General features: G+C 34.0%; 181 protein-coding genes, 3 tRNA genes, 1 rRNA gene, 1 other RNA gene and 1 pseudogene. 89 read left to right on the top strand and 98 right to left on the bottom strand.

Features of this window, described 5'->3' with window-relative positions:
- The first annotated feature begins 75 nt into the window (after nucleotides 1–75).
- The 3 genes from gshB to N4A35_08065 all read left to right on the top strand — a co-directional run bounded on the left by gshB (nucleotide 76) and on the right by N4A35_08065 (nucleotide 3,902).
- Nucleotides 76–1,110 carry a glutathione synthase gene (gene gshB, locus N4A35_08075; GenBank protein MCT4581358.1) on the top strand — a complete coding sequence of 345 codons (1,035 nt, stop codon included), beginning with the start codon at nucleotides 76–78 and terminating at the stop codon, nucleotides 1,108–1,110.
- Entirely contained in the window at nucleotides 1,103–3,103 is a 2,001-nt protein-coding gene (locus N4A35_08070; GenBank protein MCT4581357.1) for a flavohemoglobin expression-modulating QEGLA motif protein, read from the top strand. Before gshB ends, N4A35_08070 begins: the two co-directional genes overlap by 8 nt.
- Before the next feature lie 103 nt (nucleotides 3,104–3,206).
- Nucleotides 3,207–3,902: a response regulator transcription factor gene (locus N4A35_08065; GenBank protein ID MCT4581356.1), complete on the top strand. Its 696-nt coding sequence runs from the start codon at nucleotides 3,207–3,209 to the stop codon at nucleotides 3,900–3,902.
- A 71-nt stretch (nucleotides 3,903–3,973) separates the two neighbouring features.
- Here the strand turns inward: N4A35_08065 and N4A35_08060 are convergent, their stop codons facing one another.
- The 7 genes from N4A35_08060 to N4A35_08030 all read right to left on the bottom strand — a co-directional run bounded on the left by N4A35_08060 (nucleotide 3,974) and on the right by N4A35_08030 (nucleotide 12,333).
- Nucleotides 3,974–4,402, bottom strand: a complete 429-nt coding sequence (locus N4A35_08060; GenBank protein MCT4581355.1) for a hypothetical protein — start codon at nucleotides 4,400–4,402, stop codon at nucleotides 3,974–3,976.
- Between the two features lie 132 nt (nucleotides 4,403–4,534).
- The gene (locus tag N4A35_08055; protein MCT4581354.1) at nucleotides 4,535–5,323 is read right to left on the bottom strand and encodes a DUF2797 domain-containing protein; all 789 of its coding nucleotides are present in this window, start codon (nucleotides 5,321–5,323) and stop codon (nucleotides 4,535–4,537) included.
- A 142-nt stretch (nucleotides 5,324–5,465) separates the two neighbouring features.
- Nucleotides 5,466–5,840, bottom strand: coding sequence for a hypothetical protein (locus N4A35_08050; GenBank protein ID MCT4581353.1), 375 nt, complete (start codon nucleotides 5,838–5,840; stop codon nucleotides 5,466–5,468).
- Between the two features lie 7 nt (nucleotides 5,841–5,847).
- Nucleotides 5,848–8,073, bottom strand: coding sequence for a phosphoribosylformylglycinamidine synthase subunit PurL (gene purL / locus N4A35_08045; GenBank protein ID MCT4581352.1), 2,226 nt, complete (start codon nucleotides 8,071–8,073; stop codon nucleotides 5,848–5,850).
- A 124-nt stretch (nucleotides 8,074–8,197) separates the two neighbouring features.
- A complete protein-coding gene (locus N4A35_08040; protein ID MCT4581351.1) occupies nucleotides 8,198–8,884 on the bottom strand; it encodes a hypothetical protein in 687 nt (228 codons plus the stop codon).
- 79 nt (nucleotides 8,885–8,963) lie between these two features.
- Complete coding sequence (locus tag N4A35_08035; protein MCT4581350.1) at nucleotides 8,964–9,938, bottom strand: DUF1295 domain-containing protein; 975 nt, start codon at nucleotides 9,936–9,938, stop codon at nucleotides 8,964–8,966.
- Nucleotides 9,939–9,948: 10 nt separating this feature from the next.
- Nucleotides 9,949–12,333, bottom strand: coding sequence for a BamA/TamA family outer membrane protein (locus N4A35_08030; GenBank protein MCT4581349.1), 2,385 nt, complete (start codon nucleotides 12,331–12,333; stop codon nucleotides 9,949–9,951).
- A gap of 106 nt (nucleotides 12,334–12,439) precedes the next feature.
- Between N4A35_08030 and N4A35_08025 the strand changes: the two genes are divergently transcribed.
- Complete coding sequence (locus tag N4A35_08025; protein MCT4581348.1) at nucleotides 12,440–14,809, top strand: SpoIIE family protein phosphatase; 2,370 nt, start codon at nucleotides 12,440–12,442, stop codon at nucleotides 14,807–14,809.
- On the opposite strand, the gene N4A35_08020 is transcribed toward N4A35_08025, so the two are convergent.
- On the bottom strand, nucleotides 14,806–15,402 hold the full coding sequence (locus tag N4A35_08020) for a TIGR04282 family arsenosugar biosynthesis glycosyltransferase (GenBank protein ID MCT4581347.1): 597 nt from the start codon (nucleotides 15,400–15,402) through the stop codon (nucleotides 14,806–14,808). The genes N4A35_08025 and N4A35_08020 overlap by 4 nt on opposite strands.
- Nucleotides 15,403–15,619: 217 nt before the next feature.
- Between N4A35_08020 and miaA the strand changes: the two genes are divergently transcribed.
- The gene (miaA, locus tag N4A35_08015) at nucleotides 15,620–16,528 is read left to right on the top strand and encodes a tRNA (adenosine(37)-N6)-dimethylallyltransferase MiaA (protein ID MCT4581346.1); all 909 of its coding nucleotides are present in this window, start codon (nucleotides 15,620–15,622) and stop codon (nucleotides 16,526–16,528) included.
- Between the two features lie 18 nt (nucleotides 16,529–16,546).
- Here the strand turns inward: miaA and N4A35_08010 are convergent, their stop codons facing one another.
- A complete protein-coding gene (locus N4A35_08010) occupies nucleotides 16,547–17,647 on the bottom strand; it encodes an LptF/LptG family permease (GenBank protein ID MCT4581345.1) in 1,101 nt (366 codons plus the stop codon).
- 8 nt (nucleotides 17,648–17,655) lie between these two features.
- Entirely contained in the window at nucleotides 17,656–18,786 is a 1,131-nt protein-coding gene (gene tgt / locus N4A35_08005; protein MCT4581344.1) for a tRNA guanosine(34) transglycosylase Tgt, read from the bottom strand.
- Nucleotides 18,787–18,873: 87 nt separating this feature from the next.
- Here tgt and N4A35_08000 point away from each other — a divergent pair, with 87 nt between their 5' ends.
- From N4A35_08000 to N4A35_07970, 7 genes are all read left to right on the top strand, one after another.
- Entirely contained in the window at nucleotides 18,874–19,983 is a 1,110-nt protein-coding gene (locus tag N4A35_08000; protein MCT4581343.1) for a glycosyltransferase, read from the top strand.
- Nucleotides 19,984–19,996: 13 nt separating this feature from the next.
- On the top strand, nucleotides 19,997–20,617 hold the full coding sequence (locus N4A35_07995) for a sigma-70 family RNA polymerase sigma factor (protein MCT4581342.1): 621 nt from the start codon (nucleotides 19,997–19,999) through the stop codon (nucleotides 20,615–20,617).
- A 16-nt stretch (nucleotides 20,618–20,633) separates the two neighbouring features.
- Nucleotides 20,634–21,263: a 16S rRNA (guanine(527)-N(7))-methyltransferase RsmG gene (gene rsmG, locus N4A35_07990; protein MCT4581341.1), complete on the top strand. Its 630-nt coding sequence runs from the start codon at nucleotides 20,634–20,636 to the stop codon at nucleotides 21,261–21,263.
- 107 nt (nucleotides 21,264–21,370) lie between these two features.
- Nucleotides 21,371–21,631, top strand: coding sequence for a DUF2061 domain-containing protein (locus N4A35_07985; protein MCT4581340.1), 261 nt, complete (start codon nucleotides 21,371–21,373; stop codon nucleotides 21,629–21,631).
- The gene (locus N4A35_07980; protein MCT4581339.1) at nucleotides 21,624–22,325 is read left to right on the top strand and encodes a phosphoadenylyl-sulfate reductase; all 702 of its coding nucleotides are present in this window, start codon (nucleotides 21,624–21,626) and stop codon (nucleotides 22,323–22,325) included. The genes N4A35_07985 and N4A35_07980 overlap by 8 nt, the downstream gene beginning before the upstream one ends.
- A 25-nt stretch (nucleotides 22,326–22,350) precedes the next feature.
- Entirely contained in the window at nucleotides 22,351–23,235 is an 885-nt protein-coding gene (locus N4A35_07975) for a sulfate adenylyltransferase subunit 2 (protein ID MCT4581338.1), read from the top strand.
- Nucleotides 23,236–23,297: 62 nt separating this feature from the next.
- The gene (locus tag N4A35_07970; GenBank protein ID MCT4581337.1) at nucleotides 23,298–24,545 is read left to right on the top strand and encodes a GTP-binding protein; all 1,248 of its coding nucleotides are present in this window, start codon (nucleotides 23,298–23,300) and stop codon (nucleotides 24,543–24,545) included.
- Nucleotides 24,546–24,568: 23 nt separating this feature from the next.
- Here the strand turns inward: N4A35_07970 and N4A35_07965 are convergent, their stop codons facing one another.
- From N4A35_07965 to N4A35_07930, 8 genes are all read right to left on the bottom strand, one after another.
- Nucleotides 24,569–26,233, bottom strand: coding sequence for a neutral/alkaline non-lysosomal ceramidase N-terminal domain-containing protein (locus tag N4A35_07965; GenBank protein ID MCT4581336.1), 1,665 nt, complete (start codon nucleotides 26,231–26,233; stop codon nucleotides 24,569–24,571).
- A 68-nt stretch (nucleotides 26,234–26,301) separates the two neighbouring features.
- On the bottom strand, nucleotides 26,302–26,739 hold the full coding sequence (locus N4A35_07960; protein MCT4581335.1) for an SRPBCC domain-containing protein: 438 nt from the start codon (nucleotides 26,737–26,739) through the stop codon (nucleotides 26,302–26,304).
- Between the two features lie 114 nt (nucleotides 26,740–26,853).
- Complete coding sequence (locus tag N4A35_07955) at nucleotides 26,854–27,429, bottom strand: Crp/Fnr family transcriptional regulator (GenBank protein MCT4581334.1); 576 nt, start codon at nucleotides 27,427–27,429, stop codon at nucleotides 26,854–26,856.
- A gap of 81 nt (nucleotides 27,430–27,510) precedes the next feature.
- Nucleotides 27,511–29,292: an acyl-CoA dehydrogenase family protein gene (locus tag N4A35_07950; protein ID MCT4581333.1), complete on the bottom strand. Its 1,782-nt coding sequence runs from the start codon at nucleotides 29,290–29,292 to the stop codon at nucleotides 27,511–27,513.
- Nucleotides 29,293–29,388: 96 nt separating this feature from the next.
- A complete protein-coding gene (locus tag N4A35_07945; GenBank protein ID MCT4581332.1) occupies nucleotides 29,389–30,570 on the bottom strand; it encodes a thiolase family protein in 1,182 nt (393 codons plus the stop codon).
- A gap of 55 nt (nucleotides 30,571–30,625) precedes the next feature.
- Nucleotides 30,626–30,976 (bottom strand): four helix bundle protein, encoded by a 351-nt coding sequence (locus N4A35_07940; protein MCT4581331.1) that lies wholly within the window; start codon nucleotides 30,974–30,976, stop codon nucleotides 30,626–30,628.
- 56 nt (nucleotides 30,977–31,032) lie between these two features.
- A complete protein-coding gene (locus N4A35_07935) occupies nucleotides 31,033–33,420 on the bottom strand; it encodes a 3-hydroxyacyl-CoA dehydrogenase/enoyl-CoA hydratase family protein (GenBank protein MCT4581330.1) in 2,388 nt (795 codons plus the stop codon).
- A gap of 30 nt (nucleotides 33,421–33,450) precedes the next feature.
- Nucleotides 33,451–33,906 carry a MarR family winged helix-turn-helix transcriptional regulator gene (locus N4A35_07930; protein MCT4581329.1) on the bottom strand — a complete coding sequence of 152 codons (456 nt, stop codon included), beginning with the start codon at nucleotides 33,904–33,906 and terminating at the stop codon, nucleotides 33,451–33,453.
- A 176-nt stretch (nucleotides 33,907–34,082) separates the two neighbouring features.
- On the opposite strand from N4A35_07930, the gene N4A35_07925 reads away from it, so the two are divergent.
- Nucleotides 34,083–34,697: a class I SAM-dependent methyltransferase gene (locus tag N4A35_07925; protein ID MCT4581328.1), complete on the top strand. Its 615-nt coding sequence runs from the start codon at nucleotides 34,083–34,085 to the stop codon at nucleotides 34,695–34,697.
- A 117-nt stretch (nucleotides 34,698–34,814) separates the two neighbouring features.
- Here the strand turns inward: N4A35_07925 and N4A35_07920 are convergent, their stop codons facing one another.
- Entirely contained in the window at nucleotides 34,815–35,945 is a 1,131-nt protein-coding gene (locus N4A35_07920) for a glycosyltransferase family 4 protein (GenBank protein MCT4581327.1), read from the bottom strand.
- A gap of 139 nt (nucleotides 35,946–36,084) precedes the next feature.
- Here N4A35_07920 and N4A35_07915 point away from each other — a divergent pair, with 139 nt between their 5' ends.
- The 3 genes from N4A35_07915 to N4A35_07905 all read left to right on the top strand — a co-directional run bounded on the left by N4A35_07915 (nucleotide 36,085) and on the right by N4A35_07905 (nucleotide 42,973).
- Complete coding sequence (locus tag N4A35_07915; GenBank protein MCT4581326.1) at nucleotides 36,085–38,667, top strand: DNA translocase FtsK; 2,583 nt, start codon at nucleotides 36,085–36,087, stop codon at nucleotides 38,665–38,667.
- Between the two features lie 453 nt (nucleotides 38,668–39,120).
- Nucleotides 39,121–39,759: an outer membrane lipoprotein carrier protein LolA gene (locus tag N4A35_07910; protein MCT4581325.1), complete on the top strand. Its 639-nt coding sequence runs from the start codon at nucleotides 39,121–39,123 to the stop codon at nucleotides 39,757–39,759.
- Nucleotides 39,760–39,829: 70 nt separating this feature from the next.
- Nucleotides 39,830–42,973 carry a UvrD-helicase domain-containing protein gene (locus N4A35_07905; GenBank protein ID MCT4581324.1) on the top strand — a complete coding sequence of 1,048 codons (3,144 nt, stop codon included), beginning with the start codon at nucleotides 39,830–39,832 and terminating at the stop codon, nucleotides 42,971–42,973.
- Nucleotides 42,974–43,024: 51 nt separating this feature from the next.
- Here N4A35_07905 and N4A35_07900 read toward each other — a convergent pair whose 3' ends face one another.
- Nucleotides 43,025–43,612 (bottom strand): transferase hexapeptide repeat family protein, encoded by a 588-nt coding sequence (locus N4A35_07900; protein ID MCT4581323.1) that lies wholly within the window; start codon nucleotides 43,610–43,612, stop codon nucleotides 43,025–43,027.
- A 97-nt stretch (nucleotides 43,613–43,709) separates the two neighbouring features.
- Between N4A35_07900 and N4A35_07895 the strand changes: the two genes are divergently transcribed.
- The 4 genes from N4A35_07895 (at nucleotide 43,710) to N4A35_07880 (ending at nucleotide 46,668) form a co-directional block, all read left to right on the top strand.
- On the top strand, nucleotides 43,710–44,699 hold the full coding sequence (locus N4A35_07895; protein MCT4581322.1) for a glycosyltransferase: 990 nt from the start codon (nucleotides 43,710–43,712) through the stop codon (nucleotides 44,697–44,699).
- Nucleotides 44,700–44,713: 14 nt separating this feature from the next.
- The gene (locus N4A35_07890) at nucleotides 44,714–45,139 is read left to right on the top strand and encodes a PaaI family thioesterase (GenBank protein ID MCT4581321.1); all 426 of its coding nucleotides are present in this window, start codon (nucleotides 44,714–44,716) and stop codon (nucleotides 45,137–45,139) included.
- A gap of 280 nt (nucleotides 45,140–45,419) precedes the next feature.
- Nucleotides 45,420–45,968, top strand: a complete 549-nt coding sequence (locus N4A35_07885; protein MCT4581320.1) for a hypothetical protein — start codon at nucleotides 45,420–45,422, stop codon at nucleotides 45,966–45,968.
- Nucleotides 45,969–46,020: 52 nt separating this feature from the next.
- Nucleotides 46,021–46,668, top strand: coding sequence for a DUF4412 domain-containing protein (locus N4A35_07880; protein MCT4581319.1), 648 nt, complete (start codon nucleotides 46,021–46,023; stop codon nucleotides 46,666–46,668).
- 65 nt (nucleotides 46,669–46,733) lie between these two features.
- Here the strand turns inward: N4A35_07880 and holA are convergent, their stop codons facing one another.
- From holA to N4A35_07865, 3 genes are read right to left on the bottom strand one after another with little or no spacing between them, the layout of a single operon-like run.
- Nucleotides 46,734–47,738 (bottom strand): DNA polymerase III subunit delta, encoded by a 1,005-nt coding sequence (gene holA / locus N4A35_07875; GenBank protein ID MCT4581318.1) that lies wholly within the window; start codon nucleotides 47,736–47,738, stop codon nucleotides 46,734–46,736.
- Nucleotides 47,739–47,764: 26 nt separating this feature from the next.
- Nucleotides 47,765–48,220, bottom strand: coding sequence for a hypothetical protein (locus tag N4A35_07870; protein MCT4581317.1), 456 nt, complete (start codon nucleotides 48,218–48,220; stop codon nucleotides 47,765–47,767).
- Nucleotides 48,221–48,240: 20 nt separating this feature from the next.
- Nucleotides 48,241–49,014, bottom strand: a complete 774-nt coding sequence (locus N4A35_07865; protein MCT4581316.1) for an AMP nucleosidase — start codon at nucleotides 49,012–49,014, stop codon at nucleotides 48,241–48,243.
- A 165-nt stretch (nucleotides 49,015–49,179) separates the two neighbouring features.
- On the opposite strand from N4A35_07865, the gene N4A35_07860 reads away from it, so the two are divergent.
- Genes N4A35_07860 through N4A35_07850 form a run of 3 tightly spaced genes read left to right on the top strand, consistent with a single transcriptional unit; the run spans nucleotide 49,180 to nucleotide 51,320 of the window.
- On the top strand, nucleotides 49,180–50,376 hold the full coding sequence (locus N4A35_07860; GenBank protein ID MCT4581315.1) for a VWA domain-containing protein: 1,197 nt from the start codon (nucleotides 49,180–49,182) through the stop codon (nucleotides 50,374–50,376).
- A 51-nt stretch (nucleotides 50,377–50,427) separates the two neighbouring features.
- Nucleotides 50,428–50,862 carry an SRPBCC domain-containing protein gene (locus N4A35_07855; protein ID MCT4581314.1) on the top strand — a complete coding sequence of 145 codons (435 nt, stop codon included), beginning with the start codon at nucleotides 50,428–50,430 and terminating at the stop codon, nucleotides 50,860–50,862.
- Nucleotides 50,863–50,870: 8 nt separating this feature from the next.
- Nucleotides 50,871–51,320, top strand: coding sequence for a type I restriction enzyme HsdR N-terminal domain-containing protein (locus tag N4A35_07850; protein MCT4581313.1), 450 nt, complete (start codon nucleotides 50,871–50,873; stop codon nucleotides 51,318–51,320).
- Between the two features lie 91 nt (nucleotides 51,321–51,411).
- Here the strand turns inward: N4A35_07850 and mutS are convergent, their stop codons facing one another.
- Nucleotides 51,412–54,048 carry a DNA mismatch repair protein MutS gene (gene mutS, locus N4A35_07845; GenBank protein MCT4581312.1) on the bottom strand — a complete coding sequence of 879 codons (2,637 nt, stop codon included), beginning with the start codon at nucleotides 54,046–54,048 and terminating at the stop codon, nucleotides 51,412–51,414.
- A gap of 84 nt (nucleotides 54,049–54,132) precedes the next feature.
- Here mutS and N4A35_07840 point away from each other — a divergent pair, with 84 nt between their 5' ends.
- Nucleotides 54,133–54,666 (top strand): RNA methyltransferase, encoded by a 534-nt coding sequence (locus tag N4A35_07840; protein ID MCT4581311.1) that lies wholly within the window; start codon nucleotides 54,133–54,135, stop codon nucleotides 54,664–54,666.
- Nucleotides 54,667–54,744: 78 nt separating this feature from the next.
- On the opposite strand, the gene N4A35_07835 is transcribed toward N4A35_07840, so the two are convergent.
- Nucleotides 54,745–57,279 (bottom strand): thiol protease/hemagglutinin PrtT, encoded by a 2,535-nt coding sequence (locus N4A35_07835; GenBank protein MCT4581310.1) that lies wholly within the window; start codon nucleotides 57,277–57,279, stop codon nucleotides 54,745–54,747.
- Between the two features lie 142 nt (nucleotides 57,280–57,421).
- Between N4A35_07835 and N4A35_07830 the strand changes: the two genes are divergently transcribed.
- Together N4A35_07830 and N4A35_07825 are read left to right on the top strand one after the other, a co-directional pair.
- Nucleotides 57,422–60,697, top strand: coding sequence for a T9SS type A sorting domain-containing protein (locus N4A35_07830; protein MCT4581309.1), 3,276 nt, complete (start codon nucleotides 57,422–57,424; stop codon nucleotides 60,695–60,697).
- Nucleotides 60,698–60,737: 40 nt separating this feature from the next.
- Nucleotides 60,738–60,986 (top strand): hypothetical protein, encoded by a 249-nt coding sequence (locus tag N4A35_07825; protein ID MCT4581308.1) that lies wholly within the window; start codon nucleotides 60,738–60,740, stop codon nucleotides 60,984–60,986.
- On the opposite strand, the gene N4A35_07820 is transcribed toward N4A35_07825, so the two are convergent.
- Genes N4A35_07820 through N4A35_07810 form a run of 3 tightly spaced genes read right to left on the bottom strand, consistent with a single transcriptional unit; the run spans nucleotide 60,987 to nucleotide 65,882 of the window.
- The gene (locus N4A35_07820) at nucleotides 60,987–63,107 is read right to left on the bottom strand and encodes a S9 family peptidase (protein MCT4581307.1); all 2,121 of its coding nucleotides are present in this window, start codon (nucleotides 63,105–63,107) and stop codon (nucleotides 60,987–60,989) included. It lies immediately after the preceding gene.
- Between the two features lie 42 nt (nucleotides 63,108–63,149).
- A complete protein-coding gene (locus tag N4A35_07815) occupies nucleotides 63,150–64,640 on the bottom strand; it encodes a hypothetical protein (GenBank protein ID MCT4581306.1) in 1,491 nt (496 codons plus the stop codon).
- A gap of 24 nt (nucleotides 64,641–64,664) precedes the next feature.
- Complete coding sequence (locus N4A35_07810; protein ID MCT4581305.1) at nucleotides 64,665–65,882, bottom strand: hypothetical protein; 1,218 nt, start codon at nucleotides 65,880–65,882, stop codon at nucleotides 64,665–64,667.
- A 127-nt stretch (nucleotides 65,883–66,009) separates the two neighbouring features.
- Here N4A35_07810 and proS point away from each other — a divergent pair, with 127 nt between their 5' ends.
- From proS to N4A35_07760, 10 genes and pseudogenes are all read left to right on the top strand, one after another.
- Nucleotides 66,010–67,485 carry a proline--tRNA ligase gene (proS, locus tag N4A35_07805; GenBank protein ID MCT4581304.1) on the top strand — a complete coding sequence of 492 codons (1,476 nt, stop codon included), beginning with the start codon at nucleotides 66,010–66,012 and terminating at the stop codon, nucleotides 67,483–67,485.
- Nucleotides 67,486–67,682: 197 nt separating this feature from the next.
- Nucleotides 67,683–68,378, top strand: a complete 696-nt coding sequence (locus N4A35_07800) for a hypothetical protein (GenBank protein ID MCT4581303.1) — start codon at nucleotides 67,683–67,685, stop codon at nucleotides 68,376–68,378.
- An 85-nt stretch (nucleotides 68,379–68,463) separates the two neighbouring features.
- Nucleotides 68,464–68,535, top strand: a tRNA-Glu gene (locus tag N4A35_07795).
- Nucleotides 68,536–68,566: 31 nt separating this feature from the next.
- Entirely contained in the window at nucleotides 68,567–68,824 is a 258-nt protein-coding gene (rpsT, locus tag N4A35_07790; GenBank protein MCT4581302.1) for a 30S ribosomal protein S20, read from the top strand.
- A gap of 241 nt (nucleotides 68,825–69,065) precedes the next feature.
- Nucleotides 69,066–69,137, top strand: a tRNA-Glu gene (locus N4A35_07785).
- Between the two features lie 32 nt (nucleotides 69,138–69,169).
- The gene (gene rpsT / locus N4A35_07780; protein MCT4581301.1) at nucleotides 69,170–69,427 is read left to right on the top strand and encodes a 30S ribosomal protein S20; all 258 of its coding nucleotides are present in this window, start codon (nucleotides 69,170–69,172) and stop codon (nucleotides 69,425–69,427) included.
- A gap of 65 nt (nucleotides 69,428–69,492) precedes the next feature.
- Nucleotides 69,493–69,936 carry a nuclear transport factor 2 family protein gene (locus tag N4A35_07775; GenBank protein MCT4581300.1) on the top strand — a complete coding sequence of 148 codons (444 nt, stop codon included), beginning with the start codon at nucleotides 69,493–69,495 and terminating at the stop codon, nucleotides 69,934–69,936.
- A gap of 421 nt (nucleotides 69,937–70,357) precedes the next feature.
- A pseudogene (locus N4A35_07770) lies at nucleotides 70,358–71,128 on the top strand (PKD domain-containing protein).
- Between the two features lie 480 nt (nucleotides 71,129–71,608).
- Nucleotides 71,609–73,120 (top strand): gliding motility-associated C-terminal domain-containing protein, encoded by a 1,512-nt coding sequence (locus N4A35_07765; GenBank protein ID MCT4581299.1) that lies wholly within the window; start codon nucleotides 71,609–71,611, stop codon nucleotides 73,118–73,120.
- A gap of 514 nt (nucleotides 73,121–73,634) precedes the next feature.
- Nucleotides 73,635–75,602 carry a gliding motility-associated C-terminal domain-containing protein gene (locus N4A35_07760; protein MCT4581298.1) on the top strand — a complete coding sequence of 656 codons (1,968 nt, stop codon included), beginning with the start codon at nucleotides 73,635–73,637 and terminating at the stop codon, nucleotides 75,600–75,602.
- Nucleotides 75,603–75,621: 19 nt separating this feature from the next.
- On the opposite strand, the gene thiL is transcribed toward N4A35_07760, so the two are convergent.
- The 3 genes from thiL to N4A35_07745 all read right to left on the bottom strand — a co-directional run bounded on the left by thiL (nucleotide 75,622) and on the right by N4A35_07745 (nucleotide 78,270).
- Entirely contained in the window at nucleotides 75,622–76,665 is a 1,044-nt protein-coding gene (thiL, locus tag N4A35_07755) for a thiamine-phosphate kinase (GenBank protein MCT4581297.1), read from the bottom strand.
- An 81-nt stretch (nucleotides 76,666–76,746) separates the two neighbouring features.
- Entirely contained in the window at nucleotides 76,747–78,102 is a 1,356-nt protein-coding gene (tig, locus tag N4A35_07750) for a trigger factor (GenBank protein ID MCT4581296.1), read from the bottom strand.
- 86 nt (nucleotides 78,103–78,188) lie between these two features.
- Nucleotides 78,189–78,270, bottom strand: a tRNA-Leu gene (locus N4A35_07745).
- A 237-nt stretch (nucleotides 78,271–78,507) separates the two neighbouring features.
- Between N4A35_07745 and N4A35_07740 the strand changes: the two genes are divergently transcribed.
- From N4A35_07740 to gap, 7 genes are all read left to right on the top strand, one after another.
- The gene (locus tag N4A35_07740; GenBank protein MCT4581295.1) at nucleotides 78,508–79,164 is read left to right on the top strand and encodes a succinate dehydrogenase cytochrome b subunit; all 657 of its coding nucleotides are present in this window, start codon (nucleotides 78,508–78,510) and stop codon (nucleotides 79,162–79,164) included.
- A gap of 12 nt (nucleotides 79,165–79,176) precedes the next feature.
- Nucleotides 79,177–81,192, top strand: coding sequence for a fumarate reductase/succinate dehydrogenase flavoprotein subunit (locus N4A35_07735; protein ID MCT4581294.1), 2,016 nt, complete (start codon nucleotides 79,177–79,179; stop codon nucleotides 81,190–81,192).
- 48 nt (nucleotides 81,193–81,240) lie between these two features.
- Nucleotides 81,241–81,993: a succinate dehydrogenase/fumarate reductase iron-sulfur subunit gene (locus tag N4A35_07730; GenBank protein MCT4581293.1), complete on the top strand. Its 753-nt coding sequence runs from the start codon at nucleotides 81,241–81,243 to the stop codon at nucleotides 81,991–81,993.
- A gap of 133 nt (nucleotides 81,994–82,126) precedes the next feature.
- Complete coding sequence (locus N4A35_07725) at nucleotides 82,127–82,870, top strand: hypothetical protein (GenBank protein ID MCT4581292.1); 744 nt, start codon at nucleotides 82,127–82,129, stop codon at nucleotides 82,868–82,870.
- A gap of 1 nt (nucleotide 82,871) precedes the next feature.
- Nucleotides 82,872–83,741: a lipoyl synthase gene (lipA, locus tag N4A35_07720; protein ID MCT4581291.1), complete on the top strand. Its 870-nt coding sequence runs from the start codon at nucleotides 82,872–82,874 to the stop codon at nucleotides 83,739–83,741.
- A 137-nt stretch (nucleotides 83,742–83,878) separates the two neighbouring features.
- On the top strand, nucleotides 83,879–86,851 hold the full coding sequence (locus N4A35_07715; protein ID MCT4581290.1) for a T9SS type A sorting domain-containing protein: 2,973 nt from the start codon (nucleotides 83,879–83,881) through the stop codon (nucleotides 86,849–86,851).
- Nucleotides 86,852–86,958: 107 nt separating this feature from the next.
- Entirely contained in the window at nucleotides 86,959–87,954 is a 996-nt protein-coding gene (gene gap, locus N4A35_07710; protein ID MCT4581289.1) for a type I glyceraldehyde-3-phosphate dehydrogenase, read from the top strand.
- 77 nt (nucleotides 87,955–88,031) lie between these two features.
- Here the strand turns inward: gap and N4A35_07705 are convergent, their stop codons facing one another.
- On the bottom strand, nucleotides 88,032–88,661 hold the full coding sequence (locus N4A35_07705) for a peroxiredoxin (GenBank protein MCT4581288.1): 630 nt from the start codon (nucleotides 88,659–88,661) through the stop codon (nucleotides 88,032–88,034).
- Between the two features lie 251 nt (nucleotides 88,662–88,912).
- Here N4A35_07705 and N4A35_07700 point away from each other — a divergent pair, with 251 nt between their 5' ends.
- A complete protein-coding gene (locus tag N4A35_07700) occupies nucleotides 88,913–91,132 on the top strand; it encodes an NADP-dependent isocitrate dehydrogenase (GenBank protein ID MCT4581287.1) in 2,220 nt (739 codons plus the stop codon).
- A gap of 76 nt (nucleotides 91,133–91,208) precedes the next feature.
- Here the strand turns inward: N4A35_07700 and N4A35_07695 are convergent, their stop codons facing one another.
- From N4A35_07695 to N4A35_07650, 10 genes are all read right to left on the bottom strand, one after another.
- Complete coding sequence (locus N4A35_07695; protein MCT4581286.1) at nucleotides 91,209–93,263, bottom strand: VCBS repeat-containing protein; 2,055 nt, start codon at nucleotides 93,261–93,263, stop codon at nucleotides 91,209–91,211.
- Between the two features lie 139 nt (nucleotides 93,264–93,402).
- Nucleotides 93,403–95,193, bottom strand: coding sequence for a tetratricopeptide repeat protein (locus tag N4A35_07690; protein MCT4581285.1), 1,791 nt, complete (start codon nucleotides 95,191–95,193; stop codon nucleotides 93,403–93,405).
- 586 nt (nucleotides 95,194–95,779) lie between these two features.
- Nucleotides 95,780–96,439: a hypothetical protein gene (locus N4A35_07685; protein ID MCT4581284.1), complete on the bottom strand. Its 660-nt coding sequence runs from the start codon at nucleotides 96,437–96,439 to the stop codon at nucleotides 95,780–95,782.
- A gap of 68 nt (nucleotides 96,440–96,507) precedes the next feature.
- Nucleotides 96,508–99,900, bottom strand: a complete 3,393-nt coding sequence (gene secA / locus N4A35_07680) for a preprotein translocase subunit SecA (GenBank protein MCT4581283.1) — start codon at nucleotides 99,898–99,900, stop codon at nucleotides 96,508–96,510.
- Between the two features lie 137 nt (nucleotides 99,901–100,037).
- Nucleotides 100,038–101,099: an imelysin family protein gene (locus N4A35_07675; protein MCT4581282.1), complete on the bottom strand. Its 1,062-nt coding sequence runs from the start codon at nucleotides 101,097–101,099 to the stop codon at nucleotides 100,038–100,040.
- A 2-nt stretch (nucleotides 101,100–101,101) separates the two neighbouring features.
- A complete protein-coding gene (locus N4A35_07670) occupies nucleotides 101,102–102,496 on the bottom strand; it encodes a c-type cytochrome (GenBank protein ID MCT4581281.1) in 1,395 nt (464 codons plus the stop codon).
- Nucleotides 102,493–103,194 carry a class I SAM-dependent methyltransferase gene (locus N4A35_07665; GenBank protein ID MCT4581280.1) on the bottom strand — a complete coding sequence of 234 codons (702 nt, stop codon included), beginning with the start codon at nucleotides 103,192–103,194 and terminating at the stop codon, nucleotides 102,493–102,495. Before N4A35_07665 ends, N4A35_07670 begins: the two co-directional genes overlap by 4 nt.
- Before the next feature lie 89 nt (nucleotides 103,195–103,283).
- On the bottom strand, nucleotides 103,284–104,552 hold the full coding sequence (locus N4A35_07660; GenBank protein MCT4581279.1) for a hypothetical protein: 1,269 nt from the start codon (nucleotides 104,550–104,552) through the stop codon (nucleotides 103,284–103,286).
- Between the two features lie 105 nt (nucleotides 104,553–104,657).
- On the bottom strand, nucleotides 104,658–107,381 hold the full coding sequence (locus tag N4A35_07655; protein ID MCT4581278.1) for an AAA domain-containing protein: 2,724 nt from the start codon (nucleotides 107,379–107,381) through the stop codon (nucleotides 104,658–104,660).
- 63 nt (nucleotides 107,382–107,444) lie between these two features.
- The gene (locus N4A35_07650; protein ID MCT4581277.1) at nucleotides 107,445–107,825 is read right to left on the bottom strand and encodes a hypothetical protein; all 381 of its coding nucleotides are present in this window, start codon (nucleotides 107,823–107,825) and stop codon (nucleotides 107,445–107,447) included.
- A 187-nt stretch (nucleotides 107,826–108,012) separates the two neighbouring features.
- On the opposite strand from N4A35_07650, the gene N4A35_07645 reads away from it, so the two are divergent.
- Both N4A35_07645 and N4A35_07640 read left to right on the top strand, forming a co-directional pair.
- Nucleotides 108,013–111,003 (top strand): M1 family metallopeptidase, encoded by a 2,991-nt coding sequence (locus tag N4A35_07645; GenBank protein ID MCT4581276.1) that lies wholly within the window; start codon nucleotides 108,013–108,015, stop codon nucleotides 111,001–111,003.
- A 1-nt stretch (nucleotide 111,004) separates the two neighbouring features.
- A complete protein-coding gene (locus N4A35_07640) occupies nucleotides 111,005–111,904 on the top strand; it encodes a sterol desaturase family protein (GenBank protein MCT4581275.1) in 900 nt (299 codons plus the stop codon).
- Here the strand turns inward: N4A35_07640 and N4A35_07635 are convergent.
- The 4 genes from N4A35_07635 to N4A35_07620 all read right to left on the bottom strand — a co-directional run bounded on the left by N4A35_07635 (nucleotide 111,901) and on the right by N4A35_07620 (nucleotide 119,279).
- The gene (locus N4A35_07635) at nucleotides 111,901–114,522 is read right to left on the bottom strand and encodes a gliding motility-associated C-terminal domain-containing protein (GenBank protein ID MCT4581274.1); all 2,622 of its coding nucleotides are present in this window, start codon (nucleotides 114,520–114,522) and stop codon (nucleotides 111,901–111,903) included. The two genes, N4A35_07640 and N4A35_07635, sit on opposite strands and share 4 nt — an antisense overlap.
- A 212-nt stretch (nucleotides 114,523–114,734) precedes the next feature.
- A complete protein-coding gene (locus N4A35_07630) occupies nucleotides 114,735–116,762 on the bottom strand; it encodes a M48 family metallopeptidase (GenBank protein MCT4581273.1) in 2,028 nt (675 codons plus the stop codon).
- A 57-nt stretch (nucleotides 116,763–116,819) separates the two neighbouring features.
- The gene (locus tag N4A35_07625) at nucleotides 116,820–118,400 is read right to left on the bottom strand and encodes a hypothetical protein (protein ID MCT4581272.1); all 1,581 of its coding nucleotides are present in this window, start codon (nucleotides 118,398–118,400) and stop codon (nucleotides 116,820–116,822) included.
- A 168-nt stretch (nucleotides 118,401–118,568) separates the two neighbouring features.
- Nucleotides 118,569–119,279 carry a polyprenol monophosphomannose synthase gene (locus N4A35_07620; protein MCT4581271.1) on the bottom strand — a complete coding sequence of 237 codons (711 nt, stop codon included), beginning with the start codon at nucleotides 119,277–119,279 and terminating at the stop codon, nucleotides 118,569–118,571.
- Nucleotides 119,280–119,419: 140 nt separating this feature from the next.
- On the opposite strand from N4A35_07620, the gene N4A35_07615 reads away from it, so the two are divergent.
- Both N4A35_07615 and N4A35_07610 read left to right on the top strand, forming a co-directional pair.
- A complete protein-coding gene (locus N4A35_07615) occupies nucleotides 119,420–120,778 on the top strand; it encodes a choice-of-anchor B family protein (protein MCT4581270.1) in 1,359 nt (452 codons plus the stop codon).
- Nucleotides 120,775–121,110, top strand: a complete 336-nt coding sequence (locus N4A35_07610; protein MCT4581269.1) for an MGMT family protein — start codon at nucleotides 120,775–120,777, stop codon at nucleotides 121,108–121,110. The genes N4A35_07615 and N4A35_07610 overlap by 4 nt, the downstream gene beginning before the upstream one ends.
- 3 nt (nucleotides 121,111–121,113) lie before the next feature.
- Here the strand turns inward: N4A35_07610 and N4A35_07605 are convergent, their stop codons facing one another.
- From N4A35_07605 to N4A35_07595, 3 genes are read right to left on the bottom strand one after another with little or no spacing between them, the layout of a single operon-like run.
- Complete coding sequence (locus N4A35_07605) at nucleotides 121,114–121,458, bottom strand: translation initiation factor (protein ID MCT4581268.1); 345 nt, start codon at nucleotides 121,456–121,458, stop codon at nucleotides 121,114–121,116.
- A 6-nt stretch (nucleotides 121,459–121,464) separates the two neighbouring features.
- Complete coding sequence (locus N4A35_07600) at nucleotides 121,465–122,619, bottom strand: T9SS type A sorting domain-containing protein (protein ID MCT4581267.1); 1,155 nt, start codon at nucleotides 122,617–122,619, stop codon at nucleotides 121,465–121,467.
- A gap of 6 nt (nucleotides 122,620–122,625) precedes the next feature.
- Nucleotides 122,626–124,107: a DUF389 domain-containing protein gene (locus tag N4A35_07595; GenBank protein ID MCT4581266.1), complete on the bottom strand. Its 1,482-nt coding sequence runs from the start codon at nucleotides 124,105–124,107 to the stop codon at nucleotides 122,626–122,628.
- Between the two features lie 91 nt (nucleotides 124,108–124,198).
- On the opposite strand from N4A35_07595, the gene N4A35_07590 reads away from it, so the two are divergent.
- Complete coding sequence (locus tag N4A35_07590; GenBank protein ID MCT4581265.1) at nucleotides 124,199–124,870, top strand: lysoplasmalogenase; 672 nt, start codon at nucleotides 124,199–124,201, stop codon at nucleotides 124,868–124,870.
- Nucleotides 124,871–125,068: 198 nt separating this feature from the next.
- On the opposite strand, the gene N4A35_07585 is transcribed toward N4A35_07590, so the two are convergent.
- From N4A35_07585 to rlmH, 4 genes are all read right to left on the bottom strand, one after another.
- Nucleotides 125,069–126,403 (bottom strand): DUF58 domain-containing protein, encoded by a 1,335-nt coding sequence (locus tag N4A35_07585; GenBank protein ID MCT4581264.1) that lies wholly within the window; start codon nucleotides 126,401–126,403, stop codon nucleotides 125,069–125,071.
- A gap of 240 nt (nucleotides 126,404–126,643) precedes the next feature.
- Complete coding sequence (locus N4A35_07580) at nucleotides 126,644–128,848, bottom strand: tetratricopeptide repeat protein (GenBank protein ID MCT4581263.1); 2,205 nt, start codon at nucleotides 128,846–128,848, stop codon at nucleotides 126,644–126,646.
- 7 nt (nucleotides 128,849–128,855) lie between these two features.
- On the bottom strand, nucleotides 128,856–131,243 hold the full coding sequence (locus tag N4A35_07575) for a TonB-dependent receptor (GenBank protein ID MCT4581262.1): 2,388 nt from the start codon (nucleotides 131,241–131,243) through the stop codon (nucleotides 128,856–128,858).
- Between the two features lie 153 nt (nucleotides 131,244–131,396).
- Entirely contained in the window at nucleotides 131,397–131,870 is a 474-nt protein-coding gene (gene rlmH / locus N4A35_07570; GenBank protein MCT4581261.1) for a 23S rRNA (pseudouridine(1915)-N(3))-methyltransferase RlmH, read from the bottom strand.
- Nucleotides 131,871–131,945: 75 nt separating this feature from the next.
- On the opposite strand from rlmH, the gene nadC reads away from it, so the two are divergent.
- Both nadC and N4A35_07560 read left to right on the top strand, forming a co-directional pair.
- On the top strand, nucleotides 131,946–132,779 hold the full coding sequence (nadC, locus tag N4A35_07565; protein ID MCT4581260.1) for a carboxylating nicotinate-nucleotide diphosphorylase: 834 nt from the start codon (nucleotides 131,946–131,948) through the stop codon (nucleotides 132,777–132,779).
- Nucleotides 132,780–132,814: 35 nt separating this feature from the next.
- A complete protein-coding gene (locus tag N4A35_07560) occupies nucleotides 132,815–134,140 on the top strand; it encodes a zinc-dependent metalloprotease (GenBank protein ID MCT4581259.1) in 1,326 nt (441 codons plus the stop codon).
- 61 nt (nucleotides 134,141–134,201) lie between these two features.
- Here the strand turns inward: N4A35_07560 and hemN are convergent, their stop codons facing one another.
- Genes hemN through hemA form a run of 7 tightly spaced genes read right to left on the bottom strand, consistent with a single transcriptional unit; the run spans nucleotide 134,202 to nucleotide 141,738 of the window.
- Nucleotides 134,202–135,563: an oxygen-independent coproporphyrinogen III oxidase gene (gene hemN, locus N4A35_07555; GenBank protein MCT4581258.1), complete on the bottom strand. Its 1,362-nt coding sequence runs from the start codon at nucleotides 135,561–135,563 to the stop codon at nucleotides 134,202–134,204.
- A gap of 38 nt (nucleotides 135,564–135,601) precedes the next feature.
- Nucleotides 135,602–136,627 (bottom strand): uroporphyrinogen decarboxylase, encoded by a 1,026-nt coding sequence (gene hemE / locus N4A35_07550; protein MCT4581257.1) that lies wholly within the window; start codon nucleotides 136,625–136,627, stop codon nucleotides 135,602–135,604.
- Nucleotides 136,620–137,927, bottom strand: coding sequence for a glutamate-1-semialdehyde 2,1-aminomutase (gene hemL / locus N4A35_07545; GenBank protein ID MCT4581256.1), 1,308 nt, complete (start codon nucleotides 137,925–137,927; stop codon nucleotides 136,620–136,622). Before hemL ends, hemE begins: the two co-directional genes overlap by 8 nt.
- A gap of 25 nt (nucleotides 137,928–137,952) precedes the next feature.
- The gene (gene hemB, locus N4A35_07540; protein MCT4581255.1) at nucleotides 137,953–138,918 is read right to left on the bottom strand and encodes a porphobilinogen synthase; all 966 of its coding nucleotides are present in this window, start codon (nucleotides 138,916–138,918) and stop codon (nucleotides 137,953–137,955) included.
- Entirely contained in the window at nucleotides 138,919–139,572 is a 654-nt protein-coding gene (locus tag N4A35_07535; GenBank protein ID MCT4581254.1) for a uroporphyrinogen-III synthase, read from the bottom strand. It lies immediately after the preceding gene.
- A gap of 2 nt (nucleotides 139,573–139,574) precedes the next feature.
- On the bottom strand, nucleotides 139,575–140,492 hold the full coding sequence (gene hemC / locus N4A35_07530) for a hydroxymethylbilane synthase (GenBank protein ID MCT4581253.1): 918 nt from the start codon (nucleotides 140,490–140,492) through the stop codon (nucleotides 139,575–139,577).
- Nucleotides 140,461–141,738: a glutamyl-tRNA reductase gene (hemA, locus tag N4A35_07525; GenBank protein MCT4581252.1), complete on the bottom strand. Its 1,278-nt coding sequence runs from the start codon at nucleotides 141,736–141,738 to the stop codon at nucleotides 140,461–140,463. Before hemA ends, hemC begins: the two co-directional genes overlap by 32 nt.
- Nucleotides 141,739–142,124: 386 nt before the next feature.
- Here hemA and N4A35_07520 point away from each other — a divergent pair, with 386 nt between their 5' ends.
- Genes N4A35_07520 through N4A35_07505 form a run of 4 tightly spaced genes read left to right on the top strand, consistent with a single transcriptional unit; the run spans nucleotide 142,125 to nucleotide 145,372 of the window.
- The gene (locus tag N4A35_07520) at nucleotides 142,125–142,868 is read left to right on the top strand and encodes an AraC family transcriptional regulator (protein ID MCT4581251.1); all 744 of its coding nucleotides are present in this window, start codon (nucleotides 142,125–142,127) and stop codon (nucleotides 142,866–142,868) included.
- A gap of 3 nt (nucleotides 142,869–142,871) precedes the next feature.
- Nucleotides 142,872–143,915: a ferrochelatase gene (gene hemH / locus N4A35_07515; GenBank protein MCT4581250.1), complete on the top strand. Its 1,044-nt coding sequence runs from the start codon at nucleotides 142,872–142,874 to the stop codon at nucleotides 143,913–143,915.
- Nucleotides 143,916–143,919: 4 nt separating this feature from the next.
- Nucleotides 143,920–144,459 carry a protoporphyrinogen oxidase HemJ gene (gene hemJ, locus N4A35_07510; protein MCT4581249.1) on the top strand — a complete coding sequence of 180 codons (540 nt, stop codon included), beginning with the start codon at nucleotides 143,920–143,922 and terminating at the stop codon, nucleotides 144,457–144,459.
- Entirely contained in the window at nucleotides 144,443–145,372 is a 930-nt protein-coding gene (locus tag N4A35_07505; GenBank protein MCT4581248.1) for a YihY/virulence factor BrkB family protein, read from the top strand. Before hemJ ends, N4A35_07505 begins: the two co-directional genes overlap by 17 nt.
- Nucleotides 145,373–145,435: 63 nt before the next feature.
- Here the strand turns inward: N4A35_07505 and N4A35_07500 are convergent, their stop codons facing one another.
- From N4A35_07500 to mraZ, 18 genes are all read right to left on the bottom strand, one after another.
- A complete protein-coding gene (locus N4A35_07500) occupies nucleotides 145,436–150,001 on the bottom strand; it encodes a gliding motility-associated C-terminal domain-containing protein (GenBank protein ID MCT4581247.1) in 4,566 nt (1,521 codons plus the stop codon).
- 1 nt (nucleotide 150,002) lies between these two features.
- Nucleotides 150,003–150,344: a hypothetical protein gene (locus N4A35_07495; GenBank protein MCT4581246.1), complete on the bottom strand. Its 342-nt coding sequence runs from the start codon at nucleotides 150,342–150,344 to the stop codon at nucleotides 150,003–150,005.
- A gap of 215 nt (nucleotides 150,345–150,559) precedes the next feature.
- The gene (ftsZ, locus tag N4A35_07490) at nucleotides 150,560–152,311 is read right to left on the bottom strand and encodes a cell division protein FtsZ (GenBank protein MCT4581245.1); all 1,752 of its coding nucleotides are present in this window, start codon (nucleotides 152,309–152,311) and stop codon (nucleotides 150,560–150,562) included.
- A gap of 96 nt (nucleotides 152,312–152,407) precedes the next feature.
- Nucleotides 152,408–153,667 carry a cell division protein FtsA gene (gene ftsA, locus N4A35_07485; GenBank protein MCT4581244.1) on the bottom strand — a complete coding sequence of 420 codons (1,260 nt, stop codon included), beginning with the start codon at nucleotides 153,665–153,667 and terminating at the stop codon, nucleotides 152,408–152,410.
- An 11-nt stretch (nucleotides 153,668–153,678) separates the two neighbouring features.
- Nucleotides 153,679–154,470, bottom strand: a complete 792-nt coding sequence (locus N4A35_07480) for a hypothetical protein (GenBank protein MCT4581243.1) — start codon at nucleotides 154,468–154,470, stop codon at nucleotides 153,679–153,681.
- A 1-nt stretch (nucleotide 154,471) separates the two neighbouring features.
- Nucleotides 154,472–155,857 (bottom strand): UDP-N-acetylmuramate--L-alanine ligase, encoded by a 1,386-nt coding sequence (gene murC / locus N4A35_07475; GenBank protein MCT4581242.1) that lies wholly within the window; start codon nucleotides 155,855–155,857, stop codon nucleotides 154,472–154,474.
- 19 nt (nucleotides 155,858–155,876) lie between these two features.
- Nucleotides 155,877–156,992 (bottom strand): undecaprenyldiphospho-muramoylpentapeptide beta-N-acetylglucosaminyltransferase, encoded by a 1,116-nt coding sequence (gene murG / locus N4A35_07470; protein MCT4581241.1) that lies wholly within the window; start codon nucleotides 156,990–156,992, stop codon nucleotides 155,877–155,879.
- Between the two features lie 12 nt (nucleotides 156,993–157,004).
- Nucleotides 157,005–158,177 (bottom strand): FtsW/RodA/SpoVE family cell cycle protein, encoded by a 1,173-nt coding sequence (locus N4A35_07465; GenBank protein ID MCT4581240.1) that lies wholly within the window; start codon nucleotides 158,175–158,177, stop codon nucleotides 157,005–157,007.
- A 5-nt stretch (nucleotides 158,178–158,182) separates the two neighbouring features.
- Nucleotides 158,183–158,683: a hypothetical protein gene (locus tag N4A35_07460; GenBank protein MCT4581239.1), complete on the bottom strand. Its 501-nt coding sequence runs from the start codon at nucleotides 158,681–158,683 to the stop codon at nucleotides 158,183–158,185.
- Nucleotides 158,673–159,488: a hypothetical protein gene (locus N4A35_07455; protein ID MCT4581238.1), complete on the bottom strand. Its 816-nt coding sequence runs from the start codon at nucleotides 159,486–159,488 to the stop codon at nucleotides 158,673–158,675. The genes N4A35_07460 and N4A35_07455 overlap by 11 nt, the downstream gene beginning before the upstream one ends.
- A 2-nt stretch (nucleotides 159,489–159,490) precedes the next feature.
- On the bottom strand, nucleotides 159,491–160,273 hold the full coding sequence (locus tag N4A35_07450; protein ID MCT4581237.1) for a hypothetical protein: 783 nt from the start codon (nucleotides 160,271–160,273) through the stop codon (nucleotides 159,491–159,493).
- Between the two features lie 127 nt (nucleotides 160,274–160,400).
- Nucleotides 160,401–161,756 carry a UDP-N-acetylmuramoyl-L-alanine--D-glutamate ligase gene (gene murD, locus N4A35_07445; GenBank protein MCT4581236.1) on the bottom strand — a complete coding sequence of 452 codons (1,356 nt, stop codon included), beginning with the start codon at nucleotides 161,754–161,756 and terminating at the stop codon, nucleotides 160,401–160,403.
- Nucleotides 161,757–161,759: 3 nt separating this feature from the next.
- On the bottom strand, nucleotides 161,760–162,998 hold the full coding sequence (gene mraY / locus N4A35_07440; protein ID MCT4581235.1) for a phospho-N-acetylmuramoyl-pentapeptide-transferase: 1,239 nt from the start codon (nucleotides 162,996–162,998) through the stop codon (nucleotides 161,760–161,762).
- Nucleotides 162,998–164,461, bottom strand: a complete 1,464-nt coding sequence (locus N4A35_07435; GenBank protein MCT4581234.1) for a UDP-N-acetylmuramoyl-L-alanyl-D-glutamate--2,6-diaminopimelate ligase — start codon at nucleotides 164,459–164,461, stop codon at nucleotides 162,998–163,000. Before N4A35_07435 ends, mraY begins: the two co-directional genes overlap by 1 nt.
- Complete coding sequence (locus tag N4A35_07430) at nucleotides 164,458–166,581, bottom strand: transpeptidase family protein (GenBank protein ID MCT4581233.1); 2,124 nt, start codon at nucleotides 166,579–166,581, stop codon at nucleotides 164,458–164,460. Before N4A35_07430 ends, N4A35_07435 begins: the two co-directional genes overlap by 4 nt.
- A complete protein-coding gene (locus N4A35_07425) occupies nucleotides 166,582–166,917 on the bottom strand; it encodes an FtsL-like putative cell division protein (protein ID MCT4581232.1) in 336 nt (111 codons plus the stop codon).
- Nucleotides 166,914–167,822: a 16S rRNA (cytosine(1402)-N(4))-methyltransferase RsmH gene (gene rsmH / locus N4A35_07420; GenBank protein ID MCT4581231.1), complete on the bottom strand. Its 909-nt coding sequence runs from the start codon at nucleotides 167,820–167,822 to the stop codon at nucleotides 166,914–166,916. The genes N4A35_07425 and rsmH overlap by 4 nt, the downstream gene beginning before the upstream one ends.
- Complete coding sequence (gene mraZ, locus N4A35_07415) at nucleotides 167,815–168,273, bottom strand: division/cell wall cluster transcriptional repressor MraZ (protein MCT4581230.1); 459 nt, start codon at nucleotides 168,271–168,273, stop codon at nucleotides 167,815–167,817. Before mraZ ends, rsmH begins: the two co-directional genes overlap by 8 nt.
- Nucleotides 168,274–168,550: 277 nt before the next feature.
- Between mraZ and yihA the strand changes: the two genes are divergently transcribed.
- The 13 genes from yihA to N4A35_07350 all read left to right on the top strand — a co-directional run bounded on the left by yihA (nucleotide 168,551) and on the right by N4A35_07350 (nucleotide 180,555).
- Nucleotides 168,551–169,153, top strand: coding sequence for a ribosome biogenesis GTP-binding protein YihA/YsxC (gene yihA, locus N4A35_07410; GenBank protein ID MCT4581229.1), 603 nt, complete (start codon nucleotides 168,551–168,553; stop codon nucleotides 169,151–169,153).
- 96 nt (nucleotides 169,154–169,249) lie between these two features.
- Nucleotides 169,250–170,599 carry an NADP-specific glutamate dehydrogenase gene (gene gdhA / locus N4A35_07405; protein ID MCT4581228.1) on the top strand — a complete coding sequence of 450 codons (1,350 nt, stop codon included), beginning with the start codon at nucleotides 169,250–169,252 and terminating at the stop codon, nucleotides 170,597–170,599.
- An 80-nt stretch (nucleotides 170,600–170,679) separates the two neighbouring features.
- Nucleotides 170,680–172,455 (top strand): ABC transporter ATP-binding protein/permease, encoded by a 1,776-nt coding sequence (locus tag N4A35_07400; protein MCT4581227.1) that lies wholly within the window; start codon nucleotides 170,680–170,682, stop codon nucleotides 172,453–172,455.
- A 2-nt stretch (nucleotides 172,456–172,457) separates the two neighbouring features.
- The gene (locus N4A35_07395) at nucleotides 172,458–173,264 is read left to right on the top strand and encodes a hypothetical protein (GenBank protein MCT4581226.1); all 807 of its coding nucleotides are present in this window, start codon (nucleotides 172,458–172,460) and stop codon (nucleotides 173,262–173,264) included.
- A 67-nt stretch (nucleotides 173,265–173,331) separates the two neighbouring features.
- On the top strand, nucleotides 173,332–174,222 hold the full coding sequence (locus N4A35_07390) for a PfkB family carbohydrate kinase (GenBank protein ID MCT4581225.1): 891 nt from the start codon (nucleotides 173,332–173,334) through the stop codon (nucleotides 174,220–174,222).
- Nucleotides 174,200–174,718 carry an SIS domain-containing protein gene (locus N4A35_07385; protein ID MCT4581224.1) on the top strand — a complete coding sequence of 173 codons (519 nt, stop codon included), beginning with the start codon at nucleotides 174,200–174,202 and terminating at the stop codon, nucleotides 174,716–174,718. The genes N4A35_07390 and N4A35_07385 overlap by 23 nt, the downstream gene beginning before the upstream one ends.
- Nucleotides 174,719–174,728: 10 nt before the next feature.
- Complete coding sequence (locus N4A35_07380) at nucleotides 174,729–175,664, top strand: NAD-dependent epimerase/dehydratase family protein (GenBank protein ID MCT4581223.1); 936 nt, start codon at nucleotides 174,729–174,731, stop codon at nucleotides 175,662–175,664.
- Complete coding sequence (locus N4A35_07375; GenBank protein ID MCT4581222.1) at nucleotides 175,661–176,077, top strand: adenylyltransferase/cytidyltransferase family protein; 417 nt, start codon at nucleotides 175,661–175,663, stop codon at nucleotides 176,075–176,077. Before N4A35_07380 ends, N4A35_07375 begins: the two co-directional genes overlap by 4 nt.
- Nucleotides 176,074–176,619: an HAD-IIIA family hydrolase gene (locus tag N4A35_07370; GenBank protein MCT4581221.1), complete on the top strand. Its 546-nt coding sequence runs from the start codon at nucleotides 176,074–176,076 to the stop codon at nucleotides 176,617–176,619. The genes N4A35_07375 and N4A35_07370 overlap by 4 nt, the downstream gene beginning before the upstream one ends.
- Nucleotides 176,620–176,624: 5 nt before the next feature.
- Nucleotides 176,625–178,532 carry a hypothetical protein gene (locus N4A35_07365; protein ID MCT4581220.1) on the top strand — a complete coding sequence of 636 codons (1,908 nt, stop codon included), beginning with the start codon at nucleotides 176,625–176,627 and terminating at the stop codon, nucleotides 178,530–178,532.
- Entirely contained in the window at nucleotides 178,533–179,543 is a 1,011-nt protein-coding gene (locus tag N4A35_07360; protein ID MCT4581219.1) for a hypothetical protein, read from the top strand.
- 370 nt (nucleotides 179,544–179,913) lie between these two features.
- Complete coding sequence (locus N4A35_07355; GenBank protein MCT4581218.1) at nucleotides 179,914–180,198, top strand: hypothetical protein; 285 nt, start codon at nucleotides 179,914–179,916, stop codon at nucleotides 180,196–180,198.
- Between the two features lie 27 nt (nucleotides 180,199–180,225).
- Complete coding sequence (locus tag N4A35_07350; protein MCT4581217.1) at nucleotides 180,226–180,555, top strand: glycosyltransferase; 330 nt, start codon at nucleotides 180,226–180,228, stop codon at nucleotides 180,553–180,555.
- A 378-nt stretch (nucleotides 180,556–180,933) separates the two neighbouring features.
- Here N4A35_07350 and N4A35_07345 read toward each other — a convergent pair whose 3' ends face one another.
- The 4 genes from N4A35_07345 to N4A35_07330 are packed head-to-tail and all read right to left on the bottom strand — an operon-like array spanning nucleotide 180,934 to nucleotide 184,185.
- Nucleotides 180,934–182,139 carry a hypothetical protein gene (locus N4A35_07345; protein MCT4581216.1) on the bottom strand — a complete coding sequence of 402 codons (1,206 nt, stop codon included), beginning with the start codon at nucleotides 182,137–182,139 and terminating at the stop codon, nucleotides 180,934–180,936.
- Entirely contained in the window at nucleotides 182,136–182,999 is an 864-nt protein-coding gene (locus tag N4A35_07340; protein MCT4581215.1) for a hypothetical protein, read from the bottom strand. Before N4A35_07340 ends, N4A35_07345 begins: the two co-directional genes overlap by 4 nt.
- 4 nt (nucleotides 183,000–183,003) lie before the next feature.
- Nucleotides 183,004–183,534 carry a hypothetical protein gene (locus tag N4A35_07335; protein ID MCT4581214.1) on the bottom strand — a complete coding sequence of 177 codons (531 nt, stop codon included), beginning with the start codon at nucleotides 183,532–183,534 and terminating at the stop codon, nucleotides 183,004–183,006.
- A gap of 12 nt (nucleotides 183,535–183,546) precedes the next feature.
- Complete coding sequence (locus tag N4A35_07330) at nucleotides 183,547–184,185, bottom strand: PIG-L family deacetylase (protein MCT4581213.1); 639 nt, start codon at nucleotides 184,183–184,185, stop codon at nucleotides 183,547–183,549.
- 699 nt (nucleotides 184,186–184,884) lie between these two features.
- On the opposite strand from N4A35_07330, the gene N4A35_07325 reads away from it, so the two are divergent.
- Together N4A35_07325 and N4A35_07320 are read left to right on the top strand one after the other, a co-directional pair.
- Complete coding sequence (locus tag N4A35_07325) at nucleotides 184,885–185,178, top strand: formyltransferase family protein (GenBank protein MCT4581212.1); 294 nt, start codon at nucleotides 184,885–184,887, stop codon at nucleotides 185,176–185,178.
- Nucleotides 185,179–185,395: 217 nt separating this feature from the next.
- Complete coding sequence (locus tag N4A35_07320) at nucleotides 185,396–185,638, top strand: hypothetical protein (GenBank protein ID MCT4581211.1); 243 nt, start codon at nucleotides 185,396–185,398, stop codon at nucleotides 185,636–185,638.
- Between the two features lie 196 nt (nucleotides 185,639–185,834).
- Here N4A35_07320 and N4A35_07315 read toward each other — a convergent pair whose 3' ends face one another.
- Genes N4A35_07315 through N4A35_07305 form a run of 3 tightly spaced genes read right to left on the bottom strand, consistent with a single transcriptional unit; the run spans nucleotide 185,835 to nucleotide 188,650 of the window.
- Nucleotides 185,835–186,926, bottom strand: a complete 1,092-nt coding sequence (locus N4A35_07315) for a hypothetical protein (GenBank protein ID MCT4581210.1) — start codon at nucleotides 186,924–186,926, stop codon at nucleotides 185,835–185,837.
- Nucleotides 186,923–188,005: a UDP-N-acetylglucosamine 2-epimerase (non-hydrolyzing) gene (gene wecB / locus N4A35_07310; protein MCT4581209.1), complete on the bottom strand. Its 1,083-nt coding sequence runs from the start codon at nucleotides 188,003–188,005 to the stop codon at nucleotides 186,923–186,925. The genes N4A35_07315 and wecB overlap by 4 nt, the downstream gene beginning before the upstream one ends.
- A gap of 3 nt (nucleotides 188,006–188,008) precedes the next feature.
- On the bottom strand, nucleotides 188,009–188,650 hold the full coding sequence (locus tag N4A35_07305) for a DUF4920 domain-containing protein (protein MCT4581208.1): 642 nt from the start codon (nucleotides 188,648–188,650) through the stop codon (nucleotides 188,009–188,011).
- A 147-nt stretch (nucleotides 188,651–188,797) separates the two neighbouring features.
- Between N4A35_07305 and def the strand changes: the two genes are divergently transcribed.
- From def to N4A35_07280, 5 genes are all read left to right on the top strand, one after another.
- Entirely contained in the window at nucleotides 188,798–189,382 is a 585-nt protein-coding gene (def, locus tag N4A35_07300; GenBank protein MCT4581207.1) for a peptide deformylase, read from the top strand.
- A gap of 73 nt (nucleotides 189,383–189,455) precedes the next feature.
- Nucleotides 189,456–190,046 (top strand): tetratricopeptide repeat protein, encoded by a 591-nt coding sequence (locus N4A35_07295; protein ID MCT4581206.1) that lies wholly within the window; start codon nucleotides 189,456–189,458, stop codon nucleotides 190,044–190,046.
- A gap of 19 nt (nucleotides 190,047–190,065) precedes the next feature.
- A complete protein-coding gene (locus N4A35_07290) occupies nucleotides 190,066–190,563 on the top strand; it encodes a hypothetical protein (GenBank protein MCT4581205.1) in 498 nt (165 codons plus the stop codon).
- A 72-nt stretch (nucleotides 190,564–190,635) separates the two neighbouring features.
- Nucleotides 190,636–192,705: a S9 family peptidase gene (locus N4A35_07285; protein ID MCT4581204.1), complete on the top strand. Its 2,070-nt coding sequence runs from the start codon at nucleotides 190,636–190,638 to the stop codon at nucleotides 192,703–192,705.
- 1 nt (nucleotide 192,706) lies between these two features.
- Entirely contained in the window at nucleotides 192,707–193,798 is a 1,092-nt protein-coding gene (locus N4A35_07280) for a methyltransferase (GenBank protein ID MCT4581203.1), read from the top strand.
- Between the two features lie 3 nt (nucleotides 193,799–193,801).
- Here N4A35_07280 and N4A35_07275 read toward each other — a convergent pair whose 3' ends face one another.
- On the bottom strand, nucleotides 193,802–195,358 hold the full coding sequence (locus N4A35_07275) for a hypothetical protein (protein MCT4581202.1): 1,557 nt from the start codon (nucleotides 195,356–195,358) through the stop codon (nucleotides 193,802–193,804).
- A 113-nt stretch (nucleotides 195,359–195,471) separates the two neighbouring features.
- On the opposite strand from N4A35_07275, the gene N4A35_07270 reads away from it, so the two are divergent.
- The 4 genes from N4A35_07270 (at nucleotide 195,472) to N4A35_07255 (ending at nucleotide 199,572) form a co-directional block, all read left to right on the top strand.
- A complete protein-coding gene (locus N4A35_07270; GenBank protein MCT4581201.1) occupies nucleotides 195,472–196,353 on the top strand; it encodes a sterol desaturase family protein in 882 nt (293 codons plus the stop codon).
- 72 nt (nucleotides 196,354–196,425) lie between these two features.
- Nucleotides 196,426–197,838, top strand: coding sequence for a SpoIIE family protein phosphatase (locus tag N4A35_07265; protein ID MCT4581200.1), 1,413 nt, complete (start codon nucleotides 196,426–196,428; stop codon nucleotides 197,836–197,838).
- A 2-nt stretch (nucleotides 197,839–197,840) separates the two neighbouring features.
- A complete protein-coding gene (locus N4A35_07260; GenBank protein ID MCT4581199.1) occupies nucleotides 197,841–198,605 on the top strand; it encodes an EI24 domain-containing protein in 765 nt (254 codons plus the stop codon).
- A gap of 34 nt (nucleotides 198,606–198,639) precedes the next feature.
- Nucleotides 198,640–199,572, top strand: a complete 933-nt coding sequence (locus N4A35_07255) for a hypothetical protein (GenBank protein ID MCT4581198.1) — start codon at nucleotides 198,640–198,642, stop codon at nucleotides 199,570–199,572.
- Between the two features lie 7 nt (nucleotides 199,573–199,579).
- Here N4A35_07255 and N4A35_07250 read toward each other — a convergent pair whose 3' ends face one another.
- The 8 genes from N4A35_07250 to N4A35_07215 all read right to left on the bottom strand — a co-directional run bounded on the left by N4A35_07250 (nucleotide 199,580) and on the right by N4A35_07215 (nucleotide 212,889).
- Entirely contained in the window at nucleotides 199,580–200,284 is a 705-nt protein-coding gene (locus tag N4A35_07250) for a DUF2807 domain-containing protein (GenBank protein MCT4581197.1), read from the bottom strand.
- Nucleotides 200,285–200,286: 2 nt separating this feature from the next.
- Nucleotides 200,287–201,831: a PspC domain-containing protein gene (locus tag N4A35_07245; GenBank protein ID MCT4581196.1), complete on the bottom strand. Its 1,545-nt coding sequence runs from the start codon at nucleotides 201,829–201,831 to the stop codon at nucleotides 200,287–200,289.
- Between the two features lie 48 nt (nucleotides 201,832–201,879).
- Entirely contained in the window at nucleotides 201,880–202,215 is a 336-nt protein-coding gene (locus tag N4A35_07240) for a PadR family transcriptional regulator (GenBank protein MCT4581195.1), read from the bottom strand.
- Nucleotides 202,216–202,334: 119 nt separating this feature from the next.
- Entirely contained in the window at nucleotides 202,335–205,490 is a 3,156-nt protein-coding gene (locus tag N4A35_07235; protein MCT4581194.1) for a SpoIIE family protein phosphatase, read from the bottom strand.
- A 14-nt stretch (nucleotides 205,491–205,504) separates the two neighbouring features.
- On the bottom strand, nucleotides 205,505–207,469 hold the full coding sequence (locus N4A35_07230; protein MCT4581193.1) for a T9SS type A sorting domain-containing protein: 1,965 nt from the start codon (nucleotides 207,467–207,469) through the stop codon (nucleotides 205,505–205,507).
- A gap of 132 nt (nucleotides 207,470–207,601) precedes the next feature.
- Complete coding sequence (locus N4A35_07225; GenBank protein MCT4581192.1) at nucleotides 207,602–208,999, bottom strand: choice-of-anchor J domain-containing protein; 1,398 nt, start codon at nucleotides 208,997–208,999, stop codon at nucleotides 207,602–207,604.
- Nucleotides 209,000–209,041: 42 nt separating this feature from the next.
- Nucleotides 209,042–210,301: a DUF5689 domain-containing protein gene (locus N4A35_07220; GenBank protein ID MCT4581191.1), complete on the bottom strand. Its 1,260-nt coding sequence runs from the start codon at nucleotides 210,299–210,301 to the stop codon at nucleotides 209,042–209,044.
- Nucleotides 210,302–210,345: 44 nt separating this feature from the next.
- Nucleotides 210,346–212,889 carry a TonB-dependent receptor gene (locus tag N4A35_07215; GenBank protein MCT4581190.1) on the bottom strand — a complete coding sequence of 848 codons (2,544 nt, stop codon included), beginning with the start codon at nucleotides 212,887–212,889 and terminating at the stop codon, nucleotides 210,346–210,348.
- 99 nt (nucleotides 212,890–212,988) lie between these two features.
- Between N4A35_07215 and N4A35_07210 the strand changes: the two genes are divergently transcribed.
- Together N4A35_07210 and N4A35_07205 are read left to right on the top strand one after the other, a co-directional pair.
- Complete coding sequence (locus N4A35_07210; protein ID MCT4581189.1) at nucleotides 212,989–214,062, top strand: endonuclease/exonuclease/phosphatase family protein; 1,074 nt, start codon at nucleotides 212,989–212,991, stop codon at nucleotides 214,060–214,062.
- Nucleotides 214,063–214,182: 120 nt separating this feature from the next.
- On the top strand, nucleotides 214,183–216,249 hold the full coding sequence (locus N4A35_07205) for a T9SS type A sorting domain-containing protein (protein MCT4581188.1): 2,067 nt from the start codon (nucleotides 214,183–214,185) through the stop codon (nucleotides 216,247–216,249).
- Nucleotides 216,250–216,356: 107 nt separating this feature from the next.
- On the opposite strand, the gene N4A35_07200 is transcribed toward N4A35_07205, so the two are convergent.
- The gene (locus N4A35_07200; GenBank protein ID MCT4581187.1) at nucleotides 216,357–217,358 is read right to left on the bottom strand and encodes a ketoacyl-ACP synthase III; all 1,002 of its coding nucleotides are present in this window, start codon (nucleotides 217,356–217,358) and stop codon (nucleotides 216,357–216,359) included.
- Between the two features lie 86 nt (nucleotides 217,359–217,444).
- Here N4A35_07200 and rnpB point away from each other — a divergent pair.
- The 4 genes from rnpB to N4A35_07180 all read left to right on the top strand — a co-directional run bounded on the left by rnpB (nucleotide 217,445) and on the right by N4A35_07180 (nucleotide 223,846).
- Nucleotides 217,445–217,827, top strand: an RNA gene (gene rnpB, locus N4A35_07195) — RNase P RNA component class A.
- Nucleotides 217,828–218,416: 589 nt separating this feature from the next.
- A complete protein-coding gene (locus N4A35_07190) occupies nucleotides 218,417–220,762 on the top strand; it encodes a PKD domain-containing protein (protein ID MCT4581186.1) in 2,346 nt (781 codons plus the stop codon).
- A gap of 31 nt (nucleotides 220,763–220,793) precedes the next feature.
- Nucleotides 220,794–221,435, top strand: a complete 642-nt coding sequence (locus N4A35_07185; protein ID MCT4581185.1) for an O-methyltransferase — start codon at nucleotides 220,794–220,796, stop codon at nucleotides 221,433–221,435.
- 5 nt (nucleotides 221,436–221,440) lie between these two features.
- A complete protein-coding gene (locus N4A35_07180; GenBank protein MCT4581184.1) occupies nucleotides 221,441–223,846 on the top strand; it encodes a M1 family aminopeptidase in 2,406 nt (801 codons plus the stop codon).
- 3 nt (nucleotides 223,847–223,849) lie between these two features.
- Here N4A35_07180 and N4A35_07175 read toward each other — a convergent pair whose 3' ends face one another.
- On the bottom strand, nucleotides 223,850–225,358 hold the full coding sequence (locus N4A35_07175; protein MCT4581183.1) for a hypothetical protein: 1,509 nt from the start codon (nucleotides 225,356–225,358) through the stop codon (nucleotides 223,850–223,852).
- A gap of 194 nt (nucleotides 225,359–225,552) precedes the next feature.
- Between N4A35_07175 and N4A35_07170 the strand changes: the two genes are divergently transcribed.
- From N4A35_07170 to N4A35_07155, 4 genes are all read left to right on the top strand, one after another.
- Nucleotides 225,553–225,816: a hypothetical protein gene (locus tag N4A35_07170; GenBank protein ID MCT4581182.1), complete on the top strand. Its 264-nt coding sequence runs from the start codon at nucleotides 225,553–225,555 to the stop codon at nucleotides 225,814–225,816.
- Nucleotides 225,817–226,247: 431 nt separating this feature from the next.
- Nucleotides 226,248–226,889, top strand: coding sequence for an ATP-binding cassette domain-containing protein (locus tag N4A35_07165; protein ID MCT4581181.1), 642 nt, complete (start codon nucleotides 226,248–226,250; stop codon nucleotides 226,887–226,889).
- Complete coding sequence (locus N4A35_07160; protein MCT4581180.1) at nucleotides 226,886–228,076, top strand: hypothetical protein; 1,191 nt, start codon at nucleotides 226,886–226,888, stop codon at nucleotides 228,074–228,076. Before N4A35_07165 ends, N4A35_07160 begins: the two co-directional genes overlap by 4 nt.
- A gap of 84 nt (nucleotides 228,077–228,160) precedes the next feature.
- The gene (locus N4A35_07155) at nucleotides 228,161–229,711 is read left to right on the top strand and encodes a DUF5106 domain-containing protein (GenBank protein MCT4581179.1); all 1,551 of its coding nucleotides are present in this window, start codon (nucleotides 228,161–228,163) and stop codon (nucleotides 229,709–229,711) included.
- Between the two features lie 49 nt (nucleotides 229,712–229,760).
- Here N4A35_07155 and N4A35_07150 read toward each other — a convergent pair whose 3' ends face one another.
- On the bottom strand, nucleotides 229,761–230,495 hold the full coding sequence (locus tag N4A35_07150; protein MCT4581178.1) for a hypothetical protein: 735 nt from the start codon (nucleotides 230,493–230,495) through the stop codon (nucleotides 229,761–229,763).
- A 98-nt stretch (nucleotides 230,496–230,593) separates the two neighbouring features.
- A 5S ribosomal RNA gene (rrf, locus tag N4A35_07145) occupies nucleotides 230,594–230,686 on the bottom strand; the annotation flags it as partial.

Below are 230,686 nucleotides of genomic sequence, written 5' to 3'. Positions count from 1 at the left end.
AATTTTGTTTTTTTTAAAAATAGTTTAGTTTTACAAGTCTTATAAGACGTATAACACAAAAACTATCTTTGCGATATGAAAATATGTTTCATCATGTACCCTTGGGAAGAGGTAGACCCCAAAAAAGATTCTACATTAATTCTAATACATGAATGTGTAAAAAGAGGACATACTGTAGCTATGGCTACACCTGCTAATCTTACTATTAGGGATAGCCTCACGATGGCTCAAACAAAGGTTTTTAAAAAAGACCAAGAAGTAAAGACCAACCTATCTAGCTTTTATAAAAACGCACAACTTTCTGAGAAAATGTTACCCTTAGAAGGTTTTGATGTTATTTTTATGAGAGCCAATCCCCCAATTGACCCATTAGTTTTAAACTTTTTGGATTCAGTTAAGAACAATGTCTTCCTTGTTAACAGCATTAGAGGACTGAGAGAGGCGAACAATAAAATATATACTGCTTCGTATTACGATCCCAAAAGAGAGATTATTCCAGCTACTTATGTTTCAAAAAACATTAATTACCTTAAAAGCATCATCAAAGAGAATGAAGGCAGTAAAATGATCTTAAAGCCTCTTAATGGATATGGTGGAAAAGGAGTAATCGTATTAGAAAAAAGTGCAATGCAAAACATTAGCTCTTTACTTGACTTTTATATTAGTGGACAAGAAGGAAAACAGTCTAACTATGTGATTTTACAAGATTATGTAGAAGGTGCTGACAAAGGAGACGTTAGAGTATTGATGTTACATGACCAACCAATTGGTGCTATTAGAAGAGTGCCAGCAGAAGGTGATGCACGTTCAAACTTATCAGCGGGTGGACATGTAGCGAAACATTACCTTACAAAAGAAGAAAAAGAATTGTGTAGAAGAATAGGGAAAAAACTTGTTGCTGACGGGATATACTTTTCTGGATTGGACTTAATTGGAGGAAAACTCATTGAAGTAAATGTAATGAGTCCAGGAGGAATTGGAGACATTAATAAATTATATAAAGTCAAAATACAAAAAGACATCATTAACTACCTAGAAGAACAAGTGAAGAGCGAATACACGCTCTCAATACGAAAACAAGAACACCGTAAAATAGTTGATAATGCTTAGTCTTTCTGTTGAAGAAATTATAAAAAAAATAAACCGAAAAGAAGTTTTTGAGGCCAGAACTAATGACAATTCTTTTCAAATAAAAATAAACCGCTACGTCCCTTATGTTTGTACAGCTATCCATGCTGGAGGAAATTTAAGGCCAGAATTAAAAGAGAAAGCTGCTTTAAATGATTACGAAAGATGGTATGAGGAAGATCCTTATACTGATGAATTTATTGCAGCTCTTCCTATTACTTTAGTTGGTAATGACTCGCGTTATGAATACGACTTAAACAGAGCTCCTGAAAGTTGTATTTTTGAAGAAGCTTGGGGTAAAAAAGTTTGGACTAAGCCATTAACCAAAGGAGAGCGCCAGGTTTCTTTAAAAAAACACACCAACTATTATCGGGTAACTTACGCTTTGATTAAAAAATTAGAGGAATTATTTGATGGCTGTGTGGTTTACGACATGCACTCTTATAATTTCAGAAGATGGGAAAGAAAGGTTCCTGTTTTTAATATTGGAGCCGAAAAGGTTGATCCAAAATTTAAAGAACATATAATCTCTTGGAATAAAGAACTTGAGTCTATTACAATTCCTGAAATCGAAACGACATCTGCTATAGATGATGTTTTTAAAGGAAGAGGCTATAATTTAGCTTTTATTACTAAACATTTTGACAAAACTTTAGTCCTAGCAACTGAAGTCAAAAAAATATACTGTGATGAACTAGAGGGTATTGGCTATCCTAATGTGATTAAATCACTTAAAAGTTCTCTCAAACAAGCTATCCTAAACCATGCTAATGCTTTTGCCTTGTCTACCACCAATTGGCAATCTAAACGTAAAAGCACGTTACTAGACAACCAAATTGATCCTGAGGTTCTTAAAATTGACCAACAATTATACGAGATTGTTAAAAATTTTGAGCTTTTACAATTTGTTAACCCTATTAACATCGAAAAAGAGAAAAAAGCTTTCTTTAAGAGTAAGTATACTATTAATCCTACTTTTAAATATCGTCCAATAAAAATTGACCCCTATTTATTAAAAAGAAAGTTATATGCCATCAAAGCTGATAGGATTGAAGACATCGAAATTCAAAAGATGTACGAAACTACAATTAGTGCATACGCAGATAAAATTGATTTATTAGCAACCATTGGCACTAAACGCTTCTTATACAATTCTCTAGGATATTTTGGTAGCCCTAGTGACAAAGATTTAAGAAATGCGCGTTACTTAATGAGCCTGCCTCAAATTCCTGATGAACGAAAAACAGGAAAAAAACTAACAGCTATTGATGCTAAAAAAGCTTTTGAAGAAAGCTTTGATTTTTATGGTTTTAAAGCAAATGTAGGAATCAGTAAAGATTTAGCCGCTGAAGCCATGGTTTTAAATCAGCAAAAAAAAGTACTTGTTAAAGAAAATGCGCTGTTTAGCCAGAAAGAGTTAGACTTTTTAGTGCATCATGAAATTGGAGTACACATGGTAACTACCATGAACTCTAACCTACAACCGATAAAACTTTTCAATGTTGGAACCCCAGTGAATACCTATACCCAAGAAGGTCTGGCTGTTCTTTCTGAGTACTTATCTGGAAATTTAACATTGAAACGACTAAGAGTTTTGGCTCTACGAGTGATTTGTATTGACATGATGGTTAAAAAGAGTGATTTTAAGACTATTTTCAATTACATCACTAGTGAGTACAATATTGATAGAGATGATGCCTTTATGATCATTACTCGAGTTTTTAGAGGTGGTGGTTTTACAAAAGATTATTTGTATCTAAAAGGTTTTGCTCATTTTTACAAATTATGGAATAGTGGCTACGATTTAACTCCTTTATTAATTGGAAAGACCTCTATCAAAAACTACAACACCATTGTAGAAATGATGGAAAGAAAACTCATTAGGCGTCCTGAGTTTATTTCTGAAGCACTACTTAATCCTAACACTCAAAAAAATGGTACCATCCTTGAATATATTGTGAATGGGTTAATATAATAATGCTTCCTATACCTCTATAGAAATTGCCTTCAATTAAGTTTAGAGCACTTCATTTTTTTTAATTATATTTAGGGGTATTTATAGTTATAAAACATACACGATGAGTGAAAAAATAAAAATATTATTGGTTGAAGACGACATGAATCTTGGTTTTGTCATTCAAGACAGCCTTAGTTTATCCAACTATCATGTTCACTTGAGCAAAGATGGAAAAGAAGGGCTTTTAGCTTTTAACAAAGAGCAATATGACATTTGTCTCTTAGATGTTATGCTTCCTAAAAAAGATGGCTTTAGTCTTGCTGAAGATATTCGAAAAATCAATCAAAATGTTCCAATCATCTTTTTAACGGCAAAGTCACTTGCTGAAGATAAAGTTAAAGGTTTTAAAGTTGGAGCAGATGATTATATCACCAAACCATTTAATATGGACGAACTTCAACTAAGAATTGAAGCCATTTTAAAAAGAAGTGGTGTTACTGAAAAAGTCGAAAGTTCTGATATTCTTATCGGATCATATACATTTGATACTTCCAACTACAAATTACGTAAAGAGGGGGAGGAAGAGCGTAAGCTTACTAAAAAAGAAGCTGAAATCCTCAAACTATTAAGTAAACAAAAAGGTAAGGTTATTGAACGTGAACTGATTTTAAATATGGTTTGGGGTGATGATAATTACTTTAATGGTAGAAGCTTAGATGTTTTTATTACTAAGCTAAGAAAATACCTAAAAGCCGATGAAAACATCAACATCAAAAACATTCACGGAATTGGTTTTGTACTCAATATTGAAGCATAAAACCACCAACTCGAACAAAAAAAAACTCAACTAGCAATAGTTGAGTTTTTTTGTTTTATAAACTACTTTTCTTAAGCAGTTAAATGTTTTCTATTCATGTTGTAAAGAACAATAAATAAGATTGGGAAAACTAACCCCATTGCCATACTTCCTACCCCTGCTCCCACAGAAACAGAAGTAATAATCCCTGTAGCCATACCTACAACAGCTCCTGCTACATAAATCATAAACCCTTGAGCTTTTAACTTCCACATTTGTAATGCTCCATAAAAGCTCAAAACAGCAGCAATAAGTCCAAAAATAGACCATAAGATACCTCCACCAGCAGCTGCACCACCACCTAGAGAACCTAAGATAGCTCCTAAACCAATTATTGCAAATAAATAGGTTAAAATTCCTAATCCAGATCCAATAAACGTTAAAATACAAAGAACGGTTAAAAATGTAGGTCTCTCTCCATTTGGTTCACCAGTTGCTGAATCTAATAATTCTTCACTCATAATTTTGTTGTTTTAAATAGTTAATATGTGTTAATTTTTGTTAAGACAATTATACCACTATTTTTCTTATTAACAAGCAAATAACTAAATAATTTAGTCATTTATCTGTAATTGTTATCAACAAAACGACAATTAAATTGACAAAGAAATAGCATACCCTTCATGACTTCTTACGTTCATTACCGTGTTATCATCAAAAATCAAATACTGTCCTTTTATTCCTACCAGCTTCTTTTCAAACACAGGCACTTTATCTAACTTTAAACTTTTTACTGTTGTTGGATGCTCTTCAATAGGGTACTCAATTGTATGAATAGCATCATCTTCCAACACAAACTTTTTTAGTTCCTCTGGCAACTTAGTCAACAGCTCATTTTTTCTATCTACCAAGTTATCTTCGCTTAGCTCACCTTTCAGCATTCTTTGCCAAGCAGTTTTATCTGAAATATATTGTTTTAACTCTACTTCTATTAAACCAGCTGCTTGACGATATGGAGTTTCGGCTAGCACAATAACTTCAGAAGCTCCTTGATCAATCCAACGGGTTGGCATTTGTGTTGTTCGCGTTACTCCAACTTTTACTCCAGCTGTTTTAGAAAGGTAAACAACATGAGGCTTCAAATGATGCGCAATCTCCCAAGCTTCATCCCGTAACGCGATTCCTTCATGAATCCTGCTCAATTCTGGATTAATAATACTTGGAACAGCTAAAGGAGAGTTTTTATAAGCATCATAACTCAACCCATTACCAAAAGTCTTCTTTATTTTCTTCCCTGTTGCCACGCAATGTATCGCATGGTCAAATTGAATAGCAATCGTCTGACCAATCATTTCATTCATTGGAATAAAATGATTCGGCTCTAAAATATGATAAAGTGGCAATTGATACTCCACTTTCCCATTCACTAACTTTGACCTCATCTTTCTGATATTTCCGCTATACATACTCTTTCTTTTTTTTACGAATTTAATGAAACGCTATGATTTCTCATCACAAAAAAAGCCCTTTCCAAAAAAAGGGCTTTAAATGATTCTATCTATCTAAATAATATTTCACCAACAGTTAATTCATTTGAATCTTCGACACGAGGTGGGATTTTTGAATTAAATGATAAGCTTTAAGCACTACTTCTTTGATATTGTTAGGCATTTGATTCTCTGGTACTTTCACCAAAGCCTCTAGTCCTAAATCATTGCCAACAAAATATTGGAACTTTTTATCAGCCGACACTTCAATGGTAACAATAGAAACTTCTTTTAGACTTTTAATTTTAGTTGCTACTTTTCCTAATTGCTCATTTAATAGCACTCCAAAATTTTGACTATTGGCTATAACTTTTTCCAAATCATAAGTCAAATACAGCCCCTTAACAATTTCAGAGTCTACTTGATACTCTTTCAAGTCTCCATTTTCGTTTTTAACACTTAGCGCTATCATCTCCACATTAATTTTGCTTCATTTTATCTCCTAAAGCATTATCAAAACGTTGTTTAACGTCTTTAGAGAATCCATAATGCACTTCATCGACATTCATCTTACCTTGTGTTACATGTCCTAATAATGTAAAAGGCACTCCAGACGCAATCATATAATCTAAGAAATCTTCTTCTGAAGCATTATCAACTGTTACCACAACTCTTCCTTGCGCCTCACCAAATAAGAACGCATCTTCTCTTACTTCTGAATCAGTAACGATATCAAAACCTAATGCTCTTGGCATCGACATCTCAGCTAAAGCAATGAATAACCCTCCGTCAGCACAATCATGCGCTGCATTGACCAGTTTATTTTCAATTAAACCTTTGACAGTCTGTTGCATTGCAAACTCTTCTTCTAAATTAAAATAAGGAGCAGGAGAGGCTTTTACATTATGATAACTGTATAAATACTCAGAACTAGCAATATCTTCTACGGTTTTACCAATCTGGAAAATCAAATCTCCTTTTTGTTTAAAATCTAGAGACATTACATTTTCTTTATTTTCTACAACTCCTAACATTCCTATTGTTGGTGTAGGAAAAACTGGAACCTCAACCCCATCAATTACAGATTGGTTATAAAAACTTACATTTCCTCCAGTAACTGGTGTTTCGAACTTTTCACAAGCTTTTGTCATTCCTTTTATTGCCCCTACAAACTGCCAATAAGATTCAGGATTGTATGGGTTTCCAAAGTTTAAGCAATTAGTGATTGCAGAAGGTTGACCTCCAGAGCAAGCAATATTTCTAGCTGCTTCTGAAACCGCTATTGCACATCCTGTTTCAGGATCAGCATTTACATAACGAGAGTTACAATCAACCGTCATTGCTAATGCTTTATCTGTTCCTTTAATATTTACAATCCCTGCATCAGTAGGAGTATTGGTACTCATACTACCTGCTCCTACCATACTATCGTATTGCTCATAAATCCATCGTTTTGAGGCAATATTTGGGTGTGTTAATAAGAAATTAGCCACTTCTACTAAATTCTCTGGTTCCTGAACGGAATCAATTGAGAACTTTTTATACTCTTCATAATAAGCAGGTTCTTTATACTCTCTGTTGTATATTGGAGCTCCACCTCCTAAAACTAAAGAATCTGCATTGACATTAGCCACGACTTTTCCTTCATAAGAGAATTCAACCATTCCATCACCGGTTACTTCACCGATCTCTGCACAGTTCAAGTCCCACTTATCGAAAATATCCTGTACAATTTGTTCTTTTCCCTTTTCTACAACCACCAACATTCTTTCTTGTGATTCTGATAAAAGGATTTCCCAATCTTTCATCCCTTTCTGGCGAGTTGGAACTTTATCTAAATCGATCTTCATCCCTACTTCTCCAGCAGCACTCATTTCACAAGTAGAACATGTTATACCAGCGGCTCCCATATCTTGCATACCAACCACAGCATCAGTTTTTGCTAATTCCAAAGTAGCTTCAAGTAATAACTTTTCTTGAAAAGGGTCTCCAACTTGTACAGCTGGTAAATCGTCCATTGAATCTTCTGTAATATCTTTAGAAGCAAATGCAGCTCCATGAATTCCATCTTTTCCTGTAGCAGATCCAACAATAAAAACGGGATTACCAACCCCAGAAGCTGTTGCTGAAATCATATCACCAACGTTCATTATCCCTGCAGAGAATGCATTGACTAAAGGGTTTTGATTATAACTATCGTCAAAAAACACTTCTCCTCCTACAATAGGAACACCAAAAGCATTACCATAATCGCCAATACCTTTTGTTACTCCTTCTACCAACCACTTTGTACGATCATTTTCTATATTTCCAAAACGCAAAGAATTTAACTGAGCAATTGGTCTAGCCCCCATAGTAAAGATATCTCTATTGATACCTCCAACACCAGTAGCTGCACCTTGATAAGGTTCTAAAGCACTTGGATGATTATGTGACTCTATTTTAAAACAACATGCCAATCCATCTCCTATATCTACTAATCCGGCATTTTCCTCCCCTGCTTCAACCAACATGTGCGGACCTGTTTTGGGTAATGTTTTTAGCCAAACTATTGAGTTTTTATAAGAACAGTGCTCACTCCACATTACAGAATATACACTCATTTCTGTGAAGTTAGGAGTTCTCCCCATAATTTCTTTTATTTTCTCAAATTCAGATTCTAAAAGACCTAATTCTTTTGCTTGTTCTAAAGTTGCTTCTTGCATTTTGTTTATCGGTTTTAATCTTGCCCACAAAAATACAATTTATTCAGGTTAAAATAACAGGTTACTTTTCAACATTGGGGAATTGTTTTGAGTATATACAAACAATATTGAATTCAAATTCTTGCTAGTTTTTTAATGTTATTATTTCTTCCAAACTTCCTGTTTTTAAAACGGGAACCCCATTGGCTTGCCCCACAGTTGATGAGTTTCCTGTGTACGTTAACTTTAAGGTTTTATTACTGACGTCCTTTACCAAATAAATGGTTGAGGCCTCCCCATCTATATAGGCGTCTTCATAGCTATATTCTTCTTCATGATCGGGATGGTTAGCTGTTACAAAGCGATAAGCATAACTACGGTTACCAGAAGTCACATTAAAAACAATTCTTTCATTCTTCTTAAACGTATCTACTCCGCCTAAAAAATTCCAACTTCCCTTATAATGTTCGTGAACAGTTTCTTCAGAAACAACCTCTTCTCCTCCTGTATTCACATATTTTCCTGTAACCCTATAGTGCATTTTTTTCTCCCAAGTCCCATCTTTTTTTATTGAAAAACTCACATCCAATGGAACTCCTGTATAATTCATTACTCCACTATAGTCGTCAGCTTCTTTCAAATGAACTTCATCCCCCTCAATTTTTAACACTCTTTCTAGCTCACCATCAGAATCTAACGTCTTAAATTCACTGTACAGACTTGAAATTTGCCAATCTTTTGCTACTTTTCTTTTAGTCACCTTTTTACAAGACATCGCAAATGATGTTATCATCAAAAACGTCAAAACTTTCTTTACTCCCTTTTTTTTCATATCGTATTATTTATTTTACCTACACGATACCAGTTGTATAAAAAGGTTGCAGTTTAGCTAAAGAAAAAACTTTCCGTTTTTATACAACATAAGGAATAAACATCCATTTCACTTTTTTCTTGTAATCAATATACTCCTGATCCTTTGAAAGGTGCCTTTCTTCGGTAACAGCTCTTAAAAAATATATAACTGTCCAAAATAACATAGGACCTATAGCCCATAAATGACCTACTAAATAAGGCAAAAAAGTAACCCACCAGACGATTAGTTTTGCTAAATAATGTGGATGACGAATATAACGATATGCTCCACTTGTTACGATACCTCTATTCGTTAAATTCGAACATTTAGCTCCTAATCTCATTACCACCGACAATTTAAAAAGCATAACTATACTTAAAACAATCCGCACCACAAAGGTCACCTCTTGATTCACAAAAAAAGCATAATCTTGTGTAGGAAACGGGACGTATTTTGTCATAAAAACAAAAAACGGTGTGTAGCAAATTAACAAAACTCCCCAACCTAAAACAGTATCATCGACGGACTTCACCTCACTATTTAACTTCTTAGACTCGAATAAGTAACCAAATGCATAATAACCTAACGTCACAAAAGAAACACTATAAATAATAAAAGTAAAAATCGTTTGATTAAAAAACGGCACAATTCCCGTGTAACTCCATTTTGAACGACTCAATTCAATCAATAAATCCAAATAAATAATTGCAGACGGTAGCATCAATGGAATAAAAAAGAATTTAACGAGGGTGTAGCGAATATTTTTCCAGTCTCCTTTCTCCAACTTCCCATTTCTTACTCCTTTTAAAAAGCGTTCTAATTTTGTTTCTTTCGTCGCTCTCTCAATTAAAAACGCCTGATAAAAAATATAGAACAATGCTGCTACCTTTAATACCGATTGATGTATCCCTTTGGCAATATAAAACCCTTGTTTTTCATCAAAAGTTACTAGATAAAATGGAAGTAATAGATAGATTGCTAATACCACTAAAATAAGACTTGCTGATACTGTATGTAAATATAACTTCCTCAAATGCTCTCTTTTAAAAGTCTCCAACATCTAAACCTATCGTTAACTGAACTGTAGGCTTTTTCCAATCAAAGTTTTGTTTGCTCATACCCCACCCACAATCAACACCTACAACTCCTAACATTGGAATATACAATCTTCCTCCTATTCCTGTAGAATGGTTCAATGAAAACTGATCTCCCCATGCAAAGGTGTTTCCATTTTCATAAAAGGCATGCCCCGTTAACATCCATTTTTCAAAAGTAATTAGTTTTCTCCTTAATTCCACACTCATTTTTAGTGCTAGTGGATCTCCTCCATCACTTGACAAACTTCCTACATCATATCCTCTTAACCCTATAATGTCATTGGCATTAATACTATAATTCGTTATCCCTGTCCCTCCCATTTCAAATCTTCCAAATGGTACTACATCTAAATCCTGGGTAAATCTTCCTAAGGCTCCTACTCCAAACTTTGAAGCTAAAATAGTGTTACGCTTTTTGTCTAAAGGCTTAAATAATTTAAACGAAGCTTTTAACTTATAATACTCTAACCATTTATAATTTTCCTGAGTACTAGCTGTCTGATCTATGGTCTTCAACAATGAATAAGGGATTGTTGAACGTCCCTCAAGCTTAAACAATCTTCCTGTAGTAGGGAAAAAGGCATTATCTGTTGTTTGGTTTACCAAAGAAACATTGTAAGACATTGCGTTATAAAAACCATTCATAAAACCGAACAATGAATAGTTTTCTGGTTGATAATACTGGTAATTTAATTGATGACTCAACCTTAAAAACGGCTTATTTTTCATAGGAAAGTGAGACACTCCTATTTGAGAAGAAACTAAACTCAACGTTCCTCCAGCTCCATCGTTATAAAACGCATAATCAGAAGATAGCCCAATACCAACAGGTTTATTTTTCAACCTGGGTTCTTCAAACAAAAAAGAAAACCCGTAATAATTTTGCGCATCACTCTGAGCCTTAATAGATAAATGCTGTCCTCCACCGGCTGGCAAAGGATTCCAACGTGCCCCTTTTCTAAAAACATCAGATAATTCAAAATTTTTAAAATCAAAACCTAAAGTTCCTATTAAATATGTTCCATCAAATCCACCACTTACTAAAAAACGATCTGAGATTCGTTCTTTTAAGATATAGGTTACATCCACTTTTTTATTTAGTGTATCAATATTTAAATCCACATCAAATGCTTCTGGGATAAAATAATCTAACTGCATCAATTTATTTTGAGATAAAATAATTTTACTCCTTGAAAATTGATCTCCCGAAGCGGTAATCACTGTTTGATGTAGGATTTTATCCTTTGTTCGGACATTACCTTTAAACGCTATCTTTCCATAACTGTATTGCTCTCCCTCTTTCACCTCTACAATTATCTTAACAATACTATCTCCCTCAAACTGTTCTACAAAGTTTAATTTTAAATTTGCATAGCCATTATCGACATACCTAGAAGTAACATCATTTCTTTTTTCCTCAAAAAACAAACGCTCTTCCAACCTAGGTTTAGCATAAACTTTACCTACTAAAGAAGCCACAACTCTTTTCAGCTCTTCTTCAGTAAAGAGCTCACAACCATTAAAAGCAATATCTTTTAACCAGTATTGATTTCCTTCTTTAAGATAAATAGAAAAATCAACATTGTTTTTTTCGTAAAACTCCGCTACGCTATCCACTTCTACATCTAAAAACCCTTTTTCTTGATAAACTTTAATGATACCTTGAACTAGCTCTTCCTGACTTTGCACATAATACTTCCCTTGTTTAAAGGGATGAGCCTGATCAAGCTTCCCCAACTTATTTAACACCTCCTTACTCCTCTCTAAACCTCCTAATAATTTAATTGTTCTGATTCTTGAACGTTCTCCTTTCTCAATCCGATAATTTAGATTGACGCGTTTCAAAGTATCTGTTTGTGCGGTTAATAGCACTTCTGACGATCGATACCCTTTACTTTGCAAAACGCTTTTAATGGTATGATTTATTGTCTTTAAAGCATGTGGACTGTAACGTTTTAATACTTGAACTCGCTTATTATTCAATACTTTCTTTTTCTCACTATCATTTACCCCCTCAAAAAACAGCTCCCCCAATAGTTGATATTCCTTTAAGCGTATCGTCAGAAAAACTTTTTCTTTACGTACTTGTTTTGATATCACTATATCATCAAAAACTCCCTCATCCCATAAAGCTTGAACAGCATACTGAACTTTTGGACTAGGAATTCGAATATACTCTCCTATTTTCAAGCCACTCAACGTAATAATCGCATCTTCAGATGTAGTCGTATTTCCCTCTACTTTAATCCCTTCAACAAGATAAACCTCTTCTTGTTGCCCCCAAAAAGCTAAAGCATAAAAAATAACGTATGCACAGATGTAAAATTTCATAAAATATAAACGATATTTAAACGTTTTGATTGTATTATCTGTTGTTCTTTATTACTTTTATCAATTTGAGTGTATATTTACGTGAAACACACTTCTGTTTATTCTAATGACTTCAATAAAACTTAACATTTCTGCTCTATTTATGCTTGTTGGAATTCTTATTTCCAACCAGTCGAATGCACAAATATACGATTTAGACTTAGATAGTCTTTGGAATGTTGTACGTTCTGAAAAATCGGAGGACACTTTAAAAGTGGACGCGCTTAGCAAAATAGCATCACAGTACTTTAACACTTTTCCAGACTCAACGATTTTCTTTCTTAACCAAAGCATTACCCTAAGTCAGTCAATTGGCTATCAAAAAGGGGTTGCTAAAGGCTATATGAACTTAGGTGCAATAGCCAGTATTCAAGGAGACCTTAGTTTAGCAGCTGAACATACGATAAAAGCTCTCGAAACCATTGAACTTACCGACGATATAGAGTATCGTATTCAAATTTTAACCAACTTAGCTGCATTAATGCAAGATAGTGGAGATCTCGACAGTGCGGAGGAATATGCTAACGAAGCCCATCAAATTTCTTTAAAAACATCGAATTTAGCTTCACAAATTAGCACCTCTACAGCTTTAGCTACCTTTAAAGCCAGCAGACAGAACTATGTTGAAGCAGCTGAAGATTACCTAAAGGCCTTAAAAATTGCTGACCAGCATAAAATTATGGGAACAGAATACTTTTATACTGTTGCTGGGCTAGCAAACTGTTACGACAACATTTATCAAACACATGATTCTTCCCTAGTTTGGTTTAACAAAATGGATTCTGCAAGAAACATCTTAAATGCCTCAAACATTGACATTTATTACTTTAACACCAAAGCTAAACACGCTATAAAGTATGATAAATATGAAGAGGCCGAAAACCTGGCCGATTCTGCTTTTCAGCATGCTCAAATTTTAAAGTCAAAATCAAAAATCGCCAATTATTATTTCCTAAAATCAGACATTTATAAAGCCAAGGGGTTATACAAATCGGCTTATGACAATTACAAAACAGCAATTAAATACCAAGACTCATTAAGAGCAGAAAGCAAAGAGGAAAAACTACTTGCTATTGAACGTAAATATAGCTCAGAAAAGAAAGGAAAAGAGTTACTATTAAAACGTGCAGAACTAGAAAAAAATCAAATAGAAATCGAAAGTCAAAAAAATCAAAAATTAATCATGATGATTATTTTTGGTTTGGGTACCATTTTTACTTGGTTTGTAATTTTCTCCTTTTTAAAAAACAGAAAGAAAAATAAATTATTAAAATCCCAAAATGAAGAGCTAGAAAAACTATCTATTGTAGCGAAAGAAATAGACAGTACCGTAATCATCACCAACAGTAAGGGAATTATCGAATGGATGAACGAAGGTATTTTGGAAATGTACCAACTCACTCAAAAAGAAGCTGACCAACGTTTAGGAACAAACATTATTGACACCAGTAATTTTCAGGGATTACAAACTGTTATTAACGAGTGTATTTCTACTAAAAAATCTTCATTTTACACCAGTAAACATTTCAAAAAAAATGGTTCAATATTATGGGTTCAAACAACTTTAACTCCAATATTAGATCAAAAAGGGGAAGTCAATAAAATTGTATTTATTGATACTAACGTAAGTACTGTAAAAAAATCTGAAGTTAAACTTTCTCAACAAAAGACCTTACTGGAAGCTAAAAACAATCAAATAACAGATAGCTTTAATTACGCCAAAAGGATTCAACAGGCTGTTTTACCATCTGATACAACGTTAAGCGCTGTATGGCAAGATTATTTTGCACTGCTAAACCCTAAAGATATTGTTAGCGGTGATTTTTATTGGTTTTATGAAAAAAACAATAAAAAATATTTAGCTGTCGTTGATTGTACTGGCCATGGAGTTCCAGGAGCCTTTATGACGATTATCGGTAACAATTTACTGAATGAGATTCTTCAAGACAACTTTAACACCCCTGTTGAAATTCTTCAAGAATTACACATTCGTATTAAGATTAGACTTGGAGGGTCAATTAAAGCCAAAGTTATGGATAGTATGGACCTTGGTTTGATTTGCCTTGATACCAAAACCTACCAAATTACATTTACCGGGACTCATACCAGCGTATACTTAATTAGAGGTAGAGCTCTAACTGAATTCAAAGGTTCAAAAGAAACCATTGGTTTTAAAGATCAGATAAAATTAAAAATGCATCAATTTCAGGCTAAACCTGGAGACATGTTATACATGCATACAGATGGTTACCCCGACCAAAAAGGAGGAAAAAGAAATAAAAAATTCTATTATCAACCTATTAGAAATATGCTCATCAACATTAGTTCAAAAGATGTTGGCACTCAAAAAGAAATTGTGGACGAAACGTTCCAAAAATGGAAAGGAGCTACGGAGCAAACTGATGATGTTTGTATGGTTGGTATTCGTATTACTTAGATAAAATTCTTAAGTTCCCCCAAATCTTTTTCTTCATCAACATCTGTTAATGTTGGCAGTAAAAAATGGCTTTTATTTCGTTTTTTTATTTGAATTAAAGTATCAAGCAAAACATCTTCTGTGCTCCAAATTATATTTTCAAAAACAGACTTTTCTAAACTCCTCATACCAATCAAATAATAACCTCCATCATTTGCAGGCCCTAATACAAAATCATGATGATCTAGCGCTAAAAAAGCCTCTTCTATAATGCGTTCAGAAAGGTCATAACAATCACTACCGATCAAAACTACTTTATCGGCAAATTCCCCAAAAGAATCTTTAAAAGCACCATACATTTTTTCTCCTAAATCCCCTTCTGTTTGAATTCTTTTCTCAAACAAATCCCCTTCAAACTCATCATTAGAATCAATGTAATTGGTATAATATACCTTTCTTAAAGCATCAACCTTACCAGCCACAAAGCACGTATACTGCAAGAGTGCTTTATAGATAAACAATGCTTTTTCATCCCCTATCGTTTTAGCTAATCGAGTTTTGACCTTACCTAATTCTTTATTTTTTACAAATACTATCAGTTGTTTATGTTCCATTGTAGCAAAATTATAAAAGTATTTTACAGTGTTTTATTAAAGTTGATAAGTTCTATTAAATTCTATTCAACTTCATTGCTATAATAGACGAATTAAAGTACCTTTGCTGACAACAAAAGTCCTAATATAAAAAACTTAGCGAGTACTTTTTAAGTTAATTTCTCTTTCTACATTAACTTCTACCTAAATAAGTTTAATCACACATCAGCTATTAAACATGGAAAAGAAAAAAACACTAATTGTAATTGTTGGACCTACGGCAATTGGAAAAACGGCTTTAGCAATAGAGCTGGCTCGCTACTTTTCATGTGAAATCATTTCTGCCGATAGCCGTCAGTTTTTTAAAGAAATGGCCATAGGCACTGCCAAGCCGACACCAGAAGAGCTAGCTTCAGCCCCACATCATTTTGTTGATTTTTTGTCGATTACTGAAAAATATACTGCTGGACAATTTGAAAAAGATGCCATTCAGAAACTAGACGAACTTTACCAAAAAAACGACATTGCTGTACTAGTTGGAGGCTCTGGGCTATATGTTGATGCTGTATGTTATGGTATTGATGAAATTCCCTCAAATGAAGAGATTAGAACTCAACTGAACAAAGAACTCGAATTACATGGTTTAACTCCTCTGCAGGAAGAACTAAAAGAAGTTGACCCCAAAATATGGGAAACCATCAATCAAAAAAACCCTCAACGCATTATTAGGGCTCTAGAAGTCTTCAGACACACTGGAAAACCTTATTCCTTCTTTCGAAAAGGCACCAAAAAAAACAGAGCTTTTGAAACCATTAAAATTGGGCTTGATACCGATAGAAGTATTGTATACGACAGAATTAACCAACGAGTGGACCTTATGTTAGAAAACGGACTACTCTCTGAAGTTAAAGCTCTTGTTCCATACCAAGATCTCAACGCTCTAAACACTGTTGGTTATAAAGAATATTTTAAATACTTTAAGCGCGAGATTACTCTTGACGAAGCTACAGCATTGCTCAAGAAAAACACACGTAATTTTGCGAAACGTCAACTTACTTGGTTTAGGAAAGATCAAACAACAAAATGGTTTCTTCCGAAAGACTTTGACGCCATTAAGTCTTATATTCTAGACCAAACTACCAACTAGCTTCCAAACGTAAACAGTTTATTCTTTTACCCTTTTCATAAAAAGATAAAGCGCTACAAAAGCGAAGATGATATTGGGGACCCAAACAGCAATCCAAGGAGCCAACCCCACATTTGTGGAAGCTACAGTTGTCATTTTCATAAAGAAAATATAGGTAACGCTAGCAATCAATCCCACAATTAAGTTTTTACCTACCCCTTCTCTTGATTTCCGAGAAGAAACAGCAACTCCAATCAAAGTTAAAATATAAGTTGCAAAGGGATAAGCTGTCCTTTCGTACAAGACAATTTCAATATTAGTCAATAGTGTTGACCCTTTTTCTTTCTCTCTATTTCTAAATTTGATCAGCTCTTGCGTATTCATTGCTTCCATAATATTACTTCGTTGAGCCAAATCTTTGGTATTAAAATTCAACAAAGTATCAACTTGATCATAACGCACAATCTCCTCTCCCCCCTCTTCTTTTATGTTTCGAATAAAAACATTATGCAATTCCCAGTTATGCAATACACTATCTCCATTTGCTGAATTCACCTGCATATCTGATGTTAATTCATAAACACCGTCTTTATTCGTTGCCCATTTTTCTACCCACAAACGATCGACTCTATTGTGCTTAGCGTTGATACGATTAAACCTTACAATAGTATTAGAATCGATAACTACCGTTACTTTTTTAAAGTTTCCTTCAAGTACTGTAATATACTTACTCTCAAAATCTAACCGTTTTTTATTAGAGTGCGGAACTACCAAGTGATTCATCAACAAAGCGATTGCCAACAATAACGTAGAAACCATCATATAAGGCCTTGTAAATCGAGCAAAACTCACTCCATTACTTAAAATCGCAATGACTTCACTCCTTTGAGCCATAAAACTCGTAAAGAAAAGCACCGATAAAAAGATAATTAAGGAGCTAAACAAATTAACGTAGTGTAAAAAGAAATAAGGATAATACCCTAATGCAATATCACTAAAAGTGATGTTATTATTTTCATCTGTAAAGTCTCTTAACTTCTCGCTTATATCTATTACGATAGCTATACTCATTACAGCTAAAATCATAAAGATATAAGTCCCTAAGAACTTTCTAATGATATATAAATCTAATTTTTTCAAGTGTTCTCTTATAACCTTGTTTTCAATTTTGGAACCATCTTATTTTTCCATTCTCCAAAAGTTCCAGCTTTTATTTGTTCTCTAGCTTCACCTACTAACCAAAGGTAAAACGCCAAGTTATGTATACTTGCTATCTGCATTCCTAAAGATTCTTTTGCAGCAAACAAGTGTCTAACATACGCCTTAGAATAAAAACTATCGACATAAGAAGTTCCGTTTTCATCTAATGGAGAGAAATCATCTTTCCACTTTGCATTCTTCATGTTCATAATCCCCTCTCTGGTAAATATTGTTCCATGTCTGGCATTTCTTGTAGGCATTACACAATCAAACATATCCACTCCTAACGCAATTCCTTCTAAGATATTATCAGGTGTTCCAACCCCCATTAAATAGCGCGGTTTATCTTTAGGCAAAATATCACATACCAACTCTGTCATTTCATACATTTCCTCAGCAGGTTCTCCAACAGAAAGCCCCCCTATTGCATTTCCTTCTCTTTCAAACGAAGCAATTGTCTCTGCTGATTGTTTCCTTAAATCCTTATAGGTACTCCCTTGTACAATTGGGAAAAAAGTTTGCGAATATCCGTATTTACCTTCACCAGCATCAAAATGATCTGTACAACGTTTTAACCAACGATGTGTCATCTCCATCGATCGTTTTGCATAAGAGTAATCACATGGATACGGAGTACATTCATCAAACGCCATAATGATATCAGCACCAATTGTACGTTGAATATCTACAGCAATTTCTGGACTAAAAAAATGTCTTGCTCCATTAATATGAGATTTAAAGGTTACTCCTTCCTCTTTTATTTTTCTGGTATTTGATAAAGAATACACTTGATAACCTCCAGAATCTGTTAAAATTGGTTTATTCCAATTATTAAACTTATGTAAACCTCCTGCTTTTTCTATAATATCTAACCCTGGTCTTAAAAACAGATGATAGGTATTCCCTAATATTATCTGTGCTTTAATATCCTCTTCCAACTCTCTCTGATGTACACTTTTCACAGTACCAGCAGTACCTACAGGCATAAAAATTGGTGTTTCTATCTCTCCATGGTCGGTAGTTACGACCCCAGCTCTTGCTTTCGTCTTCTCGTCTTTCGCTTCTATTCTAAAGTTCATAAAGTTGTGGATAAAGTTCCAAACTGCAAATATATAATATCTTTAAGAACAGTACTTTTGTTTCTTTAGAATAAACTTATTTTAACATTGGACATCAACTTTAGCATATCAGAATATATCTTAATTTCATTATTTGGAGCAACTTTTATCATCCAAATGTTTTATTATCTCGTCTTTTTTATACGATTGGGTTTTTCATCCAAAAAAAAGGACGCTCCTAGTTTCACCCCTCCTATCTCAGTTATTATAGCAGCCAGAAACGAAGAACAAAATTTAGTCAATAACCTTCCTCTTATTCTCAACCAGAACTACCCTAACTTTGAAGTAATTGTTGTTAATGATCGTTCATGGGATGAAAGTTTAGATGTATTATTGGCATTGGAGCAACAATACGAACACCTCAGAACAGTTGATATTCCAGATGTTGGTAAAGATGGCTACGCAAAAAAGATGGCCTTAACCTTAGGAATAAAAGCTGCACAACACGATCGATTACTCTTTACAGATGCAGATTGTTTTCCTACTTCACAAAATTGGATTTTATCCATGGCCCAAGGATTTTCAAATAATAAAATGCTTGTATTAGGTGCTGGACCATATCAATATCAAAAAGGGTTTTTAAACAAACTCATCAGGTATGATGCCATTATGATAGCAATTCAATACCTTTCGTTTGCAAAAGCGAAAATTCCCTATATGGGAGTTGGAAGAAATCTTGGATACACCAAAGAACTCTACGATTCGGTAAGAGGGTTTAAAAGCCATTATCATATTCCTTCAGGAGACGATGATTTATTTGTTAATGAAGCTTCAAACCGAAAAAACACGACGGTTATTTTTAATGAGGAAGCGATTACATTATCCACTCCAAAAGATACCTATAAAGCTTGGAAAGAACAAAAATCTAGACATTTCACAACGGGGAACAGGTACAAGTCTTTCCAATTATTTTTATTAACCTTATTTCCGCTATCTATAGGCTTATTCTATGTTTCAGCAGGAATTTTAGCATTATTAAACTTTTTCCCTTTGTATATTTTGGGACTGGTCGGTTTTAAAATACTAATTCAAATGCTTACCTTTAGTCAACCTTTTAAAATTATGGGGAGTAAAAATTTAATTTTCATGGCACCTTTTTTGGAGTTAATCTTCTTATTTTTGACCCCCTCACTAATTTCAAAAAGTAAACATTTATAACAACTCATAAACGATGGAAAAGCAAAACCAATCTTTAGATCACCTTTCTGACAAAGCTAGAATCGACTATGAGTTAGTCTTAAAAGCTGTCAATCAAAAAGATCAAAAAGCATTTACAGATTTAATGGATCGCTATAGAGATTCTATTTTTTTCATGCTTTTAAAAATGGTCAATAATAGAGATGATGCTGAAGACCTAACAATTGAAGCTTTTGGTAAAGCCTTTAATCGATTACACCAATACACCCCTAATTATGCTTTTAGCACCTGGCTGTTCAAAATTGCCACCAACAATTGTATTGACTTTTTAAGAAAGAAGAAAAAAAATGTTCTCTCCATTGACAATAGACTTGAAAATGAAGATGGGGATGCTTTTATGATTGAATTAAAAAGTGAGAACCGAAATCCTGAAGAGGAAGCAATCAGAGCCCAAAAAATTCAATTAATGCGCTCAGTTGTTGGTCGTTTAAAACCCAGATACCAAATCCTTATTGAATTGCGATACTTTAAAGAAATGAGCTATGATGAAATAGCTTCAGAACTGAATCTACCACTTGGTACAGTTAAAGCTCAACTTTTTAGAGCAAGAGACTTTCTATTCAACATTCTTAAAGACAATAAAGACCGTATTTAACTCTAACACAACGACTGTGGAACAACTATTAAAACATTTTCCTAACCTTACACCTCTCCAACTTGAACAATTTAAGCAACTAGAAGAATTGTATTCTTTCTGGAATGCCCAAATCAATGTAATCAGTAGAAAAGATGTTGACAATTTCTACGAGCGACATGTTCTTCATTCTTTAGCTATAGCTAAAATTATTGAGTTTAAACCCAACACTAAATTACTGGATGTTGGTACTGGTGGAGGATTTCCTGGTATCCCTCTTGCCATACTTTTTCCTGAAGCCGACTTTTTATTGGTAGATTCTATTGGAAAAAAAATTAAGGTGGTGAATGAAGTTGCACAAGCTCTAAAACTAACAAATGTTGAAGGAGTTCACCAACGTGCCGAAAAAGTAAAAGGAAACTTTGATTTTGTAATCAGTCGAGCAGTAACACGAATGAACCGCTTTGTTCCTTGGGTTAAAAATAAGTTTAAATCGCATAGTTTTAACGATCTACCCAATGGAATCATCTACCTCAAAGGAGGTGACCTACATGAAGAATTGAATGAAGTAAACTTTAAACACAACCCCTCACTTCACAAAATCTCAAACTATTTTGATGGTGAATTCTTCGAAACCAAACAAATTGTACATGTAAGAATGAATTAGCCTAACTATTCTTTAGTTTTTTCTAAAAAAACATTTAATTAACATAATTTTTTAGGCTAAAATTTCTTATGTAACTTTTGTTACATACTTTTGCTTTTTATTTTTGTATGGAAAACTCAACAAAACCAAAGTGGAAAACAGAAAAAGCATGGAGATCAGTAGCTAAAGCAATTTCATGGCGTGTCATCGCTTCTGGAACCACATTTATACTTGCCATTATCTTCTTTGGGGACGACCCCCAAGCTGTAGAAAAAGCAACAGGAATAGCCATTCTTGAAAGTATTATTAAAATGACCTTATACTTTTTCCATGAAAGACTTTGGATAAACATTAAATGGGGAATACTAAAACCCAAAGAACATGAATAAAGATACGATAGAAAAAATAAGTAATCAAATAGAAAGCCTTTCTGCTGTTGACACACTAAAATATATTGCTGAAAAGCACAATGGTTTAGCTGTATTTTCAACATCATTTGGACAAGAGGATCAAGTCATTACCGACATGATTCTGTCCAACAACATTCCAATCAAAATCTTTACACTAGACACGGGAAGAATGTTTGAAGACACTTATAGGGTTATGCAAAGAACCAATGAGAAATACCAAACAAAAATTGCGGTATATTTCCCAGAAAGTTCAGCAGTAGAAAAACTATACCAAGAAAAAGGTGCCTATTCTTTTTACGAATCTGTTGAAAATAGGAAAGAGTGCTGTTTCATTAGAAAAGTTACCCCTTTAAGAAGAGCTTTAAGTGGTAACCAAGCATGGATTACTGGTTTAAGAGCCCAACAAAGTCAAAACAGAAACTCACTAGCTAAAGCTCAATACGATGAAAACTTTGACCTGCTTAAAGTCAACCCACTAATCAATTGGTCCCTAGAGGAAGTTAACCAGTATTTAAAAGCGCATAATGTTCCACAAAACGCATTACACAGCAAAGGATTTATAAGCATAGGATGCTCTCCTTGTACAAGAGCTATAAAAGAAGGGGAAGATATCAGAGCCGGAAGATGGTGGTGGGAAGACACCTCCAAAAAAGAATGTGGACTACACCGCTAAAAATTAACCATTAAAAACTAAAAAAATGTTTCCAAAAGAACTAGAAAGCGAAGCGATATTTATACTTAGAGAAGTTGCTGCCCAATTCAACAACCCTGCATTGTTGTTTTCGGGAGGAAAAGATTCCATCACATTAATGCGTTTAGCTCAAAAAGCTTTTTATCCCAACAAAATCCCTTTCACGATAATGCATGTTGATACTGGACACAACTTTCCAGAGACAATAGAATTTAGAGATCGCTTAATGAAAGAACTGGACGCTAATCTTATTGTTAAATACGTGCAAGACAGTATCGACCAAAACAAAGTTGTAGAAGAAACTGGAAAATATGCCAGCAGAAACGCTCTACAAACTGTTACACTACTAGACGGTATTGAAGAAATGAAGTTTGATGCCTGCATTGGTGGTGCTAGAAGAGATGAAGAGAAAGCCAGAGCTAAAGAACGTATTTTTTCGGTAAGAGATGATTTTGGACAATGGGATTCAAAAAACCAACGTCCAGAATTATGGCATTTCTTAAATGGAAAAATCAACCACGGTGAAAATGTTAGAGTTTTCCCTATTAGCAACTGGACAGAATTAGACGTATGGAACTATATCAAACAAGAAGAAATAGAGATTCCATCCATATACTATTCACATAAAAGAGCTTGTTTTATTAGAGACGGTATTCTTTTCCCATACTCTGACTTCATCAACATGGATGGTGAAGAAGTATTTGAAGAGACGGTACGTTTCAGAACTATTGGAGACATGACCTGTACTGCTGCTGTACAATCAGAAGCTGCAACAATCGACAAAGTTATTGAAGAAATTGAAGCTGCAGAAATATCTGAGAGAGGAGCTAGAATAGATGACAAAAGATCAGAAGCTGCAATGGAAGACAGAAAAAAGGCGGGATATTTTTAACCCTCAACACCTAACAACCCCCACAAAAAACAAGATTTAACAGAACTTATCATACCTAAAAAATGGATGTATTAAAATTAACAACAGCTGGAAGTGTTGACGACGGAAAAAGTACCTTAATTGGACGGCTACTTTATGACAGTAATTCTATTTCTAAAGATCAAGTAGAAGCTATTCAGCGCGTTAGCGATAAAAAAGGAAACGATTACTTAGACCTTTCACTATTAACAGACGGATTAACTGCCGAAAGAGAGCAAGGAATCACGATTGATGTAAGCTATAAATACTTTTCTTCAGACAAACGAAGATTCATCATTGCCGACTGTCCGGGACATGTAGAATATACAAGAAACATGATCACAGGGACTTCTGACTCTGACTTAATCATTATTCTTATTGATGCAAGAAATGGCATCATCGAACAAACAAAAAGACATTTCTATATCGCTTCTATGATGGAGATCAATGAGGTAGTGGTCTGTATTAATAAGATGGATCTCGTTGACTATAAAGAAGAAACATTCAACAACATTCAAGCTGATTTCTTAAAGATGGCTGAGCGTATTAATGGAAATGATGAAAAACAAAACATCTCTTTCATTCCAATTTGTGCTTTAAAAGGAGAAAACATCGTCAAAGAATCTGATAAGTTCAACTGGTACAATGGACCTACTGTATTTAACTTTTTAGAAAATGTAAACCTCAACAAACGCATTGAAAACAAATTTAGATTCCCTGTACAATATGTTATTAGACCACATTCTGATACGATAACTGACTACAGAGGTTTTGCTGGTAGAGTCATGAGTGGCAACATCTCAGTAGGCGATGAAATCACTGTACTTCCATCATTAAAAAAATCAAAAGTTCGACAAATTGATGTCTTTGATCAAAAGCAACAAGCTCTTTCCTACAAAGAATATGGAACAATTCTCTTAGAGGACGAAATCGACTTAAGTAGAGGTGACTTAATGGTAAAATCAGGAGAAGAGCCAAAGCTTTCTAAGGAAATTAACGCTACAATTTGTTGGGTAAATGAAACTCCTTTTCAAAACAAAAAGTATATCATCAAATACGGAACAATGCAAACGTATTGTAAAATTTCTAGTATTAATCAAAAACTTGAAATTCATGAATTACAATTTGAACAAGGTGACGGAACAATTGAACTGAATGACATTTGTAACATTACCATCAAAACAGCTGTTCCTATGCCATTAGATCGCTACGATGAAATCAAGTATAACGGATGCTTTATATTAGTAGATGAACAAACAAACATGACGATAGCTTCAGGTATTATTGAATAACCCACTTGAACTTCCTGCTTGTATTACAAGTGGGAAGTTCTGCTATAAGCCCTACGACTTAATTCCTCCTCAGAAAATATAGGCGGTTTGATCTCTCGATTAATTTTATGCTCCTCTTTGGGTTTTATCAATTCAGCACACAAGTGTTTAAATTTTGTTTGAAACGCTGCCAAAGTCCACTGCCCAAAAACCGTGTGACCTCCTTCATATAACTGGACTTCATACTCTTCTTGTGTTGTGATATAACCCATATACGAATTAGCATACGAACTCAATATTACTTTCTGAACTCCTACCTCTTCCAACATCCTTTCCATTTGCTTTTCCAAACGCCTCCCAGCAACTGTTGTGATTTCGCCTGGCACACCTAGAATAACTACTGTTCCTATCATCCAAATTTGAACAGGTAATACCACAGGGACTAATGTATGTTCAATAAGTGCCTTATTTCTCGACTGTCTATTCATCTCCTTAATAGCCCCATCTATAAAACTCGGTAAAATGTCCATCTTCCCTTGTCCCAACAACTCTTTAGTTGATGCATTAATAACAATATCTTTACTCCCTTGGCTCTCTTTCAAGCTTTCTCTCTTTTTATTCCAAAGTTTATTTAAGCCTTTTAACACTATCATTGCAATAAACGGAGCACCTTTTCCATCTATAGGAGTTCCTTTAAAAAAAGGCATACCAAAACAAGCTTCAGATGTCCTTTTTCCATCAACTCCATTAGTAAATTCACTATCCACTTTTATTTTGGTGTAATCGGCATAAGAAAGCTCACTATCTAATCGCCCCTCAATCCTGAAACCAGCATCTTTGTCTATGATTTTATGAGCCTGAATAAATTGCTTTTCACCATTCTGTCTAGCATACAAATGATCACCAGTTTTTTTGACCTCCTCTCTTTTTTTTGCAGCACCCACTCCATGAAAGTGAGGAGAAACATCTCCAGCTTTTCCTTGGGCAAAAATATGCACTGTCCCAGGATATTTTTGCTCTAACAAATCAGCGGCATAACCTTTATTATCAGATGATACTTTTACATTGTCATTCCCTATAGCTGTAGCATGTACCCCAAACCAATTCACTGACCCTAATATTTTTCCTTGCATTGAATTAACTTGCATTAAATACATCTTTCGATCTAACGCCTGAGAATGGTCAACCTCTTCTTCTACATTCTCTGAATTACAATTATAAGCTTTTAAAGACCTATTCCAAGCTACAGCTACATCACTACCAAAAGAAGCTTCTTTATAACTCAATGTCGCCAATTCTTTTTTATTATACGCCTCTACAACCGCCTTGACGATAGCCTCAACAAAAGCATCCCTTATTTCTTTACTAAACCCTGGTGTTGTAAAAGAATAATAGGCATACTCTGAAAATCCTCCTGGCCCTGAATGTGTATGTTGAGCTGTTAGCATTAAACTACTTTCTTTTAACCTCAACTTTGTTTGAGCTTTATCCAAACATTTCATAACCTCCCTTCTAATCCCAGGAGTAATAAAAGCCATCTCTACATTAACAAAGACTAAGGACTCTTCTTCAGATTCAATAGCCATAGCACGAGCATACAACTTTGTTTCTTCACCCTTCACTCTATTCTCCCACATTCCATATCCCATCATCCCTACTTCCAGCCTAGGATAAAGCACAGCTACTTTTGAAAAACCTATACGATACATCACCTTTAACTTCTAATCCACATGAAAGTTATGCTAATTCTTCCCATAAAAAAAGTCTTCGATGAAATTTACATTATCTCTACCAACTCTTTTAACTGCTGATTCATTTGAAGAAAACCTTTTCTGGTTTGTGAATCCAATTGTTTTTTCAATAAAGGCACTAACAAACCTTTAAATTTCTCACTTTGAATAAAAGTTGTTGCCCCATCTTTATTATCTATTAATTCAAAATGATGCTCTCCATCAAAAAGACCTCTAAAAAACAAGTATCCCAACCAAGTCATTTTTTTATTCTTTTGGAATGCCAATACCTTTGGTCGAAAGGTCATAGGATTTGAACCAGGTGCTTGAAGCAGCACTTCAATTCTTTGCCCCACAGCTACATCGCCAGTTAATCTTTGAATAAATGGGTTCCAATTAGGATATTCTTTAAAATTTGAAAAGACACTCCACACTTTTTGAGGAGTAGCATTAATAATAATCTCTGTTTTAATTTCAAATGCCATAGTTGATCATTTTAGGATAACATAAATGCAATAATTAGCAGGTATCCCCTTGCTATTATTGTTCTACAAATATCTAATCCTAAAAGTTATTCCCACTTGACATTTATCAAGGAATTAAGAACGCTGTTTTTTCCTTATTCGACTGAAAGTTTCGGGCGTCATCCCCAACATTGAAGCTATATACTTTAAAGGCACCTGATTAAACAGCATTTTATTTTTCTCAAAGAAAAAATGATAACGTTCTTCAGCAGTCATTGAAAGATGAGTATAAATACGATCTTCCATCATCCCAAAACACCTTACTATAAACAGTTTTTCTAATAAATGCCATTTTGGAATCACCGTCCCCAACTTTTGATAGTCTTCAGCAGTTATTGAATAGATTTCTGAATCTACCAAAGCTTGAATATTCCATCTTGAGCCACTTCTAAAAATAAAACTAGACAAGTCTGTGATGAAATACCCTTTAGATGAAATCCACTGTGTCACCTCTCGATCTTCTTCATCTACATATACACGCATTAAACCATCTTGAACAAAACTCAACGCATTTGACAACTGCCCTTCTTTTAAATAAAACTCACCTTTATTTACTTTCTTGAGCTTAAAGAACGAACTAATCACGCATACTTCTTCTTCTTCAACCACCCCAAAGTAAGACTTTATATATTCTTCTAATTCGTTTTTCATACTTCCCTTTAAAACTACAAAAAAATAAAAGCCTGTTGCAATATATACAACAGGCTTTTACTATTTATTTTAAGTAGCTACTTAGAAGCAGTACTCATTCTTTTCGATTAATGATAAAGCAACTCTTTGACGTGCTTCTTTAACGTTAAACGGCTCATGCTTAGTAAAACGTTTTAATCCCATCATCATCATTTTTAGCTCATCTCCTTCAGCGAATGAGAATAACGCATCTTTTCCTGCTTTATTGATTAAATCAGCTGCATCATATAAATAAATACGCATCATATCCAACTCATTTTGAGCAGCAGCTTCACCTTTTAAAGCAACAACTTTTTCAGCTCTTAACAATGAAGATTCTGCAACATAGATATAATTAATTATATCCGCACAATTCATTACAATCTCTTGCTCTTTAGCTAATTTCTCTCCTACTTTCTGAGCTGCACTTCCAGCAACCATCAATAATGCTTTCTTAAAGTTAGCAATATACTTTCTCTCAGCAGCAAACAATGCTGTATCTGGAGCACCGAAATCAGGAATTCCCATCAATTCTTTTCCAATAGCCATAGCAGGTCCCATCAAATCAATTTGACCTTTCATTGCTTTCTTCAGAATCATCGTAACAGTTAACAAACGGTTAATTTCGTTTGTTCCTTCGAAAATACGGTTAATTCTAGAGTCTCTGTATGCTCTTTCAATTCCTGTTTCAGCAGAGTATCCCATACCACCGTGGATTTGAACACCTTCGTCAACAACATAATCTAAAGCTTCAGAACCGATGACTTTAAGGATTGCACATTCAGGAGCAAACTCTTCAATTCCTTTTAAAGTCGCTTTTTCTTTATCCATCCCTCCATCAATTAACGCTTGGATAGCATCATCAATATTCTGAGAAGCTCTATAAGTTGCAGCTTCAGCAGTCCAGATTAATGTAGCTTGCTGTGCTAATTTGTGACGAATTGCTCCATATTTAGAGATAGGACGTGTAAACTGCTCTCTTTCATTCGCATATTTTACAGAATCAGAAATAGCAACTTTAGACCCTCCAATACAAGCTCCTGCTAATTTAATTCTACCGATATTTAAAATATTTACAGCTATTTTAAATCCATTCTCTCTTTCAGAAAGCATGTTCTCTACAGGAACCTTTACATTATTAAAGAACACCTGACGTGTAGAAGATCCTTTAATCCCCATTTTCTTTTCTTCTGGATTTAAAGAAATCCCTTCTGAATCAGCCTCAATTAAGAATGCTGTTAACTTTTCATCATCTCCAATTTTAGCAAAAACAGTAAATAAATTAGCAAATCCACCGTTTGTAATCCACATTTTTTGCCCATTTACGATATAATGCTTACCATCTTCTGTTAATTCAGCTTTCGTTTTACCTGAATTAGCATCAGATCCTGCGCTTGGCTCTGTTAAGCAATAAGCTGCTTTCCACTCCCCAGAAGCTAACTTAGGAATATATTTCGCTTTTTGCTCTGCATTTCCATAATACAACAATGGTAAAGTACCAATTCCTGTATGTGCAGCATAAGCTACAGAGAAAGAGTGTCCGCTACCTAATGCTTCTGTAGCTAACATAGATGTTTTAAAATCTACTCCCATTCCTCCTAAATCTTCAGGAACTGACAATCCTAACAACCCTAATTCTCCTGCTTTTTCCATTAAAGAAGGAACTAATGTTGGGTTGGACTGACTATCGATTTCATCGAAGTGTTGTTTCACTTCATTATTGATAAAATCTTTACACATTTGAGCAATCATTTGTTGCTCTTCTGACCATTCTTCTGGTGTAAAAATATCTTTAGCTTCAACATCTTTCACTAAAAACTCTCCACCTTTTATAGCTTCACTCATTTTTTATTTATGTATTGTGTACTTAGATAAGTACGATGTTATTGAATATATACTTTAATTAATAGAACTGCAGCTTCCACTACAGTTCATTGCTTTTTATTTTAAGAACTCAAAGATTCCACAAGCTCCTTGACCTGTTCCCACACACATGGTTACAGCTCCATATTTTTGCTCTCTTCTTCTCATTTCATTGAATAACTGAACCGATAATTTCGCTCCTGTACATCCAAGTGGATGACCTAAAGCAATCGCTCCTCCATTCACGTTTACAACGTCAGGATTAATGTCTAATTCTTTCAATACAGCAACAGATTGTGATGCAAATGCTTCGTTTAACTCTATTTGCTCTAAATCATTTAATGACAACCCTGCCTTTTTCAATGATTTTGGAATAGCTAATGCAGGCCCCATCCCCATAATACGAGGCTCCAAACCAACAACACTATAATCTACTAATCTTGCAATTGGCTCTACTCCTAGCTCTTTTACCATCTCTTCACTCATTACCATCACAAAAGCAGCTCCATCAGAAGTTTGAGAAGCATTACCAGCTGTAACTGTTCCTCCTTGAGCAAACACAGGTCTCAACTTCGCTAAAGCTTCAACTGTCGTTCCTTTACGTGGTCCTTCGTCTGTATCTACTACATAACTTCTTTCTGCGCGCTTACCATTTTCATCTAGATAAGTTTCATTCACTGTAATCGGAACAATATCATCTTTAAATGTTCCATTTTCTATTGCAGCCAAAGCTTTCATTTGAGAATTATATGCAAATTCATCTTGCATTTCTCTTGTAATGTTATAATCTTTCGCTACAGCTTCAGCAGTCAATCCCATTCCCCAATACCATTCTGGATCTTTCTTTCCTACTTCTGCATTAGGCACTAATCTCCATCCTCCAAAAGGTATTGGCGACATCGTTTCTACTCCTCCTGCAATAATACAATCAGCTTGTCCTGCTTCAATTTGAGCAGCAGCTAATGCAATTGTTTGTAATCCAGAAGAACAATAACGGTTAACAGTCATTCCTGGAACCTTCTCATTATCCAATCCCATTAAAGAAATCATTCTTCCTATATTCAGACCTTGCTCGGCCTCAGGTGTTGCATTCCCTACAATTACATCATCAATTCTACTATGATCTAATTGAGGAAAATCTTTCATCAAATGTTTGATTACATCAGCTGCTAAATCATCAGCTCTTGTAAATCTAAACGCTCCCCTTGGAGCTTTTCCTACAGCGGTTCTGTATCCGCCTACTATATATGCTGTTTTCATTTTTTTTATTTTTTTATATAAAACGTTTTGCGTAAATGCGTTTTGCGTTTCCTGGTTATTTCATCGAGTGAATTAATTTGTAAATCATCTTTTGAATTTTATCTATTCGATCTAATTCTTTAGAAACTTTATTCAGGTCAACAAAACCTAATTTTGAACTTACAATTAACTGTGACTCTACCTCACACATTGAAGCTGCTGCGATTCCCAAAAAGTGAACAAATTCACCTTTATTATTTCTACCTGCACCTTCAGCTATATTGCTAGAAACTGAAATTGAAGCTCTCCTCATCTGTTGAACCAAACCAAATACTTCTGCTTTAGGAAAATTATTTGTAATCTGATATACTTCTACAGAAGACTCTACCGCTTCTTTCCATACATTTAGATCTTTATAATTATTCATGCAGAACTCTTTTTAACTTATTGCGCAATACGACTTTCGCACTACGAATTAAACATTTAATTCCTCAATACTTTTCCAGTCTGTAAAATGCTTTGGATTCTTTCTAAGGTCTTTTTCTCAGCACAAAGCTCTAAGAAAGCTCTTCTTTCTAAATCTAATAGATATTGCTCTGACACCTCAGTTGGTTGTGATAAATCACCTCCACAAAGAACATACCCTAACTTTTCAGAAATAACCTGATCATGCTTAGACATATAGTTTCCACTCATCATTGAATGTGCTCCTACATAAACAATACCTAACCCTTCTTTACCTAAAACTTTAATATCCGTTCTTTGAGCTTGTTGTTGATACCCTTTATTAGCCATCATTAAACATGATTGCTTAGCATAAGCTAATTGATGAGCTCTAGAAACAACAACCTCATCTTGACCTTTTCTTAGGTAACCTAACTCAAACGCTTCATAAGCAGAAGTAGCTACTTTTGCTTGACCAACTGTTAAGAATTTATTTCTTAACGTGTTTGTTCTAATATCTCCTTCTCCAAATTCATCTGATGTTCTCAAGGCAAACTCTTTAGTTCCTCCTCCACCAGGGATTAATCCTACTCCAAACTCTACTAATCCAATGTAGGTTTCAGCGTTAGCTACAACTTTATCAGCATGTAAACATAGCTCACATCCTCCTCCTAAAGTCATACCGTGTGGTGCAACAACAACTGGAATATTAGAATAACGCGCTCTCATCATTGTATTTTGGAAAGCTCTAATTGCATAGTCTAACTCATCGTATTCCTGCTCTACAGCCATCATAAAGATTAGACCGACATTTGCTCCTACTGAGAAGTTTTCACCTTCATTTGAGATAACCACCCCTTTGTATTTAGCATCTGTCTCAGCCATATCAATTGCTTTATTGATTCCCGCTAAAACTTCACCTCCAATGGTGTTCATCTTACTGTGGAATTCTACATTTAAGATTCCATCTCCTAAATCAATAATTGACGTATCAGCATTACTCCAAACAGTATTCGTTTCTTTTAAGTTAGCAATACTTAAAATCTCTTCTGTTCCAGGGATTACGATATACTCTTTAGCATTAACATCATAATACTTACGCATACCATCTTCTACTTTGTAGAATGAAGTTACTCCTGCCTCTTTCATATCGTATACAAACTGAGCTGGCTTCATTCCCATTTCTTCCATAGTTTGGATTACTTTTTCAAACCCAATAGCATCCCAAGTCTCAAATGGTCCCATTTCCCATCCAAATCCAGCTTTTAAAGCATCATCGATTCTGTAGGTCTCATCAGATATTTCTGGAATTCTGTTGGTAACATACTGGAATACTCCTGTAAATACCTTTCTGTAGAACTCACCTGCTTTATCTTTTCCTGAGAATAAGATTTTTGTTCTTGCTTTTAAACCTTCTGCTTGTTTAGCTGCATCTAAAGTTGCAAACTTCACTTTAGATTTTGGTCCGTATTCTAAAGTCTCTAAATTTAACTCAAGAATTGTTTTCTTCCCATTTTCATCTTTAGCTTTCTTATAGAAACCTTGCCCAGATTTACTTCCTAACCAGTTATTTTCTAACATTGTAGCGACAAAAGATGGCGTATTAAACACCGCTTTTCTTTCATCATCAGGACAATTATCTTTAACACCATTAGCAACGTGTACTAAAGTATCTAATCCTACAACATCACAAGTACGGAATGTTGCTGATTTAGGTCTTCCCATTACAGGACCTGTCAATTTATCTACTTCTCCAACAGTCAATCCCATCTCTGTTACCGTATGGAATAAGTCTTGAATTGCAAAGACTCCAACTCTATTTGCAATAAATGCAGGAGTATCTTTACATAATACTGTAGACTTTCCTAAAATTTTAGAACCATAATCCATCAAGAAATCAACTACAGCTGGATCGGTTTTAGGTGTAGGGATAATCTCTAACAACTTTAAGTAACGAGGAGGGTTAAAGAAGTGCGTTCCTAAAAAGTGCTTTTGGAAATCTTCACTTCTTCCTTCCAACATCATATGGATAGGAATTCCTGAAGTATTAGAAGTAATTAACGTTCCTGGCGTTCTATATTTCTCTACATTCTCGAAAACAATTTTCTTAATGTCTAAACGCTCAACAACAACTTCGATTACCCAATCACAATCACTAATTTTGCTCATATCGTCAGTCATATTACCTGTAGTAATACGCTTTGCAAAACTTTTACTATAAATTGGAGAAGGCTTAGACTTTAACGCTGCTTTCAAAGCTCCATTAACAATGCTATTTCTAGCTGCTTTGTTTGTAGAATCTTCGGCTTCTTTTGGTACAATATCCAACAACAACACTTCGCAACCAACGTTTGCGAAATGACATGCTATTGCAGACCCCATTACACCTGAGCCTAATACTGCAACTTTCCTGATGTTTCGTTTCATTTGTTTTTCTTTTAGTTTACAATCGACAACTTATTTATCGATTTCATTATTATTAAAAATATTATTTCTATCAATTATTTGATTTAGCTTTCCTAACACCTCAAATGTCTTTTCTAAATCTTCTTTCGGGATTTCTCCTTGAATCTTCTCATTGAACTTTAACACTGAAGAAATAGCTTGATTTCTCATATCCTGACCTAAATCTGTTAAAAAAAGACGAACCATTCTTCGATCATTCTCATCAACTTTCTTATAAATCACTCCTTTCTCTTCTAACGATTTAATCATTCGAGTTAAACTTCTAGACTCCATTCCCATCTTAGGCGCCAACTTCGTTGATGGTGTTCCCTCTTTAGTATCTATATTCAACAAAGTATAACCAATTGCCATTGAACCTCCGTATTTAGCTGCCTCTATATTGTACATCCTTGATATGTTAAACCAAGCCCATCTGATATGAAAATCTATCGTTTCTTCAGGTTTCATTCCCCACTTATCTTTTTTGATTGTTACGAATATAACAAAATATGTTATGCATGCATAATATTTTAAAAAAAAGTTATGCACGCATACTATAATTAACATTTCTTAATACTTTTTTTGGGTTAACCTACTCGTTTTCAACCAAAAGAAAACTAACTTTACCTCCAAAAGTGATTGTTATGTTGGAAATGTGGAATACTAGATATAAAGCGCAAGAATTTGCTTATGGAAAAGAACCTAATCAATTCTTTAAACAACAGTTAGATTTAATTCCAACTAATGAGACCATCCTTTTTCCAGCTGAGGGCGAGGGCAGAAACGCTGTATATGCAGCAATTCAAGGCCATCAAGTTTATGCCTTTGACATTAGTATTGAGGGTAGAAATAAAGCACAAGCATTGGCGAAAGAAAACAATACCAACATTGATTATCAAGTGGGACAACTTCAAGACCTTAACTATACAGAAAGCTCTTTTGATAGTATAGTTTTAATATATGCTCATCTTCCTACTACACTAAAAAAAAGTTTTTACACTGAACTTATAAAATTACTAAAACCCAATGGCCGCATTATATTAGAAGGTTTCAGTAAAAAGCATTTAGCTTACAGCACTCAAAATCCTGAAGTTGGTGGACCAAAAAATATTGACATGCTGTTTTCTAAAGAAACAATTACAGAAGATTTCTCAACTTTAGAAACGATTTTTCTTGAAGAAACTGACACGATTTTAAAAGAGGGAAAATTCCACAATGGGAAAAGTGCTGTCATTCGTTATATTGGACAAAAGAAATAAGTCCCCCTTAACTTTATTAACATTCCTTGAATTAAGGACTTAACCTTCGTCTTTTTTGAATTAACCTTACTATTTATAAGGATTCTGTGAAGGTAACTTATATCGAACTCACGTTAATTAGCAAAATAAACGAACAGATTTTTGTATTTCTTCTTCGCTTTTTAGGTACTCTAGAGCATAAGCCTTAGCTTTCTTTTGCATAGTCTCAAACTCCCCTTCCTCCATCTCTACGAAACGTTGTATCTCTTTCGCAAAGCCCCCCTGTTCTAGAGGCAAATTAGCTCCTATACCTAACTCTTTTAATTTTTTCCAAGGAGTGTTATTACTCACCAAAATTGGTCTTCCATGAGTTAATGCTTCTGCAATGGAATGTCCGTAATTTTCATTTAAACTTGTGCTCACTAAAAGGTGATAGTTCTTATACAGTTCAACTACTTTTATAGGTGGTAAACCTCCTTTAAACTCTACTTTTACATTGGAAGAAAGTCCTTTTATTAGTTGTCTACATTCATCGTAATACAACTCATCTTCTAGAGGTCCTACAATTACAACTTCAACTTTAGCTTCTTGAGCTAACTGTCTTAATTCTTTTAGAAAAAAATGAACATTTTTAATTGGCACAACTCTGCCAACCATAAGCATTTTTAACACCCCTTTCTTTTTAGGGATAGAAGTAAACTCATCTGTAACTAATGTTAAATTACGAGCTATTTTAATCTTTGTTTTTTTACCAAAAACGGCCTCAACCTCACCTCGCTCTATTTCTGAACTGACATGCCAAGTAACTTTAGTATATAAATTTAGTGCCTTTGCAAGTGCTAAAAAAACCTTTTTTTTGGAAGCTTTAATCGCTAGAGATTCTTTACCTAACATCCCTCTAGGAGCAACCACTATTGAATACTTATCCCTAAACAGTTGTAATGGCAACAGTGTAAATTTAGTTGAAAAAAGACTATTTAAATAAATTTTAAAAGGTTGAATCTTTTTTACCTCTTTCTTTATTCTTTTTCTTGTTATTGCTTCTGGAGACAAATACAAAATATGCACTCCTTTTTTATACTCCCATTCATTTTCTTTTATCGGGCTTAACTTTTCACCGTCAATATCGATAGTAGAAGTAATCACATAAAAATCAAACACTTCTTTTAAAGTCTCCACCAAGTTGTAGACAGAACGAATGGGTCCCCCTGCTTTATAAGCTGGAACATACCAATCAATAAAAACAACGATCTTAGGCTTATTCTTCACTCTGCTAAGGTAAGAATTTAAATGGCTTACATCAACTAACACTGTCCCGTGTATAAACTACCTGCAACAACTCATCAGCCATGAATAAAAAAAACTACTTTTATTCTTTACAAAAAAGTTTAGTGTAAACGCAATAAGAATGGCCAAAACAAATCAATATAAAGACAAAACAGCTACCAATAAAAAAAAGACGACTAAAAAGTCTTCTAGTAAAAAGACGGAAAAAAAGGAATCTAAAATTGTTGGAAAAGTGAAGTCATTTATAAATGATGATAGAACTCAAAAATCTGTAGGGTTAGTTTTAATTCTTTCTTCCCTTTATTTATTTATCTGTTTTACCTCTTATTTATTCACTTGGAAAAGTGATTATAGCATTATTGATGGAAAAACATTTGGTTTTGTTTTTAGTGGAGATGAAGTTGTTGTAAAAAACTGGCTAGGAAAATTAGGAGCATTTACTGCACATAAGTTTTTAAAAGTATGGTTTGGGGTTAGTTCTTATGTTTTTCCTTTCCTTTCTTTTTTATTAGGGATTAAAATTCTTTTCAAAATCACATTGCTACCATTAAAAAAGACATTAAAAATCAGTTTTGTTGCCATGGTTTGGGTATCTATTCTAATGGCATTTCTATTTGGTTCCCCTCTAGATTTTATGGGAGGATTATTTGGGCACCAAATAGTATCAACTGTAGCCAATATAGCAGGAACTATAGGCGCAGGACTATTTGTTGCTTTTACCGGATATTTAGCTGTGATTGTTTTATTCAATCCTAGTTATGAATGGTTAGGTAAATTTGTAAATTCCATAAACGCAAAAGATGCTGAATTTATTCCTGAAGAAGAAAAAGAAGCCATAAATACTATTAAAGAAGAAGAAATCACAACAGATACCGTTTCTGAGACTATTGATTTTAATGTAAAGGAACCGAAGACCAAAAACAAAGTTAAAGAAGTCATAACTACACCACTGGAAATAGAGGTAGAAGAAACGCCACTTGAGCCAACAATTAAGGAAGAACCTACTATTATCAAACCAACTGAAACAACACCCCCTACAAATGACGAGTTTGAAGTTGTTGTTCCAAAAGAAGAGAAAGTAGAAGACAACAGTAAGGATGAAATGGAAATAGTGATTGCTGAGGACGATACAACAGAGCTTTCCAAAAAAGAACTGAATAATATGGTTGAAGAATTTGGATTATTTGATCCTAAATTGGAACTTTCTCAGTACCAACTGCCCAACATTGACCTATTAGTTGACTATGGTGATGGTAGTCCTAGTTTAAACAAAGAAGAATTAGAGGAAAATAAGAACAAGATTATTACAACTCTAATGCACTATAAGATTGAGATCTCTAAAATTAAGGCCACAATTGGTCCTACAGTTACACTATATGAGATTGTCCCTGCTCCAGGTGTTCGTATTTCTAAAATTAAAAACTTAGAAGATGATGTAGCCTTAAGTTTAGCGGCATTAGGTATTCGTATCATTGCTCCAATGCCAGGAAAAGGTACTGTTGGTATCGAGGTTCCAAACTCAAAACCTAAAACAGTGGCAATGCGAGCTCTAATCGCTTCTGATAAATTCCAAAATTCAGAAATGCAGTTACCTGTAGCACTGGGAAAAACCATTTCTAATGAAACATTTGTTGCCGATTTAGCTAAAATGCCTCACTTATTGATGGCTGGAGCTACAGGACAAGGAAAGTCGGTTGGTTTGAATGCAATATTGGTTTCTATCCTTTACAAAAAACATCCATCTCAAGTTAAATTTGTATTGGTTGATCCTAAAAAAGTAGAGTTAACATTATTCAATAAAATTGAACGTCATTTCTTAGCAAAACTTCCAGATGAAGAGGATGCTATTATTACTGACACTCAAAAAGTAGTAACGACATTAAACAGTTTATGTGTTGAAATGGATCAACGTTACGAACTACTTAAAGATGCTTATGTACGTAATATTGTTGAATACAATGAGAAATTTGTCAACCGTAAACTAAACCCAGAAAAAGGACACCGCTATTTACCATATATTGTTTTGGTTATTGATGAGTTTGCTGATTTAATTATGACCGCAGGTAAAGAAGTTGAAACTCCTATTGCGCGTTTAGCACAGCTAGCCCGTGCAATTGGAATTCATTTAATTGTGGCAACACAAAGACCTTCGGTTAACGTTATTACAGGTATTATAAAAGCCAACTTCCCTGCTCGTGCTGCATTTAGAGTTACGTCTAAAATTGACTCTAGAACAATTCTAGATGCTGGAGGTGCCGATCAATTAATTGGACGAGGGGACATGTTATTCTCTACAGGGAACGATTTAATTCGTTTACAATGTGGATTTGTTGACACACCTGAAGTAGAAAAAATTACCGATATGATTGGTTCTCAACGCGCCTATCCAGAAGCCTATAAACTACCTGAATATATTGATGAAAGTGCAGAGGGAAGCGCAAAAGAAATAGACGATCAATTAGACGGTTTATTTGAAGACGCAGCATACATTATTGTCAATCAACAACAGGGATCTGCTTCATTGATACAACGTAAGTTAAAAATTGGATACAACCGTGCGGGTAGAATTATTGATCAAATGGAAGCAACTGGCTTAATAGGACCACACAGAGGGAGTAAAGCAAGAGAGGTTAATATTCCTGATGTGATGGCTTTAGATGATTTCTTAAAGAATCTGAGAGAAAAAGGAGTTTTGGGAGTTTAATACCATTTACAACATGAATTTACCGTAATAAAACTAAATTATTCTTTTACAGTAAACTCAACTTACAAACGGTATATATTTGGGCAGTCCTTTTTGAACAAAAAGTCGGGCTATACGCTATATCTTTTTAGTCCATTCTCGATACATTTTTATTTTATCAAATAAAAATACTCAAACTGACTAAAAAGGATGCCACTCCTATCCCTACTGCAATAACAATATCAATTATTCTTCATCAGAACATTCCGCAGCGAAAGCTATGCAAGAATTTCATTCATCAATTAGCAAAAAAATAGTTCTATTTCTATTTACACATTACAAAATTCAATTGGTATAACAACCACTATCTGCTAAATCAAATTTTAACAAGTTTTTGATTCTGCACTAGATTTTAATAATTAACTTTGGCACAGTTCTTTCTATAGAGAACTCCAAAATACTAAAAAAGAAGTTATGAAACAGTTCGGTATATTAATATTAAGTTTACTTATAGGCTTTAGTTCAGTTGCACAAGACAACCCGGAAAAAGATAAAGAAGCCAAAGTTATTTTAGAAAAATTAGGCAAAAAACTAAAAGGTTATAGTACAATGACTATAGACTTTAAACTTTCTATCAAAAGTGCTGACCTTAACGAATCTCAATCGGGAAAAGCTTTTACAAAAGGCACTAAGTTCTTTTATACGACAGAAGACAGAGATGTATATAGTGATGGGGAATCAGTTTGGACCCATGCTAAAGAAGATAATGAATGCTACATAGATGCTATTGAAGATTTAGATGGAGGAATTAACCCTTCTGAAATCATGACGATTTGGGAAAAGAACTTTAAATACAAACATTTTGGAACTAAAGATGGGATTACAGAAATTAGATTATACCCAACTAACCCAAAAGAAAGTAAATACCATACTGTTATCTTAAAAATTAATGAAGCAAAAAATAGTATCAAAAAGATTACTATAAAAACTAAAGATGCTATGACTGTACAATTTTCAATTCACAAACTTACTCCTAACACGAGCTTAAGTGATGCTAAATTCACATGGAATAAAGCTAAACACCCTGGAGTTGATGAAATTGACAATAGATAATAAACAACCATATTAATAAAGAAAAAAGCACTTCAATTGAAGTGCTTTTTTTGTATCTTGTTGCTCAGTTATGAGTCAAAATAAACCCTTAAAAATATTCCGTTCATCAGCAGGTTCTGGAAAAACCTATACTCTTGTAAAAGAATACATTTCTATTCTTTTAAATAGCAAAGACCCTTTGTTGTTCAAAAGAATTTTAGCAATTACTTTTACCAACAAGGCTGCTAATGAAATGAAAGAAAGGGTATTAGAAACCTTAAAAAAACTTTCTACTGGAGAATCAACAGATTTACTAGATGATTATTTAAAAATAGTTCCGCTATCTCCAGAAAAACTTGCTCAAAGAAGTCATACAATTTTTCAGCATATAATACACCATTATGGAGAATTTAATGTATTAACAATTGATAAATTCATCCACCGAATCATCCGTTCATTCACAAGAGAATTAGGGCTAGCTATGAATTTTGAACTGGAATCTGATGTAAACTTATTCATCAGCCGAAGTATTGAACTATTACTAGAAGAAGTAGGAAATGATAAAGACCTAACTCAATACTTGATTCAATTCTCAGAACAACTGATAGAGAACAGTGAAAAAGGAAATGTAGAAAAAGAATTAAAAGATCTTTCACAAATCTTAATGAAAGATGATGGAAAGACGGCTTTGGAAGAGCTTAGTGAATTTCAACTATCACATTTTATTTCTATTCAAGATGAAATCAAAAACAAAATTAAATCTCTTAGTAAGGAAATAAAAAGTTTGTGTTTAGCGACTATAAACCTTATAGAACAACAAGGAATAAGCATCTTTGATTTAGCAGGAGGTAAAAGAAGTGGGTTTGGAAAATATTATACATCATTTGCAAATAACTTAAATATTGACTTAGTTATTACTCCAGCTGCATTAAAAAATCTATCTGACGATGTTTGGTATTCTAAATCAGCAAAACCACATATTAAAAATGCAATAGATTCGATTCATAGCGAATTAGTTCAAAACACTACTCAAATCGTAAAACTCTTTAATGAGTACAAGACCCAAAGTTTATTCAATAAAAACTTCATTGGCTTTTCGTTACTCAATTCACTACACAAAGTTTTAAAAACAATCAAAGAAGAAAGCAACATTGTTTTCCTTAATGATTTTAATGAAATTATTAGCACGGTTATTTTAAACGAACCTGCTCCTTTTATCTATGAAAAAATCGGAAATAGGTACCGTTATTTTTTAATCGATGAATTTCAAGACACCTCAAAGCTTCAATGGAACAACCTGATTCCATTGGTTTACGACTCTCTTGCTAACGGGAATAAAAACTTAATTGTAGGAGATGCTAAACAAGCAATATACCGCTGGAGAGGAGGGGATGTTAATCAGTTTATTCATTTACCTAGAATAGCGGGAGCTTTTAGGGATTTAGCCCATATCAACCGAACATTTGAATCTTCTGGAGCGATTGATCAACTAAAAAACAATTACCGTTCTTATCAAACAATTGTACATTTTAATAACTGGTTATTTAAAAACATGGCTGACTTATCCGAGTCTGAAGCCATAAAATCAATTTATGAGGGTATAGCTCAAGATGTTATCAAAAAAGAAACCGGTCTGGTCTCTTATCAAATTTTACACGGAGGAAAAGAAGAAATACAACCTGAAAAGATTGCATTAACTCTACAATACATCCAAGAGTGTTTGGAAGATGGTTTTACTTATAATGACATTGCTATATTGGTTAAAACCAATAAAGATGGGAAACTCATTGCTGATCACCTCACAGAATTAAACATCCCTGTTGTCTCTTCTGACAGTGTGGTATTAGCTAGCTCGGAAGAAGTTCAATTTATCCTTTCATTTTTGACCACAACAGTTAATACTGCTAATGAACAAGCTATTTTAAAATGCTTACAATTCCTAAAACAAGAGCAGCATCTTTCCGTCATACACGAACAATGGAGGGTTCCTTCAGAAAAAAACGAAAGTTACTCTCAAGCAATTGACTTTGATGGTTTTATAAAAAATGGTTACCCACACTATAACCGTTCCTATTTTAACCAGCTCAATTTGTATGATAAAGTGATTTATCTACTCGAAACGTTTCAACTCAATCGCTTTGACCCTTATATTGATCAACTCTTAAATACAATTCAAGGGTACCTAAAACGTAACACTTCTATTTTACAAGACTTCATCAATTATTACGAGGAGCATAAAAATAAAATAGCAGTCAATAGTGGTGGTAATAATAATGCAATTCAAATCTCTACTATTCATAAGTCTAAAGGGCTACAATACCCCGTAGTTATCATCCCTTTTGCAGATTGGGTTGATAAGAATAATCAATTTAAAAATTACACCTGGATTAATCCTGATCATATTGTTGATTATCAAATACCTAAATACATTGCTCCCATAAACAAAAACACCCTCAACCATTACCAACTGGATAGTGTTTATGAAAAAGAACAAGCTGAAATCGTCTTAGACAACCTTAACCTTTTTTATGTTGCATTTACACGACCTGAAAAAAGAATGTACATCATTTCTAGCATTGGTAATAGAGCAAGCAATCACGTTTTTGATAAAATCAACAAGTTAGTCACCAACCACAGCGCTTATAATCCAGAAGAAAATCACCTTATTTTAGGAGAACGAAACAAAATTGAGGATCAAAAGATAGAAAAACCTAATTCCCCCTCCCAAGGCGCTCATGTAAAAACATGGAGACAGCATTTAGGTCTAAGCTTAGATCGAAATGCCTTGGAGTTGGAGTTATCTGAACTTAATGAAAGGGAGTATGGAAATGCTGTACATTATATTTGGGCCAATATCCTCTCTCCTGATGATTGTTCCCCAGCAATAGAAAAAGCGATTATTAATGGTGTATTACCAGCGGAATTAAGAGCAGAAGTATTGGAAGATTTTAAAGCTTGTTTTGCATTACCCCAAGTACAACAATGGTATAATATTCCTAACGCAGAAGTACTCAACGAAACCGCTATTGTAGCTGAAACAGGGCAATCTTATCGACCTGACAAAATTATTCTAACCTCCCAAAAAAAGGCCATAGTTATCGATTATAAAACAGGACAACAACGTAAAAGTCATCAAAAGCAGCTTCGAGAATATGGACAACTATTGAAAGAGCTTGGTTATTCTCCTACCCTTAACTTATTATACATGAAAGAAAAGGAAGTGGTTGTTTGTTAACCTACGCTAACAAAGCGTCTTTCACACTTAATTCAAACCATAAACAATGGATCAAGTCTCCTTCCAAATCTTAAATAAAACTTCTTGATCAGGGCGATTAGGTTCTGGCTCTCTTAAGGGTTCACACTCTTTTAATGTGTTTCGACAGTCTTCGGGTAATTGTTGATACAATGCTGTACCCTTAGTCTTCCATTCCAACATTTTATCAGTGACATCCTTAACAACTTTTGCTGGATTTCCTACTACAATTTTACGATTAGGAATGATGGTTTTTGCAGGCACAAAACAAAGTGCACCTACTATTGATTCATCACCAACGACCACATTATCCATGACTACAGCATTCATTCCAATCAATGAATTTTTCCCAATAGTTCCCCCATGAATAATCGCTCCATGTCCAATGTGCGCACCAGCCTTTAATCTTGTAGTGGTACCTGGAAACATGTGGACCGTGCAATTTTCCTGAACATTACAACCGTCTTCTATTACAATTTTTCCCCAATCTCCTCTTAACACGCAATTAGGTCCAATATATACATCCTTTCCTATAAATACATTCCCTGTTACATTGGCTTGTGGATGAATGAATGCACTTTCATGAATTACGGGTTTAAACCCATTAAATTCGTATATCATAATTTACAATTAACTTCGTTTTTAAAGATAGTAGAAATTACCTAAGCCATCAATTCAATTTTATAATTAATTTCGTATTCGCAATTAACAATATACAATGACCGATTTAGTTTCTATCATAATGCCCTATAAGAATTGTGAAGAATTCTTGCAAGAAACGCTTGATTCTTTAATCAATCAAACTTATTTAAATTGGGAATTAATTGCCGTCAATGATCATTCTGAAGACGAAAGTTTTAACCTAGTACAAGCCTCTCTTCAAAACGACCATAGAATCAAAAACATCAACAATACAGGACAGGGCATAATTGAAGCATTAAAAACTGGCTATGCATTAGCTCAAGGCCAATACATTACTAGAATGGATGCCGATGACATCTGTACTAATGAAAAAATACAGCAGCTAAAAGACACCATAGATACTCATGGTCCCAACACTGTAGCCATTGGAAAAGTTTATTATTTTAAAGCTGATGGAACAGCTATTGGGAATGGCTATTTGAATTATCAAAACTGGATTAACCAATTGGCAGAACAGCAAAATAGTTTTTCAGAGATTTACAAAGAATGCCCCATTCCTTCTCCCAGTTGGATGTTATTAAGAACAACATTTGACCAAATTGGAGCTTTCAACGCGAACATTTATCCTGAAGACTATGAACTAGCTTTTAGGATGTATAAAGCAAAACTTAAACCTGTAGGCACCCCTAATCAAGTCCATCATTGGCGTGATTATACAACGCGAACCTCAAGAACGCATCACCATTATAAAGACAACCGTTTTTTATCATTAAAAGTTCAAGCTTTTATCGACCTGGACCTCAAACATAATTCCCCACTGTATTTGTTAGGAGCAGGAAAAAAAGGAAAAACAATTGCGAAACTATTAATTGCTTCTAATATTGATTTCCATTGGCTTTGTGGAATCGAATCTAAAATTGGTCATAATATTTATGGTAAAATTTTACAAAACAGTGCACAAACCATAGAAAACAGCCAACTTATTGTAACAATAGCTTCATCGAAAGATTTAAGCCAAATAAAGTTAAATGAGGTCAATTCCAACGATTATTATTATTTTTGTTAAAAAATATAGTAGATATGACCGCACAAGAGCTATACGAAAAGTACAATAATTTTGACAAAGAGTTTGGGTTAAAACTAACAGTAAAAGCTCCAGGTGTTATTACTTACGAACTTCATGTTGAAGAACAACATTTAAGCTCGCCAAGAGTTGGTCACGGTGCTATTGTAGCAGCTATGATGGATGCTATTTTAGGTACTACAGCACTATCAAAGGTTTATGACAATGGCAATTTAGTTTCCACAGTAGAATTTAAGATTAACTATTTCAAGCCTATTTTTAAAAACGATTACTTATTAGCCTCAGGAGAAATTGAATTTGAGGGAAAGAGTTTAATTGTAACTACGGCCAAAATTATCAAACAAGAAACTGGAGAATTAGTCTCTAAGGGAATGGGTACATTTAACATTTATCCAATGTCAAAAAGGGGATTATTTCTATAAAAACATGTTCAACACCCTTATTTTTCCTTATTTCGCAATGGATTGAATGAATATTATCATCAGATACTAAAAAAGTATTTTATATCTTAAAAAATAATTTATATTTGTGGGTTAGTATTCATATTTTGAATCAATGAACATTAAACATTACATATCATATACACTATTGTTAGTTATTCTATCAACTCTTGTTTTTACAGGCTGTAAAGAAAAAGATAATAGAATAACTAAGGGTATTATTTATTATGATGTTACCTATCCGTATTTTAAGGATCCTTTTATGAAGACGATGTTACCTTCAAAAATGACCTTTGAGTTTAAAGATGGGATGTATAAAAACACCATTGAAAAATCTATTTTTGCCACTTCATTGATAGCTAATTGTAAAGACAGTATCTTAATTATGACAATGCGTTTAGGTCAGAAGCAATATTACGCAGAACTAGATGCAGCTTTAACAGATACAATGATTCAAAAGAATGGTATTCCAGATATTATTCCGTTAAATACTACTGATTCTATTGCAGGGATGTTATGCACCAAACACATGGGGGTTTTTGACAACCTAAACGATGGATATGATGGAGAGGTATATGAGACTCAAGAAATTGGGCTTGAAGCTCCTAACTGGTGTAACCCATACAGAGAATTAGATGGGGTACTTTTAGGTTATGAGGTCGATCAGTTTGGTCTTCTAATGCGATTTAGAGCTACTGAAATAATGGATACAATAGTTAGTGACAGTACTTTTAATATTCCGGCTAATTATAAAAAAGTACCTTTGGAACGAATGTTGTATGAAGTAGAAGAGTTATTCAACAATTTATAACAAAATCTTAATTTACTTAAAGATTCTAATGAATCACACTAAATTTATCACAATGAAAAAGAAAATGTTTTCGCTATTATCAGTTATAGCAATTTTTGTAGGAAGTACTTTTGCTCAATTTGAAGGAAAAGTAGTTTATGGATTAGATTACGAATTACCTGAAGCTATGGAAGCTCAACGTTCGATGTTACCTTCGGAAATGAGTATGTTAATTGGAAAAAGTAAAACTAAAGTCATCCAAAACACGATGATGGGGTCTCAAATTGTTATTACAGATACCAAAGCAAAATCTAGTATCTTATTAATGGATATGATGGGACAAAAAATGGCCATTGATCTTCCTGCTCCAACAGAAGAGGAATTAAAAGAGGAAGTACAGCCAAACTTCAAATACGACGATAAAACGAAGAAGATTGCAGGGCATAAATGTAAGCATGCTATCATGACTTTAGAAGATGAAAATGGTGAAGAAATGGAAATGGATGTTTATTATACTGAAGAAATTCCTTCTGCTGCCAATGATAAACTTAAAGGGTTAAAAGGTTTTCCTTTAGAGTACACTATTTTAAGTCAAGGATTAACGATGATTGTTACAGCGAAATCTGTTTCTAAAGAAAAAGTAGCAGCTTCAGAATTTGAAGTTCCTGAAGGTTTTTCTAAAATGACTATGGAAGAATTCAAGAAGAGCATGGGAATGTAATTCTAAAAGAATTAGACTTTAAATAAAAAAGGAAGTAATTTAAAATTACTTCCTTTTTTTATATCCTAATGTAAAATTTTATAAACTAACTCCTTGAGTAATTCCCCATCAGATGTAGAGGCATTATCGACCCCTTTTGATGCTAAATCATACTGTCTTAAATAACCAAATATTCGTGCAATCTTATTCATACTATAATTACGAGCAGCTTTTTGATATTCTTTTAAAATAAATGGATGCACTCCCATTTTCTGCGCTAATCCACGATCATCAATTTGCCCAGCATATTGGTGATATTTAATCAGTTTAGTAAAATACCCATATATTACACCTAAGGTTACCACAAGTGGGTAATTCTTAGGATTCTGACCAAAATGATTGGCAATTAAATTCGCTTTATAAACATCTTTTTCACCTAAGGCATTATTCAATTCAAAAGTGTTGTATTCTTTAGATATTCCTACATTTTTTTGGATCAGTTCTTCGGTAACTTCTGTATCTCCATCCATTACTACTTTTAACTTCTCCAGAGTATTAGCAATCTTATTGAGATCATTCCCTAAATACTCACTTAAAATATGAGCTGTTCTAGGGTTAATTGCTAAATGTTCTGAATTGCAATAGCTAATAATCCAGTCTGGTAATTTATAGTCTTTTACTTTATCTGAAGTAAATAAGTAACCTTTCTTTTTTAACTCCTTCCCTAATGCTTTTCGTCCATCTAACTTCTTATACTTATAATTGAACACTAAAATTGTAGATGGCATAATTTGCCCTAAATAAGCGCTTAAATTTTCAACCGAACGAGAAAGGTCTTGTGCTTCCTTAACAATTACCACTTGATATTCACTCATCATCGGATAACGCTTAGCCATGTTTACAATATCTTGGATAGTTGTATCTCGGCCATAGACAACCGTTTGATTAAAATCTCGTTCAGATTCATCTAAAACATGGTGAGCAATATAATCTGATATCTTATCAATAAAATAAGACTCTTCCCCTTGTAAAAAGTAAATCGGTTTATAAACCTTTTGCTTTAACTCTTTAAATACCTCTTCGTATGTCATAAGTTATTTCCCCAATTTTATTGTAACTAATCATCAATAAGCTCAGAGATGATTTCCTCTTTTTGATTGCCGAATAGTCGATGAACAAGTATCCATCCTAATAATGCCATGGGAATATATGCTAACAAAACATCTAGTGCTGCAAACCATATTGGACCAGGAAGCATGATATTTACAGCAATACCTCCTATCAAAAATAATCCACCAATAACTAACGCAAACGTTTTCTTTCTGCTCCCAGCTATCAGCGCAGCAACTATAGCCCCCACAAAAGTTCCTAAGGCATGAGCTAAAAATGGAAAAATAAAATGTTCAGCTCCTAAACTAGGCATAATTTCAGCTAAGGCAGTCATATTATTCATATCAACACCTTCCATTGGAAAAACTTGATGCCCTAGGTTTACAAGTCCCATATTTACGACACTGCCAATAAACCACCCTAGCACAACTGCTAGAACATTCCTAATAACGATCACAACCATCTGAATTTATTTTGGGTTAATTACATAAAGCGTAAATGCTTTACTGTCTCTCCTTTATTCATAATTTCTTTAAGCGCATCTATTCCAATTTGGATGTGTTTTTCAACAAAATTAGCCGTTACACTGTTATCGCTTTTATCGGTTTTTACGCCTTCAGGAACCATTGGTTGATCTGAAACTAGCAACAAAGCTCCTGCAGGTATTTTATTGGCAAAACCTCCTGTAAAAATTGCTGAAGTTTCCATATCGATAGCCATTGCTCTAATTTTACGCAAGTACTTCTTAAATTTATTATCGTGCTCCCAAACTCTTCTACTTGTTGTATAAACAGTTCCTGTCCAATAATCTAAATCGTGCTCTCTAGTAGCGTGTGAAACAGCCCTTTGCAAATTAAAAGCTGGTAAGGCTGGTACTTCAACAGGAAAGTAATTATTGGAAGCCCCTTCTCCTTTGATAGCGGCAATAGGTAAGATCATATCCCCTATTTTATTCTTCTTTTTTAAGCCTCCACATTTCCCTAAAAATAAAACACCTTTAGGTCTTATTGCTCCCAACAAGTCCATAATTGTTGCAGCATTTGCAGCACCCATTCCAAAGTTAATAATGGTAATATCATCTGCTGTTGCACTTGGCATCGCCTTGTTTTTACCATCAATCTCAACGCCATACTTTTGAGCAAATAATTCTACATAATTATTAAAATTGGTCAATAGAATTGTTTTTCCAAAGTCCTCTAACTCTACCCCTGTATATCTTGGCAACCAATTATTTACAATTTCTTCTTTTGTTTTCATATTCTTAAGTTTTTGTGTAGCTAGTCAATTTCACGCTAAAATACTACATAATCGAGTATGATACTTTAATTATTTATGATTTTTTATATATATCCCTATTGCTGATACCAAAAGTGAATTGTAATTTTCATTCATTAATTCTAATATGACTAAAAAAGTATCTTTATGATAAAAAGCTATCAAACATTGAAAATAATCAACCTGTTTTTTCTATCTGGCATTCTTCTTCTATCCGCATGTAAAAATACAACCGATAAAAACATTAGCACAGTACCAAAAGACACCAGCGAAACTGCTGAAACGGTGACTTCGGGAAGCTCTAAGACTATTAACATCGCATTATTGCTAGACACCAGCAACAGTATGGATGGCTTAATTGAACAAGCAAAATCTCAGCTTTGGAAAATAATCAATCAACTAACAAAAGCTAATAAAGAAGGAGAGGAAGCTGCTATTAAAATTGCTTTATATGAATATGGTAATGATCATTTAGTCGTGACTGATGGATTCGTTAGGCAAATCGCACCATTAACCAATGATTTAGATGAAATTTCTGAAAGATTATTTGAACTAAAAACAAATGGAGGAAGTGAATATTGTGGATACGTCATCCAGTCAGCAATCAATCAATTAGAATGGGGACAAAAACAAGATGGATTAAATGCCATTTTTATAGCGGGAAATGAAACCTTTACTCAAGGTCCGATCAACTTCGAAAAGGCTTGCGCGAATGCTAAAGAAAAAAATATAATCATCAATACAATCTACTGTGGTGATTACCTTGATGGAAAAACAACTGGATGGGAAGACGGAGCTCGCATCACAGGAGGAGAATACCTTAATATTGATATGGACCAAACAACCACGTATATTGCTTCTCCATTTGATGTACAGATTAGTTCGCTTAATGACTCATTAAACAGCACCTATATTGGATATGGGAAACATTGGGTTACCTTTTCTGACAAACAAAAAAGACAAGACTTAAACGCGACATCCTATAGCATGGAAAATAATGTAGCGCGTACCATTTCAAAAACTTCCAAAATGTATAAAAACACCAACTGGGACCTTATTGACAAAATGGAAGAAGACTCCACCATTCTTAACACTTTAAGTAAAGATGAACTTCCAGAAATCATGCAGAAGATGAGTTTAGAAGAACAACAAGCTTTCTTATTGGGTAATTTGAGAAAAAGAAACATTTTCAAAAAACAAATTCAAGAGCTCGGAAAAAAGAGAGAGGCATTTATAACTAAACAACAAAAAACAACGAATAAAGAAAACTCCTTAGAAAACTCTATGCTGGAAGCAATTAAGAAATCTGCAAATGAAAAAGGCTTTAAGTTTAAAGACCAATAAATCCTCCTATTCAAATATTTGTTTAATTTTAAATGCTAAAAAATTCTTACCATGGACCAGTCATTAAAAGTCAATAAAAGTATTGAAATAGAAGCAGCTCCCGAAGCTGTTTGGGATGCTTTAATAAACCCTCAAAAAATTGAACAATATCTATTTGGTACACAAACAACATCCGATTGGAACGTTGGAAGTACAATTCGTTTTGAAGGAGAATTTAATGGTCAAAAGTATCAAGATAAAGGAAATGTTTTAGAGGTCATTGAAAATGAATATATCCGATACAATTATTGGTCTGGCTTTTCTGGTTTACCAGACACCCCAGAAAACTATTGCGCAGTAATCTATAAGCTTGAAAAACAAACCAATAATCGCGTTCTATTTACATGGAAGCAAATTGGATTCTCCAATGAAGAGAATAAATGTCATACAGAAAATAGCCTTGGGCAAATACTTCAACAAATTAAAGAACTTGTTGAGAAAGAATAGAGATAAACATGCAAGAACTAAACTTTCCTCAATACGATTTTTCCATAAAAAGGCAACAAGATAAAGTCTTAATTTTTGATGAATTTCGAAAAAAATGGATGGTTTTAACCCCTGAAGAATGGGTAAGACAACATGTATTAATGTATGTCTTGAAAGAAAAAGGCTACCCAAAATCATTAATAGCTGTTGAAAAACTTGTCAACGTAAATGGCTTGAAGCAACGTTTTGATGCTGTACTATTCAATAATAACGCTAGACCCATTGCTATTATTGAATGTAAAGCTCCATCTGTAAAAATTACCCAAGAGGCTTTCCACCAAGCTTTAAGATACAATGCTCAAATTGGAGCTCCATACATTGTCCTTACCAATGGGCTACAAACATATTGTGGGAAGATAGACCTTATAAAAAATAGTTTTGCTTATTTAAAAGGGATTCCTAATTATGAAGACGTTTAACCTTAATGTTCAATTAAGTAATTATTTAGTATATCGCAAAATAAAGATCAAGCAACCATCAAATCAGCTAATTATCTAATTCTCAAATCACTTATACTTTCCCTCCAACCAATTTCTTAATCTCATTCAGTTTCATTAGCGCCTCAACAGGTGTTAATGTATTGATATCTATGTTAATGATTTCTTCTTTTACCTGTTCTAAAATTGGGTCATCGAGTTTAAAAAAGCTCAACTGCATTCCAGCTTCATCTGCTAATTCTTTAGTCTTGTTACTCATTTCCTCAGCACCATGAGATTTTTCTAACTTCTTTAAAATTTGATTTGCCCTGTCTAAAACCTGTTTAGGCATTCCAGCAACCTTTGCCACATGTATACCAAAACTATGCTCACTTCCTCCTCTGACTAGCTTTCTCAAGAAAATTATTTTTTTATTAATTTCCTTTACCGAAACATTATAGTTTTTAATCCTATCAAATGCATTTTCCATATCATTTAGCTCATGATAATGGGTTGCAAATAAGGTTTTTGCTCTTGCTTTAGGGTTTTGATGAATAAACTCTGCTATTGCCCAGGCGATCGAAATACCATCATAAGTACTTGTCCCACGACCAATTTCATCGAGTAGGACTAAACTTCTATCTGAAAAGTTATTTAAAATACTAGCTGTTTCATTCATCTCCACCATAAATGTAGATTCTCCACTCGAAATATTATCACTTGCTCCTACCCGAGTAAATACTTTATCTACAATACCTATATCAGCACTTTTTGCAGGAACAAAACTTCCCATTTGCGCCATCAATGTAATCAAAGCAGTTTGCCTCAACAATGCTGATTTACCACTCATATTTGGACCAGTAATCATAATGATTTGTTGGGACTGATCATCTAGAAAGACATCATTGCTTACATAAGACTCTCCTAATGGTAAATTTTGTTCTATAACAGGGTGACGACCTTCTCTAATATCCAAAGCTTTCGAATCATTGATTGTTGGTCGAGTATAATTATTTTTTAAAGCAATTTTCCCAAAGGACAACAAACAATCTAATCGTGCGATTAACGATGCATTGTATTGAATGGGCTGAATATAATCAGCTATGGCAAAAACTAAGTCTTCAAACAACTTAGATTCTATTGCTAAAATTTTTTCTTCAGCTCCTAATATTTTTGTTTCATACTCTTTTAACTCTTCCGTAATATAACGTTCCGCTTGAGTTAACGTTTGTTTTCTCACCCAATTTTCAGGAACTTTATCTTTATGTGTATGACGTACTTCAATATAATACCCAAAGACATTGTTAAAAGCAATTTTAAGCTTACCTATTCCTGTTTCCTCCATCAAACGCTCTTGCATTTGCAATAAATAATCCTTGCCTTTGTAGGCTATTGCTCTTAAACTATCGAGCTCTTGATTGACCCCATCTTTAATGACATTTCCTTTTGAAACAATCACAGGAGCATCATCTTGTAATTCCTTTTCAATCTTTTCACTAATGAGTTGACAGACATTTATCTGTTCTGCTATTTTTTGAAGTGCTTTATTATTTGATTGCTCACATAACGTTTTAATTGGCTCTAATGCTAACAATGAATACTTAAGGTGCACTGTTTCTCTAGGTGAAATTCTTGCTGCTGCTACTTTCGATATTAAACGCTCCAAATCACCTATTCGTTTGAGGTGTGTCGTAATATCTTCTACAAAATCGTGATGCTCTGTAAAATATTGCACTACGTCCAGACGGCTATCTATAGCTTTTTTATCTTTTAAAGGGAGCACTACCCATCGTTTTAGCATTCTTCCTCCCATAGGAGAAATTGTAGCATCCAAAACATCGATTAGTGTTGTAGCCCCTTCGTTATGAGAATAAACCAACTCTAAATTACGAATAGTAAAACGGTCTAACCATACATAATTGTCCTCATCCAGACGAGAAATATTCGTAATATGACTTACCTTACTGTGCTGTGTATCTGCTAAATAATGTAAAGCAGCTCCAGCAGCGACAATTGCGGTCGTTAGGTTTTCTACCCCAAACCCTTTCAATGAATTTGTTCCAAAATGTTTTAGCAAGGTTTCTTGGCTATAATCATCTGTAAAAACCCAATCCTCCAATTTATAAGTGTAAAATTTATCACCGAAATTTTCAATAATTCTTTTATCGTTATTCCTTTGAAATAAAACTTCACTTGGATTAAACCCCTGTAATAACTTATCAATATAGCTCGCTTCACCCTCTGCTACCAGAAACTCACCAGTTGAAACATCTAAAAACGCTACCCCTACTTGCTTCTTATCGAAGTGTACAGCCGCTAAAAAGTTGTTTTTCTTATTTTCGAGCACTTGTTCATTAAACGCAACTCCTGGAGTTACCAATTCAGTAACCCCACGTTTTACTATTTTTTTGGTTTGTTTTGGATCTTCTAATTGATCACAAATCGCTACACGTTGACCAGCTCTAACTAGCTTAGGTAAATACGTTTCAAGCGAATGGTGAGGGAAGCCGGCTAACTCTAAATTTGATCCTCCGTTATTTCGAGCTGTTAAAACAATTCCCAAAATTTTAGAAGCCACAACAGCATCCTGACCAAAAGTCTCATAAAAATCCCCTACACGAAACAACAATAAAGCATCTGGATACTTCGACTTAATTTGATTGTATTGTTGCATCAAAGGAGTTACCTTTTTTGATTTACTTGTTGATTTCTTAGCTGTTTTAGTTGCCATACAATTTATATAACGTTTAGTTAGCAAATATAACGATAGACTGCTAACTTTGCTTTTCTAAAAAAACAACACTTTGTATTAGTTATGAACAGGAAATTAAAACTTACGGAATTAAATCGTGTTTCTGTAGACGAATATAAACAACAAGACAAAACACCTATTGTGGTCATTCTTGACAATATTAGAAGTTTAAACAATGTTGGTTCATTCTTTAGAACTTCTGATGCCTTTAATATTGAGGCAATATATCTATGTGGTATTACCGCTACTCCACCACATCGTGAAATTCAAAAAACAGCCTTGGGCGCTACTGATTCTGTTGATTGGTTTTACAATGAAAACACTATAGAAGTTGTTGATGTATTACAAACAAAAGGCTATAAAGTTTACGCTATTGAACAAGCTGAAAACACTATTTCTCTCGAAAACTTTAACTACAATAACGAACCTATTGCTCTTGTCTTTGGAAATGAGGTCAAAGGTGTTGAACAACAAGTCATTAATGCTGCAGATGGCTGTATTGAAATCCCCCAATTTGGAACTAAGCATTCTTTAAATGTATCGATTAGTTATGGTGTCGTTGCCTGGCATTTAGTCAATCAAGCGATAAAAAAATAAAACAAATACCTAAAAAGCAAAAGGCTCGTACATTAATTATTTGTACGAGCCTTTTTTTATTTCTCTTTTATTTTCTGTTTACTTTACAACATTCACTTGCTTTGTTAGCACTGTATTTCCATCAAATATATTAACGTAATAAATACCTTCTGATACATCAGATAAATTCATCTGTATAGACTCTCCTTGAAGTGTATTTTCTTTACGAATAACCTTTCCTTCTGCTGATGTTAAAGTAACTTCACTCACAACGTTACCATTTAGAGCTATGTTTAAAACTTCTGAAACAGGGTTGGGATAGACCGTTACCTCAACTGAATTTTCTTCAACAATGGAAACAAAACCTGCTCTTTGTACACTTACTTCTAAGTCGTATGTCCCTAAGTCATTGTAGAAAAATGGTACAACATCAACTAATAGATACTTACTTGTGGCTGTATTGTTCGTAATGGTAATGGTATCCATCTCACCATCATCATAAAAATTAGACCAATTAGTTCCATTATAAACTTTAAACACCACATCATTCGTATACATTCCAGTTAATGAACTGTAATTATCATGCACTCTTGTATAAACAGTATACTCATATCCTGGTTCTAATTCAAACTTATAATAATCGTTACTATCCTCAGTTACCGAATGTATATTTGAAGTAGAAGATAAAAATGTAAATTCATCTTGTGTCCACGACACTGGGACTTCATAGGCCATAGCTTCTGAATTGTTGTTTTCGTACATATCTGGCACATTAACTGAAAAGTTCAACCCTACAATATCAACGGTAATCGAATTGGGGTAATTTCCATCGGCTATGATTTCCCAACTCCCTCCATTTGGTTTATGCCAAATAACGAATTTATAACTTCCTGGATCATTGTCTAAACCTGTATGATTGTATACAATGTGCTCTGAAGCATTTGCCAAGATTGAATATGTTCCACCTTGAACTTCTGTAACCCAATCTCCATTTAGTTCATGTAAGTCGATTGAAATTTCTCCATTAAAATCTAAAGCACTGTTGTTTAAAATATCAAACTCTATCTGAAAAGGCTGATCTTTTTCGATTGGATCTGGGTTTACCAAAATATTACCATTAGATAATAATCCTTGCGGATTCGTTCCATTAATCGAAACACCTAAAGGATTGGTAAAGCCGTCTGGTGAAGCCAACATCCAAGTACTGTTAGCTGTATTTTGAACATAAATTCCTAATTTGTAATTCCCTGGAGGGACATTCATCCCTGTTGAAGAGAAAGTCAAAGAAGCATAGTCATTCGACGCGATTGTGACATTAGTTAGCAATTCAACATTTCCTACAAAGGCATCATTTAAATCGAATAAAGAAGCTTTGACAGAACCGCTATAAGTGACATTTCCATAATTTGCAATATCTGCTGTAACTGTAAATGGAGCATTAAATGGAATAGTTGTAGGAGCGACAATAATATCACCAAACATTCTCACATCAACATTATTTGCCAATGGTTTAATTTTAATAATTGCACTTTGCGTATCGTTAAAAGTATAAGTTGACCCTGGGTTTAAGTTGTTAATCTCAAAATAACCATCAGCATATCCACCCCATCCCCAATTCACATGGAATTTATCGTCGGTATCGTAACCATCAATTACAAAAGCATGGCCTGCCTGTGGATTAGCACAAAAACCACTGTGATAAACTGGTCTAGCGACATCTAATTCTGTTTTTAATTTATTCTTCCATGACGTTAATGAATAATAGCTTCTTTTAATAAATTGTGCACTATTATCGTAAGAGAAGTGATCTTTTAAAGCATCTGGAACTAAACGACTAAATGCCCCACTACTTCCTGGACTATAATTCATATCTAAAGAAACCCCGACATGGTACATCAATGTTGCTATAGCTTCTTTTTCAGTTTGCGTTGGTGAACCAGACAATGAATTAGGCATATTTGCCCAATCATAAGTTGTTGCTCCAAAATTAGCTGAAAGCGTTCCAAAATCTGTATGGTTATATGAATGAGAACCATTTCCTTGAGCAGGGTGGTTATGATACTTCATAATTTGAGCTGTAGCCGTTGCAACACAACCTGTTGGTGTTCCTGTAGGGCAAAATAAATTATATCCTCCAGAAGATTGACTCCATTCGGTCGTTAACAATGGACTAACACTACTTGCTCTATTTTGAGCGATAACTCCATTAGCTAAATCTTGCCATTGGCTACGAATAGATGCTGTTGTGGTAATATGATAATCTTGGGCTATATTTTTAACTTCCCTTGCATAAGCAAACATTAATTTTCTCAATCCATTAGGTAGTTTTTGCGCATCATAACTTCCTTGATCCACATATCCTAAAACCGGAATTGTTTTATCATCTCCTGAGACGATTACAAACCCTTGATTTTGGTTTACATTTAAGACATAATAAGCTACATGCTGAACTCCAGCAACATCTATATAGTTTTTTTGAGTTGCTAAATGAACATTCACAGTACTTAAATTCATCCTTTTCTCTTGGGCAAAATGTGTTTTTGCTACTGCTAAAGCTTGATTAAGTGTTACATCTCCTGCAAATGTAAACCATGATATAAGAAATGAAATAAGCGTTAAAATTATAGATTTCATAGGCGTTGTTTACTTAAAAAAATGGTTGAAGAATCAAATATAAAGAAACTTCTTGTAATAAAAAATGAACCTAATAAATTTTGAGATGTATTCTACTTTAAAATTCATCATTTGTTTACTCGTATTTATTTAACTTTGTGACATGAAAATCCTACTATTTGTCTTATTATTTTTTACTTCTTCCTATTATCTAAATGCCCAATGTTGGCTTGAAGTCGCTTCGAAATACGACCAAACACTTGCCATAAAATCAGACAGTTCTTTATGGCGCTGGGGAGGCAGTAGGTATACCTACGAACGAACCTTAAATCATCCTAACCTCGTTGACTCTTCTCAAAAATGGAAAGCAGTATCAACAGGAACTGCTTATTATGCTGCGATTACAGACTCTGGAGCTTTATGGACATGGGGAGACAATTCTTATGGACAAATAGGTAATGGGACAACAACCAACCTTTGGACGCCTACCCAATTAGATATGAATAGAGATTGGGCAGCAATTTCTTGTGGTCCTGATTTTATGATTGCACTAAAAAGTAATGGTTCATTGTGGTCATGGGGACGTAATAGAACGACTTCACCTACTCAAATTGAAACAGACACAACTTGGATAGCGATTAGTTCTGGTAAAGAAAGAAGCCTTGGAATCAAAGCTGATCGATCACTTTGGCTTATCAATTCAGGAGGAACACAGGCTATTGATAATGGACAATGGAAAGCAGTATCGAAAGGAAATTATACCGATTATGGTATTAAGAGCGATGGGAGCTTATGGACATGGAATAACTCCAACAGAACACCAATAAGAGTTGGAAATGATTCTGATTGGAAAAGTCTAGATTGCAGTCATCTAAATCACGCTCTTTTTGTCAAAAACAATGGCACGCTTTGGGCTGTCGGGGTCAATAACTTTGGGCAACTTGGCGACAATTCAATCACCAATAAAACAGCACCTGTTCAAATTGGAACTGCAAACAATTGGGAAAAAGTTATTGCTGGAAATCTGTACAGTTTAGCTCTACAAACTAACCGTTCACTATGGGGATGGGGTAGAAACAATCATGCTCAATTTGGTAACGGTAAAAACAAAAACACTCCCCAACCTGTTGACACATCTATGCATTGGAGGAAAGCTACATCTAGTATGGCCTACCAAAGTGGTCATACTCTAGCCATTAAAGAAGATGGAACGCTTTGGGCATGGGGACAAAACAATGATGGACAATTGGGTAATGGTAGCACTTATACGCATGCTGTATTACCGATACAAATCTCCAACGATACAACTTGGCACTCTATTGCTAATGGTTTTTTCTTTTCTGTTGCAACAAAAACAGACGGCACTTTATGGACTTGGGGAAGAAATGGAAGAGGACAATTGGGATTAGGTTCATTTGTTTTCAAAAAGACAACCCCAACACAAGTTGGGACAGACTCAACTTGGAATATGGTTTCTGCAGGCTCTGAGTTTGCCCTAGCTCTAAAAAACGATGGTACACTTTGGGCTTGGGGATATAATTATAATGGTCAGCTAGGCGATGGGACAACAACTACTCGTCACACTCCTATTCAAATCGGAAGTGATTCCAACTGGGTTTACATCAATGCTGGAGCTAAACACTCATTTGGAATAAAAGCTGACAGTACGTTATGGTCTTGGGGGAGTGATCAACATGGACAAGCTGGAAGAGGAGGAAATTTAAGAGTTCCTATGCAAGTTGGAACCGATAAATGGGTAACAATTCATGGAGGAGGAATGCACTCTGTAGGAATCAAGAATGATAGTACACTTTGGACTTGGGGAAGAAATCTCTACGCCCAACTTGGTGATGGAACAACTACTAGTAAAGGCATACCTTATCAAATAGACACCTTACATCGATGGATTAAGGCTGCTGCTGGTTATGAACATTCTCTTGCAATACAAACTGATGGATCCTTATGGGCTTGGGGGAGAAACAATGGAGGACAAGTGGGAGATAGCACTTCATACTCTGCTTTCCTTTCAAAAGCTTATATTCCAACTAAAATATCCGACAGTAACTGGAGTGATATCAACGGCGGACCGATTAATAGTATTGCAATTAATTCCAACAATCATATCTTTACTTTTGGAAGTGGTTATTCCACCACCTATCAATCTAACTTTCCTCAATTAGGCTATGTCTTCTCTAGTCCTAATCAAATCAGCAATTGTAATTTTTGCCCTCCTAGCTACAGCACTACAATTGAAGACATTTGCACAGGTGACACCATCTTATTTAATGGTAGTCCACTAACCACAGCAGGCGTATATACGGATACACTGACCAGTAATACTGGATGTGATAGCATTGTAATGTTAACCATTATTAATCACGAATCATACAGTACCGTTGACACTGTAGTTTGCTCCAACTATGTTACTCCTAGTGGAATCCCCCTTTCTCAATCAGGAACTTATTTTGACACTATCCCTAATCTCTACGGATGCGACAGCATTATTACAATTAATTTGATCATTAACAACTCATTCTCTTCTATTGATATTGATGAATGCAACAACTACACCAGTCCAAGTGGAGTTAATTGGACTGCTTCTGGAGTCTATACAGACACTATTATCAATCACCTCGGTTGCGACAGCATCATTACCATCAACTTAACTATTTTACAATCGTTTGACACGCTATATATTGATGAATGTAACAGTTATACTAGTCCTAGTGGACAACTATTCACGTCTTCAGGAACCTACAATGACACCATTACCAACACTGCAGGCTGCGACAGTATTATCACTATAAACCTAAATATACAACAGTCTTACAGTACCTTAACTACTGAAGAGTGCCACAGTTATATCAGTCCTAGTGGAAGAACAATAATGAACTCTGGAACCTATACCGACACCATTACGAATTATGTTGGGTGTGATAGTATTATCACTATCAATCTTACCATACAAACAATTGACACCTCTGTTACGCAATCTGGTATTCATTTAACAGCTAACGAAACAAACGCCAGTTATCAATGGTTAAATTGTGACGATAATTTCGCTATTATCAACGGTGCTAATGCTGCGACTTATACCCCTTATAGCAATGGTAACTACGCTGTTGAAATCTCTTTAAATAATTGTGTTGATACTTCTAACTGCAAACTTATCAACAGTGTTAGCATTGATGAGTCCTCTACGGTGTTATTTTCGATTTTTCCGAATCCTACATCTGAAAGCTTTACTATTCAGTGTTTTCAGAATATTAAACATGGATATTTGAACATCACCAACCTTTCAGGCCAACGAATCTACTCAAGTGAACTGAATAACACGTCAAAGATTTATATTCCTGAAGCAACATTAAAACCTGGTATTTACACCATTTCAATTACAACGCAAAAGAATACACACTCGCAAAAACTAATAAAAAGATAAAAAGCTTGAAACTATATCATCATAAGTCCGTTGAATACTTATGATGACTAAGGCTAAATTATTTGTAGGCTATTTTTTTATACTCATAGGAGTTGCTAGTACAGCGACCTCTATTTACCTCTTGCAAGATGCCAGACTCGCTAAATTATTCGATGTACAGCAGAACATCAAAATAGAAGTAACACTACTGCTTATTTTTTCTTTATTGTTAACTTATTCTGGAGTAAGAACTATCCAAAAAGAATATAAAAAAGACCAGTTAAAACAATCAGATCTATTAGATGATTAGTTATTGATTCTTTTCTAAAATATAGTTTAAGACTTTAGTCATTAAATGAACTCTATCCTTACCTCTTACATTATGTGGATGCATTGGGTAAGGGAAAAAATCTATTTGAACACCTTCTTTTACACATTGCTGAACAAAGGCTAAATTATGCTGCATAACAACAACATCATCGACTGTTCCATGTATCATTAATAAATCACCATCTAGGTTTTTAACATAGTTCAATAAACTAGCCTTTTCATACCCCTCTTTATTTTGTTGTGGTTGGTCCATATACCTTTCACCATACATAATTTCGTACCATTTCCAGTCAATAACAGGGCCACCTGCTACACCTGTTGTGAATGTACCTGGAGTTCTTAACATTAAGGAAGTTGTCATAAAACCTCCAAAGCTCCAACCGTGCACAGCCATTCTTTTGGAGTCTATATAAGATAAGCTTTTTAAATATTCTACTCCTGTTAATTGATCTTCAATCTCTAATGTTCCTAGTTGCCTGTGAATTCCACTTTCAAACTGGAAGCCTCTATGTTTTGAACCTCTTCCATCTACAGTAAAGACTACATAACCTTGTTCAGCCATCCAATACATCCACATACTTGCTCCACCAAGCCAATCATTTGTAACAAGCTGTGCATGAGGCCCTCCATAAACATACACTAAAACCGGATATTTTTTACTAGCATCAAAATCGTGAGGTTTAATTAACCTTCCATATAAATCTTCTCCACTTTTAGAGGTTAAAGTTACCAATTCAGTTGTTCCATATTTATAATCTTTCAGAGGATTATCGGCAGTTAACAACGCTAGCTCTTTCCCTTTATTCACAGGAATAACATTTATTTTTTTAGGCGTTGAAAGACTACTATAACTATCAATCATTAAATCAAACTTAGCATTATACTGAACATGGTGCACTCCAGGTTCTTTTGTTAGCTGATCAATTGCTTTTGTTTTCAAATTAACTTTAAATGCATGTAATTCTCTTGGATCTTCACCAGTTCCTTCAAATAGGACATGCTCTCCTTTATTATCAAAACCTAAAATTTCATCAATTACCCATTTAACACGAGTAATTTGACCTAATAATTCACCTTCTGTTGAATAGTGGTAAATATTCATAAAACCATCTCTTTCACTTAACCACAAAAACTCCTTAGGATTATTAGGTAAGAAATACAATCCATGTTCAGGCTCTACCCATTTATCATTTTGTTCTTCAAATAACGTTTTCACTTTTTCTCCTGTAGTCACATCATACTTGTTCAACCACATGTGATTTTGATCTCTATTAACTTCAGCTAGATAGACGTATTTTTGTTCTGGACCCCAAGTCGTATTGGTTAAGAAATGATCTAAAGGCGCTCCTGTTTTCAAGTAAGTAACTTTTCCATTTTCTGTATTATAAATCCCAATCTTACCATGCTCACTTTTTTGCCCTGCCATAGGATACTTAATCGATTTTAGTTGTCCTGGAGTCGTATTGATATCTAACAAAGGATAATCCGCAACATTGGTTTCGTCCTTTTGAGAAAAAGCCAATTGATTCCCCATAGGCGACCAAAATGTTCCTTTGCTAATCCCAAACTCAAAACGATGAATTGCTTGACCTGAAACTATATTTCCATTTGTATTCTCAGTAACTACCTTATTTTTCCCCTCAGTAACAACAGAAAGATTATTGGATAATGTATAAGCAATATTTCGAGTAGCATAATCAACATCTAAGTTTTCTCCTTCTGCATGATAAGCAACCTCTTCAGCATTTTTTCGCTTATAATCATAATACACAATAGCTTTAGGGGTTCTAAAAACCAATAGCTCACCATTAATGTATTCGATGTATGGAAAATATTCTAAGCTTGCTACTTTAACTTTTAGCTCATCCAAAGTGATGGTTTGTATCGTTTTCTGATTTTTTGCCGACTTTATAATCAGCCCATCAACTGTCACATAAGCATAATTACTTGTATTTTTAACCCACTGCAAATTTCTTAAAGACTCTGGATACAAGCCTTTATAATAACCTAAAACAGCATCTTCTAAAGTTAATTCTTTTAATTGCCCAATAACTGCAAAAGAATAAATAGAGATAAATAGTGTAATAAAAATTGATTTCATACTAAAGAATATATGGATTTGAACCACAAAGCTAACATTTTTTTAAATTTTAAAACCAAGTGTCACTAATGCATTCGTCCATTTTTTGGTTGGAGCTGCATTTTCAATTAATATAGGATCATATAAGAAATAGTTTTCCTTTTGTTGTGAATGCACTACAGCTGCATCTATAAAAAACTGTTCCGTTCTAAACCCTAGCCCCAATGAATACTTTATTTTGGGAGTTGCTTGATCTTTGTACTCATTTTTAAATGGCTGGCCGTTAACTGCATATCCAGCTCTTGCCATTAAATAATTTGTAATCTTATACTCTCCTCCTACTCTTATATTTAAGGCTGATTGATAAATCTGCTCAGAAACAGTATTCTCATAATTAAAATCGTAAGAATCTCCTGCCCCTTGATGATTTTTAAGCAATACATTTCCATAATTAATATACTCACAATCTACACTCAACAGCCCCAGTTTTTTTGAGACCAATGCTAAACTCCCCATGAGTTTACCAGGAGTCCTCATTTTATAGACATAACTAGAGGAAAGAGATTCTTCCGAAAAACGATCTCCATTTTTAAAATTTGTTATTATTTCAGAGTTCCATGTATCTCGCATATAGTAATAATTGGTTGGAGTATGCATTGCTATCCCTAGCCTCAACCATGATTGCGGAAGTATGATTGCTCCAACTTTAAGGTTCACTCCATTACCACGAGTAGTTAAATTTTCAACAAATGTAAAATTATCTATTGCTAGTGAATCTGAATTAGAAGCTTCAAAATGTGTCTTAGTACGACTATATTGAATTTTATCTACACCAACAGTAGCCCCTAAATACAACTTATCTGAATAATTCCCTGCAATAGAAAATGCGCTTTCCCCTATCCTACCAACTGTTTCAACATAGTGCTCATGAGTTATCCCCCCTCCATAATCATTATGCATTTGAGTGACATACCATTGTTGACTAGAATCAACAACATGATCAATTAAATAATTCTCATAAGCTAACCCAGCGTAATGTTGATCAAATCCATAGATTTCATTTGGTGTTCGACCATACCCTCTATCAGCCAAGACATAGGAAAAAGAAGCGTCATTGACACCATTAACAGCATATTTATCGTTGAACTCTGCTAACCGGTTATAGGCAAATCCAAATTGGACTTTACGCCATGGACTTGGGTTATCTACTCTAGTATTGGATACTCCTATAATTCCTAAGTTATTCAAATCAAAGTTTTCTGAATTAGTCAATGTTTCTTCTCCGTTTAGTGTGGCTCCTGTGTACCCTACCCCCAAGTTGACTGTACCTGTTAGTACATCGGCTTTATACCTCCCCATTCCTGCTGGATTGACGCTCAACACTGAAATATCAGCTCCTAGCGCCCCAAAAGCACCTCCCATACTTGCATATCGAGCTGTACCTTGTACATCAGTTGTTGAAAAACGGAGTGCATCCTCTTCGTTTTGTGCTAGAAAAGAAGTATAAACAAAGCATAACAGCCCTATCAATGTAAAATTAAATTGCATTGTCATAATAAAATAGATTAGATTTAGCTCCTATCTTCTTCCTCCTGCTCTAGACGAGCTTCCTGAACTTCTTGAAACACTACTTGAAGATCTACTACTTCCACTTGATCTGGAATAACTAGAAGAACTTCTACTACTACCAGAATAACTAGAATTACTTCTTGACGGAGTGGTATACGTTCTCGACGAATTCCCTTTATAGGATGAATTCATTCTGTACGAAGAAGAAGCTCTCGAGCTTTCTTTTGCTCCACTTGGAGAAGCAGATAGCGCTCTCCTCGAATCAGATTGATACCTTGAAGAGCCTGAACTAGCCCTCGCAGGTTGTCTAGCATTGTTCCAAGCTGAGTTCGAACTTGAGCTAACCGTTGGTCTTTCATTACTGATTCGCTTAGAGGTATTACTACTATAACTTTGTTGAGCATTGTTAATGGAAGAAATTGAATGATTGTAGGTAGGTTTATACTCCGTTTTAACAGGTTCTTTTGCACTGATGACATCATTATCTACAACTTTCATCCCTGTTGGTACTACATGAGTATACCCTTCATTTCCACTATTTGTAGTATTACTAGTATTCCCATGGTTAGACAAACCATTAGAGAATCGATAAGAAGAACCATGCCTAGAACCAGTACTCACACCTCTACCTCGATGCCCCCCAGTCGGTTTTACCATATCATTGTTTGCAAAACTATTATTATTCCCTCCATAATAACCACCATAGTAGGGATTATAAGTTCCATAATAAGGATTATAACCAAAGTTGTTAGTGTAATAACCATAGCCAAAATTATTATATGGAGTTCCCCAAGCATTGTAGGAATTTCCAAAGTAAGGATTATAACCAAATCCACCACAACTTATACAATAAGGGTTATAGCCAAAGGAGTTGTAATTATAAGGATTACCCCAAGCATTGTTCGAATAAAAAGAATTATTAAATCCATATCCAAAATAAGGGTTAAAACTATTATTGTAAAATCCAGCATTGGGAGACCCAAAATAACGATCATCATCACTAAACCTCTCGTTTTCTTCTTCTGAAAAATAATCAGATTTATAAACATCTGAATAATTCGGGTCATAATAATCATCTGCACCTTCGGTACTTTCTTCATTCATTTGGGCAATATATATATTTTCTTCATCAGCATACAAATCATCCTCGTAAGCTAAATTTAAGGATGAAGCACAAGATGTAAATAACAAAACGAATACTGGAATGGAACTATAAATTGCTTTCATGATGGTACAAATTACGATAAGTATATAAATATAATAAAACTTTAACGACTATTTTAACCTAAAAACTTTTTAATTTTTAACTTTGTTAGCGTTAACAGATAATTAACAATAATCATACCAAAATATTATGGCAAAAGGCTTACCAAAAAGAGCCGAAGATTTTTCGGGTTGGTACAATGAATTAGTAACAAAAGCAGACCTTGCAGAGCATTCTGATGTAAGAGGAAGCATGGTCATTAAACCTTATGGTTACGCAATATGGGAAAACATGAAATCCATTTTAGATGCTCAATTTAAAGCAACTGGTCATCAAAATGCGTATTTCCCTTTATTTATACCTAAATCATATTTAAGCAAAGAGGCGGCACATGTTGAAGGCTTTGCAAAAGAATGTGCTGTAGTTACACATTACAGACTTAAAACAGGAGAAGATGGGAAAAGTGTTGTAGTCGATCCTGATGCTAAATTAGAAGAAGAACTTATCGTACGCCCTACTTCTGAAACGATCATTTGGAATTCTTTTAAGAATTGGATTCAGTCCTATAGAGATTTACCACTATTAATTAACCAGTGGGCCAATGTTGTACGTTGGGAAATGAGGACACGTTTATTTTTAAGAACAGCAGAGTTCTTATGGCAAGAAGGGCATACTGCTCACGCGACAAAAGAAGAAGCAATTGCTGAATCTGAAAAAATGCTTGAAGTATATGCTGATTTTGCTGAACAGTATATGGCAATGCCGGTTGTAAAGGGTTGGAAAACTGAAAGCGAACGTTTTGCTGGTGCGAATGAAACTTATTGTATTGAAGCGCTGATGCAGGATGGAAAAGCTTTGCAAGCAGGAACCTCACATTTTTTAGGTCAAAATTTTGCTAAAGCTTTTGATGTTAAATTTTCTGATGCCAATGGAAAACAAGAGCATGTTTGGGCTACTTCATGGGGTGTTTCTACTCGATTGATGGGGGCTTTAATTTTAACACATAGTGATGATTTTGGTTTAGTATTACCACCTAAACTAGCTCCTATTCATGTAGCAATAGTACCTATATATAAAGGCGAAGAACAACTTGCTCAAATTTCTGAAGTTGCCAATAAAATTAAAACTGAGCTTCAAGCACAAGGCATCATTGTTAAATTTGATGATGATACAAAGCGTAAACCAGGATGGAAGTTTGCAGAATATGAAATGAAAGGTGTTCCAGTAAGAATTGCTATTGGACCAAAAGATCTAGAGAATGGCACTGTTGAAGTTGCAAGGAGAGACACCTTAAGTAAAACAGGATACGATCAAGAGGGGCTAGCTCCTAAAATTAAAGCGCTATTGGATGAAATTCAAGTTAACCTTTTAGAACGCGCAAAAAAATTCAGAATGGACAACACTACAACTGTAGAGAGTTTTGATGAATTCAAAGAGGTTCTTAACAACAAAGGAGGCTTTATTCTAGCACACTGGGATGGGACAGCTGAAACAGAGGAAAAAATTAAACAAGAAACAAAAGCAACAATAAGATGTATCCCTTATGATTCTAAAGAAGAAGAGGGGACTTGTATTTATACAGGAAAGAAATCTGCTAAAAAAGTATTATTTGCAAAAGCTTATTAAGTACTTTTTTCTCTTTAAATGACATGATCCTAACTATGACTATTCATGGTTAGGATTTTTTGTCTATAATTATATCATTCATTTTTTGACGTATATTAATAAATGGTATACTTTTGGTATTTAAATTTTTAAGAACAAAACCTATTATCCATTTTTTTGATTCTAATTTTGGATAAACGCAATAAACAACAATAAGTATGATGGATGCTAATGACAGTCAAGATTTAATCTTTAAAATTGTAAAAGAAAAAAGTATACTAAAACAAGACTTGTTTAATAATACGCTACTCAATTTTAGAGTATTGAAGCAAGTATTAAAAGAAGTTGGAGATGATTTAAGCCACCGAATTAAAGCTATTGACGATAGAGTTATTGTTGAATATAGAGATGTTGATGAACATGAGGTTCACCTAAGAATAGCTGGAGATATTCTAATCTTTAATATGCATACTAATGTTTTTAAATTTGATCAGGGGAATAGTTTATGGAATACCAGTTACTTAAAAGCTGATGAAAATAGAGGTTACACTGGTGTGATTAATATTTACAATTTCTTAAACGATTCTTTCAAATATAATAGGGTAAATGATGCCGGATACCTTGTAGCACGTTTATTTATTAACCGAGAAAATCATTATATGGTTGAAGGGAAAAGACAGTTAGGGTTCCTTTATAATGACTTAATTAATTCTAAAATAGATAAAGATCAAATTAAAGCCATTGTACAGTCTGTTATCTTATACACTTTAGACTTCGACTTGTTAGTACCTCCTTATGATTTAGTAAAAGAAGTCTCTGTTCATCAAATGAAACAAATTAGTGACGGTCTTAAACTAAAGACAGCCAAACGATTAGGATTCAAATTTTCAGCAGACAATACAGAAATTGAATAATTTTTAAAAAATAATTGCAGAATTAAAATAACTTTGTTTATATTTGCACTCGCAATAACGAAATAAGCAGTATTGCATTCTTAATGGCCCGTTCGTCTAGGGGTTAGGACGCCAGGTTTTCATCCTGGAAACAGGGGTTCGATTCCCCTACGGGCTACTTAAATTTCCACAAAACTTTTTTTCACAAAATGGCAAATCACAAGTCCGCATTAAAAAGAATTAGATCAAACGAGAAGAAAAGACTTAGAAATAAGTATTATCATAAAACAACTCGTAATGCTATCAAAGCTCTAAGAGCTTCAACTGATTCAAAAGAAGCTTCTGATTTACTACCGAAAGTGAGTAGTATGTTGGATAAATTAGCTAAAAGAAATATTATTCATAAGAAAAAAGCTGCTAATTTAAAGTCTAAATTAACGAAGAAAGTTAATGCTTTAGCCGCTTAATAGCACTTAATAAGAATTTGAGAAGCCTTTAGTTAAACTAAAGGCTTTTTTGTTTCTAGAAAAAACATTTTTTTATTAAAAGCGACTCCTATTATATAGTGTAATCTTAGCCCCTCTATTGGATAACTACTTTAATTCTATATTATTTAATACATTTTTTTGAAAAAAAGTTTGTAAAAACAAAAACTCTTCATATATTTGCGCTCGCATTAACAAAAAGTGTTAATTGCTTAAACTTATTGGCCCGTTCGTCTAGGGGTTAGGACGCCAGGTTTTCATCCTGGAAACAGGGGTTCGATTCCCCTACGGGCTACACAATAAACTTAATAATTAGAATACTATAAAATGGCAAATCATAAGTCAGCATTAAAAAGAATTAGATCAAACGAGAAGAAAAGACTTAGAAATAAGTATTATCACAAAACAACTCGTAATGCTATTAAAGCGTTAAGAGCATCTACTGATGCGAAAGAAGCTTCTGATTTACTACCAAAAGTAAGTAGTATGTTGGATAAATTAGCTAAAAGAAATATTATTCATAAGAAAAAAGCTGCTAATTTAAAGTCTAAATTAACAAAGAAAGTTAATGCTTTAGCTGCTTAATAGCATTTGATAAGAATTTGAGAAGCCTTTAGTTGAACTAAAGGCTTTTTTTATATCCAAAAATCATGAAACACCTATTCATTCTATTTATAATACTAACTTTCTTGGTGAGTTGTTCTAACCTAAAAAACAGCAGCAACAAAAACATTGTACTTATTCGAACATACATGCAAGAACAAGAAAATTGTTGGAACAAAGGTGACCTAGAAGGATTTATGCAACACTACTGGGAATCAGATTCATTAATGTTTATTGGAAAATCAGGAGTTAATTATAGTTGGGACGCAACACTAAACAACTATAAAAAAACATACACCAACCAAGAGGAAATGGGAATATTAACTTTTAAAAACCTAACCATTCAACAGCTCTCCAACAAGTACATTTATGTTGTTGGAAAGTGGCACCTAAAGCGTTCTGAGGAGCTAAAAAATTTAGAGGGGTACTACTCATTAATTTGGAAAAAAATAAACCATAAGTGGGTGATAATCAGTGATCACTCTAGTTAACGGCTATTTTATGTATCACGTAATACATTATATTTGTCTATATAATGTATTATTTCATCTTTTTTGTTGTTATTTTTTTGTTAAACTTGATTCTTTTCAATAAATTGAGGGTTCCTTACAAATTTTTATCCCAATGAAAAGACTCTACTTTACAATCATACTTCCTCTGTTATTAGGAATAAACAACTATTGGTCACAATGTAATCAGCAAGTTCCATTGCAGGTAGTCAATCCTTCTTTTGAAGGTACCCCAAGTAAGCACGTTACACCATCACCATGGAATACCTGTGGTGTAACGCCTGACACTCAACCTGGTCATTGGGGAGTTACGCTACCTCCATCAAATGGGAACTCTTATGTTGGATTTGTAAATGGTGGATCAAGCTGGTTAGAAGGTGCTTCTCAACAATTGAGTGGCAATATGATAGCCAATGTGACCTATACTTTTACGATTGATTTAGCAGCAACTAATGCCAATCAGGGAGGAATCAATAATAGCAGTCGATGTGGGATTCATTTATATGGAGGAAATTCGCTATGTGCGACAACAAGTCTCTTATGGAGCTCTCCAATTATTACTCATTTAAACTGGCAAACATACACTGTAACTTTTACACCTACGCAAAACTTTAGTCATGTTTATTTTAGAGTTCATGGAGGTCATTTAGGCTATGTATTAGTAGATAACATCACTCCATTTGTTGCTCAAGGAGTTAACATTACCTCACATGTATCTGGAGCATCTGAAAATTGTTCATTTAACTTAAATGGTACAGTATCAGGCTCATCAACTGATTCCGTTGTTATTTCTGGGAATTTCGTTGAAACTCCACTAACAGCGAATTTAACAGGAAACAACTGGACTGCTCACTTAACCTTTAACAACCCAGGAACTGAAACTGTTACAGCTACATCTTACTATACTGTCGGAGGTGTTCAATACTGCGTCTTCACTACTGTTGACTTAACCTTAGCCCCTCCTACTTCAACTTTTACAGCGGCTAGCGTATGTGAAAATCAGTCCACCTCATTTGTTGATGCCTCCTCCTCCGCAGGGCAAGAATTTGTGACAGCTTGGCAATGGAACTTTGGAGATGGAAATACATCCACGCAACAAAACCCTACGCATACTTATAGTACAGCTGGAACATATAATGTTCAATTATCTGTAACGACCAACAATAACTGTGTTGGATCTACGACAATTCCTTATACTGTTCATGCACTACCTAACACGAATGCTGGAGCTGATTTTACAACAAATTGTATCAACCCTACTCACACGCTTAGTGGAAGTGGAGGTGGTAACTATTCTTGGAGCCCAAGTTCTGGTCTATCCAATGCAAGTATAGCTAATCCTGTAGCCAACCCAACAAGCAACACCACCTATACCCTAACAGTAACAGATGGAAACGGATGTGTTAACACAGATGATGTTGTTATTAATGTAGATAAAGGAATACCTACTGTTGGCGCAGGAACTGATTTTACCACGAACTGTATTACTCCAACACACACACTTAATGGAACTGGTTCTGGTTCTTATTCTTGGAGTCCAAGTAGTGGACTATCTAACGCGAATATTGCTAACCCAGTAGCCAATCCAAGTTCGACTACAAATTACACATTAACAGTTACAGGAGCAAATGGTTGTACAAACACAGAAGATATTTTGATTACTGTAGATAAAGGGTTGCCTTCTGTTGATGCAGGCACAGACTTCACAACAACCTGCACCACACCTACTTATACAATAAATGGATCGGGGACCGGTTCTTTTCAATGGTCACCAATTAGTGGACTTTCAGATGCTACAATTGCCACTCCAGTTGCTAGTCCAAGTACGACGACAACTTATACCTTAACGACAACAGGGGCAAATGGGTGCACCAATAGTGATGCTGTAACGATTACAGTTGATCAAAACTACCCTATTGTTCCTCCAATCAACGATATTACATTAGACTGTAATACCAGCAGTGGGACATTTAGTGCTTCTGGTGGTAACACCTATTCATGGAGTACACCTACTGGAGGAGGAAGCGCACAAAGTCTAAGTGTTGATTACACTAATTTAGCTGGAGCATATGTTGTAACTGTAACCGCAGCAAACGGATGTGAAGTAGTCGACTCTTCTAATCTTTATGTAGACACTATAGTTCCAACAGCTCATGCAGGATTAGACAGTGTACTTACCTGTACCGCTTTAGTAATTGACCTCAATGGAAATAATTCTTCAACTGGTAATGACTATACTTATAATTGGAATACAACTAACGGAAATATTACCCAAGGAACCACTACAACTACTCCTACGATTAACCAGGAGGGAACCTATTTATTAACTGTTCTTGACACGATAAATCATTGCTGGAAAACAGATTCGGTTGTAATTGGAATAGACACTATACATCCCGTTGCAAATGCTGGAGTTGATTCAATCATCACTTGTAATATTCCCGAGATCAACCTTTCAGGAATAGGGTCTTCTAGTGGGAACTTTTCGTACCAGTGGGTAACAACTGACGGCTCAATTGTTAACTCAGCTACTACTACCACTCCTTTAATTAATGCTGGTGGCACCTATTTACTTACAGTTACCAACAATTACAATGGTTGTTCTTCTAGTGATCAAGTCTTTATTGATGAAGACATTACTGCAAATGTAGAGATTTTAGCTTCTTCAATTCAAATTGATAGTATTTTTGGTATCGCTCCTCATGTTGTTGATTTCTCATGGGTTGGAGATGAAGGTTCGGTATCTTGGGATTTTGGAGATAACAATTACAGTACTGATTCAAGCATCACACACAGTTATGATTTAAGAGGAAATTATACTGCTATCATTGTGTTAACTGATACTGAAGGCTGTGTTGCTTACGATACTGTTTATGTAGATATTGATGGTAGAGAGATTATCTTCCCTAATGTTTTCACTCCGAATGGCGATGGCCAAAACGATATTTTTACTTTCCGTGGAGAAAGAATAAAAACATTTGAATGCTCAATTTATAATAGATGGGGACAAGTTGTTTACAGTTGGGATGCTCCAGTTGGAGGATGGGATGGAAGAAGTTTTGCAGGGAAAGAATTACCAGCAGGTCAATACTTCTACATTTTAAAAGCCATAGATCGAGATGATCAGTCCATAGAACAAACAGGAACAATAATGCTAATGAAATAAATAAAAAGAGGCCTAGGCCTCTTTTTTGTTTTATGATCCCCCAATAAGTTAGTTAGCAATTATATCTAACAGCCTAATCGTTTATCTTTTGATAGTAATACAGAAAGAATGTGGCTTATATATTTTAATTTTAACTTCTATTAACTCTCATTAATAGAAATAACTACAAAAATCTTATTCTATTTAACAGAATTATCAGGCTTTTTGAAACCTTATTTTACCCGTTTTTTGTTCTTTTTCAATTTTGTTATCAGATCCGTTTTGAATAATTTGTCGGCGATAACAAAAACGGTACCCCATGAAAAACGACTACATTTATATTTCTCTTAACTTATTTTACTTAACCTCTTGTTTTCTATAAAACGGTATAGACAACACCTATATTTTAAATGGATTCATCTCCAAACATTAAGTAAAATATACACTCCTTACCCTCCCTATTTTTTTATACCAATTCACTATAAAAAAGCAATACATACAACTATTTTATTAATCTACTCCACTATTACACACTATGAAATTCCTATTTTCAATTCTCTTTTTCTTAATGTATTTTTACATTAAACCTCAGGGCGATAACTGCAACAACTCTCTCCCTTTCTGTACCGGAACAACTTATACTTTTCCTAGTATAACAGGTGTACCTAATTTAGGGCAAGTCGGCTGTTTAAACACAAGTCCAAACCCTACATGGTATCACATGCAAATTGCTAATGGAGGTAATTTAACGATTCAAATACAACAAGGAAGTAATGATGTTGATTTTATATGCTGGGGTCCCTTTGCGGATGCGACTTCAGCTTGTGGAGGCAACGGAGCTTTCCCATCTGGAACCGTACAAGATTGCAGCTATTCTACTGCTCCCATTGAACATTGTGATATTAATGGTGCACAACCTGGGGAATGGTACATCTTATTAATCACCAACTATTCAAACAATCCAGGAAACATTACTTTTACAAATATAGGGGGAAATGCCACTACTAATTGTTGTATTATCCAACCAGCAAACGCAGGGGCACCATTTACTAAAAACTGTATTTCAAACCCCAATGGAGCAACTATTGGAGCTCCACCTAGCCCTAATAGCAACTACAGTTGGGCTCCAACCTTAGGATTATCCAATCCAAGCATTTCCAACCCACACGCCAATCCAGATACGAGCACAACCTACACGCTAACTGAAACCAACAATTTCGGATGTGTATTCACCGACCAAGTTACCATCACAGTTGATGATTCTCTTCCTAATGTATATGCAGGAAATGATTTAACAACATCCTGTACAACTCCAACACAAATATTAAACGGCATTGGAAACGGTTCCTATTCATGGAGTCCCCACACAGGTTTATCTACACCCAATAGTTCAAACCCAATAGCCAACCCCGATTCAACAACTAACTATACCCTAACCATAACAGGCTCTAATGGTTGTACGAATACAGATACTCTGACAATATTTGTTGATAAAACACCTCCTTTTGTTCCTCCTATCAACGATATTATACTCAACTGTATCATTGACACAGGATCTTTTAATGCTACAGGTGGAAACACCTATTCATGGGACACCCCATCAGGGATTATTAATTCTTCAAGTATTATGGTTAATCACACTAGCCCCGCTGGCGACTATATCGTTACAGTAACAGGCACCAATGGATGCGAAACAATTGACTCTTCAAAACTTGTAATGGATACTATTTCCCCAAATGTGTTTGCAGGTCCAGACTCCATAGTAACTTGTAATACTCCAGAAATAAACTTATTAAGTACAGGAGCTTCTGGTTCTCCTTTCGTATATCAATGGACGACCATTGATGGGAATATATTAGGCGATGCTACTACCCTTTCACCCCTTATTAACTCAGGAGGAACCTACACACTAACTATTACAAACACTAACAATGGTTGCTCTTCGAGCGATGTTGTTTTTATTGATGAAAACTTTACGACAGCTGTTGACATCTTAAGCTCTTCTACTTCAATCGACAGTATTTATGGTATAGCTCCTTATCAAATTGATTTTTCATGGCAAGGCGAACCAGGAACCGTTGTATGGGATTTAGGCGACAATACCATTAGCACAGACTCTAATTTTACTCATTCATTTTCTACTGGAGGTGCATTCACTTCTATCGTTACTCTTACTGATGAAAATGGTTGTATAGCTCACGATAGCATTTTTATTTATATTGACTATAGTGAACTCATGTTCCCCAATATCTTTACTCCAAATGGAGACGGACAAAACGACATCTTTAAATTTAATGCAAAAGGAATTAAATCGTTTGAGTGTTCAATACTTAATCGTTGGGGGAAATTTATTTACACATGGACAGATTCCCTAGAGGGATGGGATGGAAAGAGCCAATCTGGGATTGAACTAGCAGAAGGAGAATACTATTACATTATAAAAGCTATTGATTATAGTGATTCACCCATCAATAAATCAGGTGTATTTTTACTAAAAAGGTGAGCTAATGCTCACCTTTAATTTATTTTTTTAACCCATCCCATCCTTGAGCTTTCAATGGAGTCACTGAGCCTCCACTCGTTATTAAGTTTAAGCCACTTTCTTTAGTAGTAATATGTCCAATCACTGTTAAATTTGGATTTCCTTTTATTTTATCAAAATCATCTTGAGAAATTGTAAACAACAATTCATAATCTTCTCCTCCATTTAGCGCACACATAGTAGGATCTAAATTAAAGTCTCTAGCACTTTGGTAGGTTGTAGGATCTATTGGTAATTTTTCTTCATAAATATTACAACCCACAGCTGAATGTTTACATAAATGCATTACTTCTGAAGACACCCCATCTGAGACATCTATCATACTAGTGGGAACAACACCTAATTGTTTTAATAAGGCTACTATATCTTTTCTAGCTTCTGGCTTCAACTGTCTTTCTAGTACATAATCCTTTCCTGTAAAGTCAGGTTGAGAATTTGGGTTCACTTTCCAAACTTCTTTTTCTTGTTGCAATAAGGTAAGCCCTATATAAGCACCTCCTACATCTCCAGATAAGACTACTAAGTCATTTTCTTTGGCCCCTGCTCTTGTTACCGCTTGTCCTTTTGCTACTTCTCCAACAGCAGTTATACTTATAACCAAACCAGACAAACTAGAAGTCGTATCACCTCCAATTACATCAACACCATATCTTTCAGCAGCTAACCTTATCCCGTCATATATTTCTTCAACGGCACCAACACTATACTTACTTGAAATAGCTAATGAAACTGTAATTTGCCTAGGTTGAGCATTCATCGCATAGATATCACTAACGTTTACAACAACTGCTTTATAGCCTAGGTGCTTCAGTGGTGTATAAACCATATCAAAATGCACGCCTTCTACCAACATATCAGTTGTAATAACTAGATCACTATCAGCCATATTAACTATCGCAGCATCATCTCCTATCCCCAATTTTGTTGATGCATTACGAATCTTTACGTTTTTTGTAATGTGATCAATTAGACCAAACTCACCTAATTCATCTATTTTCTGTATTTCTTTGTCTTCGTTAAACATATTTGTCTAGTTTTTATAAATAAAAAAAGATCAATATTAAATAAATAATATTGATCTTTTAAAACTTTATTCAATCATGAATTATGCTTCAGCACTTGCGACCTTAACAAAATCATCATAACTTAATTCTTTTTCTTCTACTTTCACAGCTCCTTTTAAATAAGTCAATACTTTTTTATCATAAAGTGCGTCGTAGATTTTCTTTCCTTCTTCTTCGTTACCTAAAACAGTCATTACCATTTTATTAAACTCTTTCTCTTCTGGAATCATCATTCCATATTGAGCATATTGATTTCCTAACAACTCTTTTGTATACGCTACAGCCTCATCGTTAGAAACTTGTAAATCATTCTCTTTTATGATTTTGTTTTCAATTAACTGCCATTTTAATGACTCAGCATATTGATCGTATTCAGCATCAATTTGTTCTGGAGTAACTTCTTTATTCGAAGCTCCAATCCATTTTTTAAGAAAACCATTAGGCAATGATAAATCTAATTTTTTGATTGTTTTATTCGCAAAATCTCTTTTGAATAAACGATCACTATCGTTGTTAAACATAGAAGACATTTCTTCTTGGATTTTAGCTTTAAAAGCTTCAACACCATCTACAGTACCTTCTCCATATATTTTATTAATCAGCTCTTGATCAACATTAGCAGGCTCCAATCTTTTTACCTCAGTTACCGTTAATTCAACATTTTTATCAAATTTCTCAGCAGCCTCTTTAGAGATATTCAACATTGCTGCTAAATCAGCATCACCTCTTGAAATTGTTTTAGGATCGATGGTTAATACATCCCCTACTTTTAAGCCAATTAATTTTTTCTTCGCTTTTTTATCTTCAGTAAACTCAATAGACACTGTTGAAGAATGTGTAAATCCGTCTTCAAGAACTTTATCATTCTCATCTAGTTCTTTGAAAGAAGCCATTAACATATCCTTATCTTCACTTTTATCAACAGAAACCAATTTTCCATATCTCTTCGCAAAGTCGTTAATTTGCTTATCGATTAATTCATCATCAACCTTTACTTTATTATAGGTATGCTTTTCTTTTTTCGTTAATTTCACTTCAAAACTTGGCGCTAGACCAATTTCATAAGAAAATTCAAAATCACCTGGGTTTTTCCAATCGATTTCTTGAGAATCATTTGCTTGTGGCAAAGGCTGTCCTAATACATCAAGTTCATTATCTTTAATATAATCAAATAAAGCTTTATTTAATACTTTATCTAATTCTTCTCCCAAAATAGAAACTCCATATTTTTTCTTAACGACAGAAGCTGGAACCTGACCTGGTCTAAAACCTGGCATTTGTACTTGCTTTCTTACATTCTTTAAAGCCTTTTCGTAAGACTCGTTGTAATCTTCTTTTGCTATTTTAACTGTCAAAACAGCATTTAATTCATCAATATTTTCTCTTACAATTTCCATTTCTGGTTTCAATTAAAAATTTAATTTATGGATTTACCTACTAAAAAAAAATGGTATAAGTTTGCCGCTTATACCATCTTACCTTGTGCGGATAGAGAGAGTCGAACTCACACGCCTTGCGGCACTAGATCCTAAGTCTAGCGCGTCTACCAATTCCGCCATATCCGCTACAAAACATAAGCACTCTTGCCTAAATTTGGAGTGCAAATATAACACTAAATTTTATCTTCACAATATTTTTCTTAAAAAAAACAACTTTTCTTATTTGTAATGGATTTAAATAATAATTTCATCTATAGATTCCTGATAGAAATCACCATCAAATTTAGCAACAAATATTACATTTGTCTGACTTTTTAAAAAAGGAAATATAAAATTATCTAAACAATAAAGAATAAATAAAAAATGAAAAGTTCAGTATCAAGAAAAATTTTAATGGCACTATCAGGTTTTTTCCTGATGTTCTTTTTACTACAGCATTTAATGATTAACATGCTGTCGGTATTTAGCCCCGACCTATTCAATGAGGTTTCTCACTTCATGGGATACAACCCTATTGTACAATTTTTGCTACAACCAGTTTTAATTTTTGGTGTTATTTTCCACTTACTAATGGGAATGATTTTGGAAGCTAAAAACAACAAGGCTAGAAACATCAAATATGCGCAAAACAATGCGGCAGCAAACTCATCATGGGTTTCTAGAAACATGATTATTACGGGGGTAATGATTATGCTTTTCTTAATCGGACACATGTCTGATTTTTGGGCACATGAGATGAATTACAAGTATATAGCTGGTTCACCTGAAGATCCAACAAGATATTGGGAAGAGTTACACCATTCATTGGGAGATACGATGCATTTAATTGTATACATTTTATCTTTTATATTCTTATCGTTGCACTTAATGCATGGATTTCAATCTTCGTTTCAATCGGTAGGTTTTAATCACAACAAGTACACACCTATTCTTAAAAAGCTAGGGAATTTATATGCAATTATTGTTCCTGCATCATATATTTTCATTGCTGTTTACCACTATTTAACTCAATCACATTAATAACAACAAGATATGTCGATATTAGATTCAAAAGTTCCAGAAGGTCCTATTAAAGACAAATGGACAAATCATAAAAATAATATAAACTTGGTTAACCCAGCCAACAAACGATTAATTGATGTTATTGTTGTTGGTACAGGTTTGGCAGGTGGTTCTGCTGCAGCTTCATTAGCTGAAATGGGCTATAATGTAAAAGCCTTTGCTTATCAAGATTCTCCGAGAAGAGCACACTCTATCGCTGCTCAAGGAGGTATTAACGCCGCAAAAAACTATCAAAATGATGGTGATTCTAATTACCGTTTATTTTACGATACGGTAAAAGGAGGAGATTATCGTTCGAGAGAAGCTAACGTATACCGTTTAGCAGAGGTTTCAGGAAACATTATTGATCAATGTGTTGCTCAAGGAGTTCCTTTTGCAAGAGAATACGGAGGTCTTTTAGATAACCGTTCATTTGGAGGGGTATTAGTTTCTAGAACTTTTTACGCTAAAGGACAAACGGGGCAACAATTATTATTAGGAGCTTACTCTGCTATGAACCGCCAAATTGGTAAAGGTAAAATCAAGATGTATAATCGTCATGAGATGCTTGATTTGGTTGTAGTTGATGGTAAAGCTAGAGGAATTATTGCAAGGGATTTAGTAACAGGAAAAATTGAAAGACATTCTGCTCATGCAGTTGTTATTGCAAGTGGAGGATATGGAAATGTATTTTTCTTATCAACTAATGCCATGGGGTCGAATGCAAGTGCTGCTTGGAAAATTCATAAAAAAGGAGCTTTCTTTGCTAATCCATGTTATACACAAATACACCCAACATGTATTCCTAGAAGTGGAGACCACCAATCTAAATTGACTTTGATGTCTGAGTCGTTAAGAAATGATGGACGAATTTGGGTTCCAAAACACATGAAAGATGTTGAGGCAATCAGGGCTGGAAAGTTAAAGCCAACACAAATTAAGGAAGAAGATAGGGATTATTACTTAGAAAGAAGATATCCTGCTTTTGGTAACTTAGTTCCAAGGGATGTTGCATCTAGAGCTGCAAAAGAAAGATGTGATGCTGGTTATGGAGTGAATGCAACAGGCGAAGCAGTTTACTTAGACTTTAAATCAGCAATTATCAGATATGGGACAGAAAAAGCACACGTACTAGGAATTCACAATCCATCTGACGCTAAGATTATTGAACTAGGTGAAGAGGTAGTTGAAGCTAAATACGGAAACCTTTTCCAAATGTATGAGAAGATTGTTGATGAAAATCCATACAAAACACCAATGATGATTTATCCTGCTGTACACTATACAATGGGAGGAATTTGGGTAGATTACAACTTAATGACAACTGTTCCTGGATGTTACGCTATTGGAGAAGCGAATTTCTCTGATCATGGAGCTAACCGTTTAGGGGCCTCTGCATTGATGCAAGGTTTAGCTGATGGATATTTTGTTCTTCCATACACTATTGGAGACTACTTAGCTGATGAAATTAGAACAGGGGCAATCCCAACAGATTCTAAAGAATTTGATGAAGCTGAAAAAGCTGTAACAGACCGTATTGAGAAACTAATGAATATCAAGGGAACTAAGTCTGTTGATCACTTCCACAAAAAATTAGGGGAAGTCATGTGGAACAATGCTGGTATGGCAAGAAATGAAGCTGGTCTAAAAGAAGCTATCGAAAAAATTAAAGCAATTCGAGAAGAATTCTGGAAAGACTTAAGAGTTCCTGGTTCTGCTGATTCTCTAAACCCAGAATTAGAAAAAGCTGGAAGAGTTGCTGATTTCTTAGAATTAGGAGAGTTATTTGCTATGGATGCTTTACAAAGAAGCGAATCTTGTGGAGGACACTTTAGAGAAGAATCTGTTGAGCTGGATGGAGAGCAAAAAGGAGAAGCAAAGAGAGACGATGTTAACTTTAAATATGTAGCAGCTTGGGAATACACTGGGGTACCAAGTGAAGCTAAACTTCATAAAGAGGAATTAGAATTTAAAGATATCGAGTTAAAACAAAGAAGTTATAAATAAACCTTAACAGGTTAAAAAAACATTTATATTATGTCAGAAAAAAAAGACATGGACTTAACACTTAAGATTTGGCGTCAAAAGAATGCCAAAGATAAAGGTCAAATGGTAAATTATCCTGTAAAGAATATTTCACCAGATTCATCATTCCTTGAAATGCTAGATGTTTTAAATGAAGATTTAGTCAACAAAGGAGAGGAACCTGTAGCTTTTGACCACGACTGTAGAGAAGGTATTTGCGGGATGTGTTCATTATATATTAATGGTGAAGCTCATGGACCAGATAGAGCGATCACTACCTGTCAATTGCACATGCGTAAATTTAAAGATGGTGAAACAATTACAATTGAACCATGGAGAGCAAAAGCTTTTCCTGTTGTTAAGGATTTAATTGTAGATAGAAGTTCTTTTGAAAGAATTCAACAATCGGGAGGTTTTATCTCTGTAAATACTTCTGGTAATACGCAAGATGCCAATGCTATTCCAATTAAGAAACAAGATGCAGATAAGGCAATGGATGCAGCGACCTGTATTGGTTGTGGTGCTTGTGTTGCTACGTGTAAAAATGCTTCTGCGATGTTGTTTGTATCAGCTAAGGTAGCTCAGTTCTCTTTATTACCTCAAGGACAGGTTGAAAGAAAAGAGCGTGTCTTAAATATGGTAAATCAAATGGATTTAGAAGGGTTTGGTAACTGTACAAACACTGGAGCTTGTGAAGTAGAGTGTCCAAAAGGAATATCTCTAGAAAACATTGCGATTATGAATAGAGAATATTTAAAAGCTTCTCTAACAAAAAACGACTAATCAACAACAGATTATAAACGTTAAAAGAGCGATTCTTAATTTAAGGATCGCTCTTTTTTTGTATATTTCATACGACTAAATCACAATAAGTTAGATTTATTATCGTATTTTTACTAGACCATTTTTGATTTAATTGAAGTACACTCTATACATATTAGCTCTTCTATTCTTGATTGTTCATCATTCTTATGGACAATTACCAGCTGGTCAAATCAACAAGGCTAGTCTGAGAAAGGCCTATTATGGAGGTGTTCAACTACATACAAGTGGTTGGGGAGGAACTTTTACCTATTCTAAATTCAATACATTTAAAACGAAGAAGACTTTCACCATTGAATTTACTTCAATGAAGCATGGAAAAGAATTCAAAAGAACATCTACCAATGATGACCGTGCTAAGGGGTATTATTATGGAAAACTCAACACCCTAAATGTACTTCGTTTAAACAGAGGTCGAAAAAAAGTTATTTATCAAAAGTTAAGAAAACAAGGAATAGAAGTTGCGCACAATATTAGTTATGGAGTAACCTTAGGGTTATTGAAGCCGGTTTACCTAGAAATTTTAAAAGTTAACGGCAATCAAAGTGTAGGAGTATCAACAGAAAGGTATGATCCTGAATTACATCATATCAATAATATCTCTGGACGCTCATCCAATTTAACTGGTCTATCTGAGCTAACTGTTACGCCAGGTGCTAACCTTAAAACTAGTTTTATATTTGAATATGCTAATGACCGAGAAAAGGTTAAGAGCTTAGAACTAGGAATAGGGTTAGATGCCTTTTATAAACGACTGCCTTTAATGAGTCAAGTCAAAAATAATTTCCTTTATCCCACTGTTTTCTTAAATTTGCAATTCGGAAAGAAAACATTGTGATATGACAGTAGAAAACTCACCTATAAGAACAAAAAAACCAAAGTGGCTTAGAGTAAAACTTCCAACTGGGGAGAAATACAAAAAAGTTAGAGGTTTAGTTTCTGAACACAAATTACATACAATATGTGAAAGTGGTAGTTGTCCTAACATGGGAGAATGTTGGGGGGAAGGAACTGCGACCTTTATGATCTTAGGTAATATCTGTACACGTTCTTGTGGTTTCTGTGCTGTTAAAACGGGAAAACCTTTACCTGCTGATTTATTGGAACCTGCTAAAGTTGCAAACTCTGTAAAAGTTATGGGGGTTAAACATGCTGTAATTACTTCTGTTGACCGAGATGATTTAGAAGATGGAGGTTCGCTTATATGGGTAGACACAGTAAAAGAAATTAGGAAACAATCACCAGGAACTACTCTTGAAACTTTAATTCCTGATTTTGGGGGGAAATGGGAGAACTTACAAAGAATAATTGATGTTGCTCCAGAAATTGTATCTCACAATTTAGAAACAGTAAGACGCCTTACCAAAGAAGTTCGAATTCAAGCGAAGTACAATAGAAGCCTTGAAGTCTTAAGACGTTTAAAACAAGGAGGAATGCGTACCAAATCAGGGGTAATGCTTGGATTAGGGGAATCTGAAGAAGAAGTTATCGAAACAATGGAAGATTTAAGAAGTGTTAGAGTAGATATTTTAACATTAGGTCAATACTTACAACCCACCCCTAAACACTTGCCTGTTGCAGATTTTGTAACTCCAGAAAAATTTCAGGAATACAAAGAATTAGGTTTAAAGATGGGGTATCGTTTTGTGGAAAGCGCTCCACTAGTTCGATCATCATACCATGCTGAAAAGCATATTTTTGATCTTTAAGATTATTTCCTTTTCTACATTCAAAACGACCGTTTAAGTAATTTAGGTTAAAAAAAGTTAAACTATTCGTTAAATTTGATTAAGATATTTCGTAAGTTTGGAAATTGAATATATTAGATTCTAATCATCTGAAGAATATGAGAAACACTAACATTATACTAGGAACATTAGCGATTTCTGCAATAGCAGTTGGCTCGTTTATCTTCCCATCACAAGAGAAAATAGAGAGTAATTATACTCCTAAATCATTGTCTTTACATAAAAAAGATAGTCAAAAATGGGCTCTAGCGGCAGAGTACTACAATAACTTAAGAAAAAATGTTCACACCGGGCAAATAGAAAAAGCGGATTATGAAGCTGCTTTGTTGCATGTGAAGAACATGTACAATGCTAAAACTACTGCTTTTACATTCATAGACGAGGGTCCTGATAATGTAGGAGGACGTACAAGAGCAATTTCTGTTTATCCTAATGATGACACTCATATCATTGCTGGTGCTGTAACAGGAGGGCTTTATGAAAGTACTAATGGAGGAAACAGTTGGAGCAGAATGCAAGGATGGGATGATGCAACTGAGTTATTATCCATTTCTTCAACAGCTATTACGAATAATGGAACTATTTATGTCGCTACTGGAGGTGCTGCATTTGAAGGAGATTTAACCTATGAAAACTCAGGGAGTCAAAGAGGTGATGGACTTTGGTATTCAACTGATAATGGAGCTTCGTTTACTCAAGTCGATGGAACTTCAAATAAAGATTTAACAAAAGTAACAGCTGATTATTCTCAAAACGATGTTGTTTATATCACTGGAACATCATTTGGAGCAAAGAAAATGGTCGATAAAGGATCTTTAATTGCTATAACAGCGACATCACTAGGAAATTCAACATCAACTCAAGATGTTAAAATATCTCCTGATGGATCTGTAGTTACTATTGCTTCAGCAAGTACAGTTTGGTCTTCACAAGATGGAGGAAACTCATTCAACAAAGTGACAGGAAATGGTGCTGGTCAAATATCAGGAAGTTCATCTAGAAATGAAACAGCCGTTTCTTATGAGAAAAACGCCAATGGAAATTGGAATTGTTATGTCGCTCGATCTTTATCAAATGGTCGTATAGGTGGTGTTTGGTTATCTGAAGATAATGGTGTTAATTGGACTAGAATCGCTCAACAATATACGACTGGAAGTGGTGGTGTAAGTTGGGACCCAACTGCAACACAAGGAGGATATAACTTAGTTATTGACGCCGTAAAAGGTTTTCCTGATCAATGTGTATTAGGAGGATTAAATTTATACAGATGGGTTAAAAACCCTAACTCTTCTCCAGCTTCTGGAACATGGGAGACATTAAGTAACTGGGCATACCCTAAAGGTAACCCTAACTATGTACATGCAGACAACCATCGATTAACTTGGAACTCTAAGGGTCAATTAATCATTGGTAATGATGGAGGAGTTCAAATCTCAAGAGATAGTACTTTAAGTGCATTTTACGATGCTAACAGAGGTTATAATGTAACTCAATTCTATGCTATGGGATACGGTCCTGATGGAGCTGTAATTGGTGGAGCACAAGATAATGGAACTCAATACAACAATCACACTGCTTTTTTCAGCTGGTTAGAGCATACTGAAGTTAATGGAGGAGATGGATTTGAGTGTGAGATTTCATATTTGAATAAAGATGCATTTTTTGCTTCTATTTACAATAGTGGAATTAGAAGATTTGAGGGTGTAGGAACTGGTTCAAGTATTGATATGACTGGTATTACAGCAGGAACACCAGGAGACCCAAGTGGTGGAGTTGGTACTTTCTACACACCATTAAGATTATTTGAAGATCCAAATGACTTAGATACGCAAGATTCTATTATGTATATTGCTAGAGAAACTGTTTTATCAGGATCTACAGTTTCTTATGCTAGTGAATCATTCCAACTACCTTTAGAGTATACTGTTAATCAAGATATCTTTGTAGATTATGACACTACTTTTATTACTAGTGATACTGTAACAGCTACTTTTGATACCTTATATGCTGGAGATACTTTATTGGAGAATGGTATAGCTAGAGACACGATCATGGTACCAGACTATGTACAATCATTATTTGTAACACATACAGAGCAAGGTATTTACTTAACAAGAGACATGACTCGTTATGGTGTATCAACTGAATGGTGGCAAGTAAATCCAGTAGGTAATCAAGCACATTCTTTCGAGTTCTCTAAAGACGGTAACTGTTTATGGATTGGAACATTTGGAGGGACTGTATACAGAGTTATGGGATTAGATAGTGCTTACTCTTTTGAACAAGCTGATTATTCATATAAAGATAGTGCAAGTTATAAGCTTACTGTTGAAACGATTAATGCTGGTGGAGCTGGTATTGTTACTGATATTTCTGTAGATAAAGACAATCCAGACAAAGTAATTATTGTTAGAGGAGGTACAGGATCAAATCATGTTTATTACTCTACTAACGCTACATCTGCTTCTCCAACTTGGACAGCTATTGACGGTAATGGATCAAATGGTTTACCAAATGCACCAGTTTTCGGAGTTGAAATTATAGCCAATGCTTCTACAAATGAAACGGTAATTGTTGGTACTGAATATGGAGCTTTTGCCACAGAAAACATTAGTGGTAGCTCGACAAACTGGACTCCTATTAACAACGAAATTGGTTTAGTTCCTGTATTTGATGTTCGTCAACAATGGAGATCATTAGCAGATGGTGTTTCTAACCCATACGCTGTATATTTAGGAACACATGGTAGAGGTATTTGGAAATCTGAGACTGTTTTAAGCACTGAAGAGTCTATTGTTGAAGAAGATGTTAAAGAGTTAAATAACATTACTGTTTATCCAAACCCAATGAGTACTGAAGGTAAAATTGGTTTTGAAATCAACAATGCTTCAGAAGTAAACATTAACATCTACGACTTGCAAGGAAAAATTATTAAAAACATTAATAGAAAGAACTTATCTGCTGGCATGCATGTAATTCCTTTTAATGTTCAGGATTATCCTTCTGGTACCTATATTGTTACTTTCGAAACAGCACATGCTTCTGAAGTAACTAAGTTTATTAAGTATTAAATTCTTAAATTAAGATAAACCTAAAAAAAAGCCTTAGTAAATTTACTAAGGCTTTTTTTATGTATTTTTGTTTAGAACAAATCGAACTATAAAACTGAATAAATATAATGAATAAAGTAAAAATAGCCATCAATGGTTTTGGAAGAATCGGTCGTGTTCTTACCAGAGCGATCACAAAGCATAACAATATAGAACTTGTTGCTGTTAACGATTTAGCAGATTCTAAAATGCTATCACATTTGCTTCAATATGATTCTATCCATAGACAATTTCCAGGAGAGATTAGTTACACTGAGCACTCCTTATCTATCGACAATAAAGAAATTCAAGTTTTTAATGAAAAGAATCCTGAGCACTTACCATGGAAAGAACTAGGAATTGATATTGTTGTTGAATGTACAGGTATTTTTAGGACTAAAGAATCAGCAAGTAAGCATATTACTGCAGGTGCAAAAAAAGTAATCATCTCTGCTCCTGCAAAAAGTGGGGATGTACCATCTGTTGTTATTGGAATTAACGAAGCCATTTTAAATGGCAATGAAGAAGTTATTAGTAATGCATCATGTACTACCAATTGTGCTGCGCCAATGGTTAAGATTATTGATGATTTATGTGGTATTGAAAGTAGCTATTTAACCACCATTCACTCCTATACTGGCGATCAAAGAATTTTGGATGCACCACATAGAGACTATAGAAGAGCTAGAGCTGCTGCCGAATCAATTATCCCGACTACTACTGGTGCTGCAATAGCTGTTACTAAAATTTTACCACATTTAGAGGGTAAAATCAACGGTTCAGCTGTCCGTGTTCCTACTCCTGATGGTTCATTGACTGACATTACTTTTTTAGTGAAACAACCTACGACTAAAGAAGCTATCAACGCAGTGTTTAAAAAAGCTTCTGAAACCAATTTAAAAGGTATTTTAGAGTACACTGAAGATCCAATAGTATCTTCTGATATTATTGGTAATCCTCATTCTTGTATCATTGATGGACTGTTGACTGAAGTTAATGGTAGACTTGTGAAAGTTGTTGGATGGTATGATAATGAAACAGGGTATTCCAACCGTTTAGCAGATTTAATTAACCTAGTAGGATAAACTTTAAATATAACACCAAAGAAAAAGGCTTATTTCAAATGAAATAAGCCTTTTTTAATACCTAGATTTATCTAATCTTAGTGAGAAGCTAAATAGTCAGCAACACCTTCGTGAGTTGTTGTTAATCCATCTTTCCCTTCATTCCAGTTTGCAGGGCATGCTTCACCATTTTCTTCAACAAATTGTAATGCATCTACCATTCTTAATGCTTCATCAACATTTCTTCCCAATGGTAAATCATTAACTAACTGATGTCTAACGATTCCTTCTTTATCAATTAAGAATAAACCTCTATAAGCAATCAACTCTCCTTCTGCGATCATCTCTCCTTCTTCATTCCAAGCAAAGTCTCCAGCTAAAACATCATAGTTCATAGAGATTGTTTTGTTTGTATCAGCAACTAAAGGATAAGTTACACCTTCGATACCTCCTTTGTTTTTAGCTAACTGTAACCATCCCCAGTGAGACTGTTCTGTATCTGTAGAAACAGCTACTACTTCAACATTTTTCTTTTTAAAGTCTTCTAATTTTTCTTGAAAAGCAAACAACTCTGTTGGGCAAACAAATGTAAAATCTTTTGGGTAAAAGAATAATACGACATATTTCCCTTTAAACTGTTCTAAAGTAAAATTCTCAACGATATCGTTACCATTGATTACTGCTTGTGCTGAAAAATCTGGTGCTTTTTTTCCTACTAAAACTCCCATTTTATTTTTTGTTTTTATGATTATTAATAATTTATTTTAGTAAACAAAAGTACTGCTAAAAAATTGATTTGCTAGAAAAATCATATTCACAATTTTCATAAACATTGTTAAAAAAGTATTGAATAATTCTGTTCCAATATTTTCTCTGGTTTTATCTTATTTTCCTCTCTTTTCTCCTTGATAAAACTCACTAAATTCCGTACATTAGCACCACAATATTAATCGTTAAAATATAATTTAAATAAATAAAAATGGCATCAAAAATCATTTACACTAAAACAGATGAGGCTCCAGCTTTAGCAACTCAATCTTTATTACCAATTGTAAAAGCATTTACCAAACATGCTGATATTGAGGTAGAAACTAAAGATATTTCTTTAGCGGGAAGAGTTATTTCTACTTTTCCTGAATATTTAAAGCCTGAGCAACAAATTTCAGATGATTTAGCCGAATTAGGTCAATTAGTTAAGCTTCCTGAAGCTAACATCATTAAATTGCCTAACATTAGTGCATCAATTCCTCAATTAAAGGCTGCAATTAAAGAATTACAAGCTATTGGGTATAACTTACCTAACTATCCAGATTCTCCTGAAACTGAAGAGGAAAAAGCGATTAAAGCTAAATATGACAAGATTAAAGGTAGTGCTGTTAACCCTGTCTTAAGAGAAGGAAATTCTGACAGAAGGGCACCAAAACCTGTTAAGCAATATGCTAAACAACATCCTCACTCAATGGGAGCTTGGAGTAAAGATTCAAAAACTCATGTGGCTACTATGGGGGAAAACGATTTTGCTTCTAATGAAAAATCTGTAACTGTATCGAACGCTACTAGCGTAAATATTGACCTTGTAGGTAAAGATGGTAAGACAACCAATCTAAAAAGTGGTATTGCTTTGTTAGAAGGTGAAATTATTGATGCAACAGTAATGCGCAAAAAAGCATTAATCGATTTCTTAACTAGAGAAATTGAAGATGCTAAAGCCCAAGGAATTTTATTTTCATTGCACATGAAAGCAACGATGATGAAAGTTTCTGATCCAATTATATTTGGTCATGCTGTATCAGTCTTCTTTAAAGATGTTTTTGATAAACATGGAGATACCTTGAATGAACTTGGTGTGAATGTAAGAAACGGTTTTGGTAACTTAGTTTCAAAATTAGACGAATTACCTGCTGATAAAAAAGCTGAAATTGAAGCGGATATCGAAAAATGTTTTGCTGCTAGACCAGATGTAGCAATGGTTGATTCTGACAAAGGAATTACCAATTTACACGTCCCAAGTGATGTAATTATTGATGCTTCTATGCCTGCAATGATTCGTACTTCAGGTCAGATGTGGAACAAAGAAGGAAAGCAACAAGATACCAAAGCTGTAATTCCAGATAGTAGTTATGCTGGTGTTTATACTGAAACCATCAATTTCTGTAAAGAAAATGGTGCTTTTGACCCAACAACTATGGGAACTGTTCCTAATGTTGGATTAATGGCTCAAAAAGCGGAGGAATATGGATCACACGATAAAACATTTGAAATTCCATTTGAAGGAACTGTAAAAGTAACTGACGCTGATGGAACTGTATTAATGGAACACGATGTTGAAGAGGGTGATATTTGGAGAATGTGCCAGGTAAAAGATGCTCCTGTTCAAGACTGGGTTAAACTAGCTGTAAGTAGAGCTAGAGCAACAAATGTTCCTGCTATCTTCTGGCTGAACTCTGAAAGAGCACATGATGCTGAGTTAATCAAAAAAGTAAACGCTTATTTACCTAATCACAATACAGAAGGGTTAGATATTCAAATCCTTTCTCCTATTGAAGCGACTCGTTTTTCTTTAGAAAGAATAGCTAAAGGAGAAGATACGATATCTGTTACTGGTAATGTATTAAGAGATTACTTAACAGACTTATTCCCTATTTTAGAATTAGGAACAAGTGCTAAAATGCTTTCTATCGTACCATTAATGAATGGAGGTGGATTATTCGAAACTGGAGCTGGTGGTTCTGCACCAAAGCACGTTCAACAATTTACTTCTGAAGGACACTTAAGATGGGATTCTTTAGGTGAGTTTTTAGCTTTAGCGGTTTCATTAGACTTTGTTGGAGAAAAAGAAAACAATCCTAAGGCTTCTATTTTAGGAGAGGCATTGGATAATGCTACAGTTAGTTTATTAAGTAATGGAAAATCACCTTCTCGTAAGGTAAAAGAATTAGACAATAGAGGTAGCCATTATTACTTAGCAAAATATTGGGCTGAGGAATTAGCGAAACAAGATAAAGATGCTGATTTAAAAGCTACTTTTGCTCCTATCGCTGAACAACTTTCTACTAACGAAACGAAAATCGTTAATGAGTTGAATGACGCACAAGGAGATGCTGTAAATATTGGTGGATATTATTTCTGTGAGGGAGAATTGGAAGCTAAAGCTATGCGTCCAAGTTCTACTTTAAATGAAGTGATTTCTTCTCTATAATTAGATACCAAGTTTAAACTAAAAAGCCGATGTGATTGAATTACATCGGCTTTTTTATTTTCGATTATCATACTAACTAATCTAAAACAATCAACTTTTGTTTATAATAGACTTTATCACCTGAGTTAAAAACCAAAATAAATACACCAGAACTTAAACTCGGTAAAGTGAGCTTCGTTTTATCTTGATTAATTCCTATTTCTTTCACAACTTTTCCATCTATACCAGTTATCAATAAAGTCCCTTCTATATTTTCTTTACGCTCTATTGTTAACACATCCCCAGGACTCAATAATGTAGGATAAACTCTTAATTTTCCTTTTATTAGTTGGCTATTTTCTACCTCCATAGAAATTAAACTATAAGCATCTACTCCTTCACAATTCTCATTGATTACATGCACTTCATATTCTCCATTTTGAGTTGGAGTATATAGATTAGACACAGCACCTGTAATAGCAACGTTATCTATGTACCATTGATAACTATCATATCCGGCTCCTGTAGAAAGAACAGTCCCATCAAAGGTGATATTAACAACAGGGGCATCGCTAACATTGAGCGTTATCGCTGTGCTTTCTAATGAATTTACTGAAACGCACTGATCAGGTGTCGTTAACAAACAGGAAATTTGAACATCATCAAAAGCTGCATTAACATTACCGGAGTAGACTAAAGCATTCTCCCCTACTATATTTGTTCCATCTTTTTTCCATTGCAATGTATAATTTACTGGGGCACTCCCAATATTGGCTGAAAATGAGAAAGCATTCCCATCACAAAACTCTGTTCCAGACGAAGATGAAATCGTCATAGTTGGCGTAAGCATTGGTTCTACAGTTAAATCTAAAATTCGCACACTATCACACCCCTCAAGATTTATTAAAGTATCGTAATATACACCTGAAATACTTAAGGCCTGACCTTCAAAAATATATGAGTCTCCTTGACAAATGACACTTGATATCGAATCATAAGTTGTTGCGCACAGCCTTAAGTTTTTATACCATGCTACTTTATCATCATTAGGAGAAGCAGAAAGTACATCTACAGCTCCATCATTATTTAAATCTGCTGCAAAAACAGAAAAAACATAACTTGCATTAGAATTTAAAATATTTTTTGAAGAAAAAGAACCACTCCCTATGTTTTCAAACCAGCTTACTTCCCATCCATTTGCTCCACTAGCTATTACATCATTATCACCATCGCCATCAAGGTCTACGGCATACACATCTGTAGCACCATTGACAGTTGTAGCGATAACATTTTCACTAGAGAAGTTTCCAGCCCCCTGATTTTCATACCATGCAATTTTATCGTCTAAAATTGAAGCTGACACAATATCTTTATCTCCATCTCCATCTATATCTTGAATAAAAACTCTCCTAGCACCATCAGCATTAGAACTAATAATACTTAAAGCAGCAAAACTTCCGTTTCCTGTATTTTCATGCCAAGCAATTTGATTGTCACCATAAGAAGCTGACACAATATCTTTATCACCATCATTGTCTACATCCAGTAGCTCTATTGAATAAGTCTCTGTAATAACAGAACCCTGTGCTACAATTTGTGATGCAGTATAGGTGAAGTTATTACTTCCTGCGTTTTTATACCATATTATTCTATCATTCAAGCGTGCTGAAGCAACAACTACATCTTTCAATCCATCTCCATCTATATCTGCTACTCTAATTGAGGCTGGCCCATAAGCATATTGCCCATTAGGAATTACATTTTTTGTAGAAAAATTGCCTCCTCCCAAATTCTCAAACCACATGATTTGATCAGAATCATAAGCTACAGCAAATACATCTAAATCACTATCTCCGTCTATATCAGAAGCATAAAGATCTACAACATCTCCAACATTATTATCTATTAATGTTTCATTAGAGAAAATTCCATTTCCTAAATTTTCATACCAAAATAACTTTTCATCTGTTTTTCCAGCAGAAACAACATCTACATCACCATCACTATCTGCATCAAAAGCAAAAACGGTCTCTGGGTGATTCATTATAGTTGTTGATATAATTTTTTCTGGGGTAAATGGCTGTGCTTTTATTTTAGTCTGACTAAAAAAAGTAAATCCTATAAGGAATAAACTGAAGTAACTATTTTTCATAATTGTCATTTTTATATACTCTACAAAAATGCCTGAATATTAGCTAATCCTAACGATGAATATACTTATCCAATTCTAAACAAATCTTAATAAAATCTATACAACACACTGGAACAAATTGATTATCAACTATTTTTACTTAATACTTATTTAATATATCTTTTAGATTTTCTGTTCTTTGCAAATCCATTTTCTTTCTCAACCTAGATCTAGAAACATCTACACTTGAGCTCGATATATATAAAATATCTGCAATCTCTTTTGAAGTTAAATCAATTTTCAATAATGTGGCCAGCTTTAAATCTTTCATTGTTAAATTAGGGTAATCCTTTAATAGATTTTTATGAAAAGATTTGTTCAACAAGGTTAGTTCCTCATTTATTATCGCAAGTTCTTCTTTTGTAAATTTAGCTTTGGTTAATTTCTTTGTCAGTACCGTATTTTTATCTGCATCAAGTTTGAGTATGACATCATCTAACAAAACATTCTTTTCTTTTAACTTGAAAAATAACTCCTGAAGTTTACTAGACTTTAAGTTTAATTCGCTTGATAATTCACTGTTGTCTTTTTCTTTCTTTAAGTAATCATCATAAATTTTTCTCTTATCATCATTGGCTTTAGTTAACTCATTTTTTTTCTGCTCAATATTAATTTTATTACTCTTATAATATTTGATAAAACCAACAATTGCTATCAGGAGAACACTTATAACTAAAATGCCACCTCCCCAAAGAATTAAAACATAGTTTTTATTTTCTAGCTCTTCTATTCTTTTTTCATTACTTAAAGTTTCTATTGCTACATTGGATTCATACAATTTGATTTTCATTGCAATTAAATCGGTAGAAAGTTCACTTTCTAGCTTCTTGTGGATTTTCATAAACTCTAAGCTTTGTTCAAAGGCTCCAAGTTGCTCATAACAAAGGCTTATTGATTTAGATAATTCTTTTTGACTTTCTTTATTTCCTATTTGCAAATATTGGTCGTACGCAATATGGTATAACTCTAGAGCAATACGATAATTCTTATTTTTCGATGCTTTATTCCCACTAAGCTGATTAAAATACGCCAACAAATATCCTGCTTGAGTTTTTGAAATAATTGTCTCTGCTTCACCCAAGTAATAGTCAGCATTTTTAAAATCGTTTAATTTATTATAACACTCCGACATCACCAAATAACAATAGATGGTATGGTTGATATTATTAACTTCCAAATTATAATCTAATGCTACTCTATAATATTCCAGTGCCTTCTGGTAATCCGCTTTGTTTTGATATACTGAAGCCAGAGCTTCCTGAAAAAAGACTTGCACCGCTTCATTTTGAAGCTCTAATGCAATTTGAAAGCCGTCCTTATAATGTATTATTGCTTTATCATATTCCTCAATATTTGCATATAAATTACCAAGATTAAACGCTATCGTATACTCTAACTTAGAATAATTGTGCTCTACTACTACTTCCTTTGATTTATCGAAAAGCTTAAATGCTTCAATAAATTTACTCCTTTCGCTATAATATGCTGCTAAAGTGATATCAATAGCTGTAGCTTCTCTAACCTGATTACTTTCTATTGCTAACAGTTTAGCTTCGTTCAAGTATTTGGTTACAACACCTTCTTCTTTTGATAATTTTATATTATTCCCTGCTATTCCTCTAAGTACTCGAATAATATTTATGGTGTCCTGTGAGGCTCTGTAATATTGAATTGAAGGTTCATAATACTTATTTGAATTGATGTAATCGCCTTCAATAAAATACTTTTTAGCTATAATTCGATTAATCTCGTTCTCCTTTTCTAAGCTCTTTTTCTTCTTATAATGATTCTTTAATTGGATTAAGGTATCCATTGGAGAAAGTTCGTTTACTCCATTTTCAAAGGCTATACGATTAGCTCCAAAACCATAAATTGAAACTATCGAAAACATAATAAAAAACAAGCACACCTGTCTACTCATACCCCTTTTACAATTTAAAAATCATCCAATATATCACTGCTCTTTGTTTCTAAACTATTCCATGCTACCTTGTTTTTATAGAGAGACAGCATTGCTTTAATATTTCCAAACATGAAAATCAACATAAAAATACCAATACTATATAAAACAATGCCTAATACAACATTTTCGTACGATTTTGCCTCAGGAAAATCCAAAAACTTTGAAAAACAAATATAAAATGCCTGAGCTTATTATTAAAATATCTATCATAAATAAAAGTAAATAACCTTTTTTTATAAAACGAACTGATATCATTAGCATCAATATTCACCCCTTTTTTAGATGCTCAAATCCATCTATTTCTTGAATTAAATTGTGATTATAAAAAAACGTTGAAATTCTTAAATCCATTTTCCCATTTTAATACGATATAATTCTGTTTCGATTTGGAAAAGAAAAACTCCTGTCTATATGTTTTAATCTTGTTCATTTTCTTTTCTAAAAATCATATTCACCAGAAAACTTATTCCATTTTATATCAATTTGTTTTTTATTGCGCTTTAGCTAGAGCATATTAATTGTCTAAAATATCAGCTGAAGAAAGGGGATTCATTTCCTTAACAGCTATTCTGTGTTTATATAGTGTAATAATATATTTTACATGACTTAATATTAATCCCGAAAACAGAATTCGTAAAACATGTGATGGAATTCCAGGCCAACCTAAAGCTAATATCATTAATACAGTAAAGGCAATAAACAATACACCTCCTACTATATAAGGCCAAATAAATCCTTTTCTGATCTTCCAACCAGCAAATAAATAAAATATGGCGACAAACGTAGGGAGAGAGTTGACAATAGACAATAGTATATTTTCAGAAAAATGAATCCTAAAACTTGTCAATAAGGTAAGCCCTCCAACAACATAAAAGATGGATGATATCGCTCTTAATTTTTCTTCTGCTATAATTCTAGAACCTTCCAAATACCTATCTCCTAACTTAACTTCAAACCCCAAAGGTTTTTGTAATACTTTGATATACAAGTTACCTAACTCAGGGGAAAACAATTCCACACCTTTTGCCAATTCTTTAAAACTAGCGACACTTGAAACTAATGTCTCATTATGATAAATCTTAAAATCATACAATCCAGCCATCCAAGTAATCGCTACATAATTTGAGTTATCACCAGTTTCTACAAGGTATTTTTGAGTATATTTTTTAGCCATTGATGGTTTATTTATAAAAAAAGCTCTTGCTTTAAAACAAGAGCTTTTTTATCTAATTATCGACGTCTTTAATCAACCAATTGCCAAGATCCTGAAGTGATTAGCGCTTCTGCTTGTTTAAACTTCATCTCTTGTGTTTCTCCACTTCTTAAATTTAAGACTTTAACACGGTCATTTCGACCATATTTCTTTGTTGAAACAACTGGTTGTGGTTTTGGTCTTTGCCCTCCACTATTTTGAGCAGCTTGTCTATTTTGCTCAGTAGCTTCACCAACATCTTCTTTGTTAGTTCTAACTTGACTTAAATCAGGGGTCGGAGCTGGTTGTAAATTTGCTTTAGGCGTTTGTACAGGAGCATTTCCTTGTACTGGAATTTCTGCTTTGATTAAGAAAGAAACGATCTCTTTATTCAATCCATTCATCATGTTTATAAACAAATCATATCCCTCTAATTTATAGATCAACAATGGATCTTTTTGCTCGTATTGAGCATGATAAACAGATTGTTTTAAGTCATCCATTTCTCTTAAATGCTCTTTCCACTCATCATCTATCAATGCTAAAGTGATACGTTTTTCTAATGTTTTAACAACACTTACTCCATCTGTATCATTTGCTTCTTTCAATGCCGTTGTTAAGTTAATCATCTTCTTACCATCAGTAAACGGCACTTGAATTGTTTCAAAGTTCTCCCCTTGCTCTTCAAACACTTTTTTAACTACTGGCTCAATCTTCGCAAGGTTAGTTTTTACTTTTCTTTGATATGTTTCAACAGCTTTGTGGTAAACAGCATCTGTTAATGCGTTAAAATCCATTGACATTGCTTCGTTTTCTTCTACAGGCACTTCCATTCCAAAAGTAGTAATCACGCCCAAGTTAAACGCTTCAAAATCATTCGACTTTTTGTATTCTTTAACTAATTGCTCTGCTAATTCATCAAAGATGTTATCTAAATCTAAGTCTAATTTATCTCCAAATAAAGCATTTTTTCTTCTAGAATAAATGGCAGTTCTTTGCGCGTTCATAACATCATCAAACTCCAATAAACGCTTACGAATTCCAAAGTTATTCTCTTCTACTTTCTTTTGCGCTCTTTCGATAGATTTAGTAATCATTCCAGCTTGAATAACTTCCCCTTCTTTATGCCCCATTCTATCCATCATTTTGGCTATTCTTTCAGAACCAAACATACGCATTAGGTTATCCTCCAAAGAAACAAAGAACTGAGAAGAACCTGGATCTCCCTGACGACCAGCACGACCTCTTAACTGTCTATCAACACGACGTGAATCGTGACGTTCTGTACCAATAATTGCTAAACCACCTGCTTCTTTTACTCCCTCTCCTAGCTTAATATCTGTACCACGACCTGCCATATTGGTGGCAATAGTTACAGTACCTGGTTGCCCTGCTTTAGCAACTACTTCAGCTTCACTTTGGTGTAATTTTGCATTCAATACTTGATGTGGAATCTTACGCATGTTCAACATCTTACTTAATAATTCAGAAATTTCTACTGTAGTAGTACCAACTAAAACTGGTCTCCCTGAATTTCTTAGACGTTCAACTTCTGCTATAATTCCATTGTATTTTTCACGAGCGGTTTTATAAACTAAATCTTCTTTATCTTTTCTTGCAATTGGCTTATTGGTAGGTACAACTACAACATCTAATTTATAAATATCCCATAACTCAGATGCTTCAGTTTCGGCTGTACCAGTCATCCCCGCTAATTTGTGGTACATTCTGAAGAAATTCTGTAATGTAATAGTAGCATAGGTTTGTGATGCTGCTTCAACTTTTACATTTTCTTTAGCTTCAATCGCTTGGTGTAATCCATCAGAATAACGACGACCGTCCATTACACGACCTGTTTGCTCATCGACTAATTTCACCTTGTTTTCTTGAACAATATATTCTACCTCTTTTTCGAAAAGTGTATAAGCCTTTAACAACTGATTCATCGAGTGAATACGCTCTGCTTTTACAGTGTAGTCTCTCATCATAGCATCTTTAGCGGCTAATTTTTCTTCATCAGATTTTTCAGAGTTTTCGATTTCAACCGTTTGCTCTCCGATATCAGGTAGTACATAAAAATTAGGGTTATCTTTTCCTGAAATTAAATCGATCCCTTTTTCAGTCAGATCAATTGTATTACTTTTTTCATCAATTACAAAGTATAATACCTCATCTGCTTTTGGCATTTCTTTGTTATTATCTTGCATGTAGAAGTTTTCTACTTTTTGCAACTGAACTTTGATACCAGGCTCACTTAAATACTTAATTAAAGGTTTATTTTTAGGCAATCCTCTATACGAACGTAATAATGCTAATCCACCTTCTTCCTGCAATGCTTTAATCTCTTTTTTATCTTGAGATTTTTCAGCTTTCGTCAACTTCGTTTTTGCTTCACTTAATAATGATGTTATTAATTTACGTTGTGCAGTAACTAAACGTTCAATTTGTGGTTTTAACTCAACAAACTCTTGTTGTCCACCTCTTGCTGTTGGTCCAGAAATAATTAAAGGTGTTCTGGCATCATCAACTAATACAGAATCGACCTCATCGATAATTGCAAAATGATGCTTTTGTTGAACGATTTCTTCTGGTGAGCTCACCATGTTATCTCTTAAATAGTCGAATCCAAACTCATTGTTGGTTCCAAACGTAATATCTGCTTTATAGGCATTTATTCTTCCTTCAGAGTGTGGTTGATGATTATCAATACAATCAACGCGCATTCCATGAAACTCATATAAAGGCCCCATCCATTGTGCATCACGACGTGCTAAGTAATCATTTACCGTAACAACGTGGACACCTTTACCTGCTAATGCATTTAAATAAACGGGTAAAGTAGAAACCAATGTTTTCCCTTCTCCAGTTTGCATCTCTGCAATTTTACCTTGGTGTAACGCACTACCTCCCATTAACTGGACATCATAGTGTACCATATTCCAAACAACCTGGGTTCCAGCAGCATCCCATTCATTATGCCAAATCGCTTTATCTCCCTCAATTTCTACATAGTCGTTGTTGGCAGCTATCTTCTTATCGTTTTCGTTAGCCGTAACAACTAACTTTTTATTCTCTGCTAAACGTCTAGATGTTTCTTTTACAACTGCAAATGCTTCAGGTAAAATTTCCAACAGCACTTCTTCTAACAATTCATCATCTTCTTTCTCTAACTCTTCTATCTTATTGAAAAGTCCCTCTTTATCGTGAATCGAAATTGTATGGCTTTTTGCTTGTTCTTTTAACTCCTTTATCTGAGTTTGGGTCTGTGCTGTATATTCTGAAATTTTGGTTTTAAACGCGATGGTTTTTGCTCTTAGTTCATCATCAGAAATCCCTTTTAATTGTTGAAATACTTCATTAATTTGATCAACATAAGGTTGTAAAGCTTTTATATCTTTTTGGGATTTGTCCCCAAATATCTTTTTTAATAATCCGCTTATCATTGCTTATTTTTATTTTGAACTGACAAAAGTAAAGGATTTGTCGGTTATTTATGTACTTTTTATGGATTTTTAGCTATTCATAATTCATACCAAAACAAAAAACATGACAAAAAGGCTTTTCTTAAGAATTGAAAGGCTTAATCTCCATCATTATCATTAATCATAAAGATAATATTCAAGCCACTAATCACATCTACTTTTAATAAAACTAACAACGTTTTGAATTCATCATATAGCACCTCTGATTTACCTGTTTGATTGCTGATATCTTCTTCAATACTGTCTATTTTCCCTATCGTTGTTTGAATTTTTTGAATTTGTAATTGAATCACCTTAGATAGTTTCTCGTTATTTTTGGTCAACTTCATTGCATCTAAATAATCGTATAGCCCATTTTTAAAGGTATGTTCAATAGCTGTTAATTCGTGTTGAATAAAGTGGACAGATTGTCTGCTTAAAGGGGCTTCAGTTCTATTAGCATCAACAATTCCATCTTTTTTACCCAGAGGTTTTCCTAATTTTTCTTGATAAATCTTTTCAGTAACCTCAACCAGTTTATTGACGATAAGATTAACTGAAGATTCTAAACCTGGAGTAACCGCTGTACAAAACTGTTGATAATAGCTATCTCTCCAGGTATTGGAGATCATGGACATGTTTTTGGTGACATCATCTACCGCCCCTTTTAAATACGCTTTTCTTCGTTCCTCCTGAAACTCATTCATTACATTTTGGGGGGTATCATGGAAAAGTAAATATTCAATTCCTCCCAATCCTTTTGAAGAGAAACCAATTGTTTCAAAATAAGTATCATCAATTACAGCCAAGGAATCGGCAATATTATTTTCTATAAAACTTGAATTTGCGGGGCGAGTCTCTATACGTAGGTGCGCATACGTTTCCTTAATGGCTCCAATATTGTAAATTCTACATTCTTTATAAATTCTATTGGTTACTTTCCATTGATGTTTTACAACCTCTAAATGATTGAGTGTAACAGAATCTACAAAAAGGGCAACAGCCTCTTCCAATTCAACAGCAACCTGATCAAAGGCTTTTATACGTTGAAGAATATAATTATCGGCTATTCCTCTCAACATCATCTCTTTATCAAATGTATTTTCTTTGATTGTTTCTTTTCTTTTACATGTCGCAAAGACAAGTAAGATTGTTATCAACAATATATTGTATTTAGTCATTGTTATAATGAATTTAAAAATTCTAATAAATATGTTCGTTCCTCTTTATTGAGTGCTTTAAACTTGTTTTTGGCTTGTTCTCCTTCTCCTCCATGCCATAAGATTGCTTCGGAAAGATTTCTTGCTCGTCCGTCATGCAAATAATACGTGTGTTTATTGACTGTTTGAAATAATCCAATTCCCCATAATGGAGGTGTACGCCATTCGTTTCCGTCAGCTAAAAAATCTGGACGATTATCGGCTAAACCTTCTCCCATATCATGTAAAAGCAAATCTGTATATGGCCATATTTTTTGATGTGATAAAGCCGTAAATGTTGGATGATTACCTGTCCGATAACTTGCTACATGGCATTTAACACAACCTATTTCATTAAAGATCTTTTTACCTCTTAACACTTTTTCTTCTTTAGCTCTTAATCGACTTGGAACAGCCAATGTACTGACATACAAAGTCGTAAAATCTAAATCTTCATCTTCCAATTCAGGCGTTCCTCCATTCGGTTGTTGTCCACAATCGACCTGAGTACTCGGACAATTGTTAAAAGGAAAAAGAGAAGTGGTTATTCCTATATCACCTAAAAATGCTCCTGCAGTTTGTTGTTTTAGCGTTGGTTCATTAGCTTTCCACCCAAAACGGCCTAATGTTGTTGTATTAGTTTCTACATTCCACACATAATTTACTTTACCTGAAATTCCATCTTGATCTGAGTCTTCTTCATCAACATGACTTAAAAGATCGTGATCTGTAATAGCTTCCAATAACCCTAGCCCGATCATTTGTTGCCCCACTCTTGGTGAGATCATTAAGTCAGCTGGAAGTGGGCCATAATTTGTATTAACAATCGAATAGGTAGGAGCTCTCAAAGAATAAGCCTCTCCATCGTCATAGTTTCCTTGTATTTCATTATAAATTATCTGGATTTCTCCCTCCTCACTAATTCCGTATATACCAATATCATTTAACTGTGTCCCGTAGTTATCCGTACCTAAAGGCTCACCATGATTTCCAATACCAGATTTACTCAACCTCAATAGTAAACCTACAGATTTTTCTCCTTGGTATTCTGGTGGCCGACCTCTACCATCTTTTGGGTGACATCCAGAACAAGACCTTGAATTAAAAGTTGGTCCTAGACCATCTCTAGCAGTTGTTGAAGCAGGAGCAGAAACCCAATTTTGATTAAAAAATGAATCTCCAACAAAAAAATTTAATTCATCTCCTCCGAATAAACCTGGTATTGCAAAACTAAAAGCGTTTTCTGAATGGTTTCCTCCGGTTTGATCACCTCCCGGGAGCTCTTCTCCAGGTTCGTAATCAGCAATATTTGGATCTTTAGCCTGATCTTTCTTACAAGAAAAAAGAAAAATTACTACAACTAAATACACATATTTCATGACTCCAACTCCTTTTTTTGATTGCTTAATTTTGCCACAATAAAATGTCTATCGACCCACTCTCCTGTTTTACTTTTCACCCTCTCATATTGATCAACAAACGTTATCAACTTCCATTCAGTTTTACTAATAAGCAATCTTAATTTACTTTTACTAAATAGATTAAAGCGTTCCCTAACAAATGGCAAGCTCTTCATTGATTGTTCTTCTACAAAAGTCAAAGCAAAAATTCCATTAGGTCGCACTACTCTTCCTATTTCTAATAAAAAATCAATTGGTTTTTTCCAAAAGTATATTGTATTTACGGTCATCACTTTATCAAATGAGTCTTCAGAAAAAGGTATTCTATTCCCATCATAAAGATAAAAAGATGCCCTTTGATTTGCTCTACTTATTCGATTAAGCTTTTCAGCTTCTAATTTCATTGTTTCAGAAATTTCTATCCCAAAATAAGAGATGTTATTCCCTCCCAACTCAAACACTTTAGGCAAATGTCCACAATTTCCATGACCTATTTCTAGAATAAAGTCATCGTGACCTAATTCTAATTGTTTTATAGAATCAAGTGACATATTAAAATTGGTCTCGTTCATAACCTTAGAGACTGCAACACCGCTTTCTCCCGATGGACAGCTTAGTTGCTTTTCCAACTCTAAGATATTGATTGATGTTAGTTCTATCTTTTTTTGATGATCCATGATGTCGTTTTTTTATTCAAACAACAAAAGAGGTTTTTTATTAAACCTCTTTTGTTTACTTTATAAAAACCAGCGTTATATAGCGTCTTCTATTCAGGTAATGCAGTACTAATTGAAATACCAATTGCAGCTCCTGCTTCAACAAGTTTATCTCCTTGTGCTTGTAATTTTGTGACACTTGTCATAATTGGCCCAGTTCCACCTACACTTTCCTGAGTTAAACCATGATCAAAAGGAACGGGAATAGCATTCACTGCACTATTGACATCTGAAAATAAAGTATTTAATTCTCCTGCAATTGAAGTATTAACTGCTGTAATTAAATCTTTTATTCCTTTTCCAGAAACAACAGAACCATCAACTTTAGTATAGCTACCTGTATAAACGTTTCTAATTCCATCAGCATTGGTAATAATATCTCGGTGAGTATTATCGGCAAAACAAGAATGCTCATCTTCTTGATTTTGATTTTGTAAAGCAACAAAAACTCTTTCTCCTGCTAATTCTGACTTACTTAAAGTTGCCATACCTGTAATAATGTTGGTCACAACTTTAGCATCTGATAATCCCATAAAAGTTGAGTAATAATTACTTCCTCCATTTGGGTTCCAATCATTTACCATTAATTCTAAATGATCGACTAATAAAGTTGCACAAATTTTTAAATATTGTCCTCTTCTATCTTGATTAGAAGCTGTACCTGCACCTCCAGTAACATAATCAGTATAAGGTCTTTGACCTGCAGTTTGCAATGCTGTATTGGCATCATCCTGTCCCCACAATAAAAATTCAATAGCATGGTATCCTATTGATACATTTTCTGCAGCTCCAGCCTCATTTGCAGCTTCTAAAACACTTGCGCTTAATGTTGGATATCCTGCTACATCATTAATAATTCCAGACGTTGCGTTTCCTGCAATATAATCAACATATCCCTCATCTAATGGCCAAGCATTTAATAATCCCTCTGGACCATCTTCAGCATCAATAGGTCCATTAGCAAAACGATAAACTTCTGTTTGTCCATAAGGTTCTCGTGCATCTAACCATGCTTGCTTCGCATTATCTAAACCATTTTGAGATGGGTTATCTACAAATGCAATAATTGCTGTTTTTAAATCTCCCGCTTTATTGTAAGCATCCAAATAGGATTGATAAACAATATTTGCATAATTCGCTTTAACTTGACTAATTAATTCTTTATTCTGAACTAAAATTGAGTATTCACATGAACCATCATCTTTCTTTGCTTCTTCACTATAGTTAGTTGCGGTTTCATCCGTACATCCTTTTTTCTTACAACTTCCAAACGCTACAGCCGAACTTATTGCTAGTAATGTTAATGTTTTTGTATTCATAATTGTTATTTAGATTGATTTTAAATTGACGGCAAAAGTAGTTCTCGAAAAGAAACTCTACAATACCACAAAAACGGTATTTTTAATCATTCTAAATAACAAGCTTTATCTGTTCAACTTGAATTTGTCTATCAAAAATGTTTTACATGCTTCATTTTTACGATACCAAAAACTAAAAGGTACAACAACTACTTCTACCCCCATTCGGTATAAGGTTTTGTATTTTTCAATAGGAAATGTTGCTTGATAGACTCCTGGATAACCTACTAAATCTATGGCGTATAACTGATCCCCCCTTTCTACCAGAAGATCGATCGTTACCCCAGCAAGCTCTCTAGCGACAAATACAGTTACTTCCAATTCCTTTAACCAATCTTTGACTTCATTCAAGAAATAATCCAATGTATTGGTGGTCTTGAAATTAGCTAATTCTTCGTTTTTAATTGAACGAATATACCGATGCAATAAATGATAAGAATCATGGGGTATGGTATCGATTGAAAGGTAAATATATTGCCGTTTTCTTGCACGAGTTATCGCTACATTAAAAACATCTTCCTTATTTAAATAAGTATAAACATTGCCTGCTGTATACTCATCTACAGTAAATGATAGATGTACTTCATCTCTTTCTTCTCCTTGGAAATGATAGGGCGTTCCAACTAACAAATCTATTTTGTTCAATTCTTCTACCTTAAAGGCTGTACTAACTTGCTTTTGTATTGCTTTGACTTGATTGGCAAATGGAGAGATAATTCCCACACTATAACGTTCTTCTTTTAGAGAAAGGTTATGTTTTATTTTGTTAAAAATAGCATCTATTTCTCCCTGATTAACTCCGTTATTTTTTCGCTCTCCACTACAATACTGAATTTCGATATTTTCTTCTAAATCATTTTTTGATTTGAAAGTCATAATGTTTAACGAGTTATTATAAAACTCCTCATTACTAAACTCGACTATATCTGGCATACTTCGATAATGTTCATCGAGGTAATGAACCTGATTTTGAGCTGTAATTGTTTCCATTACTACATCTAAAATACTAGCGTTTCGGTAATCTAATAATTTCGAATTAAACTTTTCTACACCGTATTTTATTGCTAACTCTTGTTGAGTGTCGTATGCAAGAAAAGAAACGTGTCGCAACTGTTTAGGATCTCCTACAATAACTGCTCTTTTTCCTCGAAACAACAATGGAATGGAACTGGCAATATCACATTGCGTCGCTTCATCCATAACCACTAAATCAAAAATTCCATCCTGAAGTGGCAAGTATTGATTAAGCTCTTTTAAGTTGACCAACCAAATAGGAAAAGCTTTTAAGACCTTTTTAAAATCTAAAGAATAAAATAATGACTCCTTTTCTAAACCTGAATCCGACTCAATTACTTTAACCATTTTTTTGAAAACTTCTCTGGTCTGAGTATCTCTTATCGCTTCCGCAACTCTTAAGTTAGCAATACAAAGCAACAAATGTTTCATCCATTCTTTTCTTAACTCTATTTGATGAGCTAAGGTACTGATATCTCTTTCTAACTCTTCAAGGTTTTTGATTGTTCTACTTTTAAAAAACAATTTGATCTTTTTTGACCAGTTATCTTCCGATAATAGTAGCTCTGTTACTTCCAATTCATCATTAGACTTTTCCTTTATCTTCTCTTCTAACCTATGTATTGCAGCATTGATTTTTCTTAATGACTTGTGTTGTGCTTTAACCTCCTTTCTTAAAGAATCATAATAACTATCATCAGCTACGCCATTCAAGATATCTTTAAACTTATTCAACAGTTTTCTTACAAAATATTTCTCCCCACCAGAAATGATATTCTCTTTAGCAAAGAAGTCCTTTTCCAGTTTTTCGGCAATGACTTTAAGAGCTTGATCGTTTTTTGAGGCTATTAACACCGATTTTCCATTCGCTATTGCATCAACAGCTATGCTTGCTATCGTAAATGACTTCCCTGTTCCTGGAGGCCCAACTGCAAGTGTGATATTATTCTGATAGGCAGACTTAATAATATTTTGCTGAGGAATACTCAAGTTAACTGGCACATGAATCGTTTCTTTCGACTCTGCTGTTATGTTGTAGTTCGTTCCTAAAAATAAGCTTTCAATCAATTGTGGATAAAACTTATTCTCTAAGGCGATGTCTTTTAATTCTGCCAATACTCCCCTACTAGCTGTTGGCTTTTTTAGTAGTGCTAAACCTATTGCTGGTAATAATAAATTAAGCCCCTCTGTTTTTATTGCTCCTTTTAATTTTTTCTCTGAGAAGAAACGGCTTGAATCTTGAAAAAAAGAATAGTCTATACCTTTGAACTTCTCTTGTAACACCCTTAATCTCTTTTTAGCATCTGCAATTTTCCAAATGGATTGGAGTTGACGATCTATAGTTTCCTCGACTAATTCAGGATGTAATTCTTGAATTACTTTTAGCGCAGTAGGATTAACAATTGTTTGCTTGATTGTTTGTGAAACACTATAATTTGGTGCTTCAAACTTTAATGATAATGGAGTCAAAAAAACAGGTATACTGGCTACTTTATTTCTTCCTAAGACCTTAACTTTTGCTTTTAGAAAGTAAGAACAGGCGTACAAGTCCAACTCTTTTTCATAAACCCTGAGTTTTTTCGAAACCGCATTCCCCCAATCGAAATTAACTTTCTGAACAACTTCTTTATCCAATAAAATTTTAGAAGAAGATAGAATTAATCGGTTAGTAATTTGTTTAGAATAAAAATCAAAAACTTCAAGCTGTTTATTATCTAACTCATAACACTCCCGATAATATGCGATTAACTGCTGTAAGGTAAAATCAAACTTCATTTACCTCAAAAATAAAAAATAAATTCAGAAAAATAAGCTACAAGCTTCCCTCTTTTTAACTACTTAAACTTGTGAAAGCCAAGTTAAAGCTTCTTCTACCGATTTAAAAAACTCTGTGGGAACACCAACTTCAACCTTGGTATGATAAAACTTTGAATTTAAACGTTGCGCTATTGCTTTTGTTACTAAAGCAACTGCTATCGTATTTTCATTTTTGTATTTATTCTCATTTAAATAAGTCATTGCCTCTAAATTGGTCATTGTTGTTGGAGGTATTTCCAAAACCAATTTTATCTTCCCATTCTCAGCTACATAATCCACTAGAATTTGGATAATTTCCTGCATTTCATTTACCCCTACTTCTATTCCTTTATTGTAACAGAAATGAATGAGGTTCTTCGAAATTATTTTAATAGTTCCAAAACGCAATGTTCTAGTTTCCATACTTTAAACTCTTTAGGGTATTCTTGCCAGACAAATCTAACAATAAATCAACAATAAACCACCATAAAACGAACTTTAACACCTATTTAACTTAACTTTCGTTAAAAAAACACGATATACTATACTATTATAACATTTATAATTTAAAAACTTTTCAATTATATTTGTTTTAAGAAAATTAGCTCCTATGAAACATTTAGCTCTAACCTTATTGGTATTTACTCAAATTATTTCATTTTCACAGTATTTTCAGCAAGAGGTGAACACAACCATAGACGTTACCTTAAATGATTCCTTACATGAATTAAACGCTTTTGAAAAAATTGAATACATCAATAACTCTAGAGACACGCTTTCTTTTATTTATTTTCACTTATGGCCTAACGCCTATAAAAATAACGCTACAGCTCTTGCTGAACAATTAAACCAAGCAGGAGATTTAACGTTCCACTTTTCTCCTGATCAAAATAGAGGTCATATCGATTCATTGGATTTTAAAATTAACAACCAGCGTTTAAAGTTAGTGTATGATGACAACATTGATTATGTAAAAGTTTATTTAAATAAACCTCTACCTCCTAATAAGAGTGTGACCATTACTACTCCTTTCAGGGTTAAAATTCCTTATGGTAATATTTCTAGACTTGGACATTTGGGACAAGCATATCAATTAACTCAATGGTTTCCTAAACCAGCTGTTTATGATGAGAATGGTTGGAATGTAATGCCCTACCTTAGCCAAGGTGAATTTTACTCAGAGTACGGGAGTTATGATGTAAAGATTACGCTTCCAGAAAATTATGTTGTGGGAGCCACTGGTGATTTAGTCAATGGAGAAAAAGAGCTAGAATGGTTAGATAAAAAAGTCAAAAAAACTCAATTATTAATTGAAAGTGGTGGCTATAAAGCCTATACAGATATGAGCACTCCCAAAAGCTCTAAAAAATTAAAAACACTTCATTATCATCAAGATAATGTTCATGATTTTGCTTTTTTTGTTGATAAAAGATGGCATGTTTTAAAAGGAGAAGTGACCTTACCTCATTCCAAAAGAAAAGTCACTACTTGGGCTATGTTTACCAATAGCGAATCACATTTATGGAAAGATGCTATTGCTTATTTAGATAGCTCCATTTATTACTATTCATTATGGACTGGAGATTATCCCTATAATCAGGTTACTGCTATTGATGGGGCGCTGACAGCTGGGGCTGGTATGGAATATCCTAATGTAACTGTTATTGGAACATCTTATACTCCTAGTGCTCTTGAACAAGTGATTATCCATGAAGTTGGACACAATTGGTTTTATGGAATACTGGGGTCTAATGAGCGTAAACATGCATGGATGGATGAAGGAATGAACTCCTATACTGAGAACAGAACTACTGAAACCCTACACCCTAATTCTGGGATTGGATTAGTCAATAAGAATGTTGCTAAAAAAATCGGGCTAGATCAGTACCAAGCAAGGGGATTACACGATTTATCCTATTTATATGCAGCAAGAAGGAACTATGACCAACCTATTGAATCACCAGCTTCGTTATTTACTCCTACCAATTATGGTACTATTATCTATTCCAAAACGGCGATTGGATTTGATTACTTATTAGCTTATTTAGGCGATTCCTTATTTAATCAGTGCATGCACACCTACTTTGATGAATGGAAATTTAAACATCCGCAACCTAAAGATGTTAAAGCAGTTTTTGAAAGTGTTTCCAAAAAAGACTTGAGTTGGTTCTTTCAAGATTATATTCAAACCACTAAAAAGATTGACTATAAAATGAGCGCTTATCAAAAGAGTTCAAACACTTTAACTGTCAAAAACAACAGCGATATTGCTGCTCCAATATCTATTTATGGACTAGATAAAAATGATAGTATTCTTTTCAAACAATGGTCGGATGGTTTTTATGGAAAACAAAACTTCTCTTTACCCCAAACAGCATACAAACTTGTGCTAGACTATGATAAAGACATTCCTGAGATTGACCGTACAAATGATGTTATTAAAACCAGTGGAATACTAAAAAAATCTAGACCAATTAAACTTAAACTGTTAGGAGAAATAGAAAATAGAGATTATTATACCATCAACTTTTTACCATTAGTTGGATGGAATGAAACTGACCGAGGAATGCTAGGTTTAGCATTTTATAACACTACTTTTCCTGAGAAAAAGCTTGAGTGGCTAGCAATACCTATGTACTCTTTTCAAAACAAAGCAATAACTGGACTTGGATCTATCTACTACAACTGGTACCCTACGCCTATATTTAGAAAAGTAAGTTTAGGATACGAGGCTAAATCATTCTCTTATGCTGAACAGATTTCAGAAAACAATATTGCTTGGTATAAGCATTCTGTCAACTTAAATGCTGAACTCTATAATAAAAAATTGAGGACAGCACCTAAACAATCTTTTGCCCTTTCATTCCACAATATTAGAGAAAAGTGCTATAGTGATAGCACAGGAGTTTCTTCCAACTATTTTGATTTCAGCTACCAGATTCAAAATAAACAAACACTAAAACCTGCTTCATTAAAAGTTGATTATACTTATGGAGACAATAGTAATAATGAGGTTGTAAATACCATAAGTTTAACTGGAAAAATGAGAATTAATTACAACTTAAAAAGAGATGGGATTTCATTTCGTCTTTTTGCAGGAAAGTCATTATATGCAAACACTAATTCTAGATATAATTGGCGTATGAGTGGTCAAACAGGTTTATATGACTACATGTTTAACAATACTTTTCTGGGGAGAACAAGTAATTATCCTAATTTCTTAGCTCAGCAATTAGGCAATTCACATGGAGGTTTTAAAACTTTTACAAACACAGGAAGTAGTAACAACTGGATACTTGCACTAAATACGAAACTAGACTTACCTAAACTCCCTATTGGAATTTTTGCTGATATTGGTTATTACCCTTATAAAGAAAATAATCAAGGAATTATTACAAACAAGATTGGTAGTAATTTTGATGTAGGCCTATACATTCCTATTAAGAAAAATTTTATTGAGCTTTATATGCCGTTATTGTTTTCAGAAAACATTCAAAAAGAATTCGATTATAACGGTATCACTTTTTGGCAACGTATGACTTTTGTCATTCACTTTAACTCCATGAATCCTTTTAAAATTATCCAATCAATCAAACCATAGTATGACCTTTATAGAAGCTTACAACGCAGCAGCCAAAGGTGACCCCAGTATTTACGCTGTACCTTTTTACCTTTTATTTATTGGTTTAGAACTCTTTTTAAATGCTCGACAACATTTAAATCTTTATACAACAAAAGATTCATTTGCTAGTCTGTCAATGGGGGTTGGATCTGTTTTTATTGGTATTCTGACTAAAACGTTATTTTTTATTCTTTTCACTTTTATCTACCAATTCAGATTATTTGATTTTGAGATGCATTGGTACATGTGGATTTTACTATTTTTTGCTGATGACTTTTCTTTTTATTGGCATCATAGGTTGAGTCATCAAGTTCGTATTCTATGGGCTGCCCATATACACCATCACTCTTCTCAACATTTTAACTTTACTACTGCTTTAAGGCAAAGTTGGGGTGAACCTTTTTATAAGTTTTTCTTTTGGGCTTGGCTACCATTAATTGGATTCTCTCCGCTATCGATATTAGTCATGCATTCTATCAGCTTAGTTTATCAATTTTTTCAACATACCGAGACTGTTAAAAAACTAGGTTTCTTAGAACTGGTATTCAACACACCTTCTCATCACCGAGTACATCATGCCACTCAAGTTAAATATTTAGATAAAAATCATGCTGGAATATTAATTATTTGGGACCGGTTATTTGGGACTTTTGAAAAAGAAGATCGTCAAGATCATCCTATTTATGGTATTACCTCTAATATTGATACCTACAACCCTTTTGAAATAGCTACACATGAGCTCAAAAACATCTGGACTGACGTCCAATCCACTCCTAGTATAAAAAACAAATTGAAGTATATCTTTTACCCTCCTGGTTGGCGACATGATGGAGAACTCATGACATCAAAGTATTTACAAGAGCAACTTGAAAAGGATTAGCGCATTAAATTGATTGTTCCTTTATATAGTTTATCTTGTATGGATAAACTATAGTAATAAGTTCCTTCAGATGCAGGAGCTCCATTTAATACTTTTCCATCCCAAACTACATCACTTCCATAGGCTTCATATAAAAGTTGTCCCCAACGATTATATATATTAAACGATACACATTCTACAATCCCCTCATTTAACTCAATATAAAACACATCATTTATTCCATCATTATTGGGGGTAAAGACATTAGGGACGTTATACAACAACTCATCAAAAAGTACTATTTCTTGACTTGAAGTATAACTTGAAGAACACCCTATACTATCCCAAATTGTTATCGTTGCATTAAACGCTCTATCATAGTTAAAAACATTGAATGGGTGTGGTTCGAAAGATTCTTTACCATCACTAAAAGTCCATTTATATTGGTAATCATCCGAAGTATATTGGGTAAAATCCACTCTAACTCCATTACAACTATAAGCTAATTCATATACAAAATAAGGTTCAGGTATTTCATTGACAGTTACAAAAATATTTTCTTCTATTTCACAACCATTATTTCCTTGAATTGAAACAGTGAACTGTGTAGAGGAATCAGGGCTTACTTGAATCATACTCCCATAATCACCTGTAATAGATGATGTCGGAGACCAAGAATAAATAGCAGAACTATCCCCTCCTGTTATCGTTAAACTAAGAACATCTCCTTTACACATAACAGTATCTTCTGGAATTTGAAAAATATAATTATAAACATTTACCAATACAGAGTCTCTACCTACACATCCTTCAACTGAAGTTCCACTAACCGTAAAATAAACTGAAGTATCAGGAAAAACCCAAGGTGAATGTGTCGTCGTAACATCCATAAAAGGCGACGCATCCCAGATATAATCAATTGCTCCCATAGCATTTAACTGAACGGAATCCCCCAGACAAATATTGACAATGCTTGATGGGTTAGCAACAACATTTGGAAGCGGGATAACGTCAACTATTACAGAATCTATCCCTTGACACCCAATTAGATCTTCACCAACAACAGTATAAACAGAAGATTCAGAAGGAGTTACCCAAATATTTGATCCAGATAATGCTAATGTTCCCCCAATAACTCCCCAACTATACTGCTCTCCTCCAGTAGCTGAAATTTGTATAGAGTCTCCATAACATATTGTTGTATCAAGGCTTGCTTCAACTAATGGCAAAGCTTGTGTATTTATAACCACTGTATCAAAATTGACACATCCATATGCATCACTACCTTCCACAATATAAGTTTCATTTACTATTGGAGTTGCTACTGGATTTGAAATAGAAGGATCAGATAATGTTGGATTAGCACTCCATGCATACGCTGTTCCTCCTAAAGCTTGAAGTTCTATTGATTCTCCTACACACAACGTTGTGTCTTCACCTACAGATATACCAGGCAAATCTCTTACAGTTATTAATACAGAACTAGTATTGGGACATCCTAAACTATCGTCAGCTTGAAGTGTAAAGATTGTATTGGCCTCTGGCATTACCCAAGGAGTTAAAGAATTACCTGCATTTACATTGGCTCCCCAACTGTATAAAAGCGATGTTGTACTTCCATTCAATTGAACAGAATCTCCCTTACAAATTATCGTATCAGGACCTGCAGAAACAGCTATTGACTCAGGGAAATCAACCTTTATAGAATCTCTTACAATATCACATCCCTTTGTTACCTCAACCCAATACGTACCTGAATCGACAACACTAATACTACTCCCAAGTGACCCGTTATTCCAAGCATAAGTAGCACCAGTAACCCCTGAATTTAGTTCTATATTTGTTCCCTGACAAATGATCGTATCATTTCCTAAATCAACAACAGGAGTGCTATTTCCATATATTGGGGTTGCTACAGTACCAACTGTTGTCCCATTTAAAACTGCTCCATGAACTTGACCACTATTTAATGCTGTTGTTGGGCTTCCATTTTGAGTTCCATCCATAGCATAATATGCTACTAAATTATTTTCATTCCCGTTCAAAGGAGTATTATATCGATTCATTATTTGTGTTGAATTTAAATTTGTATTCCAAATTCTAACTTCATCTATTCCTCCGTGAAAAAAACCACCATAATTACCACTTATATTTTTATAAACTCCAATTCTAAGAGGTTCAGAAGTATTTCTAATATTACCATAACTCCCATTTATCAGATTCCCAACAACCAATGCCCCATTATAATATAAATCAATACCAGTAGAGGTATGGACAACTGCAACATGCTGCCATACATTAACTTGTGCTAGTGGCAAATCAGATCGATAACTATTATAGTAATTGCAATTTCCGTTATTTGACCAGACAAACTCGATATGGCCATTTCTTATTGAGAAATGATATGATGGTCTACTCGCTGCACACCATTGTCGATTTACAATAGCTCGATACCCATTAATTTCGCAAGGCTTTATCCACGCTTCGATTGTCATATTGCTACTCTGATAAAAAGCACTATTATTGGGAACTACAATATAATCATTAACTCCATTTAATGTTATTGCCCTATTAAATGGCTGTGCATAAACTGCTAGAAGACAGAAAAAATTAAATACTAATAAAATGTTTCTTCTCATATTCAAAAGTAAATCAAAATAAACAAGAAAAAGTAACTTCCCCACTTTATATTTAGCCAACGGTTAAATTCTATATCGATTTGTGCATATCTAAACTTCATTATCAACACATCTCGGATGACTCCTAGTATAGAAGTATCTCTTTTACCCTCCTGGTTGGCGACATGATGGAGACATGACATCAAAGTATTTGCAAGAGCAACTAAAATAGTTTACGTCTTTATCTTTCTAAAATCATCGTCTATAAACCTCCTAATAAGATTAAGATGTGGGTAACCTTTGAAAAACGCTATATTCGAATAAACTGTTTTACCTAATTCAATATCTATAAGACTTGAAATAAAATGATTGCTTTTCGTCTTTTTATTATAGTATATATAAGTTTGATAAACATACCTTGTATCGTAAACATCTTGTAAATAGTTCCGATTTCCATCCATTATTGTAACAAGCTTATAATCCATATTCTGGTTATAGCTCCTCAACAAATCATTTAAAATTAATAAATAATTATAACGTTTAGTATCTCTGACATTTAACCGATCTAAATGTTCGACCTTAATGTGATGGACCTCAGACATCTTTTTAATCTCTTCAACATACTCTAACTGTAGCTTTTCTATAGCACTTAACATGATCCCCTCCTTGTCAAACAAATAAACTTTAGGTTCCATCACCACCATTGTTTCGGCTTTAATTTGGTACCCATTCTTTTGTTGGTCTATTTGTTTTAATCTTTTTTCTTTCTCTTTTTCCTTGTAACTTTTATTTTCTTTTTCTTGTAACTCCTCAAGTTCTTTATGGTAATCATTAAACTTAGCTTCATATCCATTTTTTTCATATAAATCTCTTAACGCATAAAGGTGAAAATTATCAGCAGTAGTACTTTCCTTTTTTAAATCTTTAGTAGTTATTTTATTGACAACAACTAACTCTCTAATTAGATCTTCAATGTACTGTTCTAAGATTGTTTCTTCTGGATATTTTAAGGCCATTTTTTCTAAAAAGCTTACAACAACAACATTGAACTGCTTTTTAGTTAAATGCTTAATCAGGTAATGGATCTTTTGACTCTCACCTTGTATTCTAGTATAAGCTTCAGCTACATAATGTAATTCATTGGCATTTTTATACTTACATAAACCATACAATGCTTTTGATATCGACAACTCTAAAAAGCGGTTATTTGGATCATCTTCTAACAAAGTTAAAGAACTATACAGCGCTTTTGAATACCTGGCTTCAATCAAATATTGTCTAACCAATTCATACCTGGCTTTTTTTCTCACAGCATAAAACGTTTCTTCTGAAAAGAAAAAATCAACTGTGTTTGATTGCTCATACTCCAACTGAATGGCTTCTACTCTATTTAATCGTTTTAAGATGTTGGGATGCGTATAATAGCTGTCATTTCTTTCTATCATTGCTGGTATGCTATCGGCATTTTTCAACAAATATTCTGCAGGAATTTGAATATCTCCAATATTTAAAAACTCCTCATCAATATATTTTTCATCAAAAGGGAGGTAGGCATAATACAGCATTTCCAATACATTTGGAACATGCTCTCCTCTATACCCTAACTTTAAAAACTCAGCAGTTCCCACAGAATCTGCCTCATACTCATCTTCTTTAGCAAACTTATACAGTAAAGCTATTTTTTGTTCAATTTTCTGTTTTTTATACTCTCCTTTTCCTTTTAATAACTTGTCATTTTCAAAATAGGAAGATAAACTGTGTTTTAATTCATAATGTGCTACTTCATGAGATAATACAAAAGCTAACTCGGCCTCAGTTTCAATATTGGCAAGCAAACCTGTACTCACAAAGATATTTCCCAATCCTGTACAAAAGGCATTGATTTGACTTGATCTATAAACATAAAACTCTATTTTTTTAGTTAAGTCTTTTCTACCTTGAACGACTTTATCTCCTACTTTCTGAATATAGTTCGTCAAAGCATCTCCATACAAAACATTACCAGACCAAAACAAATCAGAATCTAGATAGTTAGAGGTTAATAAAAATTTTATTTTTTCATCATAATCTTGTGTTGAATCTACCAGATTAAATTCTTCTATAGATGTTTCTAACTTTTCAGCTATAGTTGCAGAAAACACATTTGGCAAGGTTCCTTTTGCATATAAATTTCTTTCTTCAAAATTTACCTCCTTATGCTGAGCAGTTAACTGCTGACTATAGAATGTTATAACAGTAAGTAATAATAAAAATAGCTTCATGTATCCATCAATAAAAGAAAGACTACTATACAATTATAGTAGCCTTTCTAGAAAAAGTTAATCTAAATTAAAAGTTCCGTATTTATATTTTTTGCCTTTCATTCCAAAGACAGTTATTGGTTCGTTTTGCCCTTTTTGATAATAAACCTGTGGTTTAATATACACATCAAAATCCTTAGCGTTTGCAAATAGTTCTTCTTTTTTCTCTCCTGTTTTTAAGTCTATTGTATATTTAGTAACGGTTGCCTTTTTAACTTTTTTCAATGCTTTAAGTTTTGTTTGGTCATCTGTACTTAAATTATTTTTCGGATTATCATTAAAAATAATAGAAATCTTCTCATCATTTATCGCTGCTAAATAAGAGAAATACTCAACAGTTCTCCAATTAGGAACAATAAATAAAGAAAAACCAGTAGTAGCAAAAATAAATGGTCCTTGAGCTCTATAAGCAAACACTTGCTTTTTAGGAATTCTATTTCCCCAGTTTAAATCTCCTTCAGATGACATATCCAGTACGATTATATCACCAAAATATTCTTTATAACTTGTACCTTGATCACTAGAGACATAGTAATAATAATAAAGCTCTCCTAATAAAACAATTCCCCCATCTTTTTTGGTTAAAATTTCAACATTATGAAACCTGTTCATAATTTCTGCTTCTTTCCCTTTTTTCTCTTGTTTTTTAGTTTTAAACTGATCAACAAATTTATCATCAAATTCATTGATTTTTTTTACTTCAATTTCTTTAGATTTATTATCTATTCGTAAATAAAAGCACCCTTTTAATTGCTTTTTTAAAGCGTAATAACCCGATACTATTAACTCATTATTTTCATTAATTGTAAAATGAATATCATTAATAAAAGCTCCTATTTCTAACCCTAAATCTTTTACTGATAAATTCTCTTCCCATTTTTCAAAATCTCTTCGTGCTTCATACGAGATAATCGAATAAGCATCATCTTTTTTACCTACTTTTTCCTTTTTTAAGAAATAGATTGAACCGTCATTATCTAACACTCCATTAGAAAGTGTAAAACTCGCTCCTTTCTTTAAAGAAATCTCTTCTGTAGCGTTTAGCTCTTCTAAATTATCATCTAAAACTTTAATTTTTTCTTTAAATGCTTTTTGTTTTTTGTAGTAAGCATAATGTCTGATCAAAACTTTTGATTTATCAGGTGACACCATTATAGAAAAAGAACCATCTCTACTTTTCTTTTCTACAGGAATTGAAAATATTTTTTGTTTATGCTTATCCGCTTTTCCCGTTTTACCATTTATATAATAGGCATAGATCACCGACTGTTTAGCTTTTTTATCAAAATAACTAACAAAAACAACAAACCTATTATTAAAAAAAATTACATCTTCTAACTGGGTTTTATTTTTCTTGATCTTTTCAGGGTTAATAGATGTGGAATAGTTTTTTAAGTAAGACCCTTTTCGATGTGATTCTACAACATAGCCTTTATTGACTAGGGAAAATGTATAAATATTTTTTTCATTTTCTCCAATAATATCTGGATAATAAGTCTTGCTCTTTGCTACATTTGTTTTCCCCCATTCTATACTTTCTTGTGCTATTAATCCGCCTATAAAAAGTATACCTAAAATTAATAAATTGAATTTTTTCATCTTTTTTTTCGCGAAAAAACGAAGTCTGAAAAAAGCATCAATTTATTTACTCTCTTTTCTTTTTAACGGTAAGCTTTTTTGTATAAACGGCTATTCTCGCTCTAAAGGCTGTAAAATTCTCTACTTACAAAGTTCAAAAAAATCTACCTAACAATAAAAAAGCTAGATCTATTTAAACTTCTTTCTCAACTTAAGTACCCCCCAAAAAGCTTCTTTAAAAATCCCCATATTCATTTTAGATTCTCCAAAAACTCGATCTACAAATGTAACTGGGACCTCTTTAATTTTAAACCCGTTTTTTAGTGTTGAATATTTCATTTCAATTTGAAATGCATATCCTACAAACCAAACATTGTCTAAGTTTAATGTTTCTAAAACTTTTCGTGAATAACACTTAAATCCTGCTGTTGTGTCTTTGATATTAATCAACAATACCATTCTTACATAGAAAGAAGCATAATATGACATTAACCATCGGCTAAACGGCCAATTCTCGACTTTACCTCCTTTTACATACCTCGATCCGATACTCATATCGTATCCCTGGTTTTTACAGGCTTCTAATAAACGAGGTAAATCTTTTGGGTTGTGCGAAAAATCGGCATCCATCTCAAAGATAAAATCATAATCACGATTCAGTGCCCATTTAAACCCATGAATATATGCTGTTCCTAAACCTTGTTTACCCGTTCTTTCTTCAATATGCAGCTTTCCTTGATATTGCTGTTGCAGGTCTTTAACGATTTGGGCTGTTCCATCTGGAGACCCATCATCTACCACCAATATATGAAACAACTCCTCCAAAGAAAAAACAGCATCAATAATATTATTGATGTTTTCTTTTTCATTATAGGTAGGAATAATAACTAGGTTACTCATATTTTGGATATAACGATACAACATATCGTTTATTATATTTGGCTACGAATATAATCCAAAAAATGATTTAAGAGACCTTTCCTACAACACATTTTTTTTAGTAGTTAACTTTATTTAACTTTAAAGCTCATTTGAAACCTATGAAGTCTTCATTAATCATAACATTGCTCTTATTATCCGTTCAGCTGTTGGCACAAATTAAAAATGTAATGTTATTAGACAATTGGGATGATAATGATTTAATTACGACTTATGATGATGAATCTGTCTTTAATGAATGCTGGGGATTTGTTCATAATAATGAAGAGTATGCTGTAATAGGCTCTACAGTTGGAACTCACTTTTTTAGAATTACTCCTACTCATCAACTCCAATTAATCGACTTTAAAGAGGGAAAACATTCAAGTCATGAGATTATCCATCGAGATTACCATGATTACCAAGGGTATTTATACGAGGTTGCTGATGAGGGACTTAGCTCTTTGCGTATTTATGACTTACAATATTTACCTGATTCTGTACACATTATTTCTGATAGTGATAGTCTGATTGTTAGAAGCCATAATATTTTTATTGATTCCAGTGCTGCCCTCTTATACTCTTGCGGTAACACTAGTCACGCCGACATTGATGCATTAAAAGTTATTTCTCTAGCTGATCCTACTCAACCTACTCAGGTGTATGATTACAACTTTATTAATTATGTGCATGATATTTACGTAAGAAATGACACCGCTTATTTAAATGTTCCTGGAGACGGCCTAATTGTCTTAGATTTTAGTAATCCTACAATGCCTATTCCGTTAGGAAATTTACCTTATTATGTAGACCAAGGGTATACTCACTCAGGCTGGTTAAATGAACAAGGGAACCTTTATGTTTTGTGTGATGAAAACCAATCCAATCGCTTTAAAGTCTGTGATGTTTCAGATTTATCTAATATAGAAGTTTTGGCGGCGACTAAGCCTGAAACCTATGAGAATACCATCCCTCATAATGTCATGATTCGAGATAATTTGGCCTATTTTTCTTATTATAATGATGGCTTACAAATCTACGACATCTCAATACCTGATCAACCTGAGAGAATTGCTTATTATGACACTTACGACGGTCCTGACAATGGAGATTATAGAGGTGCATGGGGAATTTATTGCTTATTCCCAAGTGAACGAATTTTAATTTCTGACCGTAAAAATGGATTATTTTTACTTCGGCACACACCTCCTCCCGAAATTCATCCGGAAGATCAAGATGCTCACGGTATCTATCCTAATCCTGCTAACGGAGAGTTGGTTTACTTCTATTACGACCAACCTGTTAACTATAATTTTGAACTTAAGATTTATAATGATCTTGGGCAACACATTGAAACCTACAATGGCAATCAAGATTTCTTAAAACTTTCAATAGAACATTATGCACAGGGAGGCTATATCTATGAGTTTTATAGTGCTGAAAATGACAAAAGGTTATCAGGCAAATTTATTAAACGATGAGTGAAAACAAACGTTCTTTTTTTGAAGACGCTAAAGCTGTTGCGCGATTAATTCCTAAAGGACGAGTTTGTTCCTATGGAAGTATCGCAAAATATTTAGGTGCTGAGAGATCTGCTAGGATGGTTGGCTGGGCAATGAACAGCATCAAGCCAGAAGAAAATATTCCTGCACATCGTGTTGTAAATCGTAAAGGCTTATTGACAGGCAAAAAGCACTTCAATGGTAAACACACCATGCAAGAATTATTAGAGGCAGAGGGAATCACTATAATCGATCATCAAATTCAGAATTTAGCAACTGTTTTTTGGGACCCCTCAATAGAATTACTCTAAAAATTATCCTCCTTTTTTCTTTACTTTATATCCGCTTGCCAATAATAAATCAGCAACTTTATCCCTTAGCTCTCCTTGAATTATTATTTCTCCATCTTTTGCAGTACCTCCGACTCCACACTTGGACTTTAATAGTTTACCTAAGTCTTTTAAATCTTCTTCGGCACCAACAAAGCCCTCAACTAGTGTTACAGCTTTTCCTTTTCGTTTTTTACGATCGATTGAAACATACAACAACTGTTCTCCAGGAACTAACGTTTCCTGTTCTTCATCTTCTTCGTAATCGTAGGAAAAATCTTGATTAGTAGAATAAACGATCGCTATTCTTTTCTTCTTATTTTTTCCCATTCCCCCTTATTGTTTTACAATTTTTAGCGTTGCTTTCTGACTGGCGTTATTCACATGAACAACATAGATTCCATCAACTAAATCGCTAACACTAATAGTCGTTTCTCCAATATTATTTACACGACTATATACTTGTTTCCCCTCTAAATTAAAGATTGTAACTTCGTAAGGTTGTTCATTATTGGATGCTAATTTTATAATATCACGACTTGGATTTTCACTTTGTAAAGTCATCCAACCATCAACTGCTTCAAACTCACTGACACTAACCAATGAGGCTTTTGAATATTTACTAAAGAACTTCCAAATTTCTGTACTTGCATGGAAATCTTGATTGGTCACTTTTCCTGGTATTGAAAATGCTCCAGGCCATGTATGCCCTCCATTTGTAATTTTATAATGTACCACTTCTGCTCCGCTATCTCCATTTAAATAATCGTATCTTGTAGCTGTACAACCATCTGTTGTGTTAACATCTGGTACTGGCGTTACTACAGGTGTTGAGGAACAGTTATTATGCCCTACCCAATAGTTGATTAGGTTATTGATTCCCAAATAAGCAAATGTTTCTCCATTATATTTCACAGTACTATCTGAAGTTCCATGAATTTGCATTACGGGTACAGGTCTAGTTACGGTATTTAAGCCCGTCTGCGTTAGCACCATAGATCCTGTAACTGAGGCTACAGCAGCAATTTTATCACTTAATTGCCCTGCAAGTGTTAAACTCATAAACCCACCATTACTCATTCCTGTACTGTAAACTCTATCTTCGTCAACATTATATTCTGTTGCTATAGAGTCTATTAAATTACTGATAAAGTCGATATCATTAACTGATGTTCCAAAGTTTGCATTCCAATGTGTTGCAGAACCACTTCCTGGCAAAGAACCTACTGTTCCTTGAGGTAAAAGAATTAAAAAGTTTGCGGTATCAGCGATGGGTCTAAACTCCCCATACATAATTTGCTCATTGTTATTACTTCCTAAACCGTGTAAATTTAATACAACAGGAACTGGTGTTGAACCATCATAAGATGCTGGAGCATACAATTTATAAGTACGATACCCTCCTCCATGCATGATACTATCGTTAGTTGTTGTTTGAGCAGTTAAACTTAAGCTTGCTAAAATTCCTAGAGCGCTAATTATTTTTTTCATAGTTAATTAATATTCGATCACTTTAAATTGTGACAAGTTAGTAGAATCTAGTAATTGCTTTAATTCTAGTTCTAATTGTAACATCTTTTTTAGGGCGATTGATTCTTGTTCTCTTTTTAACGTATCAGTAATTCTACCCCAATTTACATTAAATAAATAAATTGTATCAATATTTCCCTTAAAATTTGTTTCATAAGCTTCTCCATAAGAGAAACGCTGCAATTCAGGATAAGCTAATTTTAATCGTCTTTCCAACTCTAATACATTAAGTTTAGAGGTTTGTAACTTGATTAGTTCTCTTTTTAAGAAATCTCTTTCTTCAGCTACAGAGCTCAGATCAGACAATTTAGACTCATACATGGTTTGCAAACGAATAGAATTGGTATCTACAAATTGTTGCATGCTTTGGTTTTGTTTGATCTCTAATTCTACTTTCCCAATATTATAATCTTGTAAGTAAGACTTCCAACGGCTAACTTCTCTTTCTTCTAGATAAGGTCCTTGAACCCATAATGTAATCTCTGGCTCTCCATCGTTAAAATCGACTTTAGGTGTAATGTGCACATCAGGATTATGTCTCGATAAATACGAAATATATCGCTGAGTCTCTCGATTAAAAATAGACTCATTGATAATATTCACAAACCCTATTATACTTGGGATTACCACTAATAATAATGAACCAAAAATAATCCACTTGACTCTTTTCTCTCTTTTTTTATCTACAAAATCGACCAATGGAAAACGTAACATCCAAATGGTAACAATAGTCGATAATCCAATAAATACAGAATTTAAGATAAATAAGTACAACGCACCAAAAAAGAATTCCCAATTATGATTAGCCAACCCATAACCTGCTGTACATAACGGCGGCATTAATGCTGTGGCAATTGCTACCCCTGGAATAATAGTCATAGCAGAACCTTTGTTACCTGATGCCGCAGCAATAATACCAGCTAACCCACCAAAAAATGCAACCATTACATCTAAAACTTGTGGCTGAGTTCTTGCTACTAATTCTGAGGTTACCTCTTTTAATGGCGTTAGCCAAAAATAAGCCCATGAAGCAATTAAACTTACACCAACCATAATTCCGAAATTAATCAAGGAAGTGATCAATGTTTTAATATCGTTGGTTGCTAAGGCTAATCCAAAACCTCTAATTGGCCCCATCAAAGGAGAAATCAACATGGCTCCAATAATTACTGCTACAGAATTGGCATTTAACCCAATAGAGGCTACTATAATTGAGCATACTAAAATCCAAACACTTGAGCCAGAAAACTCAATTCCTCGTTTTATATTTCTCGCAGTGATTTCTACATTAACTTCCTCTTTAATTGAAATCAAGCTTTCGAAAAACTCTTTCACTTCTCTTAGAAAACGCTTGAAGAAATTCTCTTCTAACTGAACTGCTGACGCTTCAGAACTTTCTGGTTGTTCTTGGTTTTGTGGTGCTTCGTTGTCTCCTGATTTTATTTCCATATTGTATTGATAACTTGCGCTAAAATAATAAAATAGCTGGTTTTTTGAAGAAAGTATTTTATTTTAGAGAAATCTTATCAAAAAATTAACAATGTTTAAACAAGTTTTTCTTTTATTATTTTTCTTGACCTCCATTTTACAAGTTGCAGGAGAAATCTTCCATAACGACTTTTTAATTTTCGTTTTTAAACCATTACTGATGCCCCTTTTATTGTTGTGGTATTTCTATAACACCAGTAAAAACAACCGAAAATCAGCGATTGTTACCGCGCTCATTTTTTCCTTTCTTGGCGATACATTTTTATTGTTCGTTTACCAAAATGAACTGTTCTTTTTATTGGGGTTAGGTTCTTTTCTAGTCGCACAACTTGCTTACGTAGTTACATTTAATAAAGACCGTATAAAACATCGTCTACCCTCTGGTTTTATCGCATTGATTCTGCTCTTTTTTGTCTTTTATATTGGAATCCTATTCTATAGCATATCTGAAAACTTAAATGATTTCTTAATTCCTGTTATCGTATACGCTTCTGCTGTAGGTCTTATGGGAATTACGGCAGCTTTTAGATACCTATCTGTAAACAACAGCAGTTTTATTCAAGTTTTTATAGGAGCTTTCCTCTTTGTGGTTTCTGATACTTTTATCGCTTTAGACAAGTTTTTATATTATGGAGAATTGGCCTACGCTTCTGTAATCATAATGTCGCTCTATATTATCGGACAGTTTTTTATTGTACGAGGGACACTCGCATTGGAGGATTGAATAGGGAGGTAATGATGGAATGATACAATAATGGAATGGGGGACTTTATGGGACTAAACAAACAATAAAGGGCATCCAAACAATAACAACGTAAAAACCTCATCAAGACTTACCGAATTATAGTGATATATTACGATAAAAAAGGTACAGAAAGCGAGTTATAGTAAAACGAGGTGAACAAAAGCTCTCATAATGTTATTACAACATTCCTCTAGATTTAATTTCTAGGTATTTATTAATTGTATTGACTGTTAAATCTTCCGGCTTCGTTAAAATACTCTGAATTCCATGACGATTAAGTTCTTGAATCATTTTTTTCTTTTCTAACGCAAACTTTCCAGCCATTGTCTTCACATATATATCTTTTACATTTTTACTTTGTTGATTGGCTACATCAACAATTTCAGTATTTTCGAAAAATATAACGACCAATAAATGTTGTTGACTCATTTTCCTTAACAACGTTAGATTACGTTCCAAAGCATAATGACTTTCAAAGTTGGTAAACAAAAGAATCAGGCTTCTTCCTTTAATAATGTTTCTGGTTCCATAGTACAAACTTTCATAATTAGATTCTAAATAACGTGTTTTCTGTTTATACAACACCTCCATAATTCTTCGCAGTTGTATGCCTGTTCCCTCTGCTGTAACTCTGGAACCTAATTTATCTGAAAAAGTAATAACGCCAGCCTTATCTCCTTTTTTTAGAATAATATTTGACAACACTAAACTAGCATTGATAGCATGATCTAATAATGATAGTCCCTCAAAAGGCATTCGCATAGAACGACTTTTATCTACCACACAATATACTTGTTGTGCCCGTTCATCTTGGTATTGATTAACCATCAACTCTCCTCTTCGACTAGTAGCTTTCCAGTTAATTGTACGTAAATCATCTCCTTGAACATAGTTTTTAATTTGTTCAAACTCATTGTTATTACCTAAGCGCCTTACCTTTTTTATTCCTTGAAAAACAGCTGTTTGTGAAAATAATTGCAGCTCATATTTTTTCATTTGTAAGATCGAGGGATACACTGCTACTTCCTGACTAGCTTCAACCTGCACTCTTCTTTGTACTAAACCAAATACTGTCGCTACAAAAAGATTGATACTTTGAAACAGATACATTCCCCGCTTAGTTGGTCTCAAAGTATAGCTTAATAACTTAGATTCCCCACCTCCTAAACTAATGCTTTTCTCGAAATCTCTAATTTGAAACTGATAAGGTATTTCGTCGATGACCTTAAGTCGAATAGGAATAGTATAATTGCTTTCAATAAGAAGCTCCACATTATTAACATCTCCTAATGACAAGGGGGTATTTACTGTTCGCTCAGCTTTTATTTTTGCTTTATTAAAAAATAAAATAAAAACATCTAAAAAGGTCACTGCTAATAACCCCACCAGAGCTAATTGTGCAACTGGAAATAAATAAGCAAAAGGAAAACTTAAACAAAACAAGACTATTACTCCTAACCATAAAAGGAAGAAGCGATTTGATAAGTAAAACTGCCGAAAGAATTTTAACATTAAATAGTTTGTTTTCGAGCAGAAAATTAATCATTAATCACGAGAATGTCTTCATTTAGTTTTTTTTTTTTAGATACTGGCTTAAATAATGAGATAATTAGCGAATGAGATGATTCTACATTGACAACTAAGTATTCTCTTTATTCTTTGTTCTCTATTCTTTGTTCTCTATTCTTCGATCTCTATTCTCTACTCTAATTTACTTATACTCTCATCCACTAATTAGTTAACTCTTTTTGACTAAACCCTAACTCCCATAACGGTGACATCGTCGATCTGCTCTTGTTGACCTCTCCAGCTTTCAAAACGAGCATGAAGACTTTGTTCTTGTTCTCTCATGGGTTGTTGATGAATCGACATCAAGAATGACCTAAAAGGTTTTGCTTTAAACTTCTTTCCACGTTCTCCCCCGAATTGATCGACAAAACCATCTGAGAATAAATAAAATACATCTCCATCCTCTAAATGTGCACTGTTTAACGTAAAAGGTTGAGAACGATCACCATACTCTCCTATTGGCTGTCTATCTCCTTTAATTTCATACAAGTAGAGCCCTCCCTCGTCTGACAAAGGTATTGCTGTTGCTTTATTAATTCGTTTGGACGGGTTTTTACTGACAATCCATACGGGATTATTAGCTCCTGAGAAATACAACATTTTAGTATTATTATCCAACACTGCAAAAGAGATATCCATCCCGTCTTTCATGACATGTCCCTCCTTATTTGTTAAAGTCAATTGAACCAGACGGCTTAGTTCATCCAAAATCTCATTAGGTACATATATTTGTTTTGAATTATAAATTTCATTTAATAAAATAGTACCAACCATAGATATAAAGGCTCCTGGAATTCCATGTCCTGTACAATCGGCTACTGCATATCCATGATACTCATCTTTTTGCTCTATCCAATAAAAATCACCTGATACTTTTTCTTTGGGATTAAAATATATAAATGACTCTTTTGTCAAATCCTCTATTTTTAAAGACGGTAATACTGCCTGTTGAATTAATTCGGCATAATCAATAGAATCATGGAGTTCTTTGGTGGTTTCCGCTAACTTTTCATGGGCAACTGCTAACTCTTTCTTTTGAGCTTCAACAGCTGCTCGCTGCTTTTCTATTAGAGCGTTTTGTCTTTTAGTAATTTGCAATCTTCGATAGATATAAAATAAAAACATCGCCACTAAAGCTAATACAATAACAATGGCCACAATGAGGATTAATTGTTTTGCTTTCTCTTCTTTTTCTAATGCTAATTGCTGCTCAAAAACGGCCTTATCTACCTCTTTCTTTTTCTCATATTCATATTGGGTCTGATTCTTTATCGTCAAGTATTGGGTTTCTTCACTAAAAGAACTGTCTTGCATTTTTATGGCGAGCTTTAGCATTGGCAGGGCATTATTTACATCCCCCTCTTTTTCGTAGATTTTAAAAAGCAATAACGAGGCGTCTTCCAATAAAGAGGGATACCCTAAATATTTTGCCTTTTCAAAACATTGCTCCCCAAATGTTTTAGCCGTTGTTAAATCTCCTTGTTCTAAAAAAATAGAAGCTATACTATTCAAACAATGCACTTCATCTTCTACATATTGTATTGTTCTGGCTATTTCCAAGCCTTTCTGATAATAGACAACTGCAGAATCTAGCCGTTCTTGCCCTTTATAATAGTTCCCAATATTGATCAATGATATAACTATTCCATCTTTATTCTCAATGGCTTCATCAATTGCCAAAGCTTTTAAGTAATAGGTTAACGCTTCTTCTTCTTTCCCTTCTTCTTTTTTTAAGATCCCAAGGTTATTGTATACACTGGACACTCCTTTCTGATCGCCTAAAGAATCTCGTATTTTTAAACTTCGACGATAAAATTCATAGGCACTTTTATATTCTTTTTGAGAAGAATAGAGCGCCCCTATATTATTTAGACTAATCGCAATGTCTTTTGGAACACCTAAACGTTCTCGAATTTTAAGGCTCTTATGATTATACTCTAGCGAACGTTCTATATCTCCCAAACTATTATACAAAGCAGCAAGATTACTCATTAAACTTGCTTGTGCCTGGAAATTGGAAAGCTTTTTATTTAACTCTAGTCCATTGTGATAATTTTCCAAGGCTTTGAGCACGTCGCCTGACATATAACAAACGTTTCCCATTGCATTATAAACATTTGCTTGGCTTTGTAAACACACCTTAAGAACGGTAGAGTCTTTATCTCCTATTTGCTGAACAAACACTATTGTTTGCTCTCCATAAAATAGTACACTATCAAAAATGGTTGGGTAAAAAGCAATAGCTAATTGCTCATGAGCTTTGGCTACCACAGAATCATTCCTCGAATTTTGTATGACAGTTTTTAAGCTATCAATTTTACCAACATCTTGTCCTAATATAGCCTGAATGCTAATCAAACAAAGTGTGATATAAAAAAGTACTTTCATCTAATTACTAGAAATCAATTCTATAGTAGAAGATTGGTAAAAATCCTAATTGGTAATTTTCACGAATAGCGTCATTTCCTATTTCGTTTGCTGATGGCGCATAAGTTAAGTTCAAAATATTTTGTTGATTAGTTACATTTACCAAATCAAATGCTACCTCATGGGTCACTTTCTTTGCATTCTTCTTAAAACTAATTTTAAAGTCTAAACGTAAATAATCTTGGAACTGAAACTCATTAAACTTATCATCTTCAAAAATAATATCTCCTGTTAACGTTGTTTTAGCAATATCTACATTTCCATATCTTTTTCCTCCTCCCCAAGTAAATTTAGTTCCTAAACCGATAGTTCTATTTTTAGACAGTTCAAACTCTTTTCCAGCAAGGATATTAATCGCAAAATTATTATTAAAACTAGTATTATACTCTACTCCATTGCTTCCTTTAAATTTTGAGTCATATATTGCTCCTGTGGACATCGCATACCAATTATTACTAAAATATTTCTGAAGAGTAAATTCTATACCGTAATTTCTTCCTGTACCGCTATTAGTCAATGTATCTGGGAATAACCTCGAAAACCCACTACCGCCATTAATTAAAGAAAAAGCTGAAGGTCTAACCTCAACAGGAATATTACTCAATTCCTGATAGTAAGTTTCTAACTTTAGGCCTATTTTTTTTGATAATTGACGGGTGTATCCTAACACTGAATGAAAACTTTTGTTCATTCCCATCTCTGTATTGTGTGGGGTTTGATTCCCAGGAAGAATGTAGTAATAAGTATATACAGGTTGGATTTGACTATGTATCCCTACTCCAGCACTTATTGCATTTTTATCATTTATTGTCCATTTCATACCTCCTCGAGGCTCTATTCCTGAGACCGTATTATTTAAGGTAAAATATGAATAATGCAATCCAGCAGTAAAGACCAAATTATCTGTAGCTTTATATTTATAAGATGCATAAGGCTGAATTAACGCAAAAGATTCGTCAGCATCCCACCTTTTATTCCATACATAATTAGCAGTATCTAAGATACTATCTCGTAGGTTTGCAATAAAAAAATCGGCATTATACCCTGCTTTTAAAACCCCTTTCTTCCCCACCTTAGTATTTACAAATGAAGAACTGGTAAACTTTGTCGTATTAAACGTAAACTTCATATAATTAGTCACTGAATCTAATCTAAAATCTCCTGCTTCATTAGCTACAACTCGATGCACTAATTCGTGATGGGATTTTTGTTGTTCTCTCGACATTGCAAGTGTAGACTTAACATAAGTATTCTCATTTAATGGTTTAGAAAATGTAATTCCTCCAACAGCCATTCCTGTACCAAAATGTTGGTCTTTATCATTTTCTCCATAAGTATCTAATTCTTCTCTATTTTTTTGTTCACTAATTAAAATATCAATATTACTTAAACCACTCATTGACCAAAGTGATACATTCCCTCCTTTTTTTAGTGGGAAATTTAATTTAAAGTTTAAATCTTGATAATAAGGGATCGCAGACGTCCCTAAATCTAAGCCTAACTTCCCAAAAAAGACTAAAGTAGAATAACGATACATCATTAGAAATGACGAGCCTTTTTCTTTTGAAATAGGCCCCTCTGCTAAAAGCTCAGTCCCAAACAGCCCTAACTGTCCCGTAAACTCATAATTTTCATTATTTCCAGCACGTAAACTCAGATCAAATACTCCTGAAGTACTGTTTCCAAATTCAGCTGGGAAAGCCCCTGTAAAAAAGTCACTATTGCCCAATATTTTATTATTAATAATACTTGTTGGACCTCCTGTTGAACCGGATACTGAGAAGTGGTTAGGGTTAGGAATATCCACTCCTTCCACTCTATATAAAACTCCAAGAGGAGAGTTCCCCCTAATCACAATATCATTTCTACTATCATCAGACCCTGAAACACCAGCAAAATTACTAGCCATACGCGCTGGATCTCCTCTACTACCAGCATATCTCTCGGTTTCTTCAACTGAAAAAACCTGAGCACTCACCACTGCCATTTCATTTTTTACATCCCTCCCATTACTTGACTCTATCACGACCTCATCCATCATTAAAGCTGACTCTTCTATGGAAACATTGAGTACCACTTCTTTTGCAGAGTTTACAATAACTGTTTTTACTTGTGGAGTATAGCCCATGTAAGTAATCTGTACCTGGTGTCTTCCATAAGAAACATTTTCTATTTTAAATTTTCCATTCATATCTGTTGCCGCCCCCAACAATTGAGTAGTATCTGAAATGACGACAACATTAACTCCTGGAAGTGGAAACTTAGACTCTAAATCGACTACTGTCCCTTTAATCGTTTGTTGAGCAAACAATGTATACGACAATAAAACAAGCCCTAATATTAAATAATTTTTCATTTAGCGTTTCATTTTTATGAAATACAAATCTATTAAAATAATTTAGACCTCAAAATAGTTTCATTTTTTCCCCTCTATTATTCAATAAAAAGTTTCAACTACATCAAACCAAAGAAAATAAACCACACATTATGAGCCTATTAACACATCCAACTACCTATGATGGTAAGGTTCATTCTTTAAAATGGTAAACCCTCTATACAACTGTTCTTTAAAAAAAAGTCGTACCATTTGATGAGAAAATGTCATTGGAGACAATGCTATTTTTGAATTAGCTCTCCTATATACTTCTTCGCTAAAACCATAGGCACCACCAACAACAAAAACGACTTTTCTCACACCTGAATTGAGTTGTTTTTGAATAAACTGACTAAATCCTATGGAGTGATATGCTTTCCCATTTTCATCTAATAGTACCAGATAATCAGCATTATTCAATTTGTTTAAAATAAGTTTTCCCTCTTTTTCTTTTATTTCTGACTCGGATAAATGCTTGGCTTTTTTTAGCTCAGGAATCACCTCTTCTTCAAATCGAATATAGTGCTTTAGTCTTTTTTCATACTCTAGCTCTCCCTCAATAAGGTATTTCTTATTCGTTTTTCCAACAACAATTAGTTTTATTTGCATACATCTTATTTTTTTCAAAAAATTAGAATCAAAGACTTTTATTAACTTTGGCAAATATAACGATAACCTATTAACATGGAAATTAAAGACTTTGTGGCCTTAGCCATAGAAGAAGACATCAAAGATGGAGACCATTCTGCATTAGCTTGTATTCCTAATGATGCACGTGGAAAAGCTAAGCTTTTGGTAAAAGAGGGTGGTATAATCGCAGGAATTGAAGTCGCTAAAGCGCTGTTTAAAGCTTTTGATGAATCTGTTGTTTTTGAGCAAATACTTAATGATGGTGATCAAGTAAAATATGGTGACATTGCTTTTTACATAGAGGGGTATTCTCAAAAACTACTAGGATCAGAACGATTAGTACTGAACATTATGCAACGTATGAGTGCAATAGCTACGTTAACCAATAAATTTGTAATAGAGATTGGCGAACTACCAACTAAAATTCTAGACACCAGAAAAACAACTCCTTTAATTCGTTTTTTGGAGAAACAGGCCGTAAAAATAGGTGGAGGAGAAAATCATAGAATGGGATTGTATGATATGATTATGCTCAAAGACAATCACATTGATTTTGCTGGAGGAATTAAAAATGCAATTCTTAAAACAAAAAAATACCTAGCTGACAAAAAACTAGAACTAAAGATTGAAATAGAAACAAGAAACCTTAATGAAGTAAAAGAAGTTCTTGCTATAGGAGGTATCGATCGTATTATGTTGGACAACTTTTCACATGAAGACTTGAGAACTGCTGTACAATTAATTGATGGAAAATACGAAACGGAAGCATCTGGCGGCATCAAACTATCAACAGTTAGAAGCTATGCTGAATGTGGCGTTGACTATGTCTCTTCAGGAGCTTTAACACATTCTGTTCACAATTTGGACTTAAGTTTAAAAGCTGTATAATTACCGTAAACATTTAAACAAATAATATAAAAACCATGATGAAAAAAACAAGTATCTTTTTCGCCTTTTTGACTACCTCTCTTTTAGGCTTTGGACAACAATTCAATCCATTTCACTACAACCACAATGGAATTGTAAACGATTCCAAGTTAGTACTCGACTTAATGGAGAAAAAGTACCCGGGGTACAAAAACCAAGTACAACAAGTATTCGACAATAACAAAAACGGGGCTTTAAAAAATGGACAAACCTACACTATCAATACGGTGGTACATGTAGTTTGGAAGAATAATGAAGAAAACATTCACGATAGTATTATTGAACGTCAAATAGAAATACTTAATGAAGATTACGGGAGAACCAATGCTGACACCGTCAATTTACGTCCAATATTTGACCCTATTGCAGGGAACCCAAACATTCAATTTAACTTAGTTGCTATTGAACGCGTGCAAACCAATGAAACTTTTTCCGTTTCATTTACAGGACTTCCTGACAATGTAAAAGAGTCTGCTAATGGAGGAAGTGACGCATGGAACACTGAATATTTTTTAAATATTTGGGTTTGTAATATTGACGGAGGGTTATTAGGAGCTTTATTTGGCTATGCATACCCACCAGCAGGGCTTTCTCATTGGCCAGGAGGCTCAGAAGCTCCCAACCCTAATTTAGAAGGTGTTGTTTTAGATTTTAGAACTGTAGGAGACAACAACCCAAATCCTATGCCTGATCCAAACGGAGGAGGAGGAAATGTAGATTTCAGAGGAAGAACAGCAACGCATGAAGTTGGACATTATCTTGGTTTAAGACACATCTGGGGCGATGGCGGTGGATTTTTTGGAGGAAATAGCTGTGGCGCTGATGATGGTTGCGACGACACTCCAAATCAAGGTGCCCAAAGTAACTTTGACTGTAACACCAGCTTAAACACTTGCATAGACTCTTTAGGAGGGCAACCTTCTCCTAATGACCTACCAGATTTAATTGAAAATCATATGGATTATTCTTCTGAAGCTTGTAAGAACATGTTTACGAACGACCAAATTGGAATCATGAGAAGTGTCTTGGAGAATGAAAGAATTGGTTTATTATCTGACGCTACTGCAATTAATGAGTATTCTGATGTTGCTATAAAATTATACCCCAACCCTAGTAATGCTATTGTGAACATCGAATTGGATCAAAAACTTGACAATGCTTTAATTAGAGTTTCTGATTTACTCGGTAAACAACTATTATTAACAAAAACTGACCAACAACCATTACAACTGGACTTTAGCCACTTCAATAAAGGGATTTATATTGTTGAGTTACTTGACAATGGAAACTCAAAACATATTGAAAAGCTAATAATAAAATAATCTTACCTATAATATAAATAGGTAAAAATCCTGCTTTGTAATATTCAAAGCAGGATTTTTTTTATATTGTCATTGAAAATAGTCGAGTATTAGGCTTGTTCTCCATCAGTCTTAAATCGAAAGCCATACAGACATTTCGTACAAACATTCTTCCTTCTTCTTTAACTGTTAATGTTTGATCTTCTATTAAAATTAAACCATCATCAACCATTTCTGCTAGCTGTTCTAAAACTTGTTCCAGTTCTTGAAACTTCATAGCATCATCTTTCCAAGAGGTTTTCATTTGGCACATCAAGTTTAAGATATGTTGACGAATAATCAAGTCTTTTTCTGTTAACGCATGACCTCTATAGATAGGAATTATCCCCTGAAGTACTTTCTGTTGATAATCCTCTACTTTCTTTTCATTTTGAGCAAATCCGTACCACGAGTCGCTAATTGAAGATGCTCCTAACCCAATCATTAATTTTGTTTTACCCGCAGTATATCCCATGAAGTTCCTATGCAATTTCTTATTAATCATTGCTTGATATAAAGAATCGGTGGGTAAAGCAAAGTGATCCATACCTATTTCAACGTAACCGTTTTTAAAGAACAACTCTTTCCCTAATTCGTATAGTTTTCTTTTCTCAGCGTCTTGTGGCAAATCATTTTCATCAAACCCTCTTTGACCATTACCTTTTATCCAAGGCACATGGGCATAACTATAATACGCTATTCTATCTGGTCTTAACTGATTGGTTTTTTCTATTGTTGCCCTAATGCTTTCTTCAGTTTGGTGAGGTAATCCAAATATTAAATCATGGCTTATCGATTCGTAACCGATATCTCTAGAATTTAGCGTTACTTCTTTTACGTTATCAAAACTTTGCACTCTGTTAATGGCGACTTGAACTTTATCATCATAATCTTGAATCCCAAAACTATTTCGTCTAAAACCTAGATCATATAATGTTTTGAGTTGTTCTTTAGAAGTTTGGTTAGGATGTCCTTCAAAACTATATTCAAAATCGGGACTTTTTATCGCTCTAGAAAAAACACCATCTATTAATTTTCTAAGGTTTTCTGCAGAAAAAAAAGTAGGAGTTCCTCCCCCTAAATGTAACTCTCGAATGATAGGCTTTTCCTCTAATAAATCACAATACAATTTCCACTCCTCAATAACAGATTCTATATAAGGTGTTTCTACTTCATGTCGTTTGGTTATTCGTTTATGGCAAGCACAAAACGTACATAAGTTTTCACAGAAAGGCAGATGTATATAAAGGCTTATTCCTTCTTCTTGGTTACTTTCTTTAAAAGCTTTTTTAACTGTTTCTTTCCACACCTCATACGCTATCCCATCAGCATCCCAATAAGGCACAGTCGGGTAACTTGTATAACGGGGTCCAGGAACATTATATTTTTGAATAAGGTTATTCATATTTCATTTTTACATCTAGCAACAAAAGCAGAACTTTTTTATCCTTCATATTCTTTTACCGAACTGATAAAAGCTTCTACATTTTCAAGAGGAATATCAGGCAATATACCATGTCCTAAATTTACCACATATTGATTTTTACCAAAACGATCAATCATTTGTTTAACCATTTTTTTTATCTCAGCAGGTGGAGAATACAGTCTTGTTGGATCAAAATTCCCTTGTAAAGTTACATTGTTTTTTGTCAAAGCTCTTGCTTTTTCTGGCGTTATAGTCCAATCCACACCTATAGCTGAAGCGCCAGATTTTGACATTTCTTCTAATGCAAACCAACATCCTTTTCCAAATGCTATCACAGGAGCATCATCTTTTAGTGCATCAATAATTTGCTGAATATACCTCCATGAGAACTCTTGGTAATCAACAGGAGAAAGCATACCTCCCCAAGAATCAAATACTTGCACAGCATTCACTCCAGCTTTTACTTTTTCCTTAAGATATAAAATAGTTGTATCCGTAATCTTTTGAAGCAAAGCATGAGCAGCTGTTGGATTGGTAAAACAAAACTTTTTAGCTTTATCAAAATTCTTTGACCCCTGACCTTGAACGCAATAACATAAGATAGTCCATGGCGATCCAGCAAAGCCAATCAACGGAATTTCGTTATTCAGTTGTTCTTTGGTCATTTTGATCGCATCCATAACATACCCTAATTCTTCTTTTACATCAGGTACTACAACACGATCTAAATCTTGAGTTGTTCTGATAGGATTTGGCAACCAAGGTCCTACATTTGGTTTCATTTCTACTTCAATATTCATAGCTTGTGGAACAACTAGAATATCTGAAAATAAAATTGCTGCATCCATACCATACCTTCTAATTGGCTGTACTGTAATTTCAGAAGCTAACTCTGGAGTTCGACACCTTGTAAAAAAGTCGTACTTCGCCTTTATCTCCATGAATTCAGGTAAATACCTACCTGCTTGTCTCATCATCCAAACTGGCGGTCTTTTTACCTCTTCACCTTTTAATGCTCTTAAAAATAAATCGTTTTTAATCATTGCTATTTGTATTTGATACTGCTATTTGTTTCATTGCTTCTTGAATTGCCAGTTTCGTCTTTTCGATATCTTTTCTAGTTAAAGAACTTGATAAAAACCAAGCTTCAAACTGAGAAGGAGGAATAAACACACCATTCTCTATTAACGCCCAGAAAAATTTAGCAAAACGTTCGGTATCACATTGCTGAGCATCAGAAAAGTTCTTTACTTCTTTTGAAGTAAAGAATGGGTTAATCATTGTTCCAAATCGGTTGACAACCAATTCTATATCATTTTCTTGAGCTGCTTGTAATAACGTCTCTTCTATTTCTTGAGCTACAGCTTCCAATTGTTCGTACGGATTTTGTTTTTTTAACTCTTTTAATGTTGCAATTCCTGCTGCCATAGCTATTGGATTGCCACTAAGTGTTCCAGCTTGATACATATTTCCAAGAGGAGCAACCATTTCCATGATCTCATTTCTAGCCCCATAAGCTCCTACTGGGAAACCTCCTCCAACAACTTTCCCTAAACATGTAATATCTGCTTCTATACCTAATAGCTCTTGAGCCCCTCCAAATTTTGAACGGAAACCAGTCATTACTTCATCAACGATTAACAAAGCTCCATACTCGTTCGCTAATTCTTTTAGTTCTTTTAAAAATTCATTCTGAGGGATGACAACCCCCATATTTCCTGCTACAGGTTCTATAATAACCCCCGCAATATCATTGTGTTTTTCAAAATGCTGCTTTACGCTTTCTATATCATTATAATTGGCTATCAATGTATTTTCAACAGCAGCCTTAGGCACTCCACTACTCCCTGGCATGCTTAACGTTGCAATTCCTGACCCCGCAGCAACTAACAAAGCATCTGAATGACCGTGATAACATCCAGAAAACTTAATTATTTTATCTTTTTGTGTATAAGCTCTAGCTAACCGAATAGCACTTAAAACTGCCTCTGTCCCTGAATTTACAAATCGAACTTTATCCATTGAAGGAAACGCTTCACATACAATTTTAGCAAGCTTTATTTCATTTTTAGTAGATGCTCCAAATGTATATCCTTTTTTTAAGGCTTTATAAATCGCTTTATCTACTTTTTTATTCTTATGTCCTAATAACATAGGCCCATATGAAAGCACATAGTCAATATATCTATTATTATCAACATCAACAATATGGCTTCTCTTCGCTTTCTTAATAAACAAAGGAGATCCTCCTACTGACTTAAAAGCTCTTACTGGAGAATTTACTGCACCTACTAAATGCTCTAATCCTTGGTTATATAATTCTTCTGATTTTGTGTGCTTCATTTCTTTACTAATTAAAATGTCTAATCTAATATTGATTTAAAATTTTAGCTGCGTCTTTCGCAAAGTAAGTAATAATAATATCAGCTCCTGCTCTCTTCATTGACAACAACGATTCCATCATTACACGATCTCCATCTATCCAATCTTTTTCTGCTGCTGCTTTTATCATGGAGTATTCTCCACTCACATTGTAACATGCTATAGGTTTTGAAAAGCTATTTCTTAAATCTCTAATAATATCCAAGTATGATAATGCTGGTTTTACCATTAAAATATCTGCCCCTTCACTATCATCGTATTGTGCCTCTATCATCGCCTCTCGTCGATTAGCTGGATTCATTTGATAAGTTTTTCGATCTCCAAATGCTGGTGCTGAATCTGCTGCATCTCTAAAAGGGCCATAGTAAGCTGAGGCATATTTTACAGAATACCCCATTATTGGAATATCAACAAAGCCTGCTCCATCTAACGCTACACGAAGTGCTTCAACTGTGCCATCCATCATTCCAGAAGGCGCAACCATATCTGCCCCAGCTTTTACATGAGACACAACCTGTTTTTGTAAATTGCAAACAGTAGGATCATTTTTCACATCTCCATCTTCTAACACCCCACAATGACCATGATCTGTATATTCACAAAAGCATACATCTGTTACAACATATAAACTTGGGTAGTTCTGTTTAATATATCTTATTGCTTGTTGAATTATCCCTTCGTCATTCCAAGACTCTTTTCCTGTTTCTTCCTTTTCTGAAGGAATTCCAAAAAGTAAAACAGACTTTATTCCTAATGCAACAACCTCTTCTAATTCTTTTGCTATACAATCCAATGAATATCTGTAAATACCAGGCATAGATGCTATTTCTTTCTCTATTCCAGTCCCCTCTTCAATAAACAAAGGATAGATAAAATCATTTACAGACAATTCATGTTCCTGTACAACGCTTCGAATACTTGCCTGCTTTCTCAACCTCCTAGTACGATTCATTTATTTAAAATATTTTATTACACTTTCTATTACACTTTCTATTGTAGGTTTTTCAGCTATTACTGTCTTATTAAAACTACTTTTCACTTCTCTTTCAGTTGAACTACCTATGCAAAAAGCAACGCTATCTCCTGCTAAATTACTCATCAAATAGGCACGAACAGCTGAGGGGCTAAAAAACAAGACCCCATCTATTTTTGGGTTAACCTGATGCGCTTTTAACTTTGTATGATAAACTACTCTTTCTTTAACAACAACCCCATTATCTCCCAAGATATTTGGCAACTCATCCCTCCTAATATTCCCACAATAAAAATCGATTATCATATCGCCTTGCTTAACAATTTCTAATGCTAATTTTTTGGACGAATCTGCTACAACTATAACATTCTTACCTAATTCTGTTAATAGTAAAGCTGTTTTTTCTCCAACACAATAAACCTCTTGTATTTTCTCTTTAAAAAAAGCAGTTTCAATAATTGATTTTACAGCATTTTGACTTGTAAAGATCGCTCTTTCCGCGACATTTCCGACTGCTGTAGGGGTATACTCTATTTCAATAAAATCGTTTTCATATATATCAAATGCTTTTAACGCATCTTTTTGGTGAGGCGTTAATATTTTTGTGGATTGTATCGTCAACTGGTTTTCCAAACTTATTTTTTTAACGCAGCTTTGATATCCGCCATCAAAGCTTTTCCTCCTTTATTTAATATAATTTCAGCACATGTTTCACCGAACCCTTCTATATTATTGATCTTTATTTTCTGCTCAACTGTTATTTTCTCCTTACCATCTATTGATAATACACATCCTTTAAAAACGACTTCTTCGTTAGCATTTACACATGCATAAGCTCCAATTGGAGCTGTACAACCGCCTTCTAGTTTTCTTAAGAACTCTCGTTCTATCTTAACACACTTCATCGTGTCCTCATGATTAATTAAGGCACAGATACGCTTCAATTCTTCATGCTGATCTAAACATGCTACCATAACGGCTCCCTGAGCAGGTGCTGGAACCATCCAATCTATCTCTTTGTATTTTTCAGGCAATATATTAATTCGCTCCAATCCAGCTTTAGCAAAGATAGCTCCATTCCAATTACTTTCTGCTAATTTTTGCATTCTCAAGTTTACATTTCCTCTTAAATCTGTAATCTCAGCGTTGGGGTATTTATTAAGCCATTGAGCTCTTCTTCTTAAACTACTAGTTGCAACCTTACCTCTTTCATCAATTTGATCTACACTAGGGTGAAGTGCTACAATATCTTGAACACTTCCTCTTTCTAAAACTGCCGCTTGGATAATACCTTTAGGTAATTGAGTCGGAACATCCTTTAAAGAATGGACAACAATATCAACCTCTCCATTTAACAATGCTATATCCAAGGTTTTTGTAAAAAGCCCAACAACTCCGATTTCGTATAGAGGTTTATCCAATACTATATCACCTTTAGATGATATTTTAACCAATTCGGTTGAGTACCCTAGATTTAGTAATTTCTCGCTTACTTTTTGAGCTTGCCAACAGGCTAATTCACTAGACCGCGTTCCAATTCTTATTTTTTTCATGTGCGCTCTCCAATTCTAAATTAAACATTTCTTTTACAAGGTGTATGCAAGTATCTGCATTTTCCATATTGGTATGAAGGTACGTTGCAAAATGTCGGATTATTTTTTGGTTAATTCTATCACTCACGGTCTGTATTTCGTTTTCATCAAAAGCTGAACTTTTCCTCTTATGATAATTAATTTCCTCAGTTTGAAAATCATTGAGTTTTTGTTTCAACATTTTGATCACAGGTGCAAATTTTCTTGCTTCTACCCATTTAATAAAATCCTGCTTTTCTTCTTCTATAATACTTTCAACTTTTGGAACTTCTTTTAACCTATTTTCTTTTGTTTCTTCTGTTAAGACCGATAAATAATCTACATCTACGACATATTTATTTGGCATTTTATCGATACTCACATCCACATTTCTTGGCACAGACAAATCGACAATATACATTTCTTTATCTTGTGGCAAATCTTCTTTTCTAATAGTTGGGGTTTGTGACCCCGTAGCAACGATTAGTACATCAGTATTTGCTACTTCTTCTTTAAGGTTTTCATATTTTCTTACCTCTACATCAAATTGATCAGCTAGAAACTGTGCATTTTCATATGTACGGTTAATCAAAATTACATTTTTATTATCTGTATAACTTAATACATTTTTAAGACTGTTTTTTCCTATTTCTCCTACTCCAAAAATGACGATTTTTTTACTTTTTAAATCTTGAACATTATCTTTTAAATATTGAGTGGCAGCATAAGCAACTGAAGTAACACCAGAACTAATTAACGTCTCATTTTTGACACGTTTACTCGTTTTTATTACACTATTAAAAAGTCTTTCTGTAAAAGCATTTAAACCACCTATTTTTTTCGAATTAGTTACCGACCTTTTTAACTGCCCTATGATCTCATAGTCTCCTAAAATCTGACTATCAAGTCCTGTTACGATTCTATAGAGATGGTTAATAGCTTGTTCTGTCTTTAAAATGTATGCTACATCTAAAAATTTATCTACACTACCCTCTACTACATTACACAACTTATTAATTAAGATATAAGGGTGCTCGACAAAACCTGAAATTTCTGTTCGATTACACGTTGACAAAATCAATACTGACTCATACCCCTCCTCTTTAAAGCTATTGAGTAATGCTAACTGCTGCTCTTCTGATAAACTAAACTCACCACGAGTCTTCACATCAGCTTTTTTGTAACTAAGTCCTACTAAATAATATTGTTTTTCCTTTTGATTTAACACAGGCTTCAATTTTCTCAAAAAATAAATCAAAACAAAGATACATTATCAGCCCCCCTAAAAACATCGACAAAAGAACTTTAAATATCGGAAATTGAACTAGAGTTTAATTTATAAAGAGTATAAATAACAAGCCCTAAAAAACATTAAAAAACCTCAAAAACATAGCAAAAGTCATGTTTTTATCATATTTTCGTCACATTACCAACTATTTACTCACAAAATAAGCTCTGATTATCAAAACAAAAAACATCGACATTAATCCCAAGGCTAATCCCACCCCTTTTGCGTTACAAATTTGTGACACAACTCCTGACTATTCCATTTTCATATATGAAAACGATTCTAAATTTGTTATTGAACAAGCTATTAATGCGAATCAAAAAAGCATGCTTCAAGTTTTCACTTTAAAAAAAGGGGCCTCGTACTCTCCCAAACACAAAGATTTAAAATATGAGCTTCTTCCATACACATTAATGGTTAACTCTGAACAAAGAAAGAACGATATTGCGTTTTTTACAATCCCTTCTAAATCTGTTATAATCATTGTATTGATTCCACATCAAACCATAAAGGCACTTCCTAACACCTATAATAAAAACGAAATAACAGACGCTATTAATAAAAATAAAGTCACCATTAAAAAGTATTCTCTTTATGGAAAATACAGAGAATCAATTGAGCAATATCTTGAATGGACTAAAAAACATCATTCACAAACGCTAAGCTTTAGATCATACACCTATAAGTTATTAGATATTTCTTTTTCTTTTTTAAACACTATCAAAAATTTAGATAATACAAAAAATGGAATTCATGATAAACTTGGATTAATTCATCAAATTATCACTTCTAAATTCGCAAACCCACCCTCTCTAAATGAATTATCAATTTTGGTGGGATTAAACATAAAAACAATCAAAACTGAATTTAAGAAAGAGTATGGAGCACCTGTTTTCACATACATCTTAAATTATAAAATGAACTTAGCAAAAGACTTATTACTTGAAAAAGAAATGAATATTAATGAAATTTCCTCTTTTTTAGGATATAGTACCTCAAGTCATTTTATATTTGCATTTAAAAAGAAGTTTGGTAGCCCCCCCAAACAATTTCTAAAACAAATGAATTAATTAATGCCGACAGAAACAAACTCAAATAACAAAGGAGTATTATTAATCAACTTAGGTTCCCCTAAAAGCACCTCAACACAAGATGTTAGAGCATATCTTGATGAATTTTTAATGGACAAAAGAGTAATTGATGTCCCTTACCTACTTAGAGCTATTATTGTAAAGGGATTCATTCTCCCTAATCGTCCTAAAAAGTCTGGAGAAGCATACAAGAAGATATGGACAACGGAAGGTTCTCCTTTGGTTGTCATTTCACAAGCTCTAACTGACAAAGTTCAGAAACAAAATGACATTCCTATTGAACTAGCGATGCGATATAGTGTTCCATCTATTGAAGAAGGCATTCTTAAACTCAAGCAAAAAGGTGTTGATGATATTTTAATTATACCTTTATATCCTCAGCATGCTATGTCTACTACTGATACAGTAAACGAAAAGGTAAAAGAAGTACAGAAGATTTTTTTTCCAACCAGCAAACTAACTTTTTTCCCTGCTTTTTACAAAGACAAAACTTACATAAAAGCATTATCAGACAAAATAAAAAAGGAACTTGAAACGAAAAAATGGGATTACCTTTTGTTTTCATATCACAGTATTCCTGAGCGTCACATTCGTAAATCTGACATCACAAAATCGCACTGTACGATTGACAACAGTTGTTGCACCACCCCCTCTAATGCCCATGAATTTTGCTATAGACACCAATGCTTTGCAACAACTGAGGCTGTCGTTGAGCAACTCAATTTACCTAAAGATAAATATAGCGTTGCCTTCCAATCTAAATTAGGGAAAGATAAATGGCTTACTCCTTCAACAAATCAATTGATTGGAGAACTCCCAGCTAAAGGCATCAACAACTTAGCTGTAGTCATCCCTTCTTTTGTAGCTGACTGTCTCGAAACACTTGAAGAAATAGCACTAGAGGGGAAAAAAGATTTTATGGAAAACGGTGGAGATAATTATTTTGCCATACCATGCCTCAACGAAGATGAACAATGGGTCGCCACCATTACTACATGGATTAACAACTGGTTAAAAAACAAGTAAATAAATGTTATACATAAAAGCTCTACATATTATTTTTGTTGTAACCTGGTTTGCTGGGCTCTTTTATATTGTACGTCTCTTCATTTATCACGTAGAAGCTAACGAGAAAGAAGAGCAAGAAAGGAACATTCTTCAAAAGCAATACAAAATAATGAGCAAACGTCTATGGTACATGATTACATGGCCTTCTGCCATATTAACTGTAATATTTGGCACTTCTCTTATTTTACTAATCCCAAGTTATTTAAAAATGCCTTGGATGCACCTCAAACTTACATTTGTCCTTCTTCTTTTAATCTACCACTTCTATTGCCATAAAATATTTAGACAACTACAAAAAGAAACCTATAAATGGAGCTCTACTCAACTAAGGATCTGGAATGAGGTAGCGACTATTTTATTGTTTGCTATCGTATTCCTAGTTGTTTTAAAGAGTACCCTAAATTGGATTTGGGGAGTTCTCGGAATAATTAGTTTTGGTGTTCTACTAATGGTACTTATTAAACTTTACAAAAACTATAGAGAGAATGCTAAACAAAATTAAACATTGGTTTTTGAATCTTTCTGTAGTTCGATTCTTAAAAAAGGTTAGCCAACGCATTTACCTCCCAGGATTTGAAGGCATGACTTTATATGATACTATTTCATTTTTATGGGAATCTTTTCAAAAGGCTCAATACGGCACTCGTAGTGCTGCCATATCTTTTAAATTTTTTACGGCCATATTTCCTTCTTTAGTTTTTTTACTTTCGCTGATTCCATACATCCCAATCGACCACTTTCAGGAAGATTTACTCTTTTACTTATCGGAAGCCCTACCTAGCAATGCTTTTTCGTTGGTTGAGGAAACAATGAACGATTTGATTACACGAAAACACAATGTATTACTTTCTATTGGTTTCTTGTTTTCTTTATACTATGCATCAAATGGCTTAAATGCTTTATTAAACAGTTTTAATAATTCTTACCAAATCGAAGTAAAACGCAACCCAATAAAACAACGTTTAATATCGTTTGGTGGCTTTGCCGTTATTACCATTTTTATTATTGCCGTAATTAGCTCTTTGATTATTGGAGAAATTGCTATTAAGACTTTATTTCAAGGAGGGCTCAGCCAAATAGGAAGCTTCTTGTTTCACCTTATCCGATGGTTTGTTATTATTGGAGGTACTATTTTTAGTGTTAGCACTCTATACAACATTGGCAACCCTGGTAGGCAACAATGGAAATTCTTTTCTGCTGGAGCAACGTTAGCTACCGTTATCATTATTCTTGCCTCTAAAGGGTTGATCTATTATTTCGACAACTTCGGCAAATACAATGAACTGTATGGCTCTATAGGCTCCCTTTTGATTGTCTTAATCTGGATTCAAACAATTAGTTACATTCTTTTAATTGGATTTGAATTATCGACCAGAACAGACTCTCAATCGAATTCAAACAAGCTAAAGACATAGGATACTAAAAAAGGGTAACCCAAATGGCTACCCTTTAAATTTAGTTCATCTATAGTTTTGGAACTATCGCTCTAGGATTAAAGAACCTTTATACTCAAAATCTTCTCCTGTATTATCTTTACCTATAATAATATAATAATAGGTTCCCTCAGAAGCTTCTTGACTAGCTTTAGTATATCCATCCCATACTCCATTTACTCCTTTCCATTCAAATACTGTTTGCCCCCATCTATTAACAATCACAGCAGTCAAAGATTCTATATTTGAAGTGTTAATTGTAAAAACATCATTAATCCCGTCTCCATTAGGAGTAAAGATATTAGGAACCTCTACATACGTTTCAACTTCTCTCCAATCTAACTCCTCTGATACTGCATCATCTAAATTTGGAAAATCTGTTGGTAAGCTCCCTCCATTTGTAGGCCCTCCATTATTAACTGGAGAAGTTCCATCCACATCAAAAGCGTCATCTATTCCATCATTATCTGAATCATTTCCTGTTGGTTCTGTATCTGGAATATTATCATTATCCTCATCCCATCCCTCAATTAGATCATCTTCATTATCATTATCAGCGTTTAAATCAACATAATCAGGTGCATCATCTAAATCAGTATCCAATGGATCAATTGGTGTTCCTCCATTATGAATATCATAAGCATCGTCTATCCCATCTCCATCAGTATCATTGCCACTTGGAGCAACATAGTCCAACGTAGATTGACTTTCAATATTATCTACAATTCCATCATCATCAGCATCTAAATCAAGGAAATCATGCACTCCATCATTATCTGTATCAGGATTAGGCAATGGTGTTCCTCCCTCAGAGGGATCAACGTCATCAGATAACCCATCATTATCAACATCTGTAATAGGCCCTGTTCCAATTACACCGTCTCCATCTGGATCTTCTCCTCCTCCTTCTATTACATCAACAATTCCATCATTATCTGAATCTAAGTCAAAATGATCAGGTATTCCATCTCCATCGGTATCAGAAGGATTTGTTGCAGGGTTATTATCTCCATCTAAATTTGCATCTTCATCCACATCTAAAATCCCATCATTATCATCATCTGGATCTTCGGCATCAACCACCCCATCATTATCATGATCTAATGGTTCTCTCCAGTCTAGTTGAGGCGTTGAAGGTTCTGCATCATTGGTAAAATCAGAAGGCACAGTTCCACCATTGGTAGGCCCTCCATTATCTACAGAAGAACTTCCATCTACATCAAAAGCATCATCCAGCCCATCTCCATCAGTATCATTACCTGTTGGCGCGACATAAGGATTATTACTTTCATCCACATCATTGACTAAATCATTATCAGCATCTGTATCTGTATAGTCATCTTCATCATCTCCATCTGTATTTTCTGGAACAATGGCTACACCACCACTATGAACATCATACGCATCATCAATTCCATCATTATCAGAATCATTTCCTGAAGGGGCTATATAATTATCTGAAGCTTGCCCCTCAACATTATCAACAATCCCATCATCATCAGCATCAATATCTATCACATTATCCATTCCATCTCCGTCCGTATCTGGATTAGGCAATGGTGTTCCTCCTTGAGAAGGATCTACTTCATCAGCTAATCCATCATTATCGACATCAGTAATAGGACCTGTTCCGATCACACCATCTCCATCTGGATCTTCTCCCCCTCCCTCTATTACATCAACAATTCCATCATTATCTGAATCTAAATCAAAAACATTAGGGATCCCATCTCCGTCTGTATCGTCGTTGGTATAATCACCGTCTCCATTAACATCCTCATCCACATCTAATATTCCATCGTTATCATCATCTGGATCATCTACATCCAGTACTCCATCATTGTCATTATCACAAGCAGTAGTTGTCACTTCAATATCCTGAGTATCTGTACCTCCACAAGTCCCAGATATGGTATAGGTAATCGTATAAGTTCCATTTCCTATTGTAGGATCAAACAATCCTGCATTTGCATCTACAATTCCCGTTCCAGACCAAACCCCTCCGGCAGTTGCTGCAGACAATGTTACTGTATCTCCAAATGGACAATATGGCCCTTGACTTAAAATTGTTGGATCTTGTGATTCCGTTACTGTAATAGTATACGAATCAGAAGCTGAACAACTACCAACATTTACTGTATGATTAACAGTATAAGTTCCTGCCCCTACTCCAGATGGGTCAAATACATTTCCTGTAACTCCTGGACCTGTCCACACTCCACCACTGGTTGTTCCTGTCAATGTCAATGGACTATCGGCTGAACAGATCGCATTACCTGATGTAATAGAAGCATCAGGAGTATTATTTACCACAATAGTTTGCTGAGTAGTTTCGGTACAATTATTCGAATTTGTAATCGCATATTGAATTGTATGACTACCAACTCCAGCAATTGTAGGATCAAAAGTATTTCCTGAAACACCTGGACCAGAGAATGTTCCTCCAGTCACAGAAGGAGTTAGAGTGACCGCATTATCAGCAGTACAATAAGGACCTCCAGAAACAAAATTAGAATTTGGCGCAGCATACACTGTAACCGTTTCTGTATCTGAATCCCCACAAGCTCCGGAAATCACATAAGAAATCGTATGTGTTCCTACTCCTGCTGAACCAGGATTAAATGTATTTCCTGAGACCCCTGGACCTGTCCAAGTTCCTCCTCCATTGGCTGCAGTTAAAGTCATTGAAGCCTCATTCTCACACATATCTGCTATTGCTACAATTGTTGCATCTGCTGTATTTGTAACTATAATTGTATGCGTATCCGTATCTGTACACCCGTTATTGGATGTAGTATAGGTAATCGTATGCGTTCCTACTCCCGCTGAACTTGGGTTAAACGAACTTCCTGAAACCCCTGGACCTGTCCAAGTTCCACCTCCATTGGTTGCCGTTAAATTAATTGATGTCCCTGCTAAACAAGTAGATGAAGTCGTTGTTGTGATGTTTGCTTCAGGTGCAGCATTTACAGTCACTATAGTATTGTCTGTACCAGAACACCCATTTGAATTAGTATAGGTATATGTTAAGGTATGTGTCCCTACTCCTGCTATATTTGGATAGAAAACATTTCCTATTTCTCCAGGACCACTCCAGCTTCCTCCCGAAGGAGAACCGCTTAATGCAACAGAATTCCCTGAAAGGCAATAATTCCCTGAGGTATTGGCATTGACAGTAGGATTAGTATAAACGGTAATATTCCCACCTAAAACCACGTAATAACATCCAAAATAATAAGTTGCCTGAACATAATAAGTTCCTCCTGAATTGTATGTATGACTGACAACTCCACTACCTGAAGAATTATTAATCGTAGTACCATCTCCAAAATCCCAATCAACCGAAGTTACCATAGGTACATCTGTACCTTGTAAACCAAAAGAAATTGAATTCCCTTCGCAATCATTCCCTGAATAGGCGATATAAATATCTGGCAAATCCAAAAAGAAAGACTGAATAAAAGTTGGTAATCCTAAACCACTCGTACTTCCGCCTAAATGAACGCCATTATTGGTCAAGAACGCTCCAGCAGTATTAGGGTTGGTAATATGTGCTAACCATCCTTGGCCATCTCTTGCTACATAAATCTTACCATCAGTTCCCAACTGTAACGCTCCTATTTTATTATCGTTTGTACTTGTGGCTGTTCCTACCAAGCTAGCTGAATTTCTTATTGCTGTAGCATTACCCGCTAATAAATCATATTGATAAACTTCCCCTGTACTATTTAATCCTCCATAAAAATAGGTCCCATCTGGTGAGAACTCTACTCCGTATGATCGGTACCATGGAACACCAGGGGGTAAGGTTGTTGAACTTGGACTTGGTAATGATATTGGATTAGAAACCACTCCTGTAGTATTATTAAAATCAAACAACTCAAAATGTGTTGCTGAATGACTAGCCTGTGTAAATAGTGCTAACCCCAACATATCCCCTTGAGGAGAAGCTTTCATATACCCTATTGACCCAGTATTATATCCACCAGTAACGTGATTATGGACTGTTCCTGTATTCGAAATAACGGGAGTTGTATTTAACCCGTTACAAGCGTCTACTAAAAAAGCCTGAAACTGGTTACTACCCCATTTATGACAAATCACCCATATATCTGAATTATTGGAATGCCTAACTGCTGTGATTTTTTCTGTTGCATTTGTCATCAACGGCATATTTTTAGTCGATGTTACAGCTCCTAACCCTCCACTCATACTCATATCCACTATTGAATAACGTACACCATTGCTTCCCGCTAGTTGGTCTACTGTAAAAACATAGTATCGATCTGGATAATATGGATAAGGAACGATTACAGCAGACTGACTTGAACTTTGATGCCCTAATAATCCAGAGCCATTCGTCATAACTACATGGTTTCTATTCCAAACATTTTGACCGTTGGTATAAAACAATAGATTCCCATTGGCATCAGAGATGGAGGCTACTCCCTCCCATTGACTAATTGCACCATTGGTTACTGCAACAGGGTTTCCTCCTGTAAAGTCTAACCCAGCATTATATCCAAAAAACCAATTTTGCCCTTCTCCTTGAGCAAACATAAAAACCGGTAAGAAGATCAATCCTATTAAATAAAAGTATAATTTTCTCATATTATTTTCCTGTTATATAGTTTTCAATAGCTATGATACCATCTTTCGTTAAAGCTGCTTTATTCTCTCCAACAGCAATCCATTTTTTTAATTCCAATGCGTTAGACGCTTTTGATAATGAATGATTGTATCCAGGAAAACCATTTTTAATTTCCCCTGAAGTGAAATACGTTTTTAACACCGCGACCTCTTCAAAGTATAAGCTATTCAATTTCACTAATTGATCTGCTTTCTTAATATTTCTAGAAGGCTCATTAGTATGAACTCTTTCTGCTTTCTGTCCCCAACTTATAGATACAGCAAATAATGCTATTACTACAATTCCTGTTTTTATTAAAACCATAATATTGTTGTTTAGTCTAATTTATTGACGTAAAAATCAAAAAACATGTTGCTTTTTCATTCTATACAAATCAAAATTAACAGCATATCCCGATATAACAACTACCTAATCATAAGTATTTCTTAAAAATAACATTTACATAACATCTTTATCTTCATAAAAAAAGCCACTAACACAAAATGCTAGTGGCTTTTAAAAAAGAGCTTTTATTGTTTCTAATCTACATTATCATGTAAAAAAGAATTGTTATCACTTAAACCTGTTCGGTTGTTTCCGTCTTCATCTTGAACATCTCCTAATGTAAATCTTGACACATTAGATTCAGATGAATGCGGAACATCATCTAAACGGATTTGTCTTCTTCTGTATGCTGGCTCATTTTCCATTTCTGTTAAACCACTTACAGTTTTTAGCTTTTGGCTATTTTGTCTAATTCTTTCTATACGTTGTTTCGCCAGCTCTATGTTATCTTCAACAGATGGTGTTTCTTCGATTCTACCATTAGACAATTCTGGGGTAACATTTTGCTCACCAATATTTTCTGTATACTCATTTGAGCTATTATCATCCAAATCATCTTCTAAAAAATACCTTACTTTACCATCATTTGATAAAGTTTCTGTTGTTTTTGGTTCTTCAGGAGTATCATTTGAAGTTGTTCCAAAATCCCAAACAATATTATCATTGTGTTGTTCGGAGACTAATGGACTTGCTTCTTCTTCTTTCACCTCATTAATTGGTTCTACAACTTCAGGAGCTTGTTGTGCTACTTCTATCTCAACTGCCTCATTTTTTATAAATGGTTCTGGAGTTTCTACAGGAGCTTTTAACTCAGACTCTTCCCTTTTTATAACATAAGGTTCATTTACTTCTGCTACTGGTTCGTTTGTTTGAGTTGGCACATTTCCTTGTACTGGAGATTGAATAGGAGCTGTAATCATTGTTGGCTGCTCATCCTCCAAGTTCATTCGAACTTTTTCTGGTTGTTTTTGTGGCAATCCAGTATCAGGAGAGACATTAAATCCTGTCGCAATAATCGTCACACTTAACTGTTCTCCAAGCTCTTCATCTTTAGCATGTCCCCAAATAACATCTGCGGTACTACCTGCTTCGTCTTGGATAAAATCTGTTATTTCCATGATTTCATCCATTAACACTTCTTTTTCTCCATAAGTAATATTTAAAAGAACATATTTTGCTCCTTTAATATCATTATCGTTCAATAGTGGAGAAGATAATGCTTTAGAGACTGCTGTATGTGCTCTATTTTCACCCTCAGCTTGAGCTGATCCCATAATAGCAACACCACTATCTCTCATTACTGTACTTACATCATTAAAATCGACGTTGATTTGTCCTGTAACAGAAATAACATCTGCAATACCTTTCGCTGCAGTAGAAAGCACGTCATCTGCATTAGAGAACGCATTGGCCAATGTAAGGTTCCCGTACATTTCGCGCAACTTGTCATTATTAATAATTAACAAGGTATCTACGGCATTTCTCATTCTTTCAATACCATCTTCAGCTTGTGTTCTTCTCTTTCGACCTTCGAACATAAATGGAACTGTAACGATTCCCACGGTCAAGATTCCCATCTCCTTTGCCAACTTAGCGATTACTGGAGCAGCACCAGTTCCAGTACCACCTCCCATACCAGCAGTAACAAAAACCATCTTCGTACTGTTTGCTAATATTTCTTTTATTTCATCTAAGTTTTCAATCGCTGCGTTCATTCCTACATCAGGAATTGACCCCGCACCTCTTCCTTCTGTTAGACTTGCCCCTAACTGTACTTTTACAGGTACTGGACTAATATCTAACGCTTGGTGATCGGTATTACACACTATAAAATCTACACCTTTAATTCCTTGCTGGAACATGTGGTTTACGGCGTTACTTCCTCCGCCTCCAACACCTATCACTTTTATGATAGACGATTGGTCTTTTGGTAAATCGAATTTCATCATTTTTTGCTCTTTTTTAGTTTAATAAGCTACTATTCGACTTAGCAGCTTATTAAACTGGTTGTTTTATCTATTGTTTTGTTTGTTGTTGGATTGTTATTCTATATTATCATCAAAGAAACTTAACACCTTTTTAAAGAAACTTCCCTGTGTTTTTTCAGAGTGCGTTCTTGTATGAATTTCTTGAGTAGCTTTATACTTTTCAAACTGTTCAAAACCTTTAGCGACCAATCCTACACCAGTTGCAAATAACGGACTAGTTACATTTACATTAGTATTTGAACTCAAATGTTCATTTGGATAACCAATTCTAGTATCCATTCCTGTAATATATTCAGACAATTGTGTAATGTGTTTTAACTGTGAACCACCACCAGTTATCACAATTCCTCCAATTAACTTCTTTTCATACCCTGAGTTTTTGATCTCGTAGTAAACATGTTCAATCATTTCTGTGATTCGAGCATTGATGATACTTGACAGGTTTTTGATTGAAATTTCTTTAGGATCTCTTCCTCTCAAACCAGGAATACATACGATCTCATTTTCTTGACTACTGTGTGGGAATGCCGTTCCAAACTTTGTTTTCATTAATTCAGCTTGACGATGCATAATAGTGCATCCCTCTTTGATGTCTTCAGTGATCACATTTCCTCCAAAAGGAATTACAGCTGTGTGTCTAATAATCCCATCATGGAATATTGCAACATCTGTTGTTCCACCACCAATATCTACCAAAACAACTCCTGCCTCTTTTTCTTCCTCGCTCAACACAGCTGCAGAAGAAGCTAATGGCTCTAATATAAGCTCGGCAACTTCTAACCCTGCTTTTGCCACACATTTATAAATGTTTTTGGCAGCTGCTATCTGTCCAGTAATGATATGGAAATTTGCTTCTAATTGAACACCAGCCATTCCAATTGGATCTTTAATTCCGCTTTGTCTATCGATAATGTATTCCTGAGGTAAAACATGAATTATTTCTTCACCAGGCATCATCACCAATTTATACATATCTTCAATTAATGAATCGATATCTTGTTGGCTAATTTCAGTATCACTGTCATTACGCGTAATCATTCCTCGATGCTGTAAACTTTTGATATGCTGTCCAGCAATACCTACATTTACGACATTAATTTCAATTCCTGATTTTGCTTCTGCTTCATCAACAGCGGCTCTAATTGACTGTACTGTTTTTTCGATATTAGAAACCACTCCACGTGTAACCCCTACACTTGGTGATTTTCCCATACCTAAAATTTCTATTTTACCATTATCAGTTTTACGACCGACAATACAAGCTATTTTGGTGGTTCCAATATCTAGCCCTACTACAATTTCTGGTGCATCCATAGTCATTTACTTTATCTTTTTGAACAAACTATTTGGTTATTATACTTGACACTTATGGTATCAAAATTATTTAATTCTTGTGGTTTAATTACTGCGGTATAAAACTGCTCTAAACGCGATAATTTATTTTCTATATTATCTGAGTTCCCCAGCATTAATCTATTTCTTCCTACTCTTGGTGTAATTTCAAATTCTGTCTTTCTATTCACAAACACCTGTAATGTTTGCAATTTTATTAAATCATTTTCATCAATAGCTTTAGCAACAAGGTAAATATCATCTATTGTATGTATTCTTTTTAAGCTATCGTTCATCATAATATCTTGTGCATTGATTACAGCACTATTATCATAATAAATCTCTCCTGAAAAAACAGGAACCCTTGCTATATAGGTTTCACTTAGAGGCATTGTATTCCCATCTTCATCTAAATAAAAACTCACCAAACCAGCATGCGTAATAATCCTTGCTATTGGTCTACTTTGATTTATTTCTAGTGATAACTCTCCATTATTCAGCTTATAAACATCTACCTTTTTTACACCTGGTGTTTCACGAATCACCTCTTCTATTCTTCCTACTTCAATATCTTGATAAGTTTGATTATTGAACGAATACCCTATGGCTAACAACTGCTCTTTTATCGATTCATCTGTAATAAAATGATGCCCTCCCTCTTGTGAGATCTGAATAGAAGGTGCAGCACATGGAATTGCCGAATAAGAATTATCGACAAACACTAAGAGAATCAACACCACTAATGTGAATGCACTCCAACTTAATATTTTTATTCCTTTTTTCATTTTATTTAGACTCAAGACTTCTAGTTTCAAGACTCGAGATCATTTTTTCTCTTATCGGTTTAATAAGTGTATCGATATCACCTGCTCCAAGTGTTAACAGTACCTCTATATCTTTTATTTCTAATTTTTCTACTAACTCTTCTTTTGTTACTAATTCTTTCTGCTCTAGCTTAACCTTATCGAACAACATCTTTGAATCAACCCCTTCGATTGGCAATTCTCTAGCAGGATAAATATCTAGTAAAAATAGCTCATCCAGTAATGCTAAACTTTCTCCAAATCCCTCTGCAAAATCACGTGTTCTTGAATACAAATGTGGCTGAAAAACGCCCGTAATTTTTTTATCAGGATACATCATTCTTACTGAATTAATACAAGCCTTTAGTTCTTCTGGATGATGTGCATAGTCATCGATATAAACAAAATCATCTGTTTTCACTTGATATTCAAATCTTCTTCTAACTCCTTTAAAACTTGCCAACCCCTCTTTTATATCCTTTTCTGACAAATCGAGTTTTATTCCTATTGCAATAGCAGCCAAGGAATTCTCTACATTGTGTAAACCTGGCAATCCTACTGTTACATCTTTTATTAATCCTTTTGGTGTTTGCACATCAAAATGAAAACACCCGTTAATTACTTTTATATTTTTAGCGTAAACATCTGCTTCTTCATTCACAGCATAAGTAATCGTATTCGAATAATTAAGCTTTAATCCTTTCCTTAAGATTAACAGCCCATCTTCTGGAAGTTTATTGACATACTCCTGAAAAGACGCCAACAAATAATCGTGTGCTGAATAGATATCTAAATGATCTGCATCTGTAGAAGTGACCACAGCAATATTAGGCGACAGCGTTAAAAACGAACGGTCATATTCATCAGCTTCTATAACAGTAGCTTGTGATGGATTGGAGAAAATAAAGTTTGAATTAAAATTGGTACTAATCCCCCCTAAAAAAGCATCACAACTATACTTAGCATTATCTAATAAATGTGCTACAATTGTTGAAGTTGTTGTTTTCCCATGTGTTCCAGCTACCCCAATTGTAAATGCTCCTTGAGTAATCATCCCCAGAACTTCTGAACGTTTAACAACCTCAAATTCATTTGCCCTAAAGTAATTTAACTCTTCATGTGTATCTGGTATGGCAGGAGTATAAACCACTAAGGTATCTCTATATTTATGAGACTTTGGAATTTCATTAATCGCATCGTTATAATGAATCATACACCCTTCTTTTTCAAGCTCTTGTGTTAAAGGCGTTGAAACACGATCGTAACCTGCAACATTCACATCTTTTGATAAAAAATAACGTGCAATTGCGCTCATACCGATTCCACCGATACCAACAAAATAAACATTATATATTTTATCTAATTGCATTTATTTTTTTTACAGTTTTTTACTTTTTTTTATTTTCAGCTATGATATTCAAGACTTCAGTTGCAATATCCTTTGCTGCATTCGGCCTACCCAAAACAGCTATATTCTTCTCTAAATCAGCCTGTTGAGACTCATTTTCAAGAAGAGATAATACAGTTGGTACTAATTTCGTAATTGATTCAACGTCTCTAACAAGCAGTGCTGCATTTTTATTAACAAGGGATTGGGCATTTTTCGTTTGATGATCTTCTGATACATTAGGAGACGGCACTAAAACACATGGTTTTTTTACTAAACACAATTCACTTACCGATAATGCTCCAGCTCTACTAATCACAACATCAGCTGCAGCATAAGCTAAATCCATTTTAGCAATAAAAGGCATTGCTTTTATCGCTGGGTTATTATTCTTCTTAGCTGCTGCCTGCATCTCTTCATCATAAAACTTTCCTGTTTGCCAAATCAATTGAACCCCTGCTTTATTCAACAATTCAAAATTTTCTTTTACACTATCATTCAACGTTCTAGCCCCTAAACTCCCCCCTATAATCAATACTGTTTTTTTATCAGCATCTAACTTGAAATGCGCTATTGCTTCAGCTCTTTTATCTTCAATAGATAAAATATCCTTTCGGACAGGGTTTCCAGTTAACTTAATTTTAGAGGCATCAAAAAAGCGCCCCATATTATCATAAGCCACACAAATTACCTTTGCTTTTTTTGCTAATAACTTATTGGTAATACCTGCATAGGAGTTCTGCTCTTGAAGTACAGTAGGCTTCTTTAATCGCTCTGACATCTTTAATGTTGGCCCACTAGCATAACCCCCAACTCCAACTGCCACATCTGGATTGAAATCTTTAACAATTTTTTTGGCTACTCGTAAACTTTTCAGCAATTTAAAGGGAAAAGCTAAATTCTTTAAGGTTAACTTTCTTTGTAACCCTACAACATCTAAGCCTTTAATTTCATATCCAGCTGCAGGAACTTTTTCCATTTCCATTTTCCCATTGGCCCCTACAAACAGGATTTCTGCTGATGGCTCCAACTCTTTTATTGCATTAGCAATAGCAATTGCTGGATAAATATGCCCCCCTGTTCCTCCTCCACTTATAATAACTCTTGGCGAACTCATAGTACTGTTATTTTATGTTAATGATTTATTTTGTTTAGACTCCTGTTCTTCATCTTGATAAACTGTCCGGCTTATATTTAAGATGATCCCTATCGACATACAGGTAAACAAAATTGATGTTCCTCCCATACTAATCAAAGGCAAAGCCTGCCCCGTTACTGGCAATAAATTGACTCCTACCCCCATATTTATAAATGCCTGAAAGACCAGTAAAAAACTCAAACCAAAAGCCATATATCCTCCGAACTTACTTTCTGTTTTAGTCATAATTTTTATGGATCGAAACAGAAAAATAAGATAGAGCAACAACATTCCCAATCCTCCGATCAAGGAACCAAAATCTTCTATTACTGACGCATATACAAAATCCGACTGTGCTGAATAAAGGTTATTTTTAATATCTCCTCTCCCGGGCCTTTTCCCAAAAAAACCTCCAGTTGAAACAGCCATTTTAGCCATATTTGCTTGATAATTCTCTTTAGAATTTCTAGGCGAGTTACTTCCATGAAAAAACTCCGTCAATCTTGTTTGCCAAGTACCAACACGCGGCAACAACCCTGGTGAGACAGCATTTAATGCTAACAATAATCCAAAAAACACAACAGCACTACCTATTATCCCTAACAAGTGTTTTACTGCAACCCCTCCTACAAAAAGCAACACAAAACAAACTGTAAATAACATTGCTGCCGTTGAAAAATCAGCGGGTAAAATCAACACACAAATCGCTCCTATTGGTATAAGCATAGGCAACAATCCTTGCTTTAGGTCTTTAATCGTCCCCTTCATTTGTTTTAAAGCCAACAGTCTTGACACATAAATTATTAACACAATCTTAGCCAAATCTGAAGGCTGAAACCCCATTATCCAACGTTGCGCAGAGTTCACTTCCTTTCCAAAAGCCAAAGTCACGAGTAGCAATAGCCCCGCTACCCATATCCCCAACTGAGAAAGTCTAGAAAAGTATTTAAAATTAAAATGTTGCAAATACAACATCAACACAATTCCCATGATTAAAATCGCAACATGCTTAAACCAAAACGGCGTTGCATCTCCTCCTGTTAATCGATACGCTAAATTAGAACTTGCACTCAAGGCCATAACACTCGAAAACAATGATAATAGAATAACCACCGCCCAAACCACGCGATCTCCTTTTAAGTATTTTTCAATTTTAACCTGCATAATAACTATAATTGACAATGCGCTTTCAAAACACGATTAAACATCTTCCCTCTTTCTATATACGACCTTCCATCAGATGAAAAAGAAGCTGGCGAGAACAACACCACCTCATAAGCCTTTGCTCTATCAGCTATAGCTTTCACTGCTTCTTCTAAATTGGCATGAAACACATAACTATCGACAATACTTCCAAACAAATTTTCAAATTCGCTATTATAAACCCCATAACAAGCAATTGACCGTACTTGATGACGAACTAAATCTTCTAGAATAGAATAATCTTGTTCTCCTCCATCTATTTCAACAATCCAATGTAGCGGTTGGTTAAACACAGACAACGCATAATGCGTTGATGCCACGTCTGTTGATTTCGAATCATTAATCCACTCAACACCATCCAATATGGCTGTCGATTCTAATCGATAATCCATATCAGAAAAGGACGCCAAACTTTTTCGTCTGATTGCCAACAACTGCTCTTTATATTTTATCTTTTTATTCTCCACTACGTTCTACACTTCTCACCATATCTTTTTGTCTCACCATCTTAAACAACTTAAAATACTGAATAGTTAACATCAATAAGTTAGCTAGGAACAACGCCAAAGCAATCAACCCCAAAACACCAAACACAACAAACGCATCATAAAGTAATACTACCAAGAAAAAGCATCCTAAGCCTATTGCCATAAGTATATACATTACTTTCATCTTTGTCACACAGGATTCATAAAGCATTTTTACTTCTCTTTCATACAAACTATCTTTATCTTCTACTTTCCGATCTCTTGTATACATAAGCAAACTATGTAAAGACACCAAAAAAAGCACATAAGTAACTGGCAGTGTAATGAGTGGAATGATTAATACAAGTCCTACAATTTTAGAAACTTGTGCAACAGTCATCCTCCTACTTTGCTTAATTGCTAACAAAGGATCTTCTTCTACATCCTCAACACCAACCTCTTCAACAAATAATTCATCTGCCCTTTCAATTGATGTTTTCACCTCATACTCTACCTCTAAATCAGCAAGAAATACTTCTTCTTCTTTTGCCTTTTTGTATTGAGGTTGAGGCTCTTTATTAGGCTTAGTTTTTTCTACAAATTTTAACTCCTCTGCATCATACTCATCATGAAACACTAATGATTCCTGGCTATTAGTCTTTTCATTATTCTTCTTTCTCAAAGACAAATTATAACCTTTCTTATATTTTCTTTTTTGTAAAAAGCCTTTATGAACCACATCAGTACTAGACGCACACGACATCATTAGTACGAAACTTAATATTACTCCTATGTACTTCATCATAACTATTCGTTTGTTTCTTTAGACAACTTAGTTAATGTACTAAAAAGTGGTATCAAACTTGACAGCCCAACAATAAGCACCAAGATACCTGAAGCTCCCAAAATCAGCAAAAACGCCAAGCTATCTATCCATGCATTAGAACCATCTATATTTATAGCATTTAACACCATAACAATTCCCAACAACAATAACAATCCCAACAAATACAATACCCCGGTCACTATCGACCTCCTATTCAACTCCTTAGAACTGTTGATCTTTTCTTTACCTATCTTTCTTATTTTAATCAGAATAAAAATCCCAAATATCATGACACAGGATAAAATTCCTAGCACCATTAAGAATGTATAGTTAGACTTATATACTTTCTCTACCTTTTTATCGGCAACTCCTGAGTGCTCTAGTTTTGACTCTAACTTTTCTGTAAACATTAAAAGTTTAGTCTTTTTTACTCCCTCTTGTCCTACATCAACTTTTCCATCATCATCCGCTAAAGCCAATAACGATTCTTCAACTACACTCTCTTGAGGAATCACTTCACTAACACTCCTCCTTTCTTCTACAGAAACTTTCTCTTTTTCTGCAAACACTCCAACTTCTTCCAAGGGTGGTTCCGCTGTTAAACGGTCAACTTTTTTATGCTTGCTCTCTGTTTTACTCCTTACTGATAAGCTATAACCTTTTTTATACTTTCTTTTTTGTAAAAAACCTTTGTGGACAACATCCGAACTAGCCGCACATGACGTTAAGATCAATAAGCTTAAAATTTTAATTAAATTTTTCATTTTTTCACCTAAACTACAGCATCAGCCCCTTGTTCCAAAAGCTCTTTGACATTAAGGCTTATATCTTTCTCACCATCAGAAAAGCATAACACACTTAATGACAAACACTTACATAAACACAAAATTATTACAGCATTCTTACAGCTTTCTTAAATTGATTCCCTCTATCTTCATAATTTTCAAACAAGTCAAAACTAGCACATGCTGGAGACAATAAGACATTGTATCCCTTTTTAGCCAATCTATACGATAAGCCTACTGCCTCCTGAGCAGAAGTTGCATCATAAATATCTTCTATAATATCACCAAAAGCCTCTCTCAATTTCGTATTATCTTTACCTAGACAGACAATCCCTCTAACTTTTTGTTTCACCAATGCATGCAACATGGTATAATCATTCCCTTTATCTACTCCTCCTGCGATCCAAATAGTAGGCTTATCCATACTTTCTAAAGCATACCATGTTGAATTTACATTTGTCGCTTTAGAATCATTAATAAATTCGATTCCATGAACAGCTACCACTGGCTCTAATCGATGTTCTATGTTTTGAAAATCAGATAAACTTTCTCTTACAATTTCTTTTCTGATTTTCAGGATACTTCCTGTAATCCCAGATGCCATTGAATTATAGGCATTGTGCTTTCCTTGTTGTGCTAACTCGTGAATTGACATTGTTGTTTGTTGTTGTTTGTTGTTTGTTAATATATTTATTTGTTGTTCGTTGTCGAGCCACCCTCCTTTCTCTAGCTGTTGTTCTAAAGAGAAAGGATATTGCTGAGCTCTTATTTGTTTGTTGTTGATTTTATTTACGATTAACTCATCATCATTATTGAAGATGAAAAAATCTCTTTCTGTTTGATTTTGAATAATCCTGAATTTACTTTCAGCATACTTATCCATACTGTAATCATAGCGATCTAAATGATCGGGAGTTATGTTTAAGAGAATTGCTATTTCCGCCTTAAACTCATACATTCCATCCAATTGAAAACTACTTAATTCTATGACATAATAGTCATGCTCCTCTTCTGCCACTAACCTTGCAAAACTCTCCCCTACATTCCCACAAACCGCGACATTCAACCCCGCTTTCTTCAGCAAATGATATGTCATTAATGTTGTTGTAGTCTTTCCATTACTACCCGTAATACAAACCTTAGTTGCTTTTGTATAACGTGCTGCAAATTCTATTTCAGACACAACAGGAATCTGCTTTTCCCTCAAATCTTTAATTAAAGCAATTGTATCTGGAATACCAGGACTTTTGATAACCTCAGTAGCCTGAAACACCCTATCTAAAGAATGCCCATTCTCCTCCCACTCAATCGCATAAGCATCTAAGTCTTTTTTGTACTTTTCCTTTAACGTTCCATTATCCGAAACAAGCACATCAAAGCCTTTTTTCTGAGCTAAAATAGCAGCTCCAACACCGCTTTCACCACCTCCAAGGATTACTATATTTCCTGAACGACTTGCCACTTTTTATCTAATTTTTAAGGTTACAATTGACAATACTGCCGCCATGATTCCCACAATCCAAAAACGAGAAACAATCTTTGCTTCGTGAATTCCTTTTTTCTGGTAATGATGATGCAATGGAGCCATTAAGAAAATACGTTTCCCCTCACCATATTTTTTCTTTGTGTATTTGAAGTACCCCACTTGCAACATTACTGAAACATTCTCCGCCAAAAACACCACTGCAAAAATTGGAATCAACAATTCTTTACGAATTGCTATTGCAAACACAGCAATAATACCTCCAAGCGCTAGACTTCCCGTATCCCCCATAAACACTTTTGCTGGATATGAATTATACCAAAGGAAACCAATTGCAGCCCCAATAAAAGCACTAATAAAAATTACCAGTTCTCCTGCATTAGGGATATACATGATATTTAAATAATCAGCAAAAATGGCATTACCTGATAAATAAGCAAACACTGCCAAGGTAACTCCCATAATCGCAGAAGTCCCTGTTGCCAACCCATCCAAACCATCCGTCATGTTTGCTCCATTTGATACTGCTGTAACAATAATGATTACCATTGGTATAAAAATCAACCAAGCATATTCTTTCAAACTATCTGGTAACAACCAAGCGTAATCAAACTCATTATTTTTTACAAACGGGATTGTTGTTTTAGTTGATTTACTCTCTACCCACTTGAAACTCTGCCCCTCTCCATCACTCAAATCAGCCATCTCTTGTGTATATACAGAATCTTCGAAATACACTTTCTCTTTTACTGTAATATCATCATTAAAATAAAGCAATGATCCTACAATAACTCCTACACCTACCTGTCCTACAATTTTAAACTTTCCTGCTAGACCTTCTTTATTCTTTTTAAAGACCTTTATATAATCATCTATAAAACCAATCAATCCCAACCAAACTGTAGCCACCAACATCGTAATGGTATAGATATTATCAAGCTTGGCAAACAACAATGTTGGAATCAAAATAGCAGCAAGAATAATCAGACCACCCATTGTTGGCGTACCTGCTTTTTCAAGTTGTCCATCCAACCCTAAATCTCTTACAGACTCGCCTACCTGTAGACGTTGAAGCAACTTGATTAATCTCCCTCCAAAAACCATTGAGATCAACAAGGATACAATCATTGCTAAACTTGCCCTAAAAGAGATATATTCAAACAAACCAGCTCCTGGGAAATCAAAATTCTCTGCTAAATACTCAAACAAATGATACAACATTACTTATTTAATTTTTTTAAAATTTCTATTACTATTTCTTTATCGTCAAAGTCTAAAACTTCATCTTTTATAATTTGATACTTTTCATGTCCTTTACCAGCTATCAAAATGATATCATCTTTTCTGGCAATACTACAAGCCGTTTTTATAGCCTCTCTTCTATGCGTTATAGACAATGTTTTTCGATAATCTTTTGCTGGAACTCCAGCCTCCATTTCTTGAATAATAGTCTCAGGATTTTCACTTCGGGGATTATCAGAAGTAAAGACAACCTGATCGCTTAATCGACAAGCCACTTCCGCCATCAAAGGTCGCTTCCCTTTATCTCTATCTCCTCCACACCCAACAACTGTAATAACCAATTCATTACCTGTCCTAATATTTTTAATTGTATTCAGCACATTTTCCAATGCATCTGGAGTATGTGCATAATCAACGATTGCAATAACCCCTGTTTCTGAAATTACATGTTGAAATCGTCCTTCAGGAGGTGTTAAACTCGATAGCATTGTCAATACTTCCAGCTCCTCTTTCCCCAACAAAACTCCCACAGCATACGCCACCAAAGCATTGTAAGCATTAAACTTTCCTATTAGTTTTGTATAAACCTCTTTCCCATCAATCACCAACAACGAACCATCCAATCTATTCTCCAAGATTTTAGCTTTAAAATCAGCAACCGCATTCAAACCATAGCTATGGACCTTAGCTTTTGTCTCGCTCATCATTACCTCTCCATACTCATGATCCTCATTTGTTAATGCAAATGCATCAGAAGGTAAAGCATCAAAAAAAGCTTTTTTAGCAGCTATATAATTATCAAATGTTTTATGGTAATCTAAATGATCTCTTGAGATGTTTGTAAACACCCCACCAGAAAAACAAACCCCTGCCACACGCTTTTGATCTACAGCATGAGAACTCACCTCCATAAAACAGTAAGTACATTTTTTTTCAACCATTTTAGCCAAAAGCGCATTCAACTCTATTGCATTTGGAGTAGTATGTGTCGCTTTATAAACTTCATTATGAATCTTATTTTGCACTGTAGAAATCAGCCCTACTCGCTCCCCAAACAACTGAAACAACTCATACATTAATGTAACCGATGTTGTTTTGCCATTGGTACCTGTCACCCCAACTAACTTGATTTTTTCTGAAGGATTGTCATAAAAATTAGCAGCAACAATTCCTAATGCATTTGAAGAATCTAATACTTGGATATAAGTCACCCCCTCTATCAGCTCTTCAGGAACAACCTCACAAACAATAGCTACTGCTCCTTTTTGAATTGCCATCGCTATATACTCATGCCCATCAACTTGAGTTCCATTCACAGCGACAAACAAAGAATACTGCGCAACTTCTCTTGAATCGAAAGCCACATGCTCTACAGCCACATTAGTAGACCCTATCACATTCTCGATTCTAACACTATATATAATATCTTTCAATAATTTCATTCTACTAATTCTAATGTTACTAATTGACCACTAACTACTTCTCTACCTACTTCTATTGACTGTGCTTTAACTACACCACTTCCTTTTACCTCTACACTCAACCCTTTTGACTCTAACAAATACAAAGCATCCCCCAAGCCCATACCTTTGACTTCTGGCATTACATTTTTCGCGACACTTTTAGTATAAAAATTCACTGAACGTTCACCCGTTATTGTCTTTACCCAATCATAATCTCCCGACTGGTCATCTACTTCAACCCCTATCCTTTCCATGACTTCTTTCAAATCACTTCTCAGTCCATTTTTAGAGTAAGGCATTTTAGTAGACTCTTCTGCGACCTCGTTAAAATTATCTAAGCCACTTGCATACACTTTATCCGCAATCTCTTTAAAAACAGTCCCTGAAACCACTGCTCCATATATGTTTTTAGTTGGCCCCTGAATAACTACCACACATGAATACTTCGGGTTTTCCGCTGGAAAGTACCCACAAAAAGAAGCTTGATATTTATTCCCGTAACGACCATTTTCATCTAACTTTTTAGCTGTACCTGTTTTCCCTGCTATTTTAAACCCTAAAGCCCTTATGTTTTTGGCTGTCCCTCTTTCTACTACACCTTCCAACGCTTTTCTAACAAGAGCAATATTTTGCTCTGAAGCTATTTTCGCTTTCAATTCCACTGGCTCAAATTCCTTTAACACCTTACCTCCTCTTCTAATTTCTTTAACAAACTGCGGCTTCATTAATCTCCCGCCATTTGCAACAGCGTTATACAACGCCAATGTTTGCATTGGAGTAATTTCTACCTCATACCCAATCGCCATAGACGATAATGTCACCCCAGAAAACCCTTCTTTTGCCGTTGCATTCTTTAACTTTGGCACCCCTTCTCCTTTTATTTCTAACCCCAAAGGCTTTCTCAACCCTAACCGAACCAAACCATCTATATATGCCTGAGGGTTAGTTCTATAATTATCATCTACCAATTTTGCGAAGACATTAGACGACTTTTCAAAAGCATACTGAATAGTATTTCTCCCATACCCTCCTGGCCTACTATCATGTAAAACACGATCATAAATTCGATACACCCCTGGCATATCCACTGAGTCAGTTAACCGAATTTTATTATCCTCTAACATTGTCAGTAATGTCGCCAACTTTAAAGTTGAACCTGGTTCAGAGACTCTACCCACTGCCATATTATGCAACTCATAAAACTCTCCTTCATTTTGCCCCTTAGACAAATTAGCTATTGCTTTAATATACCCCGTTTCAACCTCCATCAACACCACACAACCTTTTTCTGCATTTTGCTCCTGCAACTGTTTCATCAAAGCACTTTCTGCTACATCCTGTATATTGACATCGATACTTGTATACACATCAGCTCCAGGAATTGGTTCCAACGACAAATCACTACTCACTGGCTTCCATTCATTTCCTCGAATTTTCTTCATCAACATCTCTCCATCTTGCCCCTCCAGAAAATCATTATATGCACCTTCTAAACCTATAGCTATCGTATCAGCTCTTATCCCTCTAGCCGAATCTTCCTCTATTGCCTTATAACGACCTATCGTTCTATAAGCCAACAAATCATAAGGCTTTACCCTTTTCATATCCCTAACCACAATAAAGCCCCCTCTATTTTTACCTTTTTTAAAAATCGGAAACGTCTTTAACCTCCTTAATTCAGCGTTTTTTATTTTTGACTTTATTCTAAAATACTGATTGGAATCCACCTCTCGTTCATGCCGCAATGTAGCTAACCACTCTGACTTTGTTTTATGTGTAAAAACAACCGACAAACTATCAGACAAAGCTTCAATCCCCTCATCAAACAACTCTTGCTTAACTGTCATCAAATCCATATAAATATCATACCTTGGAACAGACAACGCCAGTGTCGTTCTCGGTTCATTATCGGCAAATATATTTCCACGAGGCGCCTTAATACTTTTCATCACTAATGTCCTACCTTCCGCTTCTTTTTTCAATTCCCCTCCATCCACAAACTGAACTTTAACAATTTGAAAAAGTATCAAAAAAGCAAAAAGCAACATAGCCACATAGACTACATAAACCCTAATAATATTTTCTTTTTTAGCACTCATTTATTTCTTTTCTCTCCAAACGACCTTAGGCGGATATTTAGACTCATACAACCCCAACGGTTCAACATCTACTGCTATTTTACTCTGTAAACTTTCTTGGTCATACACCTCCATTAAAGACTGCAACTCCGAATACAACTCTTCTGCTCGCTTCTCTTCTTTACTATATTGATGAACAGTAGCATCTACATAATACCCATAAGCGATATACAAAATCATCAACAAAGTGACATAAAGCAAAAAAGGTAGATTCTGAAAAACCCCTGTCTTAAACAGCAACTCCCCAGACACCACTCCTTTAATAGGATTTGATATTTTCACTTTCTTATCACTCATATTCTTTCTGCAACCCTCAACTTCGCACTCCTAGCTCTATTATTTACAATTACCTCTTCATCAGAAGGCACAATTGGCTTACGATTCACTTCTTTAAATGGCCGAATCAAATTCCCGTAAAAATCTTTCTCTTGTTTCCCCTCAACATTACCCGACTTAAAAAAACGCTTCACCATCCTATCTTCTAGAGAATGATAAGTAATTACTGAGAACCTCCCCCCTTTCTTTATCACCTCTACACTCTGCTCCAACAGACGCTCCAAAACCTTCATTTCATCATTAACCTCTATTCTCAACGCTTGAAACAACTTTGCAAAAAAAGTATGTTCCTTATGCGGTAAATAAAGCCCAGCCATCAACTCTTTCAACTCTCCAATCGTTCCTATCTCACGCTCCTCTCTAGCCCCAACAACTCTCTTTGCTATTTTATAAGCATTAGACAACTCACCATAAACCTTAAAAACATACCTCAACTCACTCTCTTCATACCCCATCAACACATCTTTAGCAGTTTTCATCACATCACGATTCATTCGCATATCTAACTCTACATCAAACCGAAAAGAAAACCCTCTTTCAGCAGTATCAAACTGATGAGAAGACACCCCCAAATCAGCCAACACTCCATCCACTGGCAACACCCCTGGAAGCATTCTTAAATAATTTTTTAAATACCCAAAATTCTGACGTACAAACGTAAACCGCTCATCCTCTATCAAATTCTGTTCTGCATCCTCATCTTGATCAAAACCTATCAGACGCCCGCTCCCCAGACAAGAAAGCACATAACGAGAATGCCCTCCTCCTCCAAACGTCACATCAACGTACACACCATCTGGATCAACAATCATGTTATCCACAGACTCCTTTAATAATACTGGTATATGATATTTATTTTCAGTCATCCAAATCAGAATTGCCCATTACTTCAGCTGCTAATTGATCAAAGTCTTCCCAATCTTCTCCCATAAGATCTTCATACTTCGTTTTATCCCAAATCTCCCAGAGATCCACATTAGCAACAAGGACAATTTCCTTTTGAACACCTGCCCATCCTAACAACCCTTTTGGCAAGAGTATTCTTTCGTTAGAATCAGCGACTACTTTCGTAGCACCTTTTTGAAACATTCGGGCAAACTTTCTATCCTTTGCTTTAAAACGATTTAATGTACGAAGCTTAGCCATCACTACTTCCCATTCACTCATAGGATACAGAGACAAACAATCATCAACACCTCTAGAAATAACAAAAGTTCCCTGGTCTTCAGCAGACAATTGCTTGCGCATCTCCGCAGGTAAGAGCAACCTACCCTTAGCGTCGATTTTACAATGATATTCTCCTATGAAACCAGTCATTATTTTTACTTCACTCAGTTTTAATCAGATACAAAAATATACGTTTATACCCACATTTCCCCACAATAATACAATTTGTGAATAACTTTTACAAACTTTAACAAACAAAAACAAAACAAACCCCTTTAAAAACAAGAAAAATAAACATTTTTATAAAGTGGTAAAAAGTGGGGAGATGTTGATAAACTTCTTTTTTTAGCACCTCAATAGAAAGCTTAAAATTCCCTCCAGCTAAATCCTAAGTTTTACTTACATTTGCACACTAAAACACAACACCATGGAAATTACATCTGCTGAATTTGCGATGAGCAATTCCGACTACAAAAAATGTCCAAAACCAAACAAACCTGAATATGCTTTTATTGGACGTTCAAACGTTGGAAAGTCTTCATTAATCAACATGCTCACCAACAGAAACTCACTTGCTAAAACATCTGGAAAACCTGGAAAAACTCAACTAATCAATCATTTTTTAATTAACAAAGAATGGTATTTAGCAGACCTCCCTGGTTATGGGTATGCGAAAGTCTCAAAAAAGAGCAGAGCTACATTTCACAACTTCACGGTAGAATATTTACAAAACAGAAAAAACCTCCTTTGCGTTTTTGTTTTATTAGATTCTCGAATCCCTCCTCAAAAAATCGACTTAGAGTTCATGGAATACTGTGGGGTAAGAGGCATTCCTTTTGTGATGTGTTTCACAAAAATTGATAAATTAAAACCTAGCGCACTGAAAACCTCAATCGAAAACTATAAAGCAAAAATGTTTGAGCAATGGGAAGAAATTCCTCAAATTTTTGTGAGTTCGGCCACAAGTAAAGATGGACAAGAGGAATTATTAGATTTTATTGAAACAATTAATAAAAAGTTTGAAATTTAAAACCCCTATTACTTTTTACAGTTTTATAACCCTAGATAAGAAATAAAATTTCTACATTTGTTTACAGAAATTAAAACTAAAATTAAATTACATACAATGTCTAAATTTAAAGCAGAGATCGATTCTTTCATGGACAAAGTGAAAGAAAAAAATGGTCATGAAAAAGAATTCTTGCAAGCAGTAGAAGAAGTTGCAGAAGTTGTAATTCCATTTATTGCTGACAAGCCTAAGTATCAAGAAGGAAAAATTCTTGAGCGTATGATTGAGCCTGAGCGTACGATTATGTTTAGAGTTCCGTGGACTGATGACCAAGGAAACACTCAAGTAAACAGAGGATATAGAGTTGAGTTTAACTCTGCAATTGGACCTTACAAAGGAGGATTAAGATTTCACCCGTCTGTAAACCTATCTATTTTAAAATTCTTAGGGTTTGAACAAATATTCAAAAACTCACTAACAACACTACCTATGGGTGGTGGTAAAGGAGGATCTGACTTTAACCCAAAAGGAAAATCTGACAACGAAGTCATGCGTTTTTGCCAGTCATTCATGACTGAATTAGCTAGACACATTGGACCAAACACTGATGTACCAGCTGGAGACATTGGTGTTGGAGGAAGAGAGATTGGCTATATGTTTGGTCAATACAAAAGGCTAAGAAACGAGTTTACAGGAGTATTAACTGGAAAAGGCATTAACTGGGGAGGATCTTTAATTCGACCTGAAGCTACTGGTTATGGAACTGTTTACTTCGCGAAAGAAATGCTAGCAACTAAAGGAGATGATTTCCACGGAAAAACTGTTGCTATTTCTGGATCTGGAAATGTTGCTCAATACGCACTAGAAAAGGTCTTACATTTTGGAGGTAAAGTGATTACTGTATCAGATTCTTCTGGATATGTTTCTGCTGAGAACGGATTCCATTCTGAGCACTTGGACTTCTTAAAAGAATTAAAAAACGTAAGAAGAGGCCGCGTAAAAGAGATCGCTGACAAATTTGATGGTTTTGTTTTCCACGAGGGGGAAAGACCTTGGGGAGAAAAAGTTGATGTTGCTCTTCCATGTGCCACACAAAATGAATTAAATGGCGAAGAAGCAAAAACATTATTAGCCAACGGATGTATCTGTGTTGCTGAGGGTGCGAACATGCCTTCAACACCAGAAGCAATCGAAGCTTTCCACAATGCTAAAATACTTTTCTCTCCAGGAAAGGCATCTAACGCTGGTGGAGTAGCAACTTCAGGCTTAGAAATGTCTCAAAACTCATTGAGAATGAACTGGACTTCTGCTGAAGTAGATGAAAAACTTCACAACATCATGATATCTATCCATCAACAATGTGTTGAATACGGAAAAGATGGAGACTATGTTGATTATGTAAAAGGAGCAAACATTGCTGGTTTCGTTAAAGTAGCTGACGCTATGCTAGACCAAGGAATTGTTTAAACAATAACAAATAATTCAATCCAAAACCCCAATAATTTAGTATTATTGGGGTTTTGTTATAAAACGACAATAGAATACAGATGAACAGAAAAAACATAGCGCGCTTTCTCTTTTGGATTAGGCTAAAAAAAATTTTTGATTTATTACCAAAAAAACTTAGACGTTCAGTTATTTCTTTGGGCTTTACCACATTTCTAACTTCAATATTTGACTTAATTGGTATTGCTTTATTCATACCTTTACTGTTATTACTACTAGAAGACAACTACATACAGAAGTATGACAAAATTAGAAACTTATATAATTTTCTTGGTTTCACTAGTGAAACTAACTTTACCATACTTATATTATTTTTAGTATTCTTTCTAGTTATCTCAAAGAATATTGCTTCGATATTTTTAACAAGGAAACAGTCTTTTATTGCTATGAACCTTCAAACAGGCATTTCTTCGACACTTCTAAAGAGTTACTTAAACCATGATTTTTTAAAGCTAAAGCAGCACAATTCTAACCAAGTTGTATGGAGAATAAATTCGCTACCTTCCTTTTTCGTTAAATCAGTAATACTTCCTTTATCTACCTTTGTCAATGAATTAATAGTTGCTACAATAATTGGACTTGGACTTTTTTTATACAACCCTAATATCATTCTACTTTTATCTATTACAATAGCACCTATAACTTTCCTTTTTTATCGACATATAAAAAGAAAAATTCAGGTAACACAAAAAAAACAAAGCTTATTAATTCCCAAGCTAAATGCTTTAGCGCAACAATCTATTTTTGGATACATTGACGTAATACTAACTAACACTAAAGATTTCTTCTCAAGCCATTTTGATAATGTCTTAGAAGAAAACAAAAACTTAAGTGCAAAAATCATTACTTTCATGTCTATTCCTGCAAAAGTTATAGAGATCTCAATTATTTCATCTATTACTCTATTAATTTTTATTGGTATAATCTATGATATTGACAAAAACAACACTGTTAAATTCTTAGGTATATTTGCTTTATCTGCCTATAGATTAATCCCATCATTTAACAAAATGACTGTATCAATTCTTAGTTTCAAAAGCTATCAATATACACTAAACTTCCTTACTCACTCCTTATCCAACATACAAAAAGAAAAAAAGACTACACCCTCTGAGGAAATGTCATTTAAAAGCTCTATAGAAATTAAGAACCTTTTTTTCGAATACACCAAAGGTTCTCCAGTTCTAAACAACATTTCATTTACTATACAGAAAGGAGATACTATCGGTATCATTGGGAAATCAGGCTCTGGAAAAACCACTTTAATGAACATACTTTTAGGTCTAATACAACAAACCAGCGGGAAAATTCTTATAGATAATAAAAAAACACTTCAAAAAAGTGACTTACAACAAAAAGTTGGATATGTTCAACAATCAATATTTCTAACTGATGGCTCAATAAAAGAAAACATAGCCTTTGGAATTCCTGAAAATTTAATTGACATTGATAAAATATACCGTTGTATTAAGGATGCTAACCTCGAAGAACTTATTAATTCTCTTCCAAATGGAATAGAAACAAAAGTTGGGGAACTTGGTTCTCAGATTTCTGGGGGACAAAAACAACGTATAGGAATTGCTAGAGTACTATATTCTGATGCTGAAATTTTATTTTTTGACGAAGCCACATCTGCTTTGGATCAGGATACTGAAAAACAGATCACTAACACCCTGCAACTTCTTTCAAAATCAGACAAAAAACTTACTATGATTATAATTGCCCACCGTCTTTCGACTTTAAAGCATTGTAATAAAATCTTTAAAATAGACAAAGGCGACCTATCTTTATCTCAGCATCTATCTACAGTTCAATAACAATGGCGAATTCTTTTCTATTCATAATACCTTTAACCCCTTCATCACATCTAACTAAAACACGTCAAGAGCTTCAACAGCTATGTTTTAAATCATTATTAAATCAAAAATATAAAAACTGGAAAGCCATTATTATAGGGGAATCAATGCCAGAAAACGCAAATGACCCTAGATTTATACATATTAAGTTTGAAGACATTAAAGAAGTTAAACTCCAAAAAGCAACAACTTTTATAATTGAAAACAATATCAAAAGTGAGTACATTATTAGGCTTGATGATGACGATATTATAAGTGACATTATATTAGAGCATTATAAAGATTGCAAAAGTGATATAATTACAGACCTTAATCATTGGTATATTGATTGGACTTCTAAACTGACTGCCAATGAATTTAAACCTTGGTTTCCTAATAGTTGCATTCATAAAAGTGAAAATGCTCTGGCTCAATATGGTAGGTTAGCTCAAGACTACATTCAACAAATCAACAATAATGTTTTACTAATTGAAAATAACCATGCTGAAGCGCACCATTACTACAGGGGTAAAACTATAGAATTCACAAAAAAAAACTCCCCCATTTATTTAAGGGTTTTGCATCCAGAGTCAATCACTAGCTTGGCTGACAAAGAGTACTCAACATACTTAAAAAAAATGGGAGACTGGACCAATAAAACCCCAGATGGATTTTCATTAATATTCACGAATTCTCTTTCAAAAAGAACAAGTCATACAAAATTTTCTTTAAGAAAATCAATAATAAACATCATCAGAAAGGCTCAATTCATTCGATACCTAAAAAAATAGTTTTATCTTTAGAAAATTAAACTTATGTTTAAGAAACATCTAACAAAAGACTTTTTATAACAAATCAATGAGAACTGATATAACAAAATTAGTTAACAACTTCATAATACAAGCAAAACAATTAGAGGTCTTAGTAGTAGGCGAGACAATTATTGATGAGTTTATCGAAGTGATATACCAAGGTCAATCAATGAAATCCTTTTGCCCTGTTTTTAAATATACAGGAAAAGAAAAAATTGAACAAAATGGAGGCGCAGGAGCAATAGCAGGACATCTTAAAGATTTTGTAAAAAGTGTAGATTTAATAACCAACACAAACAACGAGATTGTTAAAACTCGATTTATTGATAGAGACGGTAAAAAAAAGCATTTAGAACTAAACAAAATAGACAATAAAAACTTTGGAGAAATTGACATAAATATTAACGATTATGATGTTGTAATTGTTTCTGATTTTGGTCATGGCTTCTGTGACAATATTAATATTGAAGATGGATTTCATTTAATGTGCCAAACAAATTCATACAACTTTGGTTTTAACAGATTAAGCAAATGGAAAAACCACAAAAAAAAGAGTGTTAGCCTTGACTTAAGAGAAGCTAGTTTACAAATAAACAAACAAATGACTTCTTGTTCAGACCAGCAAGCTTTTGAAATTTTCAATTATGAACTTAACTGTAAAGATTTATTTACAACCTTAGGCTCTAAAGGCTCTTTATACACTAATGGTCAACAAATCATAAGACACGACGCAATTAAGTCTAAAATTATAGATACAATAGGAGCTGGAGATACTTTTTTTGCTTTTGCTTGTATTGCCTCTCATTTAGACATCAAACAACAAAACATATTAAAAATACCTTCTCTTGCTGCTAGCTTAAGCACTACATGGCTTTGTAATGAAGAATCCGTAACAAGAGAAAAACTAATTAATTATGCTAATAGAATTATACAATAAAGTATATAACGATTACTTTAATAGTGATGACTTTATTATCCCCTTTCAGAAATCATTATCCTTAATAGAAAATAAGCGGAAAATTTTTTTTATTGGAAATGGAGGTTCAAATTCGATATGCTCTCATATGATGGAAGATTATGCTAAGATTGGACGTTTTCAAACATTCTCTTTTTCAGACGCTTCACTAATCACCTGTTTTGCAAATGACTACGGATATGAAAACGCCATGAAAGAATGGCTATCAATATACATGGACAAAGAGGATTTACTTATTGCCATATCCTCTTCTGGGAATTCCAAAAACATAATCAATGCTGTTGATTATGCAAATAAACTTGGCGCTAACACAATCACACTTAGTGGATTTGAAAGAACAAATAAACTAAAAACGAAAGGAGATCTTAATTTCTACATTAACTCTAATAGCTACGGGATAGTTGAATGCTTTCACCAAGTAATACTTCACGCTATGCTTGACGAATATTCTAAATAATTAGTTATAAATGAAACAAAAAAAAAACATACTTATAACTGGAGTAGCTGGATTTATAGGCTCAAACTTACTTAACTTTTTAATTCAAGAAACAGACTGGGATATAACTGGACTAGACAATTTATCTACAGGAAATAAAAAAAACATTGAGCACCACACTAATAACGAACGGTTTAAATTCATCCTGTCTTCTTGCAATGAATTAACCTCCCTTAAACCTTACGACCTTATATTTCATTTGGCTGCGCTTCCAAGGATTCAACCAAGCTTTGATTTAATAAAAGAACATATTGATGCCAACTTAACACAAGCGATTCATCTTATTGAATTAATGATTAAAGAACAACATTTCCCTAGAATTATTTACAGTGGTTCTAGCGCTGTCTATGGCACACCAAATCAAATTCCCACTTCAGAAGAAGAACGCATTGATTGTCTAAGTCCTTATGCCTTTCAGAAATATGAATTCGAAAAATACTTAGAATTAATTTCAACTAGATATCCTATTGATTATGTTACTTTGAGGTATTTTAATCCATATGGGGACAGAAGTTTTAACCCTGACAATAAATTTAATGCATACAGCAGTGTCGTAGGAATATTCTTAAATAAATATAATAATCAACAACCTCTTCTAGTCACTGGAGATGGCAAACAGCAGAGGGACTTCATTCATGTTATGGATTTGGCAAGAGCTAACTATCTTGCTTCAATTCATCCCAACAAACTTAACACCATGTTTAATGTAGGTTTTGGAAGTACTTTAAGCATTCTAGAGTTAGCAAAATTGATATCACCTGAAAACATCTTACATATAGACAAGAGAGAGGGCGAAGCTGAAATTACATTTGCTGATACAACAAAAATTAAACAGATATTAGGCTGGGCCCCGCAAATGACTATACAACAATATATAAAAGAAAATATAAAAAAAATGAATGCATGAAAATAGGATTTGTTTGTGGAGTTTTTGACATGTTTCACTTAGGACATGTTCTTATGTTAAAAGAATGCAAAGAACAATGTGACTGGCTCATAGTTGCACTTAATAGCACAAAAAATATTGATAAAAAAATTAACCCTAATAAACTTCCTCCTCTATTCAACATTGATGAACGTATAGCCATTATTGAATCCTGTAAATACGTTGACGAAACGACAACATATAACTCTGAAGATGAATTATATGCCATCATGAAAGGCAAAGAAATATCTATACGATTTCTTGGAGATGACTACAAAAACAAACCCATTACAGGTTCGGATTTAAACATCCCTATTTATTACTGTGATAGATCCCACGGACTAAGTACATCTAAATATAAAAAACAACTTTTTAAGTTAATGTCTGATTTATGATTATCGAACAATTAATATCGGACTGGAAGATTAACAAATCTTGGACTTTATTTTTAGACCGAGATGGAGTAATTAATTATGAGACTATAGGTAACTATATAACTAAAGTTGATGATTTTATATTTATTGATGGAGTAAAAGAAACGATTGCAAAACTATCTAATATCTTTAATCGAATAATCATTGTGACTAACCAGCAAGGAATAGGCAAAAAACTAATGACTGAATCTGACTTAAATCGCATTCATCAGTACATGATTAATGAAATAAAGAAAAATAATGGAAGAATTGATGGCATTTATCATTCCCCTTATCTTTCTTCTGAGAATAATATTATGCAAAAACCTAGAGTTGGAATGGGGTTAAAAGCACAAGAAGATTTTCCTGAAATTAATTTTTCTAAATCGGTAATGATTGGAAACTCGGAAAGGGATATCATTTTTGGAAACAAATTAAAGATGAGAACCATTTATATTGGTGATGAAAATTCGAATATAAGACCCGACTTTTGTATCGAAAACTTAAAAAAACTTGTTAAATAATTCACATGCTACTAACTTACTTTATTTTCATTATCATAGCTATTTGCATCTACTTTACTTCAGTTTTAACGGGTATATTATTTATTAAATTAACAAAAATAAGTACTTCTAAAAATATTTATGAGAACTATTTCTTAGAGTCTTTTTGGGGAATCTCAATCATTATTTTTTTATATAGCATTTTTTCAACTAAAGGGCTTACAATCTTTTCTTTATCCGTAATCCCTATAGTTGGATTACTAATCTACAAAAAAACAAATCAGGTAATAAATTTTGAAATAAAAGATATAGCATTAAAATCATTTAGATTTGGTTCAATTTTTTTTATAATATTTCTACTATCATTTTTTTGGAATTATCACCACAATTTTAATAATGATATTATTTTTTATTCAAACATTGGACATCACTTATCTAATGGCAATGAAAACACATATCATTTTTTTAAGCCTCTTATAAGAGCTAACACTGAAGGAGTATTTCCTTATCATTATTTTGAAATGTGGTTTCAATCACTTATTGAAATCTTTGTAAAAGGTATACCGTCTTCTATACTTCTAAAATATTTGGTCTATAATTATTTAAAAACCTCTATAATCATAGGAATAGAGTCAATCATTAGTCACTTTAAAAAAACCAGCATTACTACTTTTATATTAGTTATATTAATAAGTTTAATTCCCTTTGATATTTATCTCAATCTTTTTAATATTGGTCATAAATATCAGCTAAATATGTGGCAGAGACAAAACTTCTTAACTTATTTATTTGTATTAATCCCTTTTTCTATTTATACTTTAAAACAAAAATATTTTTTGAGCATTTATACAATAATGCTACTACCATTAATTTCTATAGTAGCTACACCATCAATTCTTTGCTTTGTTGTTACTTACACTATACTACTAAAACTAATAAAATATATAAAAACAAAAGAGATGTTATACTTGCTTATAACTGAATTTAGTTTAGCTTTTTCTATTATAATATTTTATAATAAATTCGGTCTAAAATTAGAAGGTTTGAACTATACAATTGAGGATTTAATCAACACCTATTCGAATAATTGGAAAACAATGATTCTGTATATTATTGCTCTTCCATTGGGAACTTTAACATTAATGATACCTCTTTACTATTACACCAGAAAATTAATTCAAGACAGAAAACAGATAATCTTAATTATTCTTTCAAGTTTTTTAATCACAAGCTATGGAGTAATTATATTTCAACTAGGCTTCTTTATTGGAGACTTTTACCAGTTCCCATTTGTTGGTTATTCTTTTGTCTATTTAATTTCAATAATACTTCTATTCCTCTCGTTTTTATCAGAAAAGCGTTTTTTTAAATTTTTTAGTTATATAATACTAATAATTGGTCTATCCTTTTCTACTATAAATATTACACTACCTAAAAGTGTTAATCTTATAAAAAATAATATGCTGCTATCTAAAAACTCACATACAAAAGCAAGGCTAGATAAAAAAAGTGTTGATTTAATATACAAGAATAAAGAAAAAATTAAAAATCGAGGCTTCTTTATTTTGAATGAAGAAGCAATAGAACGATTAACTTTTTCAGAGCGCACGTTTTCTTATAACCAATATGCTAACTTTCTATATTACCTAAACCCTTCAATAGAACTTATTCCTCTATTATACTCAAAAGAATTATATTCATCCAAACACGAATCCAAACAATTCGCTAAAGCCTTACAATTTAACAGCTTATTACCAAAAGAGTTATTTGAAAACAGCTTAACAAATTTAAAAACTAAAGTAATAAAATATAATGTTAAATTCCTTTTCATAGAGGGTGATAACAAATTAAAAACTTGCTCTAAAATTTTTCCAAATGCTGAAATACTTAAACTAAATAATGCAAGATATATTTTAATCCTTAATAAAAGATAGATGATTAAAGACTTAAATAAATACCAAGAAAAAAATCAAGCAACTTTGGCCTCGAAAGGGTATAGAGGACTTAATCTATTGGGCAAAATAAAGTTTTTTACCATTCTACAAAAGAACAATTCTACACTCAAAAAATTCGAGAAAGCTGTTTTCAAACACAAAGAGTGCTACATTGGTCCCTTTATAGGTGAGTTTGGAAACTTCTTGCTACATATACTACCTTATTTAAGCTACTTAAATCGTCAAGGAATAAAAATTAACTACTGTGGTCTTGAGTTACACCGTCCATTCTTAATTGATGATAAAGGCACTCCATTCATTAATAATTTTATTGCATTAAGGGACTTTTTCAAAGAGGTAAAACCATCTGGTAATAACATAGAACGTTTGCCAGATGACGTACAAAAAATAGTAACCCAATTTTTAAACAATGCCAACACTAGTCCATTTCCTTTATTAGATATTTTCAACAATAGAGATTTATATTGGTATAGCTACAGAAACTGGCAACTAAATAAAAGACAATACATCTATAATCTTTCTAATAGTTATTCAACAAAAAAAGAAAATAAAGTTGTTCTGTTCCCTCGGAAAATGACAAAAAAATTCACCGCAAACAATGGAGGTAATTGGGATTACAACCAATTAGGTGAAAAACTGACAAACTACTTTGATGAAGTTGTCTTTGTTGGCCACCCAGAACTATCTGATAATAATAAAGTTAAAAACAATAAAATTAGATATGCTATAACTGGAGATAATAAAGATGTATTAGAAGAATGCGCTTCAGCCCAATTAATCATCACTCAGCACTCTGGAGCTATGCATGTTGGAAGCTACATACATACACCTGTTCTACTTATTTTTAAAGGAAATCCTCCTATAAAAGGGCTAGATGACAGTATAAGGTTTAGAAAAAACTTTAAATTTAATGATGTTAATATAGCTTTCAACAAAGATGAGATTATTGATTTTTGTGTTAAGCAAAAAAAAAAAACAATATATGATTAAAAATTTCAAAAACAATCTTGTAGACTTTATCAGGCTAAACTTTACTTATAAGCTTTTATACAAAAAATAAGTACATTCAAATCAATAGTACCTAATACAATTATCAAATCTAAAGGTAGAATTATTGAAAAAAATGTTTCTTTTCAAAGCTGAAATACTCTCAAGAGTTTTGGAAGTTATAATTTCATTGGGAAAAACACATATATTGAGAACTGTTCATCAATCGGTTCTTTTTTTAGTATATCTTTTGATGTTAAAATAGGTATAAAAAATCATAACTTAAAAACAATTAGTTCAAGTCCATATTTTCACAAAAAAAAATAAAGGATGGGTAAATATTGACAATTTTCCTCTTTCAGTTCCTATAAAGATTAGTCATGATGTATTGATATCGTCAAACGCAATAATTTTAGAAAATATCACAATTGGTACTGACGCTGTAGTTGCAGCAAGTACAGTTGTAAATAAAGATGTTCCTCCTCATGCTATAGTGGGGGGCGTACCAGCTAAAATTATCAAATATAGATTTAATAAAAAAACTATTAATAGATTATTAAATAGCCAATGGAGTGAAGCTTCACCTAAACACTTAATTCAATTGACTCTATATTATTCTGATGCAAATCAATTTTTAACACTACTAAAAAACTTATGATAGTTTCTGTGATATGTTGAACAGTATATTAGCCCTTGTTTAACCTCAGTTACAAATCAAACATACAAAAACATAGAAATGATTTGTATTGATGACGGTAGTACTGACAAGACTGCTCAAGAAATTCAACAGTTTACAGAAAGCTCTCCCAAAAGTAACATCCAGTTATTACGCCGAGAAAACAAAGGGGCTCCAGCAGCTAGAAACAAAGATACAAGACATACAAAAGAAGCCTATTTTCAATTCTTAGACACAGATGATCAGTTGCTTCCACAAAAAATTGAAAACCAAATAAAAAAAGCCATTAAAAACAATCCATTTTTTTTGTTCATCAACCATAGGCTAATCCCCAGCTAAAGATGTATCAAAAATACTCAAACGCCTATGCCCCTGTAACAAATCATATTCACAATCTACAGCATCAACAAGGTTTATCATTTCCTCACTCAACACCTTAGGATTATCTTTTGTCCCCAACTCTACAAAAGTTCCTGTTTTTGTATTTAGCCCCCCTCTCTATCTGAACCTCTGTGCTTAATTGTTTGTAAAGGCTCCAAACATTGTAATATTTTTGTTTTTGTAATACCTCTATTATTATAATAGGTAAGAATTCCACACATACTGATCCGTTTTCCAACGTTTTTTGAATGTACTTTTTTTATTTACAGAAATGAATTCTACGTTTAAACCTTGATAAAAACAGCTTAAAAACAAACAGGACAAACCTTTTGCTCTCTATTTTATTTTTCGCTCTAACTCTAATATCAAATTTTCGATAGAAAATTTATGCTTATCATATTGCTGATTAAAAGGTTTATTTTTATACAACTCTAAAAAGTCAATAAACTCCGATTGATTGATATACTCATCAAAAACACTCCCCAAATCATTTTGCACAATTTCAGTGGCTACCGCCCCTTCCTTCGTAAAAGCTATGATAGGCTTTTCATATTTTATATAATCAAAATACTTACTTGGAAATGTATTTTCAAAACCATCTTTTTTAAACATTAAAACAAAATGAGTTTCTTCAAAAAAACATTTCAAATCTTGCTCTTGAACAAATTTGATAAACTCAACATTTTCTATTTTATTGGAAGAAACATAATTAACAATATTAAGATTAGTTCTTCCAATAAATTTCACAACTACCTCCTTTCCCATTTGCTTGATTAAATTCAAAAACGGGATCCAATACTTTTCAACCCCAGAATTTACCGAACCTATATGCGTTATCACAATTTTATCCGAATTAAACGGTACTGCGACATAAGATTCGTCAAATTCTATCCCATTTAATAAAGTTGTTGTTTTCTCTTGTGCTGCGCTATATTTTTTAAGCAATTCTATTTTTAAATCCTCGGAAGCTACTGTAATATAATCTGACTTTTTTACTACGCTTTGCTCAAGAAATTTTTCATGCTTCTTTTTTGAAACAGATAGCTGCTGCATACCATACCCCACTCCCCAAGTCCAAGCATCTCTGATATCACTGATTAAATTGAGGGAAGGAAACCTTTCTTTTATGATAGTACCATAATATAACAGACTAAAAGGAGCTCCAGAAACGATTAAATTCTTTATCTCATTTTCCTCCACAAGTTTTGATAACAAATTGACGATCTCTTTTTTATCCAAAGTTGCCCTATCATATGTAGCCCCTAGCGCTTGTTTCTCCTGTTTCTTAACAGCTAAATGGTAACTGATTTTTTGAACAAAATTAGTAGGTATACGATCCAAAACCTTAGGATACTTTGAGTCAAATATTTTATACTCAATATTTTTATGACTTAAATATTCATTATTAACATCATTAGCTCCAACTATATAAACGTTATAATTTAAATTAGCTAACTCTAGAGCAAACTTTTGCCATCTTCTAGCTCCTACGCCATTTCTAGGAGCTAAGGAATAAACCAATATTACTACAGACTTTTTCACTTTTTAGGAGTAATTTTAGCAGGCACCCCTATTGCTAACGAATTATCTGGCACATCTTTAACTACTACAGCCCCCATACCTACCGTTACATCATTACCAATAACGACCTTATTTTTTGTGGAAGAGTTTATTCCCATAAAAACCTTATCCCCTATAATTGTAGATCCTCCTAACGCTATTTGACTAGTTAGAACGCAATTTTCTCCAAGCCTACAATTATGACCGATATTTGACAGCGAACCAACTAAAGTTCCACTTCCTACTATTGTATTATCCAATGCTCCCCTTCTTATTGTTGTATTGGGACCCAATTCAACGCGATCACCAATTACCACTCCCCCAAACTGAGGGAACTTAACAATCCTATCCCCATCAAACTCACACCCCAAACCTGGTGTACTAATAGAACAATTCGTATTAATCAAACAATCCTTACCAATAACAGAATTACTAAAAATAGAAGTGTTATGTAAAATTTGGGTTCCATCTCCTATAGTTACATTCTCCCCTATAAATACATTCTCTCCAATTGTAATTTTAGTATTACTTCTATGTATATCAATACAATTCTTAAAGTCATCTAAATGATTTTCCTTAAAAAAATCATTCAGCACTTTAGCAAAAATTAGCCGTGGAGATTTTTCACAAAACAAATAGGTTACCTCATCTTCTAACTTAAGATTTGAGAAACTTTGAGGCGCTAAAAGAACCCCTTTCTTAACCTTTAAAAACAGCTGTTTAGATTTGGTCCAAAGCAAAACTCTTTGCTCTTCATTTTCAAGGCTCCCGAAACGATCAACCTCTTGTATACTTCCTACATGATTTAGAGAGTATGTATTTGAAATTAACTCAGAATTCAATGGTTTACTTTTTTACTTTTGATGGGACTCCTATTAACACACAATCTGAATCAGCATCTTTATTAACGAAACTCATTGCACCAACAACCACATTATTTCCTAGTGTAATTCCATAATGTAACACTGCATTAGTTCCAATAAAACAATTTTTCCCTATTTTCGCTCCACCAATTTGACTTTGATCAGCACTTAAGTTATTAGTCATAACACGAGGACAAACATAAGTATTATCCCCTATTTCAACTCCTCTAGCTAGAATTGTATCATATCTTAAGGATACATTTTTACCAACCTTTACATTTCCAGAAGATTTTACACCACTATCTACATAGCAATCTTCTCCTATTATGGTATTAGACCTTAACTCAACAGAATTCATCATTTTGGTCCCAGAGCCTATAGTTACACCACTTTTAAGATGGCAATAATTGCCTATAATAACATTATCGCCTATTGTAACTCCCTCTTCAATTATATTAAAATGTCCAATCTCTACATTTTCGCCTATTATAGCTTTTTCCGAAATCACATTCATTTTTATCTCTATTTAATTTATAATCCACCTCATAACATTAAAGGTCTCAGCATAAGTTGTATTAATTTGCACCCCTCTTGTTCTTGCTAATGAACGAATAAACTCCTCATTAGAATATGGTCGATGTGATTGAGACTCATATTCTTTTAATGCCTCTATTTTTCTTCTAATATATTTTTCTTCTAAAAACACAAAAGCACTTGTTTCAAAAACCAAGTTATTCCATGGCATCTCATAAGCTAACAATGTACAAAATTTAAATGCTCTTAATCCCTCTTGTGCAATCGTAGCATGATCTTGGTGTATATCATCCAAAGAAGGCATAAAAACCACATCAGGATTTATTCTTTCTCTTAAATCAATTATTGTTTGAAGAATATCCTGCCTTCTCTCGTTAAAAATTCTAACTTCAAAATCAAACAGGAATAAATTTTCTTCAGGAATCCCCAATTTTTCTGTTGCTCTTTTCAATTCAGCAACAAGAATATCAGAAGGATATTTTTTTAACACAGACTTTTCGCAAGCTGAGAAAGCTGCCAAATACACCTCAGCACCTTCATCTATCATCCTAGCTATTGTTCCCCCACAACCAAATTCTCCATCGTCTGTATGTGGAGCCAACACAAGTGCTTTTTTAAATCCTAACTTCATTTTTTTTAACTTAAAACAAAGGTAATGTATTTATCTCAAAAAACTCTTTAAAAACTTTATTTTCCCCTTTAATTAACAACTTTGTATACAAAACAAAATTAAGTTACATCTAATATTCCATTAGCATTTTCACTATAACAATTGGTATTTTCCAATGCATAATTAAGTTATCTTTTTTTACTTAAAATCCATTATTTCAAACCAACCCCCATTAATCAATGGGGGTTGGTTTGAAATAATAGTAAGCTATCAATTGCATTTAAAGCAAGAATCATTATCGTTTATTTGAGCGAATAAACAACATCTTAATTCAAATAAAAAATGAGAGTATTTTTAATAGGTAGTAAAGAGTTATCTTGCTTAGTTTTAGACCATCTTTCTACACAAGGCCATCAAGTTCTGGGCGTTTATACACGAGACAATGACCCTTCAATGAAAACATGGCTCAATTTAGGTCATAGAAACCTAAAGAGAAAGCGAAAAAGAAAGGTATTCCTGTTTATAAAAACATGAAAGTAAACAGCCCCGAATCACTTGATTTTCTTACTAATTTGAACCTCGATATTATTATTTCATGCTTTTGGAGTGAGATCTTTAAAGAAACGCTTCTGAACATACCTAAACTTGGAGTATATAATATACATACTGCATACCTTCCTAAAAATAGAGGTTCACGCCCAATTCCTTGGTCTCTAATAAATGGAGATAACCATACACAGGATGATGACAGGAGTAGACAATGGACCTATCGTTGCTCGTTCAAAGGTTGATATTACAGAAAATGATACTGCTGAAACTTTATACAATAAAGTTACCTCTGCTGGAGGCGAACTTTTTAAAGAAACACTCCCCTCCTTTGCAGACAACACATTCACACTTACTCCTCAAAACGAATCTGAAGCGACTTATCACCCGAGAGGTGAGCCTTATGGAGGCCAAATTAATCCACATTGGTCTGATAACACCAAGATTACTAAAAGAAGCCTTGGATAAGGTTAATGGTCAATTTATTACTTATGGTGACGTAAGTAAGCATTACAAAAATACCGATAGTTAAATAGATATAGTTATATTGAGGGCAATAAGATCTCTTCCTTATTGCCCTACACTACAGTGAACCAATGGTTTTATTTTAACATAACTTTAATTCATAAAACCACTTTTAGCACAAAGACAAGTTATATTTGACAATCTTTTTAGGTTAATAGAAATGAAAATTTTATACTATTCAGCGCATCCACATTTAAATCTTTCTGACAACACAGGTTACGGGACCCACATGAGAGAAGTTATTGCTGGGTTTAAATATCATGGTCATGAAGTAAAAACACTAATTATTGGAGGCACCTCTTCTTCAAAACCAACCAATCAACATCCCCAAAAAACATCATCTTTAAAAAGCAAGTTAAAAAAACTGATTCCAAACATTATTTGGGAAACAATATCAACGTAAACCTTAACAAAGGCTATCAAGTCCTTTTCGACTCTATCAGAAGTTCATACCCGTTTGATGAAAAATTAGCACTAGAATATTTTAACACATACATTCCTAAAGGCTTTATCCCATGACCAAGTATAGCTACTACTAAAAATTATATTTTAACCTATAGGTTATTGAGGTAAAAAAACTGAACAACTAAAAACAATAATTAGTTAACTCGAGACAGCATTTTAGCGTATTCTTTAGCAATATTTTTAGAGCATTTATAAAAATAAACTTCACACAGTTCAGCTAACTCTTTATGATGTATATTTTTTTCTAGAAATGGTATCTTATCTTCAATTACAATACCACAATCATTCTTTTTTACAAACTCCGAAAAATCTCCAATATTTGGCGATATCAACACTTTTAATCCAGCATTGAGGTACTCAGCAAATTTAACAGGAGATGCTACGCTATTGGTCACTCTATCTTCTCTCAATAAAATCCCATAATCACAACTAGACAATTCATTAAACACCTCATCATGAGCCACCCATTTACGTTCACTTCTATCAGGATACTTCTTTAATAGCTTTAACAAATGTGGATTTTCTTTTGTTAAAAACAAAACTTCAAGATTTGCTTGTTTTGCCATCAATTCATCCAATAAGCCAACTACTTTCTCAAAAGATTGCCAAGCTCCTGTCCCTCCTGCATAAACAACCCTTACATTTTCAGAATCAACTCTCCTCGTTGAAGAATGACTTAGACTTGTTAATGTACATGGTATAATTGAGTATTTTTGATGAGAAATTTTATGTCCTAACTTCTCTTCCCAATATTCTACCAACTTCTTTGATACACTGATAAAATAATCAGCATTATTAATCGCAAAATTTTCTGCACGAATAAAGAGTTCATCTAAGTGTTGATGACCTGTAACGTTGTACTCTGTCACCTCTGCTTCAACAGCAGCCCTCCCGTCATACACTACTTTTCTGTAATAACCTTTTGTCAATAAAAAAGCCAACGGGCCTCTACAAATTGCAAACTGCTTATTGGAAATAATCTTTAAAAATCTACTCGTTCTTTTCACTTTATCTAAAGCTCCTAAAACAGGATAAACGCTTGCTTCAGGCAACTTAGATGTTATAATTTTACGCTGTTGATTCCACAACCTAATTGGGACAAATGCTATTAAACGAACTTCAACATCAAATTTCAAATTCAAATGCTTTACAACATCTATTACCTGGCTTTGATAGATCCCACTATAAGTATCATTATAGGTGATATAATGGATGGTATTCCTCATAAAATAGATAGAATTCGCTCAGAAGCTTTTCCGTCCCAATATTTTGGAACGCTACCTCTTTTATAGCTTCCAGATAAAACCTCTTGAAGATAGTGGGCTATATCTTTTGATGTGAATTTAACTAAGGTATTTGTTCCCTCTGTAATCGTGATTGGGCGCTCCGTATTCTCCCTTAACGTCAAACATGGAACCTGTCTATATGTGGTTTCTTCTTGTATCCCCCCACTATCTGTAATCACCAATTTACTATACTTAATCAGTTTTTGAAACTCGAAATACCCTAATGGGGTTGTTAACACTAAATTTTCAAGTTTACCAAGCTGCTCATACAAATCAAAAGTTTTAAACATTTTTAGTGTTCTTGGGTGTAATGGTAAGATTAACTTTTGATAACTAGTAATTGTTTTTAGAATCTCTAATAGTTTTTCTAGTTTTTCCTTTGTATCCACATTAGATGGTCTATGAAAGGTCGCTAACACATAATTTTGATTCACCATTTGAAGCTCCTCTAAGATTGTTGAAGCCTCAATTTTTGGTTCGAAATGTACTAGAGTATCAATCATGGTATTCCCGACATAGTGCACCTTAGAAAGGCTTTCTTCTGCTTCTAAATTATCTAACCCTGATTGTTCAGTGACAAAACAAACATCTGCTAAATAATCTGTCAAAATTCGATTATGTTCTTCAGGCATTAACTGATCCTTAGATCTTAACCCACTTTCTAGATGCACCAATTTAATTCCCATTTTATTGGCGGCAATTGCTCCAGCTAATGTTGAATTGACATCTCCTGGAACCATAAAATAATCTGGACGACCAATTGTTTCAAATAGTTTTTCCAGCCTTAAGATGATTTCTCCTATTTGAGAATTTGGAGAGAGCCCACCAACTTCTAAAAAGTAGTCGGGCTCTAATTCAAATTGTTTAAAAAAAACATTCGCCATATTCTCATCAAAGTGTTGGCCAGTATGTATAATCTTTACTGTTTTCCCATACTTTTCAGCTAACTCCTTAAAACGAGTTACTTTGATAAAATTTGGTCGTGTTCCTACTAATATGTATATCAGTTGATTATTCATACCTTACTTCTTCACCAATATTCCGTCAGAAATAAATGAAATCTCGATCAAATCTTCTGTGATCGCATCATACTGTTCTTGAGCAACCTCTTGTCCAGCTTCTTTGGCATCATCTAAGTAATGTTTTTGTAATTCAACTGAGGTTGTATCCATTGTTCCAATACCTCTCAACACCACTTCTGTCCCCTCTGGTGTATCTGTTGGCACACCAAACTCATGATCTTTAAAACGAACTCTAACAGATTCTCCTGATTTATTGACCATCGTTACCCAACATCCCATTTTCTTACAAACACCATCTAATACAGCACTTACATTGCCATCAAATGATCCATCTGCATGAATTTTTGCAACCATTTCTTCTACAGTAACAGCTTCTCCTGGCTTTACTTCAGCCATCCCATAAAACTCATATCCTTCCACTGGAAAACTTGGTTTTTCCGCCTCTTCTGTCGTTTCGTGATGAGCGTGTTCCCCATGCTCATGCCCTTCGTGGTCATGCCCCTCGTGGTCATGTCCTTCGTGGCCTTCATGCCCCTCGTGATGTTCATGTCCATGTTCGTCATGTCCTTTATCATTGTTCTCCGAACAACTTGTTAATGCTAATCCAGCAAAAACAAATAAAGAATAAAATATCTTTCTCATAATATTGTATTTATCTGCTTATATATTTTTCCAAAAGTAAGTCTAAAATTTAAATTACACATTTATTTGAGCTTTCAAAATTAAATCGCAGCTCCTAATTTTAGGAAATTAGGCGGAAAAATAACAAATTTGCAAAAAAATAGTTTTATGGTTTTACCGATTGTAGCATATGGAACTCCTGTATTGAGAGCGGATTGTGAGGAGTTTGAAGAAGGAACAGATTTATCAGAATTAATTTCCAACATGTTTGAAACCATGTACAAAGCATCTGGAGTTGGTTTAGCAGCGCCACAGATTGGGTTGGATAAACGAATTTTTATTGTAGATGCTTCGCCATTTGGAGAAGAGGAACCTGAAAATGAAATCGAAGCAAAAAACTTTGAAATTCTTAAAAACTTTAAAAAAATCTTTATTAATCCTATTATTGAAGAAGAAACAGGTAAGAAATGGAATTTTTCTGAGGGGTGTTTAAGCATTCCTGGAATTCGAGAAGACGTCAACCGTCATAACACGATAACCATTTCCTATTTTGACGAAAATTGGGAGTTTAAAGAAGAAACCTATACTGGCATCGCTGCACGTATTATTCAACATGAGTATGATCATATAGAGGGCATACTATTTACAGATTACTTATCCCCTTTAAAGAAGCGTTTACTCAAAAGAAAACTAAACGATATTTCTAAGGGAAATATTTCTGTAAATTACAGAATGAAATTTCCAAATAAATAAGTTTTTTTTCTATCTTTAGAACCTTTTATAACTTGTTAGACATTGCCCCAAATTATTTTAAAAAAAACACACTATGAAACGAATACTTATTTTATTTTCTTTAGGATACCTAATGTTTAGCTGTGGGGGCGAACAAAAGGAAGCTGTAAAGGGGCAAGAAACTGAAGCTAAAGAAGTTGTAGAGACAGAAAGTAAAGACCCTGCTGAAGAATCGAAAGATTTTAAAGAACTTCAAGAGTTAGACGAACAACGTGTGAAGAACGACTTAACCATTGACTTAAATATAGCCAAAGAACTTTACTCAAATGCTATTGCTTTTAGCAAGGATTACCCTGAAAGTAAAAACTTAGAAACGGCTTTGGTATATGCTGCTAAAGGAGCTGAAGATATTGGTAATTATAAAGAAGCTGTAGAAATTTATCATCAACTAGCAAATGACTTACCTGAATCGAATAAAACCGTAGTTCACCTTTACAACAAAGGAAAGGTTTTAGAAGAAAAAATGGGTAAAATTGATGCTGCTAAAGCTGCTTATAAAGAATTAATAAAAAGATACCCAAGAAATCCACTTTCTAAAAGTATGAAAACCTACTTAAGCAAAGGAATTATAGATATGACTGCTGAGGAAAAGATTCTTTACTATAAGGAACTAAATCAAGAGTAATTTTCTTTTGGACATAGGCGTGAAGTATTTATACCTTTTAGCTGCTGTTTTTATCTTATCTAGTTGTTCTACTAGGAAATATGAAAAAACACAATATGCCTCATTAAAAACATTAGAAAAGCAGCTAGTAAATACAGATTTAACATTAAACAAAGAAGTGGCTGATTCGTTGTATCGAGAGTCACTTTTTTTTGACTCTATTTTTCCGAAAAGTACGCACAAAGAAGAAGTGCTTACTTTAGCAGCCAAAAGTGCAGATGGCTTAAATAAAAACCAGGAAAACATTAAAATCATAGAGCTTTTACTGCGCCACTTTCCTCAATCGAAAAATGCTCCTATTTATTTATATAACAAAGGAAAAATTTATGAAGAGAAAATCGGTAATATCAATAAAGCAATTTCTATTTATCAGCAAATTATTGAAATATATCCCGACCATGAACTTGCTAAAAGCCTAGCTCATTATATCCCTTTTTTACAAAAATCTCCTCAAGAGCAACTTGACTCTTTTAAATAATGATGAATGAAAAAACTACTCTTCCCTATAGCATCTTGCTTGATACTAACTAATTGTTCTAATAACGATTCCATGAAGAATATAGAAAAAGCTGAAATAATAAAAGCTCCTGTTTGTGAAAAACACCCTAAAGAACTCCACACACACAACGACACAAGAATAGATAACTATTTTTGGTTAAATGAAAGGGAGAATCCAAAGGTTCTTGACTATTTGAATCAAGAAAATAATTATACCGAAAACCAATTGGCTCCAACCGAACAACTTCAAGAAGAACTATTCTTAGAAATCAAAAGTAAAATAAAAGAAGAAGACCAATCTGTTCCATATTTCTATAATGGTTATTACTATATCTCTAGATTCGAGAAAGGTAGCGAGTACATGATCAAAAGTAGAAAAAAGGGGACTCTTGATGCCCCTGAAGAAATTTTACTTGACTGCAATGAATTAGCTAAAGGAAAAAGCTTTTTTCAATTATACGACAATGAAGTAAGCCCCAACAATGAACTTTTAGCCTATTCTACTGACACTGTGTCTAGAAGAAAATACGATATTCACTTTAAAAACCTTAAGTCTGGTGAGCTCTTAAAAGAAGTCATTCCCAACACAACAGGAGCGATTACTTGGGCCAATGATAACCAAACTATTTTTTATACATTACAAGATGAAGAAACTCTTCGCTCGTACAGAATCATGAGACACACAATAGGGACTTCTCCATCTGAAGATGTGATCGTTTATGAAGAAAAAGATGAGCAATTTGATACTTATGTCTACAAAACAAAATCCGAAAAGTATATCGTTATTGGTTCTTCGAGCACATTAACCGATGAGTACCTTTTATTAAATGCAGATACTCCCCATGGTGAATTTATCCCTTTTAATCCTAGAACTAAAGGTGTTGAATACGCTATTTTTCATAAAGATGACCAATTCTATATTTTGACCAACCTAGATGCTCAAAATTTTAAGGTAATGGTCTGTGCTGAGAACGAAACAAGCATTAAAAACTGGAAAGAATATATTCCCCATGATGAACAAATCTTAATTGAAAACATTGATGTATTCAATGACTTTATGGTCATCTCTGAACGCAAAGATGGCTTAGCACAATTAAAAGTGATCAATTTAAAGACAGAGGACTCTTTTTATATTCCTTTTAATGACCCTACCTACTTTGCTGAAACGACTACAAACATTGAATTTAATACGAATAAATTAAGGTACAATTATAATTCATTAACCACTCCTAGCTCAATTTATGAGTTTGATATGCAAACCAAAACACAAAAGTTGTTGAAGCAAACGACAATTATAGGAGGACACAATCCTAGTGATTATATTTCTAAACGCTTAATAGCTACTGCTAGAGATGGTGCTCAAATACCGATCTCACTGGTCTATAAAAAAACGACTGAAATTACTCCAAACACACCCTTATTACAATATGCTTATGGTTCTTACGGTATTAATGTGGAGCCTAACTTTAGTATTAGTAGATTAAGTTTACTTGATAGAGGATTTGTTTTTGCTATCGCACACATCAGAGGAAGTCAAACACTTGGTAGGTCATGGTATGAGGATGGAAAATTCTTAAAAAAGAAAAATACATTTTTTGATTTTATTGACTGTTCAAACTATTTAATTGAAGAAGGCTATACTTCTCCTGATAACTTATTTGCAGAAGGTGGAAGTGCTGGAGGTTTACTGATGGGAGCTGTTATTAATTACAATCCTGAACTCTATAAAGGTGTTATTGCTGCTGTTCCATTTGTTGATGTGGTGACGACTATGTTAGATGCTTCTATTCCTTTAACTACAGGGGAATATGAAGAATGGGGTAACCCAAATGATAAGGTTTATTATGAATATATGAAATCTTATTCTCCTTATGACAATGTAAAAGCTCAAAATTACCCTAACCTATTAGTAACAACGGGACTTCATGATTCACAAGTTCAATATTGGGAACCAGCAAAGTGGGTTGCTAAACTTCGAGAATTAAAAACTAATGACAATTTACTTCTACTAAAAACCAATATGGAAACTGGCCATAGTGGCGCTAGTGGCCGTTTTGAATATTTAAAAGAAACCGCTTTAGATTATGCTTTTTTAATTCATTTAGCCAATCAAAAAAATTAATATGGAGTATCGTTTTCTAGATAAACACTATTCGATCAAACGCTATCCCTCTAACAGCAATAATTCCCTAAAACCATGGAATGCTGGAGATGAATTGACGTTAATTTATTTAGAAGATTTACTTGATCAAAACTCCAAAATCATTATTGCTAATGATGATTTTGGCTTTTTAGCTACTACGCTCAACACCTATACCCCAATAAGTATTGTTAACAACAAGACGCAAGAATATGCTTTAAAAGCAAATAGTAAGATCAATAATTTCGAATTACTTTCTTCGCAATTGGTCTCGCCATTGGAGCACCTAAACACGAAGCACAATCTTGGTCTACTTAAAGTACCTAAATCAATAGATTTATTTGAACTTTATTTGGCTCAAATCCATCAAAACTTAACAGATGACGGACGCATCATTTGTAGTTTTATGACGAAATATTTCACACCTCAACTCTTAAAAGTTGCCAGTAAGTATTTCGAAGATATTCAACAAACAAAAGCCCATAAGAAAGCACGATTAATTGTTCTTCAGAAAAAGAAAACGAAGCAACTAATCCCGTTACATCATCTCAATTATAAAGGGAATGAGCTTCAACAGTATTATGGTGTTTTTTCAGCATCCAATATTGACTATGCCTCTCAATTTTTAATTGATCACCTTATTATTCAAAAAAATGAAGAAAAAATTCTAGACTTGGCCTCTGGAAATGGTATTTTAGGGTTAATGGCCTTACAGCAGCAACCTCATGCAGCTGTAACCTTATTAGATGATTCATTTTTGGCGATTGCTTCTTCTCAATTGAATTTACAAGCCTATAATTGCTCCTATATTCACGACAATACTTTAGCAACAATTGCTGACTCTTCTTTTGATCTAGTGATTTCTAATCCACCTTTTCACTTTGGCTATGAAATCAACATCAGTGTCCCACTTGGAATGTTTTCTCAAGTAGCTCAAGTTCTAAAGCCTAATGGGCGCTTTATAATGGTTGCCAACAACCATCTTAAATACCTCCCGCACCTAAAACATAAATTTTCGACTGTTAAGGTGCTCCAAGAAAACAAACGGTTTAAAATCTATGAATGTCTAAAGTAATTTTTAAAGCTTAACAATTTCATGAGCTGAATCAAACACAAAATCAGACGTTTTAATGATAAAGAGCGTTTCACTTAAATAAATTTGTTCTGCCTGAGGAAACAGCTCTAGAATATTTGCTGTCATTTCATCATTATCTGAAATAAAAAAATTAAATACAGGTTGATGATTTTTATTGTTAACATCATCTAAGTACCAGGTTTTATTAGAGACATGCTGATAAACCTTTAAATCCTCATGAACATTATAAACAATGCCGTTTTCTTTAGAAAACATTGTGTTTTTCTTTGCTTTCCAATAGGTAGCTAACCCTTTTTTCAATTGATATTTATCGATAGCACGATCCATTAAAGAGGTTTCGTAAGGATATAAATTTAAATAATTATGGACTCCTTTTATATTCACACCAAAAAGGGCTCCCCATACGATCATTCCTGTCCAAGCACCCCCAATCCCTCTTAAAATACGCTCATTAACTTTCCAAATTTTATGGATGGTATAAGGCAAAAGAAATACGAGAAGAATTACTCCATGATAATTATAGCGCAAGGAATCTAATCCCGTTATTTTTCCAATAAAAACTGGAGAAAACAACACGACATTAATCATTAAAAACAATAATAAATCGCCAAATTCAGGTTTATGTTTTAGTCCGCTGACAAGATGAAAAGCTTGCAAACAATAAGAGACTATAGCCAAAAAGAAAACTAAAGATACCCATGAGAAATCCATCAGGTATTTCAATGTTTGCTTAAAAAACAACTGAACAGAAGCTACAATTTTTTCCCAAGTAGGATCAATATCAGTATGGGGAATGGATAACCATTCCAGTTCTTTATTTAATTTTAGAAATGCAAAACCTAATAAACTACCTATAACTGCATAAAGCATCCCTTTTTTTAAATTGATCTGCTTCTCTTTACCGTTCAAAATCAAAAAAACGATCCCAACTAGAATTAAGGGCACTACAAAATTTACGATTAAAGACTTGTCAGAAATAACGCCTACAAATACAAGAGCGGTATACAATAAAGTAGAAAACCAATGCTCTATTTGATAAAGCAATACCACCAACCAAAGCGCCAATATAAAACTTCCCAAATGGTAAGAATTAATGATAAAATAAAAAGAGAAAAGAAAGTCATTTGAGAAAACTGCTGGAAGAAAAAACAAAAACAGTAATCCTATTCCTAAGACTTTAATTGACCTAGGCATAGCTAGTAATTGTCCTATTCTATCTAGCAATACAACAATACCAAAAACTTGAAATATGGCAAAAACTAAAGCGACCAATTTAAAATCAGATTGCAACAGTTTCATCAACACAAAATGAAACCCCATATCTGGAAAAAAGTTTGGAGCAGGATTAAGGTTAAAGTCTTTAAAGTGATTATGGTGCTCAAATAAATCGACATAAATCGAAGGTAAATATAAGGTATCTGAATTAAAGAAGTGTTTTTCAATTTGCACGATGTCTGCATTTCCTAAAACAAAAAAAACGACAAACACAGCATAGATCAGGTATACTATATTTTTAATCCATCCTTTTTTCACGCTCATTTATTTTCAGCAAATAGTGTCAGTTATTTAATCTCAAAGTGACCAATATCACAAAGGATAACTATTCCTTAGTATAATTTTGTTATATTATATTCTGCTAAAGTAAGTTTATTATGAATTATTGGGAAATATTTATTACATCTTTTGGAAACTATGGAAATTATATCTGGCAAGAAATCACTTTTCAAGTTTCCCCTTGGTATGTTAACTACTTTTGGTTACTGACCTTTCTTTCTTTAGCTGTTTGGGGGCTAGAAATACTATTCCCTTGGCGAAAAGACCAAGCGATATTTAGGAAAGACTTTTGGCTAGATGTTTTTTATATGTACTTTAATTTTTACTTATTTAAGCTGGTTATTTTTGTTGCTTTTTCCAATGTTACGGCTGCTCTTTTTGAAAGTTTATTTCCTAATGGAGCAAACAGTTTGATTCTTTATGATACCAAACAACTCCCTTATGCAATACAGCTCGTTGTATTCTTTGTTGCTCTGGACTTTATTCAGTGGTTTACCCATGTCTTATTGCATCGTTATGAATTTTTATGGAACTTTCACAAAGTTCATCATTCTGTTGAAGAAATGGGATTTGCCGCTCATTTAAGGTATCATTGGATGGAAAATGTATTCTACACTCCAATGAAATATATTGTTATGGTCTTAATTGGTAACTTTAATCCTGAAGACGCCTTTATTGTCTATTATATTTCTATTGCAATTGGCCATTTAAATCACGCTAATATCAACATCTCCTATGGTCCTTTAAAGTATATTATTAACAATCCTGCTATGCATATTTGGCATCATGCTAAGGCATTACCTTTAAAACATCGTCATGGCGTTAATTTTGGTATTAGCCTTAGTATTTGGGACTATCTTTTTAAAACGGCTTATATTCCATCCAGTGGAAGAGATCTTAAACTAGGCTTTAACAACATTAAAAAATTTCCTAAAACATTTTTAAAGCAAATTATCTACCCTATCAATAAAAATGATTAAGTTTAGACTATGAGCACTATTTTAAGTAGAATATTACAGAATATATCCACTAGGATTATCTTTATTATATACTTGCTTATTATACTGACAACTGCTTTCTTCTTAACCTACGGCTATTATAATAATTTAAGCCTACAAGAACAAAGGCAGTTTGATAAATTAAAGGCTGTAGTGGTTTCTATAGGAAATAACATTAACGGAGACAGCCATCAACAATTAACTGATAATAATACAGCAAAAGATGAATTAAAGCATGTGAAGCAAAATGTTCTTTACGATGAAATTCATCAGATTTTAAACCAAGCTAAAGTTGATAATAATTTAAACAGTACTGTTTACACCCTTTTGTATGATAGTATTGATCATCAATTTAAATATATTGTTAGATCTGATACGCAAGTGTATTATCGTCATGCATACATTAACTCTCCAGACATCCTCCTGGATAATATGGAAACTGGTGGTACGATTCCAAAATACATGTCAGAAAACGGGACATGGCTATCTGCTTTTCATCCTATAAAAAACTCAAAAGGAGAAGTTGTTGCCTTATTAGAAGCTGATATTTCTTTTGATGAGTTTTCTAATATCGTTAAAAAACAATTTTATAATCAGGCAATCATCTCTATTGTTGTAATTGTGCTAATAGCACTTATATTTATTCCTTTTACCAAACAAATCTTAGATAAAGATCATGAACAGAAATTATTGTTTATAGAACAAAACAAAATTATTTCGGAGAAAAACAAAGATATTATTGATTCTATTAATTATGCATTAAAAATCCAACGTTCCATTCTACCGTCATTATCTTATTTAAAAAAGTATGTTCAAGATTATTTTATCATTTTCAAACCAAAAGACATTGTAAGTGGCGATTTTTATTGGTCTTATGAAGATGAGCAACACCTCTATATTGCTGTTGCAGATTCCACAGGGCATGGTGTTCCAGGCTCTATGGTTAGTATTGTATGTTCGAATGCCTTAAGTAGAGCAGTAATTCAATTAAAACTAACCAATACTGCTGAAATTTTGGATCATGTAAAAAAATTCGTAATCAAATCTTTCCAAGACGGAATGAATGATGGTATGGATATTTGTTTTTGTAGACTAGATAAATCAACCAAACAATTACAATACTCTGGGGCCCACAACCCTCTGTTGATTTTTTCTGATGGTGAATTAAAAACCTTAAAAGCTTGTAGACAACCTATCGGAAGGTATCGAAAAGAGCAACCTTTTTCTTGTGCTGAAGCACAATTAAAAACGGGAGATCTAATCTATCTTTTCACCGATGGATATTATGACCAATTTGGTGGAGAAAGCAATAAGAAAATGAAAATTAAAACTTTCAAAACATTATTAGCCAAACATCATTCCCAACCGATGGAAAAACAAAAAGAATTATTTGAAAACTACCTTAACAAATGGAAAGGAGATAATGAACAATTGGATGACATTACTGTTTTAGGAATTAAAATTTAACCATGAAAGATATCATTGACGGAATAAAAGCTTACGGTTCTGCTATTGGATTAATTAATAAATTGAATCTTTGGAAATACTTCTTGATCCCTGCTTTAATTGGCCTACTCACTGGAGGAATTATTCTATTTATCTCTTATTCTGTAGCAGATAATATTGGAGATAGAATAGCAAGTTACTGGACTTGGGAATGGGGAAAATCTGTTGTAACTGAAATCAGTCATTGGATTGGAGGTTTATTGGTTTTAATCGTTGGCATTACTATTTACAAACACATTGTAATGGCGCTTTCTGCTCCTTTTATGAGCCCAGTATCGGAAAAAGTGGAAGTTCACCTCACTGGAAAAGAAATTGATCTTTCTGATACTTGGCCTGAGTTTATGGAATTGTTGGTAAGAGGTCTTAGAATTAATATTCGAAATTTGTTTTTTGAACTACTCTATACTTTACCATTGATGTTATTAAGCCTTATTCCTGTACTAAACCTTTTTTCTACTGTATTGATTTTTTATATTCAATCGTATTATGCTGGTTTTGGTAATATGGACTATACCATGGAACGTTACTTTGGTTATGGAGATAGTATTCAATTTGTAAGAAGACACCGTGGAACAGCAGTTGGGAATGGCTTTTTATTTTCTATTATGCTTTTTATTCCACTAATAGGAATAATGCTCACTCTGCCTATTTCTACTGTAGCTTCAACTACCGAAACATTAAAAAAATTAGAAAGTGAAAACAGAATAAAACTCCTTCCTAAAAAGTAGTGTACCATACATCTCTATTTGCATTATAAATAATATGAGAGTTTCTATTCTATTCTTTATTCCCCTCTTTTTTGTTCAATGTGCTCAATCACAAAACAACGCCAATCACAACACTACTGAGGTTCTAGAATCCGCTACTCAAATGAACGACTCTACTAACTCAGCCAACAACAGGCCTCTTCCTCAAGAATCAACAGATGATCGTTCTATAATTGTACAACGCCTAGCCAAAAAAATTATTAATCAGCAACCTTTAACTGTTCAACTCTATGTACCACTTTGCGACAATGAAAACCAAGGCATTGTTCCAACCTCCGCAAGTTTAGGAAATGGTTTGGATTTAAAACGCAACCTCTATTGGGCAACTAGTAAAGGAGTTAAACGCTATTTTAAAGAGCTCTCGGACTGGAAATTAGTCAATAGTAAACTCAACATTAATGATGTAGTACTTGAGCGTGTTGTCTACAAGAAAACATTTAAAAATCATGCAGTTGTGTATTTGATTGCCGACGCCTATAGAGGGGATGAAATGAAGCACTGCCTTGAAGATTTTTTCAATGCTTTATCTGGGAATCGCTCCGATTCAGTTATCATTGACAATCATACTATCGCAATAGGAAAAGACGCAGACCTTTCTATTTTTAATGGACACAATGGATTAATGGACGATACCCCAACTATTTTACCACCAAAAAATCATACTCCAAAAGATGCAGCAGCCATCGCTTGTGTCTCCGGAAAGTATTTTAAAGAATACTATGAATACACCAATAGCTATCCTTTAGTTAATACCAATCATTTATTATACCCTGGCGCTTTTATTGCTGAGGGAATTATTAACCAATGGGCACTACTTGGCTCAGCTAAAGACTGTAAAATTGCCGCTGGCAAAAGCTATTATAAACACAAGCCTAAATCTGGTCCTAATGGTTCTCAGAACCTATTCAACTACGGTTGGGAGTTTTAAATCGCTACTATTTCAAGTGGTTTAACTTTCCAGCTCCTGAAATTTCTTCTTTTACGATTTGTGGACGCCCATAATAACTAACCTTACTAGCCCCACTTAAATCTACTGAAAACTCTTTCTCTACATGCATGACAGCTTTAGAAGCACCCGAACTTTCTAGACTTAGAACATCAAAGGTTAAATCTTCACAATTCATTTTTGAAGCTCCACTCACTACAATTTCTCCCTCAGCTACATAACCTGTTAAATCTAACTCTGTTGCTCCCGATGACGCAATTGTTAAACGTTCTACTTCTAGATTTCCTAATAAATGTGTTGCACCAGAAGACTCTATCGTTAGTTCATTGGTTTTGAAGTCAGCAATATTAATCTTTGCAGCCCCTGAACTTTCTATATTTACAATATCTGGCATATATACTGTTGCTATACAGGTCAAATTCTTATAAACTCTATTTCCTTTTAGTGAGAAAGAAAGTTCCTCTCCTGTTTGTTTGACTTCTACAAACGCTTCAACATTCTCATTACACTTTAGCACAACCTTATATTCATCCGACTGAACAATATTGATTTTAAACAAATTGTGTACAGCGATTGCGTTAAAACCAGTATACGCTAACTCTTTTTCAATTAACTTTTTAGATCCTCTTAAGGATTCAACTTTACAACTATTTAATAATAGTAATGCTACAAATAAAATAATAGTACCTCTCATAATTATTCGATTATATTTATCATTCTTCCTTTTCTATTTACCCAAGTAGTATGGTTTAAGTCATGCTCTCCTCTTACAGAGCACATTAGGTCTTCTATATTACCTCCAAAATCTAACTCCATACCCTCTGGGACTTTTAATACAACTTTAATATTTTGACCTCTAAATTTAGCCTCGTGAGGGATCGTAAAATAGTTGGATAAAACAATTTTGTTCCCTTCTGTGTGGTAGTTATATCCTATTTCATTCGCATGTTCTACTGCAAATTGTTCTTTACTTCCTCTAGCTCTTTTGATAATTTTTAATTCAATGGAATCCGTCTCAGAAGGTTCAACCACTAAACGAGGGAAAGCTAACAATGTAGCCGAATCTGTTAGCCGAACCATTTCATTCAAAATAACATCTCCATCATTTCGAATTAAATTAGGAAATAACTCATTTGACTCCAGTTCCACCAATATCGTTCCATCATCAACCGTTAGATAATGACTTTCTACAATATTCCCCGAAGATTCATCAAAATTCTTAGCCAGATAAACACCAACTAAAAATAACATACAAATAGATATTATCCATAACGTTAGTGCAGCAATTTTTACCGAGCCAAACTTATTTTTTATTCCAAACAATAATTGTAATCCTCGAATCACAAAATAACTAATAGGCATCAGCAATAAAACAATCAGACTATAGTAAGCTAGTATATGGTGTGTTTCTGATTCAAACAACAAACCTAATAAATCGGATAGGGAAATACTCTGTTCAGAAATTAGACTTAACAAATCTTCATTAAATATTATAACAACAACAACTAAACCTACGATCCCCCCAATTAAAAAGATAAAACCTGTAAACTTAGAAAAGACTTTTATAAATCCTGTGAATAAGGTTACTAAACCTTGTGTAAGTTTATGAAAGCCTTTTTTTATTTTTCTTTGATTGGTTTCATCTCCTAACTCATTTTTTACTTTATCAAATTGATTTTTAATTGAAGAAACATCTATCTTTTCTCCTTTCATTCTCAATTTCTCAGCTATAGTCTTTGCTTCAGGAATGGCAAAATATAAAATAAGATAAATCAAAATACCTGATCCTCCCATTAATGTAAATACTATAAATAAGATTCTAAAAGCAATGGGATCGATTCCAAAATAAGCTGCTAAACCACTACATACCCCTCCTAAAATTGCATTTTCGGTATCTCTATATATTTGACGTTCTTTTTGATAAGATTTCTCTTGCTTTTGAGCTGTTTCGGTTTGATATTCCGTATAGCTCTCTTCCTCAACTACATATTCTTCTGGGGCTCCCATAATTTCGATCATCGCCACAACATCAGCCTCTACGACAACCTCCTTTTGAGCACTTAACTTTTCCTTAAATAACTCTGCTATTCTACTTTCAATATCATGCATGATTTCAACACGCTCCTCCTCAATTGAAAATTGAGCACTAATCGATTCTAGATACACCTGTAAAGTTTGATATGCTTCTTCCTCTATATTAAAGATAAAATTAGCAATATGAACTGTTATTGTTTTTTTCATGTTTCTATATTTTTTTCAATATGAATCTCTCATATTGATCAACTCGTTTTACTTTTTAGGTTCTTTGGTTATTCGGTTTACTGCTGCATAGAGGTTCTCCCATGTTTTTTCTAACTCTGAAAAAAATAACTCCCCCTCCTTTGTCAGCGAATAATACTTCCTCGGTGGCCCTGAACTAGATTCTTCCCATCGATATGTTAAAAATCCTGCATTTTTCAACCTCGTCAATAAAGGATACAACGTTCCTTCTACTACTAAGAGCTTTGCTTCTCTCAATTCTGTTATAATATCTGAAGGGTATGCCTCTCTTTTATTTAAAATGGAAAGAATACAATACTCCAGTATTCCTTTACGCATTTGGGCCTTTGTATTCTCTATTTTCATTGATTCATCTAATTTGACAATACAAACATATATAAAAATATAGTACTATGCAATACAAAGTACTATATTTATAAAAAAAGCGTGCTTTCCAACACGCTTTTTTTATTTAATCAATTCATTTAAATCTTTACTCCTATTATACAGATATCATCTACTTGTTCATAGTTACCAGCCCATTTCTGATATTCTTTTCGAAGCGCATCACCTTGCTCTGTGATTGGTGTATCCTGTAAAGTAAGTAAAAAGCGTTTGAATGCTTTATACATATATTTCTTCCCTTTCTCACCTCCAAACTGATCTGGAAATCCATCGGTAAAAAGATAAACAGCATCGCCTTCTTCCAGTTGCACTGTATAATTCACAAACGGAATCGGATGATCTGTCTTTCCTATTGGTCTTCTTGTAGCTTTAAGTTCGTTTAGACTATCGAGTTGTTTTACTGCTACGGGATCTCCATTAGTATCTACAATAACTTTAGCACTTTTTCTGACAATATAGATGGAGTTATTCGCTCCTGAATATTGCAATACTTTAGTACTTCGGTTTAATGAACATAAGGAAGCGTCCATACCATCATTGATACTCTTACTTTGATGCTTTGCAAAAGATTCTACAACAAATTCTGAGAGTTTTTCTAAAATTTGATGAGGCTGTGTTAAACTATACTCAGTAACAGCTCTATTTAAACCACTAAAACCAACCATACTTACAAAGGCTCCCGGCACACCATGACCAGTACAATCTACTGCGGCAAATAATAATTCTTCTTCTACTCTTTTTAACCAATAAAAATCTCCACTAACAACATCCTTTGGTTGGAATAAGACAAAACTATTGGGCATTAAATATTGCATTTTACTATCTGGAAGAATTGAATCCTGAATTCGTTTGGCATAGTTAATACTATCCATTATTTCATTATTCTTCTCTTCAATTTCATGGTTTTTTTGTGTGATCTCTTTATTCTTATGTGTAATTTCTATGTTAGCATTTCTAATTTTTATATAAGAATAGATTCCAGCGATAACGATTCCAATGCAAATACTATAAAACCACCATGTTTGCCAGAATGGAGGTCGAATTACAAAGGAGAATTTTACTGGTTCTTTATTCCAGATCCCCTCATTATTACAAGATTTCAATAAAAAGGTATATTCTCCTGGTTTTAGGTTTCCATAAATAACAAAACGTTTATCTTCACGTTCCACCCAACCTTTGTCCAAACCGACTAGTTTTGTTCGATAACGTACTCCCTCTGGGTACTTATGACAGATCCCGATATAATTGAATGTAAAATAGTTTTGATTGTAGTCCAATTCTAATCCTACAGGAAAACCATTCTCATCAATGGAATCTGCATACATAGACCAATCTGTTGGTTGAGAGAACAATTGAATATCCTCTATATGAGTTTTGCTCTCTACAGTATTTGGAAAATCTAAATAAGGGTTAATCTCTAACAACCCTCTATCAGTCCCAACAAGGATGTGTCCATTACTATCCAACGCCATCGCATTGTTATGCAAAGAACCGATATCAAACCCTTTCTTAGCATCATAATGACGAATATCAGTAATCTTCCCAGCTGTAATGCTGATTTTATCTATACCATCGATTTTTCCTGCCCAAAGATTTCCCTCTTTATCGAAACACATTGAATATATCGTATTGTTATTAACCGTATCACCTTTATATACAGGGTAAAAGTGATTTCCCTCTCTATAAAAAATACCTTCACTATTTCCAACCCATAATTTTCCTGATTGATCGAGCACCAAACTTCGTGTTTTACTTGCACTTAACCCTTGTTCTTCTGTGACCTCAGTTAATTGCTTCCCATCATGATTAAAAACTCCATGCTCTGTTGCATACCACCATAAGTGATCTGCTGTTTTATTCATAGAAAAGACACCAATTCTATCCATCCCAAGGGAATCGTTGATATACTCTATTTTATTGTTTTTAAATTCGGCTACTCCAGTAACAGAACTCCCCAAAAAAGCCCTGTTATTATCAATAAAAATACATTCACCTACAAAACGATGGTTCAATGAAGTTGTATTAATATTTTGCACCTTTTCATCTTTATAAATATTAATCCCTTGTTTGGATAATAGTAGTACCGATTCTCTATGTTGTCCGATACCTTTTATAACATCTCTTTTTTCAGAGCCTACTTTGATTAGTTTAGAATTCTCGCTGCTATCTATAAGTACAGCTCCATCATTAGTTCCTAACCACAATCTGTTTTTCAAATCAATAAAAACACTTTTTACATCATTACTGACATTATTAAAGTTATTCTTTATCGTAATTGATTGATTCGTTAACTTAGAAACACCCCCTGTTTTAAAAGTTACCCAAATATTACCTTCATGATCTTCCATTATTTTCCAAGCATCATTTCCAGATAACCCATTTTTTTTATCTAAAAAAACTTCTTTCCCATGATTATCAATCTTAATAACCCCCTTCAATGTCGCAATCCATATATCTCCTTTAGTATCGCGAATACAAGAATGAAAATAATACTTAGAAGAATGATCATTATATTTTAAACCTACACTCGAAACCTGATTATTCTGGTATTGATACAAGCCTTTATACGTCAACAACCAAACTACACTATCAGAATATTGAAAAGAACTAAATGTATACTCTAAATTATCCTGATATTGAATATGATTAACTTTCCATTCAGGAGTAATTTGAAAGACTCCTTTTCCTAATGTTGAACACCATATACTTCCATCATTTCCTTGCCTTAGATGAATAATAGGTACATTATCTAACTCTTTATTTCCTGTAGAATAACTTATGATGGTATCGTTATCGATTTTAGCTAGGCCACTTCCTGTTGCTAACCAAACATTTTCTTGGGTATCAATTAATGCTGTATAAACCCTAGTATTAATTGTAGAGTCCTTTAGTGGATAATTAAAAAAACGATCATATGAATATTTAGAAACCCCATTATTTGTCAGGATTAGCAAAGCATCTTTTCCATAAGGGATAATATCGTATATGACATTATCAACTAAACCATCTTGCTTTGTTAATTTTTCTGTAGAAATTCCATCTAAGATGTTAATTCCCCCATCATTAGTTCCCAATAATACTGCTCCTTTGGAATCTTGTGCTATTGCAAAAACAGAATTCTTGGACAAACCTTTATTTTCATTAAAATTATAAAAGCCATACTGCTGTGCAGTATAGCTTTTGATCATAGCCCCTAGTACTATTAGGGTTAAAAAGGTTCTAAAAAGAAACTTCATTTCTTCTTCAGCTTTTATAATTTAACCACTTTTTTAGTCATGGTTTCTTCTCCTATTTGAACTTTTACAAAATAAACACCAGATTGTACAACCTCCTTAATCTCATATTGTTGTGCACCAGTTACAAACTCTTGATTGACTACTGTTTGAATTAGTTTACCAGTCATATCGTATAACTCTATTGTTAACGACTCCCCCTCTATTAAATCCAAAGTAACTACAGCAGAACTTTCAAAAGGGTTGGGATAAATCGAAACATTGTCTAATACTTTTGGATTTTCTTGAATAAAAGTTAAACAAGCAGCCGAATTTTGCCCTGTTCGATCCACACTATCAAGGTTAGAAGTAAAATCGAATTCACAACGGTTATAAACCCCTTTATTCACATTAAAATTATAAGAAGAAGTTACCTCTACTCCAGGCATATCTACCCAAATTTTATAATTGCCATCAGGTAAATTGGAAAATGAAAACTCCCCATTTTCATCTGTTTGAGTCGAGATAATAGGATCCCCAGATGGATCCAACTTAATAATAATATCAATTCCAGGCATTGGATCGTCTCCCCCTTGTTTATTAGAGTTCGTCAAATCAATTCCTGTTAAAACTCCAGTTAATAAGTTAGGAGTAGCATTATTCTGATGAACTTCTAAAGTATCATGTCTTAAATAAATATCAACTCCCGTTTTTGTTTCATCGGGAGGAGAAATGGTATTTACCAATTCACATTGTGTCCAATCCACTCCTAATGCAGGGTTTCCTTGGTTGGAAACGGTCCCCTCAAAATACGTTAAGTACGAATGTTCTTGAGAATGGCTACCTTGATTATTCATTAATCTTGCAGCAATACGATAATATCCGAAAGGAATACTATCAAAAAGAAATGTTCCAAAGCTATTCGTTCTCACAGTATCTAAAATATCATTTCTTGTAAAGTTACTATGCTCTCTAAATAAATAGACTTCAGCATTTGGTACTTTTGCTGGATTAGGATTAGCACTACTAATTGTATCTAAATAAACATTCCCCTCAATTGATCCTATTTGTGATGGCAATGTATACCATGCGTAAATCACATTAGCTGTGGCTGTTGTATCATCAGTATCCAACTCCATTAAAAGAGAAGAAGCAAATGTATTATTTCTCAAGAAAAAGTGTTTAAATACCTCTGAGGTATCTGTCATAGTATGTAATGTATCTTCATACGAACCATTATTATCTGCATCTTGAATATAATAAGTTATTGTCTGCTCATGCGAACGTCCTAATAAAACATCATTAAAAGTTCCAACAGGAGTTGCTAATGTTCCCCATCCTTTCTCCTCTAATGTTTTATGAACATATCTATGTACTACAGAAGGCCCTTGGGTAATTGGGTAATTAGGAATCACTCCTGTGCTATTAGCAATCGGGACATTGGTAATCATTAAAGAACTATCTTTTTTATAAGTTCCCTCCTCTAAAATGTAAGGAATAACCAAATCTTTTCCTGTGTCTCCACCATACTGTTCTTGAACATCAATTTCTAAACCTTGATAACCTAGCGGCGGCACATTAATCATTGAAACAATTCCAACAGTATGCATTCCTTCTGCATCAACAACAGAGTAAGTCCATACTGTATCGAATCCAGAAATTGGAGAAGTCCAATGTGAAGCATGAGTAGCTTCAGGAAAGTTAGCTCCATTATCATTACCAGGGTAAGTATTTGTAGGGACAGTTTTTAACGTATGTGTATTCCTATTTATTCCTGATTCAATTGCTGCTGGTAATGTTGAATAATCCCAAGGCTGATTAGCTCCATACGATGGTATACTTAATGTAGCTGGAGCCGGTCCACCTGTAACTCCTGAATGGATCCAAACTTGCTTTATTTCTGTATTTACTACTGGTAAATAAGTTCCCAATATTGTTGGAGCTTGAGCTAATATCCCATTAACAATAAAAGCTGTGCTTATTAAAAATAATATTTTCTTCATAACCTTAATTCTGTAAGAGTAATTATCAAATATACATCATTCCACCGCTCAATGCAATAATTTTTATCACAAAAAAAAGCGCATTCGACAAAGAATGCGCTTTCTTAATATAAAAAAGATTTTCTTTTTTTATTATTTTACCATTAACTGTTGAACACTTGTTCCAACTTTTAAGATATAGTTTCCAGCAGCTAAGTTCGCTACATCTACAGTATTAACTGTATTTAACAATGGTTGAGACAATACTACATTACCTAATAAGTCCATAACTACTAACTCCGTTGCTTCAGAAACTTCTACAGTAACGTATCCATTAGCTGTTGGGTTAGGATATACACTTGTTAAAACCCCTGTATTTTCTTCTACTGAAGAGTAAACAGACACATCGTTAGCATCTCTAGGGTTGATGCTCCACTTTTGGTACGAATAGTTAATTACACCTGTAATGTTATAAGCTGTTCCTATTACAACAGATGGATACTCAAAAAATCTATCGTGTGCAATGATTGTTCCTGAACCATCATTTACATCCCATTCTTTAAATTGATTTGGAGCTGTTTCACAAGTAGCGTTTACCACTTGACATAAAACACTTTCATACATTTCTGTACCAGCATTTGCAGTTGAAACAATCGTAGCAGGAACTGAATTAAATTGATTAACAATAGTAAAATCAACAATTCCTTTTAGCTGAGTATATCCATAGTACTCATCAACAACTGCTTTAAAAGTCACAGAATCACCAATAGCAGGAACGTTAGTTTGATCATAAACAAAGATCCCTGTCCAAGCTCCAATACCAGATTGGATGTGATACCCACCATTATTAGCATCAGCATATACAGCAGTAACAATTCCTCCTGTAACTACACTATCATTTTTTAAGTTAGATTCACCATTACCATCAACATCTGACTGTATTTCTACAATTGTTTTTGCTACAGGAGCTGATGGGCCATTTCCACCACCTTGAGTTCCTGTTTCAGCAACTAAAATATTATCTACTTCCCAAGTAGATCCATCAGAGTTACTTCCTGTATATTTGAAAGCAACATAAACAGATGAGCTAATGTAGTTTGTTAAATCAACTTCTCCAGAAGGAGTCCAGCTTCCCCAAGTTTGATCATTAAGATCTAATGTTGCACCAGCTGTAATATCTGTCCAAGTTGCAGTAGAAGGAGCACTTGTTCCATCATAATCTGTAGAAACTAAAACTTCTATTACTGGTCCAGCCCATTTCATTACTGTTTCAAAAGAAACCATCGGTGCTGTAGCTGAAGATAGATCTATTGATGGAGAGATTAACCAAGCTTCAGAAGCCACGTTGTTACTCCCATTGTAATTAGAAATTTTCGCAAATTTATCTCCTGATTGCTCACTAGCATACCAGTTCGTTGTATCAACAGGAACTTGCGTTGTCCACCCTCCAGATGTAAGGCTTAAATCTTCAAAATCTTTGGTCTCATACGTTTGAGCAGTCATTGCCCCTACAGACATTAAACTAACTCCTAAAATGTAAAGTTTTTTCATAATTGTTGTTCTTTGTACTTAAATTTTAATGTTTAACTCTAATTATTGGGTAATCATTACGTTATCTACTTTGAATAAACTAAATGAATTATTAGCCATTGTAGCCTTAAAAGCCACCGCATAAGTTCCTGTATAACCAGCCCCTAAGTAGGTATTCAAAGCTATACTTCCTGAAGAGACATAAGTATTGTTTGCATCAGCTCCTGTTGCTACTGTAGCAGTTACTGGTGTCCATGTAGCCGAGCTGTAATTATTTCCGTCATAATCTGTTGAAACATATACCTGTAAAGCACTTGTTAAGATATTTTGTTGTGCACTACTAAACGATAACATATCGTTTCCTGCTGATTGGATTAATGGCGTAGCCATCCACATTTCTTGAGTTCCAGATACATTACCTGTAGCTACTGCACATAAGTCACCTGAATTATCTCCGCACAACCATTTATTTGAACCTTGTAAAACTCCACTTCTCCAACAGTTGCTATTTACTTCTGTTCCAATAGTATATCCTGTAAACCCTTCGTTTACACCAGCTAAAGGATCACATGATCCACCTCCACCTCCAGCACATCTCACACCAGAAAGTGTTAATTCTTGAGGATTTCTGATAAAAATTTGAACATCATTTCCAAATACGCCTACTACTCCATAAATAGTTCCATTTCCATTAGGGATAATGTCTCCAGCAAAATTTGCATAACCACTTGTTCTTACTAAGACAACATTTCCATCACAATCCGTTAAGTTATGATTAACGCTAAATTGGTTCACAGGATCTGCCCAAGATGTTCCTAAATCAGAATCACTAAACTCTACATTATCCAATTGAATAAATTGTCCTTGTAATGCTCCTGTAACTTGAGCCAAAGTCGTTACAACAGGAGTAACAGTTACATTATTCTGAAGAATAACATTGCTTTCATCAGGATCTAAGTTATCAACTGACAACATTCCGTTATACTCCGTTAATGTCCCTCCGTTTAATTGTACACGAATAGAATCGCCAATTGACAAACTAGAAGAGCTTGTAAATCTCAATTTAATTCCTCCTGTAGCATCTTGAATATAAGTTTCTTTGTAAAAATTCCCTGTTGTTTCATCTGTTGTAACAACAGCTCTAATTGTTAAATCGTCTGTAAACACACTATCTACACCAGAATACATTGCTCTAACCTCGGCAATTGTTTTAATTGTACCAACTGGAATTTCTGGAATTGGTGGTGTATCGTATTCTTTTTCACATGATGCAAATCCAAACATTAAACCTGCTGCTGCTAATAATATACTTAATCTTTTCATTTTATTTATTGTGTATTGTATATATTCTTTTTACTAATTATCGATTAAAATAAGTATGATACCATTAAGAAATAGCTTCTTCCATACATGTAACCATACTTTGATGGAAACTTATCAATGTTTTGGCTGTCGTATCTCAATTGTTCAAAACCACCTGTTTTAAAATCTGTGTTATCTAATATATTATTAACCATTAAATTTAATCTTAAGTATGTATTATTACTAAATTTAAATGATTTCCCTCCAAATATATTGATATTATACCCATTCTCTAATTTCTCTTGAGCGATAATTCCTTCAATTTGAGGATCCCCCTCAAAATAACCATCTATTGCTTCAGCAGTTCTTCGATCTGGATTAGGTGATAAATAGATATCAGCAAAATAATTAAAATTAGCTCCTGCATACCAATATTTTGGCGAATTATATTTCAACCCTATAGAAGCTGCTGTTTCAGGCATTCCTCCAACATGATAATTCTTTAAATAAATCAATTTATCCTCAGCGATTAACTCTTGAGAGTTATCTGTTGTAATCGTTGCTTCAGGTCTTGACGTATATAAATATTGTGCTTTAGTAAAAGCTCCAGACACTTCCCAAACAGTCGCCACTTTTGCTTCAAAACCTACCTCAACACCAGTAAACAATTGATCCACATTAGTCATCGCATAATTTACAAAAGACAAATATTCATCATGATAAAAACTTCTTGCCCAAATTTGGTCATCCATTTGAGTATAAAAAGCCGTAGCTCTTGCCTTTAAATTTGGATAACGTACAACATAATTCACGTCTCCTGATAAAATTTTTGTACTCTCTAAGTTATCCACTACTTGATCTCTTGTTCTAGGAGAAATAAATGAAGCTCTTGAAAAAGGTGCTCTAGTTCCATTTTGAACGTTTGCTTGTAAATAATGACGTCCTGTAATTTTGTAAGTAGCTCCTGCTTTCACCATAAAATTGGTGAATTTATGTTTATCAGAAACTCCTGCCGACTCTTCAGGAAACTTTCCATTAGCTAAAATTCCCTCTCTCCAAAAAACAGTTTCAGTTTCTTGTACCCCAATGTAAGAATCAACTTTGTTTGTTTTATAATCTAATTGAGCAAAAGCATTCATAGAATTTACGTGTATTTTATAATCATAGCCAAACACGTCTCCTACTCTAATAATCTTATTGGGTGTAGAAATATCGTTTTGAGCAATTGCAGGATCTGCAAAATCTCTTTCGGCAAATTGATCAACATCTACCCAATATTCTCCTCCTAACAAATCTTTCATTTTTTTGTAGTTTCTACTGGTATATAACTCTCCTCTTAATCCAGCAGTTAAATACAATTTCTCATTCAATTTGTTTTGATAGTTTAAATTAGCTCCATACTGTCTAGGATCTACTCTAGCATCTTCTAAGATATATTTCGAACGCATCCCTGTTTCCGCAGTACCACTTCCATTAGCATTATCTACTGTGTGTAAATTCTTCGAGTTTGCTAAATACATTGCATCCCAATCTAATTGTCTTGTAGATGGGTCATTTGCCCAAGCATTTTCCGCTTCAAGCGCCCCCTCTTCATCTCCTATTAGACGAAAATAACTTGGTAGATTTTTATAATAATCAGGTCTTGGATCGGCTGCATTATTCCAATTCACATTAGAGCTACCCGTTCTTCCTACAACAGCATATACTGAAGATGAAAGTTTAGACTTTTTGTTAATCTCCCAATCATCAGAGAGCGTAATATAGGTTTTATGATTATTTCTAACTCGAGCATTTCTCTTTACTGTTTCTCCTGTTTCTGGATCTGTCTGATATCCCCAGTAAGAATTGTAAAAGTTATTCTCTGTTAAATCATAAATTTCTTGTGTAGCAATTCCTCTTCTCCCTTGTACAGTTGGAGCTCCAAAAGCTGCTAAATTTAATTCGTGCTTTTCATTCAACTTCTTACCCACAGAAAGGAAGTATGACATGGCACTATAGTTTGTCCCCTCAACATATCCTTCTCCTCCATCAGCAAACCTTGAAGATAATGACGCTGATAAAGACCAACCGTTTTTAAGAACTCCTGTATTATGAGTAAACATAATTCGATGATCATAAGATCGATTTGTTAAAGCATAAGAAAAACGACTACCAGCTCTTTTCGTTGAAGCTTTTAAGTCGATAAAAGAAGAGCCTCCAATTCCTCCAAACTGGTGAGTTGAAGAAGCAATTCCCATAACGTTTTCTGGATAACGCGTAATGTCATTAAGGCCTCCCCAATAACTCCAAATTGCCCAACCAGACTCTGGATCATTACCAGGCATTCCACCTAAGCTAATCAAGGTATTTTCAGAGCTATATCCTCTTAGTCTAAAACGAGCAGCACTAAAGTTAAACCCTGCTGTTCTTGAATAGACATCTCTCGATGATTGTAATAACCCACTAACATTTTGTGATTGGCTTTCTGACTCCATTAAATCCGAACCACTAGAAAGGTTTGGCATAAAATCTGCAATAGAGTCTGTAGCAGTCAAAGTATCTATTTGAGCGCTAGTTGATACGGTTAAACCTGTGGCTAAACCGAAGAAAAATAATTTATTAAATTTCATTATTTATGTTTAATAAGCAACTATATTTGTACCGGTTAATGTGACAAAAAGTGTTTATTTCGAGTGCAAAATTAGTCTTTTACTTTAAAAAATAACAATATGTATATTAAATCTTTGTTAACAATTATCTTAGCTTCGTTGATAACCTCAGCTATAGCGCAGAAACCAACCTTAGATAAAAACAAACAATATGAAGTTGCAGGCATTGGTTTTTATAACCTAGAAAACTTGTTTGACACAATTGTTGACCCGGATACCAATAAAATTCTCCAAGAAGACTTTACCCCACATGGTAAAAAGAATTTCAATACTGAACGCTATTATAAGAAACTGAATAATATGGCTGAAGTGATCAGTAAAATTGGTTCGAAAACGTTTCCTGATGGACTGGCTATTTTAGGTGTTTCTGAAATCGAAAACAGAACGGTATTAGAAGATTTAGTTGCACAAAAACAAATCAAATCAAGAAATTATCAAATTGTTCAATACGACTCTCCAGATGCTAGAGGAATTGACGTTGGATTGCTTTATAACCCAAAATATTTTGAATTAATCAGTTCTAAACCATTTAAACTTGACACCTATTCTGGAGATCAACACTTTAGAACAAGGGATCAGTTGTTGGTGACTGGGAAATTAAATGGCGAAAGAATACACATCATTGTTGCACACTGGCCATCAAGAAGAGGAGGTGAAAAAAGAAGTGCTCCTAGAAGAATTGCTGCAGGTGAAGTTGGTAGAGCGATTATTGATTCAATTCAAGCTGCTGAACCTAATGCTAAAGTCGTTTACATGGGCGACCTCAACGATGACCCTGTAAACAAAAGTGTCAAAAAAGCCATGAAAACAGTTGACAAAATTGAGTTTGTAACACCAAAGAAACTGTACAACCCTATGGAAAAGTTCTATAAAAACGGTATTGGGACATTGGCATGGAGAGATAATTGGAACTTATTTGATCAATTAATTTTAACTCCTGGCTTTGTTACTAAAGATAATAACTTTGATACTTATAAATTCTTCAAAGCGGTTGTTTATAATAAAGAATTCTTAAAAAATGATACCGGAAGTTTTAAAGGGTATCCACATAGAACTTATGTTGGCCCTAACTTTATGAATGGATATAGTGACCACTTCCCAGTATATATGGTTTTAGTCAAAGAGAAAAAATAAGTAGACATTAAATCAATTATTGATTACTATAACGAAACGAATAGCAGATTAGAATTGCTAATTATTTGTACTTCAAACTAATTTTTATAAACTGCATAGTCTATTACAAACTTAGTCACTATGTTCTTTATAAAAATTAGTTTTTTTTTGATCTGCATCTCTGCAATCAGTTCAAGCTTATCCGCACAAACCTTAAACCTCCCACCAAGAAGCCCTAATTACCCCGATGGGGATAGTTTTGCAAATAGCATTACTAACCTTAGCTTACAAGCTAGAGAAGACAGCATTTATGAGCATGTTATCAAAGGAAACATTCCTTCCTTTCAAAGAAATTTAGTCCCCATCACTAAAAACCAAACATTAAATGGGACAAACTATACTGTTACCTACTACGTTCTTCCTGATTATTTAGCTATTGGAAGTGATGCTAATTATTTTTTATGTCCTACTACACCTGGATTAGCTCAAAAGATTGCTCATTACACCAACACCACCCTACCTACCAGTCAAATGGTTAATGAAATCTATAATACAGCTTCATTGAAGTTATCTCCTATTACTTTAACTCCTGGTCCACAAATGACAACAGTACCTTATTTTGAGCAACACAATGATGCTGTAAGAAATGTGAGACAAAATAATATCGTTAACCACCCTTTAGGCACGCTTGTTGGAGGAGACAAAAAGGATGTGATACTCTCTAATGAAATTTACGAAAACGGCAATGAATATGTAGTCATTTATGGATGGCACACCTCAGTTAACAACCCTATCCAACCTGTATATAATGGCCATAGCATTGACTATGTAGATTATAGTCATGGAATACGCCTCGTCCAAAACAAAGTGTACATTAATGGTGATTCTTTGTTAATATCTGATGCATTACAAGATCCTAATTTACATCAATTATTTAGCAGTGAGGGGCAAATTACTACCCCATTTTATCCTTTTGATAATACATTAAATAAAATCACTTCATTTGCGGTTACTAACGAAAATGCCACAACTATCCGTGTGCTGCTCCAAAGTAACCCTGTTGAAATCATTAAAGTTCAATTAAGTTCTGATGGTATCAACTTTTGGAATGAGGTGATACTTGATCACTCTAATCCTCTCATCACTGGGCTTACAACCGATCAAATACAATACATAAGACTTGTACGTGAATTTAACGGAAGTTTCTCTCTTCCATCTGAAGTATTAGCTGCAATTCCAAGCGATAGTAATTCGACATTCTTAATTGTAAATGGATTTGATCGGAATTCTGTTGGTAACACCTATAATTTCATTCGACAACATGGTAGTGCTCTTCATTCTAATAATTATATCTTTTCATCTGCTACTAATGACGCTATTTCTGAAAACCTAATCAACCTCAACAACTATTCGGCTATTGATTATATCCTTGGAGAAGAGAGCTCTCAAACCCATTGTTTAGATCAAACGGAACAAATCAAAATACAAAATTATCTTGACCAAGGAGGTTATTTATTTATTTCAGGCTCTGAGATTGGATGGGACTTACAACATCTTGGTTCCAACTCTGACACTACTTTCTACCATCAATACCTTAAAGCTGCCTATATTGAAGATGCGCCTAACAATGCAGCTAACAGCGTTTATTCTTGTTCAAGTACTCCTTATGGAATATTTAACAGCATACCTACTTTACAATTTGATGACGGCACTAATGGAACTTACAATGTAGATTGGCCTGATGTTATTTCTCCTGTTAACGGTGCCAGTAAAGCACTCTATTATACTTCAGATTCATTAAAGTGCGCTGCAATATCTTATCAAGGAAACTTCGGTTCATCTTCTATACAAGGAAAGCTTGTTTATTTTGCATTTCCTTTTGAAACCATTTACCCCGTTAATGCTAGAGATTCAATTATGGGGCACATTACAACATTCTTTTTTGATGTTCCCACTCAACCGCACGCTAATCTTCCTAAAAATACTTCTTCTCCTTTAACACTTTACCCTAATCCATTTCGAGATGTAATCACGTTAAAAAGTGAAACAACAATTGATTATAGTTTATTACAGCTTTTTGATGCTAACGGACAAAGGTTAATTGTGAACATTAATGCCTACCATCAATTAGATTTATCAAGTCTTAACCCCGGAGTCTACTTCATTAAATATCAAAACAAAGCTTATCCAATAATGAAAGTTCAATAAAAAAAAGAGGATAAGCAATTATCCTCTTTTTTTATTCTTTATTCTTTATTCTTTATTCTTTATTCTTTATTCTTTATTCTTTATTCTTTATTCTTTATTCTTTAGCTTTACCAACGTAAAATAACACTTCCCCAAGTGAACCCACTTCCAAAAGCAGCCAAAACAACCAAATCATCTTCTTTGATTTTCCCTTCTTCAACAGCTTCGGATAACGCAATTGCTATGGATGCAGCTGTTGTATTTCCATATTTTTGAATGTTATTAAACACTTGATCATCTGAAAGTTTAAACTTTTTTTGTACAAACTGAGAGATTCTTAAGTTGGCTTGATGCGGTATTAATAGGTCAATATCTTGAGCTTCAATTTTATTTTGCTCAAGTCCCTCTACAATTGCTTCAGAAAAACGAGTTACTGCATGTTTAAAAACAAAAGGACCATTCATATATGGGTAATAGCTTAAATCTTCTTCATTATTTTCAAAATGTTTAACCCACTTAGATGGATTAGGACTAAGTAAAGCGAGCTCTTCAGCATATTGCCCTTCAGAGTGGAGATGCGTAGACAATACCCCTTTTGAATTGTCTTCCGTTCTTGTTAACACAGCAGCTCCAGCTCCATCACCAAATATTACTGCCATATTTCTACCTCTAGTTGTTTTATCCAACAACCCCGATTGAGACTCGGCTCCTACCACTAGTACATTCTTATACATCCCGGTTTTGATGAATTGGTCAGCCACTGATATAGCATAAATAAACCCAGAGCATTGCGCTCTTACATCCAAAGCTCCAACAGTAGGCATACCTAATAGATGTTGTAATTGTACTCCTCCTCCTGGAAAATAATAATCTGGACTTAAAGTAGCAAAAACGATAAAGTCGATTTCCTCGTTTTTTAATCCTGCCTTTTGAATTGCCATTTCACTGGCCTTTACTGCCATTGTTGTTGCAGACTCATCTAATGCTTTATCTGCCCATCTTCTCTCCTGTATTCCTGTTCTTTCTTGAATCCATTCATCATTGGTGTCCATCATTTGAGATAAATCATCATTAGACACCTTAGTTTGAGGAACGTAATGCCCTGTTCCTATAATCTTTGAATTAAACATATTTGTGTATGCGTTAGTTTAGTTAGCCAAAACTAATAAATTTTATGAATAACAAACAATTTTAAATGTTAAGCTTTATCTTTGTGTCGCCAAACCGTTCTATCGCTCTGAATACTCAGAGAGGAAAGTCCGGGCAGCGAAGAGCAGTATGCTTCCTAACGGGAAGGGTCTTGATTTTATTTGAGATACAGAAAGTGCCACAGAAAACAAACTTCCTTGCTTTTGGGGTAAGGTAAAGGTGAAAAGGTGAGGTAAGAGCTCACCAGTAGTAATGGTAACATTATTAGCTAGGTAAACCTCATACGCTGAAAGACCAAATATACCAGAGTTTATAACCTTAGTTATATAAAAAGTTGCTCGCTTAATCTGGAGGGTAGGTTGATGGAGCTTATTAGTGATAATAAGTGGAGATAAATGATAGAGCTCAATTCAATTGAGACAGAACCCGGCTTATAGGTTTGGTATTTTATACAAAAAGCAACGTTGCCCTTTGTAGACTCGTTAAGATATAAAAGAACATAATGAAAATTGCCTTATTCACCATACTCGTAATTTTACCTTTTGCTTATTTTTCTCAATGTCAGGAATTAACACCTTTAGAAGTTATTAATCCATCATTTGAGGGACCTACTGGCGCTCATATTACTCCTGCTCCATGGAGCACATGTGGAATTACTCCAGATACCCAACCAGGAAGTTGGGGGGTTAACTTACCACCATCTGATGGGAACTCGTATGTGGGTTTTGTGAATGGTGGAGCCAATTGGCTAGAAGGAGCCTCTCAACAGTTAAGTGGAAATATGCAAGCTGGAGTACCATATCAATTCACAATAGATATGGCCATTACAACATCCAATGGAGGAGGAATTAACCCAGGGCCATCTAGTCTTAATATATATGGTGCTACAGGAATTTGTGCAACTACAGAATTATTATGGTCTTCACCTGTCGTTACAAATACCAATTGGCAAACATTTACTGTAAATTTTACTCCTACTCAAAACTTTACACATATCTATTTTAGAATCAATCAGGGTTCCCCCAATTTATCTTATATCATGTTAGACAACATCACACCGATATTTGCACAGGAGCCCAATATCTTTATCACCTCTCATTTAGATGGTGATAATGAAAACTGTGCCTTTAATATTGCAGGTACTGTTACCCACGCTATTACCGATTCGGTTGTCTTAACAGGAAATTTTGCTGAGTCACCATTAACTGCTAACCTTAACAACCTTAATTGGGATGGGACATTAACTTTTAATGGTGGCGGAAACCAAACGGTAACAGCTACTGCTTTTTACATTGACCCTGTAACTCAATCCTCTTCTTGTGTATATGCTGCAGTAGACCTAATCGTAAACTCTCCTACAGCTAGTTTTTCATTCAACAACACCTGTCAAGATGAGACTGTAGCATTTACAGATGCTTCAACTCCCTATGGAACGACAACACTGACTTCTTGGAATTGGGATTTTGGAGACGGCAATACTTCTACTACACCTTCTCCTACTCATACCTATACTACCCCAGGAACAAAAAATGTCTCGCTAAGTATTGTCTCAAGTGATGGTTGTGTAGCTACATTAACACAAACCATTGATATTTATGCATTACCTGTTACTAGTTTCAGCGCTAATGATACTTGTTTAGGAGACCTTACAAGTTTCACTAATCAAACAACCATTTCAATTGGTACTATTGCTGCTTGGGCATGGGATTTCGGTGATGGCAACACCTCTACAAACCAAGATGACGTGCATACATACAGCGCTGACGGCGTTTATCAAGTTAGCCTAACTGCAACGAGTGATAATAACTGTATTATATCGACAACACAACAAATCGAAGTTTTTGCAGAACCACTTGCTGCTTATTCGTTTACTGATGACTGCTTGTATGAAGCGGTTAACTTTATTGATAACTCATCCATCAATACAGGGCAAATTATTAACTGGGATTGGGATTTTGGCGATGGAAATACGAGTACCGACACTTCTCCTAACTACACTTATACAACTGACGGAACTTATACCGTAACTCAAATTATTACCAGTGCTCATGGTTGTGACGATACCTTGAGTCAAACGATTACCAGATTCCCTGTTCCTGCACCAAGTTTTACTGCAAATCCTGAGTGTTTATATACTCCTATTACTTTTGTTAATACCTCAACAATTAATGCTCCTGATAATATTTCTGGATGGATATGGAATTTTGGGGATGGAAGTGTATTGAGTTCAGAACAGGCCCCAACACATGTTTACCCGTCTGAAGGAGATTATCATGTTACCTTAATTGCCAGTTCAAACAATGGCTGTGTAGCGACTTTCGATGATACCATCACTGTTCATCCGGTTCCTGTTGCATCTTTTAGTGCTACTGAGGTTTGTGAAAATGAACCTCCTACTCAATTCACCAATGAATCTACAATTACTTCAGGGAGTATTCTAACAACTACTTGGGATTTTGGTGATGGAAACTTATCAAGTTTACCCAATCCTGTAAATTACTATTCACAAGCTGGAATATACACCACCCAGCTTATCGTAATCTCTAATTTTGGATGTGAAGATACCATCGAAAACCCAATAACAGTGTTAGAAAAACCAACGGTAGAATTTTCAAGTGACCTTTTAGAAGGCTGTTCTCCTTTATGTATTAATTTGAATGATTTAAGTACGACAAACAATTCTAGTATGATTGCTTGGGATTGGAATTTTGGAAATAATACCACCAGTAATACCTCTACCCCCCAAGTTTGCTTTGAAAATAACAGCAATGAAAATGATACAACTTTTAATATTGAACTAACAGTAACAAATGATTTAGGTTGTTCAGAAACCTTATTAAAAGAAAATTTCATTACTGTTTTTCATAACCCTATCGCTAGTTTTGAAGCTAGCCCACCAAGTACTAATATGTATTTATCGAATATTGAGTTTAACAATAACTCTATTGGGGCCGATAATTATGAATGGGATTTTGGTGATCATGAAACAAGTAATTTATTTGAGCTATCACACACCTATCAAGACACTGGTAAATATACAGTGACTTTAATTGCTAGTACAATCAACAATTGTATTGACACTAGCGAACTAGTTATTGCCATTGATGCCGTTACAAGTATATACGTTCCTAACGCTTTTACCCCCAATGGAGATGGTGACAATGATATCTTTAATGTTGTAGGTTATAATCTACAACAAGCAGAACTTTCTATTTTTGATAAATGGGGAACCTTAATTTATTTTACAGATGATCTCACTAGAGGCTGGGATGGAGAACATAAAACTGTTCCTGCCAAAACAGATACCTATATATGGAAGCTTACTGTAATTGATGGTTTTGGAGCAACACATCACTACAAGGGACATGTGATATTGTTGAGATAAACTACTATCTTTATATTTTAAAATTAAACCTATGGACTTTATACCAGCTCAAATAGATGAATTTTCAGAAGCGCATACAACTCCTGAAAATGAGTTATTATATGATTTGAATCGCCAAACTCATCTACAAGTTATGATCCCCAGAATGCTTTCTGGGCATATGCAAGGTCGAATTTTGAGTCTCTTTAGTCATATGGCAACCCCTAAAAATATTTTAGAAATAGGAACTTATACCGGTTATAGTGCTTTATGCTTAGCTGAGGGTATGCAGAAAGGAGGAAAGCTCATAACGATTGATAAAAACGAAGAGTTAGAAGATTTTACGCAATCTTACTTTGATAAAAGTGAATACAAAGAACAAATTGATTTCAGAATTGGAAATGCAATGGAAATAATCCCCGATTTAGATTTAGAATTTGATCTCATTTTTATTGATGCTGATAAAATAAATTACTCCAATTACTTTGATTTAGTCATTGATAAAACGACGAAAGGAGGATACATTATCGCTGATAACGTTTTATGGAGTGGTAAAGTCGCTGAACCTATCGCTCCTAATGATAAAGACACACAAGCAATGGTTGACTATTGTAAAAAAATACAAGATGATGAACGTGTTGAAAACATACTTATGCCAGTTAGGGATGGTTTAATGATTGCTAGAAAATTATAAAGGGGATGAAAAACGGTTTACTATTACTTGCTATATTGCTTATTCAATTCAGTTCAATTGCACAGCTCCAATGTAGTCATAAGAATCATAAACATCATTTAGTCAAATCATCTACTACAGACAATTTGAGAAGTGACACAATAGACATCCTTCATTATTCAGTTGACTTAGCCATTACAAATTTTAGTAACCAAGCTATTTCTGGTGCTTGCACCATTGATTTTGTTGCTTTGCAAAACAACATTAACTCATTAAGTTTAGACCTGTTGAGGCTAACTGTAGATTCTATTCAACAGCACAATCAAAACCTTTCTTTTAATTATAACGACAGCTTAATTCTCGTTCAGTTAAATAACGTTTTAAATCAAAATGACACGAGTCAACTCACTGTTTTTTATCATGGCTCTCCTCAGGGAGATCCTAGTGGTTGGGGAGGTTGGTATTTCTCTGGAAACTACGCTTATAATCTAGGGGTTGGATTTCAAGACAATCCACATAATTACGGTAGGGTTTGGCATCCATGTTTTGATAACTTTGTTGAACGCGCAACTTATACCTTTACGATAAAAACTGACACCTCTAAATCTGTTCATTGTAGTGGTTTATTAACCAATGAAGCGATTAACTCTTCGATTAAAACAACGACGTTCGAAATGAACCAAGCCATACCGACTTACTTGGCAGGCATTGCTGTTGGAAATTATACTCATATCTATCAAAATTACTCCAGTCAACTATCAAACACCACTATTCCCATCATGCTATCAGCGCAAGCCAATGATACCACCAACCTTAAAAACTCTTTTGTGAATTTGAATCAAGCAATGGCCGCTTTTGAAAATGGTTATGGTCCTTATTTTTGGGATAAAGTTGGTTACTCTTTAGTTCCTTTTAATGCTGGTGCTATGGAACATGCTACGAATATTGCTTATCCTATTTATGCCGCTAATGGTAATTTAGCAAATGAAACTTTGATGGCGCACGAACTTTCTCATCATTGGTGGGGAAATTTAGTCACCTGTAGAACAGCCGAAGACATGTGGATAAATGAAGGAATGGCCGCATACTCTGAGCGTTTATTTTTAGAACATGTTTATGGCTATGACTCTTATATTAGCAGTATTCGAGAAAATCACAAAGAAGTATTGCATCATGCACATATCAATGATGATGGGTTTAGAGCCATTCATGGTGTTCCTCATGAATATACTTATGGGGATCATTCTTACAATAAAGGCGCTGATGTTGCACATACATTGCGTAGTTATATGGGGGACTCTATTTTCTTTGCTACGTTAACAGCTTTTTTAGATGCTAACAAATTTAAAGATGTAGACGCCTATGATTTAAGAGACTTTATTAATACTCATAGTACAATTAACGTTACTGACTTTTTTAATGATTGGGTCTTTAATCCTGGATTTCCTCATTTTAGCATAGATTCTATTGAGACAACATATAATGGTACAAATTATGACAATACTGTTTATGTTAAACAAAAGCTAAGAGCAGCTCCACACTTATATCAAAACGTTCCGCTTGAAATTACTTTTAAGAATCATAATTGGGCTGAAGAAAGCTTTTCTTTTCTAATGAATGGAGCTCAAAACACTTTTCAATTCACAACATCCTTTGTCCCTACTCTTTCTTTTTTAAATGGCAAAGATCAAATTAGTCAAGCTGTAACTTCGGAAACACAAACTTTAAGCTCTACTGGTGTTAAAGATTTTAGTCACGCCTTTTTTAGAACTACAATTCAAAACATTAGTGACTCTGCTTACATAAAAGTAGAGCACAATTGGGTAGCACCAGACCACTTCAAAGATGGTAGCCAAGGATTTATTTATGATATTTCTACTGAACGTTATTGGAACATTACAGGTATTTTACCTTCAACTTTTGATGCCACTATCCGATTACAATACAATGGAAGAAATAATAACTCGGGAAACTTAGACAATCTACTGACTTCAAGTGCTGGCTTCAATGAAGATAGTTTAGTTTTATTCTACAGACCCAATACCAAAGAAGATTGGCAAGTGATGACTAATTGTACATTCAATAGTCAAGGTTCTAAAACAGATGGTTATGGTCGGGTCGATATTCATGAATTTAAGTTGGGACAATATACTTTTGGATGGAAACGTGGAGCAGTAGATATTAAGGAACAAACTAATGCTGGTAATCATTTTGATGTCTTTCCATCTCTTGCTACAAATATTGTTTCTCTTAAGGCTTCTCCAACAATAAATTCTTATGCAGTAGTGGATTTATTAGGAAAGGTAATTGTAAAAAAAGATCTTTTTGAAGTTGCAACTCTTCATGTAGAAAATTGGCCTAAGGGCGTTTATCTAATCATCTTTTATAACGATAATGAAGCTGTTGGAAAAAAAGAATTTATAAAACAATAATTATCACAACTTATTCATATAAGAAGATAATCGCTCTCCTTTTTCTAACTCTATTTTTTTGGTCAATCTGTTTTTACCTTTTTTAACTGCAGCCTCAGATACAAATAATAAATCTGAAATTTCTTTATTAGATAAATTTAGTTTGACTAATGCTGATAATCGTGTATCATTTTTAGTCAAAGGTTCTTTTGCTATTTGATTTAACTTTGAGAAAAAACCTGTGTGTAATAATTCAAATTCAACCAAAAACTCACTCCATTCGTTTTTAGTATGGAGTTTGTCTAATAAACGTTTAGTTTTTTCCCCACTTTCAACATTTTCATTGATATCTTCTTTCAGCCTATTAATTAAATTATTTTTCTCCAAAATCATATGCTGAGAATGCTTTAAACGTCCCATTAATTCTCTCCTAGTTGCTTCAGAAAGTTTTACTTTCATATCAGAAACAATTAAACGTCTTTTCTTTGTTGTATACCTATAGTATAGTACACCAAAAACAATCAACACGATTAATAATATTATAACCATAATAAAACGCTCATTTTTTGATTTTAAATTTATAGCAATTAAGGCTGATTTTAATTGTTTATTCTTTTCTTCTTTTAACTCTACATCATACTTTATAGTAAGCTCCTCAATATTCTTTTGGACCTCCAAGCTCTTAATCGAGTCTTTCATTTTATAGCATAAGGCTTGTGCTTCATAAGCTTTTAAATAGTTATTGTCTTTAATATAAATTGATTGCAATAATTCTGCTGAATTCTTAATCAAAGAAATATTATTTAGACTATCAGCAATGCTTTTTGCATCCAAAGCATAACGCAATGCTTCAGCTGTATTATCAATATTGAGGTATAGCATAGCAAACTGTAATTTTAAATTACAGACACTAAAAACACCTATTGATTCTAATGGGATTTTTTTCAATATTACTAAAGCACTATCATAATTCTTTTTCTCAATATATACTTGCCCTAGAGCTCTAAATGTCTGCTGTAACATAAACACATCTTGGTAGGCATTAGCAAAATGATTAGCTTCCGTAAAAAAATATAAAGAAGAGTCTAAATCTAAATTATAATAGGCTTTTCCCATTAACCAATTTGTCCTAATTAGCATCGAAGTATCTTTATGTGCTTCACCAATTTTCATAGCTTCTCTGTTCGTAACAATAGCTAAATCAATTTTATCTGTTAGGGAATACACATTTGCTATCTGAAACATTATTTTAGAATACATACTTGGCGCTATATTCTTTAAATCTGTTTGATTTGCTTTTTGAAAATAGTATAAAGATGTATCATACATACTATACTTATCAGCATAAACTTGAGCCATTTTCACATAGATTCTCGCCAATTCTTTTTGATCTTCTTCTGTTATTTTTCCACTTTGAAAGTTTTTAAGTTTTTCTCTTTGATTTATTAAAATACTATCTTCTTGTACTTCATTATTGCTACTCATCCCTATAAATGGGAGTAAAATTATAGTACTTAAAATCACAAACCTCATACTTCTCTATTCTTAAGTTTTGGTCAAAGATAACATCAATTATGCCACTCAGAAGTAAGCACAATAAAAGAAGGGGGACAAAAAGGTGACATTTGATACTTTCTTTGCAGAATGGGTATCACAGTCTACCTAACGTCATTAGCAAATCACAAAATACCATTCATCTTTGCTGGAAATTATTAAATAACAAAATCATGAAAAAAATTATTTTTTATTCAGTAGCGATTGCTGCAATTTCAATGACTTCATGCGCAAAGGAGTATGATTGTAAATGTGAAGTAGAACACAAACAGTCAGGGCAAGGCTTCAATGATAGCTATAAATTTGAAAAAGAAATTACAATCAAAGCGAAAGAAAAATCAGCTGATGATGCTTGTGGAGATTTAAGTTATACAGAGTCTAGAACAGATGCTGCAAACTATAAACAAGAAATTATCCAAAAATGTGATTTGAAATAACTATTTAGACTAAAGTTCAAATTTATTAGAACTTTAGTTATGTATCTTTTTACAATTTAAACAGTTCAACAAATACAAAAAAACTAAAGACTTTAAAATTAATTGACCTCAGTTAATTACAGAAAAGACCTTTTAAGTGCTACTTAAAAGGTCTTTTTATTTTTTCTATAAAAACCCATACAGATTTGAGGTTTGTTAAACTTCTGTTTAACATGGTTGAGAACGCAGTCTTAGGTCTGTAATCCGACTGACAATCTATAAAGAAAGGTCGGCACGCCATAGCTAAAACAATTAATTCCCAATAAAAAGGATTGTTAAGTTTAAAAAACTGTACTGTATGGGCAGCTTTCGCCTAGAATTAAAACGAACCTCTTTGGGTGTTAATTCATACTGTAAAAATACTACATTTGTGTTACATTCGCTTTATTTCTATGAAAATAATTCTTAACAATGTTACTCCAGCTGCTTTTAAAGTGGAAGACCTAACCCAATCTGAGGTTTGGAACTCTGATTTAGAACTAACGAATAACCAATCTTATTTTGTTTCATCTAACTCTGGGAAAGGGAAAAGTACGCTTCTAAACTATTTATTTGGTTTACGAAACGACTATACAGGGCTAATTACCATGGATGGAATAAATATTGCTGATTTAACAATAAATGATTGGGCAACAATAAGACGTTGTCGATTAGCTTATTTGCCACAAGATTTAAAACTAATTCAACACCTAAGTGTTTGGGATAACTTATTAATCAAAAATAGACTAACGCAGCATTATACAACCGATGAAATTAAATCCCTAATAGCTCAATTCCATCTTACTGATCATATCAATAAACCTATTCACCAACTATCTATTGGTCAACAACAACGTATAGCTTTAATACGTACTATTTTACAACCATTTGAGCTTTTATTATTGGATGAACCTTTTAGTCATATCGATGATGAAAACATCAAAATAGCTTTAAACATTATTGACAATGCCTGTAAAAGAGAAGGAGCATCTTATCTTTTAGCAACATTAGGATATGCTTATGGTATAACAGGAAATAAAACTCTTCAATTATGATTAATAAGGCCTTTCAACCATCTAAAAATAGAAGTACGCTCATACTTTCTAGTATTGGCACTGTAATTGGTTTATGCCTTTTATTAATAGCCATTCAAGTATATACTGATATCAATACTGCTATTCAGCAAAATAATGATGATCAATATCTTGTCCTAAAAAAGAAGATTTCGACTTTTAATACCTTAGGAATGGGGGCTTCCAATTTTACCACTAAAAATATAGAAGAACTTCGTAAGCAAAGCTTTGTTACAGACCTTGCTCCTTTTAAGAGTGGTTCAGGTTTTGAAGTTATGGTTGTAATGAGCTTTGAAGGTGGAAACTTCCCCCCTTTTTCAACTTTAGCATTTTTTGAATCTATTCCCAATCGCTTTATTGATGTTGATACCAAAGACTGGGGATGGGAAAAAGGAACCGAAGAGGTTCCTATAATTTTACCCAATACATTTTTAGATGCTTATAATTATGGTATAGCGCCTTCTATGGGAGCACCTCAAGCTAGTAAATCATTAATAGGCAGTGTACGCTTTAAACTAAAAATCAGAGGTCATCAAAAAGATGTAACGTATTATGGAAGAGTTGTTAACTTTTCTGATCGAGTGAATTCTATTCTGGTTCCTGATAGTTTTCTAAACTACTTAAATCAAGAAGTTGGTAATCAAATAGAAAAGGATCCATCTAGATTGATTATTGCTACACCTAACAAAGCTGATCCTAGTATAAAAGCTTTTCTTAAACAACAGAATTATGAGACCAATACCGAACAATTAAAAGAAAGCTTAATCCAACAAGTCACAAGTTCTCTTTTCTATTTTTTAATGGCGATAGGTCTAATTATCGTATTTCTTGCCGTTGTTATTTTTATTCTTTATACGCAGGTTATCATTAACAAATCTCAAGAGGAAATTAAAGTGCTGTTACTCTTGGGGTATACATGGCAACAGATTAGTCAAACACTCTTAAAATTATTTATCAAGGTATATGGGATCATTATTATAATTTCCTTATCTATTGTCTTTTTATTTAAATACTTATTTGCCTATTGGTTATTAAATAAAATTGACTTACAAGTTCCTAATTCAATTGCAACAATTACCTTTGTAACTGGTTTGGCATTTATCTTGCTATTCTTACTAATAAATTACATCAGCATTAGCCGTTCAATTAAGAGTTTAGCAAAAAAGTAATTGTAAAATTATGTTAAAAAAACTTAAGCTAAGCATCTAAATAAAATATTTAACGTCAGAAAAAGACATAAAATTTAACTATTCATGAAAAATTTAATTGTATTACTTTTAATTGGTTTAGGTTTTAGTATCAACGCCCAATATAACCTTAAGTTTAAAATAGATGGTTTAAAGGACACAACTGTTTATTTAGCTAAGTATTTAGGAAATCGTTTATACTACGCTGATACTACGGAAGCAAAAAATGGTGTAGCTCAATTTAAAAAGGAGCATTATGATGGAGGTGTTTATGCAGTGATCTGTCCTGGGCCAAAATATTTTGAATTTATCATGGCCGATAAAGATGTCGAAATTGAAACTTCGATGGATGACTTTGTAAAAAACATGAAAATTATAAAGTCTAAAGAAAATAAAATCTTTTACGATTATATTCGCTTTATTAATTTAAAAAAGCCAGAAGCTAAGTTACTTTCACAAGCTAAAGCAAAACTAGATCCTAAAAAAGATAAAAAGAAAATTGCTGAATTAGATCAACAAGGAAAAGCTTTAGATGCTGAAGTAAAGAATTACCAAAAGCAATTAGCTACAGAACATAAAGACTTATTGATTGGACGTATATTAAATATGTCTATTGATCCTGAAATCCCAGTCGAGATCAAAGAAAATGATACCTTAAGGTATAAGTATTATAAACAACATTTTTGGGACAATATCATGTTAGAAGATGAAAGGTTGGTTCATTCTCCAGTTTTTCACAATAAGTTAGAATTCTTTTTCCAAAAAATGTTATTGCAACAGCCTGATACCATTTGTGAAAATGCACATCAAATCATCAACAGAATAAAAGAAGGTACAGATATGTTTAAATATGTTGTACACTATGTTACTTATAATTACGAAACCTCTAAAATCATGGGAATGGATGCTGTTTTCGTTTGTATGGCTGATACTTACTACTGTCCTCCTGAAGCAACAAAAGCATTTTGGATAGAGGATGAGAAGTTAGTTGAATTGTGTGAGCGTAAGGAAGCTTTAAAGCCATTATTAGTGAACAAAGTTGCTCCTAATATTAGACTTGCTGATACTTCTGAGAAGAAATGGATAAACTTACACAAGGATGTAAACAATAAGTATATAGGATTAGTTTTTTGGGCTGATGACTGTGGACATTGTAAAAAAGAAATGCCAAAAATTAAAGAATTGTATGACGAATTAAAAGCTAAAGGAGTAGACATTGAAATTGTTGCTGTAGGAACAAGTTTAGAAAACGATGGCTGGAGAAAAGTAATAAAAGATAAAAAATTAAATTGGATTAATATCTCTGATTTCCCTGGTGCGAATAAAACTCCTGAAAAGTATATTTTTGAACAACAAGTAACTGATTTACAAAGTTTAAATTTTAGAAAAACATATGATATATTTAGTACTCCTCAAATCTATTTATTGAATCAAGATAAAGTAATTCTAGCTAAAAAATTAGATGCTTTAAATTTGGCAAAAATGATGGAAATTAAAGAGAAATTGGATGAATTAGACTTTTCTAAGAAAGAAACAAAAGCAAGAGCTGAAGAAGAGCGTAAGAAAAAAGAACGTGAAGAGAAAGCTGCTGCTTCTAAAGCGAATTCAAAACAATAACTAAGTCTACATATAATACTATATAAAAGGTCTCTTAATGAGGCCTTTTTTATTGTATAATAAATTCCTTTGGAGCAAGCATGATATAAATGACATATACACTTCCTATCCCCAAAAACCAGACTCCCAAAGTCAAGATAATAGTCTGGGCTTCATAGCCTAACTCTTTAAAGCTTTTTCCACCCTCTAAGGCATTATCTATATCTTTATTTATTGTTTCAACCTTGGCTTTTCTTTTCTCTGTAATTGCTGTTATACTCTCTATACTCTTTTTCACATCAAATATAAAAGTAATTATAAAGAAGATGAGAACTGATACATTCATATTTGAGGATTTAATGAACAGCACTGTTTCTCCTAGAATAGGATAGTTTATAGCGACAAACAACAAAACAAAGAAAAGCGTACCTCCCGTACCAAAAGTATCCCAGGCTGATTTTCCATTTATTCCTTCAGTAAAAAGAAAGAGGTAGATAATTCCAAAAAGTTGAGCACCAACTTCACTCAATAAAATAGATATTGAAAATTCTTGTAATGTTATGTCTCCCAATGCTACTTTAGCTCCAAAAAAAATTAAGTTCGCAATAGATAGTAAACTCCATCTAAGAGATGCTAAATCTTTAAATCTAGCCATTGAAAAGGTGATGTGAATAATATAGCCTAACCAACAGACAAAATAAATATGAGGGGAGAAATAATTGTTTAATGAGACCAGATAAGCAGCTGCTATTAAGGGGGTAATGATATTTAGTCCCAGATCTATGGAGGTGATTACTTTTGTCATTTTAAGCTAAAAATGGAAAGTAACTAAAACTATTTTACTAGAGCAAAGTTTTCATCAAAAAAAAGCCTTTACAAATAGTTTTGTAAAGGCTTTTCAAAAACCGGCAACGACATACTCTCCCAGATTTTACTCTAGTACCATCTGCGCTAATGGGCTTAACTTCTCTGTTCGGAATGGGAAGAGGTGGACTC

The organism is Flavobacteriales bacterium, from assembly GCA_025210295.1.
Taxonomy (GTDB): domain Bacteria; phylum Bacteroidota; class Bacteroidia; order Flavobacteriales_D; family Parvicellaceae; genus S010-51.
The sequence above is the reverse complement of the archived record's forward strand: the minus strand, read 5'-3'. Positions and strand labels throughout refer to the sequence as shown.

Coding starts and splice junctions, on each gene's coding strand:
- N4A35_07450 (MCT4581237.1), bottom strand. CDS start 160,273: ATGAAAAATTTAATTAAAATTTTAAGCTTATTGATCTTAACGTCATGT.
- N4A35_07775 (MCT4581300.1), top strand. CDS start 69,493: ATGAAACACCTATTCATTCTATTTATAATACTAACTTTCTTGGTGAGT.
- wecB (MCT4581209.1), bottom strand. CDS start 188,005: ATGAATAATCAACTGATATACATATTAGTAGGAACACGACCAAATTTT.
- N4A35_07260 (MCT4581199.1), top strand. CDS start 197,841: ATGAAAGATATCATTGACGGAATAAAAGCTTACGGTTCTGCTATTGGA.
- N4A35_07965 (MCT4581336.1), bottom strand. CDS start 26,233: ATGTATCGTATAGGTTTTTCAAAAGTAGCTGTGCTTTATCCTAGGCTG.
- N4A35_07385 (MCT4581224.1), top strand. CDS start 174,200: ATGCTAATAGAATTATACAATAAAGTATATAACGATTACTTTAATAGT.
- N4A35_07895 (MCT4581322.1), top strand. CDS start 43,710: ATGACCGATTTAGTTTCTATCATAATGCCCTATAAGAATTGTGAAGAA.
- N4A35_07215 (MCT4581190.1), bottom strand. CDS start 212,889: ATGAAATTTAATAAATTATTTTTCTTCGGTTTAGCCACAGGTTTAACC.
- N4A35_07925 (MCT4581328.1), top strand. CDS start 34,083: ATGTTGGAAATGTGGAATACTAGATATAAAGCGCAAGAATTTGCTTAT.
- N4A35_07760 (MCT4581298.1), top strand. CDS start 73,635: ATGAAATTCCTATTTTCAATTCTCTTTTTCTTAATGTATTTTTACATT.
- N4A35_07225 (MCT4581192.1), bottom strand. CDS start 208,999: ATGAAAAAACTTTACATTTTAGGAGTTAGTTTAATGTCTGTAGGGGCA.
- N4A35_07810 (MCT4581305.1), bottom strand. CDS start 65,882: ATGAAAGCAATTTATAGTTCCATTCCAGTATTCGTTTTGTTATTTACA.
- N4A35_07150 (MCT4581178.1), bottom strand. CDS start 230,495: ATGACAAAAGTAATCACCTCCATAGATCTGGGACTAAATATCATTACC.
- N4A35_07715 (MCT4581290.1), top strand. CDS start 83,879: ATGAGAAACACTAACATTATACTAGGAACATTAGCGATTTCTGCAATA.
- N4A35_07650 (MCT4581277.1), bottom strand. CDS start 107,825: ATGGAAACTAGAACATTGCGTTTTGGAACTATTAAAATAATTTCGAAG.
- N4A35_07695 (MCT4581286.1), bottom strand. CDS start 93,263: ATGAAAAATAGTTACTTCAGTTTATTCCTTATAGGATTTACTTTTTTT.
- N4A35_07220 (MCT4581191.1), bottom strand. CDS start 210,301: ATGAAAAGATTAAGTATATTATTAGCAGCAGCAGGTTTAATGTTTGGA.
- N4A35_07985 (MCT4581340.1), top strand. CDS start 21,371: ATGGAAAACTCAACAAAACCAAAGTGGAAAACAGAAAAAGCATGGAGA.
- N4A35_07520 (MCT4581251.1), top strand. CDS start 142,125: ATGCTTCAAGTTTTCACTTTAAAAAAAGGGGCCTCGTACTCTCCCAAA.
- N4A35_07670 (MCT4581281.1), bottom strand. CDS start 102,496: ATGAAATATGTGTATTTAGTTGTAGTAATTTTTCTTTTTTCTTGTAAG.
- holA (MCT4581318.1), bottom strand. CDS start 47,738: ATGACATACGAAGAGGTATTTAAAGAGTTAAAGCAAAAGGTTTATAAA.
- N4A35_07995 (MCT4581342.1), top strand. CDS start 19,997: ATGGAAAAGCAAAACCAATCTTTAGATCACCTTTCTGACAAAGCTAGA.
- N4A35_07480 (MCT4581243.1), bottom strand. CDS start 154,470: ATGAAAAAAGGAATAAAAATATTAAGTTGGAGTGCATTCACATTAGTG.
- N4A35_07595 (MCT4581266.1), bottom strand. CDS start 124,107: ATGGAAATAAAATCAGGAGACAACGAAGCACCACAAAACCAAGAACAA.
- N4A35_07655 (MCT4581278.1), bottom strand. CDS start 107,381: ATGAAGTTTGATTTTACCTTACAGCAGTTAATCGCATATTATCGGGAG.
- ftsA (MCT4581244.1), bottom strand. CDS start 153,667: ATGGATGCACCAGAAATTGTAGTAGGGCTAGATATTGGAACCACCAAA.
- N4A35_07740 (MCT4581295.1), top strand. CDS start 78,508: ATGAAAAGTTCAGTATCAAGAAAAATTTTAATGGCACTATCAGGTTTT.
- N4A35_07495 (MCT4581246.1), bottom strand. CDS start 150,344: ATGGTTTTAATAAAAACAGGAATTGTAGTAATAGCATTATTTGCTGTA.
- N4A35_07375 (MCT4581222.1), top strand. CDS start 175,661: ATGAAAATAGGATTTGTTTGTGGAGTTTTTGACATGTTTCACTTAGGA.
- gdhA (MCT4581228.1), top strand. CDS start 169,250: ATGTCTAAATTTAAAGCAGAGATCGATTCTTTCATGGACAAAGTGAAA.
- rpsT (MCT4581301.1), top strand. CDS start 69,170: ATGGCAAATCATAAGTCAGCATTAAAAAGAATTAGATCAAACGAGAAG.
- N4A35_07590 (MCT4581265.1), top strand. CDS start 124,199: ATGTTTAAACAAGTTTTTCTTTTATTATTTTTCTTGACCTCCATTTTA.
- N4A35_08070 (MCT4581357.1), top strand. CDS start 1,103: ATGCTTAGTCTTTCTGTTGAAGAAATTATAAAAAAAATAAACCGAAAA.
- N4A35_07315 (MCT4581210.1), bottom strand. CDS start 186,926: ATGAGGAATACCATCCATTATATCACCTATAATGATACTTATAGTGGG.
- N4A35_07945 (MCT4581332.1), bottom strand. CDS start 30,570: ATGAAAACAGCATATATAGTAGGCGGATACAGAACCGCTGTAGGAAAA.
- N4A35_07505 (MCT4581248.1), top strand. CDS start 144,443: ATGCTAAACAAAATTAAACATTGGTTTTTGAATCTTTCTGTAGTTCGA.
- N4A35_07610 (MCT4581269.1), top strand. CDS start 120,775: ATGAGTGAAAACAAACGTTCTTTTTTTGAAGACGCTAAAGCTGTTGCG.
- N4A35_07830 (MCT4581309.1), top strand. CDS start 57,422: ATGAAAATCCTACTATTTGTCTTATTATTTTTTACTTCTTCCTATTAT.
- mraY (MCT4581235.1), bottom strand. CDS start 162,998: ATGTTGTATCATTTGTTTGAGTATTTAGCAGAGAATTTTGATTTCCCA.
- N4A35_07635 (MCT4581274.1), bottom strand. CDS start 114,522: ATGAGAAGAAACATTTTATTAGTATTTAATTTTTTCTGTCTTCTAGCA.
- N4A35_07640 (MCT4581275.1), top strand. CDS start 111,005: ATGACCTTTATAGAAGCTTACAACGCAGCAGCCAAAGGTGACCCCAGT.
- N4A35_07360 (MCT4581219.1), top strand. CDS start 178,533: ATGATTAAAGACTTAAATAAATACCAAGAAAAAAATCAAGCAACTTTG.
- N4A35_07205 (MCT4581188.1), top strand. CDS start 214,183: ATGTTCTTTATAAAAATTAGTTTTTTTTTGATCTGCATCTCTGCAATC.
- N4A35_07190 (MCT4581186.1), top strand. CDS start 218,417: ATGTTAGACAACATCACACCGATATTTGCACAGGAGCCCAATATCTTT.
- N4A35_07730 (MCT4581293.1), top strand. CDS start 81,241: ATGGACTTAACACTTAAGATTTGGCGTCAAAAGAATGCCAAAGATAAA.
- N4A35_07380 (MCT4581223.1), top strand. CDS start 174,729: ATGAAACAAAAAAAAAACATACTTATAACTGGAGTAGCTGGATTTATA.
- N4A35_07185 (MCT4581185.1), top strand. CDS start 220,794: ATGGACTTTATACCAGCTCAAATAGATGAATTTTCAGAAGCGCATACA.
- N4A35_07465 (MCT4581240.1), bottom strand. CDS start 158,177: ATGCAGGTTAAAATTGAAAAATACTTAAAAGGAGATCGCGTGGTTTGG.
- N4A35_08060 (MCT4581355.1), bottom strand. CDS start 4,402: ATGAGTGAAGAATTATTAGATTCAGCAACTGGTGAACCAAATGGAGAG.
- N4A35_07930 (MCT4581329.1), bottom strand. CDS start 33,906: ATGAAACCTGAAGAAACGATAGATTTTCATATCAGATGGGCTTGGTTT.
- N4A35_07665 (MCT4581280.1), bottom strand. CDS start 103,194: ATGGATCATCAAAAAAAGATAGAACTAACATCAATCAATATCTTAGAG.
- N4A35_08025 (MCT4581348.1), top strand. CDS start 12,440: ATGACTTCAATAAAACTTAACATTTCTGCTCTATTTATGCTTGTTGGA.
- N4A35_07605 (MCT4581268.1), bottom strand. CDS start 121,458: ATGGGAAAAAATAAGAAGAAAAGAATAGCGATCGTTTATTCTACTAAT.
- N4A35_07840 (MCT4581311.1), top strand. CDS start 54,133: ATGAACAGGAAATTAAAACTTACGGAATTAAATCGTGTTTCTGTAGAC.
- N4A35_07915 (MCT4581326.1), top strand. CDS start 36,085: ATGGCCAAAACAAATCAATATAAAGACAAAACAGCTACCAATAAAAAA.
- N4A35_07285 (MCT4581204.1), top strand. CDS start 190,636: ATGAAGAATATAGAAAAAGCTGAAATAATAAAAGCTCCTGTTTGTGAA.
- N4A35_07935 (MCT4581330.1), bottom strand. CDS start 33,420: ATGAAACGAAACATCAGGAAAGTTGCAGTATTAGGCTCAGGTGTAATG.
- N4A35_07430 (MCT4581233.1), bottom strand. CDS start 166,581: ATGAGTGCTAAAAAAGAAAATATTATTAGGGTTTATGTAGTCTATGTG.
- N4A35_07685 (MCT4581284.1), bottom strand. CDS start 96,439: ATGGCTAAAAAATATACTCAAAAATACCTTGTAGAAACTGGTGATAAC.
- N4A35_07825 (MCT4581308.1), top strand. CDS start 60,738: ATGATGACTAAGGCTAAATTATTTGTAGGCTATTTTTTTATACTCATA.
- N4A35_07860 (MCT4581315.1), top strand. CDS start 49,180: ATGATAAAAAGCTATCAAACATTGAAAATAATCAACCTGTTTTTTCTA.
- N4A35_07175 (MCT4581183.1), bottom strand. CDS start 225,358: ATGAGGTTTGTGATTTTAAGTACTATAATTTTACTCCCATTTATAGGG.
- N4A35_07210 (MCT4581189.1), top strand. CDS start 212,989: ATGTATATTAAATCTTTGTTAACAATTATCTTAGCTTCGTTGATAACC.
- N4A35_07890 (MCT4581321.1), top strand. CDS start 44,714: ATGACCGCACAAGAGCTATACGAAAAGTACAATAATTTTGACAAAGAG.
- N4A35_07900 (MCT4581323.1), bottom strand. CDS start 43,612: ATGATATACGAATTTAATGGGTTTAAACCCGTAATTCATGAAAGTGCA.
- N4A35_07850 (MCT4581313.1), top strand. CDS start 50,871: ATGCAAGAACTAAACTTTCCTCAATACGATTTTTCCATAAAAAGGCAA.
- rsmH (MCT4581231.1), bottom strand. CDS start 167,822: ATGACTGAAAATAAATATCATATACCAGTATTATTAAAGGAGTCTGTG.
- N4A35_07950 (MCT4581333.1), bottom strand. CDS start 29,292: ATGAGTGAAGCTATAAAAGGTGGAGAGTTTTTAGTGAAAGATGTTGAA.
- N4A35_07975 (MCT4581338.1), top strand. CDS start 22,351: ATGTTTCCAAAAGAACTAGAAAGCGAAGCGATATTTATACTTAGAGAA.
- thiL (MCT4581297.1), bottom strand. CDS start 76,665: ATGTTTAACGAAGACAAAGAAATACAGAAAATAGATGAATTAGGTGAG.
- N4A35_07390 (MCT4581225.1), top strand. CDS start 173,332: ATGAGAACTGATATAACAAAATTAGTTAACAACTTCATAATACAAGCA.
- mraZ (MCT4581230.1), bottom strand. CDS start 168,273: ATGACTGGTTTCATAGGAGAATATCATTGTAAAATCGACGCTAAGGGT.
- N4A35_07250 (MCT4581197.1), bottom strand. CDS start 200,284: ATGAGAGGTACTATTATTTTATTTGTAGCATTACTATTATTAAATAGT.
- N4A35_07700 (MCT4581287.1), top strand. CDS start 88,913: ATGGCATCAAAAATCATTTACACTAAAACAGATGAGGCTCCAGCTTTA.
- N4A35_07280 (MCT4581203.1), top strand. CDS start 192,707: ATGGAGTATCGTTTTCTAGATAAACACTATTCGATCAAACGCTATCCC.
- lipA (MCT4581291.1), top strand. CDS start 82,872: ATGACAGTAGAAAACTCACCTATAAGAACAAAAAAACCAAAGTGGCTT.
- N4A35_07880 (MCT4581319.1), top strand. CDS start 46,021: ATGAAAAAGAAAATGTTTTCGCTATTATCAGTTATAGCAATTTTTGTA.
- hemE (MCT4581257.1), bottom strand. CDS start 136,627: ATGATTAAAAACGATTTATTTTTAAGAGCATTAAAAGGTGAAGAGGTA.
- N4A35_07705 (MCT4581288.1), bottom strand. CDS start 88,661: ATGGGAGTTTTAGTAGGAAAAAAAGCACCAGATTTTTCAGCACAAGCA.
- N4A35_07960 (MCT4581335.1), bottom strand. CDS start 26,739: ATGGCATTTGAAATTAAAACAGAGATTATTATTAATGCTACTCCTCAA.
- N4A35_07575 (MCT4581262.1), bottom strand. CDS start 131,243: ATGAAAAATTATTTAATATTAGGGCTTGTTTTATTGTCGTATACATTG.
- hemN (MCT4581258.1), bottom strand. CDS start 135,563: ATGAATAACCTTATTCAAAAATATAATGTTCCTGGACCCCGTTATACA.
- tgt (MCT4581344.1), bottom strand. CDS start 18,786: ATGAACTTTAGAATAGAAGCGAAAGACGAGAAGACGAAAGCAAGAGCT.
- def (MCT4581207.1), top strand. CDS start 188,798: ATGGTTTTACCGATTGTAGCATATGGAACTCCTGTATTGAGAGCGGAT.
- N4A35_08050 (MCT4581353.1), bottom strand. CDS start 5,840: ATGATAGCGCTAAGTGTTAAAAACGAAAATGGAGACTTGAAAGAGTAT.
- N4A35_07305 (MCT4581208.1), bottom strand. CDS start 188,650: ATGAGAAAGATATTTTATTCTTTATTTGTTTTTGCTGGATTAGCATTA.
- N4A35_07500 (MCT4581247.1), bottom strand. CDS start 150,001: ATGAGAAAATTATACTTTTATTTAATAGGATTGATCTTCTTACCGGTT.
- tig (MCT4581296.1), bottom strand. CDS start 78,102: ATGGAAATTGTAAGAGAAAATATTGATGAATTAAATGCTGTTTTGACA.
- N4A35_07560 (MCT4581259.1), top strand. CDS start 132,815: ATGATGAAAAAAACAAGTATCTTTTTCGCCTTTTTGACTACCTCTCTT.
- N4A35_07870 (MCT4581317.1), bottom strand. CDS start 48,220: ATGGTTGTGATCGTTATTAGGAATGTTCTAGCAGTTGTGCTAGGGTGG.
- N4A35_07815 (MCT4581306.1), bottom strand. CDS start 64,640: ATGACAATGCAATTTAATTTTACATTGATAGGGCTGTTATGCTTTGTT.
- N4A35_07320 (MCT4581211.1), top strand. CDS start 185,396: ATGAAAATTTTATACTATTCAGCGCATCCACATTTAAATCTTTCTGAC.
- yihA (MCT4581229.1), top strand. CDS start 168,551: ATGGAAATTACATCTGCTGAATTTGCGATGAGCAATTCCGACTACAAA.
- N4A35_07660 (MCT4581279.1), bottom strand. CDS start 104,552: ATGAATACAAAAACATTAACATTACTAGCAATAAGTTCGGCTGTAGCG.
- N4A35_07865 (MCT4581316.1), bottom strand. CDS start 49,014: ATGAAAACAAAAGAAGAAATTGTAAATAATTGGTTGCCAAGATATACA.
- N4A35_07335 (MCT4581214.1), bottom strand. CDS start 183,534: ATGAATGTGATTTCGGAAAAAGCTATAATAGGCGAAAATGTAGAGATT.
- N4A35_07970 (MCT4581337.1), top strand. CDS start 23,298: ATGGATGTATTAAAATTAACAACAGCTGGAAGTGTTGACGACGGAAAA.
- N4A35_08020 (MCT4581347.1), bottom strand. CDS start 15,402: ATGGAACATAAACAACTGATAGTATTTGTAAAAAATAAAGAATTAGGT.
- N4A35_07255 (MCT4581198.1), top strand. CDS start 198,640: ATGAGAGTTTCTATTCTATTCTTTATTCCCCTCTTTTTTGTTCAATGT.
- N4A35_08065 (MCT4581356.1), top strand. CDS start 3,207: ATGAGTGAAAAAATAAAAATATTATTGGTTGAAGACGACATGAATCTT.
- N4A35_07395 (MCT4581226.1), top strand. CDS start 172,458: ATGGCGAATTCTTTTCTATTCATAATACCTTTAACCCCTTCATCACAT.
- purL (MCT4581352.1), bottom strand. CDS start 8,073: ATGCAAGAAGCAACTTTAGAACAAGCAAAAGAATTAGGTCTTTTAGAA.
- N4A35_07645 (MCT4581276.1), top strand. CDS start 108,013: ATGAAACATTTAGCTCTAACCTTATTGGTATTTACTCAAATTATTTCA.
- N4A35_07170 (MCT4581182.1), top strand. CDS start 225,553: ATGAAAAAAATTATTTTTTATTCAGTAGCGATTGCTGCAATTTCAATG.
- N4A35_07910 (MCT4581325.1), top strand. CDS start 39,121: ATGAAACAGTTCGGTATATTAATATTAAGTTTACTTATAGGCTTTAGT.
- N4A35_07630 (MCT4581273.1), bottom strand. CDS start 116,762: ATGAAGCTATTTTTATTATTACTTACTGTTATAACATTCTATAGTCAG.
- N4A35_07600 (MCT4581267.1), bottom strand. CDS start 122,619: ATGAAAAAAATAATTAGCGCTCTAGGAATTTTAGCAAGCTTAAGTTTA.
- hemC (MCT4581253.1), bottom strand. CDS start 140,492: ATGAAAAAAATAAGAATTGGAACGCGGTCTAGTGAATTAGCCTGTTGG.
- N4A35_07245 (MCT4581196.1), bottom strand. CDS start 201,831: ATGAAAAAAACAATAACAGTTCATATTGCTAATTTTATCTTTAATATA.
- murC (MCT4581242.1), bottom strand. CDS start 155,857: ATGCAATTAGATAAAATATATAATGTTTATTTTGTTGGTATCGGTGGA.
- N4A35_07625 (MCT4581272.1), bottom strand. CDS start 118,400: ATGAAAAAATTCAATTTATTAATTTTAGGTATACTTTTTATAGGCGGA.
- N4A35_07940 (MCT4581331.1), bottom strand. CDS start 30,976: ATGAATAATTATAAAGATCTAAATGTATGGAAAGAAGCGGTAGAGTCT.
- N4A35_07180 (MCT4581184.1), top strand. CDS start 221,441: ATGAAAAACGGTTTACTATTACTTGCTATATTGCTTATTCAATTCAGT.
- N4A35_07165 (MCT4581181.1), top strand. CDS start 226,248: ATGAAAATAATTCTTAACAATGTTACTCCAGCTGCTTTTAAAGTGGAA.
- N4A35_07330 (MCT4581213.1), bottom strand. CDS start 184,185: ATGAAGTTAGGATTTAAAAAAGCACTTGTGTTGGCTCCACATACAGAC.
- N4A35_07955 (MCT4581334.1), bottom strand. CDS start 27,429: ATGAAAAACGAATTAGAAGAATATATAAAGTCTTACTTTGGGGTGGTT.
- N4A35_07980 (MCT4581339.1), top strand. CDS start 21,624: ATGAATAAAGATACGATAGAAAAAATAAGTAATCAAATAGAAAGCCTT.
- N4A35_07295 (MCT4581206.1), top strand. CDS start 189,456: ATGAAACGAATACTTATTTTATTTTCTTTAGGATACCTAATGTTTAGC.
- N4A35_07240 (MCT4581195.1), bottom strand. CDS start 202,215: ATGAAAATAGAGAATACAAAGGCCCAAATGCGTAAAGGAATACTGGAG.
- N4A35_07735 (MCT4581294.1), top strand. CDS start 79,177: ATGTCGATATTAGATTCAAAAGTTCCAGAAGGTCCTATTAAAGACAAA.
- N4A35_07690 (MCT4581285.1), bottom strand. CDS start 95,193: ATGTTTTCGATAGTTTCAATTTATGGTTTTGGAGCTAATCGTATAGCC.
- N4A35_07365 (MCT4581220.1), top strand. CDS start 176,625: ATGCTACTAACTTACTTTATTTTCATTATCATAGCTATTTGCATCTAC.
- N4A35_07585 (MCT4581264.1), bottom strand. CDS start 126,403: ATGTTAAAATTCTTTCGGCAGTTTTACTTATCAAATCGCTTCTTCCTT.
- N4A35_08055 (MCT4581354.1), bottom strand. CDS start 5,323: ATGAGGTCAAAGTTAGTGAATGGGAAAGTGGAGTATCAATTGCCACTT.
- hemB (MCT4581255.1), bottom strand. CDS start 138,918: ATGAATCGTACTAGGAGGTTGAGAAAGCAGGCAAGTATTCGAAGCGTT.
- N4A35_07885 (MCT4581320.1), top strand. CDS start 45,420: ATGAAGACGATGTTACCTTCAAAAATGACCTTTGAGTTTAAAGATGGG.
- N4A35_07435 (MCT4581234.1), bottom strand. CDS start 164,461: ATGAAATTATTGAAAGATATTATATATAGTGTTAGAATCGAGAATGTG.
- N4A35_07230 (MCT4581193.1), bottom strand. CDS start 207,469: ATGAAGAAAATATTATTTTTAATAAGCACAGCTTTTATTGTTAATGGG.
- ftsZ (MCT4581245.1), bottom strand. CDS start 152,311: ATGAAATTCGATTTACCAAAAGACCAATCGTCTATCATAAAAGTGATA.
- rpsT (MCT4581302.1), top strand. CDS start 68,567: ATGGCAAATCACAAGTCCGCATTAAAAAGAATTAGATCAAACGAGAAG.
- N4A35_08040 (MCT4581351.1), bottom strand. CDS start 8,884: ATGAAAAAAAAGGGAGTAAAGAAAGTTTTGACGTTTTTGATGATAACA.
- hemJ (MCT4581249.1), top strand. CDS start 143,920: ATGTTATACATAAAAGCTCTACATATTATTTTTGTTGTAACCTGGTTT.
- N4A35_07275 (MCT4581202.1), bottom strand. CDS start 195,358: ATGAGCGTGAAAAAAGGATGGATTAAAAATATAGTATACCTGATCTAT.
- N4A35_07580 (MCT4581263.1), bottom strand. CDS start 128,848: ATGAAAGTACTTTTTTATATCACACTTTGTTTGATTAGCATTCAGGCT.
- N4A35_07425 (MCT4581232.1), bottom strand. CDS start 166,917: ATGAGTGATAAGAAAGTGAAAATATCAAATCCTATTAAAGGAGTGGTG.
- N4A35_07675 (MCT4581282.1), bottom strand. CDS start 101,099: ATGACTAAATACAATATATTGTTGATAACAATCTTACTTGTCTTTGCG.
- N4A35_07905 (MCT4581324.1), top strand. CDS start 39,830: ATGAGTCAAAATAAACCCTTAAAAATATTCCGTTCATCAGCAGGTTCT.
- N4A35_07155 (MCT4581179.1), top strand. CDS start 228,161: ATGAAAAATTTAATTGTATTACTTTTAATTGGTTTAGGTTTTAGTATC.
- hemL (MCT4581256.1), bottom strand. CDS start 137,927: ATGAAGCACACAAAATCAGAAGAATTATATAACCAAGGATTAGAGCAT.
- hemH (MCT4581250.1), top strand. CDS start 142,872: ATGCCGACAGAAACAAACTCAAATAACAAAGGAGTATTATTAATCAAC.
- mutS (MCT4581312.1), bottom strand. CDS start 54,048: ATGGCAACTAAAACAGCTAAGAAATCAACAAGTAAATCAAAAAAGGTA.
- N4A35_07615 (MCT4581270.1), top strand. CDS start 119,420: ATGAAGTCTTCATTAATCATAACATTGCTCTTATTATCCGTTCAGCTG.
- N4A35_07270 (MCT4581201.1), top strand. CDS start 195,472: ATGAATTATTGGGAAATATTTATTACATCTTTTGGAAACTATGGAAAT.
- N4A35_07820 (MCT4581307.1), bottom strand. CDS start 63,107: ATGAAATCAATTTTTATTACACTATTTATCTCTATTTATTCTTTTGCA.
- N4A35_07235 (MCT4581194.1), bottom strand. CDS start 205,490: ATGAAGTTTCTTTTTAGAACCTTTTTAACCCTAATAGTACTAGGGGCT.
- secA (MCT4581283.1), bottom strand. CDS start 99,900: ATGATAAGCGGATTATTAAAAAAGATATTTGGGGACAAATCCCAAAAA.
- N4A35_07370 (MCT4581221.1), top strand. CDS start 176,074: ATGATTATCGAACAATTAATATCGGACTGGAAGATTAACAAATCTTGG.
- N4A35_07620 (MCT4581271.1), bottom strand. CDS start 119,279: ATGAGTAACCTAGTTATTATTCCTACCTATAATGAAAAAGAAAACATC.
- miaA (MCT4581346.1), top strand. CDS start 15,620: ATGGAAAAGAAAAAAACACTAATTGTAATTGTTGGACCTACGGCAATT.
- murG (MCT4581241.1), bottom strand. CDS start 156,992: ATGAGTTCGCCAAGAGTTATTATAAGTGGAGGAGGAACAGGGGGGCAT.
- N4A35_07200 (MCT4581187.1), bottom strand. CDS start 217,358: ATGTTTAATTCAAAGATTATAGGAACAGGGCATTACGTTCCTCAAACT.
- gshB (MCT4581358.1), top strand. CDS start 76: ATGAAAATATGTTTCATCATGTACCCTTGGGAAGAGGTAGACCCCAAA.
- N4A35_07160 (MCT4581180.1), top strand. CDS start 226,886: ATGATTAATAAGGCCTTTCAACCATCTAAAAATAGAAGTACGCTCATA.
- N4A35_07325 (MCT4581212.1), top strand. CDS start 184,885: ATGGAGATAACCATACACAGGATGATGACAGGAGTAGACAATGGACCT.
- nadC (MCT4581260.1), top strand. CDS start 131,946: ATGGAAATTAAAGACTTTGTGGCCTTAGCCATAGAAGAAGACATCAAA.
- proS (MCT4581304.1), top strand. CDS start 66,010: ATGGCAAAAGGCTTACCAAAAAGAGCCGAAGATTTTTCGGGTTGGTAC.
- N4A35_07835 (MCT4581310.1), bottom strand. CDS start 57,279: ATGAAATCTATAATTTTAACGCTTATTTCATTTCTTATATCATGGTTT.
- N4A35_07455 (MCT4581238.1), bottom strand. CDS start 159,488: ATGATGAAGTACATAGGAGTAATATTAAGTTTCGTACTAATGATGTCG.
- rlmH (MCT4581261.1), bottom strand. CDS start 131,870: ATGCAAATAAAACTAATTGTTGTTGGAAAAACGAATAAGAAATACCTT.
- N4A35_07855 (MCT4581314.1), top strand. CDS start 50,428: ATGGACCAGTCATTAAAAGTCAATAAAAGTATTGAAATAGAAGCAGCT.
- N4A35_07400 (MCT4581227.1), top strand. CDS start 170,680: ATGAACAGAAAAAACATAGCGCGCTTTCTCTTTTGGATTAGGCTAAAA.
- N4A35_07800 (MCT4581303.1), top strand. CDS start 67,683: ATGATGGATGCTAATGACAGTCAAGATTTAATCTTTAAAATTGTAAAA.
- gap (MCT4581289.1), top strand. CDS start 86,959: ATGAATAAAGTAAAAATAGCCATCAATGGTTTTGGAAGAATCGGTCGT.
- N4A35_08030 (MCT4581349.1), bottom strand. CDS start 12,333: ATGAAATTTTACATCTGTGCATACGTTATTTTTTATGCTTTAGCTTTT.